This is a genomic window from Xanthomonas translucens pv. cerealis, assembly GCF_006838285.1.
In the GTDB taxonomy this organism is placed as follows: Bacteria; Pseudomonadota; Gammaproteobacteria; order Xanthomonadales; family Xanthomonadaceae; genus Xanthomonas_A; species Xanthomonas_A cerealis.
Genome location: NZ_CP038228.1, coordinates 2,517,456 through 2,748,141, shown reverse-complemented (window position 1 = coordinate 2,748,141; position 230,686 = coordinate 2,517,456). Strand labels below are relative to the sequence as shown.

193 protein-coding genes, 9 pseudogenes and 1 riboswitch (2 of these 203 only partly in view) are annotated in these 230,686 nt (G+C 66.8%); of the genes and pseudogenes, 108 read left to right on the top strand and 94 right to left on the bottom strand.

The genetic code is table 11. The features are described 5' to 3' along the window. The 3 genes from E4A48_RS11960 to E4A48_RS11950 all read left to right on the top strand — a co-directional run. Positions 1–2,598 carry the 3' portion of an alpha-2-macroglobulin family protein gene (locus E4A48_RS11960; RefSeq protein WP_142742496.1) on the top strand. Its footprint begins 2,355 nt before the window's first position, so the window shows 2,598 of its 4,953 coding nt (coding positions 2,356–4,953); its start codon lies beyond the left edge, outside the window; it ends in the stop codon at positions 2,596–2,598. 405 nt (positions 2,599–3,003) lie between these two features. Continuing rightward, a complete protein-coding gene (locus tag E4A48_RS11955) occupies positions 3,004–5,904 on the top strand; it encodes a TonB-dependent receptor (RefSeq protein ID WP_039007300.1) in 2,901 nt (966 codons plus the stop codon). Positions 5,905–5,933: 29 nt separating this feature from the next. Next, positions 5,934–6,878 (top strand): glycerophosphodiester phosphodiesterase family protein, encoded by a 945-nt coding sequence (locus tag E4A48_RS11950; protein WP_039007297.1) that lies wholly within the window; start codon positions 5,934–5,936, stop codon positions 6,876–6,878. 326 nt (positions 6,879–7,204) lie between these two features. On the opposite strand, the gene xopAF is transcribed toward E4A48_RS11950, so the two are convergent. Continuing rightward, the gene (gene xopAF, locus E4A48_RS11945; protein WP_185910654.1) at positions 7,205–7,855 is read right to left on the bottom strand and encodes a XopAF/AvrXv3 family type III secretion system effector; all 651 of its coding nucleotides are present in this window, start codon (positions 7,853–7,855) and stop codon (positions 7,205–7,207) included. Positions 7,856–8,477: 622 nt separating this feature from the next. Here xopAF and pbpC point away from each other — a divergent pair. Continuing rightward, positions 8,478–10,901 carry a penicillin-binding protein 1C gene (pbpC, locus tag E4A48_RS11940; protein WP_142742494.1) on the top strand — a complete coding sequence of 808 codons (2,424 nt, stop codon included), beginning with the start codon at positions 8,478–8,480 and terminating at the stop codon, positions 10,899–10,901. Positions 10,902–11,532: 631 nt separating this feature from the next. Here the strand turns inward: pbpC and E4A48_RS11935 are convergent. Both E4A48_RS11935 and E4A48_RS11930 read right to left on the bottom strand, forming a co-directional pair. After that, entirely contained in the window at positions 11,533–12,108 is a 576-nt protein-coding gene (locus tag E4A48_RS11935) for a ferritin-like domain-containing protein (protein WP_142742493.1), read from the bottom strand. A 35-nt stretch (positions 12,109–12,143) separates the two neighbouring features. Next, positions 12,144–12,626, bottom strand: coding sequence for a peroxiredoxin (locus tag E4A48_RS11930; protein ID WP_039007291.1), 483 nt, complete (start codon positions 12,624–12,626; stop codon positions 12,144–12,146). 169 nt (positions 12,627–12,795) lie between these two features. Here E4A48_RS11930 and E4A48_RS11925 point away from each other — a divergent pair, with 169 nt between their 5' ends. Beyond that, a complete protein-coding gene (locus tag E4A48_RS11925; RefSeq protein WP_039007290.1) occupies positions 12,796–13,263 on the top strand; it encodes an Hsp20/alpha crystallin family protein in 468 nt (155 codons plus the stop codon). A gap of 136 nt (positions 13,264–13,399) precedes the next feature. Then, the gene (locus E4A48_RS11920) at positions 13,400–14,296 is read left to right on the top strand and encodes a DnaJ C-terminal domain-containing protein (protein WP_142742492.1); all 897 of its coding nucleotides are present in this window, start codon (positions 13,400–13,402) and stop codon (positions 14,294–14,296) included. A gap of 224 nt (positions 14,297–14,520) precedes the next feature. On the opposite strand, the gene pilH is transcribed toward E4A48_RS11920, so the two are convergent. Then, on the bottom strand, positions 14,521–14,904 hold the full coding sequence (gene pilH, locus E4A48_RS11915) for a twitching motility response regulator PilH (protein WP_039007286.1): 384 nt from the start codon (positions 14,902–14,904) through the stop codon (positions 14,521–14,523). 85 nt (positions 14,905–14,989) lie between these two features. Further along, the gene (locus tag E4A48_RS11910; protein WP_039009223.1) at positions 14,990–15,994 is read right to left on the bottom strand and encodes an acrylyl-CoA reductase family protein; all 1,005 of its coding nucleotides are present in this window, start codon (positions 15,992–15,994) and stop codon (positions 14,990–14,992) included. Positions 15,995–16,136: 142 nt separating this feature from the next. On the opposite strand from E4A48_RS11910, the gene hflK reads away from it, so the two are divergent. From hflK to E4A48_RS11840, 15 genes and pseudogenes are all read left to right on the top strand, one after another. Beyond that, a complete protein-coding gene (hflK, locus tag E4A48_RS11905) occupies positions 16,137–17,282 on the top strand; it encodes an FtsH protease activity modulator HflK (RefSeq protein WP_142742491.1) in 1,146 nt (381 codons plus the stop codon). Next, a complete protein-coding gene (hflC, locus tag E4A48_RS11900; RefSeq protein WP_039007282.1) occupies positions 17,279–18,142 on the top strand; it encodes a protease modulator HflC in 864 nt (287 codons plus the stop codon). The genes hflK and hflC overlap by 4 nt, the downstream gene beginning before the upstream one ends. Positions 18,143–18,366: 224 nt before the next feature. After that, positions 18,367–18,552, top strand: coding sequence for a DUF2065 domain-containing protein (locus tag E4A48_RS11895; protein ID WP_142742490.1), 186 nt, complete (start codon positions 18,367–18,369; stop codon positions 18,550–18,552). Positions 18,553–18,830: 278 nt separating this feature from the next. Next, on the top strand, positions 18,831–20,123 hold the full coding sequence (locus tag E4A48_RS11890) for an adenylosuccinate synthase (protein WP_142742489.1): 1,293 nt from the start codon (positions 18,831–18,833) through the stop codon (positions 20,121–20,123). 167 nt (positions 20,124–20,290) lie between these two features. Beyond that, positions 20,291–20,796: pseudogene (locus E4A48_RS11885) on the top strand (MarR family transcriptional regulator). Next, positions 20,786–21,484, top strand: a pseudogene (locus E4A48_RS21450) (hypothetical protein). The pseudogenes E4A48_RS11885 and E4A48_RS21450 overlap by 11 nt, the downstream one beginning before the upstream one ends. A 10-nt stretch (positions 21,485–21,494) precedes the next feature. Beyond that, complete coding sequence (locus tag E4A48_RS20585) at positions 21,495–21,650, top strand: hypothetical protein (RefSeq protein ID WP_155521885.1); 156 nt, start codon at positions 21,495–21,497, stop codon at positions 21,648–21,650. Positions 21,651–21,727: 77 nt separating this feature from the next. Next, entirely contained in the window at positions 21,728–22,012 is a 285-nt protein-coding gene (locus tag E4A48_RS11875; RefSeq protein ID WP_039007278.1) for a type II toxin -antitoxin system TacA 1-like antitoxin, read from the top strand. Between the two features lies 1 nt (position 22,013). Beyond that, complete coding sequence (locus tag E4A48_RS11870; RefSeq protein WP_058196082.1) at positions 22,014–22,313, top strand: type II toxin-antitoxin system RelE/ParE family toxin; 300 nt, start codon at positions 22,014–22,016, stop codon at positions 22,311–22,313. A gap of 43 nt (positions 22,314–22,356) precedes the next feature. Further along, positions 22,357–23,578 (top strand): annotated as a pseudogene (locus tag E4A48_RS11865) (hypothetical protein). 134 nt (positions 23,579–23,712) lie between these two features. Beyond that, positions 23,713–26,382: a M1 family metallopeptidase gene (locus E4A48_RS11860; protein ID WP_142742488.1), complete on the top strand. Its 2,670-nt coding sequence runs from the start codon at positions 23,713–23,715 to the stop codon at positions 26,380–26,382. Positions 26,383–26,621: 239 nt separating this feature from the next. Next, positions 26,622–26,885, top strand: coding sequence for a YlcI/YnfO family protein (locus E4A48_RS11855; RefSeq protein ID WP_039007274.1), 264 nt, complete (start codon positions 26,622–26,624; stop codon positions 26,883–26,885). 6 nt (positions 26,886–26,891) lie between these two features. After that, positions 26,892–27,200: a type II toxin-antitoxin system RelE/ParE family toxin gene (locus tag E4A48_RS11850; RefSeq protein ID WP_039007272.1), complete on the top strand. Its 309-nt coding sequence runs from the start codon at positions 26,892–26,894 to the stop codon at positions 27,198–27,200. 60 nt (positions 27,201–27,260) lie between these two features. Continuing rightward, positions 27,261–29,102 (top strand): type I restriction-modification system subunit M, encoded by a 1,842-nt coding sequence (locus E4A48_RS11845; protein ID WP_142742487.1) that lies wholly within the window; start codon positions 27,261–27,263, stop codon positions 29,100–29,102. A gap of 82 nt (positions 29,103–29,184) precedes the next feature. After that, on the top strand, positions 29,185–30,456 hold the full coding sequence (locus E4A48_RS11840; protein ID WP_142742486.1) for a restriction endonuclease subunit S: 1,272 nt from the start codon (positions 29,185–29,187) through the stop codon (positions 30,454–30,456). On the opposite strand, the gene E4A48_RS11835 is transcribed toward E4A48_RS11840, so the two are convergent. Next, entirely contained in the window at positions 30,447–31,409 is a 963-nt protein-coding gene (locus E4A48_RS11835; RefSeq protein WP_142742485.1) for an IS1595 family transposase, read from the bottom strand. The genes E4A48_RS11840 and E4A48_RS11835 overlap by 10 nt on opposite strands. Positions 31,410–31,628: 219 nt before the next feature. On the opposite strand from E4A48_RS11835, the gene E4A48_RS11825 reads away from it, so the two are divergent. From E4A48_RS11825 to E4A48_RS11805, 5 genes are all read left to right on the top strand, one after another. Next, positions 31,629–32,393 carry a hypothetical protein gene (locus E4A48_RS11825; RefSeq protein WP_142742484.1) on the top strand — a complete coding sequence of 255 codons (765 nt, stop codon included), beginning with the start codon at positions 31,629–31,631 and terminating at the stop codon, positions 32,391–32,393. 18 nt (positions 32,394–32,411) lie between these two features. Then, positions 32,412–33,332, top strand: a complete 921-nt coding sequence (locus tag E4A48_RS11820; RefSeq protein ID WP_058196086.1) for a DUF5655 domain-containing protein — start codon at positions 32,412–32,414, stop codon at positions 33,330–33,332. A gap of 202 nt (positions 33,333–33,534) precedes the next feature. Next, positions 33,535–34,719, top strand: a complete 1,185-nt coding sequence (locus E4A48_RS11815; protein ID WP_039007266.1) for a Fic family protein — start codon at positions 33,535–33,537, stop codon at positions 34,717–34,719. Beyond that, positions 34,716–37,829 carry a type I restriction endonuclease subunit R gene (locus tag E4A48_RS11810; RefSeq protein ID WP_142742483.1) on the top strand — a complete coding sequence of 1,038 codons (3,114 nt, stop codon included), beginning with the start codon at positions 34,716–34,718 and terminating at the stop codon, positions 37,827–37,829. The genes E4A48_RS11815 and E4A48_RS11810 overlap by 4 nt, the downstream gene beginning before the upstream one ends. A 169-nt stretch (positions 37,830–37,998) precedes the next feature. Beyond that, complete coding sequence (locus E4A48_RS11805) at positions 37,999–38,232, top strand: XAC0095 family protein (RefSeq protein ID WP_142742482.1); 234 nt, start codon at positions 37,999–38,001, stop codon at positions 38,230–38,232. A 103-nt stretch (positions 38,233–38,335) separates the two neighbouring features. Here E4A48_RS11805 and E4A48_RS11800 read toward each other — a convergent pair whose 3' ends face one another. Then, a complete protein-coding gene (locus E4A48_RS11800; protein ID WP_142742481.1) occupies positions 38,336–38,977 on the bottom strand; it encodes a hypothetical protein in 642 nt (213 codons plus the stop codon). 127 nt (positions 38,978–39,104) lie between these two features. Further along, a complete protein-coding gene (locus tag E4A48_RS11795) occupies positions 39,105–39,428 on the bottom strand; it encodes a hypothetical protein (protein WP_260607948.1) in 324 nt (107 codons plus the stop codon). 183 nt (positions 39,429–39,611) lie between these two features. On the opposite strand from E4A48_RS11795, the gene E4A48_RS11790 reads away from it, so the two are divergent. From E4A48_RS11790 to E4A48_RS20580, 3 genes and pseudogenes are all read left to right on the top strand, one after another. Beyond that, positions 39,612–40,196, top strand: coding sequence for an alpha-ketoglutarate-dependent dioxygenase AlkB (locus E4A48_RS11790; RefSeq protein ID WP_142742480.1), 585 nt, complete (start codon positions 39,612–39,614; stop codon positions 40,194–40,196). Between the two features lie 66 nt (positions 40,197–40,262). Continuing rightward, a complete protein-coding gene (locus tag E4A48_RS11785; protein WP_142742479.1) occupies positions 40,263–40,913 on the top strand; it encodes an HD domain-containing protein in 651 nt (216 codons plus the stop codon). A 195-nt stretch (positions 40,914–41,108) separates the two neighbouring features. Then, positions 41,109–41,396: pseudogene (locus tag E4A48_RS20580) on the top strand (DNA-binding protein); the annotation flags it as partial. A 145-nt stretch (positions 41,397–41,541) separates the two neighbouring features. On the opposite strand, the gene E4A48_RS11775 reads toward E4A48_RS20580, so the two are convergent. Continuing rightward, positions 41,542–41,892, bottom strand: a complete 351-nt coding sequence (locus E4A48_RS11775) for a nucleotide pyrophosphohydrolase (protein WP_039007253.1) — start codon at positions 41,890–41,892, stop codon at positions 41,542–41,544. A gap of 722 nt (positions 41,893–42,614) precedes the next feature. Between E4A48_RS11775 and E4A48_RS11765 the strand changes: the two genes are divergently transcribed. The 7 genes from E4A48_RS11765 to E4A48_RS11735 all read left to right on the top strand — a co-directional run bounded on the left by E4A48_RS11765 (position 42,615) and on the right by E4A48_RS11735 (position 56,114). Continuing rightward, positions 42,615–51,302: a GH36-type glycosyl hydrolase domain-containing protein gene (locus E4A48_RS11765; protein WP_260607947.1), complete on the top strand. Its 8,688-nt coding sequence runs from the start codon at positions 42,615–42,617 to the stop codon at positions 51,300–51,302. Then, positions 51,299–51,523 carry a hypothetical protein gene (locus E4A48_RS11760; protein ID WP_237654931.1) on the top strand — a complete coding sequence of 75 codons (225 nt, stop codon included), beginning with the start codon at positions 51,299–51,301 and terminating at the stop codon, positions 51,521–51,523. The genes E4A48_RS11765 and E4A48_RS11760 overlap by 4 nt, the downstream gene beginning before the upstream one ends. Before the next feature lie 186 nt (positions 51,524–51,709). After that, the gene (locus E4A48_RS11755; protein ID WP_142742477.1) at positions 51,710–52,873 is read left to right on the top strand and encodes a zinc-dependent alcohol dehydrogenase; all 1,164 of its coding nucleotides are present in this window, start codon (positions 51,710–51,712) and stop codon (positions 52,871–52,873) included. A gap of 223 nt (positions 52,874–53,096) precedes the next feature. After that, the gene (locus tag E4A48_RS20740; protein ID WP_260607946.1) at positions 53,097–54,077 is read left to right on the top strand and encodes an acyl-CoA dehydrogenase family protein; all 981 of its coding nucleotides are present in this window, start codon (positions 53,097–53,099) and stop codon (positions 54,075–54,077) included. After that, positions 54,065–54,826, top strand: a complete 762-nt coding sequence (locus tag E4A48_RS11745) for a PIG-L deacetylase family protein (protein WP_142742476.1) — start codon at positions 54,065–54,067, stop codon at positions 54,824–54,826. Before E4A48_RS20740 ends, E4A48_RS11745 begins: the two co-directional genes overlap by 13 nt. After that, positions 54,823–55,419, top strand: a complete 597-nt coding sequence (locus tag E4A48_RS11740; protein ID WP_142742475.1) for a class I SAM-dependent DNA methyltransferase — start codon at positions 54,823–54,825, stop codon at positions 55,417–55,419. The genes E4A48_RS11745 and E4A48_RS11740 overlap by 4 nt, the downstream gene beginning before the upstream one ends. After that, positions 55,416–56,114: a glycosyltransferase family 2 protein gene (locus E4A48_RS11735; protein WP_142742474.1), complete on the top strand. Its 699-nt coding sequence runs from the start codon at positions 55,416–55,418 to the stop codon at positions 56,112–56,114. Before E4A48_RS11740 ends, E4A48_RS11735 begins: the two co-directional genes overlap by 4 nt. Before the next feature lie 771 nt (positions 56,115–56,885). Here E4A48_RS11735 and E4A48_RS11730 read toward each other — a convergent pair. The 3 genes from E4A48_RS11730 to raxX all read right to left on the bottom strand — a co-directional run bounded on the left by E4A48_RS11730 (position 56,886) and on the right by raxX (position 62,965). Then, positions 56,886–58,988 (bottom strand): catalase, encoded by a 2,103-nt coding sequence (locus tag E4A48_RS11730; protein ID WP_039007243.1) that lies wholly within the window; start codon positions 58,986–58,988, stop codon positions 56,886–56,888. A gap of 463 nt (positions 58,989–59,451) precedes the next feature. Further along, complete coding sequence (gene gcvP, locus E4A48_RS11725; protein ID WP_185910653.1) at positions 59,452–62,325, bottom strand: aminomethyl-transferring glycine dehydrogenase; 2,874 nt, start codon at positions 62,323–62,325, stop codon at positions 59,452–59,454. 93 nt (positions 62,326–62,418) lie between these two features. Beyond that, a riboswitch (glycine riboswitch) is annotated at positions 62,419–62,533 on the bottom strand. Positions 62,534–62,791: 258 nt separating this feature from the next. Beyond that, a complete protein-coding gene (gene raxX, locus E4A48_RS20575) occupies positions 62,792–62,965 on the bottom strand; it encodes a RaxX family RiPP (protein ID WP_176717078.1) in 174 nt (57 codons plus the stop codon). 434 nt (positions 62,966–63,399) lie between these two features. Between raxX and raxST the strand changes: the two genes are divergently transcribed. The 6 genes from raxST to E4A48_RS11695 all read left to right on the top strand — a co-directional run bounded on the left by raxST (position 63,400) and on the right by E4A48_RS11695 (position 69,998). After that, complete coding sequence (raxST, locus tag E4A48_RS11720) at positions 63,400–64,203, top strand: RiPP modification sulfotransferase RaxST (protein WP_142742472.1); 804 nt, start codon at positions 63,400–63,402, stop codon at positions 64,201–64,203. Between the two features lie 43 nt (positions 64,204–64,246). Next, on the top strand, positions 64,247–65,485 hold the full coding sequence (locus tag E4A48_RS11715) for an HlyD family secretion protein (protein ID WP_176717080.1): 1,239 nt from the start codon (positions 64,247–64,249) through the stop codon (positions 65,483–65,485). Continuing rightward, positions 65,482–67,650, top strand: coding sequence for a peptidase domain-containing ABC transporter RaxB (gene raxB, locus E4A48_RS11710; RefSeq protein ID WP_142742471.1), 2,169 nt, complete (start codon positions 65,482–65,484; stop codon positions 67,648–67,650). The genes E4A48_RS11715 and raxB overlap by 4 nt, the downstream gene beginning before the upstream one ends. A 102-nt stretch (positions 67,651–67,752) precedes the next feature. Continuing rightward, complete coding sequence (locus E4A48_RS11705; protein WP_142742470.1) at positions 67,753–69,003, top strand: multidrug effflux MFS transporter; 1,251 nt, start codon at positions 67,753–67,755, stop codon at positions 69,001–69,003. A gap of 52 nt (positions 69,004–69,055) precedes the next feature. Beyond that, entirely contained in the window at positions 69,056–69,463 is a 408-nt protein-coding gene (locus E4A48_RS11700; protein ID WP_058195912.1) for a hypothetical protein, read from the top strand. A gap of 4 nt (positions 69,464–69,467) precedes the next feature. Further along, positions 69,468–69,998: a GNAT family N-acetyltransferase gene (locus E4A48_RS11695; RefSeq protein WP_039007233.1), complete on the top strand. Its 531-nt coding sequence runs from the start codon at positions 69,468–69,470 to the stop codon at positions 69,996–69,998. Between the two features lie 30 nt (positions 69,999–70,028). Here E4A48_RS11695 and E4A48_RS11690 read toward each other — a convergent pair whose 3' ends face one another. From E4A48_RS11690 to E4A48_RS11680, 3 genes are all read right to left on the bottom strand, one after another. Beyond that, a complete protein-coding gene (locus E4A48_RS11690; protein ID WP_142742469.1) occupies positions 70,029–72,032 on the bottom strand; it encodes a M2 family metallopeptidase in 2,004 nt (667 codons plus the stop codon). Between the two features lie 84 nt (positions 72,033–72,116). Beyond that, positions 72,117–73,802, bottom strand: coding sequence for a phosphoethanolamine transferase (locus E4A48_RS11685; protein ID WP_142742468.1), 1,686 nt, complete (start codon positions 73,800–73,802; stop codon positions 72,117–72,119). After that, complete coding sequence (locus E4A48_RS11680) at positions 73,799–74,575, bottom strand: phosphatase PAP2 family protein (protein WP_142742467.1); 777 nt, start codon at positions 74,573–74,575, stop codon at positions 73,799–73,801. Before E4A48_RS11680 ends, E4A48_RS11685 begins: the two co-directional genes overlap by 4 nt. A gap of 242 nt (positions 74,576–74,817) precedes the next feature. Here E4A48_RS11680 and E4A48_RS11675 point away from each other — a divergent pair, with 242 nt between their 5' ends. Both E4A48_RS11675 and E4A48_RS11670 read left to right on the top strand, forming a co-directional pair. After that, positions 74,818–75,519, top strand: a complete 702-nt coding sequence (locus E4A48_RS11675) for a response regulator transcription factor (protein WP_039007227.1) — start codon at positions 74,818–74,820, stop codon at positions 75,517–75,519. Then, positions 75,509–76,801, top strand: a complete 1,293-nt coding sequence (locus tag E4A48_RS11670) for a sensor histidine kinase (RefSeq protein ID WP_142742466.1) — start codon at positions 75,509–75,511, stop codon at positions 76,799–76,801. Before E4A48_RS11675 ends, E4A48_RS11670 begins: the two co-directional genes overlap by 11 nt. Positions 76,802–77,538: 737 nt before the next feature. Here the strand turns inward: E4A48_RS11670 and katG are convergent. Further along, on the bottom strand, positions 77,539–79,785 hold the full coding sequence (gene katG, locus E4A48_RS11660; RefSeq protein WP_142742465.1) for a catalase/peroxidase HPI: 2,247 nt from the start codon (positions 79,783–79,785) through the stop codon (positions 77,539–77,541). Positions 79,786–80,212: 427 nt separating this feature from the next. On the opposite strand from katG, the gene E4A48_RS11655 reads away from it, so the two are divergent. Both E4A48_RS11655 and E4A48_RS11650 read left to right on the top strand, forming a co-directional pair. Further along, positions 80,213–80,908 (top strand): helix-turn-helix transcriptional regulator, encoded by a 696-nt coding sequence (locus E4A48_RS11655; protein WP_039007220.1) that lies wholly within the window; start codon positions 80,213–80,215, stop codon positions 80,906–80,908. Positions 80,909–80,966: 58 nt separating this feature from the next. Beyond that, a complete protein-coding gene (locus E4A48_RS11650) occupies positions 80,967–81,623 on the top strand; it encodes a glutathione S-transferase family protein (RefSeq protein ID WP_039007218.1) in 657 nt (218 codons plus the stop codon). A gap of 226 nt (positions 81,624–81,849) precedes the next feature. Here E4A48_RS11650 and mutS read toward each other — a convergent pair whose 3' ends face one another. Then, complete coding sequence (gene mutS, locus E4A48_RS11645; protein ID WP_260607945.1) at positions 81,850–84,405, bottom strand: DNA mismatch repair protein MutS; 2,556 nt, start codon at positions 84,403–84,405, stop codon at positions 81,850–81,852. Positions 84,406–84,607: 202 nt separating this feature from the next. On the opposite strand from mutS, the gene E4A48_RS11640 reads away from it, so the two are divergent. From E4A48_RS11640 to E4A48_RS11630, 3 genes are read left to right on the top strand one after another with little or no spacing between them, the layout of a single operon-like run. Then, on the top strand, positions 84,608–86,509 hold the full coding sequence (locus E4A48_RS11640; protein WP_142742463.1) for a site-specific integrase: 1,902 nt from the start codon (positions 84,608–84,610) through the stop codon (positions 86,507–86,509). After that, positions 86,502–87,248 (top strand): nucleotide-binding protein, encoded by a 747-nt coding sequence (locus tag E4A48_RS11635; protein ID WP_142742462.1) that lies wholly within the window; start codon positions 86,502–86,504, stop codon positions 87,246–87,248. The genes E4A48_RS11640 and E4A48_RS11635 overlap by 8 nt, the downstream gene beginning before the upstream one ends. A gap of 2 nt (positions 87,249–87,250) precedes the next feature. Then, positions 87,251–87,937: a hypothetical protein gene (locus E4A48_RS11630; protein ID WP_142742461.1), complete on the top strand. Its 687-nt coding sequence runs from the start codon at positions 87,251–87,253 to the stop codon at positions 87,935–87,937. Here the strand turns inward: E4A48_RS11630 and E4A48_RS11625 are convergent. The 3 genes and pseudogenes from E4A48_RS11625 to E4A48_RS21100 form a co-directional block, all read right to left on the bottom strand. After that, on the bottom strand, positions 87,934–88,191 hold the full coding sequence (locus E4A48_RS11625; RefSeq protein WP_142742460.1) for a hypothetical protein: 258 nt from the start codon (positions 88,189–88,191) through the stop codon (positions 87,934–87,936). The genes E4A48_RS11630 and E4A48_RS11625 overlap by 4 nt on opposite strands. A 73-nt stretch (positions 88,192–88,264) precedes the next feature. Next, the gene (locus E4A48_RS11620) at positions 88,265–89,128 is read right to left on the bottom strand and encodes a hypothetical protein (RefSeq protein WP_260608132.1); all 864 of its coding nucleotides are present in this window, start codon (positions 89,126–89,128) and stop codon (positions 88,265–88,267) included. Positions 89,129–89,272: 144 nt separating this feature from the next. Next, a pseudogene (locus E4A48_RS21100) lies at positions 89,273–89,419 on the bottom strand (DUF4236 domain-containing protein); the annotation flags it as partial. A gap of 141 nt (positions 89,420–89,560) precedes the next feature. Between E4A48_RS21100 and E4A48_RS11615 the strand changes: the two are divergent. From E4A48_RS11615 to E4A48_RS21095, 3 genes are all read left to right on the top strand, one after another. After that, positions 89,561–90,295: a hypothetical protein gene (locus E4A48_RS11615; RefSeq protein ID WP_185910652.1), complete on the top strand. Its 735-nt coding sequence runs from the start codon at positions 89,561–89,563 to the stop codon at positions 90,293–90,295. A gap of 329 nt (positions 90,296–90,624) precedes the next feature. Then, complete coding sequence (locus E4A48_RS11605) at positions 90,625–91,029, top strand: H-NS family nucleoid-associated regulatory protein (RefSeq protein WP_142742457.1); 405 nt, start codon at positions 90,625–90,627, stop codon at positions 91,027–91,029. A 421-nt stretch (positions 91,030–91,450) separates the two neighbouring features. Continuing rightward, positions 91,451–91,786, top strand: a complete 336-nt coding sequence (locus tag E4A48_RS21095; RefSeq protein WP_260607944.1) for a hypothetical protein — start codon at positions 91,451–91,453, stop codon at positions 91,784–91,786. Positions 91,787–91,935: 149 nt separating this feature from the next. Here the strand turns inward: E4A48_RS21095 and E4A48_RS11595 are convergent, their stop codons facing one another. From E4A48_RS11595 to E4A48_RS11585, 3 genes are read right to left on the bottom strand one after another with little or no spacing between them, the layout of a single operon-like run. Next, positions 91,936–92,316, bottom strand: a complete 381-nt coding sequence (locus E4A48_RS11595) for a hypothetical protein (protein WP_185910651.1) — start codon at positions 92,314–92,316, stop codon at positions 91,936–91,938. Continuing rightward, complete coding sequence (locus E4A48_RS11590) at positions 92,313–92,627, bottom strand: hypothetical protein (protein ID WP_142742456.1); 315 nt, start codon at positions 92,625–92,627, stop codon at positions 92,313–92,315. Before E4A48_RS11590 ends, E4A48_RS11595 begins: the two co-directional genes overlap by 4 nt. A 49-nt stretch (positions 92,628–92,676) precedes the next feature. Further along, positions 92,677–93,453 (bottom strand): hypothetical protein, encoded by a 777-nt coding sequence (locus tag E4A48_RS11585; RefSeq protein ID WP_142742455.1) that lies wholly within the window; start codon positions 93,451–93,453, stop codon positions 92,677–92,679. Between the two features lie 102 nt (positions 93,454–93,555). Between E4A48_RS11585 and E4A48_RS11580 the strand changes: the two genes are divergently transcribed. The 3 genes from E4A48_RS11580 (at position 93,556) to E4A48_RS11570 (ending at position 96,531) form a co-directional block, all read left to right on the top strand. Then, positions 93,556–93,891, top strand: a complete 336-nt coding sequence (locus E4A48_RS11580) for a helix-turn-helix domain-containing protein (RefSeq protein WP_142742454.1) — start codon at positions 93,556–93,558, stop codon at positions 93,889–93,891. A 270-nt stretch (positions 93,892–94,161) separates the two neighbouring features. Further along, the gene (locus E4A48_RS11575) at positions 94,162–95,253 is read left to right on the top strand and encodes a nucleoid-associated protein (protein ID WP_142742453.1); all 1,092 of its coding nucleotides are present in this window, start codon (positions 94,162–94,164) and stop codon (positions 95,251–95,253) included. Between the two features lie 9 nt (positions 95,254–95,262). Then, complete coding sequence (locus E4A48_RS11570; RefSeq protein WP_142742452.1) at positions 95,263–96,531, top strand: hypothetical protein; 1,269 nt, start codon at positions 95,263–95,265, stop codon at positions 96,529–96,531. Here the strand turns inward: E4A48_RS11570 and E4A48_RS11565 are convergent, their stop codons facing one another. From E4A48_RS11565 to E4A48_RS11550, 5 genes and pseudogenes are all read right to left on the bottom strand, one after another. After that, positions 96,532–97,047, bottom strand: coding sequence for a hypothetical protein (locus E4A48_RS11565; RefSeq protein ID WP_142742451.1), 516 nt, complete (start codon positions 97,045–97,047; stop codon positions 96,532–96,534). A 332-nt stretch (positions 97,048–97,379) separates the two neighbouring features. Beyond that, a pseudogene (locus E4A48_RS21615) lies at positions 97,380–97,534 on the bottom strand (integrase); the annotation flags it as partial. A gap of 60 nt (positions 97,535–97,594) precedes the next feature. After that, on the bottom strand, positions 97,595–98,386 hold the full coding sequence (locus E4A48_RS11560) for a site-specific integrase (protein ID WP_260607943.1): 792 nt from the start codon (positions 98,384–98,386) through the stop codon (positions 97,595–97,597). 179 nt (positions 98,387–98,565) lie between these two features. Then, positions 98,566–99,957: a tyrosine-type recombinase/integrase gene (locus tag E4A48_RS11555; protein WP_142742450.1), complete on the bottom strand. Its 1,392-nt coding sequence runs from the start codon at positions 99,955–99,957 to the stop codon at positions 98,566–98,568. 580 nt (positions 99,958–100,537) lie between these two features. Next, positions 100,538–100,894 (bottom strand): hypothetical protein, encoded by a 357-nt coding sequence (locus tag E4A48_RS11550; RefSeq protein WP_409976380.1) that lies wholly within the window; start codon positions 100,892–100,894, stop codon positions 100,538–100,540. Positions 100,895–101,395: 501 nt separating this feature from the next. Between E4A48_RS11550 and E4A48_RS11545 the strand changes: the two genes are divergently transcribed. The 6 genes from E4A48_RS11545 (at position 101,396) to E4A48_RS11520 (ending at position 108,149) form a co-directional block, all read left to right on the top strand. Then, on the top strand, positions 101,396–101,878 hold the full coding sequence (locus tag E4A48_RS11545) for a JAB domain-containing protein (protein WP_142742449.1): 483 nt from the start codon (positions 101,396–101,398) through the stop codon (positions 101,876–101,878). A 69-nt stretch (positions 101,879–101,947) separates the two neighbouring features. Continuing rightward, entirely contained in the window at positions 101,948–102,148 is a 201-nt protein-coding gene (locus tag E4A48_RS11540; protein WP_142742448.1) for a hypothetical protein, read from the top strand. A gap of 108 nt (positions 102,149–102,256) precedes the next feature. Further along, on the top strand, positions 102,257–102,940 hold the full coding sequence (locus E4A48_RS11535) for a thermonuclease family protein (RefSeq protein ID WP_142743160.1): 684 nt from the start codon (positions 102,257–102,259) through the stop codon (positions 102,938–102,940). Between the two features lie 133 nt (positions 102,941–103,073). After that, entirely contained in the window at positions 103,074–103,715 is a 642-nt protein-coding gene (locus E4A48_RS11530) for a DUF1629 domain-containing protein (RefSeq protein WP_142742447.1), read from the top strand. Between the two features lie 36 nt (positions 103,716–103,751). Further along, positions 103,752–106,325 carry an XVIPCD domain-containing protein gene (locus E4A48_RS11525; RefSeq protein ID WP_142742446.1) on the top strand — a complete coding sequence of 858 codons (2,574 nt, stop codon included), beginning with the start codon at positions 103,752–103,754 and terminating at the stop codon, positions 106,323–106,325. A gap of 282 nt (positions 106,326–106,607) precedes the next feature. Further along, the gene (locus E4A48_RS11520) at positions 106,608–108,149 is read left to right on the top strand and encodes a DNA cytosine methyltransferase (protein WP_260607941.1); all 1,542 of its coding nucleotides are present in this window, start codon (positions 106,608–106,610) and stop codon (positions 108,147–108,149) included. 44 nt (positions 108,150–108,193) lie between these two features. On the opposite strand, the gene E4A48_RS11515 is transcribed toward E4A48_RS11520, so the two are convergent. From E4A48_RS11515 to E4A48_RS11505, 3 genes are read right to left on the bottom strand one after another with little or no spacing between them, the layout of a single operon-like run. Then, the gene (locus tag E4A48_RS11515) at positions 108,194–110,245 is read right to left on the bottom strand and encodes an AIPR family protein (RefSeq protein WP_185910650.1); all 2,052 of its coding nucleotides are present in this window, start codon (positions 110,243–110,245) and stop codon (positions 108,194–108,196) included. A gap of 8 nt (positions 110,246–110,253) precedes the next feature. Beyond that, positions 110,254–111,219: a PD-(D/E)XK motif protein gene (locus tag E4A48_RS11510; protein ID WP_185910649.1), complete on the bottom strand. Its 966-nt coding sequence runs from the start codon at positions 111,217–111,219 to the stop codon at positions 110,254–110,256. After that, positions 111,212–113,113 (bottom strand): Z1 domain-containing protein, encoded by a 1,902-nt coding sequence (locus E4A48_RS11505; RefSeq protein ID WP_142742442.1) that lies wholly within the window; start codon positions 113,111–113,113, stop codon positions 111,212–111,214. The genes E4A48_RS11510 and E4A48_RS11505 overlap by 8 nt, the downstream gene beginning before the upstream one ends. A 171-nt stretch (positions 113,114–113,284) precedes the next feature. On the opposite strand from E4A48_RS11505, the gene E4A48_RS11500 reads away from it, so the two are divergent. After that, positions 113,285–114,091 carry an IS5 family transposase gene (locus E4A48_RS11500; RefSeq protein WP_039005206.1) on the top strand — a complete coding sequence of 269 codons (807 nt, stop codon included), beginning with the start codon at positions 113,285–113,287 and terminating at the stop codon, positions 114,089–114,091. Here the strand turns inward: E4A48_RS11500 and E4A48_RS11495 are convergent. The 5 genes from E4A48_RS11495 to traD all read right to left on the bottom strand — a co-directional run bounded on the left by E4A48_RS11495 (position 114,057) and on the right by traD (position 118,147). Beyond that, positions 114,057–114,791: a hypothetical protein gene (locus E4A48_RS11495; RefSeq protein WP_142742441.1), complete on the bottom strand. Its 735-nt coding sequence runs from the start codon at positions 114,789–114,791 to the stop codon at positions 114,057–114,059. The two genes, E4A48_RS11500 and E4A48_RS11495, sit on opposite strands and share 35 nt — an antisense overlap. 9 nt (positions 114,792–114,800) lie before the next feature. Further along, positions 114,801–116,351 (bottom strand): ATP-binding protein, encoded by a 1,551-nt coding sequence (locus tag E4A48_RS11490; protein ID WP_142742440.1) that lies wholly within the window; start codon positions 116,349–116,351, stop codon positions 114,801–114,803. 283 nt (positions 116,352–116,634) lie between these two features. Further along, positions 116,635–117,093: a very short patch repair endonuclease gene (locus E4A48_RS11485; protein WP_142742439.1), complete on the bottom strand. Its 459-nt coding sequence runs from the start codon at positions 117,091–117,093 to the stop codon at positions 116,635–116,637. 199 nt (positions 117,094–117,292) lie between these two features. Continuing rightward, entirely contained in the window at positions 117,293–117,643 is a 351-nt protein-coding gene (locus E4A48_RS11480) for an HNH endonuclease (RefSeq protein WP_142742438.1), read from the bottom strand. 177 nt (positions 117,644–117,820) lie between these two features. Then, on the bottom strand, positions 117,821–118,147 hold the full coding sequence (traD, locus tag E4A48_RS11475; RefSeq protein WP_142742437.1) for a conjugal transfer protein TraD: 327 nt from the start codon (positions 118,145–118,147) through the stop codon (positions 117,821–117,823). A gap of 266 nt (positions 118,148–118,413) precedes the next feature. Here traD and E4A48_RS11470 point away from each other — a divergent pair, with 266 nt between their 5' ends. After that, complete coding sequence (locus E4A48_RS11470; RefSeq protein ID WP_142742436.1) at positions 118,414–120,024, top strand: MobA/MobL family protein; 1,611 nt, start codon at positions 118,414–118,416, stop codon at positions 120,022–120,024. Between the two features lie 52 nt (positions 120,025–120,076). Here the strand turns inward: E4A48_RS11470 and E4A48_RS11465 are convergent, their stop codons facing one another. Both E4A48_RS11465 and E4A48_RS11460 read right to left on the bottom strand, forming a co-directional pair. Then, positions 120,077–120,451 (bottom strand): hypothetical protein, encoded by a 375-nt coding sequence (locus E4A48_RS11465; protein ID WP_142742435.1) that lies wholly within the window; start codon positions 120,449–120,451, stop codon positions 120,077–120,079. Positions 120,452–120,804: 353 nt separating this feature from the next. Further along, positions 120,805–121,104 carry a hypothetical protein gene (locus E4A48_RS11460; RefSeq protein ID WP_142742434.1) on the bottom strand — a complete coding sequence of 100 codons (300 nt, stop codon included), beginning with the start codon at positions 121,102–121,104 and terminating at the stop codon, positions 120,805–120,807. A 506-nt stretch (positions 121,105–121,610) separates the two neighbouring features. Between E4A48_RS11460 and E4A48_RS11455 the strand changes: the two genes are divergently transcribed. Continuing rightward, positions 121,611–123,539 (top strand): alpha-L-fucosidase, encoded by a 1,929-nt coding sequence (locus E4A48_RS11455; RefSeq protein WP_142743159.1) that lies wholly within the window; start codon positions 121,611–121,613, stop codon positions 123,537–123,539. 249 nt (positions 123,540–123,788) lie between these two features. Here E4A48_RS11455 and E4A48_RS11450 read toward each other — a convergent pair whose 3' ends face one another. After that, positions 123,789–124,685: a LysR family transcriptional regulator gene (locus tag E4A48_RS11450; RefSeq protein WP_142742433.1), complete on the bottom strand. Its 897-nt coding sequence runs from the start codon at positions 124,683–124,685 to the stop codon at positions 123,789–123,791. Between the two features lie 102 nt (positions 124,686–124,787). Between E4A48_RS11450 and E4A48_RS11445 the strand changes: the two genes are divergently transcribed. Then, a complete protein-coding gene (locus tag E4A48_RS11445; RefSeq protein ID WP_039007098.1) occupies positions 124,788–125,795 on the top strand; it encodes a YeiH family protein in 1,008 nt (335 codons plus the stop codon). A gap of 299 nt (positions 125,796–126,094) precedes the next feature. Next, entirely contained in the window at positions 126,095–127,099 is a 1,005-nt protein-coding gene (locus E4A48_RS11440; RefSeq protein ID WP_039007096.1) for a cation diffusion facilitator family transporter, read from the top strand. Between the two features lie 215 nt (positions 127,100–127,314). On the opposite strand, the gene E4A48_RS11435 is transcribed toward E4A48_RS11440, so the two are convergent. Both E4A48_RS11435 and E4A48_RS11430 read right to left on the bottom strand, forming a co-directional pair. Next, complete coding sequence (locus E4A48_RS11435; RefSeq protein WP_142743158.1) at positions 127,315–128,901, bottom strand: choice-of-anchor Q domain-containing protein; 1,587 nt, start codon at positions 128,899–128,901, stop codon at positions 127,315–127,317. Positions 128,902–129,451: 550 nt separating this feature from the next. Further along, entirely contained in the window at positions 129,452–131,533 is a 2,082-nt protein-coding gene (locus tag E4A48_RS11430; protein WP_142742432.1) for a 3-hydroxyacyl-CoA dehydrogenase NAD-binding domain-containing protein, read from the bottom strand. A gap of 238 nt (positions 131,534–131,771) precedes the next feature. On the opposite strand from E4A48_RS11430, the gene rpoE reads away from it, so the two are divergent. The 9 genes from rpoE (at position 131,772) to recO (ending at position 140,979) form a co-directional block, all read left to right on the top strand. Then, entirely contained in the window at positions 131,772–132,392 is a 621-nt protein-coding gene (rpoE, locus tag E4A48_RS11425; RefSeq protein ID WP_003470887.1) for an RNA polymerase sigma factor RpoE, read from the top strand. Further along, on the top strand, positions 132,389–133,345 hold the full coding sequence (locus E4A48_RS11420; protein ID WP_142742431.1) for a sigma-E factor negative regulatory protein: 957 nt from the start codon (positions 132,389–132,391) through the stop codon (positions 133,343–133,345). The genes rpoE and E4A48_RS11420 overlap by 4 nt, the downstream gene beginning before the upstream one ends. 100 nt (positions 133,346–133,445) lie before the next feature. Next, positions 133,446–135,008, top strand: coding sequence for a DegQ family serine endoprotease (locus E4A48_RS11415; protein WP_039007087.1), 1,563 nt, complete (start codon positions 133,446–133,448; stop codon positions 135,006–135,008). A gap of 214 nt (positions 135,009–135,222) precedes the next feature. Beyond that, the gene (gene lepA / locus E4A48_RS11410; protein WP_039007085.1) at positions 135,223–137,013 is read left to right on the top strand and encodes a translation elongation factor 4; all 1,791 of its coding nucleotides are present in this window, start codon (positions 135,223–135,225) and stop codon (positions 137,011–137,013) included. A 94-nt stretch (positions 137,014–137,107) separates the two neighbouring features. Next, positions 137,108–137,908 (top strand): signal peptidase I, encoded by an 801-nt coding sequence (gene lepB, locus E4A48_RS11405; protein ID WP_039007083.1) that lies wholly within the window; start codon positions 137,108–137,110, stop codon positions 137,906–137,908. 23 nt (positions 137,909–137,931) lie between these two features. After that, positions 137,932–138,309 (top strand): DUF4845 domain-containing protein, encoded by a 378-nt coding sequence (locus E4A48_RS11400; protein WP_039007082.1) that lies wholly within the window; start codon positions 137,932–137,934, stop codon positions 138,307–138,309. Further along, positions 138,299–138,979, top strand: a complete 681-nt coding sequence (gene rnc, locus E4A48_RS11395; RefSeq protein ID WP_039007081.1) for a ribonuclease III — start codon at positions 138,299–138,301, stop codon at positions 138,977–138,979. The genes E4A48_RS11400 and rnc overlap by 11 nt, the downstream gene beginning before the upstream one ends. Then, on the top strand, positions 138,976–139,878 hold the full coding sequence (gene era, locus E4A48_RS11390; protein ID WP_039007080.1) for a GTPase Era: 903 nt from the start codon (positions 138,976–138,978) through the stop codon (positions 139,876–139,878). Before rnc ends, era begins: the two co-directional genes overlap by 4 nt. Positions 139,879–140,097: 219 nt before the next feature. Continuing rightward, the gene (gene recO, locus E4A48_RS11385; protein ID WP_039007079.1) at positions 140,098–140,979 is read left to right on the top strand and encodes a DNA repair protein RecO; all 882 of its coding nucleotides are present in this window, start codon (positions 140,098–140,100) and stop codon (positions 140,977–140,979) included. Between the two features lie 137 nt (positions 140,980–141,116). Here recO and E4A48_RS11380 read toward each other — a convergent pair whose 3' ends face one another. Further along, positions 141,117–141,827 (bottom strand): response regulator, encoded by a 711-nt coding sequence (locus E4A48_RS11380; protein ID WP_039007077.1) that lies wholly within the window; start codon positions 141,825–141,827, stop codon positions 141,117–141,119. Positions 141,828–142,113: 286 nt separating this feature from the next. On the opposite strand from E4A48_RS11380, the gene rlmD reads away from it, so the two are divergent. The 8 genes from rlmD to E4A48_RS11340 all read left to right on the top strand — a co-directional run bounded on the left by rlmD (position 142,114) and on the right by E4A48_RS11340 (position 149,040). Further along, positions 142,114–143,466, top strand: coding sequence for a 23S rRNA (uracil(1939)-C(5))-methyltransferase RlmD (gene rlmD, locus E4A48_RS11375; protein ID WP_039007075.1), 1,353 nt, complete (start codon positions 142,114–142,116; stop codon positions 143,464–143,466). A 71-nt stretch (positions 143,467–143,537) separates the two neighbouring features. Then, positions 143,538–144,032: a CYTH domain-containing protein gene (locus E4A48_RS11370; protein ID WP_039007073.1), complete on the top strand. Its 495-nt coding sequence runs from the start codon at positions 143,538–143,540 to the stop codon at positions 144,030–144,032. Between the two features lie 118 nt (positions 144,033–144,150). Further along, positions 144,151–144,828, top strand: coding sequence for a DsbA family oxidoreductase (locus tag E4A48_RS11365; protein ID WP_058196773.1), 678 nt, complete (start codon positions 144,151–144,153; stop codon positions 144,826–144,828). 152 nt (positions 144,829–144,980) lie between these two features. Next, positions 144,981–145,988 carry a beta-N-acetylhexosaminidase gene (gene nagZ, locus E4A48_RS11360; protein WP_039007069.1) on the top strand — a complete coding sequence of 336 codons (1,008 nt, stop codon included), beginning with the start codon at positions 144,981–144,983 and terminating at the stop codon, positions 145,986–145,988. Beyond that, positions 145,988–146,542 (top strand): hypoxanthine-guanine phosphoribosyltransferase, encoded by a 555-nt coding sequence (locus E4A48_RS11355; RefSeq protein ID WP_003479260.1) that lies wholly within the window; start codon positions 145,988–145,990, stop codon positions 146,540–146,542. Before nagZ ends, E4A48_RS11355 begins: the two co-directional genes overlap by 1 nt. A gap of 74 nt (positions 146,543–146,616) precedes the next feature. Then, a complete protein-coding gene (locus E4A48_RS11350) occupies positions 146,617–147,363 on the top strand; it encodes an S-methyl-5'-thioinosine phosphorylase (RefSeq protein ID WP_039007066.1) in 747 nt (248 codons plus the stop codon). 89 nt (positions 147,364–147,452) lie between these two features. Beyond that, the gene (gene cspE / locus E4A48_RS11345; protein ID WP_039007063.1) at positions 147,453–147,659 is read left to right on the top strand and encodes a transcription antiterminator/RNA stability regulator CspE; all 207 of its coding nucleotides are present in this window, start codon (positions 147,453–147,455) and stop codon (positions 147,657–147,659) included. 97 nt (positions 147,660–147,756) lie between these two features. Beyond that, positions 147,757–149,040 (top strand): FAD-dependent oxidoreductase, encoded by a 1,284-nt coding sequence (locus E4A48_RS11340; protein ID WP_185910647.1) that lies wholly within the window; start codon positions 147,757–147,759, stop codon positions 149,038–149,040. A 177-nt stretch (positions 149,041–149,217) separates the two neighbouring features. Here E4A48_RS11340 and pdeM read toward each other — a convergent pair whose 3' ends face one another. The 12 genes from pdeM to E4A48_RS21090 all read right to left on the bottom strand — a co-directional run bounded on the left by pdeM (position 149,218) and on the right by E4A48_RS21090 (position 158,898). Next, entirely contained in the window at positions 149,218–149,868 is a 651-nt protein-coding gene (gene pdeM / locus E4A48_RS11335) for a ligase-associated DNA damage response endonuclease PdeM (protein WP_039007059.1), read from the bottom strand. Continuing rightward, positions 149,858–152,401, bottom strand: coding sequence for a ligase-associated DNA damage response DEXH box helicase (locus E4A48_RS11330; protein ID WP_142742429.1), 2,544 nt, complete (start codon positions 152,399–152,401; stop codon positions 149,858–149,860). The genes pdeM and E4A48_RS11330 overlap by 11 nt, the downstream gene beginning before the upstream one ends. Next, positions 152,398–153,990: an ATP-dependent DNA ligase gene (locus E4A48_RS11325; RefSeq protein WP_142742428.1), complete on the bottom strand. Its 1,593-nt coding sequence runs from the start codon at positions 153,988–153,990 to the stop codon at positions 152,398–152,400. Before E4A48_RS11325 ends, E4A48_RS11330 begins: the two co-directional genes overlap by 4 nt. After that, the gene (locus tag E4A48_RS11320; RefSeq protein ID WP_142742427.1) at positions 153,987–154,991 is read right to left on the bottom strand and encodes a ligase-associated DNA damage response exonuclease; all 1,005 of its coding nucleotides are present in this window, start codon (positions 154,989–154,991) and stop codon (positions 153,987–153,989) included. Before E4A48_RS11320 ends, E4A48_RS11325 begins: the two co-directional genes overlap by 4 nt. 279 nt (positions 154,992–155,270) lie before the next feature. Further along, positions 155,271–155,639, bottom strand: coding sequence for a hypothetical protein (locus E4A48_RS11315; RefSeq protein WP_003479271.1), 369 nt, complete (start codon positions 155,637–155,639; stop codon positions 155,271–155,273). Then, the gene (locus tag E4A48_RS11310; protein WP_039007050.1) at positions 155,636–156,181 is read right to left on the bottom strand and encodes a bactofilin family protein; all 546 of its coding nucleotides are present in this window, start codon (positions 156,179–156,181) and stop codon (positions 155,636–155,638) included. Before E4A48_RS11310 ends, E4A48_RS11315 begins: the two co-directional genes overlap by 4 nt. A 204-nt stretch (positions 156,182–156,385) precedes the next feature. Then, on the bottom strand, positions 156,386–156,730 hold the full coding sequence (locus tag E4A48_RS21610) for a GGDEF domain-containing protein (protein ID WP_409976379.1): 345 nt from the start codon (positions 156,728–156,730) through the stop codon (positions 156,386–156,388). Beyond that, positions 156,643–156,945 carry a GGDEF domain-containing protein gene (locus E4A48_RS21605; protein WP_409976339.1) on the bottom strand — a complete coding sequence of 101 codons (303 nt, stop codon included), beginning with the start codon at positions 156,943–156,945 and terminating at the stop codon, positions 156,643–156,645. The genes E4A48_RS21610 and E4A48_RS21605 overlap by 88 nt, the downstream gene beginning before the upstream one ends. Next, positions 156,851–157,174 carry a hypothetical protein gene (locus E4A48_RS21600; protein ID WP_409976386.1) on the bottom strand — a complete coding sequence of 108 codons (324 nt, stop codon included), beginning with the start codon at positions 157,172–157,174 and terminating at the stop codon, positions 156,851–156,853. The genes E4A48_RS21605 and E4A48_RS21600 overlap by 95 nt, the downstream gene beginning before the upstream one ends. 157 nt (positions 157,175–157,331) lie before the next feature. After that, the gene (locus E4A48_RS21595) at positions 157,332–157,544 is read right to left on the bottom strand and encodes a hypothetical protein (protein WP_409976338.1); all 213 of its coding nucleotides are present in this window, start codon (positions 157,542–157,544) and stop codon (positions 157,332–157,334) included. Positions 157,545–157,722: 178 nt separating this feature from the next. Further along, entirely contained in the window at positions 157,723–158,082 is a 360-nt protein-coding gene (locus E4A48_RS11300) for a hypothetical protein (protein ID WP_039007048.1), read from the bottom strand. A 90-nt stretch (positions 158,083–158,172) separates the two neighbouring features. Beyond that, positions 158,173–158,898 carry a hypothetical protein gene (locus E4A48_RS21090; RefSeq protein WP_235426497.1) on the bottom strand — a complete coding sequence of 242 codons (726 nt, stop codon included), beginning with the start codon at positions 158,896–158,898 and terminating at the stop codon, positions 158,173–158,175. A gap of 51 nt (positions 158,899–158,949) precedes the next feature. Between E4A48_RS21090 and E4A48_RS21085 the strand changes: the two genes are divergently transcribed. Beyond that, positions 158,950–159,198 (top strand): hypothetical protein, encoded by a 249-nt coding sequence (locus E4A48_RS21085; protein ID WP_260607940.1) that lies wholly within the window; start codon positions 158,950–158,952, stop codon positions 159,196–159,198. Between the two features lie 130 nt (positions 159,199–159,328). On the opposite strand, the pseudogene E4A48_RS11290 reads toward E4A48_RS21085, so the two are convergent. From E4A48_RS11290 to E4A48_RS11280, 3 genes and pseudogenes are all read right to left on the bottom strand, one after another. Next, a pseudogene (locus tag E4A48_RS11290) lies at positions 159,329–161,005 on the bottom strand (Hsp70 family protein). Between the two features lie 213 nt (positions 161,006–161,218). Next, positions 161,219–161,563: a hypothetical protein gene (locus E4A48_RS11285; RefSeq protein ID WP_009583424.1), complete on the bottom strand. Its 345-nt coding sequence runs from the start codon at positions 161,561–161,563 to the stop codon at positions 161,219–161,221. A gap of 123 nt (positions 161,564–161,686) precedes the next feature. After that, positions 161,687–162,862: a thiolase family protein gene (locus E4A48_RS11280; protein ID WP_142742426.1), complete on the bottom strand. Its 1,176-nt coding sequence runs from the start codon at positions 162,860–162,862 to the stop codon at positions 161,687–161,689. Positions 162,863–163,052: 190 nt separating this feature from the next. Here E4A48_RS11280 and E4A48_RS11275 point away from each other — a divergent pair, with 190 nt between their 5' ends. Further along, a complete protein-coding gene (locus E4A48_RS11275) occupies positions 163,053–165,893 on the top strand; it encodes a S8 family serine peptidase (protein ID WP_142742425.1) in 2,841 nt (946 codons plus the stop codon). A gap of 210 nt (positions 165,894–166,103) precedes the next feature. Here the strand turns inward: E4A48_RS11275 and E4A48_RS11270 are convergent, their stop codons facing one another. The 3 genes from E4A48_RS11270 to E4A48_RS11260 form a co-directional block, all read right to left on the bottom strand. Continuing rightward, positions 166,104–167,204, bottom strand: coding sequence for a Glu/Leu/Phe/Val dehydrogenase dimerization domain-containing protein (locus E4A48_RS11270; RefSeq protein ID WP_039007042.1), 1,101 nt, complete (start codon positions 167,202–167,204; stop codon positions 166,104–166,106). A 265-nt stretch (positions 167,205–167,469) separates the two neighbouring features. Next, the gene (locus tag E4A48_RS11265) at positions 167,470–168,018 is read right to left on the bottom strand and encodes a hypothetical protein (RefSeq protein WP_142742424.1); all 549 of its coding nucleotides are present in this window, start codon (positions 168,016–168,018) and stop codon (positions 167,470–167,472) included. Between the two features lie 237 nt (positions 168,019–168,255). Next, positions 168,256–168,570, bottom strand: coding sequence for a YXWGXW repeat-containing protein (locus E4A48_RS11260; RefSeq protein WP_039007040.1), 315 nt, complete (start codon positions 168,568–168,570; stop codon positions 168,256–168,258). 231 nt (positions 168,571–168,801) lie between these two features. Here E4A48_RS11260 and E4A48_RS11255 point away from each other — a divergent pair, with 231 nt between their 5' ends. The 3 genes from E4A48_RS11255 to E4A48_RS11245 all read left to right on the top strand — a co-directional run bounded on the left by E4A48_RS11255 (position 168,802) and on the right by E4A48_RS11245 (position 174,307). Then, the gene (locus tag E4A48_RS11255) at positions 168,802–172,446 is read left to right on the top strand and encodes a methylmalonyl-CoA mutase family protein (RefSeq protein WP_039007039.1); all 3,645 of its coding nucleotides are present in this window, start codon (positions 168,802–168,804) and stop codon (positions 172,444–172,446) included. Positions 172,447–172,632: 186 nt separating this feature from the next. Further along, entirely contained in the window at positions 172,633–173,097 is a 465-nt protein-coding gene (locus E4A48_RS11250) for a nuclear transport factor 2 family protein (protein WP_230812675.1), read from the top strand. Positions 173,098–173,248: 151 nt separating this feature from the next. After that, positions 173,249–174,307 carry an HDOD domain-containing protein gene (locus E4A48_RS11245; protein ID WP_058196637.1) on the top strand — a complete coding sequence of 353 codons (1,059 nt, stop codon included), beginning with the start codon at positions 173,249–173,251 and terminating at the stop codon, positions 174,305–174,307. Between the two features lie 144 nt (positions 174,308–174,451). Here E4A48_RS11245 and E4A48_RS11240 read toward each other — a convergent pair whose 3' ends face one another. The 3 genes from E4A48_RS11240 to E4A48_RS11235 form a co-directional block, all read right to left on the bottom strand. Beyond that, positions 174,452–174,940 (bottom strand): pyridoxamine 5'-phosphate oxidase family protein, encoded by a 489-nt coding sequence (locus E4A48_RS11240; RefSeq protein WP_058196638.1) that lies wholly within the window; start codon positions 174,938–174,940, stop codon positions 174,452–174,454. Between the two features lie 746 nt (positions 174,941–175,686). Next, a complete protein-coding gene (locus E4A48_RS20570; protein WP_176717109.1) occupies positions 175,687–175,839 on the bottom strand; it encodes a hypothetical protein in 153 nt (50 codons plus the stop codon). Positions 175,840–175,975: 136 nt separating this feature from the next. Beyond that, entirely contained in the window at positions 175,976–177,376 is a 1,401-nt protein-coding gene (locus E4A48_RS11235) for a trypsin-like serine peptidase (RefSeq protein ID WP_058196639.1), read from the bottom strand. A 526-nt stretch (positions 177,377–177,902) separates the two neighbouring features. Here E4A48_RS11235 and E4A48_RS11230 point away from each other — a divergent pair. The 6 genes and pseudogenes from E4A48_RS11230 (at position 177,903) to E4A48_RS11210 (ending at position 187,206) form a co-directional block, all read left to right on the top strand. Next, the gene (locus tag E4A48_RS11230) at positions 177,903–180,644 is read left to right on the top strand and encodes a TonB-dependent receptor (protein WP_260607939.1); all 2,742 of its coding nucleotides are present in this window, start codon (positions 177,903–177,905) and stop codon (positions 180,642–180,644) included. A 91-nt stretch (positions 180,645–180,735) separates the two neighbouring features. Continuing rightward, positions 180,736–180,864, top strand: a pseudogene (locus E4A48_RS21590) (tryptophan 7-halogenase); the annotation flags it as partial. 3 nt (positions 180,865–180,867) lie between these two features. After that, a pseudogene (locus E4A48_RS21445) lies at positions 180,868–181,299 on the top strand (DUF5597 domain-containing protein). Beyond that, complete coding sequence (locus E4A48_RS11220; RefSeq protein WP_260607938.1) at positions 181,292–182,857, top strand: glycoside hydrolase; 1,566 nt, start codon at positions 181,292–181,294, stop codon at positions 182,855–182,857. The pseudogene E4A48_RS21445 and the gene E4A48_RS11220 overlap by 8 nt, the downstream one beginning before the upstream one ends. 140 nt (positions 182,858–182,997) lie before the next feature. Continuing rightward, on the top strand, positions 182,998–186,216 hold the full coding sequence (locus tag E4A48_RS11215) for a glycoside hydrolase family 2 TIM barrel-domain containing protein (RefSeq protein WP_260607937.1): 3,219 nt from the start codon (positions 182,998–183,000) through the stop codon (positions 186,214–186,216). A 243-nt stretch (positions 186,217–186,459) separates the two neighbouring features. Further along, the gene (locus E4A48_RS11210) at positions 186,460–187,206 is read left to right on the top strand and encodes a FadR/GntR family transcriptional regulator (RefSeq protein ID WP_142742422.1); all 747 of its coding nucleotides are present in this window, start codon (positions 186,460–186,462) and stop codon (positions 187,204–187,206) included. Positions 187,207–187,382: 176 nt separating this feature from the next. Here the strand turns inward: E4A48_RS11210 and E4A48_RS11205 are convergent, their stop codons facing one another. Further along, the gene (locus E4A48_RS11205) at positions 187,383–189,116 is read right to left on the bottom strand and encodes an outer membrane protein assembly factor BamB family protein (protein WP_039007026.1); all 1,734 of its coding nucleotides are present in this window, start codon (positions 189,114–189,116) and stop codon (positions 187,383–187,385) included. A gap of 636 nt (positions 189,117–189,752) precedes the next feature. On the opposite strand from E4A48_RS11205, the gene E4A48_RS11200 reads away from it, so the two are divergent. Together E4A48_RS11200 and E4A48_RS11195 are read left to right on the top strand one after the other, a co-directional pair. Next, positions 189,753–190,889, top strand: a complete 1,137-nt coding sequence (locus tag E4A48_RS11200) for a sensor histidine kinase (RefSeq protein ID WP_142742421.1) — start codon at positions 189,753–189,755, stop codon at positions 190,887–190,889. A gap of 290 nt (positions 190,890–191,179) precedes the next feature. Next, positions 191,180–191,983: an SGNH/GDSL hydrolase family protein gene (locus E4A48_RS11195; RefSeq protein ID WP_058196932.1), complete on the top strand. Its 804-nt coding sequence runs from the start codon at positions 191,180–191,182 to the stop codon at positions 191,981–191,983. Positions 191,984–192,039: 56 nt separating this feature from the next. Here the strand turns inward: E4A48_RS11195 and E4A48_RS11190 are convergent, their stop codons facing one another. After that, the gene (locus E4A48_RS11190; protein WP_142742420.1) at positions 192,040–192,300 is read right to left on the bottom strand and encodes a hypothetical protein; all 261 of its coding nucleotides are present in this window, start codon (positions 192,298–192,300) and stop codon (positions 192,040–192,042) included. On the opposite strand from E4A48_RS11190, the gene E4A48_RS21070 reads away from it, so the two are divergent. Further along, positions 192,299–192,430, top strand: a complete 132-nt coding sequence (locus E4A48_RS21070) for a hypothetical protein (RefSeq protein ID WP_260607936.1) — start codon at positions 192,299–192,301, stop codon at positions 192,428–192,430. The genes E4A48_RS11190 and E4A48_RS21070 overlap by 2 nt on opposite strands. Here the strand turns inward: E4A48_RS21070 and E4A48_RS11185 are convergent. Together E4A48_RS11185 and E4A48_RS11180 are read right to left on the bottom strand one after the other, a co-directional pair. Further along, positions 192,403–193,113 (bottom strand): rRNA pseudouridine synthase, encoded by a 711-nt coding sequence (locus tag E4A48_RS11185; protein ID WP_142742419.1) that lies wholly within the window; start codon positions 193,111–193,113, stop codon positions 192,403–192,405. The two genes, E4A48_RS21070 and E4A48_RS11185, sit on opposite strands and share 28 nt — an antisense overlap. Before the next feature lie 70 nt (positions 193,114–193,183). Next, positions 193,184–193,690, bottom strand: coding sequence for a YgjP-like metallopeptidase domain-containing protein (locus tag E4A48_RS11180; RefSeq protein WP_039007019.1), 507 nt, complete (start codon positions 193,688–193,690; stop codon positions 193,184–193,186). Positions 193,691–193,796: 106 nt separating this feature from the next. Here E4A48_RS11180 and E4A48_RS11175 point away from each other — a divergent pair, with 106 nt between their 5' ends. Then, entirely contained in the window at positions 193,797–194,330 is a 534-nt protein-coding gene (locus tag E4A48_RS11175) for a DUF2058 domain-containing protein (RefSeq protein ID WP_142742418.1), read from the top strand. A gap of 340 nt (positions 194,331–194,670) precedes the next feature. Beyond that, complete coding sequence (locus tag E4A48_RS11170) at positions 194,671–194,937, top strand: DksA/TraR family C4-type zinc finger protein (protein ID WP_039009179.1); 267 nt, start codon at positions 194,671–194,673, stop codon at positions 194,935–194,937. 38 nt (positions 194,938–194,975) lie between these two features. On the opposite strand, the gene E4A48_RS11165 is transcribed toward E4A48_RS11170, so the two are convergent. The 8 genes from E4A48_RS11165 to E4A48_RS11130 form a co-directional block, all read right to left on the bottom strand. Beyond that, entirely contained in the window at positions 194,976–195,248 is a 273-nt protein-coding gene (locus tag E4A48_RS11165) for a DUF2789 domain-containing protein (RefSeq protein WP_039007015.1), read from the bottom strand. Positions 195,249–195,382: 134 nt separating this feature from the next. Then, entirely contained in the window at positions 195,383–195,961 is a 579-nt protein-coding gene (locus E4A48_RS11160; protein ID WP_039007012.1) for a mechanosensitive ion channel domain-containing protein, read from the bottom strand. 120 nt (positions 195,962–196,081) lie between these two features. Continuing rightward, complete coding sequence (locus E4A48_RS11155; RefSeq protein ID WP_039007011.1) at positions 196,082–196,876, bottom strand: EAL domain-containing protein; 795 nt, start codon at positions 196,874–196,876, stop codon at positions 196,082–196,084. Positions 196,877–196,970: 94 nt separating this feature from the next. Further along, a complete protein-coding gene (locus tag E4A48_RS11150; RefSeq protein WP_039007009.1) occupies positions 196,971–197,171 on the bottom strand; it encodes a hypothetical protein in 201 nt (66 codons plus the stop codon). A gap of 16 nt (positions 197,172–197,187) precedes the next feature. Beyond that, complete coding sequence (locus E4A48_RS11145) at positions 197,188–197,520, bottom strand: YkgJ family cysteine cluster protein (RefSeq protein WP_039007008.1); 333 nt, start codon at positions 197,518–197,520, stop codon at positions 197,188–197,190. Beyond that, positions 197,517–198,197: a class I SAM-dependent methyltransferase gene (locus E4A48_RS11140; RefSeq protein WP_058196886.1), complete on the bottom strand. Its 681-nt coding sequence runs from the start codon at positions 198,195–198,197 to the stop codon at positions 197,517–197,519. Before E4A48_RS11140 ends, E4A48_RS11145 begins: the two co-directional genes overlap by 4 nt. A 238-nt stretch (positions 198,198–198,435) precedes the next feature. Continuing rightward, positions 198,436–199,794 carry an Hsp70 family protein gene (locus E4A48_RS11135; protein WP_142742417.1) on the bottom strand — a complete coding sequence of 453 codons (1,359 nt, stop codon included), beginning with the start codon at positions 199,792–199,794 and terminating at the stop codon, positions 198,436–198,438. A 196-nt stretch (positions 199,795–199,990) separates the two neighbouring features. After that, positions 199,991–200,461 (bottom strand): FKBP-type peptidyl-prolyl cis-trans isomerase, encoded by a 471-nt coding sequence (locus tag E4A48_RS11130; protein WP_039007002.1) that lies wholly within the window; start codon positions 200,459–200,461, stop codon positions 199,991–199,993. A gap of 171 nt (positions 200,462–200,632) precedes the next feature. Between E4A48_RS11130 and E4A48_RS11125 the strand changes: the two genes are divergently transcribed. Then, complete coding sequence (locus E4A48_RS11125) at positions 200,633–200,974, top strand: zinc ribbon domain-containing protein YjdM (protein ID WP_039007000.1); 342 nt, start codon at positions 200,633–200,635, stop codon at positions 200,972–200,974. A gap of 55 nt (positions 200,975–201,029) precedes the next feature. Here the strand turns inward: E4A48_RS11125 and E4A48_RS11120 are convergent, their stop codons facing one another. Continuing rightward, positions 201,030–202,118 (bottom strand): alkene reductase, encoded by a 1,089-nt coding sequence (locus E4A48_RS11120; RefSeq protein WP_039006998.1) that lies wholly within the window; start codon positions 202,116–202,118, stop codon positions 201,030–201,032. Between the two features lie 330 nt (positions 202,119–202,448). On the opposite strand from E4A48_RS11120, the gene E4A48_RS11115 reads away from it, so the two are divergent. The 6 genes from E4A48_RS11115 (at position 202,449) to E4A48_RS11090 (ending at position 207,749) form a co-directional block, all read left to right on the top strand. Beyond that, on the top strand, positions 202,449–203,657 hold the full coding sequence (locus E4A48_RS11115; RefSeq protein WP_039006997.1) for an MFS transporter: 1,209 nt from the start codon (positions 202,449–202,451) through the stop codon (positions 203,655–203,657). A 342-nt stretch (positions 203,658–203,999) separates the two neighbouring features. After that, positions 204,000–204,455, top strand: a complete 456-nt coding sequence (locus tag E4A48_RS11110; protein WP_039006994.1) for a PA2169 family four-helix-bundle protein — start codon at positions 204,000–204,002, stop codon at positions 204,453–204,455. Positions 204,456–204,681: 226 nt separating this feature from the next. Beyond that, positions 204,682–205,323: a 2'-5' RNA ligase family protein gene (locus E4A48_RS11105; RefSeq protein ID WP_039006993.1), complete on the top strand. Its 642-nt coding sequence runs from the start codon at positions 204,682–204,684 to the stop codon at positions 205,321–205,323. Continuing rightward, a complete protein-coding gene (locus tag E4A48_RS11100) occupies positions 205,320–205,925 on the top strand; it encodes an HD domain-containing protein (RefSeq protein ID WP_142742416.1) in 606 nt (201 codons plus the stop codon). The genes E4A48_RS11105 and E4A48_RS11100 overlap by 4 nt, the downstream gene beginning before the upstream one ends. Positions 205,926–205,995: 70 nt before the next feature. Continuing rightward, complete coding sequence (locus tag E4A48_RS11095; protein ID WP_039009178.1) at positions 205,996–206,172, top strand: oxidoreductase-like domain-containing protein; 177 nt, start codon at positions 205,996–205,998, stop codon at positions 206,170–206,172. Positions 206,173–206,354: 182 nt separating this feature from the next. Then, complete coding sequence (locus tag E4A48_RS11090; protein ID WP_409976378.1) at positions 206,355–207,749, top strand: virulence factor family protein; 1,395 nt, start codon at positions 206,355–206,357, stop codon at positions 207,747–207,749. A gap of 94 nt (positions 207,750–207,843) precedes the next feature. On the opposite strand, the gene mprF is transcribed toward E4A48_RS11090, so the two are convergent. Further along, positions 207,844–210,408 (bottom strand): bifunctional lysylphosphatidylglycerol flippase/synthetase MprF, encoded by a 2,565-nt coding sequence (gene mprF / locus E4A48_RS11085; protein ID WP_039006986.1) that lies wholly within the window; start codon positions 210,406–210,408, stop codon positions 207,844–207,846. A gap of 280 nt (positions 210,409–210,688) precedes the next feature. Here mprF and E4A48_RS11080 point away from each other — a divergent pair, with 280 nt between their 5' ends. Beyond that, complete coding sequence (locus E4A48_RS11080; protein ID WP_039006984.1) at positions 210,689–211,375, top strand: DUF998 domain-containing protein; 687 nt, start codon at positions 210,689–210,691, stop codon at positions 211,373–211,375. Next, positions 211,372–211,716, top strand: a complete 345-nt coding sequence (locus E4A48_RS11075; protein WP_142742414.1) for a RidA family protein — start codon at positions 211,372–211,374, stop codon at positions 211,714–211,716. Before E4A48_RS11080 ends, E4A48_RS11075 begins: the two co-directional genes overlap by 4 nt. A gap of 381 nt (positions 211,717–212,097) precedes the next feature. Here the strand turns inward: E4A48_RS11075 and E4A48_RS11065 are convergent, their stop codons facing one another. The 17 genes from E4A48_RS11065 to E4A48_RS10985 all read right to left on the bottom strand — a co-directional run. Continuing rightward, positions 212,098–213,141 (bottom strand): SAM-dependent methyltransferase, encoded by a 1,044-nt coding sequence (locus E4A48_RS11065; RefSeq protein ID WP_260607935.1) that lies wholly within the window; start codon positions 213,139–213,141, stop codon positions 212,098–212,100. A gap of 55 nt (positions 213,142–213,196) precedes the next feature. Continuing rightward, a complete protein-coding gene (locus E4A48_RS11060) occupies positions 213,197–213,979 on the bottom strand; it encodes a DUF1295 domain-containing protein (RefSeq protein ID WP_142742412.1) in 783 nt (260 codons plus the stop codon). Further along, positions 213,976–214,527 carry a DUF2878 domain-containing protein gene (locus E4A48_RS11055; RefSeq protein WP_039006975.1) on the bottom strand — a complete coding sequence of 184 codons (552 nt, stop codon included), beginning with the start codon at positions 214,525–214,527 and terminating at the stop codon, positions 213,976–213,978. The genes E4A48_RS11060 and E4A48_RS11055 overlap by 4 nt, the downstream gene beginning before the upstream one ends. After that, positions 214,524–215,849, bottom strand: a complete 1,326-nt coding sequence (locus tag E4A48_RS11050; RefSeq protein WP_058196304.1) for an SAM-dependent methyltransferase — start codon at positions 215,847–215,849, stop codon at positions 214,524–214,526. Before E4A48_RS11050 ends, E4A48_RS11055 begins: the two co-directional genes overlap by 4 nt. Further along, complete coding sequence (locus E4A48_RS11045; RefSeq protein ID WP_039006970.1) at positions 215,846–216,709, bottom strand: DUF1365 domain-containing protein; 864 nt, start codon at positions 216,707–216,709, stop codon at positions 215,846–215,848. Before E4A48_RS11045 ends, E4A48_RS11050 begins: the two co-directional genes overlap by 4 nt. After that, positions 216,706–217,956, bottom strand: a complete 1,251-nt coding sequence (locus E4A48_RS11040; protein ID WP_039006967.1) for an NAD(P)/FAD-dependent oxidoreductase — start codon at positions 217,954–217,956, stop codon at positions 216,706–216,708. Before E4A48_RS11040 ends, E4A48_RS11045 begins: the two co-directional genes overlap by 4 nt. Beyond that, positions 217,953–218,936: an acyl-CoA desaturase gene (locus tag E4A48_RS11035; protein WP_176717154.1), complete on the bottom strand. Its 984-nt coding sequence runs from the start codon at positions 218,934–218,936 to the stop codon at positions 217,953–217,955. The genes E4A48_RS11040 and E4A48_RS11035 overlap by 4 nt, the downstream gene beginning before the upstream one ends. 664 nt (positions 218,937–219,600) lie before the next feature. Next, complete coding sequence (locus tag E4A48_RS11030; RefSeq protein WP_039006965.1) at positions 219,601–220,383, bottom strand: anti-sigma factor; 783 nt, start codon at positions 220,381–220,383, stop codon at positions 219,601–219,603. Then, on the bottom strand, positions 220,380–220,937 hold the full coding sequence (locus tag E4A48_RS11025) for a sigma-70 family RNA polymerase sigma factor (RefSeq protein ID WP_039006963.1): 558 nt from the start codon (positions 220,935–220,937) through the stop codon (positions 220,380–220,382). Before E4A48_RS11025 ends, E4A48_RS11030 begins: the two co-directional genes overlap by 4 nt. Positions 220,938–220,995: 58 nt before the next feature. Further along, positions 220,996–221,367, bottom strand: a complete 372-nt coding sequence (locus E4A48_RS11020; RefSeq protein WP_053841803.1) for a hypothetical protein — start codon at positions 221,365–221,367, stop codon at positions 220,996–220,998. Positions 221,368–221,455: 88 nt separating this feature from the next. Next, entirely contained in the window at positions 221,456–222,244 is a 789-nt protein-coding gene (locus E4A48_RS11015; RefSeq protein WP_039006960.1) for a hypothetical protein, read from the bottom strand. A gap of 100 nt (positions 222,245–222,344) precedes the next feature. Next, on the bottom strand, positions 222,345–222,761 hold the full coding sequence (rnfB, locus tag E4A48_RS11010) for an Rnf electron transport complex subunit RnfB (RefSeq protein WP_039009171.1): 417 nt from the start codon (positions 222,759–222,761) through the stop codon (positions 222,345–222,347). Positions 222,762–222,804: 43 nt separating this feature from the next. Next, positions 222,805–223,395: an HAD family hydrolase gene (locus tag E4A48_RS11005; protein WP_142742411.1), complete on the bottom strand. Its 591-nt coding sequence runs from the start codon at positions 223,393–223,395 to the stop codon at positions 222,805–222,807. Between the two features lie 90 nt (positions 223,396–223,485). Further along, positions 223,486–225,558 carry a methionine--tRNA ligase gene (metG, locus tag E4A48_RS11000; protein WP_142742410.1) on the bottom strand — a complete coding sequence of 691 codons (2,073 nt, stop codon included), beginning with the start codon at positions 225,556–225,558 and terminating at the stop codon, positions 223,486–223,488. 183 nt (positions 225,559–225,741) lie between these two features. Continuing rightward, on the bottom strand, positions 225,742–226,194 hold the full coding sequence (locus tag E4A48_RS10995) for a DUF2147 domain-containing protein (RefSeq protein WP_039006955.1): 453 nt from the start codon (positions 226,192–226,194) through the stop codon (positions 225,742–225,744). A gap of 145 nt (positions 226,195–226,339) precedes the next feature. Beyond that, entirely contained in the window at positions 226,340–229,945 is a 3,606-nt protein-coding gene (locus tag E4A48_RS10990; RefSeq protein ID WP_142742409.1) for an ABC transporter permease/M1 family aminopeptidase, read from the bottom strand. A 13-nt stretch (positions 229,946–229,958) separates the two neighbouring features. Further along, a protein-coding gene (locus tag E4A48_RS10985) for an ABC transporter ATP-binding protein (protein ID WP_039006952.1) crosses the window boundary here: on the bottom strand, positions 229,959–230,686 show its 3' portion. It continues 166 nt past the right edge of the window; the window shows 728 of its 894 coding nt (coding positions 167–894); its start codon lies beyond the right edge, outside the window; the stop codon is at positions 229,959–229,961.

The window sequence follows — 230,686 nt, the reverse complement described above, 5'->3', positions numbered from 1 at the left end:
ATGGTCGAGAGCGACAGGATGCTGTACGTGCAGGACATCGACGTGAAGCCGGGCAGCCGCTTCGAGATCCCGGTGACCAAGGACTGGGAGCGCCACGACGTCTACGTCACCGCGCTGGTGTTCCGCGGCGGTTCGGCGCCGAGCAAGATCACCCCGGCGCGTGCGGTCGGCGTGGCCTTCGTGCCGATGGAGCGCAAGACCCGGCGCGTGGCGGTGGGCCTGGTCGCGCCCAAGCAGATGCGTCCGGAGCAGCCGCTGCCGGTAACGGTCAGCGTGCCGGAACTGGCCGGCAGGCAGGCGCACGTGACCATCTCCGCGGTGGACGTGGGCATCCTCAACATCACCCGCTTCCCGGTGCCCGATGCCAACGCGCAGTTCTTCGCGCAGCGGCGCCTGGGCGTGGATGCCTACGACATCTACGGCCGGGTGATCGAGAGCTTCGAGGGCGGCACCGGCAAGCTGCGCTTCGGCGGCGACATGGCCTTGGCGGCATTGCCGCAGGCCAAGCGCCCGACCGCGCGGGTGCAGACCGTGGACCTGTTCTCCGGCTCGGTGAAGCTCGATGCCAAGGGCAACGCGCGGGTGCAGCTGCCGGTGCCGGACTTCAACGGCACGCTGCGGGTGTCGGCGCTGGTGTATGCGGACGAACGCTACGGCAATCGCGACGTGGAGACGCTGGTGCGCGCGCCGATCGTGGCCGAGGCCAGCATGCCGCGGGTGCTGGCGCCGGGCGACCGCAGCACGGTCACCCTGGACGTGCAGAACTTCACCGGGCAGCCGGGCGAGTTCAAGCTGCGGGTGGACGGCGAAGGCCCGCTGGCGATCGCCGAGAACGCGCGCAGCGCCAAGCTCGGCAAGGACGGCAAGGCCACGCTCAGCTTCCCGTTGGTGGCGCAGGAGGGCTACAGCGTGGCCAAGGTGCGGGTGCGGGTGGACGGCAACGGCTTCAGCGTTGACCGCCGCTACGACTTGCCGGTGCGCGCGGCGTGGCCGTCGGTGCTGCGCGCGCAGACTCGGGTGCTGGATCCGTTGGCGCCGGTGACGCTGGGCATGGGCGATGCCGAGGGGCTGATGGCCGGTTCGGTCAAGGCGCGCATGCTGGTCAGCGCGTTGCCGCCGATCCCGTTCGCCAGCGCGCTGCAGGGCGCGCTGGAGTATCCGTATGGCTGCGCCGAGCAGACCGCCAGCAAGGGCTACGCCGCGTTGCTGCTCGACGACGCCACCGCCAGGCTGCTCGGCGCCAAGGGCCTGGATGCGGCCACCCGCCGCGCGCGCATGGAAGGCGCGTTCGGGCGGCTGGCTTCGATGCAGATCTCCAGCGGCCACTTCTCGATGTGGGGCGACGACGGCTACGTCAATCCGGGCCTGACCCCGTACATCGCCGAGTTCCTGCTCGACGCCAAGGATGCCGGCTTCGCGGTGCCCGACAACGTGCTGCAGAAGGCGCTCAACCGGCTCAGCGAGGACCTGCTGTCCGGCGGCAACAACTTCTACGGCCAGGACCGCCGCGAGAACCTGAAGTTCGCCAACCAGGCGTGGTCGGGCTATGTACTGGCGCGGGTCAACCGCGCTCCGCTGGGCACGTTGCGCGCGCTGTACGACAACGACCGCGGCAAGGCGCTGACCGGCCTGTCGCTGCTGCACCTGGGCGTGGCGCTGTCGCTGCAGGGCGACAAGAAGCGCGGTGAAGCGGCGATCGCGGCCGGCTTCGCCAAGAACAGCGCCGAGCGTCCGCATTATTTCGGCGACTACGGCAGCGTGATCCGCGACGACGCGCTGATGATCGCGCTGCTGCACGAGCGCGGCCTGGCCAAGCCCGAGTACGACGCGCGCGCGGTGGCGCTGGGCCGCGAGATCGATGCGCGCCGCCGCGGTGGTTGGCTGTGGCTGAGCACCCAGGAGCAGGTGGCGCTGGCGCGGATGGGCAAAGCGCTGTTGGCCAACCAGAGCAAGCTGGTGTCCGGCCAGCTGGCGATCGGCGACGGCAGCGAGGCGATCGCCGCGGCCAAGGCGTTCGGCCGCCAGTTCGACGAGGCCGAACTGGCGCGCGGGGTCAGTTTCGTGCCGCAGGGCGAGGCGCCGCTATACGCCAGCCTGGAAATTGCCGGCATCCCGCGCAAGGCGCCGAAGGTGGATGAGAGCACGTTGAAGGTGGAACGCGCGTGGTACGGCACCGATGGCAAGCCGTGGACGCCGCGGCCGCTGAAGGAAGGCGAAGCGCTGATCGCGCGCGTCACCATCACCTCCAACGTGGGCATGCCCGACGCGCTGCTGACCGACCTGCTGCCGGCCGGCCTGGAAATCGAGAACTTCAACCTGGGCGATGCCAAGCAGTGGGCCGACGTGGTGGTGGACGGCATCGAGATCAGCGACCGTTCCAACGCCGCCGACGTCAAGCACGAGGAGTTCCGCGACGACCGCTACGTGGCCGCGCTGAGCCTGGCGCAAGGCGGCAAGGCGCAGGTGTTCTATCTGGTGCGTGCGGTGACGCCGGGCACCTACACCGTGCCGCCGCCGCTGGTCGAGGACATGTACCGTCCCGACCTGCGCGGGGTGGGACGCAGCAACCCGGGCACGATCAGCGTCGTGCAGCCTTAAGGCGTGCCATCATTTTCCGAGCAGGCCCAACCGGTCGGCCTGTTCGGGGAGTGAGGACAGGCCGTAGCGGATCCGGCCGCAGCCAATGCATGGAACGATAGGGCCCTTGCGGCCCTATCGTCGTTTTTGGGGTGAAAGCATGGTTCGCCGCGGCGGTTCGATGGCCAGACAGCGGCCGTCTCGCTGCGGCGCCTGCCATCGCCGCGCCTGGGCAGCGCAACGGCGCATCGCCGTCTCGCCCGCCCTGCTGCGAACGCGGTAGTCGTAGTCAATGCCGGACCCGGAGCGAATGCGGCGTCGCGCACAACAGGCACCCGCTGACATGGGTTTGTCATAGACCCCCGGATAAAATTAACTACTTTTAAGTTATTAATTTCATTTTTGAAGTTTTTCAGGGATCGTGAAATGACGCAATCGCACCGCCGCCACTCCCGCCACCAGCGCGCCTTGCTGGTCTGCATGCTCGCCGCCAGTTGCCAGGCCGCCCTTGCGCAGCAGGCGGCCAAGCCGATGCCGGCGCCTGCAGCACCTGCGGACACCGGCGATACCGATGCCGGCGCCGCCTCGGCCGCCGTTGCCGGCGACGCCGGCGCGCCCAAGACCATGGACAGCGTGGTCGTCACCGGCGTGCGCAAGGCCAATGCCGCGGCGATCGAGAGCAAGCGCGCGGCGACCAACATCACCGACGTGATCAGTTCCACCGACGTGCGCGCGCTGCCGGACACCACCATCGTCGAAGCGCTGCGCCGCATCCCTGGCCTGTCGGTGCTGCCGGCGACCGACAACGAACATCCGCGCGACGAGGCCGCCACGCCGGTGCTGCGCGGCCTCGGCCCGTCCTACAACAACGTCACCATCGACGGCCTGACCGTGGCCTCGCCGGGCACGCCGAACGGCACGCTCGGCTCGATCACCCGCGGCGTGCGCCTGGACATCCTGCCGGCCTCGATGGTCAGCGAGTTGCAGGTGGTCAAGACCTTCACTCCGGATCTCGATCCCAACGCCACCGGCGGTGCGATCAACCTGCGCACGCGCAGCGCGTTCGAGAACGGCGGCAAGCCGTTCTTCACCAGCGAAGCCTCGCTGGGCCATGCCAACGACGTCGGCAAGCCGCGCGACCAGGACGATCCCGGCTACCGCCTCGGCGCCACCGGCAGCACCACTTTCGGCAGCGACCGGCAGTACGGCCTGACCCTGTCGGGCAACTACCAGACGCTGAGCAGCTACACCGAAACCCATATGACCACCGACACGGTGCACTACGGGTTCTACGACGGCAACGGCGTGCTGCAGAGCGGCAGCAACCTCGGCAACGGCTGGGCGGTGCCGCAGCAGGACAAGTACTGGTACGTGATGGACAAGCGCGACCGCTACGGCCTGACCGGCAAGTTCGAGGCGCACCCCAGCGCCGACCTGCAGGCCTACGTCACCGCGGGCTACTACTATTTCAAGGACGACATGCAGCGCAACGAACTGCTGATCGATCCGCGCAACCGCAACCGCGTCGTCAACCAGACCGCGACCTCCGGCAGTTACCCGGCCGGCGACATCGAGGTCGGCTATTCCAACCAGGTCACCACCACCCGCACCAAGCTCGGCCAGGCCGGCATGGAATGGCGGCCGGACGATCACCAAGTGCTGTCCGCGCGCGGCTCGTGGTCGGATGCGACCTACGACGAACCGATCCAGATGTTCAAGTACGTCACCGGCGCGTCGCGCCCGGCGCCGGTCCCGGTCGGCCAGACCGGCGCCGGTGTCAGCGTCAATCCCACCGCCAACTACGCCTTCAACTACGACACCTCGGCGCTGAACCAGCGCTTCCCGGTGGCGCCGCAGGCGTACTACGACTACGACAACTACAGCCTGTTGTACTGGCGCCCGGACTACAAGCGCAGCGCGCGCGACCGCATCCTCACCGGGCGCCTGGACTACGCCTTCAACCAGGGCGAGCAGGACCTCGGCCTGGGCTTCGGCGCCGGCCTGTCGTACACCACCGACAAGCCGTCGTTCAACATCTACCGCGACGAATACCAGCCCAACAGCAGCGCGCCGGCGTTGAACATCGCCGACGTGCTGGCGCCTTCGAACGCGCCGCTGCGCTATCTCGGCCTGAACCTGATCACCATCGATCCGAACAAGGCGCGGCGTGTGCTGCAGTCCACGCCGCGCAGCGCGTTCAACAGCACCGACCAGTCGGCCTTCAGCAACCAGGACAACTTCAGCCACACCGAAAATATCTTCGGCGCCTACGGCCTGGTCAGCTACCGTGCCGAGGCATTCAACGTGGAGGCCGGCCTGCACTACGACAACACCGACCAGTCCACCATCGGCCGCCAGCGCCAGCTGGATACGGCCAGCGGCAAATACGTCTATGTCGACGCGCCGACCGATTCGCACTACGCCAACCTGCTGCCATCGGCGATCATGACCTACCACCTCAGCGACCGCCTCGACCTGCGCGCCGGCGCCAGCCGCACGCTCGGCCGCCCGCCGTACGACGCCTACGCCGCGCGCACCTCGATCGGCTTCGTCAACACCACCGATATGGGCAACCCCAATGCGCAGGGCGTGACCGTGACCGTGGGCAATCCGGACATCAAGCCGCGCGTATCGACCAACCTGGACCTGTCGCTGGAATGGCGCCTGCCGGACGATTTCGACGGCATGCTGGCCGCGGCGGTGTTCAACAAGCGCATCCAGGACGAGATCTTCACCCTGTCGCGCACCGACCAGTTCAGCTACAACGGCACCACCTATTCGAATGTGCTGATCAGCACCCCGGCCAATGCCTCCAATGCGCATATCCGCGGCCTGGAACTGAGCGCGGTGCTCAATACCTTGCTGCCCGGCGTGCCGGCACTGTCCGGGCTGGGCGCCAGCGCCAATCTGGCCTTGCTGGACGGCGGTATGGACGTGCCGTATAGCGTCGGCACCGCGCCGAACGTGAGCCAGCGCGAGCGCAGCGTCGATCGCCTGGTCGGCCAGCCGGGCTACACCGCCAACGCCTCGCTGTTCTACAACGTCGGCGGGCTGGAACTGCGCGCGGCCTACAACCGCCAGGGCAAGGCGCTGCGCGGCATCGTCAGCAACATCGACTGGCAGGACCTGTACTGGGCGCCGCGCTCGCAGCTGGATCTGTCGGCGACCTATGCGATCAACAAGCAGGTCAGCGTGGTCGGCCAGGTCAGCAACGTCACCCACAGCCGCATCACCAGCGTGACCGGACCGGGCGAGAACCTGCTGAAGGACACCTACTCGGTGCCGACCACGTACTGGTTCGGCATCCGCTTCACGCCTTCCCTTTGAACCTCTCAAACCTGCGGATTGCCACTTCCATGAAATCTTCCCTGTTACCGCTGCTGTTGCTGGGCAGCGCCCTCGCCGGTCCCGCCGCTGCAGCCCCCGCCGGCAGTGCCGTCAGCCAGGCGCGCCTGGCCGATCCCGCCGGCGGCATCTTCGTCGTCGCCCATCGCGGCTGCCACAATCCGGCGCCTGAGCATGGTTTCGCCGGCCATGCGCCGGAGAACTCGCTGGCCGGCCTGGAGCGCTGCGTGGCACTGGGCGTGGACATGCTCGAAACCGACATCCGCCGCGCCGCCGATGGCACCCTGGTGATGTTCCACGACGCCACCGTCGAACGCACCACCGACGGCAGCGGCAAAGTCGCCGAGATGACCTGGGCGCAGCTGTCGCAGTTGCGGCTGCGCGACGACGAGGGCGGCGCCGATGCGCCGCTCACCGACCAGCATCCAGTGACCCTGGAGCAGATGCTGGCCGCGGCCAAGGGCCGGATCATGCTCAATCTCGACGTCAAGGCGCCGATCTACTCGGAAGTGGCCGACGCGGTGCGGCGCGCGGGCATGCAGCGCCAAGTGGTGCTCAAGACCGAGGTCGGCGTGCACAGCCAGTCGCTGGCGTCGCTGCCGCCATTCGACCAGGTGAACTTCACCCCGGTACTGCTCAATCCGCCGGGCAGCGACGACCTGCTGCAGACCGCGAGCACCCAGATCGGCGGCAAGGTGCTTCCGGTCGCGATCGAACTGCCGCGGATGCGCGCCGAGCAGTTGCCGGCGCTGGCCGCGCTGGCCAAGCAGCAGCACGTGCGGCTACTGGTCAACACGTTGTGGGATGGTTTCGTGGTCGGCTATGGCGGCGACGCCGATGCGTTGCGCGATCCTGATGCGGTGTGGGGGCGTCTGCACCGCGCCGGCATCGGCGCGTTCCAGACCGACGAACCCGAAGCGCTGCTGCGCTACCGCGCCTCGCTCGAGAAGCATTGAGCGCGCGGTTCGCTGCGCAACTGTCCGGAATCGGTCGCCGGTCGTCCGCCTGCGGACACGGCGGCCGCGCCAGGCCGGTGCGATGCGCAGATGTTCCAATGGCGTATGGAGGTGTACCGGGTTGCATGCAGCTTGCCCGGTGTCATGGGTATCGCGACGTCGCCGGGTCGTTGGTTCTGGCGTCGTCGGCGTCGCTAGCCGCCAGCCAGCAAGCGTCTTCCGCTATTGCCGAAGGCGCTTGCCGCTTTCGGCTCTCGCGTTTCCTGCTTTCTTCATGCGACCTTGGTCGTTCGGCTCGCCCGCAAGGTGCCTCACTGCGCGACGCATCAGGCAACGATATGCGTGAAGAACTGCACTGAATGATCTTCCAGGATGACGGCGCCCAATGGCGTGTTGTCTGTGCGTTTTTCGCAGGTTTGATCGAATTCCACCGGGATGTGCGCTTTCTGGAATAGCGCGCGCAGCTGATTTGCCGTGTCTATCGAAGCGGCGTTATCACGTTCGCCGCCATGCATGGCAACGCGCAGCGTCAAGTCTTGCTCCTCCGTGTTCCGCACATAGCGCCGCAGTGATGCCTTCACCTTGTGCGGCGCCATCCCCTGCCCAGCGAACGGCAACAGATGAAAGACGCGCGCCTTGGCCCCTGGCAGGCGAGCGCCCGTGTCGCGGTCGATCTTTTCCGCAGCGCAGGCGACAGCGATACACGAACCCATATCAGCGGTCACGACCGGCGTGTTGGGCTTGCTTGTTCCCGTGCTGTAGAGGTGGCTGGTGCTGGCGTCGTTGCGGACCAGGTAGTTGAAGCCCGCCACTTTCACAACGGTGGAGTTGTCGATCTCGATCGTGCCAGGTTGTGCGGCATCGGCATCGGCATCGGCATCGCCGACCAGAATGCAGGGAAACACCGTAGGCTCCCGGTCTTTGATCGCAGTGCGCTTACGCCGTCGTGCCGCCTGATAGGCATCGGCCGACACCATGGTCAGGCACTCGCCTTCGCGATCCAGGCGATGGTGCGACACCTTGCGTGGGGCACGGTCCAGGCCTTCCGGCGCCGCTGGCTCCATCAGCGGAGGCGACGCCGGCAAATGTTCCGTCGAAGGCGACGGAGACGCGTACTGCGGGTAAGACGCAGACGCGTACTCCGGATAAGGTGAGTAGCTCGCGGCGTACCTGCCGCTGTGCATTCTGGAAGTGCCCGAATAGCAGTTTCCCATCGTCGGTCTCGTGGGCAGGTTTTTTTGGTGTGGTACACGATAGTGCGTCACATGTCTCAATGTTCGGAAATTCAGAATTCCCGTGTAGTTTTGCGAAGGGCACCAGGCATCGGAAACAGCAACAAAGATCAAGCTGCGCCCGCTCGTCTTACTGCTGATTGTCTGTGTGGATCAGTGGGGCCGGCACGGCGTTCCAGCTGGGTTGCGTTGGCTGCCAGGCAGTGGTTGCTGCCATGCCCCAGCCGCGCATCGCGATTGGGTTTGCAGCGACCAACAAAACGACTGCGCAGCGGCCAGGTGGGCAGCACGGCCGCTGCGTGTGCACAGCGCGGATACGCCGATGCGGTCGCAACAGGCAAAATAGCCGCTTCCATCGGGAGCCCGCATGTCACAGGACGTATCCGCCGCCACGCCCCGCGCGCGGCGCACCCGGCGCTGGAAGCGCCTGCTGTCGCGCCCGCCCTGGGGCCGCCTGCTATGGCGCCTGCCGCGCTGGGGTACGGCGGCGCTGCTGGCCACGCTGTTGCTGCTGGACCTTGCATTTCCGCTGCCGCTGCCGAAATCGCGCGATACCTCCACCCTGGTGGTCGCCGCCGACGGCACCCCGCTGCGCGCCTTTGCCGACGGCAACGGCGTGTGGCGCTACCCGGCCACGCCGCAGAGCGTGTCGCCGCTATACCTGCAGGCGCTGCTGAACTACGAGGACCGCTGGTTCTGGCGTCACCCCGGGGTCAACCCGTGGGCGCTGCTGCGCGCCGGCAAGCAGTGGCTGTTTTCGCGCCGCATCGTCTCCGGCGGTTCCACCCTGACCATGCAGGTAGCGCGGATCCTGATGCCGGACGAGGTCAGCACGCGCACGCCGCTGGGCAAGCTGCAGCAGCTGCTGCGCGCACTGCAGCTGGAAGCGCACCTGAGCAAGCGCCAGATCCTGCAGCTGTACCTGGAGCGCGCGCCCTACGGCGGCACCATCGAGGGCGTGGACGCGGCGAGCTGGGCCTACCTGGGCAAACCGGCCGCGCGCTTGTCGCAGGCCGAAGCGGCGCTGCTGGCGGTGCTGCCGCAGGCACCGAGCCGGCTACGTCCGGACCGGCATCCGCAAGCCGCGCGCGCCGCGCGCGACAAGGTGCTCGAGCGCATGGTCGAACTGCAGGTGTGGCCGCGTGCGCAGGTCGACGACGCGCGCATCGAGCCGGTGGTGGCGCGCTCGCTGCAGGCGCCGATGCATGCCGCGCTGCTGGCAGAACGCCTGCGCCGGCAATCGCCGCACGCCGCGCACATCGTCTCCACCCTCGACGCCGACCTGCAGCGCACCCTGGAGGATCGGGTCAGCGCGTATTTCTCGCAGCTGCCCGAGCGCACCTCCGCGGCGTTGCTGGTGGTGGACAACCGCGACCTGCAGGCGCGCGCCTACATCGGCTCGGTGACGTTCGGCGACCGTAAGCGGCTCGGCGACGTGGACATGGTCCAGGCCTGGCGCTCGCCCGGCTCCACGCTCAAGCCGTTCCTGTACGGCATGGCCCTGGACGATGGCCTGATCCATTCCGAAAGCCTGCTGGTGGATGCGCCGCAGAGTTTCGGCGACTATCGTCCGGGCAACTTCGACGAAGCCTTCAACGGCCCGGTCGGCGCCGCCAGCGCCTTGCGCCTGTCGCTGAACGTGCCGGCGGTGGACCTGCTCGATCGGGTCGGGCCGGCGCGTTTCGCCGCACGCCTGAACAATGCCGGCATCGGCCTGAAGTTTCCGCGCGGCAGTACCCCGAATCTGGCCTTGATCCTCGGCGGCACCGGCGCGCAGCTGGAACAGCTGGTCGGCGCCTTTGCCGCACTGAACCGCGACGGCATCGCCGGGCACGTGCGCTACACCGCCACCGACGAGGTCATCGAGCGGCGACTGATGTCGCCCGGCGCGGCGTGGATCGTGCGCGAGATTCTCCAGGCCAATCCGCGCCCCGGCTACGGCATCGGCACCTTCGATGTCGGCACGCGCCCGCGGGTGGCATGGAAGACCGGCACAAGCTATGGCTATCGCGACGCCTGGGCGATCGGTAGCACCCGCCGTTACACGGTCGGGGTGTGGGTCGGGCGCCCGGACGGCACCCCGCTGCCTGGCCAGTACGGCGCGGTGACCGCGCTGCCGCTGATGTTCGAGACCATCGACAGCCTGCCGCGCGCGCGCGGCGACAACGCGCCGCGGCCGATGCCGGGCAACGTGCAGCAGCTGGACGTGTGCTGGCCGCTGGGCATCGCCGCCGAACAGACCCCGCCCGCGCTGTGCCAGCGGCGCTTCTCCGCCTACGCACTGGACGGTGCGGTGCCGCCGACCTTCGCCGAGCGCGACGCGCGGCTATGGAGCGCCGGCCGCGACACGGTGCAGGTGGATGCGCGCAGCGGCCTGCGCCTGTCGCCCGATTGCGCGCGGCCGCACCAGGCAGTGCAGCGCGAACTCGCGCGCTGGCCGGCGCTGCTGACCCCATGGCTGCACGGCAGCGAGCGCCAGGCCGGACAACTGCCCGCGCTGGCGCCGGACTGCCGCGACGACGGCCGCGGCGGCAACGACGTGCTGCGCATCGAAGGACTCAACGACCGCGCCACGCTGGCGCGCGCGCCAGGCAGCCTCAGCGTGCGGCTGCAGGTGCGTGCGCTAGGCACCACCGCGGCGGTGGACTGGTTGCTGGATGGGCGCTGGATCGCCCGCACCGAGGGTGCGCGTAACTTCCAGCGCGATTTCGCCGATGCTGGCGACCATACCCTGACTGCACTGGCCAGCAATGGTGCCTGGACGCAGGTGCGGTTCCGGGTGTTGCATTGAGTACGCTTGCGCGCGGATCCCGCGCGCGACGCGGGATATGGAACATTCGACTGTGCTGCTTACAGTCGAAGGCGTGTTGTGGGAGCGACTTCCGTCGCGACGGAAGTCGCTCCCACAATACTGCTCCAGTGCCTGCGAAAGGCGAGGGCTGCGAGCGTGCGCCGACATGCTGTCGCGCTCTTCTTGCGAACCAGGAAAACGCGCGAAGAGGCATGCCCTTGTAGGAGCAACTGTCTTCAGCCGCGACGAGCGCAGTGGTGAATGTTCCCAACCTGCATGCAGTCGGGACTGAAGTCCCTCCCACAAGGGGCCTCGCAGCTGCAAGGTGCCGGTGGAATCCTCGTGGGAGCGACTTCAGTCGCGACGAGCGCAGCGGCGGGCTTTGCGGCTTCGGACGTTGTCGCGGCTGAAGTTGCTCCTACAGTGCACCCAGCAGGCGATCCGCAGGCCGTGTAGGCGGCTTCAGCCGCGACAAGCCTTGCGGATGCACCCTGTCGCGGCTGAAGCCGCTCCTACAGGGAGCGGGCGCCCGGCTCGTCCGATCCTTGTTCCAACTCCCCGTCGCGATTGCCACAAAAAAAGCGCCCGGCAGGTGCCGGGCGCTGGATGCCGATGCGGGCGATCGCGCGACCTACTTCCCGATCCACCCTTCCAGCAGGTCGGAGAACTCGTCGGCATGCTCTTCTTCCTGGGCCAGGATCTGCTCCAGGATGCGCTTGGTGGTGGTGTCCTTGTCGCCGACGAAATGGATCATCTCGCGATAGCTGTCGATGGCGATGCGCTCGGCGATCAGGTTCTCCTTGACCATGTCGCGCAGGTCTTCGCCTTCCTTGTACTCGGCGTGCGAACGCGCGGTCAGCGTGTCGGGATTGAGGTCCGGCTCGCCGCCCAGCTGCACGATGCGTTCGGCCAGCTTGTGCGCATGCTCCTGCTCCTGCTGCGCGTGCTCCAGGAACTCGCCCTTGATCGCGTCGGCGAGCATGCCCGAGGCCATGAAGTAGTGGCGGTAGTAACGCAGCACGCACACGTATTCGGTGGCGAGCGCATCGTTGAGCATCTTGATTACCGCCTCGCGGTCGGCGCTGTAGCTCTTGGTGATCGCGCCGTCTTCGATGCTCTGGCGCGCGTTGGCGCGCAGCGTGGCGGTATCGGTGAGGCCGGCGGTGTGCTGCAGCGGCTTGGCGTCGTTGGCTGGCTTGTTGGACATGGCTGGCCGGTTCCTGTGTGATGTGCGAAGGGAGATCAGTCGGGAAGATGCTGCAGCACGTAGTCGGCGGCGGAGACCTTGAATTCGCCCGGCGCCTCGACGAACAGCGCACGCACCACGCCGTCCTCGGCGTATAGCGCGAAGCGCCGCGCACGCACGCCCATGCCGTAGCTGCTGGCGTCCATTTCCAGGCCCAGCGCCTTTGCCAGTTCGCCGTTGCCGTCGGACAGCATCTGCAGGCCATCGGGTACCAGCTGGCTGGTGCCCCATGCCTGCATCACGAACGGGTCGTTGACCGCCATGCAGTACACCTCGATGCCGCGTTTGCGGAATTCCTCGAAGTGCTCGACGTAGCCGGGCAGGTGCTTCTCCGAACAGGTCGGGGTGAACGCGCCGGGTACTGCGAACAACAGCGCGTTGCGGCCGTCGAACAGGCTGCGCGTGTCCACCTGTTCCACGCCCTCGCGGATGCGTTGCAGGACCACTTCGGGAATGCGTTCGCCGGGCTGGATGGGCATGTCGGGCTCCTTGGATGAATCGAGTCTAGAAATCGGAATGGGAAGGCAGCGTCAAGGCCCTTGAAAAGCGCAGGCCCATTCCTATCTGGCAGGCATGGCGGCGGGCCTGGCCCGGCGCCGCGAACCACCCGTCAGGGTTCATCCCATTCACGTTGCAGGAGACTACGAGATGAGCATCGTCCGTTATCGCCCGTTGCCGGCCCAGTCCGCCTTCCAGAACGAGATCAAGCAGGTGTTCGACCGCTTCTTCGACCCCAATGGCGGCACCGACGAGTCGGCCGTCGTCACCGCGCAGTGGGTGCCGCGCGTGGACATCAAGGAAGAGGCCGAGCGTTTCGTGCTGTACGCCGACCTGCCAGGCATCGACCCGTCCGAGATCGAGGTGTCGATGGACAAGGGCATCCTGTCGATCAGTGGCGAGCGCAAGAACGAGTCCGCCGCCGACAGCGAGCGCTTCTCGCGCATCGAGCGCCGCTACGGCAGCTTCCACCGCCGCTTCGCGCTGCCGGACAGCGCCGATCCCGACAACATTTCCGCCACCGGCTACCATGGCGTGCTGGAAGTGCGCATCCCCAAGCGCCCGGCGAGCACGCCGCGCCGGATCCAGGTCGACACCGGGGCCACGATCGTGCAGTAAGCGCGACCACGCGCCGGCGACGCCGCGGCGTCGCCGCGCCTTCGCGGCCGGCCAGTAGAATGGCCGGGCGATGGTGCGCAGCATGCAACCGGCCCGTTGCCGCAAGGCGGCGGGCCGACTCTTTTTGAGGTGATGGATGGAATTCAAGGATTACTACGCGACCCTGGGTGTGGAGCCCAGCGCGGGCGACGCCGAGATCAAGACCGCCTACCGGAGGCTGGCGCGCAAATACCATCCCGACGTCAGCAAGGAGGCCGGCGCCGAGGACAAGTTCAAGGCCATCAACGAGGCCTACGAGGCGCTGCGCGATCCGCCCAAGCGCGCCGCCTACGACCAACTGCGCGCGCAGGGCTACCGGCCCGGCGAAGAGTTCCAGGCCCCGCCCAACTACGGTGGTGCGCAGGGCTACGACTTCGAGGAAGTGTTCGGCAACGGCGGCGCCGGCGGCGGTTTCAGCGATTTCTTCGAGAGCTTGTTCGCGCGTCAGCAGCGCGCGCGCCAGGGCGGCGTCGGCGCCGGTCCCGGCGCGGGCGCGGGCGCGGCGCCGCGCGGCGACACCCGCGCCAAGCTGGCGGTGCCGCTGGAGGCTGTGCACAGCGGCGACAGCGTGCGCATCACCATCAATGGCCGCCAGCTGGACGTGCGCGTGCCCAAGGGCGTGCGCCCCGGCCAGGTGATTCGGCTGAGCGGGCAGGGCAACGGCGGCAGCAACCTGCTGCTGGAGATCGAATACGCCGCGCACCCGCAGTTCGAGGTGGACGGGCTCAACATCCTGTACACCCTGCCGGTGACGCCGTGGCAGGCGGCGCTGGGCACCAGCATCAGCGTGCCGACCCTGGGCGGTGCGGTGGAACTGAAGATCCCGCCGGAGTCCGATGCCGGGCGCAAGCTGCGCCTGCGCGGCCGCGGCCTGCCGGGTACCCCGGCAGGCGACCAGATTGTGGAACTGGAAGTGCTGGCGCCGGCGCCGGAAACCGAGGCGCAGCGCAAGGCGTATCGGGGGTTGGCCAAGGCGTTCGGTGAGGTGGTCTGAGAGGAGCCGGGACCAGGGACCGGGGATCCGGGACCCGGTGGTCTTCGCAAGTGCGCCGCATTTCTGCTTGCTTCGGAGTTGCAAAAAGGCCGCTTTTTCTGCAAAGAAGTGGTCTTCTTCGCATCAAATCGCTCGACGGCTATTTTCGCTCGGGCACCATCTTCCGGTCCCCGGTCCCCGGTCCCCGGTCCCCGGTCCCCGGTCCCCGGTCCCCGGTCCCCGCCTCACTCCTTCGGCCCATCCTCCCCACTGAACACCTGCTCGATCACCTCGGACAGCTCGTCCTCGGAAAACGGCTTGGTGATGTAGGCGCGGGCGCCCTGGCGCATGCCCCACATGCGGTCGGTGTCCTGGTCCTTGGTGGTGACCAGGATCACCGGGATGTGCTGCGTGCTCGGTTCGCGGCGCAGGGTGCGTGTGGCCTGGAAGCCGTTGAGGTTGGGCATCACCACGTCCATCAGCACCAGGTCCGGCAACGCCGCCTTGGCCGCTTCCACGCCGGCCGCGCCGTCGGTGGCGGTGAGCGTTTCGTGTCCCAGCTTTTCGACGATGCGCTGGATGCCGAGCAACTGCGACGGCGAATCGTCGACGATCAGGATGCGTGCCATGTGTTTCCCCCCCCTTGGAAGCACGAGTGTAGTGGCAGCGGCGCGCACCCGGAAAGCGGTGCGCATCACACACCTCCGGGAGCGTCTACGCCGCCGGATCCAGCCGTACCACGGTGCGTCCGAACGACTGCCCGGCAAGCATCGTCGCGAACACCTCGGGCAGGCCGGACAGCTCCACCTCGCGGGTGCAGATCGCGTCCAGGTGGCGCGGTTTCCAGTCGCTGCCCAGGTGCTGCCAGATCCGGTCGCGCAGGTCGCGGGCGGTGCCGGCCGAGCCGATCCCCAACAGCGACACGCCGCGCAGGATGAACGGCATCACCGTCATGTCCAGCTCCGGGGTCGCCGCCAGCCCGGCGCTGGCGACGTTACCGTACGGCGCCGTCTGCGCCAGTAGGCTGGTCAGCATCGCGCCGCCGACGTTGTCCAGGCCGCCGCCGAAGCGCACCGACTCCAAAGGGCGCCTGGTCTGCAGCGCGTCGCGGCCCAGCACCTGACTGGCGCCCAGCGCCTTCAGGTGCTCGGCGCGGTCGGCCTTGCCGCTGACCGCATGCACCTCGAAGCCGGCGCGGCTGAACAGGTCGATCGCCAGCGAGCCGACCCCGCCGGTGGCGCCGGTCACGCACAGCGGGCCGTGTTCCGGGGTCTGCCGGTTGTCGAGCAGGCGCAGCAGCGCCAGCGCCGCGGTGAAGCCGGCGGTGCCCAGCACCATGCTCTCGCGCAAGCTCAGCCCGGCCGGCAGCGGCACCACCCACTTGGCCTCCAGTCGCGCGTACTGGCTGTAGCCGCCGTCGCGGGTCTCGCTGAGGCCGCAGCCGGTGACCAGCACCGCATCGCCCTCCTTGAATCCCGGATCGCTGGAGGCCACCACGTGTCCGGCCACGTCGATGCCGCCCACCAACGGGAAACGGCGCAGGATCTTGCCCTGTCCGGTGCCGGCCAGCGCGTCCTTGAAGTTCACCGACGACCAGGCGCCGCGGATCACCACCTCACCCGGGCTCAGCTGATCCAGCCCCACCGGCTCGACTGCGGCGCGGTAGCCGGCATCGTCCTGATGGATGCGGAAAGCAGGGAAGCGGGCGGGGAGCGACATCGCGAACACCTTGGTCGGCACGAAGGAATGCACCAAGATACCCTTTCGAAACGACGGATCTGCCCCATCTTGTAGAATCGGCGACTCACTTACGGTGACCGGCGCGCACCGACGCGCCGCCACCTACCTTCTTGGAGCATGCATGGCCTGGAATACACCCGGCGGCAAGGGCGGAGATGGCTCGGACAATCACGTGCGCAATCCCTGGAAGCCTCGTGGCGGCAATGGCGGCGGCAAGTGGGGTGGGCTGCCCGGTCCGTTGAAGGACCTGTTCGGCGGCGACGGCGCCAACATCGGCCGCTGGGTGCTGGCGGCAGTGGTGCTGTTGCTGTTGTTCAGTTGCTTCCAGCTGATCGGCGAGCAGCAGCGCGGCGTGGTGCTGCGCTTCGGCCAGTTCTCGCGGATCCTGCAGCCGGGACCGAACTTCAAGCTGCCGTGGCCGATCGAATCGGTGCGCAAGGTCAACGCCACGGAGATCAAGACCTTCAGCAACCAGGTGCCGGTGCTGACCCGCGACGAGAACATCGTCAGCGTCTCGCTCAACGTGCAATACCGCATCGACGACCCGCGCATGTACGTGTTCGGCTCGCGCAACGCCGACCAGGTGCTGGAGCAAGCCGCGCAGAGCGCGGTGCGCGAACAGGTCGGCCGTGCCGACCTCAACGTGGTGTTGAACAACCGCGGGCCGATGGCCACCGCTGCGCGCGACCGCCTGCAGGCCGCGCTCAGCGCCTACCGCACCGGCCTGATCGTGACCGGGCTGACCCTGCCCGACGCCCGCCCGCCGGAAGAAGTGAAACCGGCCTTCGACGAGGTCAACGGCGCGCAGCAGGTCAAGGAACGGCTGATCAACGAGGCCCAGGCCTATGCCGCCAAGATGGTGCCGGAAGCCCGCGGCCAGGCCGCGCGTACCCGCACCGTCGCCGAGGGCTACAAGGAAGCGTCGATCGCCCGCGCGCAAGGCGATGCCGAGCGCTTCACCCTGCTGCAGCAGCAGTACCAGAACGCGCCTGAGGTCACCCGCAAGCGGCTGTGGCTGGAGACGGTGCAGAAGGTGCTGTCGGAGAACCGCAAGGTCATCGGCGGCGATGGCCGCCAGCTGATCTACGTGCCGATGCCGGCCGATGCCGGCAAGGGTGCCGGCGCTGCCGCGCCCGCGTCCAGCGGCGGCATGCCGACGCTGCCACAGGAGGTCCTGATGCCGTCGCTGTCCAGCAGCCCGGCCGAGAGTATCCGCAGTCCGGAGCGCACGGCGCGCCCGAACGGCCGTGAGGAGGTGCAGCCATGAGAATTTCCCTATGGGCGGGCGTGGCGGTCGTGGCGCTGATCGTGCTGTTCAGCTCGGTGTTCGTGGTGCGCGAAGACCAGACCGCGATGGTGCTGAACCTGGGCCGGGTGGCGCGCGCCGACCTCAAGCCGGGCCTGCATTTCAAGTTGCCGTACGAGACCTCGCGCGTGTTCGATCGCCGCTTCCAGGTGCTGGACACGCCGCCTGCGCGCTACTTCACCGCCGAGCAGAAGGACGTCAGCGTCGACTTCTTCGCCATCGGCTACATCTCCGACGTGCGCGCCTTCTACCGCGCCACCGGCGGCGACGAGAAGGTGGCCAATGCGCGCCTGGCGCCGATCATCATCGATTCGCTGCGCAACCAGATCAACGCGCGCACGCTGCAGCAGTTGGTGTCCGGCGACCGCAGCGAACTGATCGCCCAGCAGCTGAGCGCGATCAATGCCGCCGGCAAGACCCTGGGCATGCAGATCACCGACCTGCGCATCAAGCAGATCGACCTGCCCACCGACAGCCAGGTGATCACTGACGTGTACGAGCGCATGCGCGCGCAGCGCAAGCAGGAAGCCAGCAAGCTGCGCGCCGAGGGCGAGGAACAGGCGCTGACCATCCGTGCCCAGGCCGACCGCGAGAGCACGGTGCTGGTTGCCGAGGCCGAGCGCGACGCGCAGAAGCTGCGCGGCGAAGGCGATGCGCAGGCCGCCAGCATCTACGGCAAGGCCGGCTCCGCCGACCCGTCGTTCTACGCGTTCTACCGCAGCCTGGAGGCCTATCGCGGCGCGATGGCCGACGGCAACGCGGTGATCGTGCTGGACAAGAACGATCCGTTCCTGCAGTACCTGAAGAGCGAGCGCTTATAGAGGCCGGGATTGGGGATTTGGGATTCGCAAGAGCGGGTCCCGGTCCCTAACGAAGTACGAGGTCACCGGTCGCATGCGACCTGGCGGCCTGGCGCTTCAGGCATTCTCAACCCGGATAGCCCCAGCATGCGGATTGTTGTGGGAGCGACTTCAGTCGCTCCCACAGGTTTCAGTGCGGTGCTCCAGTCCCGGCGCGGCGCGCCTTCCCCCTTGCCAGAGATCCCATGCACGATCTGATCGCCGCGGTGTGCCTGATGGTCGTCTTCGAGGGCCTGGTGCTGATGGTCGCGCCGGAGGCGTGGAAGCGGCTGGTGCAGCAGATGCTGGTCATGCCAACCGCGCAACTGCGTGCGGCCGGCGGCGTGGCCGTGGCGGTAGGGCTGGCGGCGCTGTGGTGGGTCCGCTCCTGAGCGGCGGCCGCCGCGCCATCCACGCCGGTCGCGCCGGTCGCGCCGCTGAACGCAGCGGCCGAGGGGGTGGTGAGCGTCACCCAAAACCCGGATAATGCACAAAAGCCGGCCGGGCCCGCTCCACACGAGCGCCTCGATCGGCTTTTTCCGTGTAGGGGCGCGCCGCCGCCTGGACGCTCCCCGATGGAGCGGCCTTACCGGCGCCGGCAAGACCCGTGCATGGCCACCACATCCGTGCGGCCCCGATGGCCGCGCAGCAAATCAGGAGTTACCCAGCCATGGGTCAGTCAGTTGTCGTGCTCGGCGCCCAGTGGGGCGATGAAGGCAAAGGCAAGATCGTCGATCTGCTCACCGAGGAAATCGGCGCCGTCGTGCGCTTCCAGGGCGGCCACAACGCCGGCCACACCCTGGTCATCAACGGCAAGAAGACCGTCCTGCACCTGATCCCGTCCGGCATCCTGCGCGAAGACGCGCTGTGCCTGATCGGCAATGGCGTGGTGATCTCCCCGGCCGCCTTGATCAAGGAAATCAGCGAACTGGAGGACGCCGGCGTAGAAGTGCGTTCGCGCCTGAAGATCTCCCCGGCCGCGCCGCTGATCATGCCCTACCACATCGCCCTGGATCAGGCCCGCGAGAAGGCCGCCGGCGGCAAGGCCATCGGCACCACCGGCCGCGGCATCGGCCCGGCCTACGAAGACAAGGTGGCGCGCCGCGGCATCCGCATCGCCGACCTGCATTACCCGCCGCAGCTGGAAGAGCTGCTGCGCACCGCGCTGGACTACCACAACTTCGTGCTGACCAAGTACCTGTGCGTGGACGCGGTCGATTTCCAGAAGACCTTCGACGAAGCCCTGGCCTTCGGCGACTACGTGCAGCCGATGAAATACGACGTGGCCGGCATCCTCCACGAGCTGCGCAAGCAGGGCAAGCGCGTGCTGTTCGAAGGCGCGCAGGGCGCGCTGCTGGACATCGACCACGGCACCTACCCGTACGTCACCAGCTCCAACACCACCGTCGGCGGCGCGCTGGCCGGCACCGGTGTCGGTGCCGATGCGATCGACTACGTGCTGGGCATCGCCAAGGCCTACGCCACCCGCGTCGGCGGCGGCCCGTTCCCGACCGAACTGGACGACGACGTGGGCCAGGGCATCCGCGACCGCGGCGCCGAGTACGGCGCCTCCACCGGCCGCCCGCGCCGCTGCGGCTGGATGGACATCGTCGCGCTCAAGCGCGCCGTGGCCATCAACGGCATCTCCGGCCTGTGCATCACCAAGCTCGACGTGCTCGATGGCATGGAGAAGCTGAAGATCTGCATCGCCTACGAATACCGCGGCAAGCGCACCGAATACGCACCGCTGGACGCGCAGGGCTGGGAGGAGTGCACCCCGGTGTACCTGGAGTTCCCGGGCTGGACCGAAAACACCCACGGCATCACCGAGTGGGACAAGCTGCCCGCCGCCGCCCGCGCCTACCTGCGCGCGCTGGAGGAGCTGGCCGGCTGCCCGATCTCGATCGTCTCCACCGGCCCGGACCGCGACCACACGATGGTGTTGCAGGATCCGTTCGCGTGATCCGGCGTCCCGGCTTATGCCGGGACCAGTGCCGCAGCAAGGCCCCGCAAGGGGCCTTCTTTTTTGTTGAAAAGACTAGACTTGCAAAGCTAATTTCCTAGGGTGGATATTCCATATTCCGGAATATGGAATAAGGGCGCGCTGTGGAGCTAAAATCCCAGGACCCCATGGTGCTGTATAAGCAGGTCGCTCAAGCAGGGCGATCCTGGACGTATGCATCCTTGGGCGAAGCGCTGCAGATGAGTGCCTCGCAGGTGCACCGTAGCGTGAAGCGATGCACGGCGTGCGACTTGGCGCTGGAGAAAGGGCGCGGCGAATGGGGCGCGGTGCGTACCGCGCCGCATGAATTCGCAGTACACGGCGTGCGCTATGCGTTCCCCCCGCCTTGGGTCCTGTGCGAAGAGGGATTCCCACGGCGGTCGGCCCGCCGCCGCTGTCCGTGGATATCGCCAGTACGCCCGGCGAGGCACCGGTGTGGCCGAGCGCAGAGGGCACGGCAAAGGGGCCGGGCGTGGCGCCGTTGTCCGCCAATGCGCCGCACGCTGCGCTGGCCGATTCTGGCTTGTACGAATTGTTGGCGCTTCAGGATGCCTTGCGCATCGGCCGTGCGCGCGAGCGCGCATTGGCTGCCAAGCACCTCAAGCAACGGTTGGGCCTCGGCGATGCGAGCTGACGATCCCAATCTGCCGCATCTACGTGCGATCGCCGATGCGCTAGGCGAACTGCGTGAGCAGGTCGTCTTCCTCGGTGGCGCAGTCGTTGGCCTGTTGCAGTCCGATCCATTGGCTGAGCGTGTTCGCGCTCCCTACGACGTCGATGCGGTGGTGGATCTGGACTGGTCCCGGTTCCGTCGTATCGAAGAGCGTGTGCAGACGCAAGGCTTCGCCCGCGAGATGGAAGTGGCGTGGTCTGTCGTTGGGTGCATCGTAAGTCTGGCATGGTGTTCGATCTGATGCCGGTGGATTCCGAGGTCCTCGGCTTCTCGAATCGTTGGTACGCCTACGCATGCCGTGGAAACGGCTCAGTCAGTTGAATTGGATGAGCGTTTATCCATACGGATGGTGACAGCGGTTGCGTTCATCGCGACGAAGCTTGAGGCCTTCGCTACGCGGGGTCAGGGCGACTTTCTTTCCAGCCACGATCTGGAGGACGTGCTCAATGTCGTCGACGGGCGGGCCGAACTGGCCGAAGAACTCGCCATGGCGCCGGAAGACCTGCGGCGCAAAGTCGCCAACGCATTTGCGGCGCTGCTGGACAATCCTGCGTTCGCGAATGCGCTGCCCGGTTTGGTGGCCGAGCCCGGAAGGGCAGGGATTGTGCGCGAGCGCCTTCAAACCATGCTCCTTTTGCGGCCACAGTGAAAATCGCCGCATGACGAAGATGCCGCACGCAAGACGACACTCCCAATCTCGCGCCGACGTCGACGCGGTGGCCGAGCGGCGCTACGCCGGCATCATCGCGTCCGGGAAGGCCATTGCGTGGAGCGACATGCGCGTCTATCTGAAAAGCGCATGTCAGCTGAGCTGAACCCTGCTCTGTCGGCTACCTGTTGCCTGTACCACACGTGTGCTACATCGCCTCGAACCCATCGCCGGGAGCCCCGCATGAGCACCACCACCATCCGCCTGCCGGACGCGCTCAAGGCCCGCATCGCCAAGGCAGCGGAAGCGGCCGGCACCACGTCGCACAACTTCATCCTGGAAGCCATCGCCGAGAAGGCCGAGCTGGCCGAGCGGCGCGCCGACTTCCACGCCCAGGCCGATCAGCGTTGGGCCAAGTTCCTGGAGACGGGTGAGACCATCCCGTGGGACGAGGCGCGCACCTACTTCAGGGCCCAGGTTGCAGGAAAGCCTGCGAAGCGGCCGGTGGCGCGCAAGCTGGAAGACTGAAGTGGCGCGCATTCGCCTCGGCCCCGGCGTGATCGAGGATCTGGAGCGGATCGCCGCGTATCTGCGCGACCACGAGAGCGAGCATGCAGAGGAGAGAGCCGAGGAGATCGTCAGCGCGTTCGACGTGCTGGCAGGCAATCCGTTGATCGGCCGCCCGGTCCATGGAGACAGCCGCGAACTGGTGATGGGCCGCGGTTCGCGCGGTGACGTGGCGTTGTATCGCTATGTGGATGTGACCGACACGGTGGTCGTGCTGGCGATCCGCGCACAGCGAGCGGCGGGCTATGCACGCGATGTATGAAACCGAGGCGGACACCCGCCCCAACTAACAAGGAAGACCGCTGATGCTCACAGCACTGTTCGACAAGCTGTTGCATCGCACGCCCAGTGCGGATGCGTTCGCCAAGCTGTTTCTCGATGCGCTGCGCGCGCGGCAATTCGGACGCGTTGACCTACCTGCCCGACGAATTCCGCTTTGCCGACCAGCGCGGGCGCATCATCAACCTGCACAACGCCTACCACGCCTACACCACGGCCGATCGCCACGGCCGCGCCGAGGTGCTGCGCAGCTATGCCGCCGCATTCGTCGAGGGTCAGAACGAAGACGACGAGACCCGAACATTCGAGCAGCTACGGCCGACGCTGATGCCGGTGATTCGCCATCGCGGCATGCTCGAGGAAATGCGCCTGCAGCACGTGCGCGAGCATGGCTGGGATGCGCCCTTCGCGGTCGTCTGGCGCGAGATTGCCGAGGACTGCGTCGAGTTGCTGGCGATCGACCGCCCCGATTCGACCTCGACCCTGCTCGCTGGGCCGAAGGGCGCATGGGGCATCACCTTCGAGCAAGCCCTGGCCATCGCGCACGACAACCTGCGCGACGCCACGCCGGACCGCTTCGTCGAGGTCGCCGCAGGTATCTACCAGGGTGCATGGCAGGATGCGTACGACAGCAGCCGCGTGGTGCTGCCCGACGTGCTGCAGCGCGTCCCGGTGAAGGGGCGGCCGGTGTTCATGCTGCCCACCCGCGATTGCCTGCTGGTGGTGGGCGACCGCGACGAAACCGCGATGGCCGGCATGCTGGAACTGAGCCTGGAAGCGGCCGCGCACGGCCGCTGCGTCTCCTCGCTGGCCTTCGCCTACGACGAGCGCCGGATCGTCCCGTTCGCGCTGCCGCAGCCGGAACACCGGCGCCGCCAGGCCGATCTGCGGCGGGTGATGGAAGCCTCCACCTATTCCGTGCACAAGGAATTCCTGGAAAAGATCCACGCCGCGAACCAGGACGATATTTTCGTCGCCTCCTACCGTGTGTTCGAAGAAAACGACGGCAGTGGTCGGCAGTTTTCGGTGGCCACCTGGACCCGCGGCGTGGATACCTCGCTACCCAGGGCCGAGCGCATCGCCTTCGTCACGCCAAAGCAAGAGGGCGATGCGGACGTGATGTTCGTCGAGTGGGATAAGGCCGTCGCCGTGGTCGCCGATTTGATGCAGCAGGAACCCGGCTTCTATCCGCCGCGCTTTCGCGTGCGTGCCTTTCCCAGCGAGGCGAAACTCCGGCAACTGGCATGACCTGACCGCTGCCGTCGGCTCGGCAGGGCGGGGTCCTGGCGGCCCGACCTGATCGTCCGCTGTCCGTGCTCCAGGCGGCCGCGCCGAATGCGCCACGCCGTCTGTATTCTGCGCCGTCCCCTCGAAGAGCACTCATGCGCCAGATCCTGACGACCGCTATCGCCCTGGCCTTGGCCAGCGTCTCGCCGTGCACGTTCGCCCAGCCGGACAGTCCTGCGCCCAGCGTCGCCGTCGCGCCGGCCATCGCGGTCACCACGCAAGTGCCGCGCACCGCAAGGCCGCGCCATTACGCGCTGGAGATCACCCCGCACGCCGACAAGATGACGTTCGACGGCAAGGTCAGCATCGATCTCGACGTGCTGCAGGCCACCGACCGCATCGTGCTGCAGGCGGCCGAACTGCGCTTCGGTCGCAGCACCCTGACCGGCGGCAAGGCCAAGGCGGCGCTGGTGGCCAAGGTCGCCAGCGACGCCGACGCGCAGACCGCCAGCTTCGTGTTCGCCAAGCCGTTGGCGCCGGGCCGCTACGTGCTGTCCATCGACTACAGCGGCGTCATCAACACCCAGGCCAACGGCCTGTTCGCGCTGGACTACGCCACCGCGCACGGCCAGCGCCGCGCGCTGTACACGCAGTTCGAGAACTCCGACGCGCGCCGCGTCCTGCCGTCCTGGGACGAACCCGACTTCAAGGCCACCTTCTACCTGACGGTGAACGCACCGGCTGCGCAGATGGTGGTCGGCAACATGCCCGTGGCCGCCGCCACCGACCTCGGTCATGGCCTCAAGCGCGTCGCGTTCCAGACCACGCCGAAGATGTCCACCTACCTGTTGTTCCTGGCCGTGGGCGATTTCGAGCGCACCGCGCTCAAGGGCGACAACGGCACCGAGATCGGCGTGATCGCCCAGCAGGGCAAGGCCGAGCAGGCGCGCTTCGCGCTGGAGTCCGGCCGCGACGTGCTGCGCGAATACAACGACTACTTTGGCGTGCGCTATCCGCTGCCCAAGCTGGACAACATCGCCGCGCCGGGCGACAGCCAGTTCTTCAGCGCCATGGAAAACTGGGGCGCCATCTTCACTTTCGAACATTCCTTGCTGCTGGACCCGGCAGTGTCGGATGTGACCGATCGGCAGCGCGTGTTCACCACCGCCGCGCACGAGATCGCGCACCAATGGTTCGGCGACCTGGTGACCATGGCCTGGTGGGACGACCTTTGGCTCAACGAAGGCTTCGCCACCTGGCTGGAAGGCCGCACCACCGCCAAGCTGCACCCGGAATGGGATATCGACAAGGCCGGCCCGGCCTACGTCAGCCGCGCCGCCATGGGCCGCGACGCCTACGCCACCACCCACCCGGTGGTGCAGAACGTGGCGACCGTCGAACAGGCCAGCCAGGCCTTCGACGGCATCACCTACCAGAAGGGCTCGGCGGTGATCGGCATGCTCGAGGACTACGTCGGCGCCGACGCATGGCGCGACGGCGTGCGCCGCTACATCAAGAAGCGCGCCTACGGCAACGCGGTCACCGGCGACCTGTGGCAGGAAATCGACGCCGCCGCCCCCGGCAAGCAGTTCCTGCAGGTGGCACACGATTTCACCCTGCAGCCCGGCGTGCCGCTGATCAAGGTCGCCGCCAGTTGCAACGCCGGCACCACCGTCGTGCGCCTGGAGCAGGGCGAATACAGTCTCGACCGCCCCGACAAACAACCGCTGCGCTGGCACGTGCCGGTGGCGGTGCGCAGCGGCGGCCACGACATGCGCGTGCTGGTGGACGGCAGCGCGCAGCTGCAACTGCCCGGCTGCACCGCCCCGGTGCTGGTCAACGCCGGGCAGAAGGGCTACTACCGCACGCTGTACGCGCCGGCACAATTCAAGGCGCTGGCCGACGGCTTCGCCACGCTGCCGGTGGTGGACCAGCTCGGCGTGTTGCTGGATACCAGCGCCCTGGCCACTGTCGGCCTGCAGCCGCAAGCGGACCTGCTCGGCCTGGCCGACAAGGTGCCGGTGGGCGCGGCCTCGAACCTGTGGGCCATCGTGTCCGCGTTCTATGCCGACATCGACGACCTGTTCAAGGGCGATCCCAAGCGCCAGGCCGCCTGGCGCCGCTACGCGCTGTCGCGGCTGGCGCCGGAGTTCGCCACGCTGGGCTGGGACGACCGCGCCAGCGACGCCGCCCAGGTCAAGCAACTGCGCGCGGACCTGATCGACACGCTCGGCGGCATGGGCGACGCGCAGGTGATCGCCGAAGCGCGCCGCCGTTTCGCCGCATTCCAGGCCCACCCCAGCGCCTTGTCGCCGGAACTGCGCAACAGCGTGCTGGGCATCGTCGCCCGCAATGCCGACGCCGCCACCTGGGACGCACTGCACCGGATGGCGCAGAAGGAGACGTCCTCGATGATCCGCGACCAGGACTACCTGCTGCTAGCCTCCGCCAAGGACGACGCCCTCGCGCAGCGCGCCCTGGACATGGCGCTGACCGACGAACCCGGCGCCACCAACAGCGCCTCCATGATCTCGCAGGTCTCGGGCGAACACCCGGACCTGGCCTTCGATTTCGCCGTGGCCCACCGCGAGCGCGTGGACACCCTGGTCGGCACCACCTCGCGCGCCCGCTACTACCCGCGCCTGGGCGCCGGCTCGGTCGACCTGAAGATGGTCGACAAGATCCAGGCGTATGCGCAGCGCTACCTCGCCGCGACCTCGCGCCGCGATGCGGACGCGGCCATCGCCGACATCCGCACGCGGCTGAAGCTGCGTGCGCAGCGGGTGCCGCAGATCAAGGCGTGGTTGGCGGGGCGGAAGGGGTGAAATGAGTGGTGGCTGGTCGAGTGCGGCTGGCTCCCGACCAGGGAGCCTTCGCCCGGCCCAGCCAAAAGGCTTTGCAAATACCCAGATTGGGTAGAAACCTACCCAATTTGGGTACGAGGGCGGGCGGTTGGTGCGCGCGGGTTGGAAAGCCCGCGTCGCTTGCCGAGGACAGCGGCAAAGTTGAAGTCACAGCGCCCGCCTGCCATCATGCGTTGCAATTGCAACGCATGAGGTGTCGCATGAAATCAGCATCCTTACCTTCGCTCCGGGTCGATCCTGCGCTGCGCGAAGCCGCCGAGGCGGTGCTGCAAAAGGGCGAAACCCTGTCCAGCTTCGTCGAGCAGTCCGTGCGTGCCCAAGTGCAGCTGCGGCAACAGCAGGATGCGTTTGTCGCGCGTGGCCTGGCATCGCGCGATAGCGCCCGGCAGTCGGGCCGCTACATCGACGCGAAAGACGTGCTGGCTGGGCTGCAGTCCCAGTTGGATACGGCCCGGAAGGGCTAAGCCAGCGTGGGATTCACCGTCCGCTTCACGGAGGAAGCGCGCGAAGACCTCTCGCGCCTCTACGACTGGCTGCTGCAACGCGCAGAGGGCGACTTCACCGTGGCCGAGCGTGCGCGGCAGGCCATCCGAGACGGCATCACCGTGCTTGAACTTGCGCCGTTGAGCTGCCGCAAGGCGGGCTCGGGTGATCCATTTCTGCGCGAGTTGGTGATCGGCTTTGGCGCCAGCGGCTATGTGCTGCTGTTCGAGGTCGAGGACAGCCAATGCGTCACGGTACTGGCGGTTCGGTATCAGCGCGAAGACGACTATCACTGATATCCCGGCTGCACCCGACTCGATTTACGGATGCACCATTCTCCATCTGGAAATATCACTTTGAATCACGCTTCCCTTTCCGCCTTTATCTGGTCTGTTGCCGACCTGCTGCGCGGTGATTACAAACAGTCCGAATACGGTCGCGTCATCCTGCCGTTCACCGTGCTGCGCCGCCTGGACTGCGTGCTGGAAAGGACCAAGCCGGCCGTGCTGGCCGAATTCGAGGCCAAGACCAAGGCGGGTTTGAACCCTGAAGCTTTCCTGCTGCGAAAGGCAGGGCAGAGCTTCTACAACACCTCGCCTCTGGACCTGACCAAGCTGCTGGGCGACCAGGACCATATCCGCCAGAACCTCTACGCCTACATCCAGGCATTCTCGCCGGAGGCGCGCGACATTTTCGAGCGCTTCGATTTCCATGCCCAAGTCGAGCGGCTGGCCAAGGCCAACCTGCTGTACCTGGTCACCGAGAAGTTCGCCAATATCGACCTGCACCCCGATGTGGTGGACAACGCCACCATGGGCTCGGTGTTCGAGGAACTGATCCGCAAGTTCGCGGAAATCTCCAACGAGACCGCCGGTGAGCACTTCACACCGCGCGAGGTCATCCGCCTGATGGTCGGCCTGTTATTCATCGAGGACGACGACGTGCTGACCCCCGGCAATGCCGTGGTGCGCACCATCTATGACCCCACCGCCGGCACCGGCGGCATGCTGTCCATCGCCGGCGAATACCTGGCCGAACACAACCCGCAGGCGCGGCTCACCATGTACGGCCAGGAGCTCAACGATGAGTCCTACGCCATCTGCAAGGCCGACATGCTGATCAAAGGCCAGGCGGTGGAGAACATCATCGCGGGCAATACCCTCAGCGAGGACGGCCACGCCGGGCGCAAGTTCGACTACATGCTGTCCAACCCGCCGTTTGGCGTGGAATGGAAGAAGGTGGAGAAGGCCGTCCGTGCCGAGCACGAGGCCAAGGGCTTCGACGGCCGCTTCGGCCCTGGCCTGCCGCGCGTGTCCGATGGCTCGATGCTGTTCCTGATGCACCTGCTCAGCAAGATGCGCCCGGCGCGCGACGGCGGCAGCCGTTTCGGCATCGTGCTCAATGGCTCGCCGCTGTTCACCGGCGGTGCCGGCAGTGGTGAGAGCGAGATCCGTCGCTATGTGCTGGAAAACGACCTGGTGGAAGCCATCGTCGGCCTGCCCACCGACATGTTCTACAACACTGGCATCGCCACCTATGTGTGGATCCTGTCCAACAAGAAGCCGGACGACCGCAAAGGCTGGGTGCAGCTGATCGATGCCGGCAGCTTCTGGCAGAAAATGCGCAAGAGCCTGGGCTCCAAGCGCAAGGAGATGGCGCAGGCCCATATCGACACCGTCACCCGCCTGTTTGGCGACTTCGCCGAGGCCGAGCTGGTCAGCGTGATCGACGCCGCCGGCAACGCGCTGGGCGAGCCGCAGCTGGTGACGCATACGCAGGCCGCACCGCAGGCCCCCGAGGGCGGCCGCCTCAAGCGCGTGCCCATCGCGCGCATCTTCAAGAACGAAGACTTCGGCTACACCACCATCACCGTCGAGCGCCCGTTGAAGGACGAGGCCGGCAACGTGGTGCTGGGCCTCAAGGGCAAGCAGAAGGGCAAGCCGCAGCCGGACAGCGGCCTGCGCGATACCGAGAACGTGCCGCTGGATCAAGACATCGGCGACTACTTCAAGCGAGAAGTGCTGCCGCATGCAACCGATGCCTGGATCGACGAGACGAAGAACAAGGTTGGCTATGAAATTCCGTTCAATCGACACTTCTACGTATTCGAGCCGCCACGCAGTCTGCAGGCCATCGACGAGGAACTGAAGGCGGTGACTACCAGCATCATGAAGATGCTGGGGGAGTTGGCGGAATGAGTACCGGAACGTTCTTTGTGCCCAACGCATTCATCTCCGCAGATACGGGGTTCCAGGGGCTTTATGCCGCGCGAGGCAAGTCGTGAGCCTACGGCGTTATCCCGAGTACAAGGACAGCGGGGTTGAGTGGCTGGCGGATGTCCCAGTGCATTGGTCCGTTGATCGCTTGAAGGCTTCGATCACTTCGTGCAAGAACGGAATCTGGGGCGATGACCCTAGCGGGGATGCAAACGACATTGATTGTGTGCGCGTAGCGGACTTTGATCGTGTCCGTTTCGTTGTGGATGCTGATGTGCCTACCAAGCGGGCAGTGCCAAAGAAGGATCGTGTTGGACGCTTGCTGGATCGAGGGGACTTGCTGCTGGAGAAGTCTGGGGGTGGCGAGAAGCAGCCAGTTGGTCAAGTTGTTCTTTATGATCGTGACGCCTCAGCTGTTTGCTCAAACTTCGTAGCGAAGGTGTCGTTGGCTGATGGGATGGCGCCAAGGTTCTGGATGTATCAGCACGCTGCGGCTTATGCGCGGGGCGTCAATGTTGGTTCGATCAAGCAGACGTCCGGCATCCAGAATCTAGATCAGTCACAGTATTTCAATGAACGTGGAGTCTTTCCGCCGGAAGATGAGCAGGTGCTTATCGCCGCCTTCCTCGACCGCGAAACCGGCAAGATCGATGCGCTGATTGCCGCGCAGGAAAAGCTCATCGCCCTGCTCGCCGAAAAGCGTCAGGTCACCATCTCCCACGCCGTCACCAAAGGCCTGAACCCCAACGCCCCGATGAAGGATTCCGGGGTGGTGTGGTTGGGTGAGGTGCCGACGCACTGGGCTATCAAGCGAGTGAAGCATCTTGTGAAGGAGGGCATTGCCGGTCCATATGGTTCTTCGCTGACCAAGTCGATGTATTCGGCGTCCGGCTATCGCGTCTACGGACAGCAGCAGGTCATTCCGGGCGACTTCTCCGTGGGCGACTACTACATATCGGAGGAACAGTTCGCCGAGATGTCTCGCTATCAGGTCAGGCCCAATGATGTCCTAATTAGCGTTATGGGAACCATTGGGCGGTCTGCAGTGGTTCCACAAGATGCTGAGGCAGGAATCATCAACCCTCGATTGGTGCTTTATCGAGTGATAGAAAGGTTGATCTGTCCAAAGTACCTCCAGGTCTTCCTCAACAACCTGACGAGTCAGCGATATTTTTCGCTGGCCGCCCAGGGCACGACGATGGAAGGATTGAATATGGGGTCGATTGGAGAGTTGCACGTCGCGCTGCCGCCGCTGCACGAGCAGCAGGAAATTTTGCAGTTCGTGCAGAGCGAAGGGGCAAAACTAGACCTGATTAGCCCCGACTCTCAGCCATGAAAATTGCTCGCTGCACGTAAAACCGGCTCTGGGCATGGTGTGGATTGCATCATGGCCGTGGCAAGTCGTGGCAGCATCTCGCGCAAGCGGAATCGACGATTAAAACGATAGGCCGCTTCTCCCAGGTAACGCCTTGCGTATTTGCCTTGCGCGATGGCGTGATACACGCCACTGATGGCGCGTTTGAGATTGCCCAGCACCACGTTGAGCCAACGTGCACCGGCCGTTTCGGTCGCGGCACGACCACCGCCAGTGTCCAGCGTGGTGTGCGCGTGGCCGGCGTCTTCTAGCCGGCGCAAGCAGGCCAGCCCATCGGTGTAGACCTCGCATTCGGGCGCCAAGCGACGGGCAATCCAGTCCTGCAGCGAGGTGTTATCGAAGCTGCGCACCGGCTCGATCACCACAAAGCGCGGCGCGGTGAAGGTGGCATCGGTCTGCACCGCAATCAGGAACGCTTGTTTGTTCTCTGATCCGCGTCCGGCCTTGCCACCGTTACGCTCGCCGCCGAGATAGGCATCGTCGATCTGCACGAAACCCGCCAGTTTCCGCATGGATTCGCGCTCGGCCATAACGTGCATGATCTTGTGTTTCATCCGCCAGGCCGTCTTGTAGTTGACGCCCAGATGCCGCATCAACTCCAGCGCGGCCATGTTGGTGTTGGTCGAGGTCAGCAGGTGCAACGCCAGCATCCAGGTGCGCAGCGGCAGTTTGGTGCCTTCGAACATCGTGCCAGCGATCAGGCTGGTCTGATGCCGGCACGCGCTGCATTGGTAGTAGATCGCAGCACCCCGCTTGAAACGCGACCGCGCCCGTCCAGCACAGGATGGGCAGCGAAATCCCTGCGGCCAGCGCCACTTGTAGAGCGCGCGATAGCACTTGGCCTGGGTGCCGTAGGACGCGAAGAACTCAGACATCGACAATCCAGCTTGGAACTGCACGGCATTGATGCTCATCAGGCCACCTCGTTGGCTTCAGGTGACAGCAGCATCCACCCAGCGCGGCGCAGATCCTGCGACAGGCAGCTGAAGGTCAGGGCTAATCAGGAAACTAGATGCGCTGTCAGCTGAGTCTGACCGTGCTGTCTCCCTGCTTAAAGAACGTCGCTCCGCCCTCATTGCCGCTGCCGTCACCGGCCAGATCGATGTACGTGACGAAGTGGTTGAGGTGGCCGCATGAGTCGCGCAGATGACTTCATTCGCGGCGAGCAGATGCCGGATATCGTGTATCGCACGGTTGCGCCGGAAGAGGAAGTCTGTCCACGCATCAGCGTTAGGGGCGGGACTGCTTGCGTCTACATGCACAACGAGCGCGCCGCGCCGCACAAAGGCTTTGTGCCAGTGGCCGAATTCTTGCAGCGACTTGCCCGCAGCGAGCCGAACTTGGCGATCACCGGCTATCGAGCAAACGGCAAACAGACCACGCTATCGTTCAATCGTGCTGAACGGGTGACGCTATCTGCACGGCTTCAGGCGCACCTGTCCACGCTAAACGCGCCCCGCCAGGGCAAGAGCGCGTCGGTCGTAGCGTTCTTGGCCAGCCTGACGCCGCTGTACACGCATGAGAACCACGAGGGAGTCTGGAGCGCCCGTTCGCTGCAGGATGGTTCACTGGTACTTCCCGTGGATGAAAGCGACTGGGAAGAGGAGCGCGGTACGGTGCGCATGCTGTGGCAGGGCGACGCGGCGCGCGAAACCCTTGTCGACGGCAGCGACATCGCCACCCTCGCGCTGGAGCGCTACGTTCGCCTGCATGGCGCTGGTGCTACGGAAGAAGCCATCGCAGCAGAGCTATGGTTCATGGCTGAGCATTTCCGCTTCAAGACTGGCTGCGATCTCTACTTGCCCCAGTTGAAAGAGCCGCCAGGCGCCTGGACCAAGGCTGGGCGTAAAGCCTTGGAAATCGGCCAAGGCATTCTGACCAACCTGATGTCGCCATGATCCAAGGAGCGCCACGTTGTGAGTGATATCCAGCTATTTCGCCTTCAATCCTCGGGTGCGTTGGAATTGCCAGGGCGGTCAGCACTGGTCGAGAAGCAACTGCAGACGCTGATTGAGTCGCAGATGTCCACGTTCCTCGGGGTGCGCTTCCTGGCCAGCGAGTACGTCACCGGCAAGACCCACAAGGGGCGGATCGACTCTTTGGGCCTGGACGAGAATGGCTGCCCGGTGATCGTGGAGTACAAGCGCCATAGCAACGAAAACGTGATCAACCAGGGCCTGTTCTATCTGGACTGGCTGCTGGATCACCAGGCCGAGTTCCGCTGGCTGGTGATGGAGCGGCTGGGCAAGGAGGTGGCCGATGCGGTCGACTGGTCCGGGACGCGATTGCTGTGCATCGCGGCGGATTTCACCCGGTATGACCAGCATGCCGTGCAACAGATCCCGCGCAACATCGAGTTGCTGCGCTACAAGCTGTTCAGTGACGATCTATTGCTGCTCGAGTTGGTCAATGCAGTCAGCGTGGGCGATGTCACCGCCTCCAAGCCAGCCACCGAGTCCGTAGCGGCGCCGAAAGCGATCAGCAAGGACAAGAGCTTCGACGAGCAGTACGCCGGAGCGCTGCCGGAGACGCGCGCGGTCTATGACAGTCTGGCGGCCCATGTACTAGCGCTCGGCGATGACGTCACCGAGCGGAGGCTAAAGCTCTATAACGCGTTCCGAAGGCTTAAGAACTTCGCCAGTGTGGTGATGTACCCAAACAAGATGTTGTTGATGCTCAAGCTGGACCCGGGCAGCGTGGCGTTGGAAGAGGGCTTCAGCCGCGACGTGCGCCAGATCGGGCACTGGGGAACCGGCGAGCTAGAGCTGACGGTGCGCTCGGTGGCCGATCTGGAAAAGGCAAAGCCCTTGATTGCGCGCAGCTACAGCGAGGGCTGAGTTCGGCGGGTGGCGCGGCCTTCACTGCGCCTTGCCGGGTTGGATGGGGCGCCGAGTACGTCCCGGGTGCCATGCCGCTTCGCTGTGCGTTGATGAGGCGCATGTTCTAGCCTGTGTTGAATACAGGCTAGATTGGGCTCTATAGTAAAGGCTGGCTATCGCATGGAGCGCGTGCGGGCCTGTCTTCAACGGAGACTTGTCTATGAGCCAACAGGACGTTTCGACGCGAGCTGGCCGCTATATCCGCCAGCCGACCGGCTACCGGGCCTTCATGCCGTCCCCCTTGCCGCCTGACCCGCAGGTGGACCTTGCGGGCGAGCTACAGCGCCTGCTCTCGCAGGCCGACCGCGCGTTGGGGCGCCTGGACGGTTCGGTGCTCACGCTGCCGAACCCTGACCTGTTCGTCTTCATGTATGTCCGCAAGGAGGCGGTGCTGTCCAGCCAGATCGAAGGGACACAGAGTTCGCTGCAGGATCTGCTGGCGGCCGAGGCGGACCTGTTCGACGAGACGATGCCGCGCGACGTAGACGAGGTGGTCAACTACGTCCGTGCGATGAAGCACGGGCTGGCTCGCCTTGAGGATCTGCCGGTGTCGGTTAGGCTGATCCGCGAGATCCACGCGCAGTTGCTGGACGGTGTGCGTGGTGGACGACTGCAGCCCGGCGAGCTGCGCCATAGCCAGAACTGGATCGGCCCGGCCGGCTGTACGCTGGCCACGGCGAGTTTCGTGCCGCCGCCGCATACGGAGGTGCCGCAGGCGTTGGGCGAGCTTGAGCGATTCCTGCACTCAGACGATGGTCTGCCGCCGTTGGTGAAGATCGCCCTGGCACATGTGCAGTTTGAAACCATCCATCCTTTCCTGGATGGCAATGGCCGTGTGGGGCGACTGCTGATCACCTTCCTGTTGACCGAGGGCGGCGTATTGCACAAGCCCGTGCTGTACCTGTCCCACTATTTCCGCCAGCACCGGCAGGCCTACTACGATCATCTGCAGGCCGTGCGCGACCAGGGTGCATGGGAGGCGTGGCTGCGGTTCTTCCTGCAGGGCGTGATCGAAGTGGCGGCGGAGGCGGCCGACACGGCGCGTCGGATCCAGCTGCTGCGCGAGCAGCACCGGACTGCGATTACCGACAGGCTTGGCCGTGCCGCGGGCAATGGTCACCGCGTGTTGGAGAGTCTGTTCGATCGGCCGATCGTCACGGTAGCCGATATCAAAGGCATGACTGGGACGACTTACGCTGCTGCAAATACGCTGGTTGCCAAACTGGTGGAGCTGGGCATCCTGTTGGAGATGACGGGCTACGCCCGCAATCGCCGCTTCCGTTACGAGCCGTATGTGCGGCTGTTTATCGACGATCTTCCGGCCGATGGGGTGGCCACCGCATGAATCTGCACCAGGAGCACCACTTCGAGAAGGAAATCTGCGCGCACCTTGCGGCCAGCGGCTGGCTGCACGAGGAGGGCGATGCGGACTTGTTCGACCGGGCGAGCGGCTTGTTCCTGCCCGATCTGCTGGCATGGATCGAGGCGACGCAACCAGACAGCTTGCAGCGCCTGGTCAAGACGCACGGCCCCGCAACGCCGCAGGTGCTGGCCGAGCGCCTGCGTAAGAACCTCAACGAGCGCGGCACGCTGGACGTGGTGCGCCGCGGCGTGGAGATGCTGGGCCTGCGCGAACCGCTGGAGTTGGCGCAGTTCAAGCCGGCGTTGGCGATCAACCCTGACATCCAGGCCAGGTATGCGGCAAACCGGCTGCGTGTGGTGCGGCAGGTCCGCCATTCGCCTAACAATCCCGGTGACGAGCTGGATCTGGTGCTGTTCCTCAACGGTATCCCGGTGGCCACCGCCGAGCTGAAGAGTGACTTCACCCAGGGCGTAGACGACGCGGTGGACCAATACCGCTTCGACCGCCATCCGCATCCAAAAGGTGGCGTGCTTGAGCCGTTGCTGGGATTCCCTGGAGGGGCGCTGGTCCACTTTGCGGTTAGCCAGTCCGAAGTGATGATGACAACGCGGCTGGCCGGGACCGACACGGTCTTCCTGCCGTTCAATCGTGGCAACGACGGTGGTGCAGGCAACGCGCCAAACCCCGATGGCTATGCTACCGCCTATCTGTGGGAGGGGGTCTGGACTCGCGAAAGCTGGCTGGACATCCTGCACCGTTACCTGATCGGCAAGCGCGATGACAAGAAGCAGCTGGCCAACGTCATCTTCCCCCGATATCACCAGTTGGATGCGACGCGACAACTGGTCGCCGATGTGCTGGCCAATGGTGCGGGTGGGCGTTACCTGATCCAGCATTCGGCCGGTTCAGGCAAAACAAACTCCATCGCCTGGACCGCGCACTTCCTGGCCGATCTGCACGACGAACACCACACCAAGCTGTTCGACAGCGTGCTGGTGGTGAGCGATCGCACGGTGCTGGATGCTCAGCTGAAAGAGGCCTTGTTTGACTTCCAGCGCACCACCGGCGTCGTGGCCAGCATTACCAACGAATCCGGCAGCAAGAGCGCTCAGCTGAGCCAGGCATTGAAGGACGGCAAGAAGATCATTGTCTGCACCATCCAGACCTTCCCCTTTGCATTGCAGGCCGTGCAGGAGCTTGCGGCGACCGAGGGCAAGCGTTTCGCAGTGATCGCCGACGAGGCGCACAGCTCGCAAACCGGCGAGGCCGCGGTCAAGCTCAAGCAAGTGCTTTCCGCAGAGGAGTGGGCCCAGCTGCAGGACGGTGGTGAAGTCGATACCGAAGCGCTGATCGCCGCGCAGATGGAAGCACGGGTGGGCGTGAAAGGCCTGACGTACGTGGCCTTCACCGCCACGCCAAAGGCCAAGACGCTGGAGCTGTTTGGCCGCAAAGGTGAAGACGGACTGCCAAGACCCTTCCATGTCTATTCGATGCGGCAGGCGATCGAGGAGAAGTTCATCCTCGATGTGTTGAAGAACTACACCACCTACAACCTGGCCTTCAAGCTTGCGCACAATGGACAAGAGTACGACCAGCTCCAAGTAGAGCGAAGTTCGGCGTTAAAAGGGATCATGCAGTGGGTGCGCTTGCATCCCTACAACATCGCCAGCAAGGTGCAGGTGGTGGTGGAGCACTTCCGCGAGAACGTGCAGCCGTTGCTGGGTGGGAAAGCCAAGGCGATGGTCGTGGTCGGCAGTCGCAAGGAGGCGGTGCGCTGGCAGAAGGACATCCGCGGCTATATTGAGCGGCAGCACTATACATTGGGCGTGCTAGTGGCGTTCTCGGGTGAGGTCAATGATCCGGACAGTTTCCCCGATGCAGTGACTGAATCGAATCAGCTGCTGAACCCGGGCCTGCGTGGGCGTGACATCCGCGAGGTCTTCAAGGAGCCGGACTATCACCTGCTACTAGTTGCCAATAAGTTCCAGACGGGCTTCGACCAGCCGCTGCTGTGCGGCATGTATCTGGACAAGATGTTGGGCGGGATCCAGGCGGTGCAGACGCTGTCGCGACTCAATCGTTCCTATCCTGGAAAGGACACGACGTACGTGCTCGACTTCGTCAACGATCCTGCCGAGATCCTGAAGGCCTTCAAAACCTACTACAAGACCGCGGAGCTTGCGTCGGTCACTGATCCGAATCAGGTGTATGACCTGCGTGCGAAGCTGGATGCAGCAGGTTACTACGATAGCTTTGAGGTCGAGCGCGTAGCGCGTGTTGAAATGGATTATGCAGGCACGCAGAAGCAGCTGGATGCTGCCATTGCGCCTGTGGCCGATCGCCTGCTGAAGCGATACAAGGCATTGCAGCAGGAGAAGATCGAATCCGAAGCCCAAGATGACCAGAAGAAGGCGAAGGCGGCCAAGGATCAGCTGGACGCTTTGATCCTGTTCAAGAACGACATGGGTGCCTACACGCGTCTTTACGCATTCCTTGGCCAGATCTTCGACTATGGCAACACCGACATCGAAAAGCGCTTTCTGTTCTTCCGACGTCTGATTCCGTTGCTCGAATTCGGGCGGGAGCGCGATACAGTGGACCTTTCCAAGGTCGTCCTCACGCACCACACGTTGAAGGGTCGCGGCAAGCAGCCGATGGGCCTCAATCAGGACGGCAGTTACAAACTGGCGCCGATGGATGCGGTGGGCAGTGGATCAGTACAGGAGAAGCAGCAGTCCTACTTGGTGGAAATCATCGAGAAGGTGAATGGCCTTTTCCAAGGTGAGCTGACCGATGATGACCAATTGGTCTACGTTAATGGCGTCATCAAGGGAAAGCTTCTGGAGAACGACACCCTGGTGCAGCAGGCGAGCAGCAACAGCAAGGAGCAGTTTGCCAACTCGCCCGACCTGAAAGATGCGCTGATGCACGCCATCATGGATGCATTCGAAGCACACCAGACGATGAGCACGCAGGCGTTGGACTCTGAGCGCGTTCGCGATGGGCTGAAGGACATCCTTCTCGGTCCGGCGCAGCTGTATGAGGCGCTGCGAGCGCGATCGCTGTCTGGAGAACCGCCTCGACTCCCGTAAGTGGGTAGATGGTTGGCTCAAGTTGGCTATTTACTACTTGCTTTCAAACACCTTGAAGTTCCCCCACTGCAAGTAGCAATATCACTAAATCGAGCCTAGAAACTCATCCTACAGCCGGCTACCACCTCCGACAACGGGTGGATCTTCATGCCGTTTGGCGAGAGATGCTATGACCGAGGCCGCCCGTCATCCCGATTCGGATCCTGGCTATTACCTGCTAGAAGAAGCGCAGTACCGCCTACAGCAGCTGCGCGATCATATGCTGTTCCTAGCGCGACTAGCGCAGCCACGCACTGTGGACGAAGAGCGCGAGGCCGCCCCGAAAGTGCATGCGGGCGGACTGGCGGTGTGCATGGAACTGCTCGCGGAACAGATGGACATGGTGCTACGCGAGGTGTCGTAGCCGGCGCAGCGGCAGTCTCCATATCAGACGCAGCGCCATGGCGCCGATTGGGAGGGGCAATGACCGGTCTTCGGCTGCGATACACCTGTTGTCCAGGTTGGCCTCAGACGTTGCTGCGGATTTGCCTCGGCATGGCGTGGTTGCGGGCGTCTTGGCGGATGGCGTCGCTGCCCGGCGCGTAGACACGCTGCCGGTCCTGCGCCGCCCGCTCGCGATAACACAGCGCCGCAATGCGCTCGCGCGGCAGCATGCAGTTGCCGATGCCCGGTTGCAGCCTGCGGGAGAGACCTGGCACCGGCACACCCATCAGTTCGCCGAAGGTGCGAAAGGCGGAGTTGCTGTTGATGGTGGCGCCGAGCAGCTTGAAGCCGTAGTTGGGGTAGTCCAGATCCTGGGCGTTGAGTTCCGGCACGGCGCATAGCGCCGCGTACCAGCGCGCCAGGATTTCGTGCTTGTCGCCGCTGGCGGCGCTGCGCGCTGGCTGGCCGTCGCGCAGGTAGCTGGTGCGGTCGGGCTGGGCGCCGATGGCGTTGGCGTAGTCGGCGTCGTGCGGGTAGTGCCAGGCGCGCAGTGCGTGCCTGCGCGCGTCGGTGCCGATCGGGATCGGCGTGCCGGTGTGTCGGTCGGTGGCCAGGCCGTGCAGTTCGGCCAGGGCGTTGCCGCGCTCGTCGCGCAGCACCCAGTAGGCGTGGCCGGCGATGCCGGCCACGCAGAGCAAGCGTGCTTCGATCGAATGGTCGCGCATAGAGCTCTTCTTTGCGTCTGCTCGAGACTAGCGCAGTGGATTGGCGATGCAACTGCCGAGCGTGGCCTTGAGGTCCTGCATTGCCTGCGCCATGACGGCTGCAGCGGCGCGCGATTGCCGGGGGGTGTTAGCGCCGCGCGCGCCGACAGGCGATCAGCGCGGCGACCGCCGCCACGGCGGCAATCGTGCCGACGGCGGCCACCCTGGTCGCCAATTGCGTGCGCTGCGCGCGTCGGCGCAGGTCGCTGTCGGTGCCGCCCGCAGACAGGGGCGACTGGAACACCTTGCTGCGGGTGGCCGGTGCGCCGCGTGCGCGGAGCGCTTTGGCTGGCGCTTTAACTGGCGCCTTGGCGCCGCTGCCTGGGGCGTCTGCGTGGGCGCCATTGGCGCTGTGGAGTGGCGTGGCGGCTGCTGTGGTCATGCTTTCCGTCGTCCTGCGCGCTGCGGTCATGCGTGCGTCTCGCCTGTGCTGTGATGTAGGTACATTCTGCATGCTCCCAAGCGCAACGTTAACGCAGTGCGGGCGAAAAGTAAGAATTCCCATCGCGGGCTGCGACATTGCGCCGCGTCGCAGCCGCTGATCCGTTCAGATGCTGGGATGGCGTCTTCTTTGCCGCTCCCCCATCTTGTGCCCATGGACCTGTTCGCCCAGCCCGATGACGCGCTGCATTGCCTGGTGGCCGATGCCGAGGGCGGTATCCGCTATTGGCCGCGGCTGCTGGATGCGGAGCTGGCGCAGGCGTGGTTCGCCGCCTTGCGCGATGGCGCGCAGTGGCAGCAGCTGCGCCGGCCGATGTACGACCGGGTGGTGGACGTGCCGCGGCTGCTGGCGGCGTATCGCCTGCAGGCGCTGTCCGAGGCGCTGCCGTTGCGCGCGCTGCATGCGGCGGTGCAGGCGCGGGTGCCGGCGCCGTACACCGACGTGGGCCTGAACCTGTACCGCGACGGCCGCGACAGCGTGGCGATGCATCACGACACGCTGCATACGCTGCTGGCGCCGCATCCGATCGCGCTGGTGTCGCTGGGCGCGCCGCGGCGCATGAACCTGCGCGCCAAGGCCGGCGCGCGCAGGAGCATCGGCGTGGAACTGGCGCCGGGCAGCCTGCTGGCGATGAGCCACGCCTCGCAGCTCAGCCACGAACACGGCATCCCCAAGACCGACAGGCCGGTGGCGCCGCGGATGAGCGTGGTGTTCCGGGTGCGGCCGCCGCCGGTCTGAACCGTTTGCGCCGCGATGGCGTGCGGATTCCGCAATAATGCGGGTCTGCTCCGTCAGGAAGACCGCATGACCGCTCTCACCGAACGCTATGCGCGTGCCGTAGATTACGCGCGTATCGCCCACGCCGGCCAGTTCCGCAAGGGCGGCACGGTGCCGTATTTCAGCCATGTGCTGGGCGTGTCGACGCTGGTGCTGGAAGCCGGTGGCGACGAAGACCAGGCGATTGCGGCGTTGCTGCACGACGTGGTCGAGGACTGCGGCGCCGGCCACGAGGCGCTGATCCGCGCGCAGTTCGGCGATGCGGTAGCGGCGATCGTGATGGGCTGCACCGACGCCAGCGCCGAGCGCAAGGCGGCGCAAGAAGACGTGCCGGCCAGGCGCCGCGACTGGCGCACCCGCAAGCAGGCCTATCTGGCGCATCTGCGCGAGGCGACGGGTGCGGTGTTGCTGGTGTCGGCCTGCGACAAGCTTTACAACGCGCGCAGTATCGTTGCGGATCTGGAAGACCCCGAGGTGGGTGTGGAGGTGTTCGAACGCTTCACTGCCGGCCGCGAGGGGACGTTGTGGTACTACGCCGCGCTGCATGCGGTGTTCGCCGAACGCGGCGTGGCGCTGCTGCGGCCGTTCGCGGCGGCGGTGGCGCGGATGCATGCGTTGGCGGGCGTTGTGTTTGCCGTGGACGATGCCGGCGCGCTTGCGGCGCCTTCGTTGGCGTAGTTGCCCGGCGCCGATAGGCGTAGCCTCCGATGCTGACAGGCGCAGTTTCGTGCGCTTGGATCAGCGAGTCGCTTTCGCGCCGCACCCTCACCCCAACCCCTCTCCCGGGGGAGAGCGGCTAAAGCGCTGCGGCTGTTCCCTTCTCCGGTCGGGAGAAGGTGCATGAAGGTGCGGATGATGACTGGCGCGTCCAAGACCGCGTCCAAGTCCACCAAGAAAAAGGTCGCGCAGGAACAGGCGAAGGGCGGCAAGGCCGGCTCACCGTCGCCGACGCGTTCGCGCGGCGCGAAGAAGGTGCCGAAGACCGCCAGCAAGGGCAAGGCCGCCACGCAGGCCGTAGCCAAGAAGGCCTTGTCCACGCAGACCAAGACGGCCGCCAAGAAGCGTATCGCCAGCACCCGTTCGGCCGCGGCGAAGCAGGCCGCACAGACCAAGGGCGCCAGCGTGCGCAAGAGCGCGGCGAACAAGGCCGCTGCGCGATAGGGCGTACGCGCTATCGCGCAGGCTGCTTTCAATCCTTTGTAGGCGGCTTCAGCCGCGACAGGCTCTCCGGGCAGCGCCTGTCGCGGCTGAAGCCGCTCCTACAAGGTAAAAAGGCGGGCGCGAGGCAGTGCAGTCGCTGCCGCCGCTACAACTCGGTGTATTTGGTGATGCGGCCCTTGGCGCGGTCCACCGGGTATTTGGCGGCGTTGACCTGCATCTTCTGCCGCGCCGCCTCGATGGGGTCGATGCCCAGCTTGTCGCACAACTGCAGCAGATACAGCAGCACGTCGGCCACTTCGCTCCCGACCTGGGCCTTCTTGTCGTCCGACAGTTGCCGGCTCTGCTCGTCGGTGAGCCATTGGAAATGCTCGAGCAGTTCCGACGCCTCGACCGACAGCGCCGCGGCCAGATTGCGTGGGGTGTGGAACTTGCCCCACTCGCGTGCGTCGGCGAACGCGCGCTGGGCGGCTTGCAGGTCGTTGAGGCTGTCGGGCATGGGATTGAGTCGTGGGCGGGAAACCGCATGGTAATGCAGCGCCGGATCCGCTCGCGGCGGCAGGCGGCGCCGGCACGGCCTCAGTCGCGGTTTTCCGCGCGCCAGCGGGCGATGGCAGGCGAGACCACTGCGCCGTGCTCGCGGGATGCGCATACACCGCCGAGACCACGTTTCCAGCGCCTGTTCGCGTCGATGCTGGAAGCCACCGAGAGCCAGGCCCTGGCCGAGATATGCCGCCGCACCCTGCAGAAACGCGCGCGCTTCCTGGCGACCCCGCGGATCTGAGCCGGGCGCCGTTGCTGGCGTGGCGCATGCGTTGTCGGTGCTGTGGCGCCATGCGCGTAGGCTTGTGCGCGCGCTGCGTACCGTTGGCGCGGCCCTTCGCCACTGTCGCAGCGCCCGCATTCTGCGCAATCGCGATGCAATGACCGCCGATTGCGCCAACCGGCGACGATGCACGCATCGGCGCCTGAACGCCAGCGGCGCGCCGTGCGTCGACCGCAGCGTCAACCGCAGCGCGGCTGTCTCTCGCGCAGCGACGCTTGCACGATCGGCAATCACGTGCTCCGCGCTGCGCGCATTCACGCCTGGCGCTGCCGGCGCCTGTTATGCATCAAGCCAAGCGGGCTCTGTGGCCCCTCTGGATCATCATGGCGTCCCCCTGGCGTGCGTTGCGTAGACGGCTGCTTTCTTATCGGCGTGGCCTTTCCGGCATGCATGCCATGTTCCTGCAGCATGGCCGCACGCGGCTGCCGACCGAGGAGCCGCTGCGCGCGCAACTGCTCAGCGCCGAACAGATGGCCGCGCACGGCGAAGCCCTGGCGCGCAGCCACCGGGTGCGCGGCGGGCGCAGTCCCGAGGTGTTGCTGGCGCGGCTGAAACAGAACGAGGACGTGCTGCGCGACGCCTTGGCGATGCTCGCGGCGATGGTGCGCGACGACATCCGCGTGACCCCGGCTGGCGAGTGGCTGCTGGACAACTTCTACCTGGTCGAAGAACAGATCCTGATCGCGCGGCGGCATCTGCCTGCCGGCTATAGCCGCCAGCTGCCGGCGCTGGCGCAGGGCGCCTCGGCCGGGTTGCCGCGCGTCTATGCGTTGTCGATGGACGCGATCGCCCACGGCGACGGCCGTATCGATGCCGACATGGCCAGCCGCTTCATCGCCGCCTACCAGACGGTGACGCCGCTGATGCTGGGCGAACTGTGGGCGATTCCGATCATGTTGCGCCTGGGCTTGCTGGAAAACCTGCGCCGGGTCGCGGCGCGGGTGATGCGCGACGGCATCGACCACCGCCTGGCCAGCGACTGGGCCGACCGGCTCAATACCACCGCCGCGCAGGATCCCAAGAGCGTGGTGCTGGTGGTCGCGGACATGGCACGCTCGCAGCCGCCGCTGTCCGGCGCGTTCGTCGCCGAGCTGGTGCGCGGGCTGCACGGGCGCGGCGGGGTGCTGGCGATGCCGGTGACCTGGGTCGAGCAATGGCTGGCCGATGGCGGCCAACGCATCGACGACATGGTGCACGCGGAAAGCCAGCAGCAGGCCGCCGACCAGGTCTCGATCAGCAACAGCATCGCCAGCCTGCGTTTGCTGGCGACGATGGACTGGCGCGATTTCGTCGAGGAGCTGAGCGCGGTCGAAGCGCATCTGCGCCGCGATCCGCACGGCACCTATGCGCAGATGGATTTCCAGACCCGCGACAGCTACCGGCACAGCGTCGAGCTGCTGGCGCTGCGCAGCGGCGCCAGCGAGGACGCGGTGGCCGCGTGCGTGCTGCAGTTGGCGCAGGCGGCGTCGTTGGACGACCAGCGTCACGTCGGCTACTACCTGGTCGACGATGGCCAGCGCGACCTGCCGGCGGCGATCGCCGCATTGCCGCGTGCGCGCCGCCGGCCGCACGTGGCGCGGCGCACGTTGCCGCTGCCGGCGTACCTGCTGCCGATCGCGGCGATCGCCGCATTCGGCAGCGCGGCCCTGCTCGAGCAACTGCAGGTGCTGGCCATGGAGCCGGTCTGGCTGTGGGTGACGACCACACTGTTGGGCGCGCTGGTGTTCAGCGAACTGGGCGTGGCCCTGGTCAACTGGGCGGCGACGCTGCTGGTGGCGCCGCGCACGTTGCCGCGAATGGACTTTTCCAAAGGCATTCCGGCCGGCGCGCGGACCCTGGTGGTGGTGCCGAGCATGCTCAGCGATGCTGCCACGATCGACGAACTGGCCGAGGCGCTGGAGGTGCGGTTCCTGGCCAATCGCGATGCGCAGCTGCATTTCGCCCTGCTGACCGATTTCCTGGACGCCGCGCAGGCCACGCTGCCTGGCGACGCTGCGTTGCTTGAGCATGCGGCGCAGCACATCGTGCGGCTCAACCAGCGTTATGCGCCGGAACGCGGCGACCGCTTCTTCCTGCTGCACCGCCCGCGGCTGTGGAGCGCCGGCGAGCGCGCCTGGATCGGCCACGAGCGCAAGCGCGGCAAGCTGGCGGCCCTGAACCGGCTGTTGCGCGGCGGCGCGGCCGATGCCGATTTCAGCGAGGTAATCGGCGCGACCGCGCTGCTGGCGCAGGTGCGCTACGTGATCACCCTGGATGCGGACACGCGGCTGCCGCGCGATGCGGCGCGCGAGTTCGTCGCGACCCTGGCGCATCCGCTGAACCGCGCGCGCATCGATCCGGCGCTGGGCCGGGTGACCCGCGGTTACGGCATCCTGCAGCCGAGCGTGGGCAGCAGCATGAGCGGCCATCGCATCACTCGCTACGCGCGCCTGTTCGGCAGCGAGCCGGGCATCGATCCGTATACGCGCACCGTGTCCGACGTGTACCAGGACCTGTTCGGCGAAGGCTCGTTCGTCGGCAAGGGCATCTACGACGTGGATGCGTTCGAGCAGACGCTCGACGGCCGCCTGCCCGACAACCGCATCCTCAGCCACGACCTGCTGGAGGGCTGCTATGCGCGCGCCGGCCTGGTCAGCGATGTGCGCCTGTTCGAGGACTATCCGTCGCGCTATGCGGCAGATGTGAAGCGCCGCGCGCGCTGGATCCGTGGCGACTGGCAGTTGCTGCCCTGGCTGCTGCCGTGGGTGCCGGACGCCACCGGTCGCTACCGGCGCACGCCGCTGTCGCGGCTGTCGCGCGGCAAATTGCTGGACAACCTGCGCCGCAGCCTGGTGCCGATCGCTGCCACCGCGTTGCTGGCGATCGGTTGGCTGTGGCTGCCGCGGCCGGCGGCGTGGACCGCGTGGCTGCTGGGCCTGTTCGTGCTGCCGATCATGGTGCCGGCGCTGCACGACCTGGTCGCCAAGCCATCGGACATGGCCTGGCGCATGCACCTGGGCACGCTGGCCAAGGCGGTGGTCACGCAACTGCAGCGCGCGCTGGTGGCGCTGGCCTGCCTGCCGTACGAGGCCGGTTACGCCGCGCTGGCGATCGTGCGCACGCTGTGGCGCATGCTGGTCAGCCGGCGCCACCTGCTGCAATGGCATGCCTCCAGCGATGTGGCGCGCAGCCTCGGCCGCGGCAATGCGGCCGAGCTGAGCGGGATGGCGCCGGCGGCGCTGTGCGCGCTGGCGCTGCTGGCCGTGCTGGCCTGGCGGCAGCCGCATGCGCTGTGGGTCGCCGCGCCGATCCTGGCGCTGTGGATCGTCGCCCCGGCGCTGATGGCGTGGATGGGGCATGCCGCCGCGCCGCGCCGCGCGCAGCTGGCGCCGCCGCAGCGCGCTTTCCTCGGCCGGCTGTCACGCCGCACCTGGGCGTTCTTCGAAGTGCACATGCGCGCGCAGGACCATTGGCTGCCGCCGGACAACGTGCAGGAACATCCGCAACTGGTGGTGGCGCGGCGCACCTCGCCGACCAACATCGGCCTGGCCCTGCTCGGCAACCTGGCCGCCTACGACCTGGGCTACCTGCAGCCGGGCGGGGTGATCGACCGCACTCGGCTGACCCTGGCGACGATGGAGACGCTGCCGCGCCACCGCGGCCATTTCTACAACTGGTACGACACCGAGACCCTGCTGCCGTTGCCGCCGGCCTACCTGTCGACGGTGGACAGCGGCAACCTGGCCGGGCATCTGTTGACCCTGCGCCAGGGCCTGCTGGCGCTGTGCGATGCGCCGTTGCTGGCCGTGGCCAGCTTCGACGGGTTGGCCGACACGTTCGGCGTGCTGCGCGAGGCCGCACAGGACAATCCAGCCGCAGCGGCGCTGCCGCAGGCGGCGCTGCACGACTTCGATCAGCGCCTGCAGGCGCTGTGCGCGACCCCGCCGGCCACGCTGCCGCAGACCTGGCACGCACTGGTTGCGCTGGCCGTGCCGGCGGCCTCGATCGCCGAGCGCTGGCCGCCGCCGGCCGTGGGCTCGGAGCAGTCCGCCGACGCCTTGGCGCCGCACTGGCCGCAGGTCCTGCTGGATGCGTGCAATGCCGCGCAGCAGGAACTGCGCGAGTTCGCGCCATGGGCGACGGCGCCGGATCGCGACGACGCGTGCCTGCCGGTAACCGAAGCGCCGCTGCCGACGCTGCGCGCGCTGGCCGCGCAGACCCACAATGCCGAAGCCGCCGAGCGCGCCCGCGCGCGCATCCACCAGCTCGAACGCCTGGCGCATATCGCCGGGCAGCTGTCGCTGATGGAATACGGCTTCCTCTACGACCCGGCGCGGCGGCTGCTGGCGATCGGCTACAACGTCGACGAGCGGCGCCTGGACCAGGGCTACTACGACCTGCTGGCGTCGGAGGCGCGGCTGTGCAGCTTCGTCGCCATCGCCCAGGGCCAGCTGCCGCAGGAAAGCTGGTTCGCGCTCGGCCGCCAGCTCACCGAGGTCGATGGCGAAGCGACGCTGCTGTCGTGGAGCGGCTCGATGTTCGAATACCTGATGCCGCAGTTGGTGATGCCCAGCTATGCCGACACCTTGCTCGACCAGACCGCGGTGCATGCGGTCAATGCGCAGATCGCACACGGCGCACGGCACGCGGTGCCGTGGGGCGTTTCCGAGTCCGGCTACAACGCGGTCGATGCGCGGATGAACTACCAGTACCGCGCGTTCGGCGTGCCTGGGCTGGGCCTCAAGCGCGGGCTCGGCGACGATCTGGTGATCGCGCCGTACGCCAGCATGATGGCGCTGATGGTGGCCCCGGAAGCGGCCTGCGCCAACCTGCAGCGGCTGACCGAGGCCGGCTTCGGCGGCCGCTTCGGCTTGCACGAGGCGATCGACTACACTCCCAGCCGGGTCCCGCCCGGCCAGGACCAGGCGCTGATCCGCTCGTACATGGCGCATCACCAGGGCATGGGCCTGCTGGCGCTGGACCATCTGCTGCGCGAGCAGCCGATGCAGAAGCGCTTCGCCGCCGATGCCGAATTCCAGGCCACCTTGCTGTTGCTGCAGGAACGGATTCCGCGGGTGGGCGTGTTCCATCCGCAGGAGGCCGACGGCACCGCACGCAGCCCCCAGGATGCGCGTGAGGACGAGACCCAGCTGCGCGTGTTCCGCGATCCGGGCGCGCCGCGGCCGGCGGTGCAACTGCTCTCCAACGGCCGCTACCACGGCCTGCTGACCAGCGCCGGCGGCGGCTACAGCCGCATGCGCGACATGGCCATCACCCGCTGGCGCGAGGACGGCACCCGCGACCACTGGGGCAGTTTCTGCTACCTGCGCGACGTGGACAGCGGCGACTACTGGTCGGCCGCCTACCAGCCCACCGCGGTGAAGGTGGACCATTACGAAGCGATCTTCTCCGATGCCAAGGCCGAGTTCCGCGGCCGCAAGCGCGGCTTCGACACGCACCTGGAAGTGGCGATCTCCGCCGAGGACGACATCGAGCTGCGCCGGCTGCGGGTCAGCAACCGGTCGCGGCAGCCGCGCACCATCGAGATCACCACCTATGCCGAAGTGGTGCTGGCGCCGGCCATCGCCGACGAGCTGCATCCGGCCTTCAGCAATCTGTTCGTGCAGACCGAGATCGTTCGCGACACGCAGGCGCTGCTTTGCACGCGGCGCACCCGCGCGCACGACGAGGTGGCGCCGTGGATGTTCCATCTGGTGGCGGTGCACGATGCGCACATCGGCGCGATTTCCTACGAAACCGACCGCGCGCGCTTCCTCGGTCGCGGCAATACCGCGCGCACCCCGCGCGCGCTGAGCCACGATGCGGTGCTGTCCGACACCGCCGGGTCGGTGCTCGACCCGGTGGTCGCGATCCGCTGCCGGATCGTGCTGGCGCCGGAGCAGACCGCAGTGATCGACATGGTCTACGGCGTCGGCGGCGACCGCGCCGCGTGCACCGCGCTGATCGACAAGTACCGCGACCGGCACCTGGCCGACCGCGTGTTCGATCTGGCGTGGACCCACAGCCAGGTGGTGCGCCGCCAGATCAACGCCTCGCAGGCCGATGCGCAGCTATACGAGCGCCTGGCCGGGCTGATGGTGTACGTGCACCCGGCGCTGCGCGCCGACAGCGAACTGCTGCTGCAGAACCGGCGCGGCCAGTCCGGGCTGTGGGGCCATGCGATCTCCGGCGACCTGCCGATCGCGCTGCTGCAGATCGGCGATGCCGACAACATCGAACTGGTGCGGCAGATGGTGCAGGCGCATGCCTACTGGCGGCTCAAGGGCCTGCATGCGGACCTGGTGATCTGGAACGAGAGCCAGAGCGGCTACCGGCAACAGCTGCAGGAGCAGATCCTGGGCATGGTCGCGGCCGATCCGGACGCCAGCGTGCTGGAGCGCCCCGGCGGCATCTTCGTGCGCCCGGTGCAGAACATCTCGCAGGAGGACCGCATCCTGCTGCAGGTGGTGGCGCGGGTCATCGTCAGCGACCAGCGCGGCACCCTGGCCGCGCAGATCGGCCGGCATCTGCCGCCGCCGCGCGGCGTGCCCGAGCTGGTGCCGCTGCCGGCCGCCGCGCTGGCCGAGGCGCAGGCCCTGGCAGCGCCCGCGCATGCGGCCGGCGATGCGCAGGAGGATCCGTGGCCGTTCGCGCCGGCGCACCCGGAGCTGCTGTTCGACAATGGCACCGGCGCCTTCGCCGCCGACGGCCGCGAATACCTGATCGCATTGCGCGAGGGTGCGCCGACGCCGGCGCCGTGGTCCAACGTGCTGGCCAATGCACAGCTGGGCACGGTGCTCAGCGAAAGTGCCGCCGGCTACACCTGGTTCGAGAACGCGCACGAGTTCCGCCTGTCGCCGTGGCACAACGACCCGGTCGGCGACGCCTGCGGCGAGGCGTTCTACCTGCGCGACGAAGACAGCGGCCGGGTATGGTCGCCGCAGGCGCTGCCGCGCCGCGGCGAGGGCGATTACCGCACCCGCCATGGCTTCGGCTACAGCGTCTACGAACACGTGCAGGACGGCATCGCCAGCGAGCTGTGGGTGTACGTGGCGCTGCACGAGGCGGTGAAGTTCTCGGTGCTGAAGCTGCGCAACCTGTCCGGCCGCAGCCGGCGCCTGTCGGCGACCGGCTATGTGGAATGGGTGCTGGGCGACCTGCGGGTGAAATCGCAGATGCACGTGGTCACCGAGCAGGACGGCGCGCACGGCGCACTGCTGGCCTACAACCCGTACAACGCCGAGTTCTCTGCGCGCACTGCGTTCTTCGATGTGGACGCGACCACGCGCAGTTATACCGGCGACCGTACCGAGTTCCTCGGCCGCAATGGCGACATGGGCGACCCGCAGGCGCTGCGCCGCGAACGCCTGTCCGGACGCCTGGGCGCCGGGCTGGATCCGTGTGCGGCGATCCAGGTGCCGCTGAGCCTGGCCGCCGGCGCCGAGTGCGAGACCGTGTTCCGGCTCGGCGCCGGCAAGGACCACGAGGCCGCGGTGGAATTGGCGCGGCGCATGCGCGGCCGCGATGCCGCGCACGACGCGCTGGACGCGGTACGCATCCATTGGCGGCAACTGCTCGGCGGCTTGCAGGTGAAGACCCCCGATCCCAGCGTGGACCTGCTGGTCAACGGCTGGCTGCCGTACCAGACCCTGGCCTGCCGCTACCTGGCGCGCAGCGGCTATTACCAGTCCGGCGGCGCGTTCGGGTTCCGCGACCAGTTGCAGGACATGATGGCGCTGGTCCACGCCACCCCGACGCTGGCGCGCGAGCACCTGTTGGCCAGCGCCGCGCACCAGTTCCCGCAGGGCGACGTGCTGCACTGGTGGCATCCGCCGCAGGACCGCGGCGTGCGCACGCGCTGTTCGGACGATTACCTGTGGCTGCCGCTGGCGGCGTGCCGCTACTTGCAGGTCACCGGCGACCGCGGCGTGCTCGACGAAGAGGTGCGCTATATCGAAGGCCGCGCGGTCGGCGCCGACGAGGAGTCGTACTACGACCTGCCGGTGCCGTCGAACCAGCGTGCGCCGCTGTACGCGCATTGCGTGCAGGCGCTGCGCCGCGGCATGGCCCTGCTCGGCGAACGCGGGTTGCCGCTGATCGGCACCGGCGACTGGAACGACGGCATGAACCGGGTGGGCGAGGGCGGCAAGGGCGAGAGCGTGTGGCTGGGCTTCTTCCTGTACCACGTGCTGCAGCAGTTCGCGGCGCTGGCGCGCGGGTGCGACGATGCGGCCTTCGCCGACGAGTGCGATGCGGCGGCGCACGCGCTGCGCGGCAATCTCGAAGCGCATGCCTGGGATGGCGGCTGGTATCGGCGCGCGTGGTTCGACGACGGCACCGCGCTGGGTTCGGTGCAAAGTGACGAATGTCGCATCGACTCGATCTCGCAGAGCTGGTCGGTGCTGTCCGGCGCCGCCGAACCGGCGCGCGCGCGGCAGGCGATGGCTGCGCTGGACCAGCACCTGGTCAAGCGCGACGCCGGCCTGATCCAGCTGCTGGAGCCGCCGTTCGACCGCATCGCGCACGACCCCGGCTACATCCGCGGCTACGTGCCGGGCGTGCGCGAGAACGGCGGGCAGTACACGCATGCGGCGGTGTGGGCGGCGATGGCCTTCGCCCACCTCGGCGATGGCGAACGCGCCTGGGAACTGGCGCGGATGATCAACCCGATCCAGCACAGCCTGGATGCGGCGGCCAGCGAGCGCTACAAGGTCGAACCCTACGTGCTCGCCGCCGACGTCTACGGCGTGGCGCCGCACGTGGGCCGCGGCGGCTGGACCTGGTACACCGGCTCGGCCGGCTGGATGTACCGGCTGCTGGTCGAATCGCTGCTCGGCCTGCAGCGCGAAGGCGACAGCCTGCGCCTGCGGCCTTGCCTGCCGGCCGACTGGGAGCGCTGCGAACTGCAGTACCGCCACGGCAGCAGTACCTATCACATCGAGTTGCTGCAGTCGCTTGCCGGCGAGGCGCACGCCGGCACGGATGCCGACGACAGCAGCGGCCTGTTCCTGGACGGCCTGCGCCAGCAGGACGCGCGCATCGCGTTGGCCGACGACGGCCAGACGCATCGCGTGCAATGGCGGCAGCCGCGCGCGCCGACATGAACACGCGCGCGCAGACGCAGGCGGCATTGGCGCATATGGCGGCGATGCTGCCGGAGTGGACCGCGCATCTGCGCCATCCGGCCGAGTTCTGGCCGCAGTTCAGTGCGCTCGCGCAGGAACTGCTGGACGCGGCGGACCCGGGCGATCGCGCGCAGGCGCGGCAGGTGCTGGCGGCGATGCTCGCCGAGTACGCGATCGATACGCGGCTGTTGCCGCACTGAGTGGCATCCTCGTTCCACGAGCGCATGCCATCGTGTGCATCGCTCGGCAATCGATAGCGCGCCGCAGCACCGCGCAGTAGGGCGCTGCGCCGATCCCGCCACGCTGGCCTCACGGCATGGTCACCCGGGTTGCACGTCGCCTGCGGCAACACTGCGCTCCACGCCGTCGCAAGAGGACACCATCCGATGCAAGCTCTCACCTATCACGGCACCAAAGACGTGCGCGTGGAAACCGTTCCCGATCCGGTGTTGATCGATGCCGACGACATCGTGCTGCGGGTCACCGCCACCGCGATCTGCGGATCCGATCTGCACCTGTATCGCGGCAAGATTCCCGACCTGCACAGCGGCGACGTGCTCGGCCACGAATTCATGGGCGTGGTCGAAGACGTTGGCCCCGAGGTGACGCGCGTGAAGCAAGGCGACCGCGTTGTGATCCCGTTCGTGATCGCCTGCGGCGAGTGCTTCCACTGTCGCCTGACCGAGTACGCCGCCTGCGAAACCACCAACACCGGCAAGGGCGCCGCGCTGAACCAGAAAGGCATCCGCCCGCCGGCGGCGCTGTTCGGCTACAGCCACCTGTATGGCGGCGTGGCCGGCGGCCAGGCCGAATACGTGCGCGTGCCCAAGGCCAACGTCGGCCCGCTGGTGGTGCCGGACGCGCTACACGATGAGCAGGTGCTGTTCCTGTCCGACATCCTGCCCACCGGCTACCAGGCCACGCTCAACGCCGGCGTTGGCCAGGGCAGCACCGTGGCGATCTTCGGCGCCGGCCCGGTCGGGCTGATGACTGCCGCTTGCTGCCGCATGCTCGGCGCCGAGCGCATCTTCATGGTCGACCGGTACCAGTACCGGCTGGATTTCGCGCAGAAGACCTACGGCGTGATCCCGCTCAATTTCGAGCAGATCGACGATCCGGCCGAGATCATCATCGGCCAGACCGACGGCCGCGGCGTGGACGCGAGCATCGATGCAGTCGGTTTCGAAGCCAAGGGCAGCACCGTGGAAACGGTGATGGCCACGCTGAAGCTGGAAGGCAGCAGCGGCACCGCACTGCGCCAGTGCATCGCCGCCACGCGCCGTGGCGGCACGGTCAGCGTGCCCGGCGTGTATGCCGGCTTCATTCATGGCTTCCTGTTCGGCGACGCCTTCGACAAGGGCCTGACCTTCAAAATGGGCCAGACCCACGTGCAGCGTCTGCTGCCGGAGCTGCTCGAGCACATCGGCGAAGGCCGGCTCAAGCCGAACGAGATCATCACCCATCGGATGCGCCTGGCGCAGGCCGCCGACGGCTACGCGATCTTCGACACGAAGGAACAGGACTGCCGCAAGGTGATCCTGACCCCGTAAGCCTGCGTATCGCCGCGTCGCTGTCGCGCTGCATGGCGTCGGCGTCGGCCTGGACAGGCGCGGCAGATGAACTCTTTATCGATGTGTACGCCGCTATGTCGCTTGCACACGCCGCGTGGGCGCAGCGCCTGTTTTGATCGCGCCAACCCAGCGCCGCCGCATCCCGCGCAACACAGCGCGGACAGCGCAGGCGCTGCTTCTCTCCGCTGCAAGAGACACTTCCTTGACCGATCTGCTTTCCCCTACCGCATTGGGTGACGCCTGCGATCTGCGCCGCGCCGCCTTGCGCGTGCTCGAACGCTATCCGCAGCTGCCGCTGCCCGGCGCCGGCAATACCCTGGACCGCTGGCGGATCCTGGCCGAGATCGCCGCGGCCGACGTGTGCCTGGCCAAGGTGCTGGAGGCGCACTACGACGCGCAGGCGATCCTGGCCGAACTCGGCGCCGCGGCGCCGCCGCCTGGACAGCTGTTCGCGGTGTGGGCTGCCGAAGCGCCGGATGCGCGTCTGGCCTATCGCAGCAACGCCGAGTGTGGCGAAGTGCACGGCCGCAAGGCCTGGTGTTCGGGTGCCGGCATGGTCGATGGCGCGCTGCTCACCGCGCATGAAGACGATCGCCAGCAGTTGGTGCAGGTGCAGTTGCGCCAGCCCGGCATCGCCATCGACACGCAGGCCTGGGCGGCGGTGGGCATGGCGCGGGTGGTCAGCGGACCGGTGACCTTCGATGCGGTGCCGGCCAGCGCGATCGGTGCGCCGGGCCAGTATCTGGCGCGTCCGGGGTTCTGGCACGGCGGTGCCGGCATCGCCGCTTGCTGGTTCGGCGCGGCGGTCGCGGTGGCCGAGCGCCTGCGCGCGCATCCCAAGCTGCAGCGCGATGCGCATGCGGCGATGCATCTGGGCGCGATCGACCAGCAGCTCGGCGCGGCGCGTGCGCTGCTGCGCGAACTGGCCGCGGCGATCGATGCGGCGCCCGAACACGATCACCGGCATGCGGTGGTCCGGCTGCGTTCGTTCGTGGAGCGTGCCGCCAGCGACGTGCTCGATCGCGTCGGCCGCGCGCTGGGACCGGCGCCGCTGTGCAGCGACCGCGAACACGCCCTGCGCTGCGCTGACCTGGCCGTGTTCGTGCGCCAGAGCCATGCCGAGCACGATTGGGCGGTGCTGGGCCAGGCGCTGGCCGAACAGGTGCAGCCATGGCGGCTGTGAGTGCGGCGCAGATCCACGGCGACGGCACGCCGGAGTCGGCGTGGCAGCGCTCGCCGTGGCTGGCGGGCTTGCCGCAGCGCCGGATCGAAGACCTGATCGCCGGCGCTGGCCGATTGGTGGTGGTGTCGCCGCATCCGGACGACGAAGCGCTGGGCTGCGGCGGCGCGGTCGCCTGTGCGCGGCGGCTGCGCGTGCCGGTGTGCCTGATCGCGGTGACCGATGGCGAAGCCTGCTATCCGAACGATCCGTACTGGACGCCGCAGCGCCTGCGCGACGTGCGCCGCGCCGAACTGGCCGCCGCCGCGCAGTGCCTGGGCGTGGACGCCACTGCGATCTGCCATTTGCAGATCGCCGACGGCCAGGTCGGCCCGCGCGAATGCGTGCTCGCCGAACGCATCCACGCGCATCTGCAGCCCGGCGACCTGGTGCTGACCACCTGGCGCCACGACGGCCATCCCGATCACGAAGCCAGCGCGCGCGCGGTGCGGCGCGCCGTCGCCGCCTGCGCTGCGCGCATGGCCGAATTCCCGGTCTGGGCCTGGCACTGGATGGACGCCGACGCGCCGCAGCAGGCGTTGCACGGTGCAGTCCGCTACACGCTGGATGCCGCCGACTGGCAGGCCAAGCAACAGGCATTGCAGCGCTTCGCCTCGCAGCTGGGTACCGCACAACCGACGGTGCCGGCGCCGATCCTGCCGCCGCAGGTGATGGAACGTTTCGCGCGCCGCTTCGAGGTCTTTGCCGCATGAGTTCGGTGCAGGAGTATTTCGGCGCCATCTACCGCCACGACGATCCGTTCGGCTATCGCGAACGCTGGTACGAGGCGCGCAAGCGCGCGCTGTTGCTGGCCAGCCTGCCGCGTGCACGCTTCGAACGCGGCTGGGAACTTGGCTGCTCCAACGGCGAACTGACCGCGGCGCTGGCGCCGCGTTGCGACGCGCTGTTGGCCACCGACCTGTCCGAGCGCGCGGTGGTCCTGGCCGCGCAGCGCAATGCGCAATCCGCGCACGTGCTCGTGCAGCAGGCCGAACATCCGCGCAGTTGGCCGCCGGGCCGGTTCGACCTGATCGTGTTCAGCGAGGTCGGCTACTACCTGCCGTTGCCGCTGCTGCAGGACTGCATCCAGCGCCTGCGCGCATCGCTGACCGAGCACGGCGTATTGGTCGCCTGCCATTGGCTGCATCCGTTCGTGCAGGCGTGCATGGACGGGGGCGCGGTGCATGCCTGCCTGGCGCAGACCCTGCAACTGCCGCGCCTGCTGCGCTACGAGGACGACGACGTGCTGCTCGAAGCCTGGAGCGCCACCCCGTATTCGGTCGCGGCCGTGGGGCGACTGCGGTGATCGCCGTGCTGATTCCTGCGCATAACGAGGAGCAGCTGATCGGTGCCTGCCTGCGCTCGGTGGCGCTGGCGGCGCAATGCGCCGGCCTGCGCGGCGTGCCGGTGCAGGTGTTCGTCGCGCTGGACCGCTGCAGCGACGGCACCGCCGGCATCGTCGCCGCCCACGGCGCGCAGGCCATCGTGCTGCAATCCGGCAATGTCGGCAGCGCGCGTGCGGCGGCGGCCCATGCCGCGCTGGCTGCCGGCGCCCGCTGGCTGGCGTGTACCGACGCCGACTCGGTGGTGCCGGCTAACTGGCTGTCGGCGCAACTGGACTGCGCCAGCGACGCGTTCTGCGGCATCGTCACGGTCGGCGACTGGGACGACTACGACAGCGCGATGCGCGATGCCTACCGCGCCGGTGAATGCCGCGGTGACGACCACCCGCACGTGCACGGCGCCAACCTGGGCCTCAGCGCCGCGCTGTACCGGCGCTGCGGCGGCTTCCTGCCACTGGCCGCGCACGAGGACGTGGCCCTGGTCGAAGCGATGGTGCGTGTGGATGCGCGGATCGCGCGCCGCGCGCAGCCGGTGGTGGTCACCAGCGCCCGGCGTATGGCGCGGGCGCGCGGTGGTTTCAGCGATTACCTGAAACAGATGGAACGCAGCTTGGCCGAATCGCTGCTGCATACGCCGGGTGGTGACCTGTTGGCTTGAGCCTGTGCGGAGCGTGTCCCCAGCCGATCGGTCTGACCGCCGCGCGTTATAGCCCCTCTCCCGCCGGGAGAGGGGTTGGGGAGAGGGTCCGGCGCGAAGCGTCTCGCGGAGTTCAAGCGCACAAGGCTGCACGCGTACCCCCCCCCAACGCCACGCCCATGTCCGCCTCATGACTGCGACCATCCAGCCACCCGCGCAGGGCACGCCCCCTCCTAGGGCAACGCGCATTCAGCCAGGAACGCGGAGCCGTGTCCGCAGCGGCCATGCCTCGGGATAAGTTTTGTCCCGGGTTTGTTGCGGGACAACAGTCGGCCGTGGCATGGATCCGCGTTTGTCAATAGCCGCTGGGTGGATTCTATTATTTTTCAATCACTTGGATCATGGCGCCAGCTGTGCCGGCGAGCGCGGCGTTGTCCACAAGGGGTGTGGATGACTTCTGCATAAGGGTGTGGATAAGCCCATCGCGGCCCCGTGCCACAAGACTGTCAAGAGACATGGCGAAAAATTAGGCAGGGCGATATTTGGCGCCCGCCTGCTCGCCGTTGCGGGGTGCCGGCAACGCCGTTCTTCGGCTGCGGGCAAGCCGATCCAGGCCGGCGTTGTGGTCATGACATCGAGTCGGTTGGCGGTTCGCCGGCCGCTCGGGAGCGTGATGGATCCTGACGAGGTAGTACCCGCTGCGATCCGATGCATCCTTCGCCGCAAACGAAAAACGCGCCATGCGTGGAAGGCATGGCGCGGTCGGGGCAGGGAATCGCTGGCGACGCAGGCTCAGGCGAGCATGCGCAGTTTCGGTTCGCGGTCCCACTGGCGGGTCTTGGCCGCCTCGATGAAGCCCTTGGCGTTGCCGGCATCGAGCACGCCGGCGTCCTTGACCACGTTGCCGGCCTTCAGCAGCGGCTGCGCCCCGGCATCGGCGGCGATCGCCTTCAGGTGCGCGAACGCGTTGCTGACGAAATCGACCGCCGCCGACTCCTTGCTCAGCTGCTTGCCGGCCTCGGCCGACAGCACCACCGCCACCGCGTCGAACACGAATGATGGGGTGCCGGCCAGCTGGCCGTCCGCGGCCAGCTTCTTGCCGTCGCTAAGCTTGGCGCCACCGACCTTCGGCGCGACGATCTTGACCGTGGCGCCGGCGTCGCGCGCCGCCTTCTGCAGGGCCTTCACCGTCGCCGCGTCGGACCCGTCATGGATCAGGATGCCGATCGCACGCCCCTGCAAGATGTGCTTCATCTTGCCGATCAGTTGCAGTGCCGGCGATGGCGGCATGTCCTGCGGGGCGACGGCGGCCGGCGGTGCCGGCGGCAACGCGTCCATGCCCAGGCCGTTGGCCACGCGCTGCGCCAGCGCCGGGTCGATGTGGCGCAGGTGCCCGACCACCGCCGCCCGCACATGGGCGGCCTCCACCTTCGACAACTCGAACACCAGCGCCGAGGCCAGATGCGCCTGTTCGGGCTTGCTCTGGCTGCGGAAGAACAGCCGCGCCTGGCTGTAGTGGTCGGCGAAGCTCGCGGCGCGCACGCGGCCCTTGCCGCCGTCCTCGCTCGGCGTGGCGTGGCTGGGGAAGCCGCGCGCGCTTTCGCGCGGGCTGTCGTCCTGCAGCGAGCTGGGTTCGTAGGCGACGCGGCCCTTGGGCACGCCCATCTGCATATGGCCGTCGCGCTGCATGTTGGCGAACGGGCACTTCGGCGCGTTGATCGGGATCTGGTGGAAGTTCGGCCCGCCCAGGCGGCTGAGCTGGGTGTCCAGGTAGGAGAACAGGCGGCCCTGCAGCAGCGGATCGTTGGAGAAGTCGATGCCCGGGGCGATGTTGGCCGGGCAATACGCCACCTGCTCGGTCTCGGCGAAGAAGTTGTCCGGCCAGCGGTCCAGCACCATGCGCCCGACGATCTTCAGCGGCACCAGTTCTTCCGGGATCAGCTTGGTGGAATCGAGATGGTCGAACGGGAATTTGTCGGCTTCTTCCTCGGTGAACAGCTGCACGCCCAGCTCCCATTCCGGGAAATCGCCTTGCTGGATCGCCTCGAACAGATCGCGGCGGTGGAAGTCCGGATCGGCGCCGGCCAGCTTCACCGCCTCGTCCCACACCGTGGACTGCAGGCCGAGCTTGGGCCGCCAGTGGAACTTGACGAAGGTGCTGTTGCCGTTGTCGTCGAGCAGGCGGAAGCTGTGGATGCCGAAGCCTTCGATCATGCGCAGCGAACGCGGAATGGTGCGGTCGCTCATCGCCCACATGATCATGTGCAGCGACTCGGGGGTCAGCGAGATGAAATCCCAGAACGTGTCGTGCGCGCTGGCCGCCTGCGGGAAGCCGCGGTCCGGCTCCATCTTCACCGCGTGGATCAGGTCCGGGAATTTGATCGCGTCCTGGATGAAGAACACCGGGATGTTGTTGCCGACCAGGTCCCAGTTGCCTTCCTTGGTGTAGAACTTGACCGCGAAGCCGCGCACGTCGCGCGGCGTGTCCACCGAACCGGCGCCGCCGGCGACGGTGGAGAAGCGGGTGAACACCGGCGTCTTCACCCCGACCTCGGTGAGGATCTTGGCGGTGGTGTACTTGTGCAGCGAGGCGGTCAGCTCGAAATAGCCGTGCGCAGCGCTGCCGCGCGCATGCACGATGCGCTCGGGGATGCGTTCGTGATCGAAGTGGGTGATCTTCTCGCGCAGGATGAAATCTTCCAGGAGGGTCGGCCCGCGCGGCGTGGCGCGCAGCGAGTTCTGGTTGTCGGCGATCGGGATGCCCTGGTTGGTGGTCAGCGGCGGATGCGTGCCGCCGGCATGCTGGTGCAGTTCGTCGCCGCGACCGCGCTGGTCGGCGACGGCGCTGGTATCGACGGGCGTGCTGGATTTGCTGGGCTTGCGAGGGCTGGCCATGGATGAACGCTCCGGGGGATGATGCGTGGACGGCAGAGAGGATTCGCGTTGCGAACGGCTGCGCGATGCGCGGGAGAAAGGGGGTGTCATGCGTCCGATCAATGCTGTGCCGGCAGGCGTGAACGGTCCGTGCAACCTGTCCGAGCATGGCGTGAGGAAGGTGCCGCGGCGTGTGTGGCAGTTCGCACAAAGCGCGACGGCGCGCACGGCGTGCATCGCCGCGCACGGCCGCGCCTGCGCGGCGCCGAGCTGATCGCCGCGTTCGCCGTCGGTCGTCTTCTTGCGCTGGATGCGGGGCGCAGATGCAGAGCATCGTTGCGCCGGGTTGAGCGTGCGCGGCCGGGCACGGCGCGTGCCGCGTTCGCGCCGGCATCGGCATAGCGCTGGCCGGCCGGCAAAAAAACGCCAGCCCCGACGTGCGGGGCTGGCGTGGCGAAACGCGGCGAGGCAGCGGGGCGGGGCGTTAGGCCACCACGTCGTCCTTGTACGCTTCCACCGGGATGCACGCGCACATCACGTGCTTGTCGCCGTAGACGTTGTCCACCCGCGCCACCGGCGGCCAGTACTTGGCCTGCTTGAGCGTGGGCAGCGGGAACGCGGCCAGCTCGCGCGGGTAGGCATGCGTCCAGTCGCCGGCGGTGACCTGCGCGGCGGTGTGCGGGGCGTGCTTGAGCGGGTTGTCCTCGCGGTCCAGGCGGCCGTCCTCGATCGCGGCGATCTCTTCGCGGATCTGGATCATCGCGTCGATGAAGCGGTCCAGCTCATGCAGCGATTCGCTCTCGGTCGGCTCCACCATCAGCGTGCCGGCGACCGGGAAGCTCAGCGTCGGCGCGTGGAAGCCGAAGTCGATCAGGCGCTTGGCCACGTCCTCGGCGCCGATGCCGGTGCTCTTCTCCAGCGGGCGCACGTCGAGGATGCACTCGTGCGCGACCAGGCCGTTGCGGCCGGTGTACAGGGTCTTGTAGTGCGGGGCCAGGCGCTTGGCGATGTAGTTGGCGTTGAGCAGCGCGACCTGCGTCGCCTTGCGCAGCCCGGCGCTGCCCATCATGGTGATGTACATCCAGCTGATCGGCAGGATCGAGGCGCTGCCGAAGCTGGCCGCGCTGACCATGCCGACGTCGCCTTCGCCGCCCAGCGTGCGCGGCAGGAACGGCGCCAGGTGCACCTTCACCGCGCACGGGCCCACGCCCGGGCCGCCGCCGCCGTGCGGGATGCAGAAGGTCTTGTGCAGGTTCAGGTGCGACACGTCCGAGCCCCACTTGCCGGGCTTGGCCACGCCGACCAGCGCGTTCATGTTGGCGCCGTCGGTGTAGACCTGGCCGCCGTGCGCATGCACCGCCTCGCAGATCGCCACCACGTCTTCCTCGAACACGCCGTGGGTGGACGGGTAGGTGATCATCAGCGCGGCCAGGCGCTCGCTGTACTTCTCGGCCTGGGCGCGGATGTCGTCGACGTCGACGTTGCCGTTGGCGTCGCACTTGGTGACCACGACCTTCATGCCGCACATCTGCGCCGAGGCCGGATTGGTGCCGTGCGCCGATTCGGGGATCAGGCAGATGTCGCGATGCGCTTCACCACGCGCGCGGTGGTAAGCGCGGATCGCCAGCAGACCGGCGTATTCGCCCTGCGCGCCGGAGTTGGGCTGCAGGCTGACCGCGTCGTAGCCGGTGCATTCGACCAGCATCGCTTCCAGTTCGCCGATCAGCTGCGCATAGCCGGCGGATTGCGCGGCCGGGGCCAGCGGATGGATCGCGCCGAACTGCGGCCAGGTCACCGGGATCATCTCGGCGGTGGCGTTGAGCTTCATCGTGCAGCTGCCCAGCGGGATCATGGTGCGATCCATGGCCAGGTCCTTGTCGGCCAGCGCGCGCATGTAGCGCAGCAGTTCGTGTTCGCTGTGGTGGGTGTTGAACACCGGGTGCTGCAGGAACGCGCTGCTGCGCTTGAGGGCTTGCGGCAATGCGTCGGCAGTGACTGCATCGAGCGCATCGACATCGGCGCTCGCGCCGAACAGCTGCGCCAGCGCGATCACGTCGGCGCGGGTGGTGGTTTCGTCCAGGCTGATGCCGAGCGCTTCGCTGTCGATCGCGCGCAGGTTGATGCCGGCCGCGCGCGCCTTGGCGTGGATCGCTTCGGCATCGATCGCCTTGACGTGCAGGGTGTCGAAGAAGCGCTCGCCGACGTTGACGCCTGCATTGCGCAGCGCCGCGGCCAGGATCGCGGCCAGGCGATGGGTGCGCCGCGCGATGCGGGTCAGCCCGTCGGGGCCATGGTAGACCGCGTACATCGAGGCCATCACCGCCAGCAGCACCTGTGCGGTGCAGATGTTGGAGGTGGCCTTCTCGCGGCGGATGTGCTGCTCGCGGGTCTGCAGGGCGAGGCGGTAGGCGGGGTTGCCGGCGGCATCGATCGACACGCCGATCAGGCGGCCCGGCATCGAGCGCTTGTAGGCGTCGCGGCAGGCCATGAACGCGGCGTGCGGGCCGCCGAAGCCGAACGGTACGCCGAAGCGCTGCGAGTTGCCGACCACGATGTCCGCGCCCCATTCGCCGGGCGCAGCGATCAGGGTCAGCGCCAGCAGGTCTGTGGCCACCGCGACCAGGCCGCCTTGCGCGTGCACGGCATGGGCCAATGCCTTGTGGTCACCGATATGGCCGAAGCTGTCCGGATACTGCAGCAGCACGCCGAAGCACTCGGCCTGCAGCGCTTCTTCCGGCGTGCCCACGCGCAGCACGATGCCCAGCGGCTCGGCGCGGGTGCGCAGCAGCTCCAGGGTCTGCGGATGCACCGCGTCGTGCACGAAGAAGGTGTCCGATTTTGCCTTGGCCGAACGCTTGGCCAGGGTCATCGCCTCGGCCGCGGCGGTGGCCTCGTCCAGCAGCGAGGCGTTGGCGATCTCCATGCCGGTCAGGTCCGCGCACATGGTCTGGAAGTTGATCAGCGCTTCCATGCGGCCCTGCGAGATCTCCGCCTGGTAAGGGGTGTAGGCGGTGTACCAGGCCGGATTCTCGAGGATGTTGCGCAGGATCACCTTCGGCGTATGGGTGCCGTAGTACCCCTGGCCGATGAAGCTGCGCAGCACCTGATTTCTGTCGGCGATGGCACCGATCTTGGCCAGCGCCTCCTCTTCGGTGACCGCGTCGGGCAGCGCCAGCGGCAGCGGCGACTTGATTTTGCCGGGCACGATGGCGTCGGTCAGCGCCTCCAGCGAAGCGTGGCCAACAGTGCGCAGCATGTGCGCGATTTCGGCGTCGTTCGGGCCGATATGGCGCTCGACGAAGGCGCAGTGGTGTTCGAGGTCGCGCAGCGAGGACGTGGTCTGGGACATGGCGGGCATCCGGAGCAAGAGGGCATGCGAAAGGTCGGAAGCGCCGCCGCCGGCATGGCACGCGCAGTGGCGTGCCGCAAGCTGCCGCAGCGAAGGTCTTCCTCGCGCCCCTCTGTCCTTTTGCCTGAGAGTTTAAAAACGCGGCTGCGGCCTTAGCCTGCCTGCGTTTCGTGCCCCTTCGGCGCCGGAGTCAACCGGTCTCTCCAGAGTTGTGATACGGATGGTTTTGGGCCTGAGCGATTACGGGCGTTGCGCCTTCGGCAGCGGCGATGCCGCTTCTCCCACCATGTTGCGCCGACAGTATATAGCCAGCGCCCCGCCGGATTGGCGAAGCGAACCCCAACCCGGCAGACCGGGCCATACCCGGGCGAGTTGTCCCGCCCGGGGAGCCGGTCCTGTTTACATGTCTGACTTCGCTGCGCGATGCCGTAGCGCAGCCTCACGCTGCCGACATCTCAGGCAGTGAGCCATGGGGTCACCCGTGACCACCACCAGGCGGATTGTGCTTACCGTTGGGGCCCGAAGGCGGGTAATCGCCGCCGCCCACTTTCTTCCACAGGGCTTCGTCCAGCGGGGCCACGCGCTTGCGCTGCGATTCCGGCTGCAGCGGGCGAAGGCCGGTCGGTTTGCGCTTGTTCAGCAGATGCATTGAATGAACTCCTCGATGACCCCCTCGGAGACAGAATCGCCCGGCCCGAAGGGGAATGCCGGACGACCGCCATGCCATGGCCGTGTGTGCGCCGCCGGACATCGTTGCGATGCGCGGAGACGGTGGGGCGCATCCCCGGACCCGCACCAGTCGCACCGTGCGCGGCGGCGGCGGTCAAGGCGGGGTTCCATGCGATGGCATGTGCGCGTGAGCGAAGCCGCGCCGCCGCTGTGTGTGGTCTGGGGATGGGGTCACCGCGCAACTGTGACGGCCGCCGCTGGCGAGATAGCCGGTTCGCAGATGGATACCGATCTACGCGGCTGTGCAGGCGTGGCCTCGCGCAATGCGCACGCTGTCGGTCGCCAGCGTGAAGGCCGGATACGCACTGCGGCCGGACCGAGGCCATGCACCCCATTCCATAAGGACGCGTTACGTTGGACTACCACTTCATCTCCGGCCTGCCTCGCTCCGGATCGTCCTTGCTGGCCGCGTTGCTGCGCCAGAATCCGCGCGTGCATGCCGAAGTCACCTCGCCGCTGGCCAGACTGTACGCCGCGATGTTGATGGGCATGAGCGAGGAGTACCCCTCCAACGTGCAGCTGGACGATGCCCAGCGCGCGCGCCTGCTGCGCGGCATCTTCGACGCCTTCTACCAGGATCGGCGGCAGGCGCAGTGGGTGTTCGACACCAACCGCGCCTGGTGCAGCCGCCTGCCGGCGCTGGCCGCGTTGTTCCCGGACACGCGCATCGTCTGCTGCGTGCGCGAGGTGGGCTGGATCGTGGACAGCTTCGAGCGCCTGGCGCAGGCGCAGCCGCTGCGGTTGTCGGCGCTGTTCGGCTACGATCCGGAGGATTCGCTGTCCATGCGCGCCGATCTGCTGACTGGCGCGCGCGGTGTGCTCGGCTATGCGCTGGACGGCCTGCGCCAGGCGGTCTACGGCGACCATGCCGGGCGCCTGCTGCTGCTGCGCTACGAGACGTTGGCACGGCATCCGGCACAGGCGATGGAGCAGGTGTACGCGTTCCTGCAGATGCCCGCCTTCGCCCACGACTATGCCAACCTGGAAGGCGATGCCGAGCGTTTCGATGCGGCCCTGCAGACCCCCGGCCTGCATCGCGTCCGCCGCACGGTGGGCTATGTGCCGCGTCGCAGCGTGCTGCCGCCGGAGCTGTTCGAGCGGCTGCAGCAGCTTGCGTTCTGGGAAACCGACAGCGTGCCTGGCGTGCGCATCGTATGAGTGGCGCGGTGCCCGCTGGCCGGCGTCGCGTGCGCGGCCGCGCCTGAGCATGCTGTTCCGTCGCCAGGCCGTGGACCACCAGCGCCGCGCCGGGCTCGGGCGCATCGTGCTCAGGCACGGGCGCGCGACGCAGCTATGCGTGCTGGCGGTGACGCTGATCGTGGCCGGACTGGTCGCCGTGTTCTTCTGCCTGGGCTTCGCGCGCAGCCAGACCTTGCAAGGCGTGCTCACCCCGACGCAGGGCATGGTCGCGATCAGCAGTCCGCAGGCCGGTGTGGTGGTTGCGATCCGGGCGGCGGAGGGGCAGGGCGTGGCGGCCGGGCGGGTGCTGTTCGTGCTGTCGGCCGAGCACCGCGACGACCGCGCGCGGCCGACCGCGCAGGCCGCGTCGGTGTTGGCCGCGCGCGAGCGCCTGGCGGTCGAGGCCATGGAGCAGATCCGCACCCAGGGCCGCATGCAGCAGCAGGCGTTGGCGCAGTCCATGAGCGGCATGCAGGCCAGGCTGGCGCACCTGGATGGCGAGCTTGCAGTGCTGCGCCGGCGCCAGCAACTGACCGAAGCGATCGAGCAGCGCTACCGCACCGCGATGGCGCGCGGCCTGGTCAGCCAGCAATTCGTCGACGAGAAGATGGCCGAGTCGATGGACCAGCGCGCGCGGACCTTGGACCTGGAGCGCGACCGCATGGCGCTGGCCGATGCGCTGGCGCAAGCGCGCCAGGACCTGCGCCAGCTGCAGCCAGGCCTGCGCGAACAACTGCTCGCCGCCGAGGCGAGCCTGCAGCAGGCCAGGCGCGAGAGCATCGAGCAGGCCGCGGCCGCGCAATGGGAAGTGCGCGCGCCGTGTGCCGGACGCATCGCCCTGCGGCCGCTGCTGCGCGGGCAGGCGGTGGCCGCCGGGCAGCGCCTGGCCGACGTGGTGCCGGCCTCCACTGCGCTGGACGTGGTGCTGTACGCCCCCTCGCAGGCGGTGGGACTGACGCGGCCGGGGATGCCGGTGCAACTGCGCTTCGATGCGTTGCCCTACCAGCACTACGGGCAGTTCGCCGGCCGCGTGGTCGCGGTGGCAAGGATGCCGGAGCCGGCTGCGGCCGGCGTGGGAGCGGCGGTCGAGCCGCTGTACCGGGTCCGGGTGCGCCTGGCCGAAGGCGCTGCCGTGCGCGCCCGGCTTGGCGCCGTGCTGCGGCCAGGCATGCGCGTGCAGGGCACGCTCAAGCTGGAGTGGCGGCGTTTTGCGCAGTGGGCGTTCGAGCCGCTCGCCGATGTGCGCGGCGGCGCGCGATGAGCGTGTGGCTGCAGCAACTGCGCAGACTTGCCGGTGCGCGCCGCATGCCGATCGTCCTGCAGGGTCAGGTGGGCGAATGCGGGCTGGCGGCGATGGCGATGGTCGCCCACTACCATGGCTGCCGTGTGGGCCTTGCCGCGCTGCGGCGGCGCTTCCTGCTGTCGCGGCAGGGCACCACGCTGGCGAGCCTGGTGTCGATCGCGCAGGCGATCGGCCTGCAGGCGCGGGCGCTGCGCCTGGAGATGGACGCGCTCGACGACCTGCAGCTGCCGTGCATCCTGCATTGGGATCTCAATCATTTCGTGGTGCTCAAGCGCGTCGGCGCGCGCCACATCGAGATCAACGATCCGGCCAATGGCCCGCGTCGTCTGCACCGCACCGAGTTCGCCAAGCATTTCACCGGGATCGCGCTGGAACTGGCGCCAGCGGCGGACTTCCGCCCGCAGCCCGCCCCGCCGCCGCTGGCCTTGTCCTCGCTGATCGGCCGCGTGCATGGATTGAAACGCGCGGTTTGGCAGATAGTGGCGTTGGCGCTGGCATTGGAATTGGTCAGCCTGGGCATGCCGTTCCAGTTGCAATGGATCGTGGACCAGGCATTGCCGTCGGCCGATATCGGGTTGATCGACGCGCTGGGGATCGGATTTTTGCTGCTGGTGCTGCTGCACGCCGCGATCGGCCTGCTGCGCGGCTGGCTGATCACCACGTTTTCGGCGCAACTGGCGTTCCAATGGATGGGGCAGGTCTTCGCGCATCTGCTCGCGCTGCCGCTGGCGTATTTCGAGAAACGCCACCTCGGCGGCATCCAGTCGCGGTTCGACTCCATCCTGCAGATTCAGCGCACCCTGACCACCGGCTTCATGCAGACCATGGTCGATGGCGTGCTGGTGATCGGCACGCTGTGCCTGATGCTGGCCTATAGCCCAGGCCTGAGCGCGATCACCTTGCTGGCGGTGGCCGCCTATGCGGGCATGCGTGCGCTGTGGCTGGGCAGGTTGCGCGATGCGGCGGCCGAGGAGTTGCTGTGGGATGCCAGACAGCACACCCATTTCCTGGAAAGCGTGCGCGGCGTGCAGGCCATCCTCCTGTTCGGACGGCAGCACCAGCGGCGGATGGACTGGACCCATCTGCTGGCCGAGCAGACCAATGCGCACTTGCGGCTGAACCGTGGCGAGGTCTCGCTGGCGTCGGTGAAACTGCTGCTGTTCGGCGCCGAGCGCGTGCTGGTGGTGTGGCTTGCGGCCTTCGTGGTGCTGCGTAATCAGCTGTCGCTGGGCATGCTGCTGGCGTTTCTAGCCTATCGCGAACAGTTCGCGCTGCGCCTGAGCGGGCTGATCGACCGGCTCGCCGAATTCCGTCTGCTGCGCATCCACCTGGAGCGCGTCGCCGATATCGTCCATCACCCGCGCGAACAGGCCGGCGAACAGCCCGACCCGGGTCGCTGGCACGACACCTGCATCGAACTGCGCGGGCTTGGCTTCCGCTATGCGGACGATGCGGCGCCGGTGCTGGATCAAGTGAACCTGCAGATTCGCGCCGGCGAGTGCGTGGCGATCACCGGCGTGTCCGGGTGCGGCAAGACCACGCTGGTCAAGCTGATCCTGGGCCTGCTCCAGCCGACCGAGGGCGAGATCCGGATCGGCGGCCGGCCCCTGACCGGCGCGCTGCTGGCGCAGTACCGCGCGAACGTCGGCACGGTGATGCAGGACGACATGCTGTTCACCGGATCGGTGGCCGATAACATCACTTTCTTCGATCCTGAGCCGGATCATGAACGCATGCGCGATTGTGCGCGCATGGCATCGGTGCACGAGGACGTGGAGCGGATGCCGCTCGGCTACGACTCGGCGTTGAGCGAGGCCGGCGCCGGGCTGTCCGGCGGGCAGCGGCAACGCCTGCTGCTGGCGCGCGCTTTATACAAATCGCCGCGGATCCTGGTCCTGGACGAGGCCACCAGCCACCTGGACGTGATGAACGAAAGCCGCGTCAATGCCGCGATCCATGCCTTGCAACTGACCCGGATCATCGTCGCGCACCGCCGCGAAACCCTGCGCATGGCGGCACGGGTCATCACCCTGGCGCACGGCCGCGTGGTCGGCGACCACCCGATCGAGGACTGGCTGCGGCTCCCCGCGCAGGCGCCGGTCGAGGACGGCCTGGCCTCCTGAGCGCGCGTTTTGCGCGCCGCATGGCCGGGCAAGGGCGGCCATCGTGCCGGGCGAGCGCCGGCGCAGTGGCGTGCGTGGGCGCAATCCGCGATATTGCCGCGCATGACCACGGCCGTTCCCTCCACCCGCTACATGGCGCTGCTGCTCGCCGGCCTGGCGATGTTCGGCCCGTTCGCGATCGACACCATCTTCCCGGCGTTCCCGCAGCTGGCGCAGCGCCTGCGCGCCGACCCGGTGGCGATCCAGCAGACGGTCAGCGTCTATCTGCTGGCCTACGCGCTGATGGGCCTGGCGCATGGGCCGCTGTCCGACGCCTGGGGCCGCAAGCCGGTGATCGTCGGCGGTCTGGTGGTGTTCGCGCTGGCTTCGGCCGGCTGCGCGCTGTCGCGCGACCTGGGCACGCTGCTGGTGTTCCGCGTGCTGCAGGGATGTTCCGCCGGCGTGGGCACGATCGTCGGCCGCGCGGTGATCCGCGACCTGTACCAGGGCCACGACGCGCAGCGGCTGATGAGCCAGGTGTCGATGATCTTCGGCATCGCCCCGGCGATCGCGCCGATCATCGGCGGCTGGCTGCTGGCCACCGGCGCAGGCTGGCCGCTGATCTTCTGGTTCCTGGTCGGGTTCTCGCTGCTGTTGCTGGTGACCACGCTGCTCTGGATGCCGGAGACGCATCCGTTGCAGGCGCGCACCCCACTGGCGCCGCGCACGCTGCTGCGCGACTACATCGCGATCGCGTTCAACGCGCGCTTCCAGCGCCTGGCCGCCGCCAGCGCGTTCAACTTCGCCGGCGTGTTCCTGTACATCGCCTCGGCACCGGTGTTCATCATCGACCTGCTGCACCGCACCGAGCGCGATTTCGCCTGGCTGTTCATTCCGACCATCGGCGGCATGACCCTGGGCTCGTTCCTGTCCGGGCGCATGGCCGGGCGCATCGGGCCGCTGCGGCAGGTGCGCATCGGCTTCATCTGCTGCGGCGTGTCGGTGGCCGGCAACATCGCCTATACCGCGATCGCGCCGCAGATCGCGCTGCCGTGGGCGGTGCTGCCGATCTTCGTGGCCGGCCTGGGCATGGCGCTGATCTTCCCGATCCTGGCGCTGGCGGTGCTGGACATGTACCCGCGCCAGCGCGGGCTGGCCTCGTCGCTGCAGGCCTTCACCCAGCTGATCCTCAACACCGTGGTGGCCGGGGCGCTGTCGCCGCTGCTCAGCGGCCGGACGATGCATCTGGCGCTGGGCTCGGGCGCGTTGTTCCTGATCGGCTGGGGCTTCTGGCGCTGGGAGCGGCGCAGCGGCAAGCGCCTGCCGCGGCCCGGCAGTCAGGTGCCGCAACGGGAACCGGCCGATCCGGTGTGACGTCGGTGCCGCGGTTGGGCTATCGTCGCCGGGTCATCGTTGAGGAAACCGCATGTCCATCCAGTCCAAGCAGCGCCGCGACGTGCGCAAGAAGCTTGCCGAACGCCTGCGCCATCGCAGCGATGCCGCCGCCGCCAACTCGATCGAACCGCACGCGGAGCTGCGCGACCAGCAGCGCACGCTGCTGGCCGGCATCGTGCGCCGCGATGGCGAGTGGGTGCTGGGCATGGACGGGCGCATCGCCGGACACAGCGAGAGCGCGGCGCAGGTGCTGTCGCTGATCATGCAGGCGGCGGAATTGCACGAGCGCGCCGGCACGCCGGTGCGGCTGGTGTATTCGGATGCGCTGAAGGACGCCGCGCAGGCCGATGCGCAGGCGCAGGGGCTGAGCTTCGACGAATTCAAGCACCGCCACGCGCAGGCCATGCAGCGCGGCGCCGGCACGGCGCTACCGGGCTGAGGCCATGGGCCAGAGCGCGAGCCAGGCCGCCGACGCCGCCGTGTCGCTGGCGCGGGTGCGGCGCCGCGACGGCCTGGCGCTGATCCAGGCGCACCGCGCCAGCACCGCCCTGCATCATCCGTGGACGTATCCGTTCACCGACGTGCCCGGCTTCAACGCCTGGTATGCGCAGACCCTGGACGGCAGCAACGTCGCGCTGCTGGCGCGCGCGCGCGACAGCGGCCAGCCTGCCGGCCTGTTCACCTTCAGCCAGGTGGTCGGCGGCTGCTTCCAGAGCGCCTACCTGGGCTACCACGCGATGGCCGGCTACGAAGGCCGCGGGCTGATGACCCACGCGCTGCGGCTGTGCGTGGCCTACGCGTTCTCCGAACTGGGCCTGCATCGCGTGGAGGCCAACATCCAGCCGGACAACGCACGTTCGCTGGCGCTAGTGCGGCGCGCCGGCTTCCGCCACGAAGGCTATTCGCCGCGCTACCTGCGCATCGGCGGGGTGTGGCGCGACCATGAGCGTTGGGCGCGGTTGGCGGACGATTGAGGCGGCGTGCTGGCGGTCGCGCCGCGGCGCTTACTGCGGCTTGGGCGCAGGCGTCGCGGCAGTCGCGGCGGCGCCTGCCTGCACGGCCTTTGCCGCCTGCCAGCCGCACATCTGCCCCTGGTTCTGCTGCTTGAGCCACTCCTGCATCGGCGCGAAGTATTCCAGCAGCGGGGCGGCGTCGAGCTTGTCGTTGCCGGTCAGTTCCTTGAGCGTTTGCTGCCACGGCTGGCTGCCGCCACGTTGCAGCATCGACCAGAATTTCTGCCCGGCTTCCTTGTTGCCGTAGAAGCTGCATTCGTACAGCGGGCCATTGTAGCCGGCCGCGTCGCACAGGCCCTTGTAGAACTGGAACTGCAGGATATGCGACAGGAAGTAGCGCGTGTACGGCGTGTTGCCGGGCACGTGGTACTTGGCGCCGGGGTCGAAGAAATCCTCGCCGCGCGGCGTCGGCGGGGCCACGCCCTGGTACCTGGCCTTCAGTTCCCACCAGGCCTGGTTGTAGTGCTCCGGCGCGATCGAGCCGTCGAACACGCCCCAGCGCCAGCGGTCGATCATCAGCCCGAACGGCAGGAACGCGACCTTGCTCAGCGCCATGCGCATCTGCGCATTGATCAGCGCCTCGCGGCTGCGCTGCGGCGCTTCGACCAGGCCGATCGAATGCAGGTAGTGCGGGGTCATCGCCAGCACGATGGTGTCGCCGATCGCCTCGTGGAAGCCGTCGTTGGCGCCGCCCTGGAACAGCGGCGGCAGCGGATTGTAGGCAAGGTCGTAATAAAGGTGGCCGAGCTCGTGGTAGATGGTGGTGAAGTCTTCCTCGTTCGGCTGGATGCACATCTTGGTGCGCACGTCGCCGGCCATGTCCATGTCCCAGGCGCTGGCATGGCAGACCACGTTGCGCTCCAGCGGTTTGATGAACTGGCTACGCGCCCAGTAGCTGTCGGGCAGCTTGGGCATCGCCAGCGAGGTGTAGAAATCCTGCGCGCGCTCGGTCATCTGCTTGGCGCTCTGCAGCTGCGCATCGCGCTGGGCCATGAACCGCGCTTCCGGCGAGGTGTCGCCATTGCGCCGCGCCAACGCCGCGCCGAGGTTGCTCTGGTACTGCTTTTCCAGGGTGTCGGTGATGTCCAGGCTGCCGGCGCCGGGGTAGGGCTGCAGCAGATCCCACAGGTTGCTCCAGTCCTGCTGCCACATGTTGCCGAGCAGGTGCGCCGGCAGCAGGCCGCCGGCGACCTCGCCCTTGTCCTTGCCGTACTCGGCGTCGAGCTTGCCGCGGGTGTAGCAGTGCAGTTGCTCGTACAACGGCTTGACCTGGGCCCACAGCCGGTCGGTCTCGGCGGCGATCTGCGCCGGCGGCATGTCATAGCCGCTGCGCCACATCGCGCCGGTATCGGCATAGCCCATTTCGCGGGCGCCTTCGTTGACCAGTTCGACGAAGCGCCGGTAGTCCTGGCGCAGCGGCTGCGCGGTGCCGTGCCAGCCCTGCCATGCGTCGAGCTGCTGGCCGTAGTCGCGGCTGCGGCGCAGCACGTCTTCCAGTTCGCCCAGCTGCCGGCAGCGGTGCGCGTCGCCTTCGCCGCTGCAATAGGCGGCCGCGCCGTAGGCGCCTTCCATCCTCGAGGCCAGCGTGGCCAGTTCGGCCAGCTTGGCCGGGTCGCGCGGCGCCGGCATTGCGGTCATCAGCTTCAGCAGCTGCAGCGCACGCGCGCTGTCGGCGGACATCGGCTTGCCCTCGTAGCGCTTGGCCTGCGCGATCCAGCCGTTGAGCGTGGTCAGCCAGCGCGCGTTGGCCTTGGATACCAGCCGTTCCGAGTCGCCGTTGATGTAGGTGACCGACAGCCACTGCGCCGAGGTCAGCTCCGGCAGCAGCGCGCGGTACTCCTCGTTGATGCGGGCGACGAACTGGTCGGCGCTCTCGCCGGGTGCGGCCGGCGGCGGCGCGGTGCCGGTCTCGGTGCTGGCTTCCTTGCGGCACGCGGACAGCGCAAGCACGCCAGCGCCGATGTACAGCGCAAGCAGCAGAGGGCGGTGGTTCACGGCGAATCCTTCGGTGGCGAATGCGACGAGGCTAGTGGCCCGCCCCTTCCGCCGCAAGGGCCGGCGGTGCCGCGCCGCCGCCGCTCAGCGGTTTGCTGCGCCTGCGGCGGTTGCGCTGCCGCTACCGGCGCACTGCGCGAACAGGTCGCGCGAACGTTGGTAGACGCCGGTCTTGACCTGCATCAGCCCCAGCACCGACGGGAACAGGTTGTCCTGGTCGGCGTACTGGCGCGACCGCGCCCGCACGCAGGCCAGGTCTAGGCCGCGGTCGCTGGCGAAGCCAGGCGAGAACCACATCACCATCGGCACGTGGGTCTGCTCCTGCGGGGCGATCGCATACGGCACGCCGTGCAGGTACAGGCCCTTCTCGCCCAGCGACTCGCCGTGGTCGGACAGGTAGATCATCGCGGTGTCGTAGTCGGGCATCGTTTGCAGCGTGGATACGGTGCGCGCCAACAGATGGTCGGTGTACAGCAGCGAGTTGTCGTAGGCATTGGCGATCAGGTCGCGCTCGCAGTTGCCCAGGTCGGCGGTATCGCAGGTCGGGGTGAAGCGGCGGAAGCCGGCCGGATAGCGTTCGAAATAGCTGGGGCCGTGGCTGCCGAGCTGGTGCAGCACGACCACGCGGTCGCCGGGCTTGGCGCGCACCTGCGTGGCCAGGTCCTGCAGCAGGATCTCGTCCATGCAGCGCCCGTCCTTGCACAGCTGCGGGTCCTTGGCGTCGTCCAGGCGCTGGATCGCCAGGCCGTCGCACACGCCCTTGCAGCCTGACTGGTTGTCGCGCCACAGCGTGGCGATGCCGGCGTGCTCGAGCACGTGCAGCAGCGACTGGTGCTTGCGGATGTTGCCTTCGTTGTAGTCGTGGCGGCCGAATGGGGAGAACATGCACGGCACCGAGACCTCGGTGCTGGTGCCGCACGAATGCATGTCGGGAAAGTTGATCACGCCCAGCTGCGCCAGTTGCGGCGTGGTCTGGCGGACGTAGCCGTTCAAGCCCCAGTTCTGCGCGCGTGCGGTCTCGCCCAGCACCACCACCAGCAAGCGCGGCTTGCTGCCGGGCGCGCGCGCGGTGGCGATCGCGTCGTGTTCCAGCGGCAGTTTCGGCGCCTTGTGCGTGGGGCTGTCGGACTTCAAGTCCTGCCGCAACGCGACCAGGTAGTTGATCGGCGTGGCCAGGTAGCGGATCTCGCGATGATTGCGCATCATGGCCGACAGGTCCTGGAACGATAGCATCGCGCCGACGCCGCCCAGCGCCAGCATCGCCAGCAGGAAGCCGGCACGGATCGCCAGCGCCTTGCCCGGCGGACGCTGGATCAGGCGCAGCCGCCACAGCGCCAGGATCGGCAGCGCGGCGTGGAACAGCAGCGGCGCGATCAGCGCCGGAGTCATCAGTTCACGCGATTCCTTGTGGTCGGTGGCCAGCACGTTGCGCAGCATGTCCGCGTCCAGGTAGACGCTGTAGCTGTTCATGTAGTGCGCGGCGAACGCGGTGGTGAGCAGCAGCACGGTCAGCAGCGGCTTGGACACGCCGCGCCACAGCAGCAGGCCCAGCAGCAGGCCGTGCACCGACAGCAGCAGCAGGAACAGCGACAAGCACAGCTTCAGGTCGCCGGGGTGGCCGCTCATCGCGCTGCGCCAGAACAAGCCGTTGCAGACCAGGGCGAAGAACGCGCTGGCCGCCAACGCCAGCGCTTCGTTGCTCAGTAGTGGGCGGTAGCGCCACCAGCGGGTCCGGGACGGGCTGCTGGGATGCGGCAACGACATGCTCATACGCGGCTTTCCTTCACGACAGGCAAAGCGACATGCATGGATCGGGCCGAAACCTGCGGCCGCCACAGCAACACGCGGTACAGGCCCAGCGCCACGCCCCAACTCAGCGACAGCGTCCACAGATCGTGGGACAGGAAGTGCGCGCCGCGCAGCTGCTGGCCGAGGCCGAACAGCAGCCCGGCGCCGAGCCCGACCGCCAGCGCCGGCCAGCGCCAGGCCGGCTTCAGCGCCAGCGCGACGAAATACAGCGCCACCCAGGCGTAGCCCGCGCTGGAATGCCCGGCCGGGAAGCATGCCGCATGCGGCATGCCGGCCGGCCGCGGCTCGAACAGGCCGATGTAGGGCAGGTGGCCGCCATAGCGGCTCAGGTCCCACGGGCAGTCCATATGGGTCAGCGACTTCAGCAGCGACACCACGCCGGTGCTCAAGGCCACCGCCAGTGCCAGGTACAGCAGCGGCATCCGGTAGCGCTGGCCGTCGGCACGGCGCCACGCCCATGCCGCCAGGCCGGCCGTCGCCACCCAGGCCACGGTGCTGAGCAGCTTGCCGTCGTGATGGATCAGGCTGCGGGTCAGCGCGACGTTCTTCAGCGCCCAGTGGCCGCCTTCCCAGCGGTACAGCAGGTCGGCGAACCAGAAGTCGCCGCCCAGCCCCATCAGCGCGCTGCTGGCTAGCAGCGCAGCGGCCAGCGGCAGCCACAGATGCTGGCGATAGAACGCCGATGGCGCGGGCAGGACCGAGACGGCGGGCAGGGGCAGGGACGGGCTGTGCATGGAGGCAGGCGGGCTGGACGCGCGAACGGTGGCGGGCGCCATGGTGTTGTGCTGCTTGTCGGAGACCGGTCGGATTGGGGCGCCACCGCTGCGGCGCTTCAGCCCAGGTTGCCGTCGCGGTATGCGGGTTGCGTCCAGGTTTCATCCAGATTCGATCAATACGCCGTATTCCGACCGTGTTCCGACGCGCATCCGCTAGCATGGCGTCATCCCCCCGGCGTCCTGGAATGCGAGCGAGTGCCATGCGGCTGTTGGTGATAGAGGACAACCGGAACCTGGTCGCGAACCTGTTCGATTACTTCGAGGTGCGCGGCCACACCCTGGACGCGGCGCCGGACGGCGTCACCGGGCTGCACCTGGCTACCACCCAGCACTACGACGCGGTGATCCTGGACTGGATGCTGCCGCGCCTGGACGGGCCGCAGGTGCTGCGCGCGATGCGCGAGCAGCACCACGCCGAAGTGCCGGTGATCATGCTCACCGCGCGCGACGAACTGCCGGACAAGATCGCCGGTTTCCGCGCCGGTGCCGACGACTACCTGACCAAGCCATTCGCGCTGCCGGAACTGGAAGTGCGGCTGGAAGCGCTGCTGCTGCGCGCCAACGGCCGCGGCCGCAGCAAGTTGCTGCGCGTGGGCGACCTGCAACTTGACCTGGGCACGCTGGAGGCGACCCGCGGCGGCCGCACCCTGCACCTGTATCCGGCCTGCCGCAAGCTGCTGGAAGTGCTCATGCAGGCCAGCCCGGCTGCGGTCACCCGCGATCGCCTGGAGCAGGCGCTATGGGGCGACGAGCCGCCGGATGGCGACATGCTGCGCTCGCATATCTACGACCTGCGGCGCAGCGTGGATGGCCCGTTCGCGACCAAGCTGATCCACACCCTGCCGCGGATCGGCTACCGGCTTGCGCTGATGGACCCGCACGAGCAAGAGCATGCCGCGTAGGACCGGGCTGCGTCAGCGCATCACCCTGTGGCTGGTCGGCTATGCGGCGCTGCTGTCGCTGGCGGTGTTCGTGCACGGTTACATCGTCAACGACCAGGCCGAACAGCTGACCTGGCATTCGCTGCTGAGTTCGGAACTGGAACACTTCCTGGCGCGCAGCGCGGTCGATCCGGACTACCGCTGGATCGATACCCGCACCGTGAGCCTGTACGGCGACGAGGGCGGCGAGCCGCTGCCGCCGACGGTGGCGGCGCTGGCGCCGGGCCTGCACGACGACGTGCCGCTGGAAGGCCGCGACAAGGTGGTGCTGGTGCAGGACGTGCACGGCCGCCGCCTGGCGCTGGCGCTGGACATCACCGAGCTGCAGAAGCACGAGGAGAACCTGGCGCTGTGGATGCTGCTGTCCAACGTGATCGCGGTGCTGCTGCTCGGCGCGCTGGTGGCCTGGGGCCTGGGCCGGGTGGTGCAGCCGCTCACCGACATGGCGCAACGCATCGGCAGCCTGCGCCCGGACCGGCCGGGCCAGCGCATCGACGTGCATCCGCGCGCCAGCGCCGAACAAGTGGTGATCGCCGATGCGTTGAACGACTACCTGCTGCGCAACGACCTGTTCGTCGAGCGCGAGCGCGCCTTCATCGACAGCACCAGCCATGAATTGCGCACGCCGGTGGCGGTGATCGGCGGCGCCGCCGAACTGGCGCTGGAGCAGTCCGACATCCCGCCCAGCGCGCGCAACCAGCTGCTGCGCATCCGCCGCACCGCCAGCGGCGTCGGCCAACTGATCTCATTGCTGCTGGTGCTGGCCAAGGATCCGGCGCGGCTAGCGCGCGGCAGCGACCTGGTGCGGCTGGACCAGCTGTTGCCGGACATCATCGAGGACCATCGCCACCTGTGCGCCGACAAGCGCCTGGAACTGGCGCTGGCGCCGTTGCCGCCGTGCGAGGTGCTGGCGCCGCTGGCGATCGTGCAGGCGGCGATCGGCAACCTGCTGCGCAACGCGATCGAGAACAGCGACCAGGGCGTCATCCACATCGCGATGCCGGCGCCGGGCGTGGTGCGCATCGACGACCCCGGCCACGGCATGGCGCCTGAGGAGATCAGCGCGATCTACATGCGCATGGCCCGCGGCGGCGGCCGCGAGGGCAGCGGCATCGGCTTGGACCTGATCGCGCGCCTGTGCGAGCACCTGGGCTGGTCGCTGCAACTGGATTCGGACGCGGGGCAGGGCACACGGGCGACGCTGGATCTGCGTCCGGCATTGAAACACGGCAGCGCGGCGTAGCGCGCGCTGGCGGGCGCACGCGTGTACACAGCGCGCCGCCCGCAACGATCGCAACATCGCCAGCGCGACCGACTGTCTACTTGCTGCGACAGCTGCGCCACTGGGATTTTTCCCGTTCAGGCCGGCCAATGGCGACAATTCGAGACCGATCGCCCTGTCTATGCTGCAACCTCGTCAACAGCGGTTAGAGAGCGATCATGTCGGTGATGCGTGCCGTGGGATCGTGCCGCGTTCGCGCAGATGCAGCGTTATCTCTACAACCGCTACAACGGCGTGACCGTGGTGCGGACCTTGCAAAGCGATGGCCATGCCTTCGACTGCATTGCGTTGTCGCAGCAGCCCGGTTTGCGCGGAGTGGATCGCGTCGCATTGCCGCCGAGCGCGGGGCCGTCCGACAGCGGCGCGCGCAAGCCGCAACGCAGCGCCGCAACGCCGGCTTGCCAAGGACCGGGTCTTCGGCGAACACCTGTTCGCGCGGCTGCCGCAGCAGTGCGGCAAATGCCTGCGCAGCATCTGCTTGGCGAGGGATTGTGCCGGCGCGATCGGCTGCAGCTGCCGTCGCACGCGGGACATCGATGCCATCCAGCAACCCGGCGATGCACTGCCATCGTCTCCAAGACGCGCCTCTGCTGCGTCTTGGCGGCTCATCGTGATGAAACTACGGGTTGTTCGAGCTGCCCTGAAGTCACTCTACGATGCGCCCAGCCGTCTTGGCGATGCCCGGCCTGCCGCCGGGCTCACGCCGCCAGATCGAAACGATCCAGCTGCATCACCTTGCTCCATGCAGCGACGAAGTCCTGCACGAACTTCTCCTGCGCATCGGCACTGGCGTACACCTCTGCCAGCGCGCGCAGGATCGAGTTGGAACCGAACACCAGGTCCGCGCGCGTGCCGGTCCACTTCTGTTCGCCGCTGGCGCGGTCGCGGCCTGCGTACACCTCCCTGGTGTCCGATGTCGCTTTCCACTCGATGCTCATATCCAGCAGATTGGCGAAGAAGTCGTTGCTCAGCGTGTCGCTGCGCTTGGTGAACACGCCGTGCGCCGATTGCCCGCCATTGGCGCCGAGCACGCGCAGCCCGCCCACCAGCACGGTCATCTCCGGTGCGGTCAGGGTCAGCAACTGCGCCTTGTCGATCAGCAGCGCCTCGGCCGGTACCGCGTAGCGGCGCTTGCTGTAGTTGCGGAAGCCATCGGCGATCGGCTCCAGCACGGCGAACGATTCGACGTCGGTCTGCGCCTGCGTGGCATCCATGCGCCCCGGCACGAACGGCACGGTCAGCGTGTGTCCCGCATTCTTGGCCGCCTGCTCGACCGCGACGGCACCGCCAAGCACGATCAGGTCGGCCAGCGAGATCTTCTTGCCGCCACGCTGCGCGCCGTTGAACTGCGCCTGGATGCGCTCCAGCACGGACAGCACCTGCGCCAGCTGTTCGGGCTGGTTGACCTCCCAGTCCTTTTGCGGCGCCAGGCGAATGCGCGCGCCGTTGGCGCCGCCGCGCTTGTCCGAGCCGCGGAAGGTGGATGCCGCGGCCCACGCGGTCGAGACCAGTTGCGCGATGCTCAGGCCCGAGCCGAGCAGCGTCTGCTTCAGCGAGGCGATGTCCTGCGCATCGACCAGCGCGTGATCCAGCGCGGGGATCGGATCCTGCCACAGCAGTTCTTCGGCCGGTACGTCCGCGCCGAGGTAGCGCGCACGCGGCCCCATGTCGCGATGGGTCAGCTTGAACCAGGCGCGGGCGAAGGCATCGGCGAACTGCTCGGGGTGTTCCAGGAAGCGGCGCGAGATCGCCGCGTAGGCCGGGTCGAAGCGCAGCGCCAGGTCGGTGGTGAGCATGGTCGGCAGGTGCTTCTTCGTCGTATCGTGCGCGTCCGGGATCAGCGCCTGCGCGTTCTTCGCCACCCACTGGTACGCGCCGGCCGGGCTCTTGCTCAGCTCCCACTCGAATTGGAACAGGTGTTCGAAGAAATCGTTGCTCCATTGCGCCGGGGTGGTGGTCCAGGTGACCTCCAGGCCGCTGGTGATGGTGTCGCTGCCCTTGCCGCTGCCGAAGCTGTTGTGCCAGCCCAGGCCCTGCGCGCCCAGGTCGCTGGCTTCCGGTTCGGCGCCGACGTGGTCGGCCGGGCCGGCGCCGTGGGTCTTGCCGAAGGTGTGGCCGCCGGCGATCAGCGCCACCGTCTCTTCGTCGTTCATCGCCATGCGCGCGAAGGTGTCGCGGATGTCCTTGGCGGCGAGCAGCGGATCGGGATTGCCGTCCGGGCCTTCCGGATTGACGTAGATCAGGCCCATCTGCACCGCGGCCAGCGGGTTCTCAAGATCGCGGCTATGCCGCACTTCGCTGTTGTCGTCCATGACCAGCACGCCATGCGTTTCCTCCACGCCCGGCGAGCCGCGCGCGTAGCGCTCGTCGCCGCCGAGCCACGTGTTCTCGCGGCCCCAGTACACGTCCTGGTCCGGCTCCCAGGTATCTTCGCGGCCGCCGGCGAAACCGAAGGTCTTGAAGCCCATCGATTCCAGCGCGACGTTGCCGGTGAGGATCAGCAGGTCGGCCCAGGAGATCGCCTGGCCGTACTTCTGCTTGATCGGCCACAGCAGGCGCCGTGCCTTGTCCAGGCTCACGTTGTCCGGCCAGCTGTTGAGCGGGGCGAAGCGCTGCTGGCCGCGGCCGCCGCCGCCGCGGCCGTCGCCGGTGCGGTAGGTGCCGGCGCTATGCCAGGCCATGCGCACGAACAACGGGCCGTAGTGGCCGAAGTCGGCCGGCCACCAATCCTGCGAATCGGTCATCAGCGCATGCAGGTCCTGCTTCAGCGCCTGCAGATCGAGCGCGTTGAAGGCCTTGGCGTAATCGAACGTCTCGCCCAGCGGATTGGATTTGGACGAATGCTGGCTGAGCAGGTCCACGCGCAACTGCCTCGGCCACCAGTCCTTGTTCGTGGTACCGCTGCTGGCGGCGCTGTGGAACGGGCACTTCGATTCGCTGGTCATGGCTAGGGGCTACCTTGATGGACGCGGGGTGGCCGCGCGCCGTGGTCGGACGGTGCGCGTGATTGCGGGGCCGGGCGCAAGGATGCAACGAATGCAAGCATGGCGCACGGCGATTGGTAGACACGATAGGCGGGGACATTACATTAGGGAATTCGAATGATCCTACGGGATCGATAGGAAATATCTATGGGTTGGCGGTGCGTAGGCGGTTCGAGGATCGCCGCAGAGAGTGTCCGCGTTTTGACCGGATCGCGCCGGTGGATCGTGGTACTGGATGAATGACGGCGCGCAGGCGTGCGTCGTGTGCCGCTGTGGAGATCGGCGATCGGCCGCATGCGCGTGCCTGGCGCATCGGAAACATTGTGGAGCGCGACGGCGAACCCGCACGGCAGCGATCGGAAAAGGCAAAGCCCACTATCCTGTCGCAATGGCCATCCGCGCGACCCGTCTGCTGCACCTGCTCGACGCCTTGCGCGGGCGCCGGCGGCCGGTGGCCGGTGCCCAGCTCGCCACCGCACTGGGGGTCAGCCTGCGCACGCTGTACCGCGATATCGCGACCCTGCGCGTGCAGGGCGCCGACATCCTTGGCGACCCCGGCGTCGGCTACGTGCTGCGGCCCGGCTTCCTGCTGCCGGCGCTGAATTTCACCGAGGACGAACTGGAGGCGTTGACCCTGGGCGCGCGCTGGGTGGCGCGCCAGGCCGATCCGGAACTGGCGCAGGCAGCGCAGCGCGCGGTGGCGCGGATCGCCGCGACGCTGCCCGGCAATCTGCGCCTGTCGATCGAGACCAGCGGACTGCTGGTGCCGGCCGCCACAGACGTGCCGCCGCCGGCGCCGTGGCTGCCAGTGCTGCGCCATGGCATCCGCCTCGAGCACGTGCTGCGCATGGACTACACCGATGCCAACGGCGCGGCCTCGCAACGGTTGATCTGGCCGTTTGCGATGGCCTTCTTCGGCGGCTACGGCATGATCGCCGCGTGGTGCGAACTGCGCCGCGATTTTCGCCACTTCCGCGCCGACCGGGTGTTGGCCTTGGCCGACGACGGCGAGCGCTATCCCTCGCGCCGGCATCTGCTGATCAAGCGCTGGCGCGCCGCCACCGGCTATGGCGCCGACTACTGACAGCACCTGTCAGCAGGGCGCGACCACACTGCAGGCTGTCCACCAAGGAAGTCTGCCCATGTCCACCGAGATCGTGCTCTACACCCATCCCCTGTCGCGCGGCCGCGTCGCCCGCTGGATGCTGGAGGAAACCGGCCTGCCGTACAGCGCGCAGATCCTCGATTACGGCACCACGATGAAGGCGCCGGCCTATCTGGCGATCAACCCGATGGGCAAGGTGCCGGCGCTGCGCCACGGCGCCGCCGTGGTCACCGAAAACGCGGCGATCTGCGCCTACCTGGCCGATCTGGTACCGGAGCGGCACCTGGCGCCGCTGCAGGGATCGCCGGCACGCGCCGATTACTATCGCTGGCTGTTCTTTCTGGCCGGCCCGGTCGAGGGACTGTTGACCGCGAAGGAGGGCGGGGCGCTGGCACCGGCACGCAGCGCAGGCTATGGCCGCGAGGCCGACTTGTTGCAGACCCTGGAACAGGCGGTCGCGGGCCGCGAACACCTGGCCGGCGACCATTTCAGCGCGGCCGATCTGTATGCCGCCGCATGCCTGGGGTACTACCTGCGCAGCGGCCTGCTCGAGCCGCGTCCCGCATTCGTCGCCTTCGCGCAACGGCATGCCGCCAGGCCTGCGGCGCTGCGTGCCACTGCGATCGACGATGCGTTGATCGCGGCGCATCCGCACCCGGGCATGCCGGCGAGCGTGGCGCCGGCTAGCGTCTAGCGGTTAGGGAAACGAAGTCTGCCAGCGGTTGCGCGGAACCTCTCTCCCGTTGGAAGAGGGGCTACGCGCGCCCGCTGTTCCCTTCTCCCCTCGGGAGAAGGTGGCCCGCAGGGCCGGATGAGGGTACGGGCGCAGCCTCGTGCACCGAAACTCCGCGAGCCGCTTTCGCGCCGGACCCTCACCCCAACCCCTCTCGCGGTGGGAGAGGAGCTGAAGACGCGCCCCGCTACAGCAGCGACTTGAGCCGGTACAAGGCTTCCAGTGCCTGCTTGGGCGTCAGCTCGTCGGGGTCCAGCGCCGCGAGCGCGTCCTGCGCCGCCGACGGGGCGGCGGCGAACAAGCCGAACTGCTGCGGCGCGTCCAACGCCTGCGGCGCCATCTGCGAGGCGTGGCTCTCGCCGCCGCGCTGCTCCAGTTCCGCCAGCCGCCGCCGTGCCTGCGCGACCGTGCTTTTCGGCAGGCCGGCCAGCGCCGCCACCTGCAGGCCGAAACTGCGATTGGCCGGGCCGTCCTTGACCGCGTGCATGAACACCAGTTTGTCGCCGTGCTCGACCGCGTCCAGGTGCACGTTGGCGATGCCGCTGGCACCGCCTTCGACCGATTCGTCGGCCAATGCGGTCAGCTCGAAATAATGCGTGGCGAATAAGGTGTAGCAGCGGTTGTGGTGGGCCAGGTGGCGCGCCACCGCGTCGGCCAGGGCCAGGCCGTCGTAGGTGGAGGTGCCGCGGCCGATTTCGTCCATCAGCACCAGCGACTGCGCGCTGGCGTGGTGCAGGATGTAGCTGGTTTCGGCCATCTCGACCATGAAGGTGGACTGCCCGCGCGCCAGGTCGTCGCCGGCGCCGATGCGGGTCAGGATGCGGTCGATCGGGCCGATCACCGCGCGCGTGGCCGGCACGTAGCTGCCGATGTGCGCCAGCAGCACGATCAACGCGTTCTGGCGCATGTAGGTGGATTTACCGCCCATGTTCGGGCCGGTGATGACCAGCATACGCCGCTGCGGATGCAGATCCAGGTCGTTGGGTTCGAACGGCTGCTCGCGCACCGCTTCCACCACCGGATGGCGGCCGCGTTCGATCCGCAGGCATGGCGCGCTTTCCAGTTCCGGCTGCGCCCAGTCCAGCGCCTGCGCGCGCTCGGCGAAGCCGGCCAGCACATCCAGTTCGCTGAGCGCGGCGGCGGCGCGCTTGAGCGGTTCCAGGCGATCGCCCAGCGTGTCCAGCAAGGCTTCGTACAGCAGCTTCTCGCGCGACAGCGCGCGTTCGCGCGCCGACAGCACCTTGTCCTCGAAGTTCTTCAATTCCTCGGTGATGTAGCGCTCGGCGTTGGTCAGCGTCTGCCGCCGCGTGTAGTGCACCGGCGCCTTGTCCGCCTGGCCCTTGCTGATCTCGATGTAGTAGCCGTGCACGCGGTTGTAGCCGACCTTCAGTGTGGCGATGCCGCTGCTGGCGCGCTCGCGCGCTTCCAGGTCGATCAGGAACTGGTCGGCGTTGGTGCTGAGCCGGCGCAGTTCGTCCAGTTCGGCGTCGTAGTCGGCGGCGATGACGCCGCCGTCGCTGAGCTTGAGCGGCGGCTGCTCGGCGATCGCCGAGGCCAGCAGGTGCGCGATCTCGTCGTGCTGGCCCAGTTCCGCGGCCAGCGCCGCCAGCCGCGGCGAATCCAGCGGCGCCAGGATCGTGCGCACCGCCGGCAACAGACCCAGGCCGTCGCGCAGCGTGGAGAAATCGCGCGGCCGCGCCGAGCGCAGCGCCACGCGGGTGAGGATGCGTTCGATGTCGCCGAGCGCGCGGAACGCATCGCGCAGATCGGCATCGGCGCCGCGATCGATCAGCGTGCCGACCGCATGGTGGCGCTGTACCAGCACCTCGCGCAGGCGCAGCGGGCGATGCAGCCAGCGCCGCAGCAGGCGCCCGCCCATCGGCGTGACCGTGCTGTCGAGCACGCCGAGCAAGGTATTGCGGGTGTCGCCGTCCACCCGCGTGTCCAGCTCCAGATGGCGGCGCGTGGCGGCGTTCATCGCGATCGCCTCGGCCGCGGTTTCCATCGCGATCGCAGTCAGGTGCGGCAGGCGCTGCTTCTGCGTTTCCTCCACGTAGCCGAGCAGGGCGCCGGCGGCGGCGGTGGCGCGCGGTTTGTCGTCGATGCCGAAGCCGCTGAGATCGTGCAACTGGAAGAAGTTCAACAGCTGGCGGCGGCCGCTGTCGGCGTCGAACAGCCATGGCGCGCGGCGGCGCACGCCGCGGCGCTCGCGCAGGAACTCCGGCCACTGGTCCTCGTCGGGCACCAACAGCTCGGCCGGCTCAAGTCGCGCCAGCTCCGCTTCCAGCGCGTCCTCGCTATCGACCTCGTTGACCAGGAAGCGGCCGCCGGCCAGATCGGCCCAGGCCAGGCCGTAGCCGTGCTTGTTGCGCGCGATCGCCATCAGCAAGGTGTCGCGGCGCTCGTCGAGCAGCGCCTCGTCGGTGACCGTGCCCGGGGTGACCACGCGCACCACCTTGCGCTCGACCAGGCCCTTGGCCAGCGCCGGATCGCCGATCTGCTCGCAGATCGCCACCGACTCGCCCAGCGCCACCAGCCGCGCCAGATAGCCTTCGTAGGCATGCACCGGCACCCCGGCCATCGGGATCGGTGCGCCGCCGGAGCTGCCGCGCTGGGTGAGGGTGATGTCAAGCAAGCGCGCGGCCTTGCGCGCGTCGTCGTAGAACAGCTCGTAGAAATCGCCCATGCGGAAGAACAGCAGCAGGTCCGGGTACTCGGACTTTGCGGCGAAGAACTGCTTCATGAGCGGGGTGTGCTCAGAAGTCGCCTTATCAGACGAGGATTTCACTTTGGAATCAGCGGTTTGCAAGAAACGTCCTTACGGGATGTGGCTGTCGATGCGGGTCACTGGCGGCAAGTAACGGTGTTCTTTGTTGCGCCGCGGTTGCGGCGGTCACTCAAACGGGATCAAATCGATGTTGCGACGGACACAAAGCGGATCGACCATGGATACGGTTGTTGCGACGGAGGCGACTGCCCTGCGTCGCCGAGGCACCAAGTTTAAGCTGAGCTACCGGCAAATCTGCGAACTGAGCGTGGCCAAGGGCCCGGTCGAAGGCAAGCAGGGGAGGCCGGTCATCGCTCCACGCCCCGCCGCAGAGGCGGGGAAGCCCTATAGGGTTTTGGACGGCAACCAGGGTGCCCCTACCGGGTTCGGCTTCTATGTTGGCAGCACCCGCACGACCTACGAGGTCGTGGTTCGAGGGCCCTCAGGCGTTCGGCGGTTCTCGGTGGGAAGCGTGACTGACATGGGGCCCGAGCAGGCCTACGAGCTGGCCCGGCAGAAGTTGGCCGTGGTCCGAGAGACGGGCGAGCACCCGTCTCGGCAGGAGGCTCGCAGCGAGCAGCTGCTTCAGCTTAAAGGGGTCACCCTGGCCGATTGCTTTGCCGCCTATATCGAAGACCTCGAAAAGAAGGTCCGCAACAAGAAGGCCAAGCCGGCCAGCGTCCGAGCGGTTCAGGACAGCCTGGCGCGGTTCTCGCGCGCTGAAGTCGGACTGGCCGACAAAGCCATCCTCCGGCTGACGGACCGGGACATCCACGAAGCCTTCGACAACCTGCGGCGGTCGTCCATGGTTCGGTCCAATCGGATTCCGACGGCGATGCGGACGGCCTTGGCCGACCATTCCGACTGGGCGGAGCTTTCCACGCAGCAACTGGAGGCTCTGGGGATCAGCGGTCGATACCTTCAGCGGGTCAAAGCGGCTGGGCGGGCTTCGACCGAACATTCGTTCACCGATGCCAAGCGGGCCGTTGACTTGGTGCTCAAGCGCGAACGGAAGGCGGCTGCCCGAGAGCAACGAGAGCCCGTGCTGCGCTACAACCCGTTCCAGGTCATTCACGACGACGACATGCTCCGGGACGCCCAGGAGCTCCGCCGGCACTACGAGCGGGCCGAGGTTCGGAACCCGTTGGGCGACGACACGCTGCCCAAGGTGCTGAAAGTGATTCTCGCTCGGCGGGACGAACAGGGCGGCTTGAATGCCACTGGGGCGGACTACTTGCTGCTGACCCTGCTGTGGGGCACGCGCCGCAGCGAGGCTGCGCAGCTTCGGTGGTTCGACCGGTGCTCGCCAGGTGAGTTGCGGCAATCGGAGGTGTCCTGGGTCTGGCTGGCCGGGCCGGACGAGGTGAATCCCTACACCCGTCGGGCGGGTTCGCAGGTCTACTTGTTCGATACGAAGAGTGGAGAAGAGCGCTATCTGCCGGTGACGTATTTCGCACAAAAGGTGTTGGAGCGTCGGTTCGATGAACGCGTCGATGCAGTTGAAGCGCAAAGGAAGCTCGCGGACAACGAGGCATTGTTGAAGGCGGGCAAGTCCAAAGGTGCCGGCAACGAGTTGCTGGTGAGACTGGGGGAAGAAGTCGAGCGGACGCGCCGCTCACTGGCGCGGTCGGCCTTCGTGTTCCCTGCCAGATCCCATCACAGCAAGACGGGCCACTATTCCGACAGCAAATCGATTGTTGCAAACGTCCGCCGGGATGCTGGGCTCGTGGATGTGCGGGCCGAAGTCGACATCGGGCTGACTACACACGATTTCCGGCGAACTCTGGGCCGCTACGCAGCGCTGCTGTTCGGCGAAAGCCGGATCGTATCGCAGCTGCTTCACCACCATACGCCCGGGCTCGGGACGGATCGCATGGCTGCGGTCTCCGAACGCTACACCGAGCAGGAGTGGTCCAAGCTCCGGGAGGCAATGGCGCGTGTGGAGGAGAGCATGATCGCCATGAGTCCAAGGGTGTGGAACAGGCTCAAGGGGACGGATCGACCGCGCTTGGACGAGGTGAACGATGAACCCGTTACTATCTTTGCTACTAGGAACCGAAGGATCGCGCTGGATGATTGAGGTCGTTCGCAGCGAGGAGGAATACCGCGCGCTTGCCGATGCTGCATTGGACAGGGAGTTAGAACGGGCCAAGGCCGGCCTGACCCCATCCGTGAGCAGCAAGGCGGCGGCCCGGTTTCTGGGGGTCCACGTGGACACGCTCGGACAGTGGCGTCGGCGGACGCCGCCCCTGGGGCCTGCGTTTCAGAAAGGGGCGGGGAACAATGAGGGCGGAGCTAACCAGCACGTCCGTTATCTGTTCGTCGACCTGCAGGAGTGGCAGACAGCTCGAACGGGCAAAACGGTGAAACAACGCCTTCTGGTCGACGAGTTGGAGCTTTATAAGCAGCGGGCTCGGGAGCTTGAAATGGAGCTCGAAATTCGGGCGCTTCGGGAGCAGGTGGCTCGAATGACGAAGAGAGCTGGCCGTATCCTTGCGCTGGAGACAGCGAAGGAGTGCTTGGAGACTTCCCACGACTGGATTCTCTTGGATGGTCTGGTCATTGGCCACGTTCTGACGGTGCCTGAGACAATCCTCAATCAAGGTTTAATTTTGGGGTCGGTATTGCACGCCACCCTCAGCGACGTGCTGACTTTGCCATGGACTAACAGCAGAACGCGCGACGAGTTTTCTGCACAGATGAATACAGCTCTGGCTACACTGATGTCGCAGCTACAGAATGAACGTTCAGTGCAGCGGGCGCGGGATCTGGCTGCGCGCCTTCCCGACCTTGCTGGTGATTGCCGAGACAGGTTCTGAAGTTGTCACGTTCGACGGCAGCGCGCTCTGTCTGCGATGATCGCTTCGAGAGCATTCTGGGTGCCATTGCTGAAATAGCTTTTTTGAAAAGGAAGCTCCATATGTCAAAAGAAAAGGTTGTGGTCTTTTTCTTCGATGATGAGTCCGGCTCGGACGGATTTATCATTGTTTCCATTGACAAGCAAGTTCGGGCGATCCCCGTTGAAGGGAGCGTTCACGGCCCAAGCGGGGAGGTCTTGAAGGATTTTGAGATCTTGACCGAGAAGTCCGAGTCAGTGATGCAGGAATGGGAGCAGGCGGGCTACACCCAGCTTTCCGAGGTTGCTGCCTTCTTTGATCTGCAAAATGGAAACATGGTCAGGCCACTCCGGAAATTCCCGGGTGGGGAGACCATTCGCTACATCGCGTCTGCCCCAGGTCCTGTCTATACCACCGGGATGACGGCGGAAGAGGCACTAGCGAAGCTTGGGACACCAGTGCCTTCATACACAGCCTCGACCTCTCCGGCCGCGATTGTCTCAGAAGCCCAGACGACGGCCGATGTGAAATCAAATCAGGTCACTCAGGCGCCGCTGCCACAACCCTCGTTCCTTACGCTAGAGGAGCGTCGGCTGAAAACACCAAGCGAGGTCGACACTGTTGGTGTTACACCGAGGAAGCCTTGGGCCAGCCCTAAGAAGAAAGGTTAGGCTCCCTTCTTTCGCTCCGCCTTCTTAGGTGCTGCCTTCCTGGGAGCAGCATCATCGGATAAGAGCGCTGGCACATTTGCCACCCGTTGCTCTTGCCAGCGGGTTTTGTATTGAGGTGCCCAGTGGTGGTAGTGCTCTTGCCAATGGCCGACGCACAGGTCTAGAGCCACATCGGCCTCCTTCTTTGCTTGTTTGGCGGGTAGACGGCTCAATGCTGCTAGAAAGGCAGCATTCCAAAACTCTTCAACGTTCACTGTGGTGCCCTCGATTAGAGGGCATCTTTCTAACACCCGGTTTGGCGCTGTCAAGGCGTCGGTGCTCGTAACTTCAGCTAGCTCCCGCAGCGAGGCGCACTACTTCCTTCGGCATGACTCTTCCCAGCGTCGCGATGGCCGAAGCGAAAGCAGCGGCTGAGCCAAGCCGAGATACCTGTAGTAGTTCATTTAGACCAGTGTCGCTGCGCAAAGCGACCTCCTCGTATTGGCACACTGGGATTTCCCGGTTGTCCTTGAAACGGCGGTCAGGGCCGCCCTTCTTGTTGACGTAGCGCCACGTGCGATCGATCACCGTGGCGTCTCGAGGAACACCACCATCCTCAATGAAGCGTGTGGAAGACACGAGCACCTGAAGGCCTTGGTAGCTCACCGCACCGACCCCGTTTGCGTCGTAGATCAGGACACGGTCTGGGAAGAAGTGAAGCGTTTGCGTGCCGACGTTGACAGCGATCGTCTGGATGTTGGTCTGCACAAACGGAGGTGGCGCCGACACAAATCGTGTCAGCTTTCGCTCGACAACGGTTCCTGCCCCAGCATGGTATTTCCGGTCAAGCACCTTTGCATGCGAGGACACATGCCAAGTGGCGCTGGCCGACGCCAGGGCATTCGCTCCTGCGTGGAGTGCCTCTAAGGACTTCTCCATCGATTCGTCCAGCTCATACATCAAAACCACAGTCTTCCGAAGTTGATCCTTTTGGCGCGCCGCAATGATGACTCCTATCCCTAAGGCGGTCAGCATGACCAATGCCCAGTTCGGGGCTTCGTTGCTGGCCGCAATCAGAAGCACCAGCGCCGAAACCACGGCGACGCCTGGCCAGATGCGCCATTTCTGCTTCTTGGCGTTGAGCTCTTCCAGCAATGCCTGGGAGGACGAGTCCACAATCGTGGTCGCGTTGGCCGAGTCGATCTCGACCATCGGGCCATGCGTATGTGAAAAGTCGGGTGGTTGCTTGGTATGGGCCGGATAGGGCGGGGCTCCGAAAGCGGGGCGGGCGGGACCACGTGGTGAAGATGGACTCGAGCTCGGGGATCCGGCAGGGATGGTGGCGCGGTAGTAGATGCCTCCGGCGCCCATGTGCACGTAGTTGCCCCGAGGCCCAGTGCCGACCCGGAACCCTTTGAACCCAGCGGACACGCCGACGCCACCCTTGGATAGGTTGAAGCGCAGTGGCCCCACCCGAATGCTCTTGCGTAGATACAGTCCCATGCTTAGGCCCCCCTGGCCTCCATGCCGAACGGTTGTATAGCACGATCAGTCCCCATTCTGAGATGGCTGCTCAAGAGTTGGCTTGAAACGCCGATATCCGGCGCATCAGATGAGTAGTCGGCACACCGAGGGGAGATGTCTTTGAACATTGATACGGATAAATGGAATCTGCTCGAGAAAGCGCACGACTACAGAGCGCAACTGCGTTTGTTCGGCTTTGTGCTCCTCGCAGACCTGGTTTTAGTCTTCTCGACAGGCACTAACGTCTGGAACCTTCGTTGGTCGACGATATCTGATCGGCCTGCCGCCATCGTCTTGGTCGTCCTGGCCTACGGTGCGGTTGTAAAGATCGTGGTCCCTCTGCTGTTGCCGCTGTTGCGGTCGGTGCTCGGCTTACTGGTCGAGTGGGTTCAGCGCATTCCCGGCGTATCGCCTAAACGCCGGGACACGGATTCCCCGACTTACGTTACGTGGACCGATGCCGACCGATGGCTTGCTGATGCGCCCGACGGTTCGCGCCGGGTGGACGTTGAGAAGCAGATGGCGCGAATCGCTGAAGACGAGGCGCATTGGGACTCGACGGTGCGGGCCGGATGGACGGCTGTCCTGCTTGCGCTGCTCGGTTGGCTTGTTCCTGGCTCCACGATTGCTGCGGTTGCGCATTGGCAGCAATGGGCTCCTTGGGTTATCGGATTCTTCCCAGCAATCCCTTGCGTCTACGATCTGTGGGTCGGGTCACCGGTCCGCAGGGAGGTTCGTGTGCCAGAACTGGCACAAAGACTCTACAGAGAGCGGCGCGGTGGTCCGCTAAGCAATGCTCGCGCCAAGAACAAGCGCTCCAATCACGCTGTGGTGAACGTGGACTCTATTTCGTAGTCCGAAAGGGGGATGGTGGCGCAGTAGTAGTTGCCGCCGGCTCCCATGTGCACGTAGTTGCCTCGGGGGCCGGTGTCGACCCGTAATCCTTTGGAGTCGGCGGACACGCCAACACCGCCATTGGAAAAGATTGAAGCGCAGTGGCTACACCCGAACTGTGTTGCGTAGATGCAGCACCGCGCTCATCCCCCTGCGCCTCCATGCCAAGCGGTTGTATGGCGTGGCTGCATGCGGCCGACAAAAGGAAAGACGCTGCGTGTTGACGGCCAATTCAATTAAACTCTTGGCTCCGGGGAGAAGACCCATATTCCTAACAGGCGATGAGCTGAATGAGTAAGAAGACGTTGGAGTCGATCACCTCTGCCAAGGCCAAGCTCGAAGAAGAGCTCCGCAAGCTTGAAGAACAAGAAGCAACGCTCCGCCAAGAACGGGCCGCCATCGCTGTGGCGGAAATCACGAGCCTACTGAGCCAATACAGCGAGCACTTCACCCCGAAGCAGAAGGCGGAACTGGCAGTCGCCATCGGCGCCAGCAGCCCGGGCCGTGGCCGCAAGGCTGCCCCTGCCCAGGGCAAGAAGGAAGTCGCCCCCAAGTATTGGCTGCCCCATACCCACGAGACCTGGAGCGGCCGGGGTCGTCCCCCGCGCGCCTTCACGGCATGGGAGGGCACCGCGGCTTACAAGCAGTGGAAGGCCAGTCACCCGGACGAGAAGTTCCCGAAGTATCCCGGGTGAGAAGAAGCTTGAGCAACGGCATGGGCGAAGCAAAAAGCTCAGGAGTAATGCCAGTGCCGTATGAGGACTTCAGATTCTGCATAGGAGTTTTCTGATGCTGCGGTCAGGCTTCAACTGATCGCACGTCCGCGTTCCTCATGGCAACCTGTCTCCGTCGTCAGGCCACTTCACCCACCATGGTTGGGGGACGGGGGCCAGAACCTCCACTCAAGCGCCGACGACCAAAGGCCTCGCATGCGAGGCCTTTGCTTTTACGCTTGGAGGTCCCTGAGCCGGGCAGGGGAAGGCACGGGGAGGGCCGCCGGCCGGAAGCATCTGTCTATCCTCGTAGACGTTTTGAGCAGTCCTCGTGCTGGCGCTTGCCCGCCCATCTGGCCAGCAGTAGCGTTTTCGCAACGCTGTCCTCGTCAAGGAACGAACGATGAAAACCCTCTCTGGCGCATTGCTCGGATTGGCCGGGCTGGCTGCTGGCTTCTCACAGGTCGCCCAGGCGGCGGACCAGGTGATGAACCCAGCCGACATCATCGAGGGCATGGGTGAGCGCGTGCCTCCCGGCAAGAAAAACGTCAGCCTTTCCCCGCTGTTCAAGGCCTATGTTTTCGAAAAAGCAGGCCTCAAGTTCGTTCAAATCAACTCGGCGCGGGACGACGTCATCACGGTCATCGTCGTGACCCCGGGCGCCGAATCGCGCTTGCCGATCGGCTCGGCCGCGGGGCAACCGCTGCTCTTGGTCAACGACGAAGCCGCCGCGGGTTGAGCTGCAGGGCAGCCGAGGTTCCGGGGAGGCTCCATTCCAAGAATGTCTTGGTTGTAGCCCTGTCTTCGCTCAGTGCAACAAGGGCAGGGTATGGAGCAAAAAGAAAGCCCGGATGGCCGGGCTTTTTTGATGCGGATGCTCTATCGGAATCAACTGGTCAGCTGCACCCACAGCACCAGCAACACCATCGGCAGCCCGCTCAGGAGCGAGAAGACCCAGAAGGCTCCCATCAGGACCAGCGGCGTCATGACCCACCACTGCCCAGCGGTGAACCCCTGGTCGCGCTGTCGAGCCGCATAGGCTTCTTGCGGGTAGAGGCGCTCCGCTTTCCGCAGGCCCCGCCGGGCCATCAACGGCCCGACGATAAAGCCCAGCGGCCCGAGCAGGAGCAGGCTCCACGAGAACCACCAGAAGAACCGGTTGTGGGGCGTCATGACTTTCCTGGGAGCGGCGCGTGGCGCGCCGTCCCCACGGAACCCGGCCACAGCACCCGCCGGCGTGCCGGCCATCGGGTCAGGGTTGGTCTTCATTTCGCGTAGGCCCTCCAGGTGCCGTCGCTCTTGGCATAGCGCAGGTTCTTGCTCAGCGGGACGGGCACCTGCCGGCCCTCAATGTTGAGCAGGGCCTGGCCGCGGGTATCGCAGCGGTAGCCGTCCGCGCCCTCCGCTTCCACGCAGCCGGTGAGTTCGAAGTTCTGGATGTCGGTGACCTGGCCAGCGCCACTCTGCTGAAGCAGCCTGACGAACGCTTCCTTGGCGTCGTCGGCCGACGGCTTGCCGCTGCAGGCGGTGAGGCCCAAGGCCATGGTCAACGCGACCAGGCCGATCCATGCTTTTTTCATGTCGTTCCTTTGATGAGGGATGGGTGGGGAAGGCGGGCGAGGTCAGGGACTACTGTTTGTCGCGGTTGCCGTCCGGCTTGAAGCCGGCGATCCAGAGCCGGGTGTCCTTGAACGGCGTCAGCATTCCCGAGGGGCCGGGGTGCAGGTCGGCGGTCTGGATGAACCCGGAGACCCAGGCCACCCGCAGGGCGACGTCGACGGCGCGATCGGCGACGCCAGGCCGGCTTACGTTGACGACGAACGGTTGCGCCGGCGGGTTGGGACCCGTGGACCGCTGCGCGCCGGTGTTCCCCTTGCTGGGCGGCACGCGAATGCCGTTGAGGGCGTCCCGGCCTTTCCAGAGAGCCGACGTGTTGAGTTCGGCCGTCTCGCCCAGATCGTCCGTCTCGGTCAGCGGGGCGTCGGCGCAGGCCAGGAAGGTCTCGGTGCTCGAGGTGGCAGGGCCGGTCCAGATACGCGCTTCCACCGTCCAGCAAGGCAGCTTCTCGCCCCACTCGGTGAACGTCAGTGCAGCCCGGGGCCAGTCCAGGCGACCTGCCTGCGCGGCCTGGTGGTTGTCACCCTTGAAGAGGCTGGGGAGCTTCCGTGCGCCGCTGAGGGGCGTATAGAGAGGACCGCTGCCGCTACTGCCGGCCTGGGCTGTGGACTTGCTCCCCGCGTTCGGCTGGATGCCCACCATCTGCTTGCCGGCGTCCTTCAGGCTGCCGCCAAGCTGGCGGAAGAAGCCAGGCTTCTGGTCTTGGGTGTCCTGGGCGCGGGCAGCAATAGGGACGGTCAATATCAATGCCAGAGATGCTGCCCATGCTCGCCTTTTCTGAAGTGCCATAGACCCTCGCGCCGTGTGTGGATGTATCTGCCATATTGGCAGATAAGTGCGTTAGGATGCTAGTCGGTGCAGACTTGGAGATCAGCCCAACGTTAGATCTCCATGCCTGCATCCCTGCCTCCGAATTCCGTCTTTGGCCGTCGCTTGCGCGCGGCGCGGCGCGTGGCGGGCTTGTCGCAGGTCGAACTTGGAGCGCTGTTGGGGATGAACGAGAAAGCTGCCTCGTCACGCTTGTCCCGCTATGAGCGAGGGGAGCGCGAACCCGACCACGAAACGCTGGCAGCGTTGAGCGATGCGCTTGGAGTGCCGCCGGCGTATTTCCATGCCAGCTCAGACGTCCTGGCCGAAGTCATCTTGCTGGTTGCTCGATTGCCTGCTGAGCGCCAGAAGAGCGTTCTTGAACTAATCAAGAGCCACTTGGCCTCCCCGCCGGCATAGCTTGAATCGAGGCAGTGCTTTGCCTCCTCACAGAAGACCCCTTGTGAGGCGCTTTTCAGTAACGCGGGAAGGAGGGCTGGAAGATACTCGACTGTTCAGGATCAGTAGTAGGCATTGGAGCCTAGCTGTTGGCGAGGCTCAGCTTCGCGCCCACAATTGGGGATGCTGTCTCAGCCTCTGCAGCTGATCAGTCCTTGGAGAGCGCTCGCGGGGCATCCATAAGTATGGGTGATACCATTGCCGCCTGAGCCAATAGGGGGCAAGGCAGTTATGGATAGACTGGTTTTCGCGGTAATTCACTCTCTCGAAAAAGAGGCTCAGTCCAACACTTCACGAGTCAGGCACGCGCCTGGTCCGTTGGACGTTTCACTCACTCAGGTTCAGTCACTGGCGCAGCAGCTGTCACGTCTCGTCGGGCGAGACGGTAGCACCGTATTCTGGGGCCAATTCGGATCGAACAACCGGGAGGGTCAGTTTCCAGGTGCAGTGGAGAATTTGACTGCCAGTTCCGACTTGGCAACATTCATGACGCTGACCGAGGTAGCCATGGCGGAACTTGTGGCCGCTGCCGGAAAAGAGCTTCTGTCGACTGGCGGCTATGTGTTCTTTATGCTCTACGAGGTCAACTCAACGCCGTTCCTGCTCGTGGCGATGATAAAAGAACGCGGGGCTTTGAGCTTGTCGCCGGACATGGTTCCCACGGATATCCGTGAACTGGACTTGTCGAAGCTGCACCAGGCTGCACGTATCAATCTTGCGAGGTATGAGCAGGCTTTAAGTGCTGGCTCCGCTGATGTCGATGCGGACGAGGAAGAGAGGACCTATCTCTGCTTCGTCAATAAAGGTGCACGCAATGAGGTGGCCAAGTATTTCATTGATGCGCTAGGTTGCGAAAAAGGGGTGTCATCGAGCCGCGCCACCAAGTCGGCAATCGACGCAGTTAGAAAGTTTGTCTCCTCGAAGAAAGAGATTAAGTCTCAGACCCAGAGAGTGCGCAGAGCAGTCATCGATCACATGGCAGCCCTGCCGCACGGGGCCACTATGAGCGTGGGAACGTTGGTTGCAGTGGTCCGTGTAGCGCTGGGCGATGAATTGATTGAGCACGCCGAAGGCTTGAGCGAATACTTAAATGGCGATGAGGGCCAAGTCCCGGAGTCGTTTGTTGTCAGTGCTCAATACATTAAATCTGTCACTCGGATAACGGCTCAGGCGGAAGGGTGGCGTTTGTCGTTTGAAGATACGGAAATTAGTGAGACGGAGGGGCCATTGATTTACAATCGCGCCGACAAATCGCTCAGGATTCGGCGCCTCCCGGATGAGACTGTAAAGAAAATCGAGGCAACACTGGATCAGCGTGGCTAAGGATCAATCGTGTTTGAGAGCGTAGTTCGCCTTTATCGTGCTGCTGGGAAGCCTTCCGTGGAGGAGGGGGCGTTTTCCTATGACGGGCAGGCATCTGCGGTTGCGACTGAAGTGCAAAAATGCCTGGCAATAGATAGGAAGTTCGGGTATTTCGAAGACGGTCCTCATGAAGATGATGGGCAAATGTCCTTCACGTGGAAGCTGCCCTCGAACGAGTTCGGACGATTTTACGCAGACGTTTATGGCTTCGTTGATGGGTCGGAGATTCTGAGTTCAGGTGGTGTCCCAAGTAACTACTATCTCATTAGAGAGGACATCCTTGGCGGTGCGGAAGAGCCAACGTCCGAGCTGACTTCTGCCTTGCATTTGGGAAGGTTGATTGGTGGCTTGATCAAGCTTTCCTTGAACACTGTGTCGTTGTCGGCGAGCACCAAGAAGCTCTTATTTGTCCTTCCTGCAACGGGCGACGCAGGGCCAAAAACGTTCGAGATTGATACAAGAATCACACGCGCGTGCCTGCTTGCTCCGAAGCCGGACATTTCAGTATTAGAAGCGCTTTTTTCTAGTGAGGAAGGCAGGCTGCATATCAACGAGCATAAGCAGCTTTTCCGTGTCGCACTCACCAACGTTCTAGCTAAGCGGCGCCCGGATGCTCCTGAACCGGTGTTCCAATACTTGGTCTACTCATGGTCGGACGTTGTCATGGCTTACGAGCTCAATGCTGAGTGTTATGTCCAAAAGTTTTCCTTTGAGAAGCTTCGTGGGGATGTGGCGCGGATTGAGCTTGATTACGCAAGTCGGATGGCTGCGGTGCTGGGTGACAGCTCAGGGAAGATGCTGGCGCTGCCCTTGTCGATAGGAGGTTTGGCCGCAGTCTGGCTAGCAGAGGACGTATGGAGTGCCTCCGGGCTTTGCCTAGGCATGTTGTTGGTTTCGCTACTGCTGAGCGGCATCCTCCACAACCAGCGTCTTGCCTCAAACAGAGTTGAGGCGGGATTCAATCTCTCGATCTCGGACGTTCAAAGCGCTTCTGGCAAGCACCCGACTGCATTGCAAGGAGCAATTGATAGTGCGAAGGCAGGATTCGCTGAGCAGTTAGCCTTCTTGCGAAAGGTTCACATGGTGGTCCATCCACTGGCATGGTTGCCAACACTTATCGCAGTGGCGATGGTCATCCTACGATTTGGTGCCAAGGCATTGCCAAGCATTGGTCTTATCATCCTCCTCGTCGTGGGCGCAATTGCGTTCTTTCAATCGCGTGCACTAACGAAGGGCTGACTAAGTAGTGAAATGCTCAATGCCTTCTTTGGCGACCTCAAATATTGCCTTTAATCCAGGAAATAGCTCGGCCAAGATTGCAATTAGGCTTGTGAAAAGTATTTTCAGAGTCTCCAATCCACGTTTTGATTTGCCTTTTAGGCCTGAAATAGTGCGATGGTCGCGATTGTTTCGTGAGTTTTGCTCATCGCTTCCTATTTCCTGTCTTTGACCCTTCTTATTTCGCCACCTCCTCCAGCTGGCGAGAATTCCAGCAAGAAAATTATGAACGTGCCGCATTTCGAATTTGAGTAGATCAATAGCAGTTTTGCTGTCGAGATCTCGTTCTGCAATAGCGTTAAGATGATCCTCCATCCGCTCTATTCGACCCTCGTATTTGATTGCGTTAAATGCTTCCCCTTGCCAGCTGTGAAGACCCTCAAAGCCGTTCCTCGCAGTGTCATGCTCGATTAATAGACCACAAATCACATGCGCGACGTCGAGAGCGCCAACAAGATCATTCCTGAATTCGCTCATCTTTTATCCTTAAATGAATGCGTAGCTTGTCGATCGATACAGACGAAATCTCACGGGCAGAGCTTGTTCCTGTTGCTCAGCCGCTCCTTGAACTCTCCCCCTGATACGTCGGCAATTCAACCGATAGCGGATATAACTACAAGGCCCGCGCCTGCTTCATTCGGATTCTATCGTGTCGCTTGTGTAGGTGGAAATCCTACCACGCTGGCACCTTCTTGCTCAGCGAGTGCTTCATGATAAAGGTAACCCCTCTTGGGCCACGTCGCGTTGGTAGAGCTCGGCGCCAATCCCGTGGCTAGGACATGGCGGCAGCCTTGGAGCAGCAACTATATTCAAGGGTAGAACTTGCTCGGATCGGTCAAGCACTTGGCGAACTGCCCCCGCTGATAGCGCGGCAGTTCCACATTGGGCTGGTATATCGCCAAGGCTTCGATCTGCTTGCCTCGGGTCGCTCGGGCCCGCCGGTCATGTAGTGCTTCCGCAACACGGAACGTGCTATCTGGGATCCGTGTTGCGGTGATCAAGGTGGTCTGCCGCGCCGGAGCTTCTACCTACCAACAAAGCGTGGCAAGGTCAGTGCACTTGCCCAGCTTCTATCCAGAGATATTTTGAAGCGGTCCATCCGATAGACTGGGTGGAAGAACTGCTTCAACGTTAGGAACTGGCGCTCTGACTCTCGGGTGAGCATCTTGCGATGGGCTCTGCTGATATCAGCCTTCACGATGCGCTGCCCAAAGGTTTGGCGCAGGGCTGGAAATCCGCCGTCTTTGATCCCGCGTGAACGCACGTATCGCGTGAACCTGCTCCTCAGCGACGCTGCACGGTCCTGCTTGAGCTTCCCTGAGCTATCGGGAAATAGCTCTGTCTCTTCCCTGCTTTTGATGGCTGCGACGTAGTCCAGAAATCCGGCGTCAAGCAACACTTGTGGCACGGGGATCGACCAGGCGGGCCGCATCCTTCGACTCCGGCGCCTGGAGGCATTGAGGTCTTCTATGCGCTTGGCGGCGCGCTCCCAACCCACGATGCAAGTCACCCCGTGTTGCTCCACGATGTCCTCGACTGAAAGGCACAGCACCTCCGATGCTCGAAGTCCCATGCACAGTCCGAGCACAGGGGCCCAGTAAAGCAGCGGATCGGTGGCCCATCGCTCGTAGCTTGGAGAGGCGAAGATCGTTGCGACCTCGCTGTCGGTAAACGGGCGCCCGCGCGGATGACGGGACTGGGGGCGCAAGAGCAAGGCAGCGAAATCGCCTCGGGAGCGGGTTACCGCTTTGCCGCCAGGTGGGCGTTGACTGGGGATAGGGGGCAGGTCGGCAGTAGGCGTGCTGGTGATGCTCATGGTGGAACTCCGAAAAGGGTAGAGAGAATTGGAGGGGGCACAGGGCGCTGATGCTCGAGTTGGCTGTGGTGGTCGTCGGCCGGCTGTCTTGAGTAGCTCAACAACCGAATGGTCGAACGACAGGTCAGGGAGGGAGCCCCCAACAAGGCCATCAGGCCGGACATCGCGGCTGGACACAGTCATGGATAAAACTTTTGCTTGTCCCGCAACCGCTCCTTGAACTGCCCCGCCTGATACTTCGGCAGCTCAACCGACGGCCGATACAACTCCAAGGCCCGCGCCTGTTTCACGCGGATTCGGTCCGGCCGCTTGTGGAGGTAGTAGTCCTGCAAGACCGGCACCTTTTTGCTCAGCGAATGCCCGGTGATGAGGGCGACTTCTTCTTGAGGCACGTCGCGGTGGTAGAGCTCAGTGGCGATCGTATGGCGGAACGCGTGGAAGCCCACTCCCTTGGGGAAGCCGAGATCCTTCAAGTAGCTGCTGAATTGGTTGAGCAGCCCCTGGCTGTAGCGCGCGTTCGTCTCCCCCGTCTTCTTGTTCACGCCGGCGGACAGGTGGGGAAATAGGCGGGGGTGGCCGCACGCCTTCATGTCTTCCAGGAAGTCGAGGAAGCCCGCATCCAGAACCGGTTGGGCCAGGGGAATGACCCGCACCGCGGAGTCCCCCTTGAGGCTCTGGCGGCTCCGCGTGCCAACCTTGCCGGCCAAGTCCTCGTCGATCGTCTTGCGGATGGAAATGCACCACATCTCGCGCTCCTGAATGATGTCCGCCACTTTGAGCTGGGCCACCTCGCCGACTCGAGCACCCGTGTAGAGCCCCAAGATCGGCCCCCACCAACGATGTGGCCATTTCTTGGCCCAGGGAATGAAGTTGCTTGGGTCGAAGATGCGCTGCAGTTCCTCGTCGCTGAAGAGGCGGTCGGGCTTGCTGCTATCCTGGAGCAAGTCCTTCTTTATTTCGCGGAAGGGCTCCATCGGTGAGACGGGAATGGCCTTGGCTTTGACCAGCGTGCCGAAGAATGCGACGAGGAAGCGGCGGTGCAGTTCCAGCGTCGCGGGCGCCGGCGGCTCGACCTTGATGGCCTGGCCTCGCACGATCAGGTCTTCGACGGACAAGGACTTAAGCTCTGCATCCGAAGCCGCGCCTGGGGGAGCCCAGCGGATGAGATCCCACAGGCGGTAGATGTGCTGGTGGTCGATGCGAGAGATCCGAATGTCGCCGCAGACGCGTTGCAGAAGGCTCAGCGTGCGGGCGGTGGCCTCGATGGTGCGCGGCCGCAGGTTGCGGCGGGTCATGTCGCGCAGGTAGTCGGCGATCTCCTCCGACAACTGGCGGCCGGGCGTGGCTATGGGCAGAGGTTCTGGATATCGGGTGCCGTCCTTCCGGACTCGGATACGCTGCGTTTTCTCACAGGCGGCTTGGAGAAGCTCTTCCAACCCGATGAGGGCCTCGCGTCCTCGAAGGCGCACGTTGTTGAACGTGACGCGGCCGACTCGGACGCTGCCAAAGCTCAGTTCGCCGAAGGGGTGGTCGTTGTATTTCTGTAGCTCATTGGTGAGGTCGTTTGCCATTGCTGTGCTTCCATCGGTAGATGGAAGCTTGATACGTCGGCCTCAAAATTCGTCAATCCAAAATCGGAGTTTTTCTGCGCCTCCAATCATCACCTCAGGCATTGCCGGATCGGAGACTATTTGAGCCATGGCTAGTGGCTCGACTTAACCTCGCAAATTCCTTCTGCTCCTATATGGGGCAAGGGTTTCAGGTGGGCGAGGGTGGCTCTTTGCTGAGACTTTACTGTAGTGTTTAAAAATAATTGGTTAGCTAAAAAATAAAAATGACTCATTTTTAAAATGAACGAAAGTTAAATGTTAGCTAATATTGGTTAGCTTGTTTTTATTTTTAAGCTATCTGGCTGCGCTGCGGTAGTCTTTTTTAGTTAGTTTTATTGGATTTGCTGTTGAGCTTGCGATGACAACATCGTGCCAGTTTGGCAGGGTGCGGCAACCTCCCAAGTCCCCGCATCACGTTTTTAGAAGATGTCGTGCCCTGGCGCTATCGCTCTTGAGATCGAGGCGCTTATGAAGACCCAGCCGAGCAATGACGAGCCCGGCTTCTCTTGGGCTTGACCCTTTGGGCACTTCCGATAGGCACCTAACGGCCGCCCTGAAACTTGAAGGTGAAGCGAGCGGCGGATGCGGCGGTCTCCCCACCGATGGGCACGGGGGTGGCGTCCACCAGTGTCAACATGCCATCGGCAACAGGGACCGGGATACCGAGCGTGAGGTCAATCTCTTTGGACCAGCCGCCACCGAGCACGGTCGCCCTGACGATCAGCCGTCCGGCCTGAATGCACTGAACGTCGGCTGGGCAACGGCTGTCTTCGATGACACGGTCAGGGCGCACCCTGGGGCCATCGACCGCTGCAATCTCTCCCAGGCGCACAGGGCCTTCAATGGGGCGGCTCGCGACCGGACCATCTGCCGCGCACCCTGCAAGTGATACGCCCATCAGTGCTGCAAGTAGCTTCACTCTCATCCAAAAGGCCAGGGCAGCTTTTCGTTGTTTGATTCGCATGGTTTGGGCGGCTCTGAAGATGGCCTGAGTGTCCCACAGCTCTTCGATTCATGGCTGAGATGCGCGCCAGAGACTATCGAACTTGAATGCTGTGGGCATGAGCACTCTCAGTGAGCGGACGCTCACGGCAGCAGCAAGCCTGCAGCCGGCAGAAAAGTGCAGGACAGTGCGTAAAAGTTGCACCCACGCAGGATTCAGTCCTCTAGGCTCTTCGATCGCCGGCAGGGGAGTCGCGCATCATTGCTCTCCACCAGCGCTGGGCCTCTTAAAGGGAATCCTAGCTTCGCTGTCCCGACCGCAAGGGCAGGCCTCCTCCACGTTGTTCCGGCCCTCCGCTGCGCGCCGCAAGCGGTGCGCACTGCCGGGTGCGGTAGTGCCTGACGCTCCGCCTGCCGGTTCCCACGAGGCGCACAACGCGCTGGTGGAGAAGAACCGATGAAGCGCAGCACCAAGGACCGCACGGCCCAATACCAACTCCAGATGGACGAGGAGGGCATCTTGCTCGCAGCAGCCACCATCTTGGAGCAACGCCTCCAACGGCTGGGCAAAATCCACAGCCCCGAGCAGGCCTGCAGCTACCTGGTCGCCCGTTGCGCCCACCTGCCGCACGAAGTCTTCGGGTGCATTTTTCTCGACACCAAGCACCACATCCTGGCCACCGAGCACCTCTTCACCGGCACGATCGACGGATGCGAAATCCACAACCGGGTCGTCGCCAAGCGCGCCCTGGACCTCAACGCCGTCGCGGTCATCCTCTTCCACAACCATCCGAGCGGGAACCCGGAGCCCAGCCAAGCCGACCGCCAAGTCACCGAGCGCCTGAAGCAGGCGCTGGCGCTTCTCGACATCCGAGTCCTTGACCACCTGGTCATCGGTGGCCGGCAGCACGTCAGCCTGGCAAGCAGGGGGTGGGCATAGCCCGCCCCTTCACCTATGCGGTCTGCCGAAGCTAGACTGCCAAGGCAGATGCACATCCATGGAGCAGGAATGAAAGCGTTTCACGTGCGAGGGATTGTCTGGGAGACCGATGGCAAGCGTCCTGCGTTGCCGGCCGAAGCCACAATCGAATGCGAGAGCGAAGAGCAGATTGCTGACGCGCTCAGCGATGCATACGGCTGGCTGGTGAGCACCTTCGTTGTCGTAGAGGAGACCGACAGCGACCACACCAGGAACGCGAGTCGGGGTTGAAGGATTTTCGACTTGGTCGACGCCCCTTTCCCGCTTCAGCTAAAGTGTCGGACCCTGTTTGAACTGGCGCTCGCCACCCAAGCTTGCGCTTAGAGGAAGTCGTTGTTGATGGTGTTGAAAGGTCTGGTGGTTCTGCTGTTGGCTTTTTCTTCGGTTCCAGGCGTGGCTGCAGAGTTGGTCGGCCGCGCGACGGTCACGGACGGCGACACCATTACGGTCGCAAAACAGCGCATCCGCCTGTGGGGCATCGACGCCCCGGAAAGCGCCCAACAATGCACCACCAAAGATGGGCGTGCCTGGCCCTGTGGCCGACGGTCCGCCGCCGCGCTGGACGGCTATGTGCTGGACAAGACCGTTCGTTGCCAACCCAAGGACACGGACCGCTACGGCCGGGTAGTCGCGGAGTGCTTCGTTCAAGGGCAGTCGGTCAATCGCTGGATGGTTAGCTCCGGTTGGGCAGCGGCCTATCGCCAATACGCCACGGCGTTCATCGCGGACGAAGCCGATGCGCGCCAGCAGCGGCGCAACCTCTGGCAAGGGCCTTTCCAGATGCCCGCGGACTACCGCCGCAGCAAGCGCGAGCAGGCGGCACGCCAGACTCCAGTGGCTGCGCCATCTATACCGGGCGGATGCCGCATCAAGGGCAACATCTCTCGCCAAGGCAAGAAGATCTACCACGTTCCTGGGCAGCGGGACTACGATCGGACCAGCATCGACCTGAGCCAAGGCGAGCGCATGTTCTGCAGACCTGAAGAGGCAGCTCGGGCAGGGTGGCAGCCGGCGAGGCGCTGAGCCACCTTGCCGCGTTAGAGCGAGCAGCGCGGTGTTGGACGTGTGCCTTCTTGTCTGCCCAAGTTGGCGATCGGGACGGTAGACTCTGCCCGGCTGAGGTGGAGACCATACCCAGGTGGACGGGACGGAACGCATGGAAACAACGACGACCAATCAACCCAAGAAAGGGGAGTTCTTCCACTTGCAGCCGGACGTTCGGCGCGGGGGAAAAGGCCATGGGGTTGTCTTTGAGAACCGAGAGGCGCTCCTCACTCCGCCTAGGCTGATTCTGAGGCCAAAGGATGGCGGGTTTCCTGCTTTGCGCGAGGTTCCACGCCTGGTCTACCGCCCCAGTGAAGGCGTGCCTCCCGAAGACCTGGAAGGGGGATTCAGCGGCTACTGGTTGGTTTCAGAGCGCCTGCGTCGAGTGATGAAAGCGGTAGATCCTGGGGCGTTCGCGTTTGTCGAGACAGACTATCGCTTGGCCGATGGCTCGAAGGGGCCAAACGTTTACCTGTGCGACGTGATTCGCACATTGGACGCGTTGGATGAGGATGCTTCTATGCTCAACATCGAAGTCAGTGACGATTTCGAGGAGGGCAAGTATTACGACCTGACGGGGGAAATTCGCTTGGCTTTCAAGCGTGATGTCCTGGGTGATGCGCACGTTTTTAGGTTGGCTTTCCATGGGGGTGTTTTCTGCGACCGGTTTTTCAAGGACGCCGTGGAAGCAGCCTGTATCGGCACCGATGGACAATCGGACGGCCTTTGGTTCTACGACGTGGTCAACCGATAAGGCGAGCCACAAGGTTACAAGGAAGGAGCCTGATCCGTGCCGAACTACCGAACGCTTTTCCAGGACCACCACAACATCGAGCAGCAGACGCTGAAGAACAGCGAGTTGCTTGATGAGTTGCAACGGGCTGGGAAGTTTGACATCCACGCACCAGAAAACCGACTGTTCCTGCCGGCCAACCCTGCGTTCGCTCAAACGATGGGCATCACGCCGCATAGCGGTGGCCCACTCGGCGAATATCAGTATGGAATGCTGTCGCAATTGCGGCTCATTGAACGCTCCAGAGATGGTCAAGCCATGTTGGAGGGCGACCCAACGGCGCTGGACCGTGTTGTCCAGCGCGTCGAGCACTTACGCGATACCGTCAAAGTAGGCTTAATCAATGGTGATTTGAACACCAATACACCCGTTGGTTTAACTCCTGCACAGACCAACCAAAAGGTTCAAGACTTTTTCCGCGACATCCCTACCTACCAGCAAGCCCATGCCCAACAGATTGAAGCCCTGAAGGGCTTCACTGGGGTGGACCACGGCTGGGGTGCCGTTGCGCATTCCGAGTCGCGCATCGTCACCACGCTCAACCAAATTCAGGTCAGCAACACCGCCATCGTTCGAGGCGGGGATATCCAGCTTCAGCGCAGCGGGTTGTCGCTCGCCATCGCCAGCGCCCACCACGACGGGCGCGTGGTCTTGTCCGAGCAGGGCATCCTCAAGGTCGAGCAGACCCTGGGAGAGGAAGCCGCACAGAACCTTCGTGTCCCCCGCGGCCAGCGTGGCGAAGTCGCCATGCAGCTATTGATGGGCGAGGCCTCCGCCCGCGGGCTGACCCGTGCCGGCGGACTTCTGGCCACAGGCGCGGATGCGGTGATGACCGCCCGCACCGCCTCGGCGCTGATGGAGCAGGGGAACACCACGGCTGCGCAGTCGGAGGTTCAGCACGCCATTGCGCGCAACGCGGGCGGCTGGGCCGGCGGCGCGTCCACGGCGGCGGCGCTGGGCAGCAGCAGTGGGTTCGTGCCCGCGGCTTTGGTGGTCGGCGACGCTGTCTTGATGAGCAAGGCCTTCGACAAGGCCGTCGACCTCAAAGAAAACCGCGACATCTTCCACCAGACCGATCGAGCTGGTGTGGACTGGCAGTTCAACGGGCGGGATTGGGAGCGCCAAGGCCAGTTGCAAGAGGGGCAGGGTAAGGCGGTTGAGCAGGACGTGGTGGCCAGCTACGCCAAGTCCCAGGAGCTGGGGGCGATGGCCAATGCCAAGGCTGCTGAGTTCGCGCTGGGCAAAGCCCCCCCGCCGCAGGATCCGTTCAACCTCCCGGCCCAGGCCGGCGACCGGACGGGCCTCGACAACCAGAACTGGCATCGCAATCCGACCACCGAGTCCTGGGAGCGCCAGGTCAAGACCGGCGTGACGGGTGCCAACGACCAGGGCGTTTACGAGCCGCAGACCGCCACCCCGGCGCAGGCGCTGCGCCTGAACCAGGAAGCCCTGGGGCGCATCGAGAACAACATCGCCACTGGCCGCGAGGCCATCGCCCAGGCCTACCTGGAAAGCCATGCCGCCCAGCGCGGGCAGGACTACGGCGTGGGGGTGCCGGCCGCGGTCGAGAATGCCCGAGCCAAGCCGGACCAGGTGCAAGGCCACGACGGCCAGGTCTACCAGCGGAACGAGGCTGGGCAATGGGCGGGCAAGGACGGGGTGGCCACCGGCAACCTGGCGGTGGAGCTGGAGCTCACGAACCAGATGCGCCAACCATCGCTGGAGCGCGCTCAGGAGGCCCTGGCCGCCATCGAAGCGCGCCCCGCGCCCACGCCGGCGCAGATGGAGCACAACGAGCTCCTGCATCGGTATCGAGCCGCCGGCATTGACCTCAACGCCCAGGAGAACAACCTGCAGGCCGTGGAGCTGGCGACCCAGCGGACGAAGGAGGCCGAAGGCCTGACCGGTCCGACGATGCAGCAGCTGAAGCCGAACGAGCAGGGGCAATACGGCTACGACAGTCCGATTACCCACTACCAGGTTGGCCAAGACGGGGTGGCCCACCAGGTCGCGGTGACCACCTCCGAGGAGCTGCGCCAAGCCAAGGCCGAACTGGGACAGCCCGCCATGGCGCACGTGCCGACACTGGGCACGGTATCGGTCACCGCGCCAGGCCGCAGCAAGGAACAGGAGGTCGAACCGACTCAGGAGAAGGGCGCGCAGGGTCCGATGCTGGCCGACAATCCTGCGCACCCGGACCATTCCACCTACCAGACCATCCATTCCTGGGTCAGCGGAACAGGGAACTGGAACGAGGAGGAGAGCCGGAACGTCACCGCAGCGCTCTACAAGCAGCAGGCCGAAGATCCGCTGGTGAAACGGGTGGATCGGGTGACCGGTGCTTTGGGCAAGGACGGGGCCGAGAACGTGCTGGCGGTCTACGCGCCGTTCGGCGACAAGCTGCCGATCTTCCATGCTCGAGTGGATGGCCGGGAGGCGGCCCAGCAGCCGGCGGAGCAGAGCCTGCAGCAGGCGGAGACCATCAAGCAAGACCAAGTGCAGCAGCAGGCGTTGGAGCAAACCCAACGGCAGACCCAGCAACAGGAGCAGGGGCCGCGAATTTCTCTATAGTAAGCTTTGACCAGTCTCGCCCTAGGCTGCTTCTGTTAGCTCCCGGGGCTAGCCCACGCTGGCATTTGCAAAAGACGTGGAGCAGGAACTCGGCAATGCCTTGACACCGCTGGATCTGTTCGATCTGCTTGGTGCGCGCGATACATCCTCGGGTAGAACGGTTAAAATTGAGTCCACGTGTGCTGCCGACAAGTCAGTTTTTCATGCTTTGGTCGCATCCCCAACGTCATCATAAATTGAACACGAAAAAGAGAGCTGATGTCGGGGCGTAATGATATTCCGGTGATCGATCTGTTCGCAGGGCCAGGAGGGCTTTGCGAAGGCTTTTCTTCCATCTTTGATAAAGCTGGTGGACGCCGATTTGCTGTCAGGGTCTCCGTAGAAAAAGATCCGATTGCTCATCGGACGTTGCTACTGCGTGCGATCTTCCGAAAATTTCCGAAGGGAAAGGTTCCACGCTGCTACTACGCATATATCCGTGGAGAAATCACTCGGGAGGCATTCCTCACTCACCCGGAGGTAAAGGGCGTTGCTGAGCAAGCAGCCCGAGAGGCGCGTTGCGCGGAGCTTGGCGTAACGCCTCCCGAGGAAGTGGATGGTTGGATTCGGGAGGCTCTAGGCGATGAGACTGACTGGGTATTAATCGGTGGCCCACCTTGCCAAGCCTATTCGGTTGCGGGGCGCTCGCGCCTGCGTGGCAAAGATCCGGAGAAGTTCGAGGCTGACGCCAAGCATTTCCTCTACACCGAGTATTTGCGGATCATTCAAGAGTTCGCTCCAGCCGTTTTCGTTATGGAGAACGTCAAGGGGATGCTGAACTCCATGAACTCCGGAAAACGAATTTTCGAGCAGATCCTGGCTGACCTTAAAGCGCCGCGTGATGGCCTGAGCTATGAGATCAGGTCCTTGGTGGTCCAAAAAAAGGAAGGGAATTTAGATCCAAACGACTATGTGATTGAGGCCGATGAACATGGCATCCCGCAGAGTCGTCACCGGGTCATCTTGTTTGGCATCCGTTCCGACATGGTCGAAGCGACGCCGGAATTGGTAAAGGATCCCGAACGTTTCCTGCTAAAAAAGTCGGGAAGAAAGGTAGGCGTAAGCGTAGCGCTTGCGGGGCTGCCGGCACTGCGGAGTCGTCTATCCAGAGAGCCAGACTCGCAGGCGGCTTGGATCAAAGCTTTGCGGGAGACGCCGCAGTCCCTTAAGGGGTGGCGCCTTCCTGTGCGTGGTGACATCGAGTCGGCTATGGAAAAATTTATCAAGAGAGCTGAGAAAAATACGAGTTTCGGCGCGAGTTTCATCCCAATGGATGTTGTTCCAGGTGGAGCCATGCCCGAGCCTTTACAGAAGTGGTATTTGGACTCCAGGGTCGGCGGGGTGCTGCAGCACGAGGCGCGTAGCCACATGCGGTCGGACCTCCACCGTTATATGTTTTCGGCGTGTTTCGCAGCCACGCAAAAATACGCTCCAGACCTACGAAACTTCCCGCCGAAGCTTCTCCCGGACCATATGAACGTGGACAAGGAAATGATTCCCTTCAAGGATCGCTTCCGGGTTCAGATGGGCAAGTTCCCATCATCCACGGTGGTTGCACACATCAAGAAGGATGGGCATTACTACATTCACCCGGATCCCGCGCAGTGTCGTAGCTTGACGGTGCGCGAGGCTGCGCGCCTGCAGACTTTCCCCGACAACTACTTCTTTGAGGGAAATCGCACTGAGCAATATGGCCAGATCGGCAACGCCGTTCCTCCGCTGCTGGCCAAACAGATTGCCGAGATCATCTACGCCTTCATGTCGTTGCCTCGCCGGCGGGGATAGCGTCACGATGTAGTAAATACCGGAGGGGATGGACTGCGAGGCTGCTAAACAAATCCCTCGTCGGTCGCATGTTTCATTGATTCTTGCAGTTTTTCGAGACGAAAGCCTTTCGGGTTGAACTCCGAGGTAAGCGCGGCCCACTCGACAATGTCCCTCTCACCTTGCGTCAGCTTATGTTCCCTACTTTCCCACGCGTGGAGCCGCCTCCAAACGCCATCGCGCCAGAACAAGTGTGCGCGATCCTTCCACGAAAGCGGCCTTCCGCTATGTCGGCCTTCGGCAATTGAGCACGTGGCTAGGAACTCTGGTGCTAGGCTGATCTCACTGGCCTCTACGCGCGTCCAACAAGCCTCTCGCTTGACCCATTCCGTGACCAAACGATTCCTGACCTGTGCCTCTGGGATTTCCATCAGAAGCGGCAGCACCAGTGCAGCAATCCGCATTGCCTCGCGCATGAAAACGTCTGGTGCACGTTGCGCTCGCCATATCTTGTCGTAAGGAGGTTGCATCCCCGCCGCCTGCATTCTGGAACTCATGAGCGCTAGTGTGTAGCTCGTCAGGGGCCGAACGATGGACCCTGGATACCAGTCTTGGGCTGGTATGGCGGCGTCTACCATGCGTGTCAGGATGGCTCTACACACCACGCGCTGGAAATAGGAACTATCAAATTCAGTCGGGTCGATAGCCCATTGCTGGACAATGATCTTTCCAAATGCGGCAATGTTCTTCTGAGCGCCGGAACTAACAATGTGAGGCAGGCCGTCGAATGTGGATTCGTAGCGTGCCACGTCCGTTTTCATGAGAATCTGCTTCCTTGGATTCAGCATCTGCCAAAGCTTTGCTTCGATCGCCTTCTTTCGTTTGAGCTCAACCTTGTAGCTACCGCTAGTGCGTTCGAAATACCAGTAAGTATTGCCTTCACCCGCTTTTGCTGGAGGTGCAAGCGTATCCCGAGAGATGCCCTCCAGGCGCTTGAAATACGGATGACCAGCGAATAGGTCTGATGCTGATACAGCGTTCTGGGCATTGGCAAACCGCGCAATGTTGTGCACGGCGTCCTCGAACCCATCTTCGGGCAGTCGCGACAGCTTCATCTGGATCCGGACTTTGGAAAGATCTGCGCCGGCCTTGCTCGCCCAGTAGAGTGAAGCTGTCGTTTGACCCCCGTTGACAATCTGTAGACCGGTCGCCTTCGTGATCTCAGTTCTTCCAAGATCACTTGCACATGTTTCCAAGTCAGAAACGGTAACTGTCAGTCCGTTATTGAAAGCAAAGAACATCTCTGGTTCGTTGCGAAGCGTATCGCGTATGCCTTTGTTGACCTTCCGGTTATCCCCGAGGAAGGCGCGCACGTTTTGCTCAAGAATTCTGCCGCCAAACCGGTCATAGAGACTCGCAAGGATGTTGCCCGGCATCACGCACATGAAAGAATCATAGCGAGAACGACTGTCCAAGCCCACGGGGAGCGCCGGTATTCCTTCGCCATACTCACCCTCAAAATCAATCGTGATTTCTTCCCGCCCCCTCGAGGATGCTTCCATACGCGCAAGGCGGGCGATATCCCACAAGTGCAGATCAACGCGCTGGGTGCCCAGTGCCAACTCGGGCATCTTGCCAATCGCTGTTCCAAGTGGTCTATCGGAAATCAGGTAGATGCATGCCTTTGTCATCTCCCCGCCGGTGGCAAACGAGAAGATTTCGCTACATACCGCATGTGCGTCGTGACTCTCATCCCACGAGTCTGCCAGAGACTCATGGACACTGCCTTCCAAAAAACGAAACGCAGCGGCAACTGTTCGCTTAATTTCCTCTGTGAGAAGTGGCTCAGGTTCTTCTGCCCCGGAAAAAGCAGAGACGATTAGATTGAGAACGCCGTCGCTTGGCGAGAAGCTATAAGCATCAAGCAACACTGGCCAGCCTCGGGAGACTTGCCCCGATATGCGACACACATTGTATTCGGTGAACTCCTCGCCATTCTCTAGGATTGAACAGGCCCGATCAACAAATCTTGTGCTTGTATAGCCCATTCCTGCAGCTGATTCGGCACCGATCTCACCCAATAGTGCTTGCCGATAGGAAGCAGTGTCCTCATCCATATACGACATCAGCCATCAACCCCACTATCAAGCACCGACTCGGGTGAAACGGCGAACTCGCCGATAAGCGCCAAATCAACCGTATATTTTGCTTCTTGAATTCGCGCATCGACTTCAGATCGAATGAGCCTGGGGAATCCATCCCTGCACTCAAATGCGGCCATGCCGGCTACTCGATACGCTTCGGAGTCATAGGCTTCCAGATGAATGTAGCCGCGCTTGAAGAGCGCCGCCTCGATCTGATCCACCATCTGCGGTCCAAACGATCGAGCACGATCTGTAAGACGGGCACAAATCTGGTTAAGCGTCACAGCATCGGCGCCTTCGGATGCTACCAATTCAACTACGACCAGAGTCAGAGGTAGTTGAGCGGGTTCGAGCTGCGCCAGCGACGAAATGCGGACGACTTGGCGTGAACCGGATAGGCGCGATTTGACTTCCAGCAGCCTGTCCTTGCATGCGAAGTCCTGCGGATGCTCATCCGGCGCGACCCACGCATTCAGCGCAGCTGCGAATCCTGCTGAAGCAGCCAGCCGTTCCATGACAAAGAGCTCGCCGACCAGGCCGCGCACCTCGTGGGGACTCATCGCGGCAGTGCGCCCGCGCGTCATCAGAGAGTGCCAGTGAGCCAAGCGTCTGAAGAGGCTGGATGTGGCATCGGCAGGGGTAGCGCTCCCTCCAGAGTAAGAAATAACGTCTTTGCAAAGTGTCAGGAATACTTCGCGGTCTTCATGCTCGCGCAAAAACATGCTGGCCTCCGCGCGCGAAGAGTCCAAGACGGTATGGAGCACTAAGCCACGGGGTTTGGGAAGCTGGTCAGGCACTCGAAGGGGATCTATTCCGCGAAGCAGTAGACCGGGAGACCCATCGGCACCTTTGATCCAGAAGGCATCCAGCGGATGTTCCATACTTACACGTCTGCCCACAATCTGGCCGATTGCGGAAGTTAATCCTTTCCAGGGATCTTCATGCATTAGAACTTTCCGCCTCGTCGTCCTGCTCCTCATCCGCTGATCCATAAAGTTCGCGGTAAGCAATCAGGTTGGCCGTGTAGCGCACAAGCTTCTCGCTCTCCTCGGAGCCCAGTTTTGGAAAGCTCAAACCATAGGCAGCATACATCTCGCCCCGCACCTCATCGGCTTCTGCATGCTCTTTGGTCTTGGTGCGCAGAAGGTGGAGCATCAGCAATGGCCGCGTTCGTTGTGCACGGTAAAGGTGATCAGGAATGCTTTTTTTCGACTGGCCATGAATCTCCTTGACCTTTTGTATCTCCTCTTCTGACAAGCCGATTCGCTCCACACCCCTGGAGGCGACGCGCCGCTTCGTTCCGGAAACCAATAGGGCATTTTCGAAGCGTGAGGTCTTGCGCTGCTCCACAATACGATCCTGCAGCCCAATGCTCAGCCCGTGCAGATTCTCAACATCACCTTCGGAGGCCTTCGCGCGTGAGTTCGAGACCAGCACGACGTCCCAATTGGATAGTTGTCGTTCACGGATGTATGCGATCAAAGGCGCGGTCTGCATTTCCAGCTGGCCCGGATGCACGCCGAAAGAGGCGATGAAATCCAGAACATCAGCTGTATCTACATCGCGGAAAAGCTGGCTTGATAGCTGCTCTTGTGGATCAACTGGAACAGGCTGCCGATGCTCCATCATTCGCAGCGTCATCTGGATCACCGCTTCAACATTGCGGAGCCGCGCCTTGTCAGATGAAATCAGGGCTGACGACTCAACCATCTTTCCGGACAGTCCCACTTCACGCACGATGTCTTCGGTATTCCGCATCTTGTCGCGTGCAGTGACGAGCAAGGTGCCTGGATGACTCCGAACAGCAAGGCCGAAGTCCATGGGGGTCAGGCCAACTAACTCCATCCGCCGAATTTCATCACGGAGCTCCTCCGTTGCGTCTGCAATGAATCCATACCAATCGCTAGCTTCTGACCTGATAAATAGTCTGCAAAGGTCCTTGAACCCATCTCGATATCCAAACCATCTGCCCATTTGCAGCAGCGTGTCATACATCTGGGTGTTGCGAAGGAAATAGCTGACCGTCAAACCCTCAAGCGTGAAGCCGCGCGAAAGCGAATTTCCACCAACGGCGATTACGTTAAGTCCCGTCTCGGCATAGGCACGGTAATCAAGCTTTCCAGAGTTTTTCGATGCATTGACCTCCACGACCTGCATGGGTGCCGCGGCGCGATGGAGTTCCTGCTGGATTTCAGGCCAGCTCTCGTCTCCGTCCAAATAGTGTTTTTCCCAATGCTGATGTAGGGAACGCATGATGGGATCGCGCAGCGCTGCATCGGGTGGCATGGCGTGACGATTTTGAACCGCTGATTGCAGTTCAATGAGATGCCTGGAAATCTCTTTAGCCACGTCACCCTGCACCCGTGTAAACCGAGAGACATTGACGAGCATGGAGTGATGACGTTCTCCTTGTCCCCGCATGATCCGGATCGCCTTAGAAAGAACAAAGCAATCGATTGCCTCGACAAGGGTTTGGTGCAGACCCTCTATGTTCCAGTCGATCTTATGCTTGACCGGTAGCCAGTCCTCGGTCTCATTCAACTCGACTGTTATTCTGTCCGAGTCTTCTGAAAGGAAGAACTCACGTGCGCCCATGTAGTTGGAAGGTGCATCCAGGCCGACAATGAAATCGCGAGGGAAGAGATCTTTTCCCTGCTCATCGTTCTCAGAGTCCGGATCAATGAAGATGTTGGCAAAGGGTGTTGCTGTGTAGCCAATGTAGGCGTTTCGGCTGGATAGGTTGAGAAGCGCACGGATTAGGCGATTTATGGTCCGCGGCGCATTCTGGTCCTTGGATGTGTCCACCGATGCGTTATCCGCCTCGTCGTCGATTACCAGCATCGGCAAGGTCAGTCCACCGTGTGATGCACTTGTTCCGCGGATCCAGTCAATCAGGTTCGTCAGGATCGACGGATTCTTCTTGATGACGAGGATTACAGGCTCGGAACTGTTCTGTAGCGGGTTTCCTAGAGCGTGTTATGAACTTTTCGGGGATGCAGCTATCGTAGATGGATGCAGAGCAAACGCCCATATCCGACCGATATTTCCGACGAAGAGTGGGCGTTCGCGGCGCCTTACCTGAGCCTGATGACAGAGCAAGCTCCGCAGCGCAAGTACGCGTTGCGGGCGATGTTCAATGCGCTGCGTTGGATGGCGCGTGCTGGAGCGCCGTGGCGCCTGCTACCCAACGACTTCCCGCCATGGGAAGCGGTTTACCAGCAGACGCAGCGCTGGCTGCAGGCGGGCTGCTTTGAAGCCATGGTCAGCGATCTGCGTTCCGTCCTACGTGTCGCCCAGGGGAAGCAAGGCCAACCCAGCGCAATCATCCTGGACGGGCGGACACTGCAATCCACCTGTGAGAGCGGCCCGCGCGCCGGTTACGACGGCTATAAGCGGAAGAAAGGCAGCAAGGTGCACATGGCGGTCGACACGCTCGGACATTTGCTTGCAGTGCAAGTCACGCCAGCCAACGAACAAGAGCGCGCTCAAGTGCGCTCACTGGCGCAGGAGGTGCAACACGTCACAGGTGACACCGTAACGGTGGCATTCGTGGATCAAGGCTACACCGGCCAGGAGCCGGCGCAAGCGGCTCAGGAAGAAGGAATCGAATTGCACGTGGTGAAACTTCCCGAAGCCAAGAAAGGGTTCGTGTTGCTTCCTCGGCGCTGGGTCGTCGAACGTAGCTTTGGCTGGGTCAATCGATTCCGTCGGCTTGCACGCGACTACGAGCGCTTGCCGGAAACCCTGGCTGGCCTGCATTTCGTCGTCTTCACGGTCCTCATGCTCAGCAACGCTGCCGCCATCCTCCAAAGTTCATAACACGCTCTAGGGTCTCAGCTCTGGTCCTGGCGAAGTCATACGCGCGGCTTGTATAGGCGGTCGCAGTAAAGGAAGGGTTGATGTTGCCCACGCCCACACGGTCGACATTGATTTGGCGGCTTAGGATCTGGTCACTGTCCCGCCCGACAAATCCAAAGTCCACGCGTTCTTGTGTTTGGGAGCGCAAGTTGTTGTGGACACCCGCGATCAGGATCACGAGTCGATATCCTGAATCCACCGCCTTGTTGATCACGCCGAGGTAGTTTGCAGTCTTGCCGCTTTGCACGTGACCGACGACAAGCCCACGACGGGACCACTTTCCGGGTATCGATGGATCGCCAGCCAGATCGACGATGGTGTCAGTTACAGCGTTGACGGCGTTCACTACATGCTCGCTCATACCACCGCCAATCATAAATTGCCGATAGCGGTTCCAGTAACGAAAGTCGATCTCGTGAGCCCGCGCCCGCAACCACGGCCTGTGTCCACTGGCTTGGATCGTATGTGCTGGTCCAAGGATGACTTCGTATTCTCGCTCGATCTGCTTGGCGACCGCGACGACTTGTTCTTCTGTAGGCTTGGGTGAAAGAAATGGCAGCGCTGCGATCTCCCGAACTATGCCAAGAATCTCAGCTGGGGTCTGTGCCACGCGTTGGGCCATTGCTGTTCGTGCGAAACCAAGAAGCTGTTCATGCGTCATGATTGGATACTATCCTTCGATCCGTCGAAGCCCGGCCAGAATGGCGCGCGCAGAGGGTTGGGTTGAGAAAACAGGGGTGGCAAGAATTAACTCGGCAACTGCAACAGGAAGTGTGTCTTTTCCCGGAACCATTGCTTCCACGAATGACGCCAGAAGCTGTTGTAGCTCATCCGCATCGATATCCTGCTGCCGAATTGCTTTGGGGGCTTCAGCTACATCCGAGAACAGTGACTCAAGCGGCAGCGTTGCTTCTATAGCCAGCAAGATGGCGTCTACATTGGATCGAGTGCCAGTCGCCTGCTGCAGTGCTTCTATCATCGGGTGGTCTCGACGGATCTGATAGCGAATGGTCCCCCGCTCTTTGACCCGCTCCCAAAGAGGAACGCCGGGTGCGGCTGCTTGCCTCGCTCCCCGGTAGGTGTAGGGACGGCGGGCTGACTCAGTCATTCGCTCAACAAGCGGGCGCAGGCGGGCACGCGCTGCAGATGGAATTCGTATCCTCGACTTACGCACGTCAATGCCCCACTCCGAGTCCAGCGAAGTGGGCACATCGACGCGAACGCGCAGCAGCTTTGTTAGTTCAGCTCGGCGCGCCATACCAAGCCATGAGCCCCCAGAGATGAGGCGGCGAGCGCGGTATACGTATAGCCCTTGGGTCTCAATTAGACTTGACCCAAGCTCCATTGCCACAAGCTGCGCATTGCTCAGTCGCTGATGGTGGGGAAGGGTGAATCCTTGCACGACGATGTCGCCATTGCCTGTCCGCAAGATCTCTATCTCGTGGGCATCAGAATTCGGAGAAGACAGCTGAGCGAAGGGATCTACAGCATCAATGCCAGCTCCGTTGATTTGCATGGACAACTTTTGGGGTGGGTCTCCGGGAGGTGGAGCGATGAAGCGGTGAAAGGTCATTGCCAGATGCGGTCGAGCAACGCTAAAAATTTGATTGAACGCGGTATAGACCTCGTCTTGATGCTCGCTCACTGCATCGAGACGGTCGAGCTTCTGCCATAGCACGAGCGTCCCAGAAGGGCCAATCCTTTCTACTTGTGGCAGTCGCCCGATGTCATCCTCACTCAATAGCTTGAGCATCCACTCATCTTTATTGACTACAAGATCGAGATCCCAGCAGCGTGCTGACAACTCGCCATCTTTCCTGGATACAACAATCAGCTGCCGGCATTGTGAGAAAGAAGCCGTTTTCATTCCAAGGCCAAATCTTCCCAAGTCGTTGGCCGCACGAACCTCGCGAGGACTTCGGCTGCCATGTTGCATGGCCTGAGTTAGCTCATCTGGTGACATCCCTTGACCGTCATCCAAGACTGAAAGATAGGGGCCTGAATCATGATGGATGTCGTTGGAGATCTCGATGCGGGATGCGCCAGCAGAGATGCTGTTATCAACAATATCTGCCAATGCGCTCTCGAATGAATAGCCGATGTCCCGCATCGACTCGAGAAGTCTCGCCGCGCTAGGGCGTAGGATCTTATGATGTCCTTCCATACACATGTCCCACAAAATTCCTTTTTCCTGCCGATAACACGCCAGCGACGCCTGCACTGAGCAAACCCGCTCCCCGTGCCGACGATACCTCAGCTTGCCGAATCATTCATCCTCCAGCTGCCATGCTCAGGGGATCCAAAAAATTGTCTACGAAATGAGGGCGCGCCACGTCGCCCGTCATTTTTGTCTCAAAGCACTGCTTCCTCTTATTCCCTTGAGGTGTGGGGAGGCGGCTACATCTTCGAGGGGCCAATAGGAGGAACGAGCCCACAAGTTGGGTGCTGTTCCGCCTTGGCTCGGCTATCAGATCGCTAGAACGATCCATCTGGAGCTGAAATGATTACTTCCTGTAGGAGGTTACCTCGATCAAGGGGTCTTTCGACCGGAGGAACTGCAGTAGCTCATCCAAGCCATGGCCGGGATCATCACGTAGGGCACACTCCCAGATGATTGCCACCCTCCACCCTGCTTCGCGAAGCAGGTCGACCGCAAGAGAGTCCCGCCGCGAATTGTCATTGATCTTGGTTTTCCAGAAGTCCACTCGCGTCTTCGGCAACTTGAAGTAGCGACAGCCCAAGTGCCCATGCCAAAAACAGCCGTGCACGAAGACAACAGCATTCCAGCGCGGCAATACTATGTCTGGCTTGCCAGGCAGCTGAGGCCCATGCAGCCTAAAACGTAAGCCATTCCGATGCAGGAACGAGCGGACAGCGATTTCCGGTCGCGTGTTCTTCCCTCTAATTCCGGACATCATCCGGGAGCGTGTTTCAGGCGAAATCTTCTCGGCCACTCGTGTCATACCTCTTGAGCGAGACCTTGGGGCCGCTTCCGTGATTGTATCCCTCACGTCTGTTCGAAGCCTGTACTAGCTATCGGACCCGCGCTGACTGCCATGCAGGTCAATCAGTCAGCTGAGCATTTTGTGTCGAAAGACAGCGCTTGCCTATCGATGTCCAACGGCGCGGCACTGCGCTCAGACAGTCCTTCAGGGTTCTCTTTCACGCATCGGCTGCGATTCCTGGCGGCAGTGAAGACCACCATTTCCCGCCCTCGATCCGTCGTTGCACCAGCGCACGGAACGCATCGGGCGATGGGGTCGGTCCTGGTCGCTTGTGGCGGCCTTGGTTGCAGCGGGTATGCGCGGCCACCACGTTGTCGGCCACGTCCTTGCCACCGTCTTGGCGAGCCTGCAGATGCTCGGCCGTGCATTGGTAGGCGCGGGACGATCGGGGGCGCAAGCCTAGTTCGTCAGGCGAGGAGAGCCACATGGGGAGGCCGCAATAGAAACAGCGGCCGGCTTGGGCGTGGAAGGCGTAGGCACGAAGGGTTTTGAGGCGTCTGTTGCTCATGGGAGGCTCCGGAATCGAAGGATTCCCGTGCCTCCTAAGGAGAACCTCGGGCACCCGGAGCCGTTCGGCATGCGGGCACAACACCGACGCTCAGCGACCGGTAAACATGTTTTAGCTCAACTCTAAGACCAACGCAACTCGAAGGCAGCGAGCAAGTGCGAACAATGAAGAGTCAGGTCAGTGCCTGATTTGGCTGTCTTCTGCGTCTGCCATTGTCAGCCGCAAGGTCCCGCGCGAGCGTGCTTGGTTGCGGACATCATGGTCATTGCGGCTTTCTACATAGCTCAACAGCGCGCCGACCAACTCAGCATCCTCCAGCGTTTCGGCACCGGCCAAGAACACAAGCTCTGCGACCCGCGCGCGTCGCTTGGCCTCTTCGCGGCGTTGCGTTTCCTTCGCCTTTATCGCTTGGCGCTGGCTCGCTAAAAGCTCGCGCGCTTGAAGTTGCGCCAGTCTTTCGGTGGCTCGGTGGATTTGGTCGTGGTAGTGGTTTGTCGCGCTCATCTGATTTCTCCTCTGTGCCCTTACGAGTCAACCAAAGAAACGGCTCGCGTCAAGTTCATGCCGGCTCGAAAATTTGAACTCCCTCGGAATCGAAAAGATCTGAAAAACAAGGCTTAAAAGAAAGAAGCAAGAGCGCACCTAGGCGTTCCTGCGGAACGCGTGCGCAAAGGGCTCCGCCCCTTGAACCCCAAGCGCCGGCGGCGCTTGCGAAAATCCAAAGCCGAGGCATAAACCAAGCAACCTCACTGCTTCGGAGCCGCCGCCTCATGGCCATCTACCACGCCAACATCAAGACGTTCAGCCGCGCCAAGGGACATTCGTCCATTGCTGCGGCTGCCTATCGCGCTGGCCTGCTTCTCGAGGACGAGAGGACCGGGCAGCGCCACGACTACCGCCGCCGAGACGGCGTCGTCGAAACGCGCTGCATCGCCCCCGAGGACGCGCCCGACTGGGCTTTTGTCCCCGCCCAGCTCTGGCCGGCGGTGGAGGCTGCTGAGCGTCGCAAAGATGCGACCGTCGCCAGGGAGTTCGAATTCGCGTTGCCCCACGAGCTCAATGAGGCGCAGCGATCGGCGCTGGCCATGGAGGTCACCCGTGCCTTGGTCGGGCGCTATGGCTTTGCTGCCCAGGCCAGCATCCACAGCCCGGGCTCCAAGGACGGGCTGAACTGGCACGTCCACGTTCTGACCACGACGCGGCGCATCGGGCCGGACGGTTTTGTAGACAAAACGCGTGAGCTCGACGGTGGGCCTTCGGGCAGGACCGAGGTGCAGTGGGTGCGCGAGTTGATCGCCACCACCATCAATGCCTACCTCAAGGCGGCCGACCTGGATATCCAGGTGGACCACCGCAGCCTTGAGGCTCAGGCCGGCGAGGCCCTGGCGCGCGGCGACCTGGTCGCCGCTGCCGTGCTCGCGCGCGAACCCACCAAACACGTGGGCAAAAACGCAACGGCCATCGCTCGCCGAGGCCATGCCTCTGAGCGCGTGGAGTCAAACCGCCAGGTCGAAGAGGCCAACGAAGAGACCTTCCAAAAACTCATCGCCGTGTTCGAAAACGAGGGGCGCGCGGCAGAAGTGCCCGAAGGCCACAGCCACGAACAGGCCCAACGGGAGGTCCGCCGCCCTCCGGCCGTGCTTTCTCTGCCCTTGGGTCGCGGGGCAGGGCACATAGAGATGTCTCGCAGCATGGGAGCCATCGCCCAACGGCTGGGGTTGCTGGAGGAGGGCGCTCCTGGGGCGCCACGCCCAGAGCCGCTTTCCATCCCGGCGCTCGTTGCCGAGCTTGCCCAGGAATGGGGAGCGCTGCGCCACGAGGGCGTTGCACGGGCGCTCCATGCAACCCGCCAGCTCTTGGCCTGGGCGGCCGAGCGCGCCGCGGCGTTCGCCGAGCACAGCCGTTTCCGCACGGACGTGTTGGAGCTGTCCCGGCGGTTGCGCCGCTTCAAGGCCAGCCTGACGAGGTTCGGACGCCGCCTGCTGGCCGAGCAACGCGCCTCTAAGCTCCGTCATTTCGCGGAGCGGTCCTGGGAGGACTTCACCGTCAACCACCCCCAGCCAGGCACGTCGTGGTCGGAGCAGGATTGGAAGCAGCGGCGGGCATGGCGCTTGAGCACATTGGAGAAGCGGACGGCCGAGCTGGCCGAGGCGCGGGCTCGGGTCACCCCCGAGCAAAAAGCCTTCTGCGATCAGGAGGCCGAAGAGAGTGGCCGCCATCTGGAAGCCTGGAGCCAGGAGATGCTTGAGCGCTATCCCCTCGAGCTCGACCAACCGTTGGTCCTTGGCGACCAGGACGCCCAACCGGATGCGCTCTACGACCCGCCGGCCCTGGACCGTGCGCCGATCGGCCCCCGTCCACCGCGCCCACGCCTCCACTGAAACAACGGTGCCCCGCTTGCGGGGCACTTTGTTGTTGGGGCATTGGTGCGTATCAGTGAAGCGTCGGCTTCTTCTTGTTCGCCACCGGATCGGGGGCCTCCTTACGCCGGCGGTTCTTGCGCCACTCTTCTACGGAAGGCATGTCGCGCACAACGATCGCCTCCCGGGTTCGGATCTCTTGCTGGCGCGGCGCTTGCGGTTGGGGCGGCGACGCTGGTGGTGGCAGCGTCGGGGCGGGCTTGGGCGGGGTGTAGTCGTGCACCGGAGGCGCAGAGGAGCCTCCGCGGTATTGGCGCATCATTTCCGCGGCGACCTCCAGCGCGTGCCGGATGTCGTCGACACGATCTGGCAAGCGGCAGTGCCGCTCCTGGCAAAGGAGTCCGCTGACGAGGCGGCTGGCGATTTGAAGCGTGAGTTCGGATTGCATGGATGCTCCTTTGGAGCCTGTGGGGGAGCTTTCATCCAAGCACCAAGCCGCCATACTGCAAGCGCAAATTCCTGCGCTATTTCACAAATATTAATAGGCGCCGCAAAGTTGGCTTTCCCATGTCCATGGATGCCTAGAAGGGGTCAGGCGATGGTCAAGGATCGGCAATCTCAGAGATGCGTCCAGTCGACGCCCCAATTTTGAGTAGCTCTCGTTGACTTGTTACACAAAGTTTTCAGGCTATTCGATCACCAAACGCAAAGCTTGCTCTAGCGAGCCGGCTGCCGACTTTGTGGTCCGCTGGCTTCGCTTTGCAAAATGGCGGAGGATCGAGATCCTCCGCCAAAGTCTTTCTACCCCGGATATTGGGGCGACAGCTTCTGCCAGTTGTCGACAACCCATTCTGTCACTGTGGCGCGTCCCGGGGCTGTGGACTTGAAGTGCTCTTTAAGCATCCACTCCACGATCAGACGCGTTTTCACAGGCAAGTCGGCTCCCTTCTCTCCTGTGAGCTTATTGAGATAAAGCAGCATCTCGTATCCCTCATTGCGGCTGAGATGATGAGCGTCTTTTTCTATGAGCTTTGGGTTGTCACCTTCAGAAACTTTCCAGCTGTATTCGTAACGCAGATCGGAACGCTTGAGTGCAGGCATGGCTGGGAACTCCTTGGATCCGGACTGGATCACCCAGCACATGAGGTCGACCAATATTCCATTCAATGGATGTTCACAATTGCGCTCTATGTCCTGAAGGGAGCGATGGGTCGCTTGTTACCGTTGGCGACCATCAGATGCCTCAGAAACCTTGACGGCGTGTTGCGACAATGTTGCGACGTGAAGCTCCCAAGATGAGGCGTCATTCTTTATCGTTGCTGCACAAGGCTTCCAGTGCATATGATCCCGCTGCACCCGTTCTGTTTCATGAGCGGGGTGTGCTCCGCCGCGCTTGCAGGAGCTTGGGGTTTCTCTCGCTTTTGCATCGTATTCAATGACTTAAATGATCTCGTGATGGCTGGCTGTGGACAAGTATGGACGTGCGCAGCCAACAAGTGACAGGGTGGCGCCGCTCCGGCGTAGCGCCACGGTCCGTGGCTTCGCGGCAGAGCTCTTCTGCCTTTGGAAAAGCTAAGATCCGAGCTTATGTAGAGTCGGAGTCGCCAATGATCGATCGTCGTACCTTTCTTGCCACGGGTGTTGTGGCCGTCGCCGCAGGTTTCAGCGCATCCGCCGCCCAGATCGCGGCTGCGCCGCGCCCGAAGGGGCCGGCGCCGTGGGGCGCGGTGCCCAGCGCGCGACAGCTGCTCTGGCATCGGTGGGAACAATACGCCTTCGTGCACTTTGCGATGAACACCTTTACCGATAAGGAATGGGGTTACGGCGACGAAGATCCGCGCAAGTTCGATCCCAGCGATTTCTCTGCCGATCAAATCGTCGCCGCTGCCAAGGCCGGCAATCTGAAAGGGATCATCTTTACCGCCAAGCACCACGACGGGTTCTGCCTGTGGCCGACACGCCTGACCGAGCATTGCATTCGCAATTCGCCCTACAAGAACGGCAACGGCGACATCGTCGGCGAAATGGCCGCGGCGTGCCGACGCGCCGGTCTGGCCTTCGGTGTCTACCTGTCGCCCTGGGATCGCAACCACGCCGAGTATGGTCGTCCCGCATATCTCGACTATTTCCGCAAGCAGATCGTCGAGCTGTGCACGGGCTATGGCGACTTGTTCGAATTCTGGTTCGATGGCGCCAATGGCGGCGACGGCTACTACGGTGGCGCGCGCGAAACCCGCAAGATCGATGCGCCCGCGTACTACAACTGGCCGCGGATGATCGAGCTGGTCCACCAGCACCAGCCGATGGCCTGCACCTTCGACCCGCTCGGCGCCGATATCCGCTGGGTCGGCAACGAGGACGGCGTCGCCGGCGATCCGTGTTGGCCGACCATGCCCGATGCCCCTTACACCCAGGAAAACGGCAACGCCGGCGTGCGTGGGGCGGCACTGTGGTGGCCGGCGGAAACCAACACCTCGATCCGCCCGGGCTGGTTCTACCATGCCGATGAAGACGGCAAGGTGCGCAGCCCGGAGAACCTGCTGCGCTATTTCGACACCTCCGTGGCGCGCGGCACCACCATGAACCTGAATCTTCCGCCGGACCGGCGCGGTCGCATCGCCGACCACGACGTGGCGGTGCTACAGAGCTTCGGCGACGCGATCCGCGCCAGCTTCGCCATCGATCTGGCCAAGGGCGCCAAGGCCAGCGCCAGCGCGTCTCGCGGTCCCGGGTTCGAGCCTGCGCGCGTGCTCGACCGCCAGCCGGACAGCTACTGGTCCACGCCGGACGATGTCATCACGCCAACGCTGACGCTGGAACTGTCGGCGGTTCGCAGCTTCGACCTGATCCGGCTGCGCGAATACCTGCCGCTGGGCGTGCGCGTCACCCGTTTCGCGATCGAAGCCGAGGTCGATGGCCAATGGCGGCGGTTGGCCGAAGCGCAATGCATCGGTGCGCAGCGGATTCTGCGGCTGGATCGCCCTGTCGCCGCGCGCCGCGTGCGCCTGCTCGTGCTCGAGGCGCCGGTCTGCCCGGCGATCAGCGAATTCGCGCTGTTCCGCGCCGTTGCGCCAGGTGCGGTCGCGCGGCCGAGGGCGAACCCGCCGGACGTGCTTTCCACCTCCGGTTGGCGCATCGTCGAGGCCAGCGCGCCGGGGGCGGAGAAGTTGCTCGACGATGATGCCAGCACGGTCTGGAGCGTGCCCGCGCCCACGCCTGGCCATCCCGCGCAGGTGACCATCGACCTCGGCGCGCTGCGTCAAGTCGCTGGCTTCAGCCTCACCCCCTCGCGCACGGTGTTGAAGGGCGCGGCGCCGCCGAAAGGCTATCGCGCCGAAAGCAGCGAAGATGGCCAGCACTGGCAGTCGGCCGGCGCCGGTGAGTTGGCCAATATCGCCTATGCGCTCTCGACCCAGCGGCTGAATTTCCCCGAGGTCCGCCAGGTCCGCTACCTGCGGCTATCGTTCGCCGAAACCGCGCTGCCCGCCGAGCGGCTGGCGATCGCCGGGATCGGTGCATTCTCGCGCTTGCGCTGACGGCTTGCGATCCCTCACCGCCATGCGCGGTGGGGGGGGGGCATGCATCGCTGGTGCGATGCAGTTTCGCGTGCTGGAGATGCGGCGGAGGCGTTGAAGATCGGTTTCGGGTGAAGCGTCAGCGCCTCCCCCTCTGCGTGCGTCGCCATCGTTCCGCCACGCAATCGGCGGGGCCGCGCTGGAAGGTCGCAGGGTTATCACCATGAGGACATTGCGAATGAAGCATTTGCTGCCGGTGCGCGATCGCCGTCAGCCGCGTGCGGCGCTCTCGCCGCCGCTGTCGAGCAGGGCTGCGGCGGCGGCGCCGAGGCTGCGTTCGCGATGGCGTAGCGCATGGAACGCACGCGCGCCCAGCGCCGCGCCGACGCGCTGCAGGCGGCCGCTCTCCAGCCAGGGCGCCGCGGCCAGTTGCGAGATCGCCGCCAGGCTGTGGCCGGCGCGCACCGCCGACAGCACCGCTTCGTTCGAGGGCAGGGTCAGTGCCACGCGCAGGCGTTCCGGCGCGACCCCGGCCGCGCGCAGCACCGTCTCGAATTCCGAACGGGTGCCCGAGCCGGGTTCGCGCATGATCCAGGTGCTGGCCTCGGCCAGTCGCGGCAGGCCCAGGCGCAGGCGTCCGGCCAGCGGGTGCGTCGGCGCGGCGACCACCAGCAGGCGGTCGTGGCCGAGCACGGATAACTGCAGCAGCGGTTCGTGCACGCCGCCCTCGACGAAACCCAGTTCCGCACGTCCTGCGGCGACCGCGCGCGCCACACTTTCGGTGTTGCCGACGCTCAGGCGGATCTCGATCTGCGGGAAGCGCGCGTGGAACGCCATCAGCCGCATCGGCAGCCAGTAGCTGGCAACGGTCTGACTGGCGTGCAGGTCGAGGGTGCCACGCCGCACGCCGCGCCATTCGCTCAAGGCCAACTGCGCGGCGCGGGTACGCGCCAGGATCGCCTTGGCCTCCTCGAGGAACGCCGCGCCGGCGGCGGTCAGCACGATGCCGCGCCCCACCCGGTCGAACAGCGGCACGCCGTACCGGGTTTCCAGTGCCTTGATCGCTGCGCTGGTCGCCGACGGCGTGCGATGCGCGGCCTGCGCACCCAGGGTCAGGTGCTGGCGTTCGGCGACGGCCACGAACAGGGCGAGTTGTTCCAGGGTCACGGCAGGATCATTCGATTGGACAGAACGAACTATCCAGCATTGTGCGATAGAATGACAGGGTTGGCGGGCGTATCCTGCGTCCACTTCGACACGGTGGCGGCAATGTGCAAGACATCGGGTAACCTCATGGCGCTGCTGCCGGGGCTGCTGCTGGCGATCGCGGTCGCCGCGCTGGCCTCGCTCACGGAGTGGGCGCAACTGTGCTGGCTGGGCCGGCCGTGGATCGATGCGCTGGTGTTCGCGATCGCGCTCGGCACGCTGCTGCGTACCGCGGCGCCTCTGCCGGCGCGTGCCGATGCCGGCATCGCCTTCGCCGCCAGGCTGCCGTTGGAAGTGGCGATCGTGCTGCTCGGTGCGTCGGTCAGCTTCAGTGCGGTCGGCGCAGCTGGCGGCCTGCTGCTGTGGCTCATCGCGGCCACCGTGTTGCTGGCGATCGGTATCGGTTACGGCATCGGCCGCCTGCTCGGGTTGCCGGCACGTCTGGCCACGCTGGTGGCCTGCGGCAATGCGATCTGCGGCAACTCGGCGATCGTCGCCGCCGCTCCGGTGATCGACGCCGATTCGGAAGAGGTGGCGGCCTCGATCGCGTTCACCGCGGCATTGGGGATCGTGGTGGTGCTGGCCTTGCCCTTGGCAGTGCCGCTGTTCGGACTGGATCAGCGTCACTACGGCATCCTCGCCGGCATGACCGTGTATGCGGTGCCGCAGGTGCTGGCGGCGACGCTGCCGGTGGGCGCCATCAGCGCGCAGGTCGGCGCGCTGGTCAAACTGATGCGGGTGCTGACGCTGGGACCGGTGCTGCTGCTGCTCGGGCTGCTCGGTGGCCGCCCGGGCGCTGCGCGGCTGCCGCTGCACCGTGTATTGCCGTGGTTCGTGCTGGGCTTCGTCGGCATGATGCTGCTGCGCTCCTCAGGTCTGTTGCCGTTGGCGCTGGCGGACGCGGCGCAGCGTGTTTCGGTGCTGCTGACCCTGCTGGCGATGGCGGCGCTGGGCCTGTCTGTGAACCTGCGTTCGGTGCTCGCGTCCGGCGGCAGGGTGCTGGCCGCGGGCGCGCTGTCGCTGCTGGCGCTGGCCGCCATCAGCGCGCTGCTGGTGTGGTGGCTGCCGTGACGCGCGGAATTGGCGCGGTCGCTGTACGCATGCTGCGTGTTGTCGGCCTCCCGGAAGGCGCGTGCCGAACCCCGTAACACATCGCGCCGCGACGTTGGCGTGCCACAGCGAATCCTGGCAACGGCGCGGCTGCTGCTGGATCGATACTCCACGCTGCGTCGCCTCGCCGGTAGAGGCTCCAGCGTTGCATCCGCGCAGTGGCTTAATGGCAGGCCACATTTAGTTGCGGTGTAATAGTCTCCGCAGCGGAGCCGATCTAAGGTGGCGCATCTTCTTCGCACGCAGCACCAGGCCAGCCCATGGGACACGATCACAGCCACGCACCGACCGAGATCCGCCACGAGCAACCGCTGTGGTGGGCGCTGGGGCTGACCGCCACGTTCATGCTGGTGGAGATCGCCGGTGCGTTCCTGACCAACAGTCTGGCGCTGTTGTCCGACGCCGCGCACATGGCCACCGATACCCTGGCGCTGATGATCGCGCTGGTCGCGGTGCGGCTGAGCCGGCGCCCACCCGATGCCAAGCGTACCTACGGCTACGCGCGGCTGGAAGCGCTGGGCGCGCTGTTCAATGGCGGCATGCTGTTCGTGGTCGCCGCCTACATCCTGTGGGAGGCGGTGCAGCGCTTCCGCCAGCCGCAGGAGGTGGCCACGGTCGGCATGCTCGGCATCGCCGCGTTCGGCCTGCTGATTAACCTGATCTCGATGCGCCTGCTCAAGGCCGGTAGCGGCGAGAGCCTGAACATGAAGGGCGCCTACCTGGAAGTGTGGAGCGACATGCTCGGCTCGGTGGCTGTGATCGTCGGCGCGCTGGCGATCCGCCTCACCGGCTGGAAGGTGATCGACCCGATCCTGGCGGTGCTGATCGGCCTGTGGGTGCTGCCGCGCACCTGGGTGCTGCTGCGCGAGGCCATCAACGTGCTGCTGGAAGGCGTACCCAAGGGCATGGACATGGCCGCGGTGCGCGCCTATCTGCGCGGCGCCGCGGGCGTGGAGGACGTGCACGACCTGCACGTGTGGGCGCTGGCCTCGAGCACCCCGGCATTGACCGCGCACGTGGTGATCGCCGATGGCGCCGACGCCGACGCGCTGCGAGCAACCTTGTGCGACGGCCTGCATGCGCGTTTCGACATCGACCACATCACCCTGCAGATGGAAGCCGGGCACTGCGGCGCGCAGCCGTGCGGTACCCCGGCGCGCGCGGCATCGGAGACGCAGGACGATCAAGCGGGTCACGATCACGCCAAGCACGACGGCCGCGGACATCGGCACGTGCATGGCGCGCGTGGGCATTCGCATTTGTGAGTCGGGATGTTGCAGGCGCCTGAAGCTCAAGCGGGCAGGCGGTCAATATCGTTTGGATACAGTGTCCGGGTGAGCTGCTTGCCGGGCCGCGGCGCTGTGTCGAGGATCGCAGCGAGGACGCGACCGCTTCGGCACGCTCGATCGCGCGGTCGAACCGATCCGCTCGGTTCGACCGCGCATGCCGTTCGCGTGCACAACGGCGGCTGCAAGCGGTGTTACTTGATCTCCACCGCGCCTAGATCGCACACGGCGGCATTGCGGGCAAGTCCGCGCTGATCGATGCTGCGGCAGTTGCTGCCAGCATCGCGCGCGGGGCTGTTGGCGGCAGGCAGCAGGGTGAGCGTCGGCCCGCCATTGCTGGCGGGCGCGGACAGCAGTGGATCGGCCGCCTTCACGTTGCCGGAGGTCAGGCAATGGGTCGGCCACACCGCCGCTTTGGCCGAATACTCGATGAGGTTGCCGCCGCTACTGGTCTGGTTGCTGCAGAACACGCTTTCGGTCTTCGAGAACAGAATGCTATTGCGGATGTCGAACCTGTCGCCGAACAAGGTGGCCCCCGGTGTGTTTTCCGCGAAGGTGACGTTGTTGAAGCGGACGGTGGTACTGCCCTGGTCGCCGTTCGCCGGCCGCCAGCCGACATGCTGGATGGCCGCTCCTACGCCTTTGGCGTAGTTGCCGTAGAACGTGCTGTTGCTGACGTCGCACGCGCCATAGCAGTCCATGTACAACGCACCGGCATTGCCCTGCTGGGCCTTGTTGGAAAGGAAGCTGGTTGCGGAGACGTTGATGGTCCCCGGGGTGAGGATGGCCGTTCCGGAATGCGAGGCGTCGGTAAAGCCGATGCTGATGCGGGCGCCGCCGCCAGGGCCGCTGGTGGCGACGTTGTTCGCGAACGTTGAGTACTTCACGTCGATGGTATCCGGCGCATAGGCCCAGAGCGTGGCACCACCGGAGCCGTTGGCGGCGACGTTGTTCTTGACCACCGTTCCGCACAGCGCCAGGGTGCCGCCGCTCCCCTTGCCGCCCTTGATGTAGCCGGCAAAGGAAGCGCCATCCGTATCGATGGCGCCGCCGCCGCCGAAGTTGCCCGCGTCGGGGAAGCCCTGCGGCGCGTTGATCGCTTGATTGCCGACGAACTCCGAGCCGACGATGTTCAGGCTGCTGAGCTGGGTGTAGAGCGCGCCGCCCAGCCACGACGAATTGCGTTGGAAGGAACTATTGACGATGGTCACCTGCGCATCGCTGCCGGCGAAGATGGCGCCACCGCCGATACTGCTGCGGTTGGACAGGAACTTGCTGTTGAGGACTTCCAGTTTGCCCTGGTAGCCGACCTTGATGGCGCCGCCGCCCCAGGTGCCCGGGTCGTAGGCGTGGTTCGACGCCGGCTGCACGGAACTGCCGTTCTGCACGGTCAGGTTACGCACAGACAGCGCGCTGCCGGCGTTCACCAGGAAGATTCTGGCGGACTGGCGGCCATCCAGGGTGATGCGTCCCTGGCCGTCGATCACCGTCGGATTGCTCGAACCGATCGTGATCGAACGGTCGATGGAAATGCTGGTCTGCTTCGCACCGCAATTGAAGGTGATGTAGCCGCCCTGCGCCGCGGCAGTGGAGAGCGCGCTGGCGCTGCAACTGGCAGGTGTGCCATTGCCGACGACCGTCGCCACGGCCGGGCGCCCCCATGACGGCGGTACCGCGCATTGCGGCGCCGACGGGGCGGCGGCGATCGCCATGCTGGCGGTCATGACCGCCAGCAGACCCACGGCGTTCGCCTGGGCGTTGAGGGAGGGAGTGGTGATCATGGTCATACTCGATGGGGGAGTGGGGGAGTGGGGGAGTGGGGGAGGCAACGAGACCCGCAGCAGCAATCCCATTGTCATGGACGTCAATGACACCTTGAGTACGGCTGGCGGCCTCTGCGTGCTGGCGGGGCATAGCCTGCCCCGGCAGGCGCCGTTCGATTCGGACGCCGTTACCAGATCGCACGATCCTGCGCGCAAGTCGTGCTGCAGCATGCGGATGTGCCGTGCGCAACACGGTTTCGACGCGGCGGATGGCACATCCTGTGCAACTGCACCCCGCGCAACGGCGCCGCCTGACGATGGCCGACGCACTTCGCGGCAGCGGGCATGCATGCGCTAAAGCGTCCGCAAGTGCGGGTGCTACGCGCGCGCAACGCCTGCAACTGCACTGCCGGCACGTCACCGAGCGTGCAATTTTTAGACATCGAGGTTTTTGGCGGTACCACCCAGGCGCGACGGGCATTCCCGATAACGCCCCGTCGCGACGGATGTCGTTCCCGCAATGATCCAGTTGCCTGCAGCTGCAGGGGGACTGTCCGTCGAACCGACCTTAGGCCACAGGCTCTCGCAGCGCCGGCGCATCCCAGCCCGGGCGCGGCGCGAAGCGCTCGCCGTAGCGCGCCTGCAATGCGCGCAGCCGTTCCAGCAGCACATCGGCGCCGGCGGCACGGATATGCTGGATCGGGCCGCCGCGGAACGGGGCGAAGCCGGTGCCAAAGATCACCCCGGCGTCGAGCAGGTCCGCATCGGCAACCACGCCGTCGTGCAGGCAGGCCACCGCCTCGTTGAGCAGCGGCAGGATCAGGCGGTCTTCCAGATCGGCGGGCGCCTGGTAGTCCTTATCCACGTCGGGCTTGTTCGCACGCCCGTTCTCCCAGGCGTACAAGCCCTGGCCGTCCTTCTTGCCGCGCTTGCCCGGTTCCACCGTCTGCAGCGCGGCCGGAATCGGCAGGCCCAGGAACGGCGCCAGTTCCGCGCCGACCCCGGCAGCCACGTCCAGGCCCACGGTGTCGATCAGTTCGATCGGCCCCATCGGCATGCCGAACCTCACCGCCGCCTTGTCGAGCGCCGGGCCGGGGATACCTTCGGCGTAGGCGGTCGCCGCTTCCAGCAGGTATGGGAACAGCACCCGGTTGACCAGGAAGCCGGGCGTGCCGGCCACCGGCACCGGCAGCTTGTCGATCGCCTTGCAGAACGCCGCCAGCCGCTTCTGGTTGTCGGCGGCCAGGCCGTCGTGGCAGACGATCTCCACCAACGGCATCTGCGCCACCGGGTTGAAGTAGTGCAGGCCGGCGAATTGCGCCGGACGCTGGATGTGTTCGCGCAGTTCGGTCAGTGGAATCGAGGAGGTATTGGTGCTGAGCAGCGCAGCGGGTTGCATCCGCGGCTCCAGCGCCTGGTATAGCTCGCGCTTGGCCTGCGGATTCTCGACGATCGCCTCGATCACCAGGTCGGCCAGCGGCACGCCGTCGCCGCTCAGGTCGCCCTTCAGTCGCGCCGCCACCGCCGGGCGCTTGCTGTCGTCCTTGACCCGCTTTGCGAACAATTCGCCGGCGCGGGTCAGTGCGCCATCGATGAAGCGCTGCTCGCGATCCTGCAGCGTCACTTCGAAGCCCTTGTAGGCCGACCACGCGGCGATGTCGCCGCCCATCACCCCGGCGCCGACCACGTGCACATGGCGGATGCCCGGCGGCGGCATGCCGCCGCCATCCTTGCCGCCCAGCGCCTTGAGCCGCTCGGTGAGGAAGAAGATGCGGATCAGGTTGCGTGCGGTCGGCGTGCTCGCCAGCTTGACCACCGCCTTGCGCTCGGCGTCCAGCCGTGCCTGGATGCCGCCGCCGCCGCTGCGCTCCCACACGCCGATCAGCGCGTACGGCGCGGGGTAGTGTTCCTTGCGCGCCTTGCGCGCGACCTGCTTGCGCATCTGCGGCGCCAGCAGTTTGCGTGCCGGCCAGGTGTTGGTGGCCCAGACGCTGGCGCGCTGCTTGAACGGGCGCACGCTGCCGGTCAAGGCCAGCGCCACTGCGGCATCGAGCAGCACCGCCGGCGCGGCGACCTTGTCGACCAGGCCCATCGCACGGGCCGCCGACGCCGACACGCTGCGCCCGGTCAGCATCAGATCCATCGCCGCCGGCGCGCCGATCAGCCGCGGCAGGCGTGCGCTGCCGCCCCAGCCGGGAAAGATGCCGAGCTTGGTCTCGGGCAGGCCGATGCGGGTGGAGGCGTCGCTGGAGGCGACCCGGTAGCGGCACGCCAGCGCGATCTCGGTGCCGCCGCCCATGCAGAAGCCGTGGATCGCGGCCACGGTCGGGCAGGGCAGTTCGGCGAGTTTCTGGAAGGTAGCCTGGCCGCGGCGGATCGCGTCGTTGACGGTGCCGCGGCGGTCGAATTCCTGGAATTCCTTCAGATCCGCGCCGGCGATGAAGCCGTTGGCCTTGGCCGAGCGGATCACCACGCCCTTGGGCGGGTCGATGGCGATGCGTTCAAGCAGATCGCCCAGCTCCAGCAGCACGTCCTGCGACAGCGCATTGACGGGCGCGTCCTGGCGGTCGAGGCTGAGCACGACGACGCCGTCGTTGCGGATATCCGCCTGCCAGTGACTGAATCGGAGCCCGTCGAAGCCTGAGAGCATGGGGAGGACCATCCGCTTATGTATGGAGAAGATCGTTATCATCCAGAGGTTGTTTCCGTTGCGTCAAATCCCAATCCACAGGGGAGTGACGCGGGTCCCGCGACCGCTGGCATGCCGCCAGCCTAACGGAATGCGGGTTAACGTCGTGGGGCGGCGGTCCGCAGGGCCGCTGAACTTTTTTCCGAATTGGCGGTCAGATGGTCCGACGTAGGTTGGGCTGACAGGAGTGCGGCCCGTTATGGCCGATGTCGAAACACCTCAGGAGCTGGACCTGGAACTGGTCCGGCGTGTGCAGCGCGGCGAGAGCGCGGCGTTCGATGTGCTGGTGCGCAAGTACCAACACCGGATCGTCGGCCTGATCGGGCGCTACATCGCCGACTGGAGCGAATGTCAGGACGTGGCCCAGGACACCTTCATCCGCGCCTACCGCGCGATAGGGAACTTCCGCGGCGACGCCCAGTTCTCCACATGGTTGCACCGTATCGCCGTGAACACCGCCAAGAACCACCTGGTTGCGCACAACCGCAGGCCGCCCACCGACGACGTCGACGTGCTCGACGCCGAGCAGTTCGACAGCGGCACGCGCTTGCGCGACACCGACACGCCCGAGCGCGAACTGATGCGCCAGGAGCTGGAACAGACGGTGATGAAGGCGGTGAATGCGTTGCCGGAAGAATTGCGTACCGCCATCACCCTGCGCGAGGTGGACGGGATGAGCTACGAGGACATCGCGCAGAAGATGGGTTGCCCGATCGGCACGGTGCGCTCGCGCATCTTCCGCGCGCGGGACGCCATCGACGCCGAACTCCGTCCCCTGCTGGATACCGACAGCGCCACTCGTGAGCGACACCGCGTATGACCGATAGCACCTCCATTCCCCAGCCTGCACCGACCCCGGGCGGCTCCGTCCCGGACAAGTTCGAACTGCATTACCGGCAGCAGCTGTCCGCGTTGATCGACGGCGAACTGCCAGCCGACGAAGCGCGCTTCGTGCTGCGCCGGTTGCAGCACGACGAGGAACTGTCCGGTTGCCACGAACGCTGGCAGCTGTGCGGCGACATCCTGCGCGGTCGCGTGTGCATGCCGGCGCCGGCCGATTTCGGCGAGCGCGTGCGCCAGGCGGTGGCGGCCGAGGCGCAGCGCGCCGACGCCGCGCGCGCCAGCGACGCCGCTGGCAGCCGCCGTTCCTGGCGCTGGGGCGGTAGCGCGGCGCTGGCGGCATCGGTCGCCGCCATCGCCTTGTTCATGACCCACGAGCGCCTGCCCGACGCAGCGCCGGCCGCGCCCGTGGCGCACGTCGCCAGTTCAGCTGTGGCGGCCCCCGCCGCGCCTGCGCTCCCGGTTGCCGTGGCGCAGGTTCCGGCGCCGGCGCCGGCCGATCCGCAGGGCGATCTCGGCGCGGCAGTCGCTGCGGCGCCGGCTGTGGCGATCGCCGCTAACCGGCGCCAGGACGCCGTTGCCCGGCGCAGCGCGATCCGTACCCAGCAAGCGGCACGCAGCAGCGCCGCGCGGGCCGCCGAGCCGGCGCGCGCGATCGCCGCCGCGGCTCCGCCGCGGCCTGTGGCCGCGCTGCCGGCCACCGCCACCGCGGCGAGTCCGGCGCTCGCGCAGCAAGCGGCCGCCGATCCGTTCGCGCACCAGTCCACGCGGCTGCAGGCGCGGCCATGGCCGCGTTCGGCGCTGGCGCCGGCCGCGTCCGGTGGCGAGTTCACCGCCAGTTTCCCGCGCCACCGCGCGTCGGCGGCGTTCTATCCGTTCGAGCCGCGGCTGCCGGCCGACGCGGCGCCCGCGCCGTTGCCGCAGCAGCCTTGAACCCAGGCGTCGGTCGAAGCGCGTGCTTCGTTCCGGCACGCGGTGCGCGCCGCATCGCGATTGTTTTCATTCCCTTTCCCGAACCGGAGGCTCGCGTCCGATGACTCACCGTATCCGCAACCATCTGCTGGGCGTGTTGGCCCTGACCTTGCCGCTGGCGGCCTGCGCGCAGCAGCCCGAAGCCGGCGCGCCGGCCGCGCCGCCGCCGGCCGCGCGCGCCGCACCTGCGCCGCAGCTGGTCGCCGGCCTGCCCGATTTCACCAATCTGGTCGAACAGGTCGGGCCCGGCGTGGTCAACGTCGAGAGCACCATCAGCCGCAAGGCCGCGGCCACCCGCGCCGGCGCCGGCGGCATGCCAGACGACGCGCAGATCCCCGAATTCTTCCGCCGCTTCTTCGGCCCGGAAGGCATGCCCGGTCAGCCGGGCCAGCCGGGCATGCCCGGCCAGCAGGGGCCGGACGACGAGGCCCCCCCCGGCGGCCGTTCGATGGGCTCTGGCTTCATCATCTCGGCGGACGGCTACGTGCTGACCAACCACCATGTGGTCGATGGCGCCAGCGAGGTCAAGGTCAAGCTGACCGACCGCCGCGAGTTCACCGCCAAGGTGGTCGGCAGCGACCAGCAGTACGACGTGGCGCTGCTGAAGATCGACGGCAAGAACCTGCCGACGGTGCGCGTGGGCGATTCCAACATGCTCAAGCCCGGCCAGTGGGTGGTGGCGATCGGTTCGCCGTTCGGCCTGGACCACTCGGTCACCGCCGGCATCGTCAGCGCCACCGGGCGCAGCAACCCGTACGCCGACCAGCGCTACGTGCCCTTCATCCAGACCGACGTGGCGATCAACCAGGGCAATTCCGGCGGCCCGCTGCTCAACACCCGCGGCGAGGTGGTCGGCATCAATTCGCAGATCTTTTCCGCGTCCGGCGGCTACATGGGTATCAGCTTCGCGATCCCGATCGACCTGGCGATGAGCGCGGTCGAGCAGATCAAGAAGACCGGCAAGGTCAGCCGCGGCATGCTCGGGGTGACCATGCAGCCGAACATCAGCGATGTGGAGGCCAAGGGCCTGGGCCTGAGCGACACGCGCGGCGCGCTGGTCAACGGCGTGCAGCCGGGCAGCGGCGCGGCCAGGGCCGGGATCGAGCCGGGCGACTTCATCGTTGCCTTCAACGGGCAGAAGATCAACACGCGCGAGGACCTGCCGCCGCTGGTGGGCATGCTGGCGCCGGGCAGCAAGGCGCGGGTCACCGTGATTCGCGACGGCAAGCCGCGCGACATCAGCGTGACCCTGAGCGCGCTCAGCGACGACGGCCTGGCCATGGGTCCGCAGCAACCGGGCCGCGGTGGAGCGGCGCCGGCGCCGCAGGCTGCGGAAAGCAGCGCGCTGGGCATCAGCGTCGAAGAGATCCCGGCGCCGGTACGGCAGAAGCTCGGCCTGCGCGCCGACGAGGGCGTGCAGGTGGCGCAGGTGAGCCGCGCGGTGGCGAGCAAGTCGCAGCTGCGCCCAGGCATGATCGTGTTGCAGGTCGGGCGCACCCCGGTGTCCGACGCGGCGCAGTTCCGCAAGCTCACCGCCGGCGCGAAGAAGGGCGATGTGGTGATGCTGCTGGTGCGCGCGCCGGGTAGCCCGGCCAGCCAGTTCATCGCGATCAGCGTCGACTGAGCGCTCGCTCGACGCACTGCCAATGGCGCCCAGCGAACCCAGATTCGCTGGGCGCCATTGATTTCATTCGGGTTTGTTTCCCGAAACGGTGCCCGCGCGGCCGTTGCCATCCGTGTGCCGCAGCCGGGGCGCCTGGCTCCCTCCGGCCATGCGATAATGGACCGTTATCCTGACGACGGTCCTGGCCGCCGCCCACCTCATGTCCTCTGATTCGATGCGGAACATCCGCAATTTCTCCATCATCGCCCACGTCGACCATGGCAAATCGACCCTGGCCGATCGCATCATCCAGCTCTGTGGCGGCCTGCAGGCGCGCGAGATGGAAGCGCAGGTGCTCGACTCCAACCCGATCGAGCGCGAGCGCGGCATCACCATCAAGGCCCAGTCCGTGTCCTTGCCGTACACGGCCAAGGACGGGCAGGTTTACCAGCTAAACTTCATCGACACCCCCGGCCACGTGGACTTCTCTTACGAAGTCAGCCGCTCGCTGGCGGCCTGCGAGGGCGCGCTGCTGGTGGTGGATGCCGCGCAGGGCGTGGAAGCGCAGTCGGTGGCCAACTGCTACACCGCGGTGGAGCAGGGCCTGGAAGTGGTGCCGGTGCTCAACAAGATCGACCTGCCCACCGCCGACATCGCCCGCGCCAAGGCCGAGATCGAGGCGGTGATCGGCATCGACGCCGAGGACGCGGTGGCGGTCAGCGCCAAGACTGGCTTCAACGTGGACCTGGTGCTGGAGGCGATCGTGCACCGCATCCCGCCGCCCAAGCCGCGCGACACCGACAAGCTGCAGGCGCTGATCATCGACTCGTGGTTCGACAACTATCTGGGCGTGGTCTCGCTGGTGCGGGTGATGCAGGGCGAGATCAAGCCGGGCAGCAAGATCCTGGTGATGTCCACCGGCCGCACCCACCTGGTCGACAAGGTCGGCGTGTTCACCCCCAAGCGCAAGGAACTGACCGCGCTGGGCGCCGGCGAGGTCGGCTGGATCAACGCCTCGATCAAGGACGTGCACGGCGCGCCGGTCGGCGACACCCTGACCCTGGCCGCCGACCCGGCGCCGCATGCGCTGCCCGGTTTCCAGGAAATGCAGCCGCGCGTGTTCGCCGGCCTGTTCCCGGTCGATGCCGAGGACTACCCGGACCTGCGCGAGGCGCTGGACAAGCTGCGCCTCAACGACGCGGCGCTGCGCTTCGAGCCGGAAAGCTCCGAGGCGATGGGCTTCGGCTTCCGCTGCGGCTTCCTCGGCATGCTGCACATGGAGATCGTGCAGGAGCGGCTGGAGCGCGAGTACGACCTCAACCTGATCTCGACCGCGCCAACCGTAGTCTACGAGGTGCTCAAGACCGACGGCAGCGTGATTCCGATGGACAACCCGTCCAAGCTGCCGCCGCTGAACAACGTGGAAGAGATCCGCGAGCCGATCATCCGCGCCAACATCCTGACCCCGCCGGACTACGTCGGCAATATCATCACCCTGTGCGAGGAAAAGCGCGGCAGCCAGATCGGCATCAACTACCTGGGTAGCCAGGTGCAGATCAGCTACGAACTGCCGATGGCCGAAGTGGTGCTGGATTTCTTCGACAAGCTCAAATCGGTATCGCGCGGTTACGCCTCGCTGGACTACCACTTCCTGCGCTTCGACGCCGGCCCGTTCGTGCGCGTGGATACGCTGATCAACGGCGACAAGGTCGATGCGTTGTCGATCATCGTGCATCGCAGTCATGCCGACCGGCGCGGCCGCGAGCTGTGCGAGAAGATGAAGGACCTGATCCCGCGGCAGATGTTCGACGTGGCGATCCAGGCCGCGGTGGGCGCGCAGATCATCTCGCGCAGCACGGTCAAGGCGATGCGCAAGAACGTGCTGGCCAAATGTTATGGTGGCGACGTGTCGCGCAAGAAGAAACTTCTGGAAAAACAGAAGGAAGGCAAGAAGCGCATGAAGCAGGTCGGCCGCGTGGAGATCCCGCAGGAAGCCTTCCTGGCCGTGCTGCAGATGGATAAGTAGCTGGGAATGGCGAACAGGGAATGGGAAGAGCGGGCGCTCTTGCCTTTCCGATTCCCCATGGCCGATTCCCGATTCCCATTCCGAAGGAACAAGAATGAAATGGTTTGAAATCGCGCTGGTGGTCCTGACTTTCGCCACCGGCATCGTCTGGTTGCTGGACAAGTTGTTGTTCGCCAAGCGCCGCGCCGCGCGCGCCGGCCTGCTGGATACCGAGCCGGTGCTCGTCGATTACTCGCGGGCGTTCTTCCCGGTGCTGGCGGTGGTGCTGATCCTGCGCAGTTTCATCGCCGAGCCGTACAAGATTCCGTCCAGCTCGATGATGCCGAACCTGCTGGTCGGCGATTTCATCCTGGTCAACAAGTTCGCCTACGGCTTCCGCCTGCCGATCACCAATCAGAAGGTGATCCCGACCAGCGAGCCCAAGCGCGGCGACGTGGTGGTGTTCAAGCCGCCGCACAAGCCCGACGAGAACTGGATCAAGCGCGTCATCGGCCTGCCCGGCGACCGCATCGGCTTCCACGGCGATACCCTGTACATCAACGGTACGCCGATGAAGTATCAGGTCCGCGGCGAGTACGTCGGCAAGGGCAAGGGCGCGGAGATGACCGGTTCCACGCTGCTCACCGAATACCTGCCGGGCCGCACCCACACCGAACTGGAGTGGCTTGACCGCAACAATCCTGCAGGCCAGGGCGACTGGGTGGTGCCGCCAGGCCAGTATTTCGTGATGGGCGACAATCGCGACAATAGCGAGGACAGCCGCTTCTGGACCCAGACCCACTTCCTGCCCGAGGAGAATCTGCGCGGCAAGGCGTTCCTGGTCTGGCTCAATTGCGAAGGCTGGTTCTGCAGCGGCAGTTTCGATCCCTCGCGGATCGGGACCGGTATCCAGTGATGTCTGGCGTAAAGGGAAGCGCGATGAAGCACCAGCAAAGTGGCATGACCTTGACCTCGTTCGTGATCGTGCTGGCGGTGGTCGGTTTCTTCGCCTACATCGGCATGAAGCTGTTTCCGATGTACATGGAGTACTACGCGGTGCGCTCGGCGATGAAGGGCCTGGCCGCCGAACCGGGCAGTGCCGAGATGGATCCGGCGCAAGCCAAGACGCTGTTGTTCCGCCGTCTGGATATCAACAACTCGGACAACGTGAAGCCGGACGACGTCAAGTTCGAGCGCATGGATTCGGGCTGGAAGATGCATGTGGCCTACGAAGTGCGCAAGCCGCTGGTCGCCAACCTGGACGTGGTCGGCAAGTTCGACATCACCCAGGACCTGACGACGCGCGGTGGCGAGTAAAACGATCCTGCGCGGCGACCGCATCGGTCACCGCTTCGCCGACCCGCAGCTGCTGGCGCAGGCGCTGACCCATCGCAGCGCCGGTGCACCGCACAACGAGCGGCTGGAATTCCTCGGCGACAGCATCGTCAACCAGCTGATCGCCGAGGCGCTGTACCGGCGCTGGCCCAAGGCCGACGAAGGCGCGCTGACCCGCGCCCGCGCAGAACTGGTGCGCGAGGCCTCGCTGGCCACCATCGGCCGCCAGCTGGAACTGGGCGAGCGGCTGACCCTGGGGCCGGGCGAGATGAAGTCCGGCGGGCATCGCCGCGATTCGATCCTGGCCGACGCGGTCGAGGCGGTGGTCGCGGCGATCTATCTGGATGCCGGATTCGAGGCCTGCCGTGCGGTCATCCTGCCCTGGTTCGAGACGGCGCTGGCCGCACTGCCGGTAGGCAAGCCGGAGAAGGACGCCAAGACCCGCCTGCAGGAATGGCTACAGGCCCGGCAGCGGGCGCTGCCGGCGTACGAACTGACCAGCGAAACCGGCGACGAACACGCCAAGCTATTCCGGGTACGCTGCGTACTCGCCGAGCCTGCCCTCGTCACCGAGGGCGAGGGCACCTCGCGACGGCTGGCCGAACAACAGGCCGCCGCCGCCGCCATCGAGCAACTGGATTCGAGCAAGTGAACGAGCAAGCGTCTCCCTACCGCAGCGGCAGCGTGGCCGTGATCGGCCGCCCCAACGTGGGCAAGTCCACCCTGACCAACGCCCTGGTGGGCGCCAAGGTCAGCATCGTCTCCAACCGCCCGCAGACCACCCGGCACCGCTTGCTGGGCATCGCCAGCTTCCCGGAAGGGCAGTTGGTGCTGGTCGACACCCCCGGCCTGCACCGCGAGCAGAAGCGCGCGATGAACCGGGTCATGAACCGCGCCGCGCGCGGCTCGCTGGAAGGTGTGGACGCCGGCCTGCTGGTGATCGAGGCCGGGCGCTGGGACGACGAGGACACGCTGGCGTTCAAGGTGCTCAGCGATTCCGGCATTCCGGTGGTGCTGGTGGTGAACAAGGTCGACCGGCTCAAGGACAAGACCGCGCTGCTGCCGTTCCTGCAGCAGGTCAGCGACGGCCGCAGCTTCGCTGCGGTGCACCCGATCTCCGCGCTCAAGCGCAAGGGCCTGGAAGCGCTGGTGCGCGACCTGCTGGCGCTGGTGCCGGAAGCGCCGGCGATGTTCGGCGAGGACGAGATCACCGACCGCAGCCAGCGCTTCCTGGCCGGCGAACTGGTGCGCGAGCAACTGATGCGCCAGCTCGGTGAAGAGCTGCCGTACGCGACCACGGTTGAGATCGAGCGCTTCGCCGAGGACGGCGCCTTGCTGCGCATCGGCGCGGTGATCTGGGTCGAGCGCGAGGGCCAGAAGGCGATCGTGATCGGCAAGGGCGGCACCCGCCTGAAGGACATCGGCGCCAAGGCCCGGCAGCAGATGGAGCGCCTGTTCGGCGCCAAGGTGTTCCTGGAGACTTGGGTGCGCGTGCGCGAGGGCTGGTCGGACGACGAGGCGGCGCTGAAGGCGTTCGGGTACGGGGAATGAAGCCGGGACCAGGGACCGGGGACCGGGGGCCCGGGAAAAGCGACGCGGCGGTGTGAGGGACGGCGATGCGGGGCATGTTTTGATGATCGAACTCTCTACCAGCATCGCGGCGCTTGAATTGATCGAGTCGAAACGCGTGCTTCTTCAGCACATAGGCCCTGCTTTTGCCTTGGCTTTTCCCGGGTCCCGGGTCCCCGGTCTCCGGTCCCGACTCCACGCATGCTCATAGAACACGAACCCGCCTTCGTCCTGCACGCGCGCCCCTGGCGCGAAACCAGCCTGCTGGTCGAAGTGCTGAGCGTGCAGTACGGCCGGCTGGGCGTGCTTGCGCGGGGCGTGCAGGGGCCGAAGAAGCAGCCGCTGCGCGCCGCGCTGCAGCCGCTGCAGTCGATCCGCTTCAGCGCGCAGCGCCGCGGCGAGCTGGCCCAGCTGCGTGCGGCCGAGGCGGTGGACACGGCGCCGCGCCTGAGCGGCGACGGCATGCTCGCCGGCTTCTACATCAACGAACTGACCCTGCGCCTGGCGCCGCGCGACGATCCTGCGCCGGACTTGTACCTGGCCTACGCGCGGGTGCGCGCGCGGCTGGGCGCGGAGGCGCCGCTGGCGTGGACGCTGCGCTGTTTCGAGCGCGACCTGCTGGACGCGCTGGGCGTGGGGTTCGATCTGCGCCACGACGGCGACGGTGAGCCGATCGACCCCGCTGCGCGCTACGTGCTGGACGCCGAACACGGCCCGCGCCGCCTGCTCAGCGACCGCGGCCACGACCAGCGCAGCGGCATGGCCACCGGCCGCGCGCTGCTGGCGCTGGCCGCCGACGAAATGCCGGTGGCCGAAGACTTGCCCGGCCTGCGCCGCGGCATGCGCGTGGTGTTGATGCACCACCTCGGCGGGCGCGGCCTGAAGTCGTGGGAGATGCTGGAGGATCTGGCGCGGGCGGGCCGGTTTACGTCGGGATCAGGGACCGGGGACTGGGGACCCGGAATAGCGGAGTCGGGACCAGGGACCGGGGACTGGGGACTCGGAACAGCGGAGTCAGGATCGGGGACCGGGGACCAGGGACCCGGAACTGCGGAGTCCGTCGACGGCGCCATGCGGGACTGAGCGGATGGAGCTTGGCCCTCTGGACCTGGCGTCGGTCCCCGTTTCAACGCAACGAAGCTGCCGCGATTTACCAGTGCCGGATTGCATATGGCAAAGCGGCGCCGGCTGTTCCGGGTCCCCGATCCCCGGTCCCGGCCTCAATGCAACAACGCCGCCACCGCCTCGCTGAACTGGCTGCGCGCCTGCGACGACGCCGGGTCGCCTTGCAGCTGGCGTACCGCGCGCGCCAGCCGGGCGGCGCCGACGAAGCCGCAGCTGGCCTGTAGCCGGTGCAGGTGGTTGCGCACCGCCTGTTCGTCGCTGAGCTGCAGCGCCGAGGCGACCGCGTCGCGGGTGCCGGGCAATTCGGCCAGGAACAGTTCGCGCAGCGCGATCAGGTGCGAGCGCTCGCCGTTGAGCGCGACCAGTGCCGTGGTCTCGTCCCAGTCCACCGCCGCCTCCACCGCACCCGGCGCGGTGCCGACGCGGCCACGCGCCAGCAAGCGGCGCACCGCCTGCAGCAGGCGTTCGGGACTGAGCGGTTTCAGCAGCACTTCGGCGAAACCGGCGCCGAGCAGGTGGTCGCGCACCGCGCTGCTGGCATCGGCGGTGTGCGCCAGCGCCAGGGTGCCGGGGCGTTGCCGCTGCAGGCGCTGCAGCAGGTCGGCGCCATTGCCGTCGGGCAGGTTGGCGTCGATCAGCCACAGGTCGTGTTCCTGCGCCTGCGCACTGGTCAGCGCGGAAGCGACGGTGTCTGCCAGATCGACCTGCGCGGGCAGGGATTGCAGCGTCACTTGCAAAAACGTGCGACTGATCGGGTCGTCCTCGACCAGCAAAAGTCGCGTCACAGGGTCCTGGGTCGATGCCATCCTTATGCCTCCATGCGGCCTGGGCGCATCTTAGCGGCTGCGACGATGCGTCGCATCACTTTGCGCCGCCGCCGCCGCGTCCGCAAGCGGGTGTCCCGGGCCAGCCGCCGGGAGCCGATGGCCGGATCGGCGCATGCCAGGGCAACCCGAAGCGCCGCGCCCGGGCGCTTGCGCGGCCCGTGTCGGCGCAAGCGCCCAGGCACGGCACGGCCGCTCCCGGCGCATCGGCAGGCCCTGGCGCATCTGCGACAATAGCCGCCCTTTTCCGCCCGCAGCCTGCCGCCACGTGGCCCGATCCAGAAAACGCCTAGACCGCACCCCGTTCCAGACCCGGATCGACGACCTGAGCCACGATGGCCGCGGCGTCGCCCGCCGCGAGGGCGAGGGCGGCAAGGTCGCCTTCGTCGCTGGCGCGCTGCCGGGCGAGACGGTCCTCGCCGAACCCACCGCGCACAACCGCCATTTCGACGAGGCGCGCACCCTGCAGGTGCTGCAGGCCTCGCCGCAGCGGGTCGAACCGCGCTGCCCGCATTTCGGGGTCTGCGCCGGCTGCGTGCTGCAGCATCTGGCCGAGGACCAGCAGATCCTGGCCAAGCAGCGGGTGCTGACCGAGAACCTGGAGCGGATCGGCCATGTGACCCCGCACACTGTGCTGCCGGCGCTGTCCGGTGCGTCATGGGGCTACCGGCGCAAGGGCCGTTTCTCGGTGCGCCGGGTGGAGAAGAAGGACAAGACCCTGGTCGGCTTCCGCGAGCAGGACCCGCGCTTCGTCGCCGACCTGTCGGTGTGCCACACGGTGATTCCGCAGATCGGCTTCAAGGTGAGCGCGCTGGCCGAGCTGGTCGAGCGCCTGGACGGCAAGCGCGACATTCCGCAGATCGAGTTCATCGCCGGCGACGACACCGTGGCGCTGACCTTCCGCCACATGCAGCCGCTCAGCGCGCGCGACCAGGACGCGCTGGTGGCGTTCGCCCAGGCCCACGAGTTCGCCATCTTCCTGCAGCCCGGCGGCGTGGACAGCGTGCATCCGCTGTACCCGCAGGACGTGGCGCTATCGTTCCGGCTGCCGCAATGGGACGTGGAGCTGGCGTTCCGGCCGCTGGACTTCATCCAGGTCAACGCCTCGCTCAATCAGAAGATGATCGCGCACGCGCTGGCGCTGCTCGACGCGCACCCTGGCGATCGCGTGCTCGACCTGTTCTGCGGGCTGGGCAATTTCACCCTGCCGCTGGCGCGTAAGGTGCGCGAGGTGGTGGGCGTGGAAGGCGACGCGGGACTGGTGGCGCGGGCGCGCGACAACGCGCAGCGCAATGGCCTGGACAACGCGCAGTTCTTTGCCGCCGACCTGACCCAGGACCAGGGCCAGGCGCCGTGGATGCAGCAGGGCTTCGACAAGCTGCTGCTCGACCCGCCGCGCTCCGGCGCGATCGAGGTGTTGCGGCAGCTGCCGCTGGAGACGTTCCAGCGCATCGTCTACGTCAGCTGCCACCCCGGCTCGCTGGCGCGCGATGCCGGCTACCTGGTCAACGAACAGGGCTTCGTGTTGAAGGCGGCTGGCGCGATGGACATGTTTCCGCATACGGCGCATGTGGAGAGCATTGCGGTGTTTGAGAAGCCGGGAATCGGGAATGGGGAATAGGGAGTGGTAACAGCGGCGTCTGCGCGTTGGCTTATGCTTTTCCCATTCTCCTTTCCTGATTCCCTAGTCCCATGGCCATCGAAATCGAACGCAAATTCCTCGTCACCGGCGACGGCTGGCGCGCCACGGCGCAGCGGGTGATCCCGATGGCGCAGGGCTATATCAACGACCAGGCGGCGATGGACAGCGGCGCGCAGAAGGCGTCGGTGCGGGTCCGCCTGCAGGGCGAGGCAGCGTTCCTCAATCTGAAGTCGCGCGCGCTTGGGCACACCCGCCAGGAGTTCGAATATCCGCTGCCGCTGGACGATGCGCGCGCGCTGCTGGCGCTGTGCGTGGGCGGGCTGATCGACAAGCGCCGGCATCTGGTGCAGCACCAGGGCCATCTGTGGGAAGTGGACGAGTTCCTCGGCGACAACGCCGGGCTGGTGGTCGCCGAGATCGAGCTGGACAGCGCCGACGAGGCCTTCGCCAAGCCCGACTGGATCGGCGCCGAAGTCACCGAGGATGCGCGCTACTACAACCTGGCGCTGGCCTCGCATCCGTTCTGCCGCTGGCCGCGCGTCTGAGCGCCGGAAACGGCATCGCCGCCCCATGGCAGCGACCACGGCGATCTGCCGTATGCTTTTCCGAGTCCCAAGTCCCAAGTCCCAAGTCCCAAGTCCCAAGTCCCAAGTCCCGATCCTCATGCGCATCGACATCTGGTCCGACGTAGTCTGCCCCTGGTGCTGGATCGGCAAGCGCCGATTGCAGCAGGGTATCGCCGCGCTCGGCGCGGATGCGCCGGTGCTGCAGATCCACTGGCATCCCTACCTGCTCGATCCCGATGCCGGCACCGAGCCGGTGCCGCTGCGCGAGGCGTATGCGGCCAAGTTCGGTGGCGCCGCGCGCACCGAGCAGATCCTGGCGCAGACCCAGGCCACCGCGCGTGCCGAGGGCCTGCCGTTCGACTTCGACCGCGGCCAGGTGCGGGTGACCACGCTGCCGGCGCACCGGCTGTTGTGGCTGGCCGCGCGCGAAGGCGACGCCGAGGCGGTGGCCGAGGCGCTGTTCCACGCGCATTTCGCCGAAGGGCGCAACCTTGCCGAGGCCGGCACGCTGCTCGCCGCCGGTGCCGCTGGCGGGTTGCCTGCCGCGCGCGTGCAGGCGCTGCTGGACGGCGACGAGGGCTTGGCCGAGCTCCAGGCGCAGCTGCAGCAGGCGCAGGCGATGGGCATCCGCGCGGTGCCGACTTATCTCATCGACGGCCGCCACGCGATCCAGGGCGCGCAGCCGCCTGAGGTGTTCGCCGTGGCCCTGCGCGGCCTGCTGCCGCCGGCGCCCGATGCGGCGCAGGACGGCGGCCCCGACGGTTGCGCAGTGTAGGCCGGTCACACGAGCGCAACGTGGCGCAGCCACGGCGTGCCACCGGCACGCGCTGGCAGCGCACGGCGCCGCGGCGGCCTGTCGCCGGCGCCGGCATCTGCGACAATGCCGCCCAGGCGCGCTGAACAGCGCTGGCAGGAGAACCCCCCCGCATGCTCGCGATCGGCGTCGCCGGTACCGAACTCACCGCCCAGGAACGCGACTGGCTGCAGCACGATGCCGTCGCCGGCGTGGTCCTGTTCAAACGCAATTTCGCCTCTAGGGCGCAGCTGGTGGAGCTGACCGCGGCGATCCGCGCCGCGGCGCCGCGGCCGCAGCTGATCTGCGTGGACCAGGAAGGCGGCCGCGTGCAGCGCTTCCGCGAAGGCTATAGCGCCTTGCCGCCGCTGCACGGCTTCGGCGCGCTGTATGCGCGCGACCGCGACGCGGCGCTGGCGCTGGCCGAGCAGCATGCCTGGCTGATGGCCAGCGAGGTCCGCGCCAGCGGCGTGGACCTGAGCTTCGCCCCGGTGGTGGACCTGGCGCGCGGCAACCGCGCGATCGGCGACCGCGCCTTCAGCGACGATCCGCAGGTGGTGGCCGCGTTCACCGCCGCCTACGTGCGCGGCATGCACAGCGTCGGCATGGCCGCCACGCTCAAGCACTTCCCGGGCCACGGCACGGTGCTGGAAGACACCCACGTCGACAGCGCCGAGGATCCGCGCCCGCTCGACGTGCTGCGCCAGGAAGACCTGCTGCCGTTCGTCGCCGGCATCGGCGCCGGTGCCGATGCGGTGATGATGGCGCACGTGGTCTACCCGCAGGTGGCGCCGGAACCGGCCGGCTATTCGTCGCGCTGGATCCAGCAGATCCTGCGCCAGGAACTGGGCTTCCGCGGCGTGGTGTTCTCCGACGACATCGGCATGGCCGCCTCGTTCGCCGCCGGCGGCGTCGCCGCGCGCGTGTCCGCGCACCTGGACGCCGGCTGCGACGTGGTCCTGGTCTGCCATCCCGAACTGGTCGAAGACTCGCTGCAGGCGGTGCGCGAGCGCCCGCTCAATACCGCCGCGCTGCTTGGCCTGATCGGCCGCGGCGCCCTCGGCTGGGACGGCCTGCTCGCCGATGCCCGCTACGGCCACACCCAATCCCACCTGCTCGTAACCCTCGGAAAAACCGCCTGATGTCCACTCTCACCATCGCCCAGGCCCTGGCCCAGGCCGACCTGCTGGTCGATCGTCCGCACCTCGACCAGGCCATCGCGCGCATGGCCGACGCCATCGCCGCCGACTACCGCGGCGAGATCCCGGTCTACCTGACCATCATGCACGGCGCGCTGCCGTTCGCCGGGCAGCTGGCGCTGGAACTGGGCGCGCGCGGCCAGGACCTGCAGCTGGATTACCTGCATGCCACCCGCTACCGCGGCGAAACCGTCGGCGGCGAACTGGTGTGGAAGCATCGCCCGGCCACCGCCCTGTATGGGCGCCGCGTGTTGCTGCTCGACGACATCCTCGACGAAGGCCTGACCCTGCTGGCGGTGCGCGAATGGTGCCTGGAGCAGGGCGCCACCGACGTGCGCATCGCGGCGATGACGGTCAAGCGCCACGACCGCCGCGTGGACGACGTCAACGCCGACTACGTGGGCGTGGACGTGCCCGACCGCTATGTGTTCGGCTTCGGCATGGACGTCAACGAAGGCCTGCGCAACCTGCCGGCGATCTACGCGATGAAGGAATAAGGCGCGGCGCCTTTTCCCATCGCGTGCCGGCCGTCGTGGCCGGCGCGTGCGCATATTCCGATTCGAGGATCCGCATGGACAACATCGCACTGGCCGTCATCGGCGGCACCGGCGTCTACAAACTCGCACAGCTGGACGACGTGCAGACCCGCGAGGTCGACACCCGTTACGGCAGCCCATCCGGCCCGCTGCGCATCGGCACGCTGCTCGGTCACCGGGTCGCGTTCCTGGCCCGCCACGGCGAAGGCCATTCGCTGCCGCCGCACAAGATCAATTACCGCGCAAACCTTGCGGCGCTGCAGCAAATCGGCGCCACCCGGGTGCTCGCGCTCAACACCGTCGGCGGCATCGGCGAGCGCTTCGGGCCGCGCGTGCTGGCCTGCCCGGACCAGCTGATCGACTACACCTGGGGGCGCGTGTCCACGCTCAGCGAGGAGCCGGGCAGCGAGGTGCTGCACGTGGATTTCGGCCATCCGTATTCGCCGATGCTGCGCAGCAAGGTGCTGGCCGCCGCGCGCGTGACCGGTGCCGAGGTGGTCGCCGGCGGTTGCTACGGCGCCACCCAGGGACCGCGTTTGGAAACGATTGCAGAGATCGCCCGGTTGCGTCGCGACGGCTGCGATCTGGTCGGCATGACCGGCATGCCGGAAGCGGGCCTGGCGCGCGAATTAGGCCTGGAATACGTGTGTTTGGCGATCGTGGCGAACTGGGCCGCGGGCTGCGGCGACGCCCAGGAAATCACCCTGGCCGAGGTGCTTGCGAACGTGGAGGCGGCGTCGGCAGGGTTGCCGGAGCTGATCGGCGAACTGGCGCGCGGGTGATTGTCTTCGTTGCGCAAGCTTTGCATACTCCGCCGGTGCGGGCTGCCGCACAACCACCACCCATTCATTGCACAAGGTCTCGCATCACCATGCCGAACGGTACCGTCAAGTGGTTCAACGACGCCAAGGGATTTGGCTTTATTTCGCCGGAAGACGGCAGCGCCGATGTATTCGCGCACTTCTCCGCGATCAATTCCAAGGGCTTCCGCAGCCTGCAGGAAGGACAGCGTGTCAGCTATGAGGTGACCCAGGGTCCGAAGGGCGCGCAGGCCTCCAATATTACGCCCGTCGAGTAAATCGCTTGCTCGGCTGAGCTGTTTTTGAACCCCGCTTCGGCGGGGTTTTTTATGGATGGCGATACCGCTGCGGTGTCGCCCGCAATCAGTGGATGTGATGAAGCAACGGATGCAGATCGGTATCGTCGGCTACGGCACGGCGGGCCAGGCCCTGGCGCTGCTGCTGGCGCGCGACGGCCATCGGCTACAGGTGTTCGAACGCGCGCCGCAGCCGGGTCCGGTCGGCGCCGGTTTCCTGCTGCAGCCGACCGGGCTGCAGGTGCTGTGGCGGATCGGCCTGCTCGAGCAGGCGCTGGCGCATGGCGCGCCGGTGCGCCGCCTGTACGGCGAGACGCCGTGCGGCCGCGCGGTGATGGACATGCGCTACCGCGACCTGGACACGCGCCTGTTCGGCCTGGGCATGCAGCGCGGCGCCTTGTTCTCGCTGCTGGCGCAGGCGTGGGACGGTGACGCCGAGCTGCAGCGCGATACGCGCATCGTCGCCATCGACGACGGCCTGCGCCGGGTGCAGGATCAGCAAGGGCGCTGGCATGGTCCGTTCGACCTGGTGATTGCCAGCGACGGTTCGGCCTCGGCGTTGCGCGCGCAGGTGCAGGGCACGCGCCTGGACCGGGTCTATCCGTGGGGCGCGCTGTGGTGCCTGCTGCCACGCGGCGACTGGGCCTTCGCCGACGAATTGCGCCAGCGCTATGTGGCCGCGCGCAAGATGATCGGGCTGCTGCCGGTCGGCACCCGCCCGGGCGATCCCGAGCCGCGCATGAGTTTCTTCTGGAGCCTGCCCACCGCCGATTTCGATGCCTGGCAGGCGCGCGGCATGGACGCGTGGCTGGACGAGGTGGCGCAGCTGTGGCCGCAGGCGCGCGAGTGCCTGGCGCAGGTGTGCGAGCCGGCGCAGCTGGCGCGCGCCAGCTATCGCGACGCGGTGCAGCAGCGCTGGTACCGCGGCCGCCTGGTGCTGGCCGGCGACGCGGCGCATTCGATGAGCCCGCAGCTGGGGCAGGGCGTCAACATGGCGCTGATGGATGCGTGGGTGTTGAGCGAAGCCCTGCGCGAAGCGCCGGACCTGGACGCGGCGCTGGCGCGCTACCAGGCGCAGCGGCATGCGCATGTGGCGGTGTACCAGTTCTGGAGCCGCTGGCTGACCCCGCTGTTCCAGTCCGAACGTGACCTGGTGGCGCGCGTGCGCGACCTCGGCATGCTGCCGGCCGGGCGCATGCCCGGCGGGCGCGGGCATATGCTGCGCCTGCTCAGCGGTACCCAGCATGGGTGGTTCGGCAAGCTGCCGCTGGAGCCGGGATTTCTGCAGGCGCTGGCGGAGACGGCGGCAGCGCCACCTCCACCGATTGCGGTGGGGCCGGCGCACGGCGAACAGGTGCAGTGAGCCAGCGTGTTCGTGCAGGTGGCGACCGACGTCGTTTCTGCGATCGGTAGACCTGTTGCGATGCCGCGGCGCGGTCGCTTCCCTGTGGGAGGGACTTCAGTCCCGACGCGTTATCGGTAAAACCTTGGGGCTGAAGTCCCTCCCACAGCAGGCGATCTGAGTCTCCAGGGACACGCGCTATCCCATCGCCACAGGCAACGCCAGCGCCGCGCCTTCTACGCAGGCGACCAGGCGTTCGCCCGCCTCCAGCACCGGCACCACGCCGGCGGTGAACTGCGAGAACGCGGGCAGCACTGTCATCCGTTCGCGCAGCCAGAACGCGGGCCAGCGTTGGCGCATGCCGGGTAGCTTGGCCAGCGGATGCAGGTGTCCGCATAGCACATGCAGTTGCGCGTGCGGCGCCGGGTCGTGGCGCAGCGCGAACGGGCCGTCCTCCACCTGTTCGCCGAGCAGCGCGATGTCCAATCCGGCGCCGGCCAGCGCGCGGTCGTGGTTGCCGGCGATCGCGGCCACGCGCAATTGCGGATGCGCGGCGCGCCAGGCGTGCCAGTCGCGTTGCCAGGCGGCCGCGGGCGCGGCGCCGTGCAGCACGTCGCCGAGGATCCACAGTTCCTGCGCCGCCTGTGCCTGCGCCAATCCAGCGAGGCGTTGCAGGTCGAGCGCGGTGCCGCCGCTGGGCAGGCCGATGCCGGCGCGGCGGAACACATCGGCCTTGCCCAGGTGCAGGTCGGCGATCAGCAACCGCCGCCGCGCAGGCCAGTACAGCGCGCGCTCGCCGAGCAGGGTCATCGGCTCGCCGGCCAGACTCCAGTCCAGCTCAGCGCGCATGGCGGTGTTCCAGCTGCGCGGCCGCACGCATCACCCGCGCCTTCCAGTCCTCGGTGCTGAGCTGGCCGCGGATGCTCTCGGCCCACAGCGGGAACGACAGCGGGGTCAGGCTGCGCGGCGTGTGCACGGCCAGTTCGCGCGCGGCGCAGTCGTGCAGCGTGGCGGCGAGCCGGTTCAGTTCCATCTCGCCCTGCAGCACTTCGCGCTCGGCCTGCGCCAGCAGCAGATGCTCGGGATCGAAGCGGCTCAGCACGTCGTACAGCAGGCCGCTGGAGGCCTGCAGCTGGCGCAGGCTGCGCGGCGTGCCGCCGGGCAGGCTCGGCGGCAGCAGGCCGGACACGCGCGCGATCTCGCGGAACTGGCGCCGCGCCAGTTCGCCCAGATTGAGGCTTTCGCGCAGATCTTCGAACAGATGCGCGGGGCTGAGCAGTTCGCGCAGCAGGGCTGGGTCGATGGCGACCTCCTGCGCCGGCGACAGCACCAGCCCGTAGTCGTTGGCGGCGAAGCTGAAAGTGTTGCGCTGCTGCCGGCCCCAGCGCAGCGCCAGCAGCGCAGCCAGGCCTTCGTGCACCTGGCGCCCGGCGAACGGATACACGAACACATGGCGGCCGTCGCGGGCGCGCACGCTTTCCACCAGCAGCCGCTGCGGCGACGGCAACGCCGACAACGCGCGTTGCAGGCCGAGCAACGGCGCCAACGCGCGCAGTTCCTCTTCGCCGCGCGGCTCGGCGAACACCGCTTCCACTTCGTGGGCCAGGGCCGAGGACAGCGGCATGCGCCCGCCCATCCATTTCGGCACGCTGCCGTCGCAGCCTTTGGCCAGCCGCACGTAGGCGGTCATGTCTTCCAGCCGCACCAGTTCCAGCAGGCGCCCGGCGAACTGGAAGCGGTCGCCGCGGTGCAGGCGACCGACGAACTGCTCTTCCACCGCGCCGAGCCGGCCGCCGCGCAGGAAGCGCACCGCGACGCTGCCGTCGCTGGTGATGGTGCCAATCGAGAGCCGGTGACGCAGCGCGATGCGGCGGTCGTGCACGCGGTACACGCCGTCGTCATCGAGCACCACCTTGCGGTAGTCCGGGTACTGCGCCAGCGCACGGCCGCCTTGCACGACGAAGTCCAGCACCGCGGCCCAGGTCGGCGCATCGAGCGCGGCGAACGCCGCGCTGCCGCGGACTTCATCGAACAGCGCGTCGGCGCGGAAGCCGCCGCCCAGCGCGCAGCTCACGCAGTGCTGCGCCAGCACGTCCAGCGACAGCCGCGGCGATGGCCGCGATTCGATACGGCCGTGGGCGATGGCGCGGCGCGCGGCGGCGTATTCGACCAGCTCCAGCGCATGCGACGGCACGCACAGCACGTGGCCGGGCTCGCCGGGACGGTGCTTGGCGCGGCCAGCGCGCTGCAGCAGTCGCGCTATGCCCTTGGGGCTGCCGATCTGCAGCACCTGATCGACCGCGGGAAAATCCACGCCCAGGTCCAGGCTCGAAGTCGCGACCACGCAGCGCAGGCTGCCGTCGCGCAGGCCGTGTTCGGCGGCGCGGCGCAGCGCCGGATCCAGCGAGCCGTGGTGCAGGGCGAGCGTTTGCGTGTCCTCGGGCCACACCGAGTCCAGCGCCTGGTGCCACAGTTCGGCCTGCGCGCGGGTATTGGTGAACAGCAGGCTGGTGCGTACCGCAAAAAGTTTTTCCAGCACCCGCGACAGTTGTGCCAGGCCGAGGTGGCCGGCCCACGGGAAGCGCTCGCCGCTGGCCGGGGTCAGTGTTTCCAGGGTCAGCGTGCGCGGCTTGACCCCGGCCACGATCGGCGCGTTCGGTACATGCGGCAGCAGCACGTCGCGCGCCTCGTCCAGATTGCCGAGCGTGGCCGACAGGCCCCAGGTGCGCAGCGCCGGCGCCCAGGCGCGCAGCCGCGCCAGGCACAGCTGCAGCAGCACGCCGCGCTTGTTGCCGAGCAGCTCGTGCCATTCGTCTACGATCACGCAACGTAGTGTCGCCAGCTGCGGCGCGGTGTCCGGGTAGGACAGCAGCAGCGCCAGCGATTCGGGCGTGGTCACCAGCACGTCGAGCTTGCCGCTGCGCGCCAGGCGCTTGTCGCGCGCGCTGGCGTCGCCGGTGCGCAGGCCGATCTGCCAGTCCAGGCCGAGCGCTTGTGCCGGTTCGCGCAACGCGCGCAAGGTGTCGGCGGCGAGCGCGCGCAGCGGGGTGATCCACAGCACTTTCAGGTCGCGCTGCGCCTGCCGGCGTGCACGCGTGCTCGTTGCCGATGTGCTTGCGCTGGCGGCGGCCTTGCCGCGGCGCGGCGCCTTGCGCGCGCTGGCCTGCAGTGCTGCCTGTTCGCGCAGGCCTTCCAGCAGCGGGCCGCCGAACGCGGCTAGGGTCTTGCCGCTGCCGGTGGGCGTGTGCAGCAGGCCCGAGCCGCCGTCCAGGTAGTGCCGCCAGAGTGCGCGCTGGAACGGCAGCGGTTGCCAGCCTTGCGCGGCGAACCATGCGTACAGCGGCGCATCGGCCGGGCGCTTGCGCGCCTGCGCCGCGGTCATCGCGCCAGCGCCTGCAGGGTGGCTAGCCGGTCGGCCTCGGCGAACGGCTTGTCGTGGCGCCAGCGCAGTATGCGCGGGAAACGCACCGCGATGCCGGACTTGTGCCGACTGCTCTTGTTCACCGCCTCGAAGCCGAGTTCGAACACGTGGTACGGCGTCACCGCGCGCACCGGGCCGAAGCGTTCGGTGGTGTGCGCGCGGATCCAGCGGTCCAGCGCCAGGATTTCGCTGTCGTCCAGGCCCGAATAGGCCTTGGCCACCGGCACCAGGTGTTCGCCGTCCCACAGTCCGAAGGTGTAATCGGTGTACAGCGTGCTGCGGCGGCCGTGGCCTGCTTGTGCGTACAGCAGCACCGCGTCGATGGTCAGCGGTTCGATCTTCCACTTCCACCAGTCGCCGCGGCGGCGCCCGGATTGGTAGGGCGAGGACGCGCGCTTGAGCATCAGCCCTTCCACGCCGCGCGCGCGCGAATCCTCGCGCAGCGCCGCCGCGTCTTCCCACGACGCGGCCTGCAGCAAGGGTGACAGCACGATGCGCGGGTTGGCATGCGTCTCGAGCAAGGCCTGCAATTGCGCGCGGCGCTGCGCCAGCGGCTGTTCGCGCAGGTCGATGCCGTCCAGTTCCAGCAGGTCGTAGGCGAGCATCCGCGCCGGCGTGTCGGCCAGGGTCTTGGCGCCGGGCTTGCGGCGCTGGATGCGGGTCTGCAGCGCGGTGAACGGCAGCGGCGCGGTGTCGCCGTCGCGCCAGCCCAGCAGTTCGCCGTCGATCACCGCATCGCGCGGCAGCGTGGCCGCGGCGGTTTCGATTTCGGGGAAGCGGCCGTCCAGGCGTTCCTCGCCGCGCGACCACAGCGCCGTTTCGCCGGCGCGGCGGATCAGCTGCAGGCGGATGCCGTCCCACTTCCATTCCAGTTGCCAGTCGTCGATCGTACCCAGCGTGGCCACGGCGTTTTCCAGCGGCGAGGCCAGAAAGAACGGGTAGGGTTGCTGGCGGTCGCTGGCCAGCACCTCGTGCGACAACAGGTCTTCCAGCGCGGCCGGGGTCGGCGACCACGCGCCGAGCATGCGCTGCGCGATGCGCGCGATGTCGATCCCCGACATCGCCGCCAGCGCCTGCTGTACCAGCCGCTGCGACACGCCCACGCGCAGCGCTCCGGTGAGCAGCTTGTTGAACAGCAGGCGCTCGTCGAACGCCAGGCTGTGCCAGCCGGCGAGCACCGCGGCGTGGCGCGCGGCTTCGTCCTGCGCGGCGACCGGCAGCAGGCGCTCCTCGATCCAGTCGCGCAGCGGCGCCGGATCGGAGGCTGCGGCCGGATCGTCGAGCAACAGGGTCAGGGTTTCGGCGAGGTCGCCGACGTGGTCGTAGCTGTCGTCCACCAGCCAGCCGGGCAGGCCGCTTTCCTGCGCGATCCATGCGCGCAGTTCGCGCGTGTTGGCGATGCGCCGCAGCTTGCCGCCGCTCAGCAGCCAGATCGCCCACGCCGCGTCGGCCGGCGGCGCCTGATCGAAATAGGCGACCAGCGCGGCGCGCTTGTCCAGCGTCGCGGTGCTCTGGTCCAGTTGCCGGTACAGCGCGGCGAAGCGCTTCATTCCTCGGCACCGTAGTCGGTGCGGAACGCCTCGGCAGCGACGCCGCGTTCGTTCAAGGCGCGGATGATCGCGTCGGTGTTGCCATGGGTGGCGATGACCCGCTGCGCGCCGGTTTCCTCGATGGTGCGCAGCAGGTCCGGCCAATCGGCATGGTCGGAGACCACGAAGCCGCGGTCGTAATTGCGCCGGCGGCGGTTGCCGCGCAGCCGCATCCAGCCCGACGCGAAGCCGAGTTGCGCATGGCGGAAGCGGCGCAGCCACGGACTGCCCGCGGCCGACGGCGGCGCCAGCACCAGTTGCCCGGCGTAGTCGGCGCGCTTGTCCATCTCGGCGACCGGGTGCGTGTCCAGCATCGCGATGTCCGCCTTGCGGTACACCGCCACGCCGGCGGCGACCGCGCCATGCAGCAGCGCCGGTTGATCGTCCCACGGCTGCAATTCGGCCAGCACCCGTTGCGCCTTGCCCAGCGCATAGCAGAACAGCACCGCGGCCTCGCCGCGCGCGGCGCATTCGTGGCGCCAGGCGACGATCTCGCGCGCCACTGCGGCGGTGTCCGGCCAGCGATACACCGGCAGGCCGAAGGTAGCCTCGGTGATGAAGGTGTCGCAGCGCACCACTTCGAACGCCGTGCAGGTCGGATCGGGCTGGCGTTTGTAGTCGCCCGAGGCCACCCACACCTCGCCGTCCATTTCGATGCGCACCTGCGCCGAGCCGAGCACGTGTCCGGCCGGATGCAGCGACACCGTTGCTGCGCCCAGCGCGAAGCGTTCGCCATAGTCGTAGGCGTGGTACGCCTGCTCGCCGAGGCGCCAGCGCAGGATCGGCAGGCCGGCGGCGGCGCAGTGGTATTCGCCCATGCCGACGCGGGCGTGGTCGCCGTGGCCGTGGGTGATGACCGCGCGCGGCACCGGGCGCCAGGGGTCGATATGGAAGTCGCCGGCGGGGCAGTACAGCCCTTCCGGGCGCAGTACCACCAGGTCCTGGGAAGCGGGTTTCGGCATGCCCGCCACTGTGTCCAAGGCGCTGTGCAGGAGATGAGAATCCACGCCGAGCGGTTTACACGCGGGTGCGGATCGGCTCCAATGCGCTACGCGCTTGTGCGTTCGTGCGCAGGCGCCTGGCCGGTGCGCATGGGCTGACGTTCGCTACGTTGCAGGCGGATGTGCAGGTGTATGTAGTGCTTGCGCGTGCGTTGCCGTGAACGTATACGCCGTACTCTCACCCCAACCCCTCTCCCGGCGGGAGAGGGGCTACCTGGTCCCGAGTCCCGAGTCCCGGCCTCAATGCCGCGTCCCACGCTTGCCGCCGCCCTTGGCCTGGGTCGCTTCCACCGACAGGGTGAAGCTGCGTTCCTCGCCGTCCAGCATCGCACCGACGCCGACCAGTTGGCGCTTGATTTCCTCGCCGCGGCCGTTGCGGATCGTCACCACCACCGTGTACTCCCACGCAGTGCCGTCGGCAGGATGCTGGATGGTGCCCTGCACGCGCAGCGGCACCGTCGCGGTCGGAGCCGACTGCTGCAGCACCGCCGAGTCGAAGCGCAGGTGGTGCTTGCAGGCCGGGCAGACGCTGGCGCTCTCCAGGATCGTGGCCTTGCAGTGCGGGCAGGTCCGGGTCGCCCCCGGGGTGCCGGGACGCGGTGTGCTCATGCGCCCGCGTCAGGCTCCGTCGTCGGCTTGCCGCCTTTGCGGCCCTTGTCGTCCTCCCAGCCGAAATCGGCCTGGCCGCGCATCCGCGCGCCGGCGGCCACGGTCAACGAGCCGGCCTTGACGTCGCCGATCAGCGCGCCGGACGCCAGCAGTTCCACCTGCGAGGCCGATTCGATGTTGCCTTCCAGCTCGCCGGCGATGATCACCTTGTTGGCGCGCACGCCGCCGCTGAGCTTGGCGCCGGTTTCGATGGTCAGGTCGCCCTGCACGTTGACGTCGCCCTTGAACTTGCCGGCGATGCGGATATGGCCGGTGCCTTCGATCTTGCCTTCGATGGTGATGTCGGCAGCGATCAGCGACTCCTTCGCCGCCGGCGGCGCGGCGCGTACGGGGAGCGGAGCGGCCGCGGCGACGCTGACCGCGGACTCGCCGGGCGCCGGTTCGGTGACCGGCCGCGGTTCCGGCACTGCGCTGTTGCCCGGCGTGCCGGGCAGCGGCAGGCCGTCCTTGCGCGGGGTACCCTGATCTTTCCAGATGGACATGCGAAGACGTCTCCAGTCGGGGGAACACCGACTATCGCCGCTCTACCGCTCAGTTTTTGTGACAACCATCGCTAAAGTGCGCTTCGTATGCCGCGATCGGGTCCACGGCCTGCAGCGCGATCGCATGGCCACGTTGCCGTCTCCGGCGGCCTGGGCGGCAGGCCGCAAGACGCAGCGTGCCTTCCCATCGCGACGCGATGGGCCTCAGCCCATTGCGTCCAGCGCCGGATCGAACGGCTGCACCTGGTTGCGGCCGTTGCGCTTGGCCCGGTACAGCGCTGCATCGGCCTTGCGCAGCAGCGTGGTGGCGACCACGCCGTCGCCCGAATAGCTGGCCAGTCCGATCGACAGCGTCACCCCCGGCAGTGCTTTGCCGTCCAGCGTGGTGCGCATTTGCTGTGCGGCGGCGCGGATCTGCTCGGCGATCGCCAGCGCCGCCTCCGCGTCGGTTTCCGGCAGGATCACGGTGAATTCCTCGCCGCCGTAGCGGCAGGCGATGTCCTCGCCGCGCAGCCGCGACGCCAGCATCTGCCCGACCGCGGCGAGCAGGCTGTCGCTGCCGCCGTGGCCGTGTAGATCGTTGAAGCGCTTGAAGTGGCCACGTCCAGCATCAGCAGCGACAACGGCACCGAGCTGCGTGCGCAGCGCGCCAGTTCGTGGTTCAGCGACTCATCCAGGTGGCGGCGGTTGAACAGGCCGGTGAGCGGTTCGCGGATCGACTGCCGGTGCAGCGATTCGCGCAGGCGCAGGTTGCTCAGCGCCATCGACAGCTGCGGCGATGGCGATGCGCGGCCGCGGCCCGCGGCCGGGGCCGGGGCCGGCCAGGAACACGAAGCCCAGCTGCGTGCCCTGCGCCGACAACGGAATGCAGGCGCTGCTGGCGCCGACCGCCTGCGGATCCTCGCGCAGATGCGCGCACGCCGCGTCGTGGCGCAGCGCATGCACGATATGGGTCTTGTCGCGGCGCAGCACCCAGCACGGTGCCGGCGCCACGGCCGCTTTGCTGCTTACCGGCGGCTCGCCCCAGGCGACGATGGATTCGGCGCGATCCCTGGAGGCGCCAACAGATACACGCCACCGCCGGCGTCGGGCATCAATGCGACGAGCATGCGCGCGGTCACCGCCAGCGCTTCCTTGGGGTCCACGCAGCTCAGTAGCCGCGTGCCGCGGTCTCGGCCAGCAGCAGGCTCGCTTGCACTTCGTCGATGCTGCGCAGCGCCTGATGGGTGTGGGCCACGCGTGCCGCATCGCAGATCGAACGTCGCGCACCGGAGAACACGCCGAATCCGATCGAGACGAAGATCAGGGCGGAAAACAGAAGCGCCAGGCAAGTTCTGATCCGCACGCTGTGGAATGTCGGCATGTGCAGAGTGTGACCAGGCAGCGGATCGACCCAAGCTGGATACTGGAAAAGAATCTTGGGGTACGCCGCGGTGCTAAGTGGCCGCGGTGCTAAGTGCTTGCGACATCGCGCGGGATGCGGCGGGCGCGGGACACGCCCGCCGCATCCCGCGCCGAGCGCGGGTGCAGCGGGCATTGCGTCAATGCTTTTCGCTGTCGCTGTTGTGCGGATCTTGGTTGGCCTTCTCGCGCGCCTTGTCGGCGAGCTTTTGCGCCGCGCTGGCGGTGGCCTCGCTGGCATCGGCGGCCGCTTCCTTGGCGGCGGCAGAGGCATCCTGCACGGCTTCGGAGTGGGCGGCGTGGTGCGCGGCGTCGCGGGCGTCGGCGGCGACTTCGCGACCGGTCTGCGCGGCCTGGTCGGCGACTTCCTTGGCCGCTTCGCCGGTCTGCTCGGCGGCGACCTTGGCGTCGCGCTGCGCCTGCTGCGCTTCCGGGCCTTGGCAGGCGGCCAGCGCCAGGGCGCCCAACAGTGCCATTGCCGCGATCGGGGTCTTGTTCATGCGCGTTCTCCGTTGCTGATTGATGCGGCGCAGCCTAGGCGGGCGCGCATGCAGTTGGTGTCAATGCGGGCGATCGCCAGCGGCTCGCGTTCAGGAACGCCGCCAGCGCAGCCGGTGGTGGCGCAGCAGGTCCCACGTCCACAGGCCCAGCGCCAGCGCCGCGCTGAACGCGACCGCGAGCGACTGGGCCATGCTCGGTGCCAGGAAGGCCAGCCAGAGCATGGTGCTGTTCAGACGGTAGGGGCGCCCGCTTCGCCGCCATAGCCGCACCAACGACATGAGCAATGCGATGCTGGCGATGACGCCGCCGGCCAGCCGCTGCCCGGGGATCTCGCTCACGCCCAGGCCGATGCCGGCCAGCAGCGGAACGAAAGACCAGCGTAGCCAGTGCGGCGCCGGCGAGCGATCGTCCGACTCCGCTTCGCCCTGCCAGCGCAGCAATACGCCGGCGAGCAGCCACCCCATCCACAGCGCGACGATCGCCAGGGCCGCCAGGCCGCTGCGCTTCAGCGCCAGGGACATCGGCGCCGGCTCCGGCGACCAGGCGCTGGTGGCGCTCGCCAGCAGCACGACGATGGTCACCAACAGCGCGGTGGCGGCGCAACGCAGCAGGCCGACCGACAGCCGCGCCCGGGTCAGGTAGCCGGCCTCGCTGGCGCGCATCCAGAAGTCGATCTGCTGCCGGTCCACCGGCGCGGGCAGGCCGTCGACATGGCCCTGGTCCAGGCATATGAGCAAGCGGCGCAGGGTGCTCGGCCGTCCCGGCATCAGACTCGCCCACAGCGCATCGTGGTCGAACGTCGGCGGTGTAGCCACATCGAGCTGCGGTGCTGGCGTCAGCTGGGGCTGCTGCGTCGGGCGTGGGGCGTGACTCCCGGTTTCGGGGTGTGGCCGGTGGTCATCGAGGAAATCGCTATGCGTGCCGAACGCAATCGCTGGATTCGGCCGTGCGTCGCGGCGATCGTCGCCATCGCCATCGCCATCGCCATCGCTGGCGCCAGGACTGGCAGCAAAAGTCGCGGTCTGCGCCGCGCCGCGAGCATCCTCGTCTCCAGCGTCTTCAACGTCCTCGTCGGCGTCGCCGCCGCGCGCGCCCAGGCCAGCGCCGACGGGTAGGCCGCGTGCAGTTGCTGGAAACCGTCCGGGTCGGTATCCGGGCGATGCTGGCGCAGCAGCTTGGCGTAGCTGCGCTTGATCGCGGTTTCGTCGGCATCCGGCGGCAGTTGCAGCCACCGCAACGCCCAGTTCAAACGTGCCGCTCCAGTGCGTCCAGCGTCTCGCCGAGGCGCTGGCGGTGCTCGTCGATCAGACGCAGGTCCTGGGTGTCGAGCGCGCCGCGGAAGACGACGATCCAGGCCTGGATCTGCTCGCGCAGGTCCAGGTACTCCTCGTACATGCGTTCGGCACGCGCCAGCAGGCTCAGGTTGTCCTGCTGTTCGCGCGGATGGATCTTCAGCGCCGCGCAATGCGGCGAGCCGTTCGCGGATCTGCCCGGCGTCGAGCAGGCCGGGGTTCTGCTCCAGGATCAGTTCGTGCTTGCGGCCGCTGTGATGCTCGGTCACCTCTACCTGCAGCAGGCCGTTATTGTCGTAGGTGAAGCGGGTGGTGACGCCTTTCTCGGCTTTGGGCAGGTGCCTGGGCAGCGCCATCCGCAGCTCGCCGAGCTTGATGTTCTTGGTCACCAGTGGGCTCTCGCCCTGGTAAACGCCGATCACCAGGTGTTCCTGCGCGTCGTGGATTGGGTAGAACGTATCCTCGCGGCTGATCGGCACGGTGCTGTTGCGCTGGATGATCGGGTGGAACAGGCCGGCGCGCAGCTGGCCTTGCGCGTCGTGCGAGGCGACCTCGGTGCCGAGCGTGTATGGGCACACGTCGGTGAGGATCACTTCCTCCAGCGCGGCGTCGCGCGCTTTCATTCCGGCCGCCACTGTCGCGCCCAGCGTCACCGCTTGGTCGGGGTTGATGTGGCGCATCGGCAAGCGTCCGAACATGCGCGTGACCAGCCTGGCGACCAGTGGCATGCGCGTGGCGCCGCCGACCAGCACGATCTCGTCCAGCTGCGCTGGCTGCAGTCGCGCATCGCGCATCGCCCGCTCCAGCGGCGCGCGCATGCGCTGCAGCAACGGCTCGGCCAGCTGGTTGAAGCGGTCCTCGTGCAGCGTCCAGTGCAGCGCCTGGCCGGCCACGCCGATCTCCACTGTCGCCTCCCTGGCACTGGACAGCGCTTCCAGGCGTCGCCGCAGCTGGCCGCTTTCCTGCACGCTCAGCGCCTGCGGCGCGAGCGCGTGGTCGGCCAGGAAGGCGTGCAGCAGCAGTTCCACGAAATCCTCGCCGCCGAGGACGTTGTCGCCGGCGCTGGCGTGGACCTCGATGACGCCTTCGAACATCTCCAGGATCGACACGTCGAAGCTGCCGCCGCCCAGATCCAGCACCAGGAAGCGGCCATGGCCCTGGCGTTCCTTCAGGCCATAGGCGAGGGCCGCCGCGGTGGGCTCGTTGATCAGCCGTTCGACGCGGATCCCGGCCAGTTCGCCGGCGGCGCGGGTGGCTTTGCGCTGCGCGTCGGAGAAATACGCCGGCATGCCGATCTCCGCTTCGCGCACTGTTTCGCCGAGTGCGGCTTCGGCATCGGCCAGCAACGCGCGCAGCACCATTGCCGACAGTTCCTCCGGGCGGAAGCGATGCTCTCCCGGCACGGTCTCGCGGTCGCTGCCCATCCAGCGCTTGAACGCCACCACGCTGCGCTGCGGGTGGCTGACCAGGCGTTCGCGCGCGGCCTGGCCGACCAGGATGCCGCTGTCGTCGGCGCTGACCACCGACGGGTCAGCAGTTCGCCGAGCGCATTGGCAAACAGGCGGCTGCCTTGCGCGGAATAGGCGCCGATCAGGGAATGCGTGGTGCCGAGGTCGATACCGATGATCATGGGCAAGTCCGTTGCGAAAGGAAGGCGGCCGGGAAGTGGCGGCGACGCTGGCACCGGCAAGGCGCTCGCGCTGGCCAATGAATGACAGCGTCGGCCCAATGCCCGGCGCAGTGTGCGGCCGCAGGTGTCGCGCCTGCCTTGGCGAATCGCAGGCAAAGAAAAAGCCGCTGGCGAACCAGCGGCTTTTTCAGACGTGCCTGAAGCGAGAAGTGATTACTTCTTCTTGGCTTCTTCGGCAGCGTCCTTGGCCTTACCGGCGGTGTCGTCAGCAACCTTGGCGGTGTCGGCAGCCTTGTCGGCAGCGGCATCGGTCGGGGCAGCGGCGGTAGCGGCCGAAGCGTCGGCAGCGGTGTTGGCAGCGGTAGCGGCCGTATCGGCAGCAGCCTGGGCGGAATCGGCGGTGGGGGCACCGGCGGCCGAAGCCTGGTCGGCAGCAGCCTGCGCGTCGGTGGCAGCTTCGTTAGCCGAAGCAGCGGCGTCCTGCGCCTGCTCCTGCTTCGAGCACGCGGCCAGGGCCAGGCCCAGGGCCATTGCGATCAGCAGCTTGTTGATGCTCATGTGTGTCTATCCTCGTCGTTTAGTTAGGCAACGCGCTATTGCGCGCCCTCAACATGATGACAAGCCAAAGTCGGCTGTCAAGCGTACGCGCATTCATTTTTGTATTTTAAGGGTTAATCCCAATTAAATCAATTCGATGGCGACCGCTGTCGCCTCGCCGCCACCGATGCACAGGGTCGCGATTCCGCGGCGTCCGCCGCGCGTGCGCAACGCGTTTAGCAATGTCACCACCAGCCGCGCGCCGGATGCGCCGATCGGATGGCCGAGCGCGCAGGCGCCGCCGTTGACGTTGACCTTGGCCGGGTCCAGGCCCAGCTCCTTGATCGGCACCATCGGCACCACCGCGAACGCTTCGTTGATCTCGAACAGATCGACCTGGTCCAGGCTCCAGCCGACCTGTTCGAGCAGCTTCCTGATCGCGCCGACCGGGGCCGTGGTGAACCATTCCGGAGCCTGCGAGAAGGTCGCGTGGCCGGCGATCCGCGCCAGCGGCGCGATGCCGCGGCGGGCGGCGTCGTCGGCGCTGAGCAGCACCGTGGCGGCGGCGCCGTCGGAAATGCTGGAGGAGCTGGCGGCGGTGACCGTGCCGTCCTTCTTGAACGCCGGTTTCAGCGTGGGAATCTTGGCGATGTCGGACTTGCCCGGTTGCTCGTCGCTGGCGAACACCGTCTCGCCCTTGCGGGTGGCCACGCGCACCGGCACGATCTCGGCATCGAAGGCGCCATCGCGTTGCGCGGCCTGCGCGCGCGTCACCGACTCGATCGCATAGGCGTCCTGGTCCTGTCGGCTGAAGCCGAATTTCGCTGCGGTGGCCTCGCCGAACACGCCCATGGCCTGGCCGTCGTCGGGGTTGGTCAGGCCGTCCCAGGCCATGTGATCGACCGCCTGGAAGTTGCCGTAGCGGTTGCCGGTGCGCGAACTCGGCAGTAGGTGCGGGGCGTTGCTCATCGATTCCATGCCGCCGGCGACGACGATGCTGGCCGAGCAGGCCTTGATCAGATCGTGGCCGAGCATGATCGCCTTCATGCCCGAGCCGCAGACCTTGTTGATCGTGGTGGCGCCGGTGGCGTCTGGCACGCCGGCCGCGCGCGCGGCCTGGCGCGCCGGGGCCTGGCCGAGGTTGGCCGGCAGCACGCAGCCCATGATTACCTCCGATACGTCGGCGGCGGGGATGCCGGACTGCTCCAGCGCGGCGCGGATGGCCGCGGCGCCGAGTTCCGGCGTGGGCACGCCGTTGAACTGGCCCAGGAAGGCGCCGATGGCGGTGCGCTTGGCCGCGGCGATCACGATCTCGGTCATGGCAAACCCTTGCGAAAGATAAGCCCCGGATTATCTGCCTCGGCGTCGCTGCTGCCAATCGCGGCGCGCGGGCGGGGAGGGTGGCGGGGACGCAATTCCGGTGTAGATTCGTGGCGATTCAGGCCGCCGGTTTGCGGCCGCCAACGCACCGTTGCCCGCCGATTTGGCCGGCATGCTTATCTGGAGAGAGATGATGCGGAAGTTGATGGCCCGGTCGCTGCTGGCGACCGCACTGGCGATGGCGTTGACCTCATGCGGCGGTGGCAGCGGTGGCGGGCTGACCCGTAGCGATCCGCCGCCGACCTCGCCGCCGCCGACCTCGCCACCACCGCCACCGCCGCCGACCTCCCCGCCCACGTCGCCGCCGACCTCGCCACCGTCGCCGCAGCCCGCGTTCGACGCGCACCTGGCGCTGACCAATACGCTGGCCGCGCACGCCGCCGGCTATGACGGCAGCGGCTATCGCATCGGCGTGGTCGACACCGGCGTGAACCGCAACCATCCGGCGCTGGCCGGACGCGTGGTGTCCAGCCTGATCTATGTCGATCCGGCCAAGAACAACGTCAACGTCGACGATGTCGACGGCCACGGCACCACGGTCGCGCAGCTGGCCGCGGGCAAGGCGGTGGGCGCGTGGCCCGGCGGCATCGCGCCCGGCGCGCAGATCGTGTCGTCGCGCATCATCAGCGATACCTCGCCCGACGACGACGGCAGCGGCGAGGGCAACCAGGCCAGTGGCGCGCTGGGCCTGGCTTCAGTGCACCAGGACCTGATCAACGCCGGGGTCAAGGTGATGAACAATTCCTGGGGCGGCATCTACTGGACCGATCCGACTGCGACCAATGCGATCGCCGCCGAATACCGTCCGTTCGTGCTGAGCCATGGCGGGCTGGTGGTCTTCGCCGCCGGCAACGAAGCCAAGGCCGATCCGTCGGACATCGCCGCGCTGCCCAGCCAGCCCGGCCCCGGCAGCAGCCATCCGGCGGCGGACCTGGAACGCGGCTGGCTGGTGGTGGCCGCGGTGGATGCGAGCACCGGCAGCAAGCTGGAGTCGTATTCCAACGCCTGCGGCGTGGCCATGCACTACTGCCTGGTCGCGCCGGGTACCGAAGTGTTCGTCGATCCCAAGGCGACCACCGCCACCGCCAACCCGGACTATTACTACGGTAGCGGCACGTCGTACGCTGCGCCGCTGGTGTCCGGGGCCGCGGCGCTGGTGTGGCAGGCGTTCCCCTACTTCAGCAACGATCTGCTGCGGCAGACCCTGCTCGGCACCGCCACCGACCTGGGCACGCCCGGGGTGGACGCCACCTTCGGCTATGGCTTGCTCAACGTCGGCAAGGCGGTGTTGGGGCCGGCCCGGTTCGACTGGGGCGACGTCAGCGTGTCCTTCAGCGGCAGCTCGACCTGGGCCAACGACATCGCCGGTAGCGGTGGCCTGATCAAGCAGGGCAGCGGCACCTTGACTCTGAGCGGCACCCAGAACAGCTACAGCGGCGATACCCGGGTGCAGGCCGGCACGCTCAGCGCGGCCAGCCTGGGCTCCAACGTGGCGATCAGCAATGGCGCAACCTTCATCGGCACTGGGCCGCTGCGCGGCAACGTCAGCAATGCCGGCACGTTCCAGGTCGGCACCGCGGCGCTGAGCCTGAGCGGCAACTACGTGCAGGGCAGCAACGGCCGGCTGGCGCTGCTGGTCGGCGACAAGCTCTCGGTGACCGGCACCGCGGCGCTGCAGGGCGGCGCGCTGTACGTGCTCGGCAAGCGCGACTACGTGGTCAACAACACCGCCTATAAGGTGATCGAAACCAGCGGCGGACTGAGCGGCACGTTCGCCTCGGTGACCACGCCGTCGAACGTGTTCCTGACCTCTTCGCTCGCTTACGACAGTACCAGCGCTTCGATCACCGTGCAGGCGCTCAGCGTCACCGCCGCGGCGGCGAGTTTCGGCAGCGTCACTGCCGCCACGCTGGCCTCGGCCACGCGGGTGGACGCGGCGTTCGCGCAGCTTGATTCGCAGCTGAGCAGGGATCCGGCGACAGTGGATGCGTCGCTGCTGAAGGCGGCCGGCGCGGTGCAGCAATCGCCGAGCGCGGCGGCGGCGGCGGCGACGCTGCGCAGCCTGTCCGGCCAAGCGCATGCCGCGGCCACCGCAATGACCTTCGACAGCATCGATCTGCAGCGGCGCGCGCTGTCCGGCCGCCTCGACAGCCTGGTCGCGCAACCGCGTGCGATCGGCGCGTGGAGCCAGCGCCTGGGCGACACCGGGCAGGGCAGTTTCGCCGGCAGCCAGTTCCAGCTCGACGGCTGGCTGATGGGCCAGGACCTGCGCCTGGGCGAGCATGGCGTGGCCGGTTTCGCCTTCGGCGAGAGCCGCGCCGACGGTGGCGGCGACGGCGGTCTGGATCACAGCCGCGATCGCCAGGTGCAGGGCCAGGCCTATCTCGGCGCGGTCGGCGGCAATGCCTACGCGCTGGCGCAGTTGGGCACCGGGCAGTACCGGCGTCAGCTCGACCGCGGTCTGCTGCTCGGCGATCGCGTCGCCGATGCGTCCAGCCGCTACGCCGGACGCTTCCTGTCCAGTAGCATCGAAGTCGGCTACCGCTTCGGGCGCGGCAAGGCGGCGTTGACCCCGTACGTCGGCGCCGACTACAGCCGCATCGATAGCGACGGCTTTCGCGAGCAGGGCGGCGACGGCTTCGGATTGATGGCCGATGCGGCGTCTTCTTCGCGCAGCCAGGCCCTGGCCGGCCTGCGTGCCGGTTACGGCGGCCGCGGCTGGTCGCTGCAGGGCTATGCCGAATGGCAGCAGACCCTGGCCGCGCAAGGGCTGCAGCGCCAGGCCAGCTTCGTCGGCGTGGATGCCTGGGCGCCGCTGGTGGATCTGCAGCCGGCGCGGTCGGGCGGGTTGTTCGGCGCCAGCCTGGACCGGCGTTGGGGCAGCAGTGCGCTGGGCGTCGGCTACGACCGGCGCTTCGGCCCGCGCGGCGACGATCATGCGCTGTCGCTGCGGTATCGTTTGGGATTCTGATGCAGTGCGGGCATGCTTGCGGCCCGCGCTTTATTTACCGTGGAGGCTGCGGCCTCTACGTGCCGAGGCGGCGTTGGGTTTCCCTCTTCCCTCTTCGCGGCTGAAGTCGCTTACAGGGACGTTCGGGCTCGGTGATGCCGTGCCGGCTTATTGTGGCAGGCACTTCAGTCCCGACGCGCTGTGCGTCGAAAGGTTTTGCTGTTCGCTCGCCTACTCGCCGCGCAGATGCCCCATCGAGCGCGGGGCGGTGCGGCCCAGCGGCAGCTTGAGCTTGCCGATGGCGTGCATGCGCGCTTCGGCGATGCGGTCGGCGGCCTGCTGCGGCGGGATGTTGTCGCGCTCGGAGAGGTCGAAGATCTTGCCCAGGTTGTGGTACAGGCTGCGGATCAGGCGCATCGCGCGTTCGCGATTGTAGCCGTCGATCTCCAGCGACACGTTCATCACCCCGCCGGCGTTGACCGCGTAGTCCGGGGCATAGAGGATGCCGCGGCGGTGCAGTTCTTCGCCCACTGCGGCGTTGGCCAGCTGGTTGTTGGCGGTGCCGCAGATGATCTTCGCCTTCAGCCGCGGCAGCGTGGCTTCGTCGATCGCGCTTTCCAGCGCGCACGGCGCCAGCACGTCGGCGGCCACGTCGTAGATCTCGTCCGGCTTGACCGCCTCGGCGCCGTATTCGGCGACCGCGCGATCCACCAGCGCCTGGTCCAGATCGGTGACGTACAGCTTGGCGCCGCGCTCCTTCAGCAGTTTCGCCAGCTCCATGCCGATGTGGCCCAGGCCCTGCACGGCGATGCTGGCCTTGCCGATCTCCTCGTGGCCGAGCTTGCGCTGCAGCGAGGCCATCAGCGCCTGCAGCGCGCCATAGGCGGTGAACGGGGCCGGGTCGCCGGAGCCGCCGTGCACCTGGTGCACGCCGGTGACGTATTCGGTCTCCAGGTAGATCTGCTCCATGTCGTTGACGTCGGTGCCGACGTCCTCGGCGGTAATGTAGCGCCCGCCCAGCGAATCCACGTAGCGGCCGAAGGCGCGGAACAGCGCCTCGGACTTGTCGGCCTTGGGGTCGCCGATGATCACCGCCTTGCCACCGCCGATGTTCAGCCCTGCAAGCGCGTTCTTGTAGGTCATCGTGCGGCTGAGCTGCAGCGCGTCCTGCAGCGCGGCCTCGGTGTTGGGATAGGGGCGCATGCGCACGCCGCCCAGCGCGGGGCCGAGCACGGTGTTGTGGATGGCGATGATCGCCTGCAGGCCCACGTCGCGGTTGTGGCAGAAGACGACATGTTCGTGGCCGGTGGTGGCTAGCGTTTCGAAAAGCATTGGGGCTCCGCTGGCGTTGCAGGTGTGGGACACCTTAGTTCCAGGAACTTCCTAGTGAGGGTGCGCAAAACGAAAAACGCGACGGGTTCCGGAACGGGTCCTGATCGTCGCGATAGGCGCATTTTAAAGCAATTGTCGGTGTGTCGCGCAGTCGTTTGGGCCTTGGCGTCGCGCCATGCGCCGCGGGCATCTCGCTACCTTTTGCGACGCTGGTAGCGGTGCCGAGGCCGTCGCGCCGCCGCCGCACGGCCGCCGCGGTGCGGCTTCAGTGGGTGGCACTTGCGTCGGCGAAGAACGCCGCGGCCGCTTGCGGCCCGAGCAGGCGTTCGCGTAACTCCTGCGCGTGCTGCGCGGAACCGGCGCCGCGCGCGGACGCCGCGGCGTCGGCCCGCAGATAGGCGGCGTAGCGATCGAACCAGGCAAGCACCTGTTGCGCCTGTGCGGCGGGCATGTCGGAGGCGAGATCGTCATCCAGGCGCCGGCGCTGGGTCGCCAGCGCCGGTGCGTCCAGCGCGCTCAGGTAGCGATCCAGATAGCGCCGCAAGGCCGGGTCCGGCAGCAACCGGCCGTGGCCGTCGAAGTGGGGGGCGTCGCCGATGCTGGCGGCAGTGGGCGCGGCCGGTGCGCTAACGGTGATGGGCGCGGCGGGTTTGCGCGCCGCGAGCGCGACTGCGGTGTGGCCGATGGCGTCGCCGAGTCGGCGGCCCGAGGCTGCGTCGGTGGGCCGTTCGCGCCAGGCCGCCACGCTGGCGATCGCCACCGCCACCACGGTGATCGCGATCGCATAGGTTCCCGGCGGCGTGCGCCACGGCATCGCTAGCGGCCCATGCGCCGCGGGCGTGGGCTCCGCGCGAGCGGCGCTGCCCCGGCGCCGGCGCGAACGGCATGCGCCTGCAGCAACGCCGTGAAGGACGCATGCGATAGCGAATGCCTGGACATGCGTGTTCTCGAGAACCGGCAGGGCGCGGCGATACGCACTCTATCGCAAAGCTGGGTTGGGCGGTTACGTCGCCGCGCAGCATGTCGGCGGCGGTCGCCACCAGGCCACGCGCTAGCGATGCCGCCAATAGCCGTCATGGAAGCAATAGCCGGGGCCACGATGTTCCCAGCGCGGGTCGACGTAGACATAGCCCGGGCGTTCGACCACGTAGCGGCCTTCGACCCAGACATGGCGGTGGCCGTTCCAATGCCAGTAGCCCGGCGTCCAGACGTAGCCCGGTCGCACCACCACGCGTTCGAAGCGCGGCGGCGGTGCGCTCTGCACCGACGGTTCCAGCACCGGGCGCGCCTGCGCGGGCCCGGCCAGCAGGCCGCCGGCGAGCGCGCTGCCGAGCAGCGAAGCCAGCAGCAAAGGACGAATGGACATGCGATTCTCCAGGGACATCGGCGGTGTGCCGACGCCAAACGCGAACGCGGCAGGCGGCGCCGCTGTTGACGCGCCGCGCCGTCGCATTCATCTAGCGCATAGCTGGCGTCCGTGGCGCTGCGTTGCCGTCTTTTTGCAGACGGCGCGATCACCGCCGCATGTTGCAGCGCAACCTGCCCGCACTGCGCGGGCCGCCTAGAATCGCGGCATTCTCTTGCCGATGTCGTCCCGATGAGCATTCCCGCGTCTCGCGTGCCGCTGCCGCAAGCCGACACCAGCCCGCTGCGCTTCGTCACCGCTGCCAGCCTGTTCGACGGCCACGACGCGGCGATCAACATCATGCGCCGGCTGATCCAGGCGCAAGGCGCGGAGGTGATCCATCTCGGCCACAACCGCAGCGTCGAGGACGTGGTGCGCGCCGCGTTGCAGGAGGACGCCGATGCGATCGCGCTGTCGTCCTACCAGGGTGGCCACGTCGAGTATTTCAAGTACATGGTGGACACGCTGCGCGAACGCGGCGCCGGCCATGTGCGGGTGTTCGGCGGCGGTGGCGGCACCATCACCCCGGAGGAGATCGCCGAGCTGCAGGCCTACGGCGTGGAACGCATCTACCACCCCAACGACGGCATGAAGATGGGGCTGGTGGAGATGATCGAGGACGTGGTAGTCCGCGCCGCGCGCGGTCGGGACTCGGGACTGGGGACTCGGGACGCGGAGCAGGCCGGCGCCTCGCTCCCCGGCATCGACGATGAGATCGGCATCGGCAGGATGCTGTCGGCGCTCGAGGATGGCGCGTTCTCCGAAGCGGAACTGGCGCTGCTGCACAAGCAGTGGCAATCCGGCCTGCCGGGCACTTCCGAGTCCCGAGTCCCCAGTCCCGGGCCCCGCGAGCGGCGCGCAGCGCCGGTCATCGGCCTGACCGGGACCGGCGGCGCCGGCAAGTCCTCGGTCACCGACGAATTGCTCAACCGCTTCCTGGCCGGCTTCCCAAAGATGCGCATCGCAGTGGTATCGGTGGACCCGAGCCGGCGCCGCACCGGCGGCGCGCTGCTCGGCGACCGCATCCGCATGAACGCCCTGCGCAGCCCGCGCGTGTACATGCGCTCGATGGCCACGCGGCGCCAGCATGCGGCCACTAACCGTGTGCTGAAGGACTGCATCGCGTTCCTGAAAGGCATCGGCTACGACCTGGTGATCGTGGAGACCGCCGGCATCGGCCAGAGCGATTCGGAGATCGTGGATCTGGTCGATTTTCCGGTGTACGTGATGACCAGCGATTACGGCGCGCCGAGCCAGCTGGAAAAGATCGACATGCTCGACTTCGCCGAGCTGGTGGTGCTGAACAAGTACGACCGGCGCGGCGCCGAGGACGCGCTGCGCGACGTGCGCAAGCAATGGCGGCGCAACCGCGCCGCGTTCCAGTTGGAGGACGCGGCGGTGCCGGTGTATCCGACCATCGCCAGCCAGTTCAACGATCCCGGCATCAGCTGGATGTTCGTCAATCTGTGCCGCTTGCTGCGCGCGAAGCTGGGCCTCGCGGCGCCGGTGACGGACGCCGGAACGGCTGGCGGCGCCGGCCGCATCGCGTTGGCACTGCAGTGCGACTTCCAACCGCAGCTGGACACCACGCTCAAGGAGCCGCGCTCCACGGTGTTGATTCCCGGCGCGCGCGTGCGCTACCTGGCCGAGATCGCCGAACAGGGCCGCGCGCTCAACGCCGGCATCGAGCGCCAGGCCGAGGCCGCCGACCGCGCACAATCGTTCTGGCAGTCGCTGCACGCACTGCAGGACCCGCAGTTGCCCGGGCAGCTGGAGCTTTATCCGGTCGAGGACCTGCAGCCGTCCGCCCGCGCCGCTGCGGTCGATGTGGTCGATGCGAGCCTGCTGCTGTTGCGCCAGCGCTACAACGACGCACTGCAGACGCTGTCCAGCGAGTCGCTGAAGTTGCTGCGCGAGTGGCCGCAGCGACTGAAATCGATCACCGACGCGGTTACCGAGTACGCAGTGCGCGGCAAGGCGATCCGCGTGGAGAACTATCGCCAGTCGCTGAGCCACCAGCCGATCCCGAAGATCGCCGCGCCGCGCTACAAGAGCTGGGGCGAACTGCTGAGCTTCCTCGGCAAGGAGAACCTGCCCGGCAGCTATCCCTATACCGGGGGCGTCTATCCGTACCGCCGAGCAGGCGAGGACCCGATCCGCATGTTCGCCGGCGAAGGCACGCCGGAGCGCACCAACCGCCGCTTCCACTACCTGAGCGTGGGCCAGCCGGCCGCGCGCCTGTCCACCGCCTTCGACAGCGTCACCCTGTACGGCGAGGATCCGGCGCCGCGCCCGGACATCTACGGCAAGATCGGCAATTCCGGGGTGAATATTCCCACCCTGGACGACATGAAGAAGCTGTATTCCGGCTTTGACCTGTGCGCGCCGACCACCAGCGTGTCGATGACCATCAACGGCCCGGCGCCGATGATCCTGGCGATGTTCATGAACACCGCCATCGACCAGCAGGTGGAAAAGTATCTCAAGGCCGATGCACAGCGCTGGGCGCAGGCCGAACGGACCCTGGATGCAGTGTTCGAAGGCCGGCAGCGGCCGCGCTACCACGGCGCGCTGCCGCCGAGCAACGACGGCCTGGGTCTGGCCTTGCTCGGGGTCAGCGGCGATCAATTGGTCGACGCGCAGACCTATGCGCAGATCAAGGCGCAGACCCTGTCCAGCGTGCGCGGCACGGTGCAGGCCGACATTCTCAAGGAGGACCAGGCGCAGAACACCTGCATCTTCAGCACCGAATTCGCGCTGCGCATGATGGGCGACATCCAGCAGTATTTCGTCGAGCACAAGGTGCGCAACTTCTATTCGGTGTCGATCTCCGGTTACCACATCGCAGAGGCCGGCGCCAACCCGATCAGCCAGCTCGCCTTCACCCTGAGCAACGGTTTCACCATCGTCGAGTACTACCTGGCGCGCGGCATGCGCATCGACGATTTCGCGCCGAACCTGAGCTTCTTCTTCAGCAACGGCATGGATCCGGAGTACACCGCGATCGGCCGCGTGGCGCGGCGCATCTGGGCGCGCGCGATGCGCGAGCGCTACGGCGGCAACGAACGCAGCCAAATGATGAAATACCACATCCAGACCTCCGGCCGCTCGCTGCATGCGCAGGAGATCCAGTTCAACGACATCCGCACTACGCTGCAGGCGCTGTACGCGTTGTTCGACAACTGCAACAGCCTGCACACCAACGCCTACGACGAGGCGATCACCACCCCGACCGAGGAAAGCGTGCGCCGCGCGGTGGCGATCCAGATGATCATCAACCAGGAGCTGGGGCTGAACTTCTGCGAGAACCCGTGGCAGGGCAGCTTCATCGTCGAGCAGCTCACCGATCTGGTGGAGGAGGCGGTGTACAAGGAATTCGAGGCGATCAGCGAGCGCGGCGGCGTGCTCGGCGCGATGGACACCATGTACCAGCGCGGCAAGATCCAGGAAGAGAGCCTGTACTACGAGCACAAGAAGCACGACGGCAGCCTGCCGCTGGTCGGGGTCAACACCTTCCTGCCCAGGCAGCACGCCGGCGAGACCGCGACCCAGATCGAGCTGATCCGCTCCACCCAGGAAGAGAAGTGCCAGCAGATCGCCAACGTGCACGACTGGCAGCAGCGCCGTAACGGCATGGTGCCGGTGCAGCCGGAACAGGCCGAAGCGTCGGGCCTGCCGGCTCCTGGCGATGCAGTGGGCCTCGGCTATCTGAAGCGTGCTGCGCGCGAACGCCGCAACGTCTTCGCCGCGCTGATGCAGGCGGTGAAGACCCATAGCCTTGGACAGATCAGCCACGCTCTGTACGCGGTGGGCGGCGAATACCGGCGCAATATGTAGGCCACCGACGGTTGCAGGCGCCGGCGGTGGCGTGCTTGCTGGCGGTGTTGCAGCCCATGGCCTGTCTGCCGTTCGCCGCCGTCTCGCGCACCGCTTCGCATGCGTCTGGGCGCCATCGCGGCCGCTGCCTGGGGTGGCCCATAGTGAGGCATCGACGAACGGGAGACGGCGTATGCAGGCATCGGGATGGGTGTTGTTGATGGCGTGCACGGCGACGGCGCGCGCCGCGGAGCCGAGCGAGGACGGGACTGCCGACCGCTGTTCGACAAGGTCGCGGCGCTGGATCAGCGCCTGTTCGGCGCCTACAACACCTGCGAGCTGGCGGCGTTCGAGCAACTGTTCGTGCCCGACGTGGAGTTCTATCACGACCAGGGCGGTGTCACCTGGGACCGCAAGAGCGTCGTCGACAACACGCGCAAGTGGATCTGCGGCAAGGTGCGCCGCGAATTGGTGGCCGGCACGCTGCGGGTCTACCCGCTCAAGGACTTCGGTGCGATAGAGGCAGGCGAGCCTGGCTTCTGCGAGCTGGTCACCGGCCGTTGCGAGGGCATCCCCAAATTCGTGATGGTGTGGCGCCAGCGCAAGGACGGCTGGAAGCTGACGCGGGTGTTCAGCTACGGCCATCGCGCGGCCACTTCGCCGACGCCCTGAGCGTGCGCGGCGGCGTGGCGCGGTCGCCGGGCGTTCGCATGCAGGCAGGCGCCGGCGTTCAAGCAAGAAATGGCGCGCCATGTTTGAATGTCCTGGCGCGCCTGGACAGGGATGCGCCTCCGGCCGGGTGGGGAACTTGGCGACTTCGCGGATGAAGATGATCGTGCCGTCGATGTGGATTGCAGGCGTTGCCGTCGCGCTGCTGCTGGGCATCGGTGGCTGGATGTGGCGGCGTGGACGCCAGCGCGGAACGGCGGTACCGACCGTCGTCGTGCAACCGGCCGCAATGTCTGCGCACAGTGCCGCCGCCGAAGATGCCGGCGCGGATGCAGCGATTACGGTGGAGTCCGGGCATGGTGTGGCCGCAGCTGCCGCCGAACTCTCTGCCGAACAGGAAGCCTCCCTGCTACTGCGTCTGTACGCGCTGGCGTTCGCCGGCGTGCCTGCGCCCGAACCGAGCGCAGCATCGCGCGCCGCGCAGGCCGAGGTCGTCACCGCGGCGGTGGCGGTACTGGCGCGTCTCGACGCGCATCCGCGCTATACCCCGCGCCGCCCGCAGCTCTTGCCGCAGCTCACCCGCGCCATCAACGATCCCAATGCCGACGCGCAGGCCATCGCGGCGATTCTCGGCCAGGATCCGGCGCTGGCCGGCAACCTGTTGCGCATCGCCAACAGCACCGCGTACCGCCGCCAGGCCGAGCCGATCGAGAATCTGGAGCGCGCGGTGGCCTTGCTCGGCACCAAGGGCCTGCGCCAGATTGTGCTGGCCGCGCTGCTGCAACCGGTCATCGCCGACGACGGCAGCGTGTTCGGCCGCTGCGCCGCACTGCTGTGGGAGCACACCTTGCTGTCGGCCAAGGCCATGGCCGGCGATGCAAAGGCCATGGGGCGCGATGACCCGAATGCGGTGCAGTTGCTGGCGCTGCTTTATGGCCTGGGAGCGGTAGCTGTTGTGCAGGTGCTGCGCGATGCGTATGCCAAGCATCCTGGAATGCATGCGGATCCGGAACTGATCGCTGGCATGCTGGAAAAGTGGTCCGCTGCATGCGCGAAAGCCATCTCGACCGATTGGGGGCTTTCCACGCGGTTGCAGCGTGCGCTCGAGCAGCACGGCGATGCGGCAGCGATTCAGCCCGCAAAGACATTGGCGCGGTCGCTGCGTCGCAACCGCGCGCTGGCGGCGGCCGCCATGCTGGCGGTGTACGAGTGACCGCGCGCTTCGGACGCGCGATGAAACGGGATGCCAGGTGCTTGCGGCTGGTCGGCGACGATACCGCAACGCATCAGGCGCGCGACGCGTATCCGGAGGACGATCCAGGCATGCAGCCCTGGATCGTCGTCGCACTGAAGATCCTCAGCGTAGCGGCACGTCCGCGACCTTGTCCTGATAGTCCCGCTTGGGATCGATGCCGAACAGCACTTTAATCCCGGCCACCAGGCTGGAGCCGTTGAGCCAGATCTGCGCGTGGTCCGGATCCAGGCGCAGCAGCGCCAGCTTGGGATCGTCCTTGCCTTGCTCGTACCAGGCGTCTATGAAGCCGTTCCACAGACGTTCGATCACTGCCTGATCGTTGTCCAGGCTGAGCGTGCCGCTGATGCTGGCGAACAGGTCGTGGTCCTTGGCGCTGAACGCTGCGATCACCCGCTGGCTCTGGGCCAGTTTCTGCACCAGGGCGTTGTCCTTGGAGGTGAAGAACCAGATAGGACCGCCACGCTCGCCTTCGAATTGCGCGGTCATCGGCCGCGCATGGCCGTCTTCGACGCCATCCAGGCCGAGCATGACCGTGCGGTCGGACTTGAGCGCCTTCCAGAATTTCTCTTCCAGTTCCTGCGGGCTGGCCATGCGGATCTCCGATAGGGCGTGAATGTCTGTCGTCACTGTGCTGCGCGGCGCGCGCGCGCGCCGTGACGGATACGTTGACGGAGCGTGTAGGGCACGGCGGATGGCGCCGCCCGATGACGGGGCGAGCATGCGCGCCGTTGCTCGCTGCGGTAGACAAGCGTGGCCGCGTGGCGGCGATGGGATCGGGATCGGAACACATGTCACGCCCGCCAATGGTGACTAGATGCCTGGCGCGCGGTTTGCGCACGCCTTCCATTTCAACGCTGTGCCGTTGCCGCGAATGCCAGCATCGCGCTCGCCGCAGCCGCCTTCTTTCGGCAAAGGATGCTCGCTCGACGAAGCGTGCGATTGTGTAAACGCAAGCCTCGCTGGATCCGCCGTTGACGCTGGCGATGGCCCAGGCCAGCATCGCTGCGGGTGCGGCCTTCGAGGTTCGATCTGTCCTCCATTCCGCCGGCCACCGGCGTCGCCTGAGTGGCGCAGGCAAGCCGGCAGTAGCCGCCGCGTTGCACATGCGGCGCCTGCAGCGCTGACTAGCAGCGCCGACGATACGATCAAAGACTCGCGCAGATCGCGCGCTGCGGTGCTACGGCGAGTGGGTGACATTGCTGCATCGACACCGCGTCGCACAGCCGCCAAACGTATGGGTCGTCGAGCATCGACAGGCCGGTATGTCGGCTGCTTGCGGCTTGTAAAACCGCATGCGTTGGCGAGAGCCGGTGCGGGACCGGTTCCGCCGGCGCTGTTCAGTTGCCGCTGTCGGACGTCTTCGCTTCGGCGTCCGCTGCGGCCTTGGCCGCCTCGCGCGCTTCGCGCTTGCGCGCGTCCTTCTCGTCCTGTTGTTTCTTCTTGGCGATTTCGCGCTGACGTTTTTCGAAGGAATAGTTGGGCTTTGCCAAGTGGATGCCTGCCGTGTGTGAGATGGGGCGCCCAGTGTAACCGCTGTGTGCCGGGGTGGTGGCGGGCGCTACGGACAGGTCACGCGCATCGCGTGGCCTGTCCAGGCCCGGGAGTACGGCCCTGCCGGGCCTCGGCTTATGGGCTCAGGTAGGGCTGGATGATGGAATACACGTCGGAGAAGCGCGAGTAGTAGTCCGGGGCGCTGGGCGCGCTGCAGTACGAGTCGCCGCCGAGCAGGCCGCCGCGCAGCTGGTAGGCGCCGCGGCTGTTGACGGTGAACAGGCCCGAGCCGGACGAGCCGCCTTCGGTGACGCCGCTGTTCCAGACCACCTTGTACAGCGGCGAACCGCCCAGGTACGAGGACGACAGCGCGCTGACGCTGCCCAGCGAGTACTTCTTCACGTCGCCGGCGGGGTGGTGGATGCCCTCGATCGCGGTGCCGGTGGAACCGATCGGCGAACTGCTCCAGCCGGCATAGAACGCGCCGCTGGGCGGAGCGGTCTTCAGTTCCAGCAGCGCGGTGTCGCGGGTGGCGTTGGCATAGCGCAGGGAGGCGCCGCCGTTGAGCGTGGTGGCGGACGCGCTGACCGTGGAGCCGTTGCAGCTGGCGGCGTCGTAGAACCAGTAGGTCTGCAGGGTGTCGGCCACGGCTTGGGTGCTGATGCAGTGCGCTGCGGTCCAGAACAGGTACTTCTTCGGCGCGTTGCTGTTGTTGAGCAGGGTGCCGGTGCACAGGTAGGTGGAGCCACCTTTGCTGTAGAGCATCCGCGCCACCGACTTGGCGGCCGAGGTGAAGCCGCTGCTGGGGTTGGCGCGGCAGACGATGTCGTGCTCGCACGAATCGCTCTCGCCGATCATCGGCCGCATCATGTCCTCGCTGGCGACGGGATTGATGTCCATGTGCGAGAGCTGCGGGATCTTCAGCGCGAAGCCCGGCGGGTACTGGCCGGCCGGCAGTTCGATTTCCACCACCAGGCGCGCGCCGGACACCGCCGCGGACCAGCCCGGCGTGCTGCCTGCGAAGTCGGCGCCGCTCTGTTCGAACACGCGGCCGTCGTCGCCGGCGAAGCGCAGCTTGGCCTTGCCCGGGTCGCCCGGCTGGGTGCCGCTGCCGCTGAGCTGCAATGCCGCGCGCAGCGCGGCCGCGCCGGTGGAGACGATCTCGAAGCTGGTGACCTGGGCGCCATTGGGAAGGCTGTGCCAACTGAGCCGGCGCAGGTTGATCGCCGGCTCGGCAATGGTGCGCGAGAAGCCGATCTGCAGCGGCTGGCCGTGCTTGACCTGCTGCGCGCGCAACTGCTTCATCGTCGCGGCCTGGGCGCTGTCGGGTGCGCCCAGTTCGATCAGACGCGGCGCATGCGCGCTGCCGCTGGCGAGGCTGCGCAGTTCGGCGCCGCCGAGTGCGGCGGCATTGGGGCGGGCTTCGACCGGAGCGGAGTCCATCTCGGCCGCGGGGGGATTGGCGGCCATGGCGATGGGGGAAAGGCCAAAGATGCCCGCGAGCAGGGCCAGATACAGCGTGTTCTTGCGATTCATGGATTTTCCTTTTGCTAGAAGACGACTGGAGCATCCGGCAGTGGAGCGGATGCCGTTGCACTCACTTCCATGGTGCAGGCCGAGGCTACGGATGCCGACACGGCGAGTGCGTGCGTGGCGTCACGCTGTAGTGATCGATTTTGTAGACATTGTGCGGCGCTGCGCCGTCACCTGCATCTTGCGGGCCTGCCTTTCACGCCTGCGCGCCTGCGCCGACGCCTGCTGCAAGTACGCGACATTGCCAACGCCCGCGCAGAGGCCGTGTTGCGATGCAACGTGCGTCCCATCTAATTGTCATATAAATATGAACATAACTTGAAGCGCCCTCGCTTGCTTTCGCTGTAGTCGTCGCCAACGCCGGCATGAACGTCGCTGTCCGTCGCGCGCAGTTTCAAGGCCGCTGTCGGTGTCGATACGAGGGTCAATTTCGTCAGCACCGGAGAGAATTCGAATGACAAGTCGCGCGCCCTGCAAAGGTAAATATCCGAAGCACAGAAATCCCCTTGCCACCGCTCTGGGCCTGGCGATGCTGACCCCGGTGCTGGCGTGGGGACAAGCCAAGCCCGCCACCGCGGCCGAGCAGAGCGCGCAGGATGGCGCTGCGCAGCCGGCCAGCGGCGACGTCAAGACGCTGGATAGCGTCGTGGTCACTGGCGTGCGCGAAAGCCTGCGCTCGGCGCAGGCGATCAAGCAGGACGCGACGCAGATCGTGGATTCGGTGCAGGCCCAGGACATCGGCAAGCTGCCGGATGCGAACACGGTGGAAGCGCTGCAGCGCATCACCGGCGTGCAGATCCAGCGCCGTTACGGCGAGGGCGCCACCGATTTCGATCACCGCACGCAGCCGGCCGTGACCGTGCGCGGCTTGACCCAGGTGCGCAATTTCCTGGACGGCCGCGATACGTTCTCCGCGTCCGGCGGCCGCACCCTCGACCTGGAAGGCATTCCACCGGAACTGCTGTCCGGGATCGACGTCTACAAGAATCCGCCAGCGAACCTCATCGAAGGCGGCGTCGGCGGCGTGGTGAACCTGCGCACCCGCTTGCCGTTCGACGCGCCCGGCCGGGTCATCAGCGGCACCGCCAAAGGCAACTACTACGACCGCGCCGACAAGACCGGCGGCGCGGCGTCGGGCCTGTACAGCGACCGCTTCAATACCGACCTCGGCGAGGTCGGCGTGCTGTTCAACGTGGGCTACGGCCGCTCCAGCTATCGCCAGGACGGCATCCTGACCGGCCCATTCGTCGCGGTGCCGGACGGCATCATCGCTGGTGCGCCGAGCAATGCGCAGATTCCCTCCGGCTTCCAGATCTACGACGACGGCGGCGACCGCAAGCGCCTGGGCACTGCGGCCGCGCTGCAGTGGAAGCCGTCCGATACGGTGCTGGTCACCGGCCAGCTCCTGCGTACGACCTACGACTTCTACCGGCAGGGCAAGTACTTCTACCAGGCCAACCGGCGCGAGGCGGCCTCGCCGTTGGCGGGCGCGGACTTCACCTTCGACAAGAACGGCTACGCCACCTCCGGCGCGCTGGACAACCAGATGTTCGAGTCGGCGCGCTACGACCAGGACCTCACCTCGACCAATAGCAACTACAGCGTCAACCTGCGCTGGAATCCCAGCGAGAAGCTGGCGGTGACGTTCGACGCGCAATACCTCACCTCGACCTATGATGCCGATCGCAACGGCTTCGTCGTCTCGCTCTACGACCGCGCCTCGGAGGACAGCAGCACGGCGCTCAACCGCTCGATCGCCGACTTCGACCTGCGTGGCGGCAACCCGCGCTTCAACGTGCGCGATCCGGCGTTGCTGAGCGATCCCAACAACTATGCCGCCAGCTATATCGCCGATGCGCTGACCCGCAACGACGCCGACCAGCTGGCGCTGCAATCGGACCTGGAATACTTCACCGAAGGCGGTTTCTTCACCAAGCTCAGCGCCGGCGTGCGCTACGCCGACAGCAGCATCGACCTGCGCGGCACCTGGAACGCCGCCTGCCTGGGCGTGGACGGGCCCGATCCCGATTGCGCCACGCGCCTGGTCTATCCGTCGGTCTCGGCGCATCCGGAAATGGTGCGCAACGGGCCGTCGCCCGACTTCTTCGACGGCAAGACCCTGACCGGCGGCGTGTTGTATCCGGAGTTCGCCCGCGGCAGCGGCCTGTTCGACCGCACCACGCGCACCGAAGCGATGTTCGGCTTCGCGCCGCAGACCGCGTTCAAGCCGAGCGATCTCAACCACCAGACCGAAAAGACCTGGGCCGGCTATGTCACCGCCGACTACGACACCGATCTGGCCGGGCTGCGCCTGGACGGTAACGTCGGCGTGCGCCTGCTCAAGACCACCACCGGCTCGGACGGCGCGGTGTTCGTGGACGGTGGCGGCAGTACCCCGTTGTCGGTCGAGCGCACCTACAACGATGTGCTGCCGAGCTTCAACCTGCGCGCGCACCTGAGCGACACCCTGCAGGCGCGTCTGGCCTATTCGCAGTTGATCGCGCGGCCCAACTTCGACCAGATGTCGACCAATGTCTCGCTGGGTGCGTCGAACCAGTTGAATCCGGTCACCGGGCGGCCCGGCGGCTCCTCGGGCAATCCGTTCCTGCGTCCTGTGCAGTCGGACAACTACGATGCGACGCTGGAATGGTACTTCGCTCCTGCCGGCTCGCTCACCGCCGGCGTGTTCTACAAGAAGGTGGACGGGTTTCTTGCCAGCGGCACCGTGGTGCGCAACTACAACGGCCTGGATTACGACATCAGCACCTCGCTCAACACCGGCAATGGCACCATCCGCGGCGCCGAATTCGCCTACCAGCAGTTCTACGATTTCCTGCCCGGTTGGCTGAGCGGCCTGGGGTTCCAGTTCAACTACACCTACGTGGACAGCAGCGTGTCCAATCCCTTCGCCACCGCCGGGTCCGACATTCCGGCCATGGTGCCGCTGGAGAAGTTGTCCAAGCACAGCTACAACGCCGTGGCCCTGTACGAGAAGGGCCGCTACACCGCACGCCTGGCCTGGAGCTGGCGTGGCGAGTACCTGGACACCACCCAGGGCAGCGGCGCCAACGGCATTCCGCAGTACCAGAAACCCTACGCGTCACTGGATGCCTCGGTCAGCTACAACGTGAACGACCATGTCGCGCTGTCGTTCGATGCGGTGAACTTGAACAATCGCATGAACGAGGTCTACATTGGCACGGCAAGCGCGCCGTTGCGGTACGAACTCAACGACCGCCGCTATGGGTTCTCGGCACGGATCACGTACTGATGCGCTGGGCGCCCGCTTCGGCGGTTGAAGCGGGCCGCTGCGACCGCTGCGCGGGAACGCCGCGACGCAGATGCCAGCACCCTCGGCTGCCACGTCCTACACCCGATCGACCGCGCGCGAGGCGGGCCGGCAATGGCGGATTCCGTTGCAGCATCGCACTGGCAACGGCTACGTCTATTCGAGCGACTACCTGTCCGACGATGCCGCCACGGCGATATTGCGCATGCGCTTCTGGCGCCGCCTGTGCTGCGCTGCGTTCGTGCTGGCGCTTATCCAGGCGGTCGCCGCGGCGGGCAAGGCCGCCTGCGACCTGCCGCTGTACTTCCTGGAGGTTGCGGTGCGCTTCGGCCAGGTCCGCGATGGCTACGGTGGGCCGTGCGGGCAGGGCAACGCGGTGCCGAACGGCCGCGTGCTGGTCGCCGCAGTGGAGCCTGAGCGGTTCCTGGTCACCGGTGTCAACGCCAACCTGGCGTTCGCGGAAAAGCCCGGCGCGCGCGGCACGGCGCAACTGCTGGCGGTGGAAGAGTGACATTTCGACGACGGGCGCTGGGTACGCGAGCGCTTGCTCAATGGCGAGCAAACCCATTTCGGATTGCGTTTGCCCGAACCCGGCGACAGCCTGATGGTGACGCTGATGCAGGCGGCGCATGAGTAGCCCCGTACATCATCGCCTGCGCATGCCGGGCGCGTGGCGTGCGCTGCTGCGACGCCGATGGCTTGGTGGCATCGCGGTCGCGATGCTGGCGTTGCCTTGCCTGGGCGCGCCGCGGTGCGATGCCGATGCGCCGGTCAGCGTCACCTTGCACGCGGATCTGCAATCGCCGCAGACCCGCTTCGAGGGCTTCGGCACGGCCCTGGCCTGGTTCGCCAACGTGACCGGCGCCTATCCGGATCCGCTGCGCAACCAACTGGCCGACCTGCTCTACGACCGCGACGGCCTGGGCTGGGTGATCGCCCGTTACAACATCGGCGGCGGCAATGCGACCGACACGCCGCCGTCTCTGCGCCCCGGTGCGGCGATATCGGGGTTCTGGCGGCAGCCAGCGGGCGCATCTGGCAAGGACTGGTGGCGTGCGGACAATCCGACGCTGTGGGACTGGTCGGCCGACCAGGGCCAGCGCTGGTGGCTGAACGCGATCCGCGCGCGGGTGCCTGCGGATCTGCGCATCTTCGAGGCGTTCTCCAACTCGCCGCCGTGGTTCATGACCGTGAGCGGGCGTGTCTCCGGCGCCGAGCATGGGCTGGACGACAATCTGCGGCCCGGGCAGGAAGCGGCATTCGCGGCGTATCTGGCACGGGTGGTGGACGAACTGCAGCGTCGCCACGGCATCGCCTTCCGCACGCTGTCGCCGGTCAACGAACCGGGCACGCCCTACTGGTTCGCCGGCAACACCCAGGAAGGCGCGCACTGGAGCGTGCCGGCGCAGGAACGCATCCTCCAGGCCAGCGACCGCGCGCTGCGCGCGCGCGGCTTGCGCACCCGGGTCGCGGCGATGGACGAAACCAGCGCGCTGGGCTTCATCCACAACTGGTCCGGCTATGCGGATGCCACCAAGGCGGTGCTGGGCCAGCTCAACGTGCACAGTTACGACAGCACCGGGCAGACCGGCATGCGCGATATCGCCGCCGCCAGCGGCATGCGCCTGTGGATGTCGGAAAACGACCTGGCGCCGCCCAAGGTGGCGCAAGACGCGGACGATATGCGCCCGGCGTTGGCGCTGGCCGAGCAAATGGTGCTGGACCTCAAGCGCCTGCAGCCGTCGGCGTGGGTGTTCTGGCAGGCGATCGAGAACTCCGCGGCCGACAAGCCCGGTGCCGCTGACCATTGGGGCCTGATCCGGATGGACCTGAGCACCGCGGCGGCGGCGGAGCATCCGTTCCAGGTGACCCGCAAGTACTGGGCCATGGCCAATTTCAGCCGCTATCTGCGGCCGCGCATGCGCCTGCTGCAGGTGGACGATGCGGATACGGTGGCGGCGCTGTCGGCGGATGGGCGAGAACTGGTGTTCGTGCACGTCAACGCCGGGCTGGTGGCGCGGCGGCTGGCGATCGCGCCGCAGACGCTGGGCGCCGGCGCGTGGTCGCAACAGGTGGTGGTCACCTCGGCCGCGCTGCGCGCCGAAACCGCGTGCCGCCGCGCGGCCGCGCCCGGTGCGCAAGCGGCGCTGGCGCCGCCGCAGTCGGTGGTCAGCGTGGTCTTGCGCAAACAATGAGGATGGCCCGCGCCCAGGCGCGTGGCCGCGAACGTTCACGCGTTGCAGTGCCGGCGCCTGCGTCCCGACACCGGGAATCGCCGCTGCAGTGCAACCCGATCGGCTGTTTTGTATACAAGGGGCTTTCGATGAAACCGACAGTGCGACAACGACTCCTGGCCAACGCAAGCGTCTTGCTGCTGCTCGGTTTGCACATGGCCACGGCTTGGGCCGGCGACGCCCCGCGACCGGAGTGGGAGCGCCCGGAGATCAACGAGATCGACCGGCTGCCGGCGCGGGCCACGTCCTTCCCGTACGAATCGGTGGCACTGGCCAGGGCCGGCCGGATCGCCGACTCGCGTTACCACCTCTCGCTCAACGGCGATTGGCGCTTCATGTTCTCGCCCACGCCGGAGCAGCGCCCGGCGCAGTTCTACCGCGACGATTACGACGTGTCGGCTTGGAAGACCATTCCGGTGCCGTCCGACTGGCAGGCGCAGGGCTACGGGCAGCCGCTGTACAACAACATCGACTACCCATTCCCGGCCAACCAGCCGTTCATCGCCCACGCCATCAACAGCGTCGGCTCCTACCGGCGGGAGTTCGAGGTGCCGCAAGGCTGGGACGGGCGCCGGGTACTGCTGCACATCGGTGCGGCCGGCGCGGCCTATTACGTCTGGGTCAACGGACAGCGGGTCGGCTACAGCGAGGATTCCAAGCTGCCGGCCGAATTCGACGTGACTGCGCAGCTGCGTCCGGGCCGCAACTCGGTCGCCATCGAGGTCTATCGCTGGTCCGATGGCAGCTATCTGGAAGACCAGGATTTCTGGCGGGTCAGCGGCATCGAGCGCGATGTCTATCTGCTGGCCACGCCGCAGACCTGGCTGCGCGATTTCTTCGCCCGCGCCACGCTGGATGCGCGCTATGTCGGCGGCGTGCTGGATGTCGATGTCGGCCTGCTGCATGCGGCCAAGGGCACGCGGGTCACCGCCACGCTGCTCGACGGCGACACGCCGGTGCTGGTACGGCAGGCGACGGTGACGGCGGCCAGGCAAGAGGCGGCGCTGACCCTGTCCGGGGCGATCGGCAAGGTGCGTGCGTGGAGCGCGGAAACGCCGAATCTTTACACCTTGCTGCTGGAGGTTCACGACGCCGACGCGCACCTGCTCCAGGCCAGCACCAGCCGCATCGGCTTCCGCACCGTCGAGGTCAAGGACGGGCTGGTCAAGGTCAACGGCAAGCCGGTCAAGATCCGCGGCGTGAACCGGCACGAGCACGATCCGCAGACCTTCCACGTGATCTCCGAAGCCTCGATGCGGCGCGACATCGCGTTGATGAAGCAGAACAACATCAACGCCGTGCGCACCTCGCACTATCCGAACGCGGAGCTGTGGTACGCCCTGGCCGACGAATACGGCCTGTACGTAATGGACGAGGCGAACATCGAATCGCATGCCTACATGCAGGCAGGCAACGAGGGCATGCGCCCGCGCGAGAAGGTGCAGCTCGGCTACGACCCGACATGGGAACTGGCGCACCTGCAGCGGGTGCAGCGGATGTTCGAGCGCGACAAGAACCATCCGTCGGTCATCTTTTGGTCGCTGGGCAACGAGGCCGGCATCGGCCCGAATTTCGAGAAGGCCGCGCACTGGCTGCACGCGCGCGACACGACGCGCCTGGTGAGCTACCTGGGCTGGGGCACGCTGTATGCGCAGCACGCGCCCAATGCCTATGCCGACATCTACGCGCCGATGTACGACTCGGTGGCGCGCATCGTCGATTACGCGACGAGCACGGACGATGCGCCAAAGCCGCTGATCATGTGCGAGTACGCGCATGCGATGGGCAACAGCCTGGGCGATCTGAAAGCCTATTGGGACGCCATCTATGCGCACGACCGCCTGCAGGGTGGCTTCATCTGGGACTGGGTGGATCAGAGCATGCTGCTGAAGACCGCCGACGGCCGGCCGTACTGGGGCTATGGCGCCGACTACGGGCCGAACCCCTCGGGCCAGAGCGCGATCGAGTTCGGCGACGGCCTGCTGCAATCGGACCGCACCGCGAACCCGCACCTGCACGAGCTGGCCAAGGTCTACGGCCCGATCCAGTTCGAAGCCATCGACGCCGATCGCGGGCGCTTCCTGGTGCGCAACCGGCATGCCTTCATCGACTTGTCGGGCTTCGCTTTCGACTGGCAGATCCGTCAGGACGGGCGGGTGGTGCAGGAGGGCCGCGCGCCGGATCTGGCGATCGCCGCCGGCGCGGCCGGCGAGCTGCAGCTGGTCCTGCCCGCATTCAAGAAACAGGCCGGCGCCGAGTACCTGATCAGCGTGCGTGCGCATGCGCGCGCCGGCACGATCCCGCTGGTGCCTGCCGGCCATGTGGTGGCCTGGGAGCAGTTCGCGCTGGCCTCGCCGCCGGCGCCCGCGGTGCCGCGCGCGGACGGCGCCGCGGTCGTGCTGCGCGAAACGGCCGGCGAGCTGAGCCTGCGCGCGGCGGGTGCGGAACTGCGCATCGGCCGCGGCACCGGTCTGGTCGCGCGCTATGCCTACCGCGGCCAGGAATTGCTGCAGGGCGGTGCGCCCAACTTCTGGCGCGCGCCGACCGACAACGACATCGGCACCGGCCTGTATGCGACGCATCTGGTGTGGAAGACCTTGTCGGAAACGCGCCGGGTCCGTTCCGTCGTCGCCAGCAAGCGCGATGACGGCAGTGCCAGGATCGACGTCGGTTTCGATCTCGGCGGCGACGGTGCGACGGCCGACGTGCGCTACGACGTGGCCTACCTGATGGCGCGCGACGGATCGGTGCAGGTCACCGCGCACTTCGACCCGCGCTATGTCGGCCTGCCGGATCCGTTGCGCGTCGGGCTGGCGTTCACCATGCCCAGCCGGTTCGTCGACCTGGCCTGGTATGGCCGCGGGCCGCACGAGACCTATGCCGATCGCTACGGCAGTGGCGAGATCGCGCTCTATGCGGGCAAGATCGCCGAGCAGCACCACGATTACATCCGCCCGCAGGAAACCGGCAACAAGGTCGGCGTGCGCTGGCTGCGGCTGGCGCCGGCGCAGGGCGCGGCGCTGACGGTGAGCGGGTCCACGCCGTTGTCGGTCAATGCGCTTGCGTTCCCGTATTCCGACCTGGAGCGCAGGCCGGTCGGTAGCGCGCACAGTTCCGATCTGCGTGCCCATGGCCGGGTGTCGTTGCTGATCGACCAGCGCCAGATCGGCCTGGGCGGCGACGACCAGTGGAGCAAATGGGGCCAGCCGCACGCGGCGTATCGCATCGCGCTGCAGCCGGCGAGCTACCAGTTCCGCCTGCAGCCGGCCGCGACGCCGGACAGCCTTGCCGAGCAGGCGGCGCCCGGGCGCGACGAATGAGCGATGGCCGGGCGGCACAGCGCCGCAAGGCGCGTCTTGCGCGGCCTACGCCGGGCGTGTCGTGGCCGCTTCCAAACGATCGCCGTGGGGTGCTGGGCGGCCGGCGGCACGCCTGTCCGCGCGCTGTCAAGGACGTGGTCGCGCATCTGCCGGGGCAGCAGATTTACCGTGAAAAAATCAAGACTTCCGCGCCGAAATCGCCGTGCTACTCTCGATCTTCCCTGGTAAAAACGGCTGCCTGCAATGAAACCGCACGATCTGGGCAAGGGAGGGCGACAGTTCGGAAGCACCACGCTCAGCTCGCAATTGCTCGATGCGCTGGGGCGCGATGTCGTGGCCGGCATCTACGGTTTGCAGAGTTTCCCCACCGAGGCGGAGATCTCCTCGGCGTATGCCACCAGCCGTAGCGTCACCCGCGAGGCGATCAAGATGCTGACCGCCAAGGGCCTGCTTTCCGCCCGCCCGCGCAGCGGCATCGTGGTCCGGCCCGAGCAGACCTGGAGCCTGCTCGATCCGGACGTATTGCGCTGGATGCTGGAACGCAAGTTCTCGCACAGCCTGCTGCGTTCGTTCACCGAAATGCGCCAGGGCATCGAGCCGATGGCGGCCAAGCTCGCCGCGCAGCAGGGCAATGCCGAGGCGATCGGCAAGATCGAGCACGCGCTGCAACGCATGATCGCGGCCGAGCGCGGCGAAGACGATCACCTGTCCTCGGACGTGGCCTTCCATGTCGCGATCCTCGACGCGACCGGCAATCCGTTCTACATGCAATTCCACGAGCTGGTGAACACCGCATTGAGTTTTTCGATCCAGTTCACCAACCGCATCCGCGGGCATACCGCAAGCATCCCGGCACACCGCGGTGTGCTGCAGGCGATCAAGAGCGGCGATGCAGACAAGGCGCAGGCGGCGATGTTCAGCATCATCCACGATGTGCTGACGTTGATTGCCGGCGAAGAAAGCCGGGACGCGAAAAAAAAGCCGACGTAACGACGCAGCGCAGGCGCTGCCTGGCCGCGCGGGTGGGTGCCGATCGGAAGCGCCACCGCACTTCTCCTGCCGAGGCCTGCGGCCTGGCAACAGATGGATTGTCTACAAAAACAGCCCTCCTGCATGCGCAGGAGGAACTGTCGTGGCACGCCTGTCGCCGACGCGTTGCCCGGCGATCAGCGGCCGCGCGAGGTGGCCGGGACGAACTTGTACAGCTTGTGGATGCCGGTGCCGAAATTGAAGCGGCTATAGCCCGCGCCCCAGTACACCGCACCGTCCACCACCGCCGGCGCGCTCGATATCGAACCGCCGGCATCGAAGCTCCACAGGGTTTTGCCAGTCGCGGCGTCTAGCACCGTCATCGCGCCGGACATCGAGCCCGCATAGACCAGGCCGGGCGAGGATGCGAGCGGGCCGCGGCCGCCGGCGCCGAATGCGGTCTGGACCGGATCGACGCCCGGCACCTTCACCTGCCACAGGATCTTGCCGCTGGCCGCATCCAGCGCCGCCCACGACCCGGCGTTCCAAGTCTCGGTATTGCCGGGAGCGAGGGTGTAGCTGGTGTGGTTGCTGTTGTTGATGGCCACGTACACGCGCGATTTGAGCGGATCCACCGACGAACCCCACTCGATGCCGCCGGCGGTGCCGCCCGGACCGACCTGGGTAGACCACACGGTGCGTCCGCTGTCGGCATCGAACGCCCAGTACACGCCGCTCTTCTGCCCGGCGCCGACCAGGGCCTGCGGCTTGCCGTTGCGGATCGCGGTGAACAGGTTGGCGCCGCCGCCGCTGAAGTCGTAGTCCGGCCCCTGCGGTTCCTGGCACACGCCGTTGGTCGGCGCGACCAGGCACGACAGCGACCAGGCATCGGCGCCCTGCAGGCGGCGCGTCCACACCGGCTTGCCGCTGCGCATGTCCAGCGCCAGCACCGAGTCCACGTAGTCGTCCGGTGCCAGGCAGGCCAGCTGCGCGGTCGTGTCGCCGTTGGCGTTCTTGACGCAGCTGGCGACGTTAAGCGGTACCGAATAGTTGTTGCCGGTGGTGGCATAGACGCGCTGCCGTTGCGGGTCGATCGCCAGCGTCCCCCACACCGAGGCGCCGGTATAGCCTTCCGGCGCGGTCTGGAAACGCCACAGCAGCTTGCCGGTCTTCAGGTCCAGCGCGACCACGCTGCCGCGAAAGGAGAATTTGTAAGCAGGCGTCAGTCCGCCCCAGTCGCCGGAGGACACACCCACGTAGACGCGATCGCCGTACACCACCGGCGAGGCGGTGATACGCGCCTGCGCATTGGCTTCGACCAGGGTCTTCCACAGCAGCTTGCCGGTGTTCTTGTCGATCGCCACGACCGTGCCGCTGGCCTGGTCGCCGACCAGGATGCTGTCGCGCGCGATCGCCGGGCTGTTGCGCGACAGCGAGGCGGCATTGCCGGTGTAATCGGACAATTTCACCTTCCACACCGCCTTGCCCAGCGCGGTGTCGATGCGATACAGCTGGCCGCCCCAGTCTGGCACGTATAGCGCGCTGCCCTGCACGGTCGGCGTGGCGGACACGTCGCCCTGGGTGGTGAATGTCCATGCGGTCTTCAGCCGCGCCGCGTTGAACGGGGTGATCTGCCACTCGGCTGGGGCGAAGCGCGTATTGAGATAGCCGCCACCGGCGTTTTCCCAACCGTTGCGGGTGGCGTATGGCGCGCCGCCGCCGAGCGCGGCGCCATCGCCAGTGGTGGGCCGCGAGCTTGCGTTGTCGCCGTAGCTGCCGCCCTGCGGGCTGGCGGACGCTTCGCTGTCGTTCGGAGTTTGCGCCGGGGCAGTGCTTGCGGATTGCGCCGACGCCGCCGTGGCGAGCATCAATCCGGGAGCCAACGCCAGCCACAGCACAGAAAGTTTCCGGTGCGCGTAATGCCTGTTCATGCGGTGTCCTTCGAGGCTTGGAGTGAAGACCCCCCCTTTGCTACCGGCGCAATGGTAGGAAGGAAACGCCGCGCGTGTCATGTACGCACAAAAAAGTTAGGGGCTGCGAAAAGGTTGCATGGATAGCGAAAAACAATCGCGGGCGTGGTGTCGCGTAGAGGTCGCCTAGAAAACCTCTGCATGCCCGATGGCCGGCATGCCGCGGCGTATGCGCTGCTTCCCGTGCTGGGCAACGGCTTGTGTGTCCGACATCCGCCATGCAGGCGTTGGTGCCTGCGCGGCATGCGTGCCGATACGCGAAACCCCTCGGCGCATGAGTGGCGACTGAATGCCGAGCGTGTGGCGCAGCGGTACGCCTGCGATGCGCGGCGTGTCCCACGCCACTGCGCGCCATCGCGAAAACCGGGCGGCGGCGGCGACACATGGCATCGCTTCGCCCGTTCCGGCACGGTCCAGGTGTAGGCATTCAAGCTGGAATGTTTAAGCTGGCGTATCGACGCTGGGGGCTGACGCAATGGGGATGTTTTGCTTAAGAGGCCGCGCGGCGACGACGGCGAGCGGCGCGGGGGCCATGCCCGCGGCGAATGGGCGCGCTCGGCGGCTAGGATGCGGCGGCTCAGGTACCAGGGTGCCGGCGTGAAGTTGGCCGATTTCATCGAGGCCAACATCGGTCCGTTGTGCGACGACTGGATCGCGTTCGCGCGTAGCCGCGGTGCGCAAGGCGAGGCGATGAGCGCATTCCAGTTGCGCGATCACGCCGCGCAACTGCTGGCCGAAATCGTCGCCGACATGCGCGCGCCGATGAGCGCGACGGAGCTGCGGCTCAGGTCGCTGGACGCCGGGTCGGAGCAGTTCGAGACCGATGGCGCCGCGAGCCTGCACGCCCGGCAACGGGTCAAGCACGGCTTCGGCATGATGCAGCTGGTGTCGGAATTCCGTGCGCTGCGCGCCAGCGTGATGCGCCTGTGGAGTCGATCCGAACACACGCCGGGCGTACAGGATCTGCCGGACATGAGCCGCTTCAATGAGGCGCTGGACCAGATCCTGGCCGATTCGGTGCGCGCCTTCATGGAAAGCGTGGAGCAGACCCAGCATCTGTTCATGGGCATCCTCGGCCACGACCTGCGCGGCCCGTTGTCGGCGGTGATGAGTTGCGCGGAACTGATGCTGGGGCAAGGCGAGCAACAAGCGCCGCAGGCGCGCATGTTGCTGCGCAGCGCCATGCAGATGAAGGCGATCCTGGACGACCTGATGGACTTCACCGGCGACAACTTGGGCGTGTCGATTCCGGTACGCCCGCACGCGGCCAGCCTGGAGGCGCTGGCCCAGGAAATCGTCGACGAGATGGCCACGATCTATCCGAAACGGGCGATGCAGGTGATCACGGTCGGCGATTTGCACGGCAGCTGGGACGGGATGCGGCTGCGTCGGGTGATCGCGAACCTGCTGAACAACGCATTGAAGTACGGCAGCCGCGATCAGCAGATCACGATCGCATTGAACGGCCTGATGGCGGACGAGGTGGGCCTGAGCGTGCACAATCTGGGGCCGCCGATTCCCGAGGCGATGCTGGCCTCGGTGTTCGAGCCGTTGACCACCACCGCGCACGCCGACGGCACGCCACAGGTTGCCGGCGCGAATCTGGGCCTGGGCCTGTACATCGTCGACCAGATCGTCGGCGCGCATGGCGGGCGTATCGAGGTCAGCTCCTCGCAACAGGAAGGCACCCGTTTCCTGGCGACGCTTCCGCGGCATGCACCCGCCAACGGCTGAGCGAGATCGGACCGGCTCGCAGCAGCCCTCCCACCGCAGCCGCGAAGCCCCTCTCCGCCCGGGAGAGGGGTTGGGGTGAGGGTCCGGCGCGAAAGCGTCTCGCGGAGTTTGGGTGCGCGAGGCTTCGCCCGGACCCTCATCCGGCGCTGCGGGCCACCTTTTCCCGACGGGAAAAGAGACAACGGACGCACTTCCCCATGCTTGCCGCCAGCAACGCGCAAACGACCGACGCGCGCGGCTGCGCCCGATTTGGATTAGGGTGACGTGTTTCCCTGAGCTGGAGGTGGATCGTGAAACAGTCATCGCGTGTAGCGCTGTTGTCGCTGTGCCTGAGTGCCGTCGCTCCTGCGTTCGCGCAAACCGCCGCGCCTGCCGCCGACGCGCTGCAGGGCAAGGTGGATGCGCTGTACACGCAAGCGCCGGACACCGTACCGGCCCAGCAGGTGGCCGAACTGCAGCAGCGCCTGCTCGACTGGGCGCAGCTGGGCCGCTACCGCGCCGACAACGCTGCGTTGGCGGCGCCTGCCGCGGGCGAACAGCGCGTGGTGTTCTATGGCGATTCGATCACCGACGCGTGGGGACGCATGCAAGGCACGACATTCTTCCCCGGCAAGCCCTACGTCAACCGCGGCATCTCCGGGCAGACCACCGCGCAGATGCTGGTGCGTTTCCGCCAGGACGTGATCGACCTGAAGCCGGCCGCGGTGGTGATCCTGGCCGGCACCAACGACCTGGCTGGCAACACTGGCCTGGTCACGCAGCGGATGATCGAGGACAACCTGCGCTCGATGGCGGAACTGGCGCAGGCCAACCACATCAAGCTGGTGCTGGCCTCGGTGCTGCCGGTCAGCGACTACCCGTGGCGGCCCGGCCTGCAGCCGGCGGAAAAGATCCGCGCGCTCAACGCCTGGATCGCGCAGTACGCACACAGCCACGGCGCGGTGTACCTGGATTACCACAGCAAGCTGCGCAACCGGCAGGGCGGCATGGACAAGGCGCTGGCCTACGATGGCGTGCATCCCACCGTCGCCGGCTATGCGGTGATGGCGCCGTTGGCGCAGCAGGCGCTGGAGCGCGCGCTGGCGCAGCCGTAAGCGCGGCTGTCCGTGGTGCTCGAAGAGCCGATTGCGATCCGGATCGCACCGAGGCGCTATGGCGCGTCGTGCGCGGATCCCAGCGCGGTGACTTCGCGCCGCAGCCAGGCGTTCACCGCGGCGGCGGCGTCCAGGCGCACGCGCGGCGCATATGGCTGAAGCGCGCCGCGCTGGCGCCTCTCCAGGCGCTGCATCGGCAGCAGCAAGGTCGCGCGTCCGCTCGGCAGCGGCACGCTTTCCACTTCGGTGTAGAGCGTGTCGGCGCCGCTCGGCTGGCCGACCTGCTCCACGCCGGGGCCTTCCAGCAGCCGGTCCATGAAATCCAGGCAGGCGCTGATGCAGGCGCCGTCGGTGATCGAGACGATGCGCGCCGGTTCGCCGTGGGCCGGCGCCTCACCGGTCTCCCTGACCGCCGCTGCTCAGAAGCGCTCGCCGCCGGGCAAATAGCGCCATTCGCCCGGTGCCAGCTTGCCCAGCGGGATGCGGCCCACGCGCAGGCGCCGCAGGCTGATCGCTTCCAGCCCCACTTCGGCGCACATGTGCTGTAGCTGCCCCGGCTGCACGTGCTTGATCGCGAAGCGCAGGCGGTCCTCGTTCTGCCAGCTGACCTTGCACGGCGGCAGGCTGCGCTGCTGGTAGACCAGGCCGTGCGCCAGCCGCAACATGCCGTAGGGGCGCAGTTCGCCGCGCACCTCGACCACGAATTCCTGTTCGATCGAGGTCGCGTCCTCGGTCAGGCGGCGCAGCACGCGGCCGTCCTGGCTCAGCACCAGCAGGCCGCTGGCGGCGTCTTCCAGCGCCAGCGGCGCGTTCAGGCGCAGGAAGTGGCGCTTCAGCACGCGCACATTGGCCATGTCCACCGCGCTGCGCGTGTCCGGCCCGACCAGGGCCAGGGCGGCGTCCAGGTCCAGCCCGGCGGGCTTGTGCAGCAGCAAGGTGGCCGGCTCGACTGCGCCCAGTTGCGCATCGGCGGCCAGGGTCACCTGTTGCGTGGTCACCGCCGCCTGCGGTTCCTCGACCACCACGCCGTCCACGCTGACCCAGCCGCCCTCGATGTACTGCTGCGCTTCGCTGCGCGAGCACGGCAGCATGGCGGCCACGTATTTGTCGAGGCGGGTAGGGGCGGACATCGAATGGCTCGGCGATCAGGGCAGGGCAGTGTACGTGCAGGCGTCGTCGCCCTGCCACGCGCGAGGCTGCTCAGCTGTGCGCGGCGCCGGCGAGATCGAGCTGGGTCAGGTACAGGCGAAGATCGAATTCCAGCTGGTGGTAGTCCGGCGCCATGTGCGTGCACAGCTGGTAGAACGGCTTGTTGTGCGCGCTTTCTTTCAGGTGCGCCAGTTCGTGCGCCACGATCATCTGCAGGAACGCCGCCGGCGCGTCGCGGAACACGCCGGCGATACGGATCTCGCGGCTGGCCTTGAGCCGGCTGCCCTGCACCCGCGAGACGCTGGTGTGGGTGCCGAGCGCGTGCTTCACCGCCTGCAGCCGGTTGTCGTAGATCACCTTGTGCAGTGGCTCGGAGCTGCGCATGTGGCGGTCCTTCAACGCCAGCGTGTAGGCATACAGCTGGCGGTCGTTGCGTACCGGATTGGGCGTGTCGTAGCGCTTGCGCAGCCATTCGCCGAGACGATCGCGCGCGATCAGTTCGCGGACCTGATCCTGCACATGCGGCGGATAGCCGACGAGGTATTTCAGCGCTTGCATGGCGCCACGATAGCGCGCCCTGGCGGCCGCCGCACGGCCGCGGCCAAGGGGGCGGCCGCAGCGGGTAAGATAGCGGTCAACGTCTTGGATCGGCTGGATTTTCCCGATGCGCAATCCCCTGCAGGAACAACTGCTCAAGGCCGGCCTGGTGAAGAAGAACCAGGTGGCGCAGGTCGCGCGCGAGCAGGCCAAGGCGCGCCACGGCAAGGCGCCGCCGCCGCCCAGCGCCGAGCAGCTGGAGAGCGAGCGGCTACGGCTGGAACGGGTGGAGCGCGACCGCGCGCTGGCCGCCGAGCGCAACGCGCAGGCGCGCGCGCAGGAGCAGCGCGCGCAGGCGCGGCAGATCGTGGACAGCCACAAGCTCAAGGCCGATGGCGAGATCGACTACCATTTCACCGATGCCGGCAAGATCCAGCGGCTGCGGGTGGATGCGGCGCTGCGCGCGCAGCTGATCAGTGGCGCGGCGGTGATCGCGCGGCTGGATGCCGGCTATGTGCCGATCCCGCGCGCGGTGGTAGAGAAAGTGGTCAGCCGCGATCCCGCCGCGATCGTGCTCGATACCACCCAGGCTGTGGCCGCCAGCGGCGAAGACGATCCGTACTACAGCCGCTTCCAGGTACCGGACGACCTGATCTGGTAGCCGGCCACGTTGCTGTTTTCCGGGCGCTGCACAGCGGCGCGTGCACCCGCGCTGCGTGCCGCTAGCTAGCGGCTGCACTCCGGCGCCATCGCAATCGACGCGCACGCAGGCGATCTGCCTGCAGGTGGCGTGCACCGGCATTGCCGGCCCGATGCGTTCCGCGCGCGCCTGCGTCCCATGTTCGCGGACCAGGCCCTGTAACGCTGGAGTTCCTGCTCGGCCAATTTGGTGGCCGCGCGTGCGCCGGTCATGAACATGCCGGCGAATGTGAAACCGGCGTGCATTGCAATCGCCGGCCGCGGCCGCATCATCAGGACTGACGAATCCTTTGGAGACGATCATGGCCACAGGCTGGGCGAACGACGGCGCGGTGCAGGAGCAGATCGACGCCACCGTCGAAGATGCGATCGAGCGTGCGCGCCGGCAGCTGCCGCAGGGACCGAGCCTGGCGCAGTGCGAAGCCTGCGATGCGCCGATCCCCGAGGCGCGGCGCAAGGCGCTGCCCGGCGTGCGCCTATGCGTGGCGTGCCAGGACGCGCAGGACCGCGAGCAGCACGAGCACAGCGGCTACAACCGCCGCGGCAGCAAGGACAGCCAGCTGCGCTAGGGCGTGTCGTCGATTCCTGGCGCGCCTGGGGATGGAGATCAGTCGTCGTTGGCGGCGCTGCTGACCGGAGGCACCGGCCGCGCGTGCAGGGCGATGTTGAGCTGGTCGACCACCATCGCCCAGTCGGCGTCGTCCAGGCGCTCCTCGCGCAGCAGCTGCGCTTGCGCCAGCGTCCAGAACGGCGCTTCTTCCAGCCGCATCGTGTCCGGCAGCGGCGAATGGCGGGCGAGGAACTGGCGGATATCGGTTTCGGTATTGGGCAGGCCCAATTGCGCGAACAGTTCGGCGAACGGGTGGACAGGTTGTTCCATGGGTCACCTTATCGGCAGGGGGAGGGCGCGCGTCGCGCTGCGGCGGCGTGCGTGGCCTGACACCATAGCGTCCGCGCGATCAGGGTCTTGTTAGGACCTGCGCTTGCGCCGTGCCTGGCGCCTGCCGATCAGCGCTAACCAAGTCCTGGCGGCACTGGATGGCCGCGCCAGCGCCGCGTGCTGCGCTGGAAGAACAGGCTGTTGGGGACCTGCAGCACGCTGTCGCCGGCGTCGTCGCGGGTCTCGCGCAGCGTGGTGTAGATCAGGTTGATGTCCACCACCTGGCCCTTGAGCCCGGGCTTTTCGCCGTTCTCGAGCAGTTCGATGTGGTCATGCAGGCGGAACGGCCGCGTGGCGAAGATCAGCAGCGTGCAGAAGATGTTGGACAGCACGCTCCAGGCCGCGAAGAACGCCACCGCTGCCACTGCGGCGAAGCCGGTGAACGCAGTCCACAGCACCGTGCCGGACACGCCCAGCCGATCCAGGATCAGCAGCAGCGCCGTGCTGTAGATCACGAAGCCGCTGCCGCGGCGCGCCAGCATCGTCAGTTCGGGCGGCAGCGCGTGGTGCTCGCTCAGGCGCCGCACCAGCCGCCGCAACAGCGTGCGCAACAACCACGCGGCCAGCACGATCAGCGCGATCTGCGCACCTGGCACGATCAGGTCCAGCCAGCGGTGGGCCCAGGGCGGCGGCATGGCGTGGAGCGAGGACATCGGCGCTGTCGGCGTGGCGGGGGAGGCGCGATGGTCGCAATCGTCGCGGTATCGGGCAAGTGCGGGTCGCGCCGACGATGCGGGCAATGCGACTCCCCGGGAGTGGTCGTCGCGCGCCGCTCAAGGATCCTGTTGCAGGCTGTCCCAGCGTTCGGCGGGAATCTCCGGCAGCGCTTCCAGCGCCGGCATCGCGAACAGGAAACCTTGGTACAAGCCGATGCCCAGCGCGCGCAACGCGCGATATTCGGCGGGCGTTTCCACGCCCTCGGCAAGCACCCGGCAGCCCAGTGCCGCGGCCATGCCGAGGATGCCGGCGACGATATGCCGGCGCGGTGCGCTGGTATCGATGTCGCGGATCAGGGCCATGTCCAGCTTGAGCAGGTGCGGCTGGAAATCGGCGAGCAGGTTGAGTCCGGAGTGGCCGGCACCGAAATCGTCGATCGCGGTCAGGATGCCGCGCTGCGCGTAGTCGCGCAGGATCCGCACCACCTTGGGCAGGTCGTGGATGCGCTCGGATTCGCTCATCTCGAAGATCAAGTCGCCGGTCGGCACGCCGTAGCGCTCGGCCGCGGCCAGGGTCAGGCGGATGCAGGTCGCCGGTTCGTAGACCGCGTTGGCAATGAAATTGATCGACAGTCGGGTGCGCAGGCCCAGCCGTGCCGCTGTGGCGATCGCCTGCACCCGGCAGGTCTGGTCGAAGCGGTACAGTTGCTGCGGGCGCACCCGCGCCAGCACCGCGGCCGCGCCGCTGCCGTCCTCGCCGCGCACCAGCGCCTCGTAGGCGTAGACCGTGCGCGCATCGGCATCGACGATCGGCTGGAACGCCATGCGCACGCCGAAGTCGAGCGGTTCGCCATCGCGGCAATTGCCGCAGGCCGGTTGGCCTAGTTCGGCAGACAGGGATCGCAGGAGCATACCGCGCGGCTACCGCAGGAAGAGGTCTGGATTATCGGGCGGCGCCGTGAAGACGGCGCCGACATCACGTGCGGCGTTGCCGCCACGCGCGGACTCAGCCGGCTTCGGCTTCGTCGACTTTCTTCAGCACGCGGGTGGTGCCGAGCACTTCGACGCGGCCGCCGGCCTTGCGGAACGCGGCCATGTCGGCCTCGATACGCTCGCGGCTGAGGCCTTTCTGCGCCTTGTCGCCGCCGGCGCCGCCGCGGGCGGTCTTGGCGGTCGGGGGCGGGGTCTTGCTGGTGGGACGTGCCATGGTGAATCTCCTGGAGTCAGTACATCGTCAGGGGAATGCCGCGCGCCAACTGATCGTTGTGGATGCGGCGGATGTCGCGGCAATACGGACCGGCCATCGTGAATTTGCGGCAGATCGCCGGGCGCTGTTCGTAGATCGAGCAGCACATGCGCTTGCTGTCCACCGCCACGCACCAGCCGTCCTCGTCGCGCGCCATCACGTGCAGGCCTTGCGCGGTGTGCTCGGTGAGATGCTCAGGCACCTTGTCGTCGGGCATCAGCAGCACGGTCAGGCGGCAGCAGATCGCGTCGCAGCGATCGCAGCTGACCGATTTTTCGGCCGTGGCGCGGGGTGTCGGTTGCGTGTTCAAGCGGCGTCCCCGATGGGTGCGGCAGTGCGCTGGAAGCGCAGCACGCGGCCGCGATGCGGCGGCAGATCGTCGGGGCAGAGCTGCAGCTCGCGCTGTTCGCTGAGCGCATAGCCCTGCGTGGCCAGCGCGCGGGTCAGCGCGGCGCTGTTGCCGCGGCCCGGATCGGCGATCAGCACTTCCGCGCTCGCCGTGGCGTGCCGCGCCAGCAGTTCGGCGAGCATGCCCGGATGCTGGTGTTCGTACAGCACGTCGCTGCCGATGATCACCTCGAAACGGCCCAGCTCGGGGTTGGGCTGGTCCCAGTCGAGGCGCCGGTACGGCACCGCGGGCAGTTCGTTGAGCGCGGCGTTGTAGGCCAGGAACACTTCGGTCAACGGGTGGCGGTCGCTGGCGACGATGTCGGCGCCGCGGCGGCGCAGCACCAGGCTGGCCAGGCCGAGGCCGCAGCCGATCTCCAGGATGCGCTTGCCGCCGATGTCGAACAGCGCCATCGTTTCGGCGAGCAGCCGCCCGGCCGGCCACACGTTGCCGAACAGGCTCCATTGCGCCGAGGAGATGCCGGCCGCTTCGGCCTGCGCGTCGGGATCGGAGAACTGTTGGGTATCGAGCAGCGAACGGATGCGATAGTCCTGGCCGCCCAGGTTGAGCGTGTTGATCTGGGTGGTGTAGCCGGACACAGACGCTCCCGGTGGGTCCGGCCCGAAGCGGGACGGAGGCTGGCGCGAGAAGAGGGGCGAGTCGGGCGACAGAAACGGCCGGACGAGACGCGTGTAAAAACGTGACGCTGAAGCGTGACCGCCCATATTACGCCAGTCGCCCCTCTTGCGTATGAACGGAACCTGCGCTAGCGCCTTTGTACGCCAGGTCGTGCCGGTGCGCGCTGCGGTTGCACGCCGGGGGTGCGGGCTGCGGCGCTCAGCGCTGCGCGGCGGCCAGCGCCAGGCCCTGGACCACGCCGAACGAGGGGTCGCCGTGGACCAGGCGCGCCTGCGGGAACGCGGCGGCGGCGATCTGCTGGATGTAGCCGGCGCGCGACATGCCGCCGGTCAGGAACACCGCCGCCGGCTCGCGGCCGATGTCGCTGCGCACCTGCGCCAGCAGCTCGCCGAAGGCTTCCAGATAGCTGCGCGCGGCATGGGTCAGTTCGGCGGCGCGCACCTGCACTTGCAGCCCGGCTTCGATGTAGTCCAGCGCCTCCGCATGCTGCTCGCTGTCGCTGAGGCGGATCTTGCTGCGTTCCACCGCGCGGTAAAGGCGCGCGGTGTTGCCGGTGTCCTGCAGCGCCTGCAGCCGGGTGTCGTACGGGCGCGGTACCTCGTCGTAGCGATGCTGGCGGAAATCGCGCTGGCGGGTGGTGTCCTGCACCATCGCCGCCTCGACGTAGTGGTGGGTCGGTACGCGGGTGCTGCCGCGGCCAAACAGCGGCATGAAGCTGGCCAGGCTCAGCGCCAGGTCGATGTCGGTGCCGCCGCGGGCGATGCCCCAGGCGCGATGCACCTGCGGCGCGCCGTCGCCGCCGACGCTGGCGTGGGCGATGTCGGTGGTGCCGCCGCCGATGTCCACCACCACCGCGTCGTGGCGTGCGTCGCTGCCGGCGTGGTAGTGCATCGCCGCGGCGGCTGGTTCTTCCAGGAACCCGACGTCGTCGAAGCCGGCGGCGAGCGCGGCGCTGTGCAGGATCTGCAGCGCCTGCGCGTTGCCGGCTTCGCCGATCGAACTGCGGAACTGCACCGGGCGCCCGAGCAGCGCGCTGCGCACCTGCAGGCCCAGTTGCTGCGACGCGGTCAGGCGGATGTGTTCGAGGATGTGGGTGGCGATGCCGGTGATGGTCTGCCTGGCGCGCGGATGCAGGTTGTAGCCGAGCATCGATTTCGGGCTCTGCACCAGGCTGCCTTCGCCTTCGAGGAAATACGCATCCAGCGCGGCGTCGCCGTACACCGCGTTCTGCAGCAGCGCCGCGGAACTGCGCGGCTCGCGCATCTGCGCTTCCATCCATTGCCGGCGAACCACGCGGATCGCGTCGCGGCGCAAGTCGTCGCGGCTGCGCGTGCGGCCGGCGGCGGCCGCATCGCGGCGGCCGGATTCGATCAGCTCGTCCACCTGCCGCTCCAGCGCCGGGGTCAGCTCGAAATCGGACGGATCGCGCATCACCTCCGGGAAGTACACGGTGGTGCGGAACTGGTGCTGGTCGCCGAAGCCGATCGGCACCACGCGGCCATCGATCACCGCGGCGGCGGCGGAGTTGCTGGTGCCGAAATCGATGCCGAGTCTCATGTCGCTGCGGGGCCGGGCAGGGGGCCGCGCACTGTGCGGCAAGCCGCTGCGTGGCGCAAGCCGGCCAGCGCCGCTGCCGCGCCGGCATGCGTGGCAGCGGTCGGGCATCGCCGTTGCGGGTATGGTCGGTATCCCCGCGGACTGCACCAGGCCCGCGATTGCGGGCCTGGTGCGGATACAGCCGGTGCGGGTGCGATTACAGCGCCGCGCCCGCGTGGCCCTGGTCCTTTTCCTGTTCGGTGGCCTCGCGCACGCCGGCCACTTCCACCGCAAAATGCAGCACCTGCCCGGCCAGCGGATGGTTGCCGTCGATGGTCACCAGCTCGGGGCCGACATCGACCACCGTGACCAGCAGCGGCCCCTGGTCGGTCTGCGCCTGGAACTGCATGCCGGCGGCGAGGCTTTCGGCGTCCGGGAACGAGCTGCGCGGCACCTCCTGCTGCAGTTGATCGTGGCGCGGCCCGTAGCCTTCGTCCGGGATCACGTCGACCTGCACGCGCTCGCCGCTGCGCTTGCCGGTTAGCGCATTTTCCAGCCCCGGCACGATGTTGCCGGCACCGTGCAGATAGCTGAGCGGATTGTCCGGCGAGGATTGATCGATCACCTCGCCCGCATCGTCGGTCAGGGTGTAGTGGATGGTGGCGACAAGACCGTTGGCGATCTCCATGGGAAACCTCATTCATTCATTGAGAAGTGGGATACGCCGGCACAGTCACAGCGCGATGCAAGGTGCTACCCGAATACCCTAACGAAAAGCGCCGGCGGATCGCAAGTCGGCGCTGCGCAGCGGGCGGTTACAATGGCCATTCGCCCCGTCGTCGCCGCAACAAGGAACCCCATGTCCGCCGCACCCGCCTGCCCGCAATGCACCCTGCACAACACCTACCTGGACGGCGCGCTGTGGATCTGCGCCGATTGCGGCTACGAGTGGCCGGCGGCGGCCGATACCGACTCCGCTGCGCAAACCCTGGTGCGCGACAGCAACGGCAACGTGCTGCAGGCCGGCGACACGGTGGTGGTGATCAAGGACCTGAAGGTCAAGGGCTCGTCGATCCCGCTCAAGCAGGGCTCGGTGATCCGCGGCATCCGCCTGGTCGAGGACGATGCCGAGCACATCGAAGGCAACTCGGACAAGATCAAGGGCCTGGTGCTGAAGACCTGCTTCCTGCGCAAGGCGTGAGCCGTGGGTGCTGGTTGCGGCGACGGCAGGTAGCGGCCGCCGCCGCGTGTCCGGCTCAGGCCAGCGTCGGGTAATCGGTATAGCCCTTGGCGCCGCCGCCGTACAGCGTGTCCGCGTCCAGCGGATTGAGCGGCGCATCGCGGCGCAGCCGTTCCACCAGGTCCGGATTGGCGATGAACGGGCGTCCGAATGCGACCGCGTCGGCAGCGTCCGCGGCGATGACCCGTTCGGCCAGCGCCTTGTCGTAGCCGTTGTTGACCAGCCATGGTCCGCGGAACCTGGCGCGCAGCGCGGCATAGTCGAAAGCGATGTTGTCGCGCGGGCCGCCGGTGGCGCCCTCGATCACGTGCACGAAGGCCAGGCCGAGCGGATCCAGGCGTTCGACCGCGCGCTCGAACAGCGGCTGCGGGTCGCTGTCGTGCGCGTCGTTTGCAGGCGTCACCGGCGACAGGCGCACGCCGGTGCGCTCGGCACCGATCTCCTGCGCCACCGCTTGCACCACCTCGAACAGTAGCCGAGTGCGGTTCTCGATGCTGCCACCGTAGGCGTCGTCGCGGCGGTTGCTGCCGTCGCGCAGGAACTGGTCGATCAGGTAGCCATTGGCCGCGTGCACTTCCACGCCGTCGAAGCCGGCGGCGATGGCGTTGCGCGCGGCGTGGCGGAAGTCCTCGAGCAGCGCGGGAATCTCGTCCAGACGCAGCGCACGCGGTTCTGAGACGTCGCTGAAGCCCTCGGCGGTATAGGTCTTGGCATTGGCGCGCAGCGCGCTCGGCGCCACCGGCGCGGCGCCGTCCGGCAGCAGGCTGACGTGGGAGATGCGGCCGACGTGCCACAGCTGCAACACGATCCTGCCGCCGCGGCGGTGCACCTCGGCGGTGACGGTCTTCCAGGCGGCGACCTGGACATCGCTATAGATCCCGGGCGTATCCATGTAGCCCTGGCCCATCGGGCTGATCTGGGTGGCTTCGGCGACGATCAGCCCGGCGCTGGCGCGCTGACCGTAGTACTCCGCCGCCAGCGGCGAGGGGATGCGGCCTTCGCCTTCAGCGCGATTGCGGGTCAGCGGCGCCATCACGATGCGGTTGGCCAGTTCGATCGCGCCCAGGCGCAGCGGGGCGAACAACGGGGAAGCGGTAGCGGTCATCGGTAGGTGTCTCGAACGAGGAATGGGGGCAGGGACAGCACCGCGCCAAAGGCGCCGATCGTCTCTCGGTAAACATGGGGATGGTCACCGTGGTTACGCGTAGTCGCGATGGGACAGTGCGTTGCTGGCGGCAGGCTCGCCGGCGCCTGCGGCGCCGTGTTGGAGGCGCTGCGTGGTCGGCAGCGGCTGACGTGCCAGGCTGACGGCGGACGGCTGGCGCGACCAGGGCGACATAGACGAACACCGTGCGCAACGCGCTGTTGCACACGCACGGGTGCCGTTGCATGTTGCGATGCACAATACTGTTCAACCCTCGATCAGGTCCCGGGCATGTCCACTCCCGTCGCTTCTCAGGCGCCGCTATCGCGCCGCGGCTATCTGCTGATCCTGTTCGCGCTGGCGATGGGCGGCTTCGCGATCGGCACCAGTGAGTTCTCCACGATGGGCCTGATGCCGTACATCGCGCGCGGGCTGGCGATCGACGCGCCGCAGGTCGGGCACCTGATCAGCGCCTATGCGCTGGGCGTGGTGGTCGGCGCGCCGCTGCTGGCGATCGTCGGCGCGCGCTGGCCGCGGCGCACCCTGCTGCTGGCGTTGATGGGCTTCTACGCGGTCGGCAACCTGGCCAGCGCGCTGGCGCCTGACTATCACAGCATGCTGCTGGTGCGCTTCATCGCCGGTCTGCCACATGGCGCCTATTTCGGCGTGGCCACCCTGGTTGCCGCGTCGATCAGCCGCCCCGACCAGCGCGGCGCGGCGGTGAGCCGGGTGCTGCTCGGGCTGAACCTGGCGGTGCTGATCGGCAATCCGCTGGCGACCTGGCTCGGCCAGGTGGCGCAATGGCGCTACGCCTATGCGCTGGTGGCGGCGATCGCGGTGCTGACCGTGGTGCTGGTCATGCGCCTGCTGCCGGCCGATCCGCACGAGCCGCGGCAGCGGCCGCTGCGCGAGCTGCGCGCGTTCAACCGTCCGCAGGTGTGGCTGGCGCTGGGCATCGGCTCGGTCGGCTTCGCCGGCATGTTCTGCGTGTTCAGTTATCTGGCGCCGACCCTGACCCAGGTCACCGGCGTCTCCGAGCGCTGGATCCCGTTCGCGATGTGCGCGTTCGGCTTGGGCGGCCTGCTTGGCAATCTGGCCGGCGGGTGGCTGTTCGACCGGCTGCAGTTCCGTGCGGTGCCGCTGGTGCTGCTGTGGTCGATGGCGGTGCTGCTGGCGTGGCCGCTGGCCGCGCACTCGCCGTGGGCGGTGCTGCCGGCGGTGGTCGCGGTCGGCACGATGGGCGCGCTGGCGCCGGTGCTGCAGACCCGGCTGATGGATGTGGCCAGCGAGGCGCAGACCCTGGCCGCGGCCTCCAACCACGCCGCGTTCAACCTGGCCAATGCACTGGGGCCGTGGATGGGCGGGGTCGCGATCAGCGCCGGACTGGGCTGGACCTCGACCGGCTACGTCGGCGCGACGGCGGCGCTGGGCGGGCTGCTGGTCTACCTGTGGGCGCGCCACGACGCGCGCCGCGCCGGGCGGCTGGCGACTGCCGGCTAGGGCAGGCCGCCATCGCGCGGATGCGCCTGGCGCAGCGCTGCGCCTGCGCGTTGCGCGACAGCCGCCGCAAACCGCTGCGTTCCGTTGTCGTCTGCGCGCACGACTGGCGAAGAACGCCAGGCCATCGGCCGACGCCATGAATGACCGTTCATGCCTGCCAGCGTGGCGTGAGGACGCATGCGTTTCGGCTCACGTGCACTTTATGCCCCTGCGTCCAGCATCCGTCCCACGACGCAACGCGGCAACACGCTTCATCCCGCGGCCAGGCGACATCCAGGGCAACACGACCCGACGTGCCCGTTGCGCGATGTTCGCCGGCCCATTGCAGAAGGAGTTCCATCCATGAGCATTCAGAGCAAGACCACCCACAGCCTCAACGACCTCATCGCCATTTCCCGCGACGGCCAGCAGTTCTACCAGGAAGCGGCGCAGAAGGTCGGCGACACCGAGCTGTCGGCGTTGTTCCTGCGTATCGCCGGGGTCAAGGCGGACATCGTCAGCGGCCTCAGCGCAGTGGTGCAGGCGGTCGGCGGCAAGCCCGACGCGCACGGCACCATGGTCGGCAGCATGCAGCAGATGTACGCCAAGGTGCGTGCCGCGCTGGGCGACACCAAGTACGGCTATGTGGCCGAACTGGAAGAGTCCGAGGATCGCCTGCTGAAGGCATTCAACGACACCATCGCCGACAGCGACACCCCGGTCGCCGCGCGCGATGCGGCGACCAAGTTGCTGCCGGAAGTGCGCGCCTGCCACGACGTGATGCGCACCCGCAAGCTGGCGATGAAGAACGCGGCCTAAGCCGCAGGCCGGACCTGGATCCGGCCGGCAGCGAGTACGCGGCACGCTGTGCTGCTCGCGCACGCCAGCATGCCGTTGCCGCACGAGCGCAGAGGCCGACCGGATGCAATCCGGTCGGCCTTTTGCGTTGTGCAGCCGCAGGCAAGGCGCGGCGACGGCGAGGCGCTTGCTACCATGGCCGCCCACCCGTTGCCGAGTCGCCCGCGGTTTCCGCCGCAGCCTGCCGATGGTCCACGACGCTTCTTCCACAGACGCGCAGTTCTCGCTCGGTTTCGCCGCGCCGGCCGCGCGCGAAAGCCTGTTCTTCGCCGTGTTGCCGGATGCGGCCACCGCGCAGCGCATGTTCGCGCTGGGCGAACGCCTGCGCGCCGCGCATGGCCTGCGCGGGCCTGCGTTGCCGGTCGAGCGCCTGCATCTGACCCTGCAGTACCTCGGCGCGTACGCCGGCATGCCGCCGCGCCTGCTGCAGCAGGCGCATGCCGCCGGACAGGCGCTGGCGGCGGCGCCGTTCGAACTGTGCTTCGATCGGGTGCTCAGCTTCGGCGGGCGTGGCCGCGCGCGGCCGCTGGTGCTGCACGGCGACGGCGAGCCGCCGGCGCTGCGCGGGTTGCGCGACGCGCTGCAGCAGCGGCTGGTGCGCCAGGGCGTGGCCACGCGCGCCGAGGCGGCCTATGTCCCGCACATCACCCTGGCCTACGACGCTCTGGCCGTGCCGCTGCAGGCGGTGCCGCAGGTGCGCTGGACGGTGGCCGCGGTGAGCCTGATCCGCAGCGTGCAAGGGCAGGGCCGCTATCTGCACGAAGCGACCTGGCCGCTATCCGCGGTGGCGGCCGACGCTGCGCACGCCGGCGCCGCGGCAAGCGGATGAGCGAACCGGCGCCGCCGCTGACCCTGCCCGACGCGCAATGGGCGCAGTTGCAGGCGGTCTATGCCGCGCCGCCGCGCGCCTATCACCATTTCGGCCACGTGCAGGCGGTGCTCGGCCACGACGCCGAGGTCGCCGCGGCGGTCGGCTGGCGGCAGCCGCGCGAGGTGTATCTGGCGGTGCTGTACCACGACGCGGTGTACCACGCCGGCCGCAGCGACAACGAGGCGCAGTCGGCGCGCCTGGCGCAGGCGGCGATCGCGCAGTGGCTGCCCGAGGCGGGACTGGATGCGGCACGCGTTGCCGCGCTGATTGAACTGACCGCGCGTCACGGGCGACTGTCCGCCGCGGCGGTGGATGCCGAAGCGGCGCTGTTCCTGGACTGCGACATGGCCATCCTCGGCGCCGATCCGACCGTCTTTGCCGCCTACGATCGCGCCATCGCCGAGGAGTACCGCGGCGTGGTGCCGGCCTGGCTATACCGGCGCAAGCGCCGTGCGTTCCTGCAGACAGTGCTGGCGCAGCCGCGCATCTTCCTCAGCGGCTGGTTCCATGCGCGCTACGACGCGGCGGCGCGCGCCAACCTGCGCCAGGCGATCGGCTGAGCTGGCCGCGCCGGCGTTCTACAATGCGCGCTTGTTCACGCCGCTGGCGTGCCATCCGCCGCGCACCGTGATGTCCGATTCCGATTTCGCCACTACCGATCCGTGCCCGCAACCGCCGCAGCCGCCGCTGCCCAGCGATTGCTGCAACAGCGGTTGTCCGCTGTGCGTCCACGACCTGTACAACGAAGAAGTGGCGCGCTATCGGCAGGCGCTGGCGGCATGGCGACTGCGCCATCCCGCGCCTTAGCCGGGCGCGTGAGCGCTCGCCGCGCGTCGCCGCAGCCCGCGCCGGCGCGGCCGCCTGCTCGCTGCCGCGGCGGCCTGCAGGCAAGCTTCCGGCGTACCCCGCATGAACCGGCGTCCGCGCCGTGCTTCGCGCCGCGGCCGTTCGGGATTATCTTTGGCATGCCTTTTCAGGATTGCCAGATGATGCGAATGCGTGGCGGATGGATGTGGGGATGTGCGCTGGTCGGGCTGACCGCCACGGCGGCTGCCGCGACGACGGCGACACCGGCCGCGGTCCCGGAAAAACTCAGCCACGGTCGCTTCGAACAGGTCCCGGTGCTGCTGCCGCAGGGCGAAGCGCAGCGCGTGGTGCTGTGGTTCGCCGGCGGCAAACACGGCGCGGCCGCGCGCATGCGCCAGATCGAGGCGTTGCGCGACGACGGTGCGATGGTGGTGGTGATCGACGGCGCGCACCTGCAGGCGGTGCTGGCCAAGATCCCCGGCACCTGCGGTTTTTCCGCTGGCGACGTCGAGAACTTCTCGCGCTACGTGCAGGCCTATTACCACGTGCCGACCTACCGCCTGCCGCTGTTGGTCGGCGATGGCGACGGCGCCGCGCTGGCCTATGCGGTCGCGGCGCAGGCGCCCAAGCACCTGCTGGCCGGCCTGGTCACTGAGGATTTCTGTCCGGTGCAGGTGCTCGACGACCAGATCTGCGGCGCCGGCATCACCGCGCCGGCGCGTGCGCTGCAGCCGGCGGCGCTGCCGCTGCCGTGGCTGAGCGCGATCGATGTGCCGGGCAAGGGCCGCTGCACCAAGCAGAGCGATGCGTTCGTGCAGCAGGTGCCGCAGGCGCAGCAGTTCCGCCGCAGCGCCAGCGGCGATGCCTTGCCAGGGCTGCGTGCGGCCGTGCGCTCGCTCGGCGCGCAGCGCGGGGTCAGCCTGCCGCCGACGCCGGTCGACCTGGCCGGGCTGCCGGTGGTCGAAGTGCCTGCCGCCGCGGCCGCCGACCACGACCACGACCACGACCAGGTGTTCGCGATCTTCGTCTCCGGCGACGGCGGCTGGGCCGGACTCGACCAGCAGGTCGCCGGCGCGCTGGCCCAGGCCGGCATCCCGGTGGTCGGTGTGGATTCGCTGCGTTACTTCTGGAGCGAGCGCACCCCGCAGGGCTTCGCCACCGACCTGGACCGCATCTACCGCCACTACAGCCACCTGTGGCAACGCGGGCGGGTGGTGCTGGTCGGTTTCTCGCAGGGCGCCGACGTCTTGCCGGCCGCCTACAACCAGTTGCCGCCGACGATGCGCGCGCAAGTGCAGACCACCGCGCTGCTGTCGCTGGGCAAGACCGCCGACTACGAATTCCATGTCTCCAACTGGATCAGTTCCGTCGACGACGGCCTGCCGATCGCCCCGGACGTGGCGAAGATGCCGGCCGCGCGGACCCTGTGCATCTACGGCGAGGACGACGACGACAGCGTCTGCCCGGATCTGCCGCACGGCGGCGCGCAGCTGGTGAAGCTGCCCGGCGACCACCACTTCAAGGGCGACTACGCGGAACTGGCCAGGCAGATATTGCAGCGGATCGGGGCGAAATAGTCGGGACCGGGGACCCGGAAAAGCAACAGCAAAAGCTGTGGGGCCTTACCGAGAAACGTTCTTCGGGTCCCCGGTCCCGAGTCCCGAGTCCCGGCTACTCAGGCTTCCTCGGATCCAGCGAAATCAGCCGCGTCACGTCCAGTAGCGCCGCCGGCAGGTGCATGCCGCCGGGGGCGGCCAGGTAGCGGGTGCGCCAGGCCGGGGCGAACTTGGACTTGAAGCGGCGCAGGCCGGTGAAGCCGTAGAAACGCTCGCCGTGGCGCACGATCAGGTTGCCGAAACGGTTCCAGCGCCCGGCCAGACGATGCTGGGCCAGGCCCGATAGCGGCGCCATGCCCAGCGAGAAGCGCTTGTAGCCCTGTTCGCGGCTCCACAGGAACAGCTCGATGAACAGGAAATCCATGGTGCCCTTCGGCGCGTCGGCGATATACCGCATCAGGTCCACCGACAGCTCGTGTCCGGCCGGCGCCTGCCACAGGTTGGCGAAGGCCACGACCTTGCCCTCGGCCTCGACCACCGCGATCGGGAAGCGGCGCAGATAGGCCGGGTTGAAGCTGCCCAGCGAGAAGCCTTTCTCTTCGCCGGCCTTTTCCTCCAGCCATTGCTGCGAGACGTCGGCCAGCACCGGCATCAGCGTGTCGATCTCCTCCAGCGGCAAGATGCGGAAGCTCAGCCCGCTGCGCTTGCCGCGGTTCCAGGCCTGGCGCAGGTCGGCGCGCTCGCGGCCTTCCAGGTGGAAGTCTTGCAGCGACACCATCGCTTCCTCGCCCAGCTTGACCAGGGTCAGGCCCAGGTCGAGGTAGGTCTGCCAGTGCTGCTCGCCGACCTGATAGAACACCGGGCGCAGGCCCAGGCGGTCGGCTTCCTCGCGGAAACGCCAGATCAGCGCCCGCGCGACCTCCGGCGGCCCCACCGGATCGCCCATCGCCACCAGCGAGCCGCCATAGCGCTGCATCATCACGAAGCCCTGGCCGCCCTCGTCTGTCAGCAGCGCCTTGTCGCCGGTCAGCACCAGGCAGGCCTGGGTGTCGGTGGCCACGGCCAGCACCGGCGCCAGCGCGTCCAGCTGCGCCGTATCGGCCGCCGGCAGCGGCGAGCGCGTGCTGTGCAGCAAGCGCGCCAGCCCGAACACCACCACCGCCACGCTGACCAGCAGCACCGCGCGCAGCGCGCGCGGAGCATTGGCCGAGGTGGCGAACTGCCACCACAGCTCGTTCTGGTATTCGACGTGGCTGTAGACGAAGAACAGCAGCCATATGGTCGCGATCAGCACCAGGCCCAGGTTGCGGATCCATGGCCACGACCAGGCCTCGTCGAGCAGCGAGCCCTGCCGGTAGAACTCGCGGCGCGCGCCCCACAGCCCGGCCGCCACCACCAGCGAGGACAGCGCCACCGAGGCATGGCCGCCGCGCAGCCAGGCCGGCAGCGGCAGCAGCACGCAGATGCCGATCGCCAGCACCCACGCCGCATGGCTGCGCCGCTGCAGGCCCTGGCCGATCAGCAGCAGCACCACGCCGCCGAGGCTGGACAGCAGGTGCGAGGTCTCCACGATCGACAGCGGCGCCATGCCCAGGCGCCGTTTCGGCGTTGGCAGGGTGCCGTCGATGACCAGCGCCGCGCCGACCGCGAACACCGCCATGGCGATGATCTGCGGCAGCCACGGGCGCAGCGTGCCCCACGCCACGCGCACGCCGCCGGCGCTGGCCGCCAGCGGCCGGCGCAGGCCCGAGGCCGCGGCCATCAGCACCGACAGCAGCAGCGGCACCACGTAGTAGGTGATGCGGTAGATCAGCGCCGCTGCCAGCACCGCGGCCGGGGCCACGCCGGGCAGCAGCTTGAGCAGGCTCCACTCGAACACGCCCAGTCCGGCCGGCACGGTGGACATCAACCCGGCCACCACCGCGACCAGGTACAGGCCGACGAAGCCGACGAACTCGATCCCCGATTCGTCCGGCAGCAGCACGTAGAACGCGGCGCTGGCCAGGCCCAGTTCGACCACGCTCAGCGCGGTCACGCCGAGCGCGGTGCGCCGGTCCGGCAGCCACAGTTCGTGGCTGCGCCAGCGCAACGTGCGGCCTTCGCGCCCGGCCAGCAGCAGCATCAGGCCGAAGCCGGCCAGCAGCGCGATGCCGAACGCGCGCACCGCCTGCCCGCCGAGCGGCAGCGCCAGCGCCGCCGACGTCGGTTCCAGGATCAGCGCCAATGCCAGCAGCAGCCAGGCGCCGAACACGAAGCCGAGCGTGCTCATCAGCACCACCTGGCCGATCTCGGCCAGGCTCAGCCCTGCCCGGCCATAGCCGCGCAGGCGCACCGCGCCGCCGGTGAGCGCGGCGAAGCCCAGGGTCTGCCCGACCGCATGCGCCAGGAACGCGGTGACGCCGATCCGCATCGGATGCAGCTTGCGCCCGCTGCGGTGCAGGCCGACCGCATCGAAGCCGATCAGGCAGGCATAGCTGCTCAGCCCCAGCACCAGGGTCAGCGCGATCTGGCCGACACCGAGCTGGTTGAAGGCATGGCGGATCGCGGCATAGCCGTGGGTACTGAACTCGGTGGCTAGCGCGTGCAGCGCCAGCGCCAGGATCACCAGGCTGAACAGCACCGGCAGCGCGCGGCGCCAGCCGGCAGGGGAGGGGGAAGCGGGAGATGCGGTGTCGGTCATTGCAAGGCAGCGTAAGCGAAGAAGAGAGGGAACTGTGCGCAGACGCCGGCGGCATCGCGCAGGCATGCGGCGTTGGCGGCGCGGGTCATCGCGTTGGCGCGCCGGCAGGCGCAAAGGGGCTGGTGCATCGCGATATCGGCTGGCCTGGGGCTGTACCGGCGGTACCGGCGACGCGCATCATAGTGGAATCGCACGTCTGTACCGTGTCGGCGTGCGCCGAGGGTGCCGGCGTCGATACGCGCTGCGCATCGTGTTCCCCGCTACGACCCGGAGCCGATCCATGCCGTCGCCCCTGGCCCCCGCCTGCGCAGCGCCGCGTTGGCCGCGCGCCGCCGGCGCCCTTGCCACGGCCCTGTGCCTGCTGTTCCTCGGCGTGGCGCTGGCGCTGCACCTGCTGCGCGCCGACCTGCACTGGCAGCAGGCGACGCTGAGCCTGTACCTGCACGGCCGCGGCGGGCTGCTGCTGCGGATTGTCTACATGCTGCTGGCGGTCGCCATCGTCGCGCTGGCCGCCGGCCTGTATGCGCAGGCGCCGCCGCCTGCACGCAGCGCCGCGCCGCTGCTGCTGTTTGCGGTCGCCGCGCTGGGCCTGTGCGGGGTGGCGATCGGCGACAGCTACCTGCCGCAGCGCGCACCTTTGCTGGCGCCTCTGTTGCACGGGCTGTTCGCGCAGACCGCGTTCCTGTGCGCGACCAGCGCGATGCTGCTGCAGAGTGCCTGGCTGCGCCGGCAAGCGCCGTGGCAGGGCCATGCCGGCACGGTGTCGGCCCTGGCGGTGGCGGCGTTCGTGGCGCTGTGGGTGCACGTGCTGTGGCGCGCGCCGCCGCGCGGGCTGACCCAGAAGCTGGCGATCGTGCTGATCCTGGCCTGGCTGCTGCCGGTCGCCTATCGGCTGTGGCGGCCTGCAGGCTTGACGCAATCGCGCGACAATGCCCAGGTTTCCCCTCTTCAGGACAACGCCTCATGATTCAGCGATTCGATACCGGCCCGCGCATGTCGGAAATGACCGTGCACAACGGCGTGGCCTACCTGGCCGGGCAGATCGCCGACGACACCAGCGCCGACATCGCCGGCCAGACCCGCCAGGTGCTGGCGGCGATCGACGAACTGCTGGCGCGCGCCGCCACCGACAAGAGCAAGGTGCTGCGCGCGGAGATCTACATGACCGACCTGGCCGAATTCGCCGAAATGAACAAGGTCTGGGAAACCTGGGTCTGCCCGGGCAGCACCCCGGCGCGTGCCACCGTGCAGGCCAAGCTGGCCAACCCGGAGTGGAAGATCGAGATCGTGATCACGGCTGCGGTGTGAGGTGGGGCCGGGACTCGGGACTCGGGACTCGGGATTTTCGCAAGTTCGCAGCTTCTGCGCTTTTCTGTGGGAGGGGCTTCAGCCCCGACGCGTTACCGGTAAGGCGTCGGGGCTGAAGCCCCTCCCACAGAAAAGCGGCTGCGCCGCAGTCACAAAAAAAGCCGTTTTTTCTTTAAAAAAATCGCATTTTTTCCATCAAATCGCTTGACATCGATTTATTCCGGGACAGCGTCCCGAGTCCCGAGTCCCGAGTCCCGAGTCCCGAGTCCCGAGTCCCGAGTCCCGAGTCCCGAGTCCCGAGTCCCGAGTCCCGAGTCCCGAGTCCCGAGTCCCGAGTCCCGAGTCCCGAGTCCCGAGTCCCGAGTCCCGAGTCCCGAGTCCTCAGCGCCTGACGAACCGGTAATGCGCCACGCCCCACTGCTGGCCCTGCTCGTAGCCGAACAGCTCGGCGCAGGCCATCCAGAACATGCGCCAGCGCTGCCACCAGATCTTCGCATCGCGGCCGTAGGTTCCCTGCAGCACCTGCATCAGTTCGGTGCGATGCCGGTCCTGGTTGCGTAGCCAGGCGTTGGCGGTTTTCTCGTAGTGTTCGCCGGACAGCAGCCAGCGCCGTTCCAGCGCCAAGTCGTCCTGGAACTGCAGCAAGGTGTCGGCGGCCGGCATCAGTCCGCCGGTGAAGAAGTGCCGGCCCATCCAGTTGTCTTCGCCCTGCACCTCGAACGGGTAGGCCAGGTCGCGGTGGCAGAAGATGTGCACGAACATCCGCCCGCCCGGCACCAGCCATTGGCCGATCCGCGCCAGCAGTTCGCGGTAGTTGCGCATGTGCTCGAACATCTCGATCGACACCACGCGGTCGAAGCTCGCATGCGGCAGGCTCAGGGTGTTGGCGTCGTGGGTGATGACCTCCACGTTGCGCAGCCCGCGCGCGCGGCACTGTGCCTCGATGTGCTCGCGCTGCGGCCGCGAGTTGGACACCGCGGTGATGCGCGCGCCGGGGTAGTGCTCGGCCATCCACAGCGTCAGCGACCCCCAGCCGCAGCCCAGTTCCAGGATGCGCTGGCGGTCGCGCAGCTGCGCGCGTTCGGCGTACAGGTGCAGCATGCGTTCCTCGGCCGCGTCCAGGTCGGCGGTGCCGGCGTCCCAGTAGCAGCTGCTGTACTTCAGACGCTTGCCCAGGCACAGCTCGAAGAAGCGCGGTGGCAGTTCGTAGTGCTGGCGGTTGGCGGCCTCGGTCTCGATCGCGATGGCGCTGCCGCGCAAGGCCTCGACGAACACGCGCTGGCGTTCCCAGGCGGCGTCGGCACCGCCGCTGCGCTCCTCGCGCAGGCGCTGCGTGCACAGCTTGCGCATCGCCGCGCGCAGCAACGCGTCGGGCAGCAGTCCGGATTCGGCCACGCGGGTGGCCAACGGTTCGGCCGGCAGCACGGGGGGGGCGAAGTGGCGAGGGCGCTTGACATCGGCGGATCTCCTGGAAGCGGGGTCATTGCCGCGGCGGCAACGGAAAGAAGGCGCTGGTGCTGCGCTGGTAGTCGGCGTAGTCCTGGCCGCGCGAGCGCAGCGCCTGTTGTTCGGTGTAGGGAATGCCGGTGACGCGGTACAGGAACGCGAACATCAGCAGCGGCCCCAGCGCGGCGATGCCGACCCAGAGCGCGCCGCTGCCCACGGCGAGGAACACGTAGGCGAACCAATGCACGAATTCGAAGAAATAGTTCGGATGCCGCGAGTAGCGCCACAGGCCGCGGCGGCAGGTCTTGCCCTTGTTGCCTGGGGCGGCACGAAACGCGGCCAACTGGCGATCGGCCAGGCTTTCCCCGCCCACCGCCAGCAGCCAGGTCACCAGCGCCAGCGTGGTCCACATGCTCCACTGCGGCAGCGGATTGTGCGCGGCCATCGACAGCGGCAGCGCGAACAGCACCACCACCAGCGCCTGGCCGAGGAAGAACAGCAGGAAGCGGCGCTGGTCGCCGTGCCAGTGTTCGCGCAGCGCGCGGTAGCGGCCGTCCTCATGCGCATCGCCGAACACGCGCACGCCCAGGTGCCAGGCCAGGCGCGCGCCCCACAGCCCGCCCATCGCCGCGGTCAGCACGCGCGGCAGCGCGGCGCCGTCGGCGCGCCAGGCGCAGTACAGCGCGGCCAGCGCCATGCACGCCGCCCACAGCACATCGACCACGCCGGCGTTGCGGCTGCGCCGCTGCCAGGCCCAGCCGGCGAGCATGACCAGCGCGGTGAACGCACCCACGTGCAGCAGCGGCCAGGCGTTCATGGCGCGACGCCGCCGATGCGTGGCGTGGGCTGCACCGTCGCGGCCAGGCGCCGCGTCGCCAGGCTCAGCACGGCCAGCGCCGCGGCCCAGGCCAGCGTCAGCGCGAGCACCGCGTGCAGCAGCGGCGCGCTCAGCGCCACTGCCTGCCAACCACGCGCGGCCAGCACATAGCCGAGCGGGCCGAACACCGCGCCGAACAGCGCCGCGCGCCACGGGTGTTGCATGACCCAGGCCAGCGAATGGTTGAAGGTCAGCGCGAAGCCGGCCCACAGCGCCAGGATCCACAGCGGCGCCCACGGCGCGGGCGGCAGCGCTGCGGCGTAGCGTACCCAGCCGCCGGCGGCCAGCGCGGTATCGACGCCGGCACCGAGCAGCAGCGCCAGCGCCATCAGCACCGCATCGCCGCGCGCGCGGCGGCGCGGCTGCAATTGGTACAGCGCGAACAGCGCCAGCGCCGCCGGGCCGGCCCAGGCCAGCCCATGCCCGGCGCCCATCACTGCCGCCAGCCACAGCAGCTGCAACGCGACGTAGTTGGCCAGGTTGCTCATGCGTCGCCCGCCAGCGCCGGCGCGAACTGCGCCGGGCGCGCGCCCGGCTTGCTCAGCCACAGGTGCACGTCGCCGATCGAGCGCTCCAGGAAGCCGCCCTCGCAATAGGCCAGGTAGAACTCCCACATGCGGATGAAGCGCTCGTCGTAGCCAAGCGCGCGCACCTGCGGCAATTTGGCCATGAAGCGCTGGCGCCAGGCGCGCAGGGTCAGCGCGTAGCTGGGACCGATGTCTTCCAGGTTGAACAGGCGCAGATCGCTGGCGCGCGCGATCGCGCCGGTCATCGCCGCGACCGAGGGAATGAAGCTGCCGGGGAAGATGTGGCGCTTGATGAAGTCCACCGATGTCAGCGCCTGCGCGTAGCGGTGGTCCTCGATGGTGATGGCCTGGATCAGGGCCTGGCCGTCGTCCTTGAGCAAGCTGCCGATCTTGCCGAAATAAGTGTCCAGGTATTGGTGGCCGATCGCTTCGATCATCTCGATCGAGACCAGCCGATCGTAGCGGCCGTCGAGGTCGCGGTAGTCGCGCAACAGCACCTCGACGCGCTCGGACAGGCCGGCCGCATCCACGCGCTGGCGCGCCAGGTCGTATTGCTCGCGCGAGATGGTCACGGTGGTGATGCGGCAACCATGATGCTTGGCCGCATGCAGCGCGAAACCGCCCCAGCCGCTGCCGATCTCGACCACATGGTGCTGCGGCTGCAGGTCGAGCTTGGCGCAGATGCGCTGCAGCTTGCGCTCGGCGGCGCGTTCCAGCGCGGCCTCGCCGAGCGCGGCGTCTTCGTCGCGGAAGATCGCCGAGGAATACATCAGGTTGCGGTCCAGGAACAGCTCGAACAGCGGATTGCCCAGGTCGTAGTGCGCGGCGATGTTGCGGCGGCTGCCGGCGCGGGTGTTGCGCGCCAGCGCGTGCAGGCCGCGCATCGCCATGCCGCCGAGGCGGGCCAGGCCGGTCTCCATCGCGTCCAGGCGCTCGCGGTTGCGCACCAGCAGGCGCACCAGTGCGACCAGGTCGTCGCATTCCCACAGGCCGTCCATGTAAGCCTCGCCGACACCGACGCTGCCGTTCAACGCGGCCTGGCGATAGAAGCGCGGATCGTGGATGCGCAGGTGCGCGTGCAGTGCGCTGTCCGCCTGGGTGGCATTGCTTGGGCTGCCCAGGGTGGTGATCGCGCCGGCTTCCTCGATGCGCAACTGGCCGTCGCGCAAGCCGTCGAGCGTGGCGAACAGGCGCCGCCGCAGCAGGCGGTCGACGCCGCGCAGCGGCGGCGCGGCCGGGGCCAGCGCGACGGAAGCGGAGGAGGGCGCGTGCGGAGCGTTCATCGGCGTTCTCGCGGAAGGGAGTGATCGGGGTGGTCGTGTACCGGATTGCCGCGCAGCCACAGGCGCAGCGCCTGCCAGTGGATCTTGGCCACGACCTGCAGGGTCATCGCTGGATAGCGCAGCAGCGCGCGCGCCAGGCTGGCGCCGCAGATCTCGCACCGCTGCAGCACCAGGGTGGCGTCGAAGCGCCTGGCCGCCGGTTGCAGGTCGAGCACGTCCATGTGCACGCGCAGCTGCGTGCCCGGTTCGCTGCAGCGCCATGCGTATTCGTGCGCCATCGCCATGAACGGGGAGACGTGAAAGCGCTTGTCGAAGCGCCAGGCGTGCACGCTGCCGTGGCTGCGCGCGGCGGCCACCGGCAGCACGTAGGCGTGGCGTTGCCGCCATGGCGTATTGGTGATCTCGGCGACGATGCTGTGCAGGCGCTGCTGCGCATCGTGGCAATAGTAGAAGGTGACCGGATTGAAGCAATGTCCGAAGTAGCGCAGGTGGGTCAGCATGCGCACCGCGCCGAGCGGGCGTTCGCCGCAGTGCTGCTGCACGCGGTCGCGCACCGCTTCATCCAGCGCTTGTGCCGGATCGCCCAGGTAGTCGCTGCGGCGGAATTCGGCCAGGTTGCGGCGGCCGACCGACCACCACCAGCGCCGCGCGAACACCTGCTCGAGTTCGGCCAGATCCAGGTACATCAGGAAGATCGGATAGCGGAACGCCAGCGCCTTGGGCGCGTAGCGGCGGTGCCGGATCCAGCCGCTGTACAGCGCGCTGTGCAGTCCCGGCGTGGTCGTGCCCGCCGCCGCCGGCGTTGTCGAGACGGCGCCAGCCGGCGGGGCGGACACGGTAGCGTTGCGCAGCAGATTCATGGCCAGGGTACCCCGAGCCCGGCGGCGACGTCGACCGCGCTGCGCAGGCCGTCTTCGTGGAAGCCGAAGCCCCAGCCGGCGCCGGCGAACCAGGTGCCGCGCTGGCCCTGGATCTCGCCCTTGCGCGCCTGCGCCGCCAGCGAGGCATGGGTCTGCAGCGGATGCCGGTAGCGCATGCGCCGCAGCACCTTGGCCGGATCGATGGCGTCGCCGCGGTTGAGGCTGACGATGAACGGCTTCGGCGAGGCGATCGATTGCAGCGCGTTCATCCAGTAGCTGACCGTGCACGGCGCATCCGGATCGGCCGGCACGTGCGCGTTCCAGGCGGCCCAGGCGCGGCGATTGCGCGGCAGCACGCGCGCATCGGTGTGCAGTACGGTGTCGTTGTCCTGGTAGGCGATCGCGCCGAGGATCTCGCGCTCGGCGGGGCTGGCGTCGTTGAGCAGGCGCAAGGCGTCGTCGGCGTGGCACGCCAGCACCACCTGGTCGTAGTGCTGGGCGTCGGCATCGGTCAGCAGCGATACGCCCTGCGACAGCCGCTGCACCGAACGTACTGGCGTGCCGATGCGCTCGTGTACTTGCCAGCGGTTGCGCAGCGCGTGCACATAGCGGTTGGAGCCGCCCGCGACCACCTGCCACTGCGGCCGACCGCTGACCTGCAGCATGTGGTGATTGGCCATGAAGCCGATCAGCTGGCGCATCGGAAATTGCATGATCTGCTGCGACGGCGAGGACCACAGCGCCGACGCCATCGGCACCATATGGGCGTCGCGGAATACCTGCGAATAGCGGTGCCGCTGCAGGAATTCGCCCAGCGTCAGTTGCGCCTGCGCCTCATCGGCCAGCACCTGCGGCGCCTGCCGGTAGAAGCGGCGCAGATCGCACAGCATGCGCCAGAAGCGCGGGCTGGCCAGATTGCCGGGCTGGCAGAACAGCCCGCCGAGGCTGCCGGCGTTGTATTCCAGCCCGCTGCGCGCCTCGTGCACCGAAAAACTCATCGTGGTCGGCTGCGCGGCCACGCCGAGTTGCGCGAACAGTTTGCTCAGCAGCGGGTAGTGTTGCGGGTTGAACACAATGAAGCCGCTGTCCACCGCGTACTGCGCGCCGTCCAGTTCGATCGCATGGGTATGGGTGTGTCCGCCTAGATAATTGGCGGCCTCGTACAGGGTGACCTCATGCTGTTGCGACAGCAGCCATGCCGACCCCAGCCCGGCGATGCCCGAGCCCACTACCGCAATGCGGCTCATCGTGCGCGCGCCTGCGCCCGCACCAGCTCCGCCGGCAGCGGCCGCAGTTGGCGGATCAGGCCGGTCCACGACAGCGCCTTCAGGCCATACCAGGTCAGGTCGATTTCCCACCAGCGGAAGCCTTGGCGCGCCGCACCCGGGAAGAAGTGGTGGTTGTTGTGCCAGCCCTCGCCGAAGGTCAGCAGCGCCAGCCAGGGGTTGTTGCGGCTGTCGTCGCGGGTGTCGAAACGGCGGCTGCCGAAACGGTGCGCCAGCGAATTGATGGTGAAGGTGGCATGGAACAGCGCCACGGTGGAGACGAAGAAGCCCCACACCAACAATTGCGGCCCGTCGGTGCCGAACTGCGGATGCTGGCGTTGCAGCCAGCCGCCGAGCAGGAACAACGCTACCGCCAGCAGCACCGGCAGCAGCAGATCGAAGCGGTCGAGGAAGCGCAGTTCCGGGAAGCGGCGCAGATCCGGGATCGCTTCCCAGTCGGTGCGGAAGCCGCGCGGGGTCAGGAACCAGCCGCTATGGCTCCACCAGAAACCATGCTGGCGCGGCGAATGCGGATCGGCCGGGGTATCGGTGTGACGATGGTGATTGCGATGGTGTGCGGCCCACCACAGTGGGCCGCGCTGTACGCTGGTGGCGCCGAGCGCGGCGAACAGGAACTGCACCACGCGCGAGGTTTTGAACGCGCGGTGGGCAAAGTAGCGATGGTAGAAACCGGTGAGGGCGAACATGCGCACCGCATACATCGCCACCGCCATGCCCACCGCGAACCACGATGCGCCGACCCAGAACACGCCCAGACAGGCCAGGTGCAGGCCGAAATAGGGCGCAGCGCGCAGCCAGTCGATGCGGTCGGCGCGGGCGCCGTCCAGTTCGATTTCCGCACCTGTGTCGAACCAGCGCCGCAGCGTGCGCGCCACGCGGCCGCGCTGCGGTGCGGGTGCTGCGGCAGGGGCGCGGGGATGGTCCGGAACGGGGCTCGGCACAAGCGCATCTCGTAGGGGATTCGGATACCGATACGGACAAAGCCGGAAGACGGATGCACTCGCGCCGCGGCGTCGCTGGCACGGCATGTAGCGCCGTGGAGCGCATCGCGGTCGCCGCTGGAGGCAGCGTCCACGCAGGTCGGAAGCGTCGGAGGATCGGCTACCCGGCGCATGTGCGACGGCTGCGGCGATGCTGCCTGCGCGCGAGTGGTGGCCGGGTGAATGTGTGGGGCCGCGTTGTTGTTGGTTGCCACGCACAGCACGAGAAGTTTGGCGTCACCATGAGTCCCTCTCCCATCTACGACCGAAGGAAGTCCCTGTGGGAGAGAGGGGTTGGGGTAAGGGTGCGTCGGTGCGGTCAGCTTGGCGTACCTGGATTTGCGAAGCTTCGTCCGTACCCTCATCCGCCCCTGCGGGGCACCTTCTTCCGGTGGGAGAAGGGAGGTGCAGTCTGGGCTGCGGTGCATTGTCTACAACATCGTGCTGAAAGTGCCGAGGTCGCAATAGCCCCGCTCCCACCGGGAGAGGGGGTGGGGTAAGGGTACGTCGGCACGGCAAGCTTGGCGTACCGGAATTTACGAGGCTTCGCTCGTACCGTCATCCGCCCCTGCGGGGCACCTTCCCCGGAGGGAGAAGGCATGCAGTGCGCGTTGTGGGATGTTGCCTACGGCGCCAGGCGCAGCGTGCTGATGCCGCCCTTGGCCACGATCGGGCCGGTGGCGACGCCGCCGGGCGCGCCGCCGGGCGGTTCCATCGTCACCGCCAGCAAGGCGCCGTCGCTGAGCAACGGCATCAGCGCGTCGGGAATGCGCGCCGCGCGCGCCTTCGCGTCGTCGAACACGCCCATCGAGCGCGCCTTGCCGTCGGCCGGGATCAGCCACAGCTCCGGCACGCGCGCGGCGTCGCGGCTGCCGGCCAGCGGGGTCAGGGTGATGCGCTGCTTGTCGGCGTCCATCAGCACCACGTAGCCGGGCTTGCCGTCATCCTGCATCAGCGTCGAGGTCATCGCGATGCCGCTGTCGGCTGGCGCTGTCGGAACTGGCGGCGTGGGCGTTTGCGGCGGTAGCGGCTGACGCGCGACCATCAGCGTGAGCATGCAGGCCGCCGCGGTGGCGAAGCCGCCGGCGCTCAGCCAGCGCCAGGTACGCACGCTTTCCCAGAAGCCAGGCGAGGCCGTCGGCGCACGCGGCGCCGGCGCATCCAGACCGAGCGATGCGCGGATACGCACCCACACACGTTCCGGCACCGCGACCGGCGCGATCTCGTCGGCCAACGGCATCAGGTGCTGCTGCCATTGCGTCACCGCTGCGGCGAACTCGGCGTCGGCGTCGATGCGCTGTTCGGCGGCGCGGCGTTCGCTTGCATCGAGCACGCCAAGCACGTATTCGCCTGCCAGCACGTCGCGCGGCGGCGGGGTTTCCTGCAGATCGGGCACGGATGCGTTCATCGTTCCAGGCACGCCTTCAGCTTGGCCAGGCCGCGGCGGATCCAGCTCTTGACCGTGCCCAGCGGCGTTCCGCTGCGGTGGGCCAGTTCCTCGTAGGTGATGCCTTCGAAGAACGCGGTGCGGATCAGCTCGCCGCGCGGCGGCTCCAGCTCGCCCATGCACACGTCCAGGCGCCGCCCGGCGAGGCGCCATTCGGTCTCGGCCATCGGATCGCGGCCCTCTTCGTGCAGTTCGCCGGCGTCGTCCAGCGCCACCGATTGCCGCGCCGATGCACGCGCGCGCAGATGATCGATGGCCTTGTTGCGGGCGATCATGGTCAGCCAGGTCAGGCCGCGCGCGCGCTGCGGATCGAACTGCGCGGCCTTGCGCCAGACGGAGGTGAATACCTCCTGCAGCACGTCCTCGGCTTCGCCGCGCTGCGGCACGATGCGCAGACACACGCCGAACAGTCGCGGCGCGGTGCTGCGGTACAGGCGTTCGAATGCGGCGCTGTCGCCGGCCGCAGTGGCGACCAGCAAGTGTCCTGCTTCGTCGTGATCGGGCGTCTCGGTCATGCCGGGCAACGGTGGCGAAGGTCGCGGCGATGCTACAGGCTTTCGCCGCGCGCGTCGCTCAACGGCGCTGGCCGCGCCACAGTGCGAGCGCGGCGAGCAGCAGCAGGATTTCGAAGCCGGCCAGGCCGGTAGTGGTCGGCCCGACCGGCCACAGCCGCAGCAGGCTGGCGCTGCGGTAGAGCACGATCGGCACGTAGAAGGCCAGCGCCAGCAGCAGTCCGGTGCGGATCTGCCCGCTACGCGCGAAATAACCGAACAGGAATGCCATCCCCAGTTGCAGGCCGCCATAGATGACCAGGTACTCGGACTGGCCGGAGCGGTCCAGGCCGATGTAGCCGACTGCAGCGGCGGTCGGCGCCGGCAGCAGCGTGCACCAGATCGCCAGGACCGCGTACAGCGCGGCGTTGAACCACAGGTAGGCCTTGGCCATGGATGTTCCTTGTCGTGGGAGGGGCGATGCCGTTGCATGCTTGTAGCGTCAGTACCGGAGGCCGGCGTGAACGCGCGCTCGGCGCGGGTCAGCGCGCGGCGCATTGCGCGACCAGCGGTTGCTGCAACGCCTGGTTCCAGGCGTCGTCGTCGGCCTGGCCACGCAGGCGCTCGGGGAATTCGATGCGCACCTGCGCATAGCGGCCGCGCGCGTCGCGGACATTGCCGATGCCGCGGAATTCGAGCAGGCGACGATCGCTGCGCGTATAGGCCACGGCGATGTTCGGCAGCACGCCGCCGTACCAGGCGTCCACCGACAGCGTGTAGCGCTGGACGCCGGCGTCCGCCGCCGCGGGCTTGATCTGGAAATCCAGCGTGCGCAACGCACTGGGCAGCACGAACGCCACGCGCTGCGGCGTGCCCTGGCCCAACGCGTCCCAGTGCAGGCGCAGATAGGCGTCGAACCCGGCATCGATCACCTGCGGCGCCGCCGTCGCCGGCAACGGCGCGCTGCGTTCCGGCTGGCTGTCGCGCTGGCTGAACATGACCCGGCCTTTGCCGGCATGGCGCACGCCTTCGCGGTAGCCGCTGCGCGCATCGACCAGTTCGAAATCCGGGGCGATACTGCCGTCGGCGATGCGCTTGCGCGCGAACGGCGTGCCGTCGGCGCAGCGGTACAGCACCAGCCGCGCGCCGTCGTTGCGCAGCCAGTGGCTCTCGCGGTACAGCAGTTGCTGGCCATCCGGCGCATAGGCCAGGCCGTCGTAGTGCAGCATGGCCTGCGCCGGGGCGGCCGCGCCGAGCACGGCGATGCATAGGGTGGCAGCCAGCGGCAGGCGCGCGCGGGCGAGCGGGGCAGGGGCGATCGGCGTGGGCATGCGCAGCGTTTCCGCAGGACGTTGACAGCTAGCGATACGCGGCGGGCGCCGATTCGGATGCGCCTGCCGCCGCGCCCGGCCTGGGGCCTGCCATCACGCCCTAGACCGGACGCAGCTCGATGCAATCCACCGGGCAGGCCGGCACGCACAGCTCGCAGCCGGTGCACAGCGGCGCCAGCACCGTGTGCATGTACTTGGCGCCGCCGACGATGGCATCGACCGGGCAGGCCTGGATGCACTTGGTGCAGCCGATGCAGTCGGCCTCGATCACAAACGCCACCCGCGCCGGCGCGTGCGTGCCGCGGCTGCGGTCGTAGGGCAGCGGCCGCGTGCCGAGCACGTGCGCCAGTGCGCGCGCGCCTGCGTCGCCTCCGGGCGGACAGCGGTCCACCTGTGCCGTGCCGCGCGCCATCGCTTCGGCGTACGGGCGGCAGCCGTCGAAGCCGCACTGGCCGCATTGGGTCTGCGGCAGCAGGCGGTCGAGGCGTTCGAGCAGGTTGTCGTGGGTGGGCTTCATGGCCGATTCGGCGCGCCGGGTGCGGCGCGCGGCAATACCAGGATCATGTGACGCGGCGGCCGCCGTACCAGCGCTCGTGGGCCAGCGCCAGCATCGGCCGGTCTTCGCGGCTGTCGCCGTAGGCGTAGACGCGCCCATAGGCGGCCACATCGTAGCGCGCGCGGATCAGGCGCGCTTTGTGCGGCCCGCAATCGCCATCGGCATAGCGGCCGGTCAGCCCGCCGTCGCGCGCTTCCAGGCGGTTGCAGATCAGCGCCAGGCCATGCTGTTCGCACCATGGTTGCAGGTACAGGTCCAGCGATCCGGACACCAGCACCACGCGGTCGCCCTGCGCCTGATGCCAGGCGATGCGCTGCATCATCTCCGCGCGCAGCAGCGACGGAAGGGCCTCATGCGAATAAGTCTGAGCGTGCGCGGCGATCTCTCCTGCGTCCCGGCCGGCGAACACCATCCGCGTGGCCCGTCTGCGGATCGCCTGCGCCGACACCAGGCCCAGCCGGTAGCCGGCCAACCACGGCCCGACCGACCATTTCGCCCTTGCCAGCTGCTGCGGCGTGGCGACGCGGCGCAGGAACCGCGCATAGGTATCGGTAGTGGTGATGGTGTGGTCGAAGTCGAACAGGGCCAGATGCATGGGAATGTGGAATGGAGAAACGGGAATGGGCAAAGCGGGTTCATCGCAGTTGCAGGCGCTCTGCGATTCCCGAATCTCCATTCCCAGCCCTCAACGCACCGGCATGCCTGGCTGCGCGCCGCTGTCGGCGTCGAGCAGCGCCAGCGCGCCGCCGTCGAAGCCGGCCGACAGGATCATGCCTTCGCTGAGGCCGAAGCGCATCTTGCGCGGGGCCAGGTTGGCGATGAATACCACGCTGCGGCCGACCAGTGTTTCCGGCTCGGCGTAGCTGCCGCGGATGCCGGAGAAGATCTGCCGCTTGCCCAGTGCGCCGGCGTCCAGTTCGAAGCGCAGCAGCTTGTCCGAACCCTCGACGCATTCGCACACCAGCACCTTGCCGATGCGCAGGTCGAGCCTGGCGAAATCGTCGATGCCGATGGTGGCGGGACCGGGGGCCGGGGAACCGGGACCGGCAGAAGCAGGAGCGGAGGGCGCGGGTTTCGCTGTAGGCATCGGCGCGGTCGGGGCGGGGGCGAGGGTGTCCTTGGAGGCGTCGGTCATGGCGTCGATCAGTTTGGGGTCGATTCGGGTGAACAGCGGGGCGTAGGGCTGGATGACGTGCGCCAGCAGCGGCGCGTCGAGCTCGTCCCAGGCGGCGAGCGGCGCGGACAGGAAGGCTTCGGCCTCGGCGCTGGTGCGCGGCAGCACCGGCTTCAGCGCGCCGGCCAGCACCCGGAACAGGTTCAGGCCCTGCGTGCAGACCGCCTGCAGCTGCACGTCGGCGCCGTCCTGCTTGGCGATCACCCACGGTTTGTGCGCGTCGATGTACTTGTTGGCCTCGTCGGCCAGGGCCATGGTCTGGCGGATCGCGCTGGCCGCGTCGTTGCGCTCGTAGGCGTCGCGGATCTGCGCCAGCGCGGCGACGAAGCGCGCGTACTGCGCCGGGTCCGGCAGCGCGTCGGCCAGCTTGCCGCCGAAGCGCTTGTCGATGAAGCCGGCGCAGCGGCTGGCCAGGTTGACGAACTTGCCGACCAGGTCGGCGTTGACCCGCGCCACGAAGTCGCCGAGGTTCAGATCGAGATCGTCGACCCCGCCGGACGACTTGGCGGCGAAGTAGTAGCGCAGCGCTTCCGGCTCCAGGCCCACGTCCAGGTAGGTGCGCGCCATCACGAAGGTGCCGCGCGACTTGGACATCTTGGCGCCGTCCACCATCAGGTAGCCGTTGACGTGCAGCCGGGTCGGCGCGCGGTGACCGGTGCCGTGCAGCACCGCCGGCCAGAACAGGCCGTGGAAGTTGACGATGTCCTTGCCGATGAAATGGTGCAGTTCGGTGGCGGTGCCGGCCGCCAGGTGTGGTTCGAACGCTTCGCCCTGGCGCGCGCACAGGTTCTGGAAACTGCTCAGGTAGCCGATCGGCGCGTCCAGCCACACGTAGAAATACTTGCCCGGCTGGCCGGGAATCTCGAAGCCGAAGTACGGCGCGTCGCGCGAGATGTCCCAGGCGCGCAGCCCGCCCTCGCTGTCCAGCCACTCCATCAGCTTGGCCTTGACCCCGGGCAGGGCCACATCGCCGGCCAGCCACTGCCGCAGGAAGCCGTCGAAGCGGCCGACCTCGAAGAAGAAGTGTTCCGAGTCGCGCAGTTCCGGAGTGGTGCCGGAGATCACCGATTTCGGCTCCTTCAGCTCGGTCGGCGCGTAGGTGGCGCCGCAGACCTCGCAGTTGTCGCCGTACTGGTCGGCGCTGCCGCAGTTCGGGCAGATACCCTTGATGTAGCGATCGGGCAGGAACATGCCCTTGGCCGGATCGTAGAACTGCGCCACCGAGCGCCGCGCGATGTGCCCACCGGCCTCGAGCCTGGCGTAGAACGCCTCGGTCAGCGCGCGGTTGGCGGCGGAGTTGGTCGAGTCGTAATGGTCGAAGGCCACGCCGAACGCGGCGAAATCGCGCTCGTGGCTGGCCTGGATGTTGGCGATGAAGTTCTCCGGGGTGACCCCTGCCTTCTCCGCGGCGAGCATGATCGGCGTGCCGTGGGTGTCGTCGGCGCAGACGAACCAGGTGCGGTCGCCGCGCAGCCGCCGCGCGCGCACCCAGATATCGGCCTGGATATAGCCGACCAGATGGCCCAGGTGCAGCGGGCCGTTGGCATAAGGCAGGGCGGTGGTGACGAGAGCGGTGCGGGTCATGGCGAACGGCGATCCGTGGGGGATCGCGATTATCGCATTAGTCGTGGAGCGGGGACCGGGGACCAGGGACCAGGGGCCAGGGGAATTCGGTGCAGGGCTGTGATGTTGTTGCGAAGCGCAAAAAAACCAGGACGCCTCAAGCGCCCTGCTTTTTTACGGGTCCCTGGTCCCTGGTCCCGGCTCTTATTCCCTGATCCAGATCTGCGTCCGCCCCAGCGCCTCGATGCCGATGTAGCCGCGCATCTGCAGTTTCTTGCCGCCGTCGCTGAGGGTGATCTTGGCCTTGTAGGTCTTGCCCTTGGCCGGATCCAGCACCGAACCGCCGCTCCACACCGCGGTGCCGTCCGGCCTCAGCCCCCATAGGATGGTCATGCCTTTGATCGGCTTGCCCTTCTGCGCGCCGTCGCACTTGTCGCACAGCGGGTTCGGGCCATGGTTGGACTGCAATATCTCGACGACCTTGCCGCTCAGCGTGCCGTTGCCAGCCTGCTCGATCTGCACGATCGACTTGGGCTTGCCGGTCTCGTCGTCGATGGTCTGCCAGCGGCCGACCGGCGAGGTGTCGGCGGCCTGTGCGACGAATGCGGCCAGGCTCAGCGGCAGGGCCAGCATCAGGGTCTTGAAGATGGTGCGCATGGTGTCCCCTCCCAGGGTGTGTGCGAAGCGGTCGGCGCGATGCCGGCCTGGGACCGACTGTATACCTAGGCGTATGGTGCTGGGAATCGCCGGCCGCAGGCGGTTCAGCGCGGCGCACCCGTCGCCGCCGAAGCGGCGGCACCCGTCACTGCAACGTCACCTGCTTGCGGTTGTCGTCCGAGACCCGGTCGATCAGCTTGTTGTATGGATCGAAGCCGGCTTCGCTGGGCAAGCGCTCCACGGTCACGGTGATGGTCGGCGCGGCGGTGGTCACGTGCAGGCGCTGCAGATACAGCACCTTCTCGTCGCGTTCCTTGCCCGACGCTCCCTTGGCGAACACGCCGACCTCGATCCAGTCGTCCAGCGCGCCGTCGCGCTCCTTGCCCTTGCCGTCCACATAGTGCTTGGCCGCGTGCAACTGCAGGGTCACGTCGTAGCGGCCATCGGCACGCTTGCGCGCGCTCGCCGCTTGCACCCGGTTGTCGTAGAAGGTGATCTTCTCGAACAGGTCGGTGATCAGCGCTTGCTGCTCGGGGCGTGCCTCGGCACGGATGAACTGCAGCAGCTCGGCCGAGGTGGTGTAGGGCGGCTGCTGGAAGGCCTTGGCCAGCAGGAACGTGTGCAGCGCGCGGTTCAGCGCCTGCTCGCCGATCTCCTCGCGCAGCCGGTAGAACACCAGCGAGCCCTTGCGGTAGTGGATGTACTGCTGGTTCTCCACGCGGTACAGCGGCAGCTCCTCGAGGCTTTCGCCGCCGCGCCCGCTCAGGTAGCGGTCCAGTTCGTACTTCAGGAAGCGACGCATGCGCGCGCGGCCGTACTCCTGCTCCATCACCATCAGCGCCGAGTACTGCGCCAGCGATTCGGACAGCATCGTGGCGCCCTGCACGTTGGCGCCGATCACCTGGTGCGCCCACCACTGATGCGCCACTTCGTGCGCGGTGACGTAGAACACGTAGTCGATATCGTCCGGGTCGCGCAGGTCGGCGATGAAGCCGATCGACTCCGAGTACGGGATGGTGTTGGCGAAGGACTGGGCGAAGCTCTGGTAGCCGGGGAACTCGATGATGCGCACCTGGTGATGCTGGTACGGGGAGAAGTGCTGCTCGTAGTAGGCCAGCGACTTCTGCACGCTCTCGATCATCCGCTGCACGTTGTACGGATGCTTGGCGTCGTGGTAGACCTGGATCGGGATGTCCTTGTAGCGCGCCTTCTTCACCTGCCAGCGCGCCGACAGATAGGCGTAGAAATTCAGCATCGGCCGGTCCATCGCGTAACTGAAGCAGCGCCGGCCCTGGCGGCTGAATTCTTTCTGCAGATAGCCAGGCGCCAGCGCGATCTGGTCCGGTGCGGTGCAGATGGTGGTGGCGAAATCGATCCAGTCGGCATCGTCGCTGATATAGGTGTTGGCTCGCGCGGCTTGGTCTTCCAGCTTGGGCATGCGCGTGGGTTCGCCGAGTCCGCGCTTGCGGCGCTCGTTACGGTCCTCGATCTGCTGCTGCGCGTTGTAGCCGAACCAGGGCAGCATGCCGCTGTTGAAGAAGCTGCCGTTGCCGACGATCTCGCTCTGCGCCTGGCCCACGGTGAGACCGTGCGGATGGCGATCGACACGGAAGCGGAACGTGCGTTGCGCGCCGGGCTGCAGCGGCGTGGTCAGCCGGTAGATACGGTAGCCCAGCGCCTTGTCGTGCTTGACCAGGGTCTGCCCGCCCAGGTCCACCGCGACCAGGGTGTTGTCGCCGTCCTCGCCGTTCATGCCCAGGTGCACCTCGCCGATCGGCGTGGCGTAGGTATTGCGCACGGTCCATGTGGCATCCACCACGACCGACTGGGTTTCCGGGTGCAGATCCACCTGGTTGGACACGGCGACGATGCGCGGTTGCGGCAGGTCCTTGTACTTGCGGTAGTCGCGCTCGTAGCGGGCCTGCAGGTCCAGCTCCTGGTCGGGCGAGCGGAACGTGTTGTAGATATTGCTGTTCCAATAGATCCAGCCGCCGACCGCGGCGAACGCCAGCAGCGACAGCACGGTCGCTACCCCTGCACTGCCGCGCAGGCGCTGCCGCGCCAGCCGCAGCCGCTGGCGCGGTCCGCTGCCGACGCCGCGCGGCCAGAACGCCGCCGCCAGCAACAGCAGGGTCAGCAGGAACAGGCCCCAGTAGCCCTGCAGCCACAGCTGCCCCGGCAGGAAGTGGCCGAAGCCGTTCATGTCCGAATACGGCGCATTCGGCCAACTGCCGAAGTTGTACAGGCTCTGCGTGTAGTCGAGCATCGACAGCGCCACCTGCCCGATCAGCAGCAGGATCAGCAGCGCATAGCCGAAGAACTTGTTGTTGCTCAGCACCTGCAGCACCAGCGCCATGCCGCCCATCAGCACATAGAACACCGAACCCAGCGCCAGCGTCTTCACGTACAGCAGCGGTTCGAGCTGGGTATACCCCTTGCCCAGCTGCACCGCGACCGAGGCCAGCGCGCCGGCCGCCTGGAACGCGGCGATCACGGCGATCAACGTCAACAGCTTGCCCAGCAGCGGCACCCAGTTCGGCACCGGCATCGCATCGGTGATGCCGTCGATGCGCACGCCGCGTTCCTTCCACACCAGCTCGCCGGCATAGAACAGCACGATGATCACAAGCAGGAAGCTGTAGCTGTTCTGCAGCCCCTGCAGCATCACCGAGGTCACCGGCCAGATGTCGGTGCCGTAGTAGGTGTCGCCGAACAAGGCCTGCGGCACGAAGTTGGCGATGCCGAGCAGCAGTACGACCACGAACGGCGCGCTGCGGAACACGCCCAGGCTGTCGAAGCGCACCTGCCGCAGCAGTTGCCGCCAGCCGGCGCCGTGCTGCGCGAACGGGACGACTGCCGGCAGTCGTACGGCGCGCGCAGCGATCGCGGCTGCGGCCACGGGTACTGCGATGGTCGGCGTCGGTGGCTTGCGGCCGAAACGGCGGCGGGTGCCGCTGCGTTCGGTGCGGAACAGGGCGAAGGTCGCCGCGAACAGCAGCACCGACACGCCCAGCCACAGCGCACGGTTGGCCAGCAGGTAGCCGCCGAGTTCGGGCAGGTTGTGGTTGCGTTCTTCCGCCGACCAGTACCGCAGCGTCTGCGCCAGCGCGCGGATGCCGAGCGGGTCGGACAGGGTGGCGGCCCAGACGTCGTCCAGGTCAGCCAGCACCGCGCGGCTGACCCCGTACAGCACCAGGAACACGATGACGCCGACATACACCCACAGGATGTTGCGCGCGGTCACCGCCAGCAGCGACAGCAGCGCGGTGGCGAACAGCACGTTCGGCAGCACCATCACCGCCAGCGTCCACAGGTAGGACGAGACGGCCACCGGCCCCAGCCGGACCGGGTCGATCCATGGCATGAACTGGGCGATGAAGATGCCGAACGCGACGATCAGGTACATCACCATGCAGGCCAGCAAGGCCGCGCCGATGCGTCCGAGCAGATAGTCGCGGCGCCGTACCGGGCTGGAGAACACCAGTTCGGCGGTGCCCAGCTCGAAGTCGCGCAGCAGCGCATTGCTGACGAACAGCGTGGCCACCAGCAAACCGACCAGGGTGAAGGCGGTCATCAGTGTGGCGACGACCGAGGGCGCGTTGCGGTGGACGTTGCCGATGCCGCCGCCGATCTGCACCGCGTCGCTGGAACTGGCGCCGAAGGCGAGCAGGGCGAGCAGCGCGGCCAACAGCCACAACAGCGGCGAACGCAGCTGTTCGCGCAGCTCGAAGCGCAGGAAAGCCAGGATCATACTCGGCGCTCCGTCAGGCGGCCCGCGCCTGCTGGCGCAAGCGTTGGAAATATACGTCCTCGAGGTCGGGCGAGACCGCTTCGAAGCCGGCTTCCGGGCACTCGGCGCTGAACACATGGATCACCGGGCTACCGGCTACCAGCCGGGTGGACAGCACGGTGAAGCGCGCTTCGTATTCCGCCAACGCGCTCTTGGCTACCTGCTTGCGCCAGACCTGCTGGCTCAGCGTGGCGATCGCGTCGGCGGGGCGGCCGGTCAGCAGGACCTGGCCCTTGTTCATGATCGCCATCGCCGGGCACAGGTCGGTGACGTCCTCGACGATGTGGGTGGACAGGATCACCACCACGTTCTCGCCGATCTCGGCCAGCAGGTTGAGGAAGCGGTTGCGTTCCTCCGGATCCAGGCCGGCGGTGGGTTCGTCGACGATGACCAGCTGCGGATTGCCGAGCAGCGCCTGGGCGATGCCGAAGCGCTGGCGCATGCCGCCGGAATAAGTGCCCAGCTTGCGCTTGCGCGCGTCCCACAGGTTGACCTGCTGCAGCAGGCTCTCGACCAGCTGCTTGCGCTGGCGGCGCTCGGTGAGCCCTTTCAGCACCGCGAAATGGTCGAGCAGGTCCAGCGCGCTGACCTTCGGGTAGACCCCGAAATCCTGCGGCAGGTAGCCGAGTTTGCGCCGCAGCGCGTCCTTGTCGCGCAGCACATCGATCGTCTGGCCGTCGGCGGCGGTGAGCGTGGCACTGC

Coding starts and splice junctions, on each gene's coding strand:
- E4A48_RS11465 (WP_142742435.1), bottom strand. CDS start 120,451: ATGCAATCCGAACTCACGCTTCAAATCGCCAGCCGCCTCGTCAGCGGA.
- E4A48_RS11835 (WP_142742485.1), bottom strand. CDS start 31,409: ATGAGCATCAATGCCGTGCAGTTCCAAGCTGGATTGTCGATGTCTGAG.
- E4A48_RS11675 (WP_039007227.1), top strand. CDS start 74,818: ATGCGGCTGTTGGTGATAGAGGACAACCGGAACCTGGTCGCGAACCTG.
- E4A48_RS11550 (WP_409976380.1), bottom strand. CDS start 100,894: ATGGGCGTATCACTTGCAGGGTGCGCGGCAGATGGTCCGGTCGCGAGC.
- E4A48_RS11025 (WP_039006963.1), bottom strand. CDS start 220,937: ATGACCGAGACGCCCGATCACGACGAAGCAGGACACTTGCTGGTCGCC.
- E4A48_RS11170 (WP_039009179.1), top strand. CDS start 194,671: ATGGCCACAGGCTGGGCGAACGACGGCGCGGTGCAGGAGCAGATCGAC.
- E4A48_RS11700 (WP_058195912.1), top strand. CDS start 69,056: ATGTCCATCCAGTCCAAGCAGCGCCGCGACGTGCGCAAGAAGCTTGCC.
- E4A48_RS11400 (WP_039007082.1), top strand. CDS start 137,932: ATGAAGCACCAGCAAAGTGGCATGACCTTGACCTCGTTCGTGATCGTG.
- E4A48_RS11505 (WP_142742442.1), bottom strand. CDS start 113,113: ATGCTGGTAATCGACGACGAGGCGGATAACGCATCGGTGGACACATCC.
- E4A48_RS11135 (WP_142742417.1), bottom strand. CDS start 199,794: ATGAGACTCGGCATCGATTTCGGCACCAGCAACTCCGCCGCCGCCGCG.
- pdeM (WP_039007059.1), bottom strand. CDS start 149,868: ATGCGCGCTGAGCTGGACTGGAGTCTGGCCGGCGAGCCGATGACCCTG.
- E4A48_RS11150 (WP_039007009.1), bottom strand. CDS start 197,171: ATGGCACGTCCCACCAGCAAGACCCCGCCCCCGACCGCCAAGACCGCC.
- E4A48_RS11480 (WP_142742438.1), bottom strand. CDS start 117,643: ATGAGCAACAGACGCCTCAAAACCCTTCGTGCCTACGCCTTCCACGCC.
- E4A48_RS11805 (WP_142742482.1), top strand. CDS start 37,999: ATGACCGAGGCCGCCCGTCATCCCGATTCGGATCCTGGCTATTACCTG.
- E4A48_RS11355 (WP_003479260.1), top strand. CDS start 145,988: ATGTCCACTCTCACCATCGCCCAGGCCCTGGCCCAGGCCGACCTGCTG.
- raxB (WP_142742471.1), top strand. CDS start 65,482: ATGAGCGTGTGGCTGCAGCAACTGCGCAGACTTGCCGGTGCGCGCCGC.
- E4A48_RS11090 (WP_409976378.1), top strand. CDS start 206,355: ATGCGAATGCGTGGCGGATGGATGTGGGGATGTGCGCTGGTCGGGCTG.
- E4A48_RS11285 (WP_009583424.1), bottom strand. CDS start 161,563: ATGAGCATCAACAAGCTGCTGATCGCAATGGCCCTGGGCCTGGCCCTG.
- E4A48_RS11470 (WP_142742436.1), top strand. CDS start 118,414: ATGGCCATCTACCACGCCAACATCAAGACGTTCAGCCGCGCCAAGGGA.
- E4A48_RS11045 (WP_039006970.1), bottom strand. CDS start 216,709: ATGAATCTGCTGCGCAACGCTACCGTGTCCGCCCCGCCGGCTGGCGCC.
- E4A48_RS11235 (WP_058196639.1), bottom strand. CDS start 177,376: ATGAATCGCAAGAACACGCTGTATCTGGCCCTGCTCGCGGGCATCTTT.
- E4A48_RS21605 (WP_409976339.1), bottom strand. CDS start 156,945: ATGGCGCTGAGCAACCTGCGCCTGCGCGAATCGCTGCACCGGCAGTCG.
- E4A48_RS11790 (WP_142742480.1), top strand. CDS start 39,612: ATGGACCTGTTCGCCCAGCCCGATGACGCGCTGCATTGCCTGGTGGCC.
- E4A48_RS11510 (WP_185910649.1), bottom strand. CDS start 111,219: ATGCATGAAGATCCCTGGAAAGGATTAACTTCCGCAATCGGCCAGATT.
- hflC (WP_039007282.1), top strand. CDS start 17,279: ATGAGAATTTCCCTATGGGCGGGCGTGGCGGTCGTGGCGCTGATCGTG.
- E4A48_RS11785 (WP_142742479.1), top strand. CDS start 40,263: ATGACCGCTCTCACCGAACGCTATGCGCGTGCCGTAGATTACGCGCGT.
- E4A48_RS11745 (WP_142742476.1), top strand. CDS start 54,065: ATGGCGGCTGTGAGTGCGGCGCAGATCCACGGCGACGGCACGCCGGAG.
- E4A48_RS11765 (WP_260607947.1), top strand. CDS start 42,615: ATGTTCCTGCAGCATGGCCGCACGCGGCTGCCGACCGAGGAGCCGCTG.
- E4A48_RS11485 (WP_142742439.1), bottom strand. CDS start 117,093: ATGACACGAGTGGCCGAGAAGATTTCGCCTGAAACACGCTCCCGGATG.
- E4A48_RS11670 (WP_142742466.1), top strand. CDS start 75,509: ATGCCGCGTAGGACCGGGCTGCGTCAGCGCATCACCCTGTGGCTGGTC.
- E4A48_RS11440 (WP_039007096.1), top strand. CDS start 126,095: ATGGGACACGATCACAGCCACGCACCGACCGAGATCCGCCACGAGCAA.
- E4A48_RS11800 (WP_142742481.1), bottom strand. CDS start 38,977: ATGCGCGACCATTCGATCGAAGCACGCTTGCTCTGCGTGGCCGGCATC.
- E4A48_RS11370 (WP_039007073.1), top strand. CDS start 143,538: ATGGCCATCGAAATCGAACGCAAATTCCTCGTCACCGGCGACGGCTGG.
- E4A48_RS11955 (WP_039007300.1), top strand. CDS start 3,004: ATGACGCAATCGCACCGCCGCCACTCCCGCCACCAGCGCGCCTTGCTG.
- rpoE (WP_003470887.1), top strand. CDS start 131,772: ATGGCCGATGTCGAAACACCTCAGGAGCTGGACCTGGAACTGGTCCGG.
- E4A48_RS11530 (WP_142742447.1), top strand. CDS start 103,074: ATGGAAACAACGACGACCAATCAACCCAAGAAAGGGGAGTTCTTCCAC.
- E4A48_RS11270 (WP_039007042.1), bottom strand. CDS start 167,204: ATGCTTTTCGAAACGCTAGCCACCACCGGCCACGAACATGTCGTCTTC.
- E4A48_RS11415 (WP_039007087.1), top strand. CDS start 133,446: ATGACTCACCGTATCCGCAACCATCTGCTGGGCGTGTTGGCCCTGACC.
- E4A48_RS11320 (WP_142742427.1), bottom strand. CDS start 154,991: ATGCCGAAACCCGCTTCCCAGGACCTGGTGGTACTGCGCCCGGAAGGG.
- E4A48_RS11080 (WP_039006984.1), top strand. CDS start 210,689: ATGCCGTCGCCCCTGGCCCCCGCCTGCGCAGCGCCGCGTTGGCCGCGC.
- raxX (WP_176717078.1), bottom strand. CDS start 62,965: ATGCATCTGCTGAACAAGCGCAAACCGACCGGCCTTCGCCCGCTGCAG.
- E4A48_RS11205 (WP_039007026.1), bottom strand. CDS start 189,116: ATGAACAGGCATTACGCGCACCGGAAACTTTCTGTGCTGTGGCTGGCG.
- E4A48_RS20585 (WP_155521885.1), top strand. CDS start 21,495: ATGACGAAGATGCCGCACGCAAGACGACACTCCCAATCTCGCGCCGAC.
- E4A48_RS11175 (WP_142742418.1), top strand. CDS start 193,797: ATGCGCAATCCCCTGCAGGAACAACTGCTCAAGGCCGGCCTGGTGAAG.
- E4A48_RS11075 (WP_142742414.1), top strand. CDS start 211,372: ATGATTCAGCGATTCGATACCGGCCCGCGCATGTCGGAAATGACCGTG.
- E4A48_RS21595 (WP_409976338.1), bottom strand. CDS start 157,544: ATGCCGACATTCCACAGCGTGCGGATCAGAACTTGCCTGGCGCTTCTG.
- E4A48_RS11260 (WP_039007040.1), bottom strand. CDS start 168,570: ATGTCCATTCGTCCTTTGCTGCTGGCTTCGCTGCTCGGCAGCGCGCTC.
- E4A48_RS11495 (WP_142742441.1), bottom strand. CDS start 114,791: ATGACGCATGAACAGCTTCTTGGTTTCGCACGAACAGCAATGGCCCAA.
- E4A48_RS11255 (WP_039007039.1), top strand. CDS start 168,802: ATGAGCATTCCCGCGTCTCGCGTGCCGCTGCCGCAAGCCGACACCAGC.
- E4A48_RS11240 (WP_058196638.1), bottom strand. CDS start 174,940: ATGGCCAGCCCGCAGGAACTGGAAGAGAAATTCTGGAAGGCGCTCAAG.
- E4A48_RS11210 (WP_142742422.1), top strand. CDS start 186,460: ATGAAACCGCACGATCTGGGCAAGGGAGGGCGACAGTTCGGAAGCACC.
- metG (WP_142742410.1), bottom strand. CDS start 225,558: ATGACCCGCACCGCTCTCGTCACCACCGCCCTGCCTTATGCCAACGGC.
- E4A48_RS11895 (WP_142742490.1), top strand. CDS start 18,367: ATGCACGATCTGATCGCCGCGGTGTGCCTGATGGTCGTCTTCGAGGGC.
- E4A48_RS11640 (WP_142742463.1), top strand. CDS start 84,608: ATGGATACGGTTGTTGCGACGGAGGCGACTGCCCTGCGTCGCCGAGGC.
- E4A48_RS11095 (WP_039009178.1), top strand. CDS start 205,996: ATGTCCGATTCCGATTTCGCCACTACCGATCCGTGCCCGCAACCGCCG.
- E4A48_RS11325 (WP_142742428.1), bottom strand. CDS start 153,990: ATGAAGCGCTTCGCCGCGCTGTACCGGCAACTGGACCAGAGCACCGCG.
- E4A48_RS11705 (WP_142742470.1), top strand. CDS start 67,753: ATGACCACGGCCGTTCCCTCCACCCGCTACATGGCGCTGCTGCTCGCC.
- E4A48_RS11160 (WP_039007012.1), bottom strand. CDS start 195,961: ATGTCCTCGCTCCACGCCATGCCGCCGCCCTGGGCCCACCGCTGGCTG.
- E4A48_RS11020 (WP_053841803.1), bottom strand. CDS start 221,367: ATGGCCAAGGCCTACCTGTGGTTCAACGCCGCGCTGTACGCGGTCCTG.
- E4A48_RS11560 (WP_260607943.1), bottom strand. CDS start 98,386: ATGAGCATCACCAGCACGCCTACTGCCGACCTGCCCCCTATCCCCAGT.
- E4A48_RS11015 (WP_039006960.1), bottom strand. CDS start 222,244: ATGCCCACGCCGATCGCCCCTGCCCCGCTCGCCCGCGCGCGCCTGCCG.
- E4A48_RS11130 (WP_039007002.1), bottom strand. CDS start 200,461: ATGGAGATCGCCAACGGTCTTGTCGCCACCATCCACTACACCCTGACC.
- E4A48_RS11380 (WP_039007077.1), bottom strand. CDS start 141,827: ATGGCATCGACCCAGGACCCTGTGACGCGACTTTTGCTGGTCGAGGAC.
- E4A48_RS11585 (WP_142742455.1), bottom strand. CDS start 93,453: ATGGCACTTCAGAAAAGGCGAGCATGGGCAGCATCTCTGGCATTGATA.
- E4A48_RS11515 (WP_185910650.1), bottom strand. CDS start 110,245: ATGGATGAGGACACTGCTTCCTATCGGCAAGCACTATTGGGTGAGATC.
- recO (WP_039007079.1), top strand. CDS start 140,098: ATGCTCATAGAACACGAACCCGCCTTCGTCCTGCACGCGCGCCCCTGG.
- E4A48_RS11565 (WP_142742451.1), bottom strand. CDS start 97,047: ATGAGCGAATTCAGGAATGATCTTGTTGGCGCTCTCGACGTCGCGCAT.
- E4A48_RS11155 (WP_039007011.1), bottom strand. CDS start 196,876: ATGCTCCTGCGATCCCTGTCTGCCGAACTAGGCCAACCGGCCTGCGGC.
- mutS (WP_260607945.1), bottom strand. CDS start 84,405: ATGAAGCAGTTCTTCGCCGCAAAGTCCGAGTACCCGGACCTGCTGCTG.
- E4A48_RS11250 (WP_230812675.1), top strand. CDS start 172,633: ATGGGTGTTGTTGATGGCGTGCACGGCGACGGCGCGCGCCGCGGAGCC.
- E4A48_RS11855 (WP_039007274.1), top strand. CDS start 26,622: ATGAAATCAGCATCCTTACCTTCGCTCCGGGTCGATCCTGCGCTGCGC.
- E4A48_RS11340 (WP_185910647.1), top strand. CDS start 147,757: ATGAAGCAACGGATGCAGATCGGTATCGTCGGCTACGGCACGGCGGGC.
- E4A48_RS11055 (WP_039006975.1), bottom strand. CDS start 214,527: ATGAGCAACCTGGCCAACTACGTCGCGTTGCAGCTGCTGTGGCTGGCG.
- gcvP (WP_185910653.1), bottom strand. CDS start 62,325: ATGCCCGCCATGTCCCAGACCACGTCCTCGCTGCGCGACCTCGAACAC.
- E4A48_RS21070 (WP_260607936.1), top strand. CDS start 192,299: ATGAAATCCAGGCAGGCGCTGATGCAGGCGCCGTCGGTGATCGAGACG.
- E4A48_RS11180 (WP_039007019.1), bottom strand. CDS start 193,690: ATGCAAGCGCTGAAATACCTCGTCGGCTATCCGCCGCATGTGCAGGAT.
- E4A48_RS11555 (WP_142742450.1), bottom strand. CDS start 99,957: ATGGCAAACGACCTCACCAATGAGCTACAGAAATACAACGACCACCCC.
- pilH (WP_039007286.1), bottom strand. CDS start 14,904: ATGGCACGCATCCTGATCGTCGACGATTCGCCGTCGCAGTTGCTCGGC.
- E4A48_RS11050 (WP_058196304.1), bottom strand. CDS start 215,849: ATGAACGCTCCGCACGCGCCCTCCTCCGCTTCCGTCGCGCTGGCCCCG.
- E4A48_RS11910 (WP_039009223.1), bottom strand. CDS start 15,994: ATGTCGCTCCCCGCCCGCTTCCCTGCTTTCCGCATCCATCAGGACGAT.
- nagZ (WP_039007069.1), top strand. CDS start 144,981: ATGCTCGCGATCGGCGTCGCCGGTACCGAACTCACCGCCCAGGAACGC.
- E4A48_RS11595 (WP_185910651.1), bottom strand. CDS start 92,316: ATGAAGACCAACCCTGACCCGATGGCCGGCACGCCGGCGGGTGCTGTG.
- lepA (WP_039007085.1), top strand. CDS start 135,223: ATGCGGAACATCCGCAATTTCTCCATCATCGCCCACGTCGACCATGGC.
- E4A48_RS11100 (WP_142742416.1), top strand. CDS start 205,320: ATGAGCGAACCGGCGCCGCCGCTGACCCTGCCCGACGCGCAATGGGCG.
- E4A48_RS11575 (WP_142742453.1), top strand. CDS start 94,162: ATGGATAGACTGGTTTTCGCGGTAATTCACTCTCTCGAAAAAGAGGCT.
- E4A48_RS11950 (WP_039007297.1), top strand. CDS start 5,934: ATGAAATCTTCCCTGTTACCGCTGCTGTTGCTGGGCAGCGCCCTCGCC.
- E4A48_RS11620 (WP_260608132.1), bottom strand. CDS start 89,128: ATGGTCGAGATCGACTCGGCCAACGCGACCACGATTGTGGACTCGTCC.
- E4A48_RS11455 (WP_142743159.1), top strand. CDS start 121,611: ATGATCGATCGTCGTACCTTTCTTGCCACGGGTGTTGTGGCCGTCGCC.
- E4A48_RS11040 (WP_039006967.1), bottom strand. CDS start 217,956: ATGAGCCGCATTGCGGTAGTGGGCTCGGGCATCGCCGGGCTGGGGTCG.
- E4A48_RS11500 (WP_039005206.1), top strand. CDS start 113,285: ATGCAGAGCAAACGCCCATATCCGACCGATATTTCCGACGAAGAGTGG.
- lepB (WP_039007083.1), top strand. CDS start 137,108: ATGAAATGGTTTGAAATCGCGCTGGTGGTCCTGACTTTCGCCACCGGC.
- E4A48_RS11860 (WP_142742488.1), top strand. CDS start 23,713: ATGCGCCAGATCCTGACGACCGCTATCGCCCTGGCCTTGGCCAGCGTC.
- E4A48_RS11275 (WP_142742425.1), top strand. CDS start 163,053: ATGATGCGGAAGTTGATGGCCCGGTCGCTGCTGGCGACCGCACTGGCG.
- E4A48_RS11685 (WP_142742468.1), bottom strand. CDS start 73,802: ATGAGCATGTCGTTGCCGCATCCCAGCAGCCCGTCCCGGACCCGCTGG.
- E4A48_RS11650 (WP_039007218.1), top strand. CDS start 80,967: ATGTCCACCGAGATCGTGCTCTACACCCATCCCCTGTCGCGCGGCCGC.
- E4A48_RS11460 (WP_142742434.1), bottom strand. CDS start 121,104: ATGCCTGCACTCAAGCGTTCCGATCTGCGTTACGAATACAGCTGGAAA.
- E4A48_RS11105 (WP_039006993.1), top strand. CDS start 204,682: ATGGTCCACGACGCTTCTTCCACAGACGCGCAGTTCTCGCTCGGTTTC.
- E4A48_RS10990 (WP_142742409.1), bottom strand. CDS start 229,945: ATGATCCTGGCTTTCCTGCGCTTCGAGCTGCGCGAACAGCTGCGTTCG.
- E4A48_RS11030 (WP_039006965.1), bottom strand. CDS start 220,383: ATGAACGCATCCGTGCCCGATCTGCAGGAAACCCCGCCGCCGCGCGAC.
- E4A48_RS11655 (WP_039007220.1), top strand. CDS start 80,213: ATGGCCATCCGCGCGACCCGTCTGCTGCACCTGCTCGACGCCTTGCGC.
- hflK (WP_142742491.1), top strand. CDS start 16,137: ATGGCCTGGAATACACCCGGCGGCAAGGGCGGAGATGGCTCGGACAAT.
- E4A48_RS11875 (WP_039007278.1), top strand. CDS start 21,728: ATGAGCACCACCACCATCCGCCTGCCGGACGCGCTCAAGGCCCGCATC.
- E4A48_RS11930 (WP_039007291.1), bottom strand. CDS start 12,626: ATGCCCATCCAGCCCGGCGAACGCATTCCCGAAGTGGTCCTGCAACGC.
- E4A48_RS11920 (WP_142742492.1), top strand. CDS start 13,400: ATGGAATTCAAGGATTACTACGCGACCCTGGGTGTGGAGCCCAGCGCG.
- E4A48_RS11315 (WP_003479271.1), bottom strand. CDS start 155,639: ATGAGCACACCGCGTCCCGGCACCCCGGGGGCGACCCGGACCTGCCCG.
- E4A48_RS11115 (WP_039006997.1), top strand. CDS start 202,449: ATGTCCACTCCCGTCGCTTCTCAGGCGCCGCTATCGCGCCGCGGCTAT.
- E4A48_RS21095 (WP_260607944.1), top strand. CDS start 91,451: ATGAAAACCCTCTCTGGCGCATTGCTCGGATTGGCCGGGCTGGCTGCT.
- E4A48_RS11795 (WP_260607948.1), bottom strand. CDS start 39,428: ATGACCGCAGCGCGCAGGACGACGGAAAGCATGACCACAGCAGCCGCC.
- E4A48_RS11535 (WP_142743160.1), top strand. CDS start 102,257: ATGGTGTTGAAAGGTCTGGTGGTTCTGCTGTTGGCTTTTTCTTCGGTT.
- E4A48_RS11730 (WP_039007243.1), bottom strand. CDS start 58,988: ATGGCCAGCCCTCGCAAGCCCAGCAAATCCAGCACGCCCGTCGATACC.
- traD (WP_142742437.1), bottom strand. CDS start 118,147: ATGAGCGCGACAAACCACTACCACGACCAAATCCACCGAGCCACCGAA.
- E4A48_RS11580 (WP_142742454.1), top strand. CDS start 93,556: ATGCCTGCATCCCTGCCTCCGAATTCCGTCTTTGGCCGTCGCTTGCGC.
- E4A48_RS11060 (WP_142742412.1), bottom strand. CDS start 213,979: ATGAACGCCTGGCCGCTGCTGCACGTGGGTGCGTTCACCGCGCTGGTC.
- E4A48_RS11280 (WP_142742426.1), bottom strand. CDS start 162,862: ATGACCGAGATCGTGATCGCCGCGGCCAAGCGCACCGCCATCGGCGCC.
- E4A48_RS11695 (WP_039007233.1), top strand. CDS start 69,468: ATGGGCCAGAGCGCGAGCCAGGCCGCCGACGCCGCCGTGTCGCTGGCG.
- E4A48_RS11350 (WP_039007066.1), top strand. CDS start 146,617: ATGGACAACATCGCACTGGCCGTCATCGGCGGCACCGGCGTCTACAAA.
- E4A48_RS11635 (WP_142742462.1), top strand. CDS start 86,502: ATGATTGAGGTCGTTCGCAGCGAGGAGGAATACCGCGCGCTTGCCGAT.
- E4A48_RS10995 (WP_039006955.1), bottom strand. CDS start 226,194: ATGCGCACCATCTTCAAGACCCTGATGCTGGCCCTGCCGCTGAGCCTG.
- E4A48_RS11445 (WP_039007098.1), top strand. CDS start 124,788: ATGTGCAAGACATCGGGTAACCTCATGGCGCTGCTGCCGGGGCTGCTG.
- E4A48_RS11265 (WP_142742424.1), bottom strand. CDS start 168,018: ATGCCGTGGCGCACGCCGCCGGGAACCTATGCGATCGCGATCACCGTG.
- E4A48_RS11760 (WP_237654931.1), top strand. CDS start 51,299: ATGAACACGCGCGCGCAGACGCAGGCGGCATTGGCGCATATGGCGGCG.
- E4A48_RS11755 (WP_142742477.1), top strand. CDS start 51,710: ATGCAAGCTCTCACCTATCACGGCACCAAAGACGTGCGCGTGGAAACC.
- E4A48_RS11165 (WP_039007015.1), bottom strand. CDS start 195,248: ATGGAACAACCTGTCCACCCGTTCGCCGAACTGTTCGCGCAATTGGGC.
- E4A48_RS11120 (WP_039006998.1), bottom strand. CDS start 202,118: ATGACCGCTACCGCTTCCCCGTTGTTCGCCCCGCTGCGCCTGGGCGCG.
- E4A48_RS11220 (WP_260607938.1), top strand. CDS start 181,292: ATGAGTAGCCCCGTACATCATCGCCTGCGCATGCCGGGCGCGTGGCGT.
- E4A48_RS11365 (WP_058196773.1), top strand. CDS start 144,151: ATGCGCATCGACATCTGGTCCGACGTAGTCTGCCCCTGGTGCTGGATC.
- E4A48_RS11740 (WP_142742475.1), top strand. CDS start 54,823: ATGAGTTCGGTGCAGGAGTATTTCGGCGCCATCTACCGCCACGACGAT.
- E4A48_RS11230 (WP_260607939.1), top strand. CDS start 177,903: ATGCTGACCCCGGTGCTGGCGTGGGGACAAGCCAAGCCCGCCACCGCG.
- katG (WP_142742465.1), bottom strand. CDS start 79,785: ATGACCAGCGAATCGAAGTGCCCGTTCCACAGCGCCGCCAGCAGCGGT.
- E4A48_RS11300 (WP_039007048.1), bottom strand. CDS start 158,082: ATGAACAAGACCCCGATCGCGGCAATGGCACTGTTGGGCGCCCTGGCG.
- E4A48_RS11330 (WP_142742429.1), bottom strand. CDS start 152,401: ATGACCGCGGCGCAGGCGCGCAAGCGCCCGGCCGATGCGCCGCTGTAC.
- E4A48_RS11430 (WP_142742432.1), bottom strand. CDS start 131,533: ATGCTCTCAGGCTTCGACGGGCTCCGATTCAGTCACTGGCAGGCGGAT.
- E4A48_RS11775 (WP_039007253.1), bottom strand. CDS start 41,892: ATGCCCGACAGCCTCAACGACCTGCAAGCCGCCCAGCGCGCGTTCGCC.
- E4A48_RS11420 (WP_142742431.1), top strand. CDS start 132,389: ATGACCGATAGCACCTCCATTCCCCAGCCTGCACCGACCCCGGGCGGC.
- E4A48_RS11005 (WP_142742411.1), bottom strand. CDS start 223,395: ATGCATCTGGCCCTGTTCGACTTCGACCACACCATCACCACTACCGAT.
- E4A48_RS11680 (WP_142742467.1), bottom strand. CDS start 74,575: ATGCACAGCCCGTCCCTGCCCCTGCCCGCCGTCTCGGTCCTGCCCGCG.
- E4A48_RS11890 (WP_142742489.1), top strand. CDS start 18,831: ATGGGTCAGTCAGTTGTCGTGCTCGGCGCCCAGTGGGGCGATGAAGGC.
- E4A48_RS11540 (WP_142742448.1), top strand. CDS start 101,948: ATGAAAGCGTTTCACGTGCGAGGGATTGTCTGGGAGACCGATGGCAAG.
- cspE (WP_039007063.1), top strand. CDS start 147,453: ATGCCGAACGGTACCGTCAAGTGGTTCAACGACGCCAAGGGATTTGGC.
- E4A48_RS11545 (WP_142742449.1), top strand. CDS start 101,396: ATGAAGCGCAGCACCAAGGACCGCACGGCCCAATACCAACTCCAGATG.
- E4A48_RS11190 (WP_142742420.1), bottom strand. CDS start 192,300: ATGGACCGGCTGCTGGAAGGCCCCGGCGTGGAGCAGGTCGGCCAGCCG.
- E4A48_RS11310 (WP_039007050.1), bottom strand. CDS start 156,181: ATGTCCATCTGGAAAGATCAGGGTACCCCGCGCAAGGACGGCCTGCCG.
- E4A48_RS11935 (WP_142742493.1), bottom strand. CDS start 12,108: ATGTCCAACAAGCCAGCCAACGACGCCAAGCCGCTGCAGCACACCGCC.
- E4A48_RS11605 (WP_142742457.1), top strand. CDS start 90,625: ATGAGTAAGAAGACGTTGGAGTCGATCACCTCTGCCAAGGCCAAGCTC.
- mprF (WP_039006986.1), bottom strand. CDS start 210,408: ATGACCGACACCGCATCTCCCGCTTCCCCCTCCCCTGCCGGCTGGCGC.
- xopAF (WP_185910654.1), bottom strand. CDS start 7,855: ATGGTGTCGGCCGATGCCTATCAGGCGGCACGACGGCGTAAGCGCACT.
- E4A48_RS11435 (WP_142743158.1), bottom strand. CDS start 128,901: ATGATCACCACTCCCTCCCTCAACGCCCAGGCGAACGCCGTGGGTCTG.
- E4A48_RS11125 (WP_039007000.1), top strand. CDS start 200,633: ATGTCCGCCGCACCCGCCTGCCCGCAATGCACCCTGCACAACACCTAC.
- E4A48_RS11185 (WP_142742419.1), bottom strand. CDS start 193,113: ATGTCCGCCCCTACCCGCCTCGACAAATACGTGGCCGCCATGCTGCCG.
- rnfB (WP_039009171.1), bottom strand. CDS start 222,761: ATGAAGCCCACCCACGACAACCTGCTCGAACGCCTCGACCGCCTGCTG.
- E4A48_RS11815 (WP_039007266.1), top strand. CDS start 33,535: ATGAGCCAACAGGACGTTTCGACGCGAGCTGGCCGCTATATCCGCCAG.
- E4A48_RS11810 (WP_142742483.1), top strand. CDS start 34,716: ATGAATCTGCACCAGGAGCACCACTTCGAGAAGGAAATCTGCGCGCAC.
- E4A48_RS11825 (WP_142742484.1), top strand. CDS start 31,629: ATGAGTCGCGCAGATGACTTCATTCGCGGCGAGCAGATGCCGGATATC.
- E4A48_RS11925 (WP_039007290.1), top strand. CDS start 12,796: ATGAGCATCGTCCGTTATCGCCCGTTGCCGGCCCAGTCCGCCTTCCAG.
- E4A48_RS11110 (WP_039006994.1), top strand. CDS start 204,000: ATGAGCATTCAGAGCAAGACCACCCACAGCCTCAACGACCTCATCGCC.
- pbpC (WP_142742494.1), top strand. CDS start 8,478: ATGTCACAGGACGTATCCGCCGCCACGCCCCGCGCGCGGCGCACCCGG.
- E4A48_RS11590 (WP_142742456.1), bottom strand. CDS start 92,627: ATGAAAAAAGCATGGATCGGCCTGGTCGCGTTGACCATGGCCTTGGGC.
- E4A48_RS11245 (WP_058196637.1), top strand. CDS start 173,249: ATGAAGATGATCGTGCCGTCGATGTGGATTGCAGGCGTTGCCGTCGCG.